188 protein-coding genes, 6 tRNA genes, 3 rRNA genes, 2 pseudogenes and 1 riboswitch (2 of these 200 only partly in view) are annotated in these 230686 nt (G+C 40.8%); of the genes and pseudogenes, 44 read left to right on the top strand and 155 right to left on the bottom strand.

Going from position 1 to position 230686, the window contains the following annotated elements; genetic code table 11:
- The 10 genes from dnaB to I7804_RS04690 all read right to left on the bottom strand — a co-directional run.
- Positions 1 to 491 carry the start of a replicative DNA helicase gene (dnaB, locus tag I7804_RS04735; RefSeq protein ID WP_022754811.1) on the bottom strand. The gene continues 853 nt to the left of window position 1, outside the view, so the window shows 491 of its 1344 coding nt (coding positions 1-491); the start codon lies at positions 489 to 491; its stop codon lies off the left edge, out of view.
- Positions 492 to 529: 38 nt separating this feature from the next.
- A complete protein-coding gene (gene rplI, locus I7804_RS04730; RefSeq protein WP_022754810.1) occupies positions 530 to 976 on the bottom strand; it encodes a 50S ribosomal protein L9 in 447 nt (148 codons plus the stop codon).
- A complete protein-coding gene (locus tag I7804_RS04725; RefSeq protein WP_027216123.1) occupies positions 973 to 3030 on the bottom strand; it encodes a DHH family phosphoesterase in 2058 nt (685 codons plus the stop codon). Before I7804_RS04725 ends, rplI begins: the two co-directional genes overlap by 4 nt.
- 225 nt (positions 3031 to 3255) lie before the next feature.
- Positions 3256 to 3513 (bottom strand): 30S ribosomal protein S18, encoded by a 258-nt coding sequence (gene rpsR, locus I7804_RS04720; RefSeq protein WP_022754808.1) that lies wholly within the window; start codon positions 3511 to 3513, stop codon positions 3256 to 3258.
- Between the two features lie 46 nt (positions 3514 to 3559).
- A complete protein-coding gene (locus I7804_RS04715; protein WP_248405199.1) occupies positions 3560 to 4009 on the bottom strand; it encodes a single-stranded DNA-binding protein in 450 nt (149 codons plus the stop codon).
- A gap of 17 nt (positions 4010 to 4026) precedes the next feature.
- A complete protein-coding gene (rpsF, locus tag I7804_RS04710; protein ID WP_027203281.1) occupies positions 4027 to 4317 on the bottom strand; it encodes a 30S ribosomal protein S6 in 291 nt (96 codons plus the stop codon).
- A gap of 349 nt (positions 4318 to 4666) precedes the next feature.
- The gene (locus I7804_RS04705; protein ID WP_022754805.1) at positions 4667 to 4849 is read right to left on the bottom strand and encodes a DUF951 domain-containing protein; all 183 of its coding nucleotides are present in this window, start codon (positions 4847 to 4849) and stop codon (positions 4667 to 4669) included.
- A 125-nt stretch (positions 4850 to 4974) separates the two neighbouring features.
- A complete protein-coding gene (locus I7804_RS04700) occupies positions 4975 to 5697 on the bottom strand; it encodes an NAD-dependent protein deacylase (protein WP_248405937.1) in 723 nt (240 codons plus the stop codon).
- 82 nt (positions 5698 to 5779) lie between these two features.
- Positions 5780 to 6730 (bottom strand): S1 RNA-binding domain-containing protein, encoded by a 951-nt coding sequence (locus I7804_RS04695; protein ID WP_248405198.1) that lies wholly within the window; start codon positions 6728 to 6730, stop codon positions 5780 to 5782.
- A gap of 18 nt (positions 6731 to 6748) precedes the next feature.
- Positions 6749 to 7429: a hypothetical protein gene (locus I7804_RS04690; protein WP_248405197.1), complete on the bottom strand. Its 681-nt coding sequence runs from the start codon at positions 7427 to 7429 to the stop codon at positions 6749 to 6751.
- Positions 7430 to 7628: 199 nt separating this feature from the next.
- Between I7804_RS04690 and I7804_RS04685 the strand changes: the two genes are divergently transcribed.
- On the top strand, positions 7629 to 9020 hold the full coding sequence (locus I7804_RS04685; RefSeq protein ID WP_248405195.1) for an MATE family efflux transporter: 1392 nt from the start codon (positions 7629 to 7631) through the stop codon (positions 9018 to 9020).
- 146 nt (positions 9021 to 9166) lie between these two features.
- Here I7804_RS04685 and I7804_RS04680 read toward each other — a convergent pair.
- From I7804_RS04680 to I7804_RS04630, 11 genes are all read right to left on the bottom strand, one after another.
- Positions 9167 to 9237: transfer RNA gene (locus tag I7804_RS04680), tRNA-Cys, on the bottom strand.
- Between the two features lie 12 nt (positions 9238 to 9249).
- Positions 9250 to 9321 (bottom strand) — tRNA-Glu (locus tag I7804_RS04675).
- A gap of 41 nt (positions 9322 to 9362) precedes the next feature.
- Positions 9363 to 9435: transfer RNA gene (locus tag I7804_RS04670), tRNA-Asn, on the bottom strand.
- A 58-nt stretch (positions 9436 to 9493) separates the two neighbouring features.
- Positions 9494 to 12408, bottom strand: a 23S ribosomal RNA gene (locus I7804_RS04665).
- Between the two features lie 244 nt (positions 12409 to 12652).
- Positions 12653 to 12725: transfer RNA gene (locus tag I7804_RS04660), tRNA-Ala, on the bottom strand.
- A gap of 18 nt (positions 12726 to 12743) precedes the next feature.
- Positions 12744 to 12817, bottom strand: a tRNA-Ile gene (locus I7804_RS04655).
- A gap of 4 nt (positions 12818 to 12821) precedes the next feature.
- A 5S ribosomal RNA gene (rrf, locus tag I7804_RS04650) occupies positions 12822 to 12939 on the bottom strand.
- Positions 12940 to 13020: 81 nt separating this feature from the next.
- Positions 13021 to 14565, bottom strand: a 16S ribosomal RNA gene (locus tag I7804_RS04645).
- The 16S, 23S and 5S rRNA genes sit together here with 5 tRNA genes alongside, the layout of an rRNA operon.
- A gap of 505 nt (positions 14566 to 15070) precedes the next feature.
- Positions 15071 to 15904 carry an undecaprenyl-diphosphate phosphatase gene (locus I7804_RS04640; RefSeq protein ID WP_022754771.1) on the bottom strand — a complete coding sequence of 278 codons (834 nt, stop codon included), beginning with the start codon at positions 15902 to 15904 and terminating at the stop codon, positions 15071 to 15073.
- A 78-nt stretch (positions 15905 to 15982) separates the two neighbouring features.
- Positions 15983 to 17176, bottom strand: a complete 1194-nt coding sequence (locus I7804_RS04635) for a pyridoxal phosphate-dependent aminotransferase (protein WP_027207313.1) — start codon at positions 17174 to 17176, stop codon at positions 15983 to 15985.
- Positions 17177 to 17412: 236 nt separating this feature from the next.
- The gene (locus I7804_RS04630) at positions 17413 to 18888 is read right to left on the bottom strand and encodes a DUF6583 family protein (RefSeq protein WP_248405193.1); all 1476 of its coding nucleotides are present in this window, start codon (positions 18886 to 18888) and stop codon (positions 17413 to 17415) included.
- A gap of 334 nt (positions 18889 to 19222) precedes the next feature.
- Between I7804_RS04630 and I7804_RS04625 the strand changes: the two genes are divergently transcribed.
- Positions 19223 to 20206: a biotin--[acetyl-CoA-carboxylase] ligase gene (locus I7804_RS04625; protein WP_248405192.1), complete on the top strand. Its 984-nt coding sequence runs from the start codon at positions 19223 to 19225 to the stop codon at positions 20204 to 20206.
- Between the two features lie 39 nt (positions 20207 to 20245).
- Here I7804_RS04625 and I7804_RS04620 read toward each other — a convergent pair whose 3' ends face one another.
- From I7804_RS04620 to deoD, 4 genes are all read right to left on the bottom strand, one after another.
- Complete coding sequence (locus I7804_RS04620) at positions 20246 to 21346, bottom strand: hypothetical protein (RefSeq protein ID WP_248405190.1); 1101 nt, start codon at positions 21344 to 21346, stop codon at positions 20246 to 20248.
- A complete protein-coding gene (locus I7804_RS04615; protein ID WP_248405188.1) occupies positions 21319 to 22500 on the bottom strand; it encodes an ABC transporter permease in 1182 nt (393 codons plus the stop codon). Before I7804_RS04615 ends, I7804_RS04620 begins: the two co-directional genes overlap by 28 nt.
- 62 nt (positions 22501 to 22562) lie before the next feature.
- Entirely contained in the window at positions 22563 to 23180 is a 618-nt protein-coding gene (locus tag I7804_RS04610; protein ID WP_248405185.1) for an ABC transporter ATP-binding protein, read from the bottom strand.
- Positions 23181 to 23265: 85 nt separating this feature from the next.
- Positions 23266 to 23988, bottom strand: coding sequence for a purine-nucleoside phosphorylase (gene deoD / locus I7804_RS04605; RefSeq protein ID WP_022759054.1), 723 nt, complete (start codon positions 23986 to 23988; stop codon positions 23266 to 23268).
- 433 nt (positions 23989 to 24421) lie between these two features.
- Between deoD and I7804_RS04600 the strand changes: the two genes are divergently transcribed.
- From I7804_RS04600 to I7804_RS04590, 3 genes are all read left to right on the top strand, one after another.
- On the top strand, positions 24422 to 25903 hold the full coding sequence (locus I7804_RS04600) for a UxaA family hydrolase (protein ID WP_248405183.1): 1482 nt from the start codon (positions 24422 to 24424) through the stop codon (positions 25901 to 25903).
- Between the two features lie 153 nt (positions 25904 to 26056).
- Positions 26057 to 27586 carry a tagaturonate reductase gene (locus I7804_RS04595; protein ID WP_248405181.1) on the top strand — a complete coding sequence of 510 codons (1530 nt, stop codon included), beginning with the start codon at positions 26057 to 26059 and terminating at the stop codon, positions 27584 to 27586.
- Between the two features lie 80 nt (positions 27587 to 27666).
- Positions 27667 to 28752 carry a sugar kinase gene (locus I7804_RS04590; protein ID WP_027216002.1) on the top strand — a complete coding sequence of 362 codons (1086 nt, stop codon included), beginning with the start codon at positions 27667 to 27669 and terminating at the stop codon, positions 28750 to 28752.
- A 312-nt stretch (positions 28753 to 29064) separates the two neighbouring features.
- On the opposite strand, the gene I7804_RS04585 is transcribed toward I7804_RS04590, so the two are convergent.
- The 14 genes from I7804_RS04585 to I7804_RS04520 form a co-directional block, all read right to left on the bottom strand.
- The gene (locus I7804_RS04585; protein ID WP_074757870.1) at positions 29065 to 29496 is read right to left on the bottom strand and encodes an HIT family protein; all 432 of its coding nucleotides are present in this window, start codon (positions 29494 to 29496) and stop codon (positions 29065 to 29067) included.
- 170 nt (positions 29497 to 29666) lie between these two features.
- Positions 29667 to 31190 carry a GDSL-type esterase/lipase family protein gene (locus tag I7804_RS04580; protein ID WP_248405179.1) on the bottom strand — a complete coding sequence of 508 codons (1524 nt, stop codon included), beginning with the start codon at positions 31188 to 31190 and terminating at the stop codon, positions 29667 to 29669.
- A 118-nt stretch (positions 31191 to 31308) separates the two neighbouring features.
- On the bottom strand, positions 31309 to 31950 hold the full coding sequence (locus I7804_RS04575; RefSeq protein WP_022754758.1) for an RpiB/LacA/LacB family sugar-phosphate isomerase: 642 nt from the start codon (positions 31948 to 31950) through the stop codon (positions 31309 to 31311).
- A 145-nt stretch (positions 31951 to 32095) separates the two neighbouring features.
- Positions 32096 to 32965 (bottom strand): gluconate 5-dehydrogenase, encoded by an 870-nt coding sequence (locus I7804_RS04570; protein ID WP_022754757.1) that lies wholly within the window; start codon positions 32963 to 32965, stop codon positions 32096 to 32098.
- Between the two features lie 157 nt (positions 32966 to 33122).
- Positions 33123 to 33989: a 5-dehydro-4-deoxy-D-glucuronate isomerase gene (kduI, locus tag I7804_RS04565; RefSeq protein ID WP_248405177.1), complete on the bottom strand. Its 867-nt coding sequence runs from the start codon at positions 33987 to 33989 to the stop codon at positions 33123 to 33125.
- Positions 33990 to 34158: 169 nt separating this feature from the next.
- Positions 34159 to 35007 (bottom strand): sugar phosphate isomerase/epimerase family protein, encoded by an 849-nt coding sequence (locus I7804_RS04560; protein ID WP_022754755.1) that lies wholly within the window; start codon positions 35005 to 35007, stop codon positions 34159 to 34161.
- 207 nt (positions 35008 to 35214) lie between these two features.
- The gene (locus I7804_RS04555; protein WP_248405175.1) at positions 35215 to 36795 is read right to left on the bottom strand and encodes a glycoside hydrolase family 28 protein; all 1581 of its coding nucleotides are present in this window, start codon (positions 36793 to 36795) and stop codon (positions 35215 to 35217) included.
- Between the two features lie 127 nt (positions 36796 to 36922).
- Positions 36923 to 37843: a hypothetical protein gene (locus tag I7804_RS04550; RefSeq protein WP_248405172.1), complete on the bottom strand. Its 921-nt coding sequence runs from the start codon at positions 37841 to 37843 to the stop codon at positions 36923 to 36925.
- A gap of 324 nt (positions 37844 to 38167) precedes the next feature.
- On the bottom strand, positions 38168 to 39025 hold the full coding sequence (locus tag I7804_RS04545) for a carbohydrate ABC transporter permease (RefSeq protein ID WP_022754752.1): 858 nt from the start codon (positions 39023 to 39025) through the stop codon (positions 38168 to 38170).
- Between the two features lie 15 nt (positions 39026 to 39040).
- Positions 39041 to 39997, bottom strand: coding sequence for an ABC transporter permease (locus tag I7804_RS04540; protein ID WP_022754751.1), 957 nt, complete (start codon positions 39995 to 39997; stop codon positions 39041 to 39043).
- Between the two features lie 139 nt (positions 39998 to 40136).
- A complete protein-coding gene (locus tag I7804_RS04535; RefSeq protein WP_248405170.1) occupies positions 40137 to 41786 on the bottom strand; it encodes a hypothetical protein in 1650 nt (549 codons plus the stop codon).
- A gap of 474 nt (positions 41787 to 42260) precedes the next feature.
- Positions 42261 to 43916 carry a family 43 glycosylhydrolase gene (locus I7804_RS04530; RefSeq protein WP_248405167.1) on the bottom strand — a complete coding sequence of 552 codons (1656 nt, stop codon included), beginning with the start codon at positions 43914 to 43916 and terminating at the stop codon, positions 42261 to 42263.
- Positions 43913 to 44368: an ankyrin repeat domain-containing protein gene (locus tag I7804_RS04525; RefSeq protein ID WP_248405164.1), complete on the bottom strand. Its 456-nt coding sequence runs from the start codon at positions 44366 to 44368 to the stop codon at positions 43913 to 43915. Before I7804_RS04525 ends, I7804_RS04530 begins: the two co-directional genes overlap by 4 nt.
- Positions 44369 to 44436: 68 nt before the next feature.
- Entirely contained in the window at positions 44437 to 45960 is a 1524-nt protein-coding gene (locus tag I7804_RS04520) for a glycoside hydrolase 43 family protein (protein ID WP_248405162.1), read from the bottom strand.
- Positions 45961 to 46967: 1007 nt separating this feature from the next.
- Here I7804_RS04520 and I7804_RS04515 point away from each other — a divergent pair.
- The 3 genes from I7804_RS04515 (at position 46968) to I7804_RS04505 (ending at position 50776) form a co-directional block, all read left to right on the top strand.
- Positions 46968 to 48431, top strand: a complete 1464-nt coding sequence (locus I7804_RS04515; protein ID WP_248405159.1) for an aminotransferase class I/II-fold pyridoxal phosphate-dependent enzyme — start codon at positions 46968 to 46970, stop codon at positions 48429 to 48431.
- 110 nt (positions 48432 to 48541) lie between these two features.
- A complete protein-coding gene (gene speE, locus I7804_RS04510; protein ID WP_022754745.1) occupies positions 48542 to 49408 on the top strand; it encodes a polyamine aminopropyltransferase in 867 nt (288 codons plus the stop codon).
- 108 nt (positions 49409 to 49516) lie between these two features.
- Positions 49517 to 50776, top strand: a complete 1260-nt coding sequence (locus I7804_RS04505; RefSeq protein ID WP_022759178.1) for a saccharopine dehydrogenase family protein — start codon at positions 49517 to 49519, stop codon at positions 50774 to 50776.
- 117 nt (positions 50777 to 50893) lie between these two features.
- Here I7804_RS04505 and I7804_RS04500 read toward each other — a convergent pair whose 3' ends face one another.
- Complete coding sequence (locus tag I7804_RS04500) at positions 50894 to 51643, bottom strand: N-acetyltransferase family protein (protein ID WP_331477854.1); 750 nt, start codon at positions 51641 to 51643, stop codon at positions 50894 to 50896.
- 190 nt (positions 51644 to 51833) lie between these two features.
- Between I7804_RS04500 and I7804_RS04495 the strand changes: the two genes are divergently transcribed.
- Positions 51834 to 52616 carry an alpha/beta hydrolase gene (locus I7804_RS04495; RefSeq protein WP_027204860.1) on the top strand — a complete coding sequence of 261 codons (783 nt, stop codon included), beginning with the start codon at positions 51834 to 51836 and terminating at the stop codon, positions 52614 to 52616.
- Between the two features lie 65 nt (positions 52617 to 52681).
- Positions 52682 to 54985: a ferrous iron transport protein B gene (gene feoB, locus I7804_RS04490; protein WP_248405157.1), complete on the top strand. Its 2304-nt coding sequence runs from the start codon at positions 52682 to 52684 to the stop codon at positions 54983 to 54985.
- Here the strand turns inward: feoB and I7804_RS04485 are convergent.
- The 8 genes from I7804_RS04485 to I7804_RS04450 all read right to left on the bottom strand — a co-directional run bounded on the left by I7804_RS04485 (position 54974) and on the right by I7804_RS04450 (position 63135).
- On the bottom strand, positions 54974 to 55891 hold the full coding sequence (locus I7804_RS04485) for a LysR family transcriptional regulator (RefSeq protein WP_248405155.1): 918 nt from the start codon (positions 55889 to 55891) through the stop codon (positions 54974 to 54976). The genes feoB and I7804_RS04485 overlap by 12 nt on opposite strands.
- A 135-nt stretch (positions 55892 to 56026) precedes the next feature.
- Positions 56027 to 56773, bottom strand: a complete 747-nt coding sequence (locus tag I7804_RS04480) for an ABC transporter ATP-binding protein (RefSeq protein WP_248405152.1) — start codon at positions 56771 to 56773, stop codon at positions 56027 to 56029.
- A gap of 101 nt (positions 56774 to 56874) precedes the next feature.
- Positions 56875 to 58035, bottom strand: a complete 1161-nt coding sequence (locus tag I7804_RS04475) for an ABC transporter permease (RefSeq protein WP_248405150.1) — start codon at positions 58033 to 58035, stop codon at positions 56875 to 56877.
- Positions 58036 to 58045: 10 nt separating this feature from the next.
- Positions 58046 to 58489, bottom strand: coding sequence for a DUF4418 family protein (locus I7804_RS04470; protein WP_248405148.1), 444 nt, complete (start codon positions 58487 to 58489; stop codon positions 58046 to 58048).
- Between the two features lie 37 nt (positions 58490 to 58526).
- A complete protein-coding gene (locus tag I7804_RS04465) occupies positions 58527 to 59306 on the bottom strand; it encodes an ABC transporter ATP-binding protein (protein ID WP_248405146.1) in 780 nt (259 codons plus the stop codon).
- Between the two features lie 134 nt (positions 59307 to 59440).
- On the bottom strand, positions 59441 to 60523 hold the full coding sequence (locus tag I7804_RS04460) for an ABC transporter permease (RefSeq protein WP_248405144.1): 1083 nt from the start codon (positions 60521 to 60523) through the stop codon (positions 59441 to 59443).
- Between the two features lie 104 nt (positions 60524 to 60627).
- On the bottom strand, positions 60628 to 61719 hold the full coding sequence (locus I7804_RS04455) for an ABC transporter substrate-binding protein (protein ID WP_248405142.1): 1092 nt from the start codon (positions 61717 to 61719) through the stop codon (positions 60628 to 60630).
- Between the two features lie 93 nt (positions 61720 to 61812).
- Complete coding sequence (locus I7804_RS04450) at positions 61813 to 63135, bottom strand: O-acetylhomoserine aminocarboxypropyltransferase/cysteine synthase family protein (protein ID WP_073386235.1); 1323 nt, start codon at positions 63133 to 63135, stop codon at positions 61813 to 61815.
- 373 nt (positions 63136 to 63508) lie between these two features.
- Between I7804_RS04450 and I7804_RS04445 the strand changes: the two genes are divergently transcribed.
- Entirely contained in the window at positions 63509 to 65527 is a 2019-nt protein-coding gene (locus I7804_RS04445; RefSeq protein ID WP_248405140.1) for a methyl-accepting chemotaxis protein, read from the top strand.
- Between the two features lie 67 nt (positions 65528 to 65594).
- Here I7804_RS04445 and I7804_RS04440 read toward each other — a convergent pair whose 3' ends face one another.
- From I7804_RS04440 to I7804_RS04420, 5 genes are all read right to left on the bottom strand, one after another.
- Complete coding sequence (locus tag I7804_RS04440; protein ID WP_248405139.1) at positions 65595 to 67187, bottom strand: glycoside hydrolase family 43 protein; 1593 nt, start codon at positions 67185 to 67187, stop codon at positions 65595 to 65597.
- 461 nt (positions 67188 to 67648) lie between these two features.
- Positions 67649 to 68404, bottom strand: coding sequence for a tRNA threonylcarbamoyladenosine dehydratase (locus I7804_RS04435; protein WP_248405138.1), 756 nt, complete (start codon positions 68402 to 68404; stop codon positions 67649 to 67651).
- Between the two features lie 262 nt (positions 68405 to 68666).
- Positions 68667 to 70310, bottom strand: coding sequence for a glycoside hydrolase family 9 protein (locus I7804_RS04430; protein WP_248405137.1), 1644 nt, complete (start codon positions 70308 to 70310; stop codon positions 68667 to 68669).
- 180 nt (positions 70311 to 70490) lie between these two features.
- Positions 70491 to 71114: a methylated-DNA--[protein]-cysteine S-methyltransferase gene (locus tag I7804_RS04425; protein ID WP_248405135.1), complete on the bottom strand. Its 624-nt coding sequence runs from the start codon at positions 71112 to 71114 to the stop codon at positions 70491 to 70493.
- Between the two features lie 74 nt (positions 71115 to 71188).
- The gene (locus I7804_RS04420) at positions 71189 to 72517 is read right to left on the bottom strand and encodes a hypothetical protein (protein WP_248405134.1); all 1329 of its coding nucleotides are present in this window, start codon (positions 72515 to 72517) and stop codon (positions 71189 to 71191) included.
- 202 nt (positions 72518 to 72719) lie between these two features.
- Between I7804_RS04420 and I7804_RS04415 the strand changes: the two genes are divergently transcribed.
- On the top strand, positions 72720 to 73265 hold the full coding sequence (locus tag I7804_RS04415) for a hypothetical protein (protein ID WP_027218423.1): 546 nt from the start codon (positions 72720 to 72722) through the stop codon (positions 73263 to 73265).
- A gap of 84 nt (positions 73266 to 73349) precedes the next feature.
- Here I7804_RS04415 and I7804_RS04410 read toward each other — a convergent pair.
- The 3 genes and pseudogenes from I7804_RS04410 to I7804_RS04400 all read right to left on the bottom strand — a co-directional run bounded on the left by I7804_RS04410 (position 73350) and on the right by I7804_RS04400 (position 76563).
- Positions 73350 to 75029: pseudogene (locus tag I7804_RS04410) on the bottom strand (recombinase family protein).
- A 14-nt stretch (positions 75030 to 75043) separates the two neighbouring features.
- Complete coding sequence (locus I7804_RS04405) at positions 75044 to 76057, bottom strand: ORF6N domain-containing protein (protein ID WP_027207029.1); 1014 nt, start codon at positions 76055 to 76057, stop codon at positions 75044 to 75046.
- A gap of 143 nt (positions 76058 to 76200) precedes the next feature.
- Complete coding sequence (locus I7804_RS04400; RefSeq protein ID WP_027207030.1) at positions 76201 to 76563, bottom strand: helix-turn-helix domain-containing protein; 363 nt, start codon at positions 76561 to 76563, stop codon at positions 76201 to 76203.
- Between the two features lie 80 nt (positions 76564 to 76643).
- Here I7804_RS04400 and I7804_RS19245 point away from each other — a divergent pair.
- The 4 genes and pseudogenes from I7804_RS19245 to I7804_RS04380 all read left to right on the top strand — a co-directional run.
- Positions 76644 to 76994: pseudogene (locus I7804_RS19245) on the top strand (recombinase zinc beta ribbon domain-containing protein); the annotation flags it as partial.
- A 9-nt stretch (positions 76995 to 77003) separates the two neighbouring features.
- A complete protein-coding gene (locus I7804_RS04390; RefSeq protein ID WP_331477852.1) occupies positions 77004 to 77495 on the top strand; it encodes a hypothetical protein in 492 nt (163 codons plus the stop codon).
- Positions 77496 to 77499: 4 nt separating this feature from the next.
- Entirely contained in the window at positions 77500 to 77916 is a 417-nt protein-coding gene (locus I7804_RS04385) for an integrase (RefSeq protein WP_027207031.1), read from the top strand.
- Positions 77916 to 79484 (top strand): recombinase family protein, encoded by a 1569-nt coding sequence (locus I7804_RS04380; RefSeq protein WP_248405132.1) that lies wholly within the window; start codon positions 77916 to 77918, stop codon positions 79482 to 79484. Before I7804_RS04385 ends, I7804_RS04380 begins: the two co-directional genes overlap by 1 nt.
- A gap of 52 nt (positions 79485 to 79536) precedes the next feature.
- On the opposite strand, the gene I7804_RS04375 is transcribed toward I7804_RS04380, so the two are convergent.
- From I7804_RS04375 to I7804_RS04355, 5 genes are all read right to left on the bottom strand, one after another.
- Positions 79537 to 80052, bottom strand: coding sequence for a helix-turn-helix domain-containing protein (locus I7804_RS04375; protein ID WP_027207033.1), 516 nt, complete (start codon positions 80050 to 80052; stop codon positions 79537 to 79539).
- 298 nt (positions 80053 to 80350) lie between these two features.
- Complete coding sequence (gene rlmD / locus I7804_RS04370) at positions 80351 to 81799, bottom strand: 23S rRNA (uracil(1939)-C(5))-methyltransferase RlmD (protein WP_248405130.1); 1449 nt, start codon at positions 81797 to 81799, stop codon at positions 80351 to 80353.
- Between the two features lie 138 nt (positions 81800 to 81937).
- Positions 81938 to 83365, bottom strand: coding sequence for a HAMP domain-containing sensor histidine kinase (locus I7804_RS04365; RefSeq protein WP_022755243.1), 1428 nt, complete (start codon positions 83363 to 83365; stop codon positions 81938 to 81940).
- Positions 83366 to 83546: 181 nt separating this feature from the next.
- Positions 83547 to 84245 (bottom strand): response regulator transcription factor, encoded by a 699-nt coding sequence (locus I7804_RS04360; RefSeq protein WP_022755244.1) that lies wholly within the window; start codon positions 84243 to 84245, stop codon positions 83547 to 83549.
- A gap of 30 nt (positions 84246 to 84275) precedes the next feature.
- Positions 84276 to 86687, bottom strand: coding sequence for an endonuclease MutS2 (locus tag I7804_RS04355; protein WP_248405128.1), 2412 nt, complete (start codon positions 86685 to 86687; stop codon positions 84276 to 84278).
- 153 nt (positions 86688 to 86840) lie between these two features.
- Here I7804_RS04355 and I7804_RS04350 point away from each other — a divergent pair, with 153 nt between their 5' ends.
- The gene (locus I7804_RS04350) at positions 86841 to 88274 is read left to right on the top strand and encodes a S1C family serine protease (RefSeq protein ID WP_027215976.1); all 1434 of its coding nucleotides are present in this window, start codon (positions 86841 to 86843) and stop codon (positions 88272 to 88274) included.
- A gap of 98 nt (positions 88275 to 88372) precedes the next feature.
- Positions 88373 to 89320, top strand: a complete 948-nt coding sequence (locus I7804_RS04345) for a 3'-5' exoribonuclease YhaM family protein (protein WP_248405125.1) — start codon at positions 88373 to 88375, stop codon at positions 89318 to 89320.
- Between the two features lie 86 nt (positions 89321 to 89406).
- Here I7804_RS04345 and I7804_RS04340 read toward each other — a convergent pair whose 3' ends face one another.
- The 4 genes from I7804_RS04340 to I7804_RS04325 all read right to left on the bottom strand — a co-directional run bounded on the left by I7804_RS04340 (position 89407) and on the right by I7804_RS04325 (position 94073).
- A complete protein-coding gene (locus I7804_RS04340; RefSeq protein ID WP_248405123.1) occupies positions 89407 to 90570 on the bottom strand; it encodes a pyridoxal phosphate-dependent aminotransferase in 1164 nt (387 codons plus the stop codon).
- Between the two features lie 91 nt (positions 90571 to 90661).
- Positions 90662 to 91180 carry an Lrp/AsnC family transcriptional regulator gene (locus I7804_RS04335; RefSeq protein WP_248405121.1) on the bottom strand — a complete coding sequence of 173 codons (519 nt, stop codon included), beginning with the start codon at positions 91178 to 91180 and terminating at the stop codon, positions 90662 to 90664.
- A gap of 170 nt (positions 91181 to 91350) precedes the next feature.
- Positions 91351 to 92463 carry an AIR synthase related protein gene (locus I7804_RS04330; protein WP_248405117.1) on the bottom strand — a complete coding sequence of 371 codons (1113 nt, stop codon included), beginning with the start codon at positions 92461 to 92463 and terminating at the stop codon, positions 91351 to 91353.
- Positions 92463 to 94073 carry a VanW family protein gene (locus tag I7804_RS04325; protein ID WP_248405115.1) on the bottom strand — a complete coding sequence of 537 codons (1611 nt, stop codon included), beginning with the start codon at positions 94071 to 94073 and terminating at the stop codon, positions 92463 to 92465. Before I7804_RS04325 ends, I7804_RS04330 begins: the two co-directional genes overlap by 1 nt.
- Positions 94074 to 94198: 125 nt before the next feature.
- Here I7804_RS04325 and I7804_RS04320 point away from each other — a divergent pair, with 125 nt between their 5' ends.
- The gene (locus I7804_RS04320) at positions 94199 to 94843 is read left to right on the top strand and encodes a hypothetical protein (RefSeq protein ID WP_248405113.1); all 645 of its coding nucleotides are present in this window, start codon (positions 94199 to 94201) and stop codon (positions 94841 to 94843) included.
- 33 nt (positions 94844 to 94876) lie between these two features.
- Here the strand turns inward: I7804_RS04320 and nth are convergent, their stop codons facing one another.
- The 8 genes from nth to I7804_RS04280 form a co-directional block, all read right to left on the bottom strand.
- A complete protein-coding gene (gene nth, locus I7804_RS04315) occupies positions 94877 to 95521 on the bottom strand; it encodes an endonuclease III (RefSeq protein WP_022755254.1) in 645 nt (214 codons plus the stop codon).
- Between the two features lie 38 nt (positions 95522 to 95559).
- Entirely contained in the window at positions 95560 to 97095 is a 1536-nt protein-coding gene (gene galT, locus I7804_RS04310; RefSeq protein ID WP_092044362.1) for a UDP-glucose--hexose-1-phosphate uridylyltransferase, read from the bottom strand.
- Positions 97096 to 97199: 104 nt separating this feature from the next.
- Positions 97200 to 98381 (bottom strand): galactokinase, encoded by a 1182-nt coding sequence (locus I7804_RS04305; RefSeq protein ID WP_022755256.1) that lies wholly within the window; start codon positions 98379 to 98381, stop codon positions 97200 to 97202.
- 651 nt (positions 98382 to 99032) lie between these two features.
- Positions 99033 to 99902 carry an ROK family protein gene (locus tag I7804_RS04300; RefSeq protein ID WP_022755771.1) on the bottom strand — a complete coding sequence of 290 codons (870 nt, stop codon included), beginning with the start codon at positions 99900 to 99902 and terminating at the stop codon, positions 99033 to 99035.
- A gap of 31 nt (positions 99903 to 99933) precedes the next feature.
- A complete protein-coding gene (locus tag I7804_RS04295; RefSeq protein WP_248405110.1) occupies positions 99934 to 101388 on the bottom strand; it encodes a hypothetical protein in 1455 nt (484 codons plus the stop codon).
- Positions 101389 to 101589: 201 nt separating this feature from the next.
- Positions 101590 to 102825 carry a nucleoside hydrolase gene (locus I7804_RS04290; protein WP_248405107.1) on the bottom strand — a complete coding sequence of 412 codons (1236 nt, stop codon included), beginning with the start codon at positions 102823 to 102825 and terminating at the stop codon, positions 101590 to 101592.
- Between the two features lie 179 nt (positions 102826 to 103004).
- Entirely contained in the window at positions 103005 to 104564 is a 1560-nt protein-coding gene (locus tag I7804_RS04285; RefSeq protein ID WP_248405104.1) for a serine hydrolase domain-containing protein, read from the bottom strand.
- 88 nt (positions 104565 to 104652) lie between these two features.
- The gene (locus tag I7804_RS04280; protein ID WP_022759005.1) at positions 104653 to 104850 is read right to left on the bottom strand and encodes a hypothetical protein; all 198 of its coding nucleotides are present in this window, start codon (positions 104848 to 104850) and stop codon (positions 104653 to 104655) included.
- A 206-nt stretch (positions 104851 to 105056) separates the two neighbouring features.
- On the opposite strand from I7804_RS04280, the gene I7804_RS04275 reads away from it, so the two are divergent.
- Positions 105057 to 106406 (top strand): MATE family efflux transporter, encoded by a 1350-nt coding sequence (locus I7804_RS04275; RefSeq protein WP_248405102.1) that lies wholly within the window; start codon positions 105057 to 105059, stop codon positions 106404 to 106406.
- Positions 106407 to 106610: 204 nt separating this feature from the next.
- Positions 106611 to 107102, top strand: coding sequence for a tRNA (uridine(34)/cytosine(34)/5-carboxymethylaminomethyluridine(34)-2'-O)-methyltransferase TrmL (trmL, locus tag I7804_RS04270; protein WP_248405100.1), 492 nt, complete (start codon positions 106611 to 106613; stop codon positions 107100 to 107102).
- A gap of 176 nt (positions 107103 to 107278) precedes the next feature.
- On the opposite strand, the gene I7804_RS04265 is transcribed toward trmL, so the two are convergent.
- The 6 genes from I7804_RS04265 to I7804_RS04240 all read right to left on the bottom strand — a co-directional run bounded on the left by I7804_RS04265 (position 107279) and on the right by I7804_RS04240 (position 112587).
- Positions 107279 to 108151, bottom strand: coding sequence for a PolC-type DNA polymerase III (locus I7804_RS04265; RefSeq protein ID WP_248405099.1), 873 nt, complete (start codon positions 108149 to 108151; stop codon positions 107279 to 107281).
- A gap of 171 nt (positions 108152 to 108322) precedes the next feature.
- Positions 108323 to 108994: a cell wall hydrolase gene (locus I7804_RS04260; protein WP_248405097.1), complete on the bottom strand. Its 672-nt coding sequence runs from the start codon at positions 108992 to 108994 to the stop codon at positions 108323 to 108325.
- A 396-nt stretch (positions 108995 to 109390) separates the two neighbouring features.
- Entirely contained in the window at positions 109391 to 109780 is a 390-nt protein-coding gene (gene panD / locus I7804_RS04255) for an aspartate 1-decarboxylase (RefSeq protein WP_022755780.1), read from the bottom strand.
- A 139-nt stretch (positions 109781 to 109919) separates the two neighbouring features.
- Positions 109920 to 110762 (bottom strand): pantoate--beta-alanine ligase, encoded by an 843-nt coding sequence (gene panC, locus I7804_RS04250; protein WP_027203589.1) that lies wholly within the window; start codon positions 110760 to 110762, stop codon positions 109920 to 109922.
- Between the two features lie 43 nt (positions 110763 to 110805).
- Positions 110806 to 111684, bottom strand: coding sequence for a 3-methyl-2-oxobutanoate hydroxymethyltransferase (gene panB / locus I7804_RS04245; protein ID WP_051145386.1), 879 nt, complete (start codon positions 111682 to 111684; stop codon positions 110806 to 110808).
- Between the two features lie 51 nt (positions 111685 to 111735).
- Positions 111736 to 112587 (bottom strand): Rossmann-like and DUF2520 domain-containing protein, encoded by an 852-nt coding sequence (locus tag I7804_RS04240; protein ID WP_027215962.1) that lies wholly within the window; start codon positions 112585 to 112587, stop codon positions 111736 to 111738.
- 763 nt (positions 112588 to 113350) lie between these two features.
- Between I7804_RS04240 and I7804_RS04235 the strand changes: the two genes are divergently transcribed.
- The 3 genes from I7804_RS04235 to I7804_RS04225 all read left to right on the top strand — a co-directional run bounded on the left by I7804_RS04235 (position 113351) and on the right by I7804_RS04225 (position 116123).
- Entirely contained in the window at positions 113351 to 114268 is a 918-nt protein-coding gene (locus I7804_RS04235; protein ID WP_248405096.1) for an alpha/beta hydrolase, read from the top strand.
- A 358-nt stretch (positions 114269 to 114626) separates the two neighbouring features.
- On the top strand, positions 114627 to 115265 hold the full coding sequence (locus tag I7804_RS04230) for a TetR/AcrR family transcriptional regulator (protein ID WP_248405095.1): 639 nt from the start codon (positions 114627 to 114629) through the stop codon (positions 115263 to 115265).
- Positions 115266 to 115463: 198 nt separating this feature from the next.
- On the top strand, positions 115464 to 116123 hold the full coding sequence (locus tag I7804_RS04225; RefSeq protein WP_022757781.1) for an MIP/aquaporin family protein: 660 nt from the start codon (positions 115464 to 115466) through the stop codon (positions 116121 to 116123).
- Between the two features lie 458 nt (positions 116124 to 116581).
- Here I7804_RS04225 and I7804_RS04220 read toward each other — a convergent pair whose 3' ends face one another.
- The 9 genes from I7804_RS04220 to I7804_RS04180 all read right to left on the bottom strand — a co-directional run bounded on the left by I7804_RS04220 (position 116582) and on the right by I7804_RS04180 (position 128914).
- A complete protein-coding gene (locus tag I7804_RS04220; protein ID WP_248405094.1) occupies positions 116582 to 117688 on the bottom strand; it encodes a galactose ABC transporter substrate-binding protein in 1107 nt (368 codons plus the stop codon).
- Positions 117645 to 118667, bottom strand: a complete 1023-nt coding sequence (locus I7804_RS04215) for a substrate-binding domain-containing protein (RefSeq protein ID WP_022754773.1) — start codon at positions 118665 to 118667, stop codon at positions 117645 to 117647. The genes I7804_RS04220 and I7804_RS04215 overlap by 44 nt, the downstream gene beginning before the upstream one ends.
- Positions 118642 to 120486, bottom strand: a complete 1845-nt coding sequence (locus I7804_RS04210) for a histidine kinase (protein ID WP_248405093.1) — start codon at positions 120484 to 120486, stop codon at positions 118642 to 118644. Before I7804_RS04210 ends, I7804_RS04215 begins: the two co-directional genes overlap by 26 nt.
- A gap of 117 nt (positions 120487 to 120603) precedes the next feature.
- Positions 120604 to 122199 (bottom strand): response regulator transcription factor, encoded by a 1596-nt coding sequence (locus tag I7804_RS04205; protein WP_022754775.1) that lies wholly within the window; start codon positions 122197 to 122199, stop codon positions 120604 to 120606.
- Positions 122200 to 122374: 175 nt separating this feature from the next.
- Positions 122375 to 123547 (bottom strand): ABC transporter permease subunit, encoded by a 1173-nt coding sequence (locus tag I7804_RS04200; protein WP_022754776.1) that lies wholly within the window; start codon positions 123545 to 123547, stop codon positions 122375 to 122377.
- Positions 123548 to 123563: 16 nt separating this feature from the next.
- Positions 123564 to 124739, bottom strand: coding sequence for an ABC transporter permease subunit (locus I7804_RS04195; protein ID WP_248405092.1), 1176 nt, complete (start codon positions 124737 to 124739; stop codon positions 123564 to 123566).
- Complete coding sequence (gene mmsA / locus I7804_RS04190; RefSeq protein ID WP_022754778.1) at positions 124736 to 126280, bottom strand: multiple monosaccharide ABC transporter ATP-binding protein; 1545 nt, start codon at positions 126278 to 126280, stop codon at positions 124736 to 124738. The genes I7804_RS04195 and mmsA overlap by 4 nt, the downstream gene beginning before the upstream one ends.
- A 140-nt stretch (positions 126281 to 126420) precedes the next feature.
- Entirely contained in the window at positions 126421 to 127581 is a 1161-nt protein-coding gene (locus tag I7804_RS04185) for a sugar-binding protein (RefSeq protein WP_027203600.1), read from the bottom strand.
- Positions 127582 to 128014: 433 nt separating this feature from the next.
- Entirely contained in the window at positions 128015 to 128914 is a 900-nt protein-coding gene (locus I7804_RS04180) for a hypothetical protein (protein ID WP_248405091.1), read from the bottom strand.
- A 220-nt stretch (positions 128915 to 129134) separates the two neighbouring features.
- Here I7804_RS04180 and I7804_RS04175 point away from each other — a divergent pair, with 220 nt between their 5' ends.
- Positions 129135 to 130352 carry an iron-containing alcohol dehydrogenase gene (locus I7804_RS04175; protein ID WP_022754781.1) on the top strand — a complete coding sequence of 406 codons (1218 nt, stop codon included), beginning with the start codon at positions 129135 to 129137 and terminating at the stop codon, positions 130350 to 130352.
- A 151-nt stretch (positions 130353 to 130503) separates the two neighbouring features.
- Here I7804_RS04175 and I7804_RS04170 read toward each other — a convergent pair whose 3' ends face one another.
- The 4 genes from I7804_RS04170 to I7804_RS04150 all read right to left on the bottom strand — a co-directional run bounded on the left by I7804_RS04170 (position 130504) and on the right by I7804_RS04150 (position 134325).
- On the bottom strand, positions 130504 to 131136 hold the full coding sequence (locus tag I7804_RS04170) for a zinc ribbon domain-containing protein (RefSeq protein WP_248405090.1): 633 nt from the start codon (positions 131134 to 131136) through the stop codon (positions 130504 to 130506).
- Between the two features lie 316 nt (positions 131137 to 131452).
- On the bottom strand, positions 131453 to 132481 hold the full coding sequence (locus I7804_RS04165) for an SDR family oxidoreductase (protein WP_248405089.1): 1029 nt from the start codon (positions 132479 to 132481) through the stop codon (positions 131453 to 131455).
- Positions 132482 to 132525: 44 nt separating this feature from the next.
- A complete protein-coding gene (nagA, locus tag I7804_RS04160) occupies positions 132526 to 133722 on the bottom strand; it encodes an N-acetylglucosamine-6-phosphate deacetylase (protein WP_248405088.1) in 1197 nt (398 codons plus the stop codon).
- Between the two features lie 105 nt (positions 133723 to 133827).
- A complete protein-coding gene (locus tag I7804_RS04150) occupies positions 133828 to 134325 on the bottom strand; it encodes a pyridoxamine 5'-phosphate oxidase family protein (protein ID WP_248405086.1) in 498 nt (165 codons plus the stop codon).
- A gap of 176 nt (positions 134326 to 134501) precedes the next feature.
- Here I7804_RS04150 and I7804_RS04145 point away from each other — a divergent pair, with 176 nt between their 5' ends.
- Positions 134502 to 135974, top strand: coding sequence for a transposase (locus I7804_RS04145; RefSeq protein WP_248403490.1), 1473 nt, complete (start codon positions 134502 to 134504; stop codon positions 135972 to 135974).
- A 344-nt stretch (positions 135975 to 136318) separates the two neighbouring features.
- On the opposite strand, the gene I7804_RS04140 is transcribed toward I7804_RS04145, so the two are convergent.
- The 4 genes from I7804_RS04140 to I7804_RS04125 all read right to left on the bottom strand — a co-directional run bounded on the left by I7804_RS04140 (position 136319) and on the right by I7804_RS04125 (position 142270).
- Complete coding sequence (locus tag I7804_RS04140; RefSeq protein WP_248405085.1) at positions 136319 to 138625, bottom strand: alpha-galactosidase; 2307 nt, start codon at positions 138623 to 138625, stop codon at positions 136319 to 136321.
- A 98-nt stretch (positions 138626 to 138723) separates the two neighbouring features.
- Positions 138724 to 139566, bottom strand: a complete 843-nt coding sequence (locus I7804_RS04135; protein WP_248405083.1) for a carbohydrate ABC transporter permease — start codon at positions 139564 to 139566, stop codon at positions 138724 to 138726.
- Positions 139567 to 139714: 148 nt separating this feature from the next.
- Positions 139715 to 140605 carry a carbohydrate ABC transporter permease gene (locus I7804_RS04130; protein ID WP_248405082.1) on the bottom strand — a complete coding sequence of 297 codons (891 nt, stop codon included), beginning with the start codon at positions 140603 to 140605 and terminating at the stop codon, positions 139715 to 139717.
- 315 nt (positions 140606 to 140920) lie between these two features.
- On the bottom strand, positions 140921 to 142270 hold the full coding sequence (locus I7804_RS04125; RefSeq protein ID WP_092046305.1) for an ABC transporter substrate-binding protein: 1350 nt from the start codon (positions 142268 to 142270) through the stop codon (positions 140921 to 140923).
- 128 nt (positions 142271 to 142398) lie between these two features.
- Between I7804_RS04125 and I7804_RS04120 the strand changes: the two genes are divergently transcribed.
- Positions 142399 to 143250, top strand: a complete 852-nt coding sequence (locus I7804_RS04120) for an AraC family transcriptional regulator (RefSeq protein ID WP_177174101.1) — start codon at positions 142399 to 142401, stop codon at positions 143248 to 143250.
- A gap of 588 nt (positions 143251 to 143838) precedes the next feature.
- The gene (locus I7804_RS04115) at positions 143839 to 145482 is read left to right on the top strand and encodes a hypothetical protein (protein ID WP_248405080.1); all 1644 of its coding nucleotides are present in this window, start codon (positions 143839 to 143841) and stop codon (positions 145480 to 145482) included.
- 171 nt (positions 145483 to 145653) lie between these two features.
- On the opposite strand, the gene I7804_RS04110 is transcribed toward I7804_RS04115, so the two are convergent.
- From I7804_RS04110 to I7804_RS04095, 4 genes are all read right to left on the bottom strand, one after another.
- Positions 145654 to 146754: an SGNH/GDSL hydrolase family protein gene (locus tag I7804_RS04110; protein ID WP_146204687.1), complete on the bottom strand. Its 1101-nt coding sequence runs from the start codon at positions 146752 to 146754 to the stop codon at positions 145654 to 145656.
- A gap of 236 nt (positions 146755 to 146990) precedes the next feature.
- Positions 146991 to 148736: a sugar ABC transporter substrate-binding protein gene (locus tag I7804_RS04105; protein WP_248405078.1), complete on the bottom strand. Its 1746-nt coding sequence runs from the start codon at positions 148734 to 148736 to the stop codon at positions 146991 to 146993.
- 152 nt (positions 148737 to 148888) lie between these two features.
- A complete protein-coding gene (locus tag I7804_RS04100; protein WP_027206448.1) occupies positions 148889 to 149815 on the bottom strand; it encodes a carbohydrate ABC transporter permease in 927 nt (308 codons plus the stop codon).
- 175 nt (positions 149816 to 149990) lie between these two features.
- The gene (locus I7804_RS04095) at positions 149991 to 150905 is read right to left on the bottom strand and encodes an ABC transporter permease subunit (RefSeq protein WP_248405077.1); all 915 of its coding nucleotides are present in this window, start codon (positions 150903 to 150905) and stop codon (positions 149991 to 149993) included.
- A gap of 485 nt (positions 150906 to 151390) precedes the next feature.
- Here I7804_RS04095 and I7804_RS04090 point away from each other — a divergent pair, with 485 nt between their 5' ends.
- Entirely contained in the window at positions 151391 to 152359 is a 969-nt protein-coding gene (locus I7804_RS04090) for an AraC family transcriptional regulator (RefSeq protein ID WP_022754795.1), read from the top strand.
- Between the two features lie 84 nt (positions 152360 to 152443).
- Here the strand turns inward: I7804_RS04090 and I7804_RS04085 are convergent, their stop codons facing one another.
- Entirely contained in the window at positions 152444 to 153565 is a 1122-nt protein-coding gene (locus I7804_RS04085) for a DUF4317 family protein (protein ID WP_248405075.1), read from the bottom strand.
- A gap of 365 nt (positions 153566 to 153930) precedes the next feature.
- On the bottom strand, positions 153931 to 154734 hold the full coding sequence (locus I7804_RS04080; protein ID WP_331477851.1) for a DUF7402 domain-containing protein: 804 nt from the start codon (positions 154732 to 154734) through the stop codon (positions 153931 to 153933).
- 201 nt (positions 154735 to 154935) lie between these two features.
- Between I7804_RS04080 and I7804_RS04075 the strand changes: the two genes are divergently transcribed.
- On the top strand, positions 154936 to 155718 hold the full coding sequence (locus I7804_RS04075) for an SDR family NAD(P)-dependent oxidoreductase (RefSeq protein WP_248405072.1): 783 nt from the start codon (positions 154936 to 154938) through the stop codon (positions 155716 to 155718).
- An 86-nt stretch (positions 155719 to 155804) separates the two neighbouring features.
- Here I7804_RS04075 and rpe read toward each other — a convergent pair whose 3' ends face one another.
- Complete coding sequence (gene rpe / locus I7804_RS04070) at positions 155805 to 156458, bottom strand: ribulose-phosphate 3-epimerase (protein ID WP_022754799.1); 654 nt, start codon at positions 156456 to 156458, stop codon at positions 155805 to 155807.
- 66 nt (positions 156459 to 156524) lie between these two features.
- Positions 156525 to 157211 carry a YkgJ family cysteine cluster protein gene (locus I7804_RS04065; RefSeq protein ID WP_248405071.1) on the bottom strand — a complete coding sequence of 229 codons (687 nt, stop codon included), beginning with the start codon at positions 157209 to 157211 and terminating at the stop codon, positions 156525 to 156527.
- 236 nt (positions 157212 to 157447) lie between these two features.
- Here I7804_RS04065 and I7804_RS04060 point away from each other — a divergent pair, with 236 nt between their 5' ends.
- The 4 genes from I7804_RS04060 to I7804_RS04045 all read left to right on the top strand — a co-directional run bounded on the left by I7804_RS04060 (position 157448) and on the right by I7804_RS04045 (position 162573).
- Positions 157448 to 158770: an InlB B-repeat-containing protein gene (locus I7804_RS04060; protein ID WP_110072268.1), complete on the top strand. Its 1323-nt coding sequence runs from the start codon at positions 157448 to 157450 to the stop codon at positions 158768 to 158770.
- A gap of 405 nt (positions 158771 to 159175) precedes the next feature.
- Entirely contained in the window at positions 159176 to 160336 is a 1161-nt protein-coding gene (gene aguA / locus I7804_RS04055) for an agmatine deiminase (RefSeq protein WP_248405069.1), read from the top strand.
- A 66-nt stretch (positions 160337 to 160402) separates the two neighbouring features.
- Entirely contained in the window at positions 160403 to 161266 is an 864-nt protein-coding gene (gene aguB, locus I7804_RS04050; RefSeq protein WP_110072270.1) for an N-carbamoylputrescine amidase, read from the top strand.
- A 266-nt stretch (positions 161267 to 161532) separates the two neighbouring features.
- Positions 161533 to 162573, top strand: a complete 1041-nt coding sequence (locus tag I7804_RS04045) for an ATP-binding protein (RefSeq protein WP_248405068.1) — start codon at positions 161533 to 161535, stop codon at positions 162571 to 162573.
- A 78-nt stretch (positions 162574 to 162651) separates the two neighbouring features.
- On the opposite strand, the gene I7804_RS04040 is transcribed toward I7804_RS04045, so the two are convergent.
- Both I7804_RS04040 and nspC read right to left on the bottom strand, forming a co-directional pair.
- Positions 162652 to 163512, bottom strand: a complete 861-nt coding sequence (locus I7804_RS04040) for a DNA-3-methyladenine glycosylase family protein (protein ID WP_248405066.1) — start codon at positions 163510 to 163512, stop codon at positions 162652 to 162654.
- Positions 163513 to 163615: 103 nt separating this feature from the next.
- Positions 163616 to 164839 (bottom strand): carboxynorspermidine decarboxylase, encoded by a 1224-nt coding sequence (gene nspC / locus I7804_RS04035; RefSeq protein WP_248405064.1) that lies wholly within the window; start codon positions 164837 to 164839, stop codon positions 163616 to 163618.
- Between the two features lie 276 nt (positions 164840 to 165115).
- A riboswitch (cyclic di-GMP riboswitch) is annotated at positions 165116 to 165191 on the top strand.
- Positions 165192 to 165278: 87 nt separating this feature from the next.
- Here nspC and I7804_RS04030 point away from each other — a divergent pair.
- Positions 165279 to 167003: a methyl-accepting chemotaxis protein gene (locus tag I7804_RS04030; RefSeq protein ID WP_248405063.1), complete on the top strand. Its 1725-nt coding sequence runs from the start codon at positions 165279 to 165281 to the stop codon at positions 167001 to 167003.
- A 164-nt stretch (positions 167004 to 167167) separates the two neighbouring features.
- On the opposite strand, the gene I7804_RS04025 is transcribed toward I7804_RS04030, so the two are convergent.
- The 6 genes from I7804_RS04025 to I7804_RS04000 all read right to left on the bottom strand — a co-directional run bounded on the left by I7804_RS04025 (position 167168) and on the right by I7804_RS04000 (position 171773).
- Positions 167168 to 167749 carry a DUF4179 domain-containing protein gene (locus I7804_RS04025; protein ID WP_110072274.1) on the bottom strand — a complete coding sequence of 194 codons (582 nt, stop codon included), beginning with the start codon at positions 167747 to 167749 and terminating at the stop codon, positions 167168 to 167170.
- Positions 167739 to 168221, bottom strand: a complete 483-nt coding sequence (locus tag I7804_RS04020; protein ID WP_248405061.1) for an RNA polymerase sigma factor — start codon at positions 168219 to 168221, stop codon at positions 167739 to 167741. The genes I7804_RS04025 and I7804_RS04020 overlap by 11 nt, the downstream gene beginning before the upstream one ends.
- 475 nt (positions 168222 to 168696) lie before the next feature.
- Positions 168697 to 169215, bottom strand: a complete 519-nt coding sequence (locus tag I7804_RS04015; protein ID WP_073385793.1) for a GNAT family N-acetyltransferase — start codon at positions 169213 to 169215, stop codon at positions 168697 to 168699.
- 142 nt (positions 169216 to 169357) lie between these two features.
- Entirely contained in the window at positions 169358 to 170008 is a 651-nt protein-coding gene (locus tag I7804_RS19070) for a CD3324 family protein (RefSeq protein ID WP_331477850.1), read from the bottom strand.
- Between the two features lie 21 nt (positions 170009 to 170029).
- Complete coding sequence (locus tag I7804_RS04005; protein WP_248405059.1) at positions 170030 to 170737, bottom strand: aminoglycoside phosphotransferase family protein; 708 nt, start codon at positions 170735 to 170737, stop codon at positions 170030 to 170032.
- A 214-nt stretch (positions 170738 to 170951) separates the two neighbouring features.
- Positions 170952 to 171773, bottom strand: a complete 822-nt coding sequence (locus I7804_RS04000; protein WP_248405058.1) for a PDDEXK nuclease domain-containing protein — start codon at positions 171771 to 171773, stop codon at positions 170952 to 170954.
- A 336-nt stretch (positions 171774 to 172109) separates the two neighbouring features.
- On the opposite strand from I7804_RS04000, the gene I7804_RS03995 reads away from it, so the two are divergent.
- Positions 172110 to 173234 carry a helix-turn-helix domain-containing protein gene (locus tag I7804_RS03995; protein WP_248405056.1) on the top strand — a complete coding sequence of 375 codons (1125 nt, stop codon included), beginning with the start codon at positions 172110 to 172112 and terminating at the stop codon, positions 173232 to 173234.
- A gap of 93 nt (positions 173235 to 173327) precedes the next feature.
- Here I7804_RS03995 and I7804_RS03990 read toward each other — a convergent pair whose 3' ends face one another.
- From I7804_RS03990 to I7804_RS03960, 7 genes are all read right to left on the bottom strand, one after another.
- Complete coding sequence (locus I7804_RS03990; protein ID WP_248405054.1) at positions 173328 to 173513, bottom strand: hypothetical protein; 186 nt, start codon at positions 173511 to 173513, stop codon at positions 173328 to 173330.
- A 63-nt stretch (positions 173514 to 173576) separates the two neighbouring features.
- Entirely contained in the window at positions 173577 to 174518 is a 942-nt protein-coding gene (locus I7804_RS03985; RefSeq protein ID WP_022754141.1) for a transketolase family protein, read from the bottom strand.
- A gap of 10 nt (positions 174519 to 174528) precedes the next feature.
- Positions 174529 to 175362 (bottom strand): transketolase, encoded by an 834-nt coding sequence (locus I7804_RS03980; protein WP_022754140.1) that lies wholly within the window; start codon positions 175360 to 175362, stop codon positions 174529 to 174531.
- 127 nt (positions 175363 to 175489) lie between these two features.
- A complete protein-coding gene (locus I7804_RS03975) occupies positions 175490 to 176200 on the bottom strand; it encodes an L-ribulose-5-phosphate 4-epimerase (RefSeq protein WP_248405053.1) in 711 nt (236 codons plus the stop codon).
- A 173-nt stretch (positions 176201 to 176373) separates the two neighbouring features.
- Positions 176374 to 177966, bottom strand: a complete 1593-nt coding sequence (locus tag I7804_RS03970) for a xylulokinase (RefSeq protein ID WP_248405051.1) — start codon at positions 177964 to 177966, stop codon at positions 176374 to 176376.
- Between the two features lie 150 nt (positions 177967 to 178116).
- Positions 178117 to 179619 (bottom strand): L-arabinose isomerase, encoded by a 1503-nt coding sequence (araA, locus tag I7804_RS03965; protein ID WP_022754137.1) that lies wholly within the window; start codon positions 179617 to 179619, stop codon positions 178117 to 178119.
- A gap of 79 nt (positions 179620 to 179698) precedes the next feature.
- Positions 179699 to 180766: a GntR family transcriptional regulator gene (locus tag I7804_RS03960; RefSeq protein ID WP_248405050.1), complete on the bottom strand. Its 1068-nt coding sequence runs from the start codon at positions 180764 to 180766 to the stop codon at positions 179699 to 179701.
- A 416-nt stretch (positions 180767 to 181182) separates the two neighbouring features.
- Between I7804_RS03960 and I7804_RS03955 the strand changes: the two genes are divergently transcribed.
- Entirely contained in the window at positions 181183 to 181959 is a 777-nt protein-coding gene (locus tag I7804_RS03955; RefSeq protein ID WP_248405049.1) for a flavin reductase family protein, read from the top strand.
- A gap of 178 nt (positions 181960 to 182137) precedes the next feature.
- Here I7804_RS03955 and I7804_RS03950 read toward each other — a convergent pair whose 3' ends face one another.
- A complete protein-coding gene (locus I7804_RS03950) occupies positions 182138 to 184705 on the bottom strand; it encodes a clostripain-related cysteine peptidase (protein ID WP_248405048.1) in 2568 nt (855 codons plus the stop codon).
- A gap of 227 nt (positions 184706 to 184932) precedes the next feature.
- On the opposite strand from I7804_RS03950, the gene I7804_RS03945 reads away from it, so the two are divergent.
- Positions 184933 to 186012: a hypothetical protein gene (locus I7804_RS03945; RefSeq protein ID WP_248405047.1), complete on the top strand. Its 1080-nt coding sequence runs from the start codon at positions 184933 to 184935 to the stop codon at positions 186010 to 186012.
- Between the two features lie 108 nt (positions 186013 to 186120).
- Here I7804_RS03945 and I7804_RS03940 read toward each other — a convergent pair.
- Positions 186121 to 186204 (bottom strand) — tRNA-Leu (locus tag I7804_RS03940).
- 203 nt (positions 186205 to 186407) lie between these two features.
- Here I7804_RS03940 and I7804_RS03935 point away from each other — a divergent pair.
- Positions 186408 to 188000, top strand: a complete 1593-nt coding sequence (locus I7804_RS03935; protein WP_248405045.1) for a hypothetical protein — start codon at positions 186408 to 186410, stop codon at positions 187998 to 188000.
- A 138-nt stretch (positions 188001 to 188138) separates the two neighbouring features.
- On the opposite strand, the gene I7804_RS03930 is transcribed toward I7804_RS03935, so the two are convergent.
- The 11 genes from I7804_RS03930 to clpX all read right to left on the bottom strand — a co-directional run bounded on the left by I7804_RS03930 (position 188139) and on the right by clpX (position 199976).
- Positions 188139 to 188771, bottom strand: a complete 633-nt coding sequence (locus I7804_RS03930; protein WP_248405044.1) for a YczE/YyaS/YitT family protein — start codon at positions 188769 to 188771, stop codon at positions 188139 to 188141.
- Between the two features lie 159 nt (positions 188772 to 188930).
- Positions 188931 to 190898, bottom strand: a complete 1968-nt coding sequence (locus I7804_RS03925; protein WP_248405042.1) for a glycoside hydrolase family 2 protein — start codon at positions 190896 to 190898, stop codon at positions 188931 to 188933.
- Positions 190899 to 191010: 112 nt separating this feature from the next.
- Positions 191011 to 191694 (bottom strand): DUF975 family protein, encoded by a 684-nt coding sequence (locus tag I7804_RS03920; RefSeq protein ID WP_092046406.1) that lies wholly within the window; start codon positions 191692 to 191694, stop codon positions 191011 to 191013.
- Between the two features lie 127 nt (positions 191695 to 191821).
- A complete protein-coding gene (locus I7804_RS03915) occupies positions 191822 to 192322 on the bottom strand; it encodes a hypothetical protein (protein ID WP_022754126.1) in 501 nt (166 codons plus the stop codon).
- A gap of 72 nt (positions 192323 to 192394) precedes the next feature.
- Positions 192395 to 192739, bottom strand: coding sequence for a hypothetical protein (locus I7804_RS03910; RefSeq protein ID WP_022754125.1), 345 nt, complete (start codon positions 192737 to 192739; stop codon positions 192395 to 192397).
- Positions 192740 to 193090: 351 nt separating this feature from the next.
- A complete protein-coding gene (locus I7804_RS18920; RefSeq protein WP_282570515.1) occupies positions 193091 to 193525 on the bottom strand; it encodes an ATP-binding cassette domain-containing protein in 435 nt (144 codons plus the stop codon).
- Positions 193522 to 194682, bottom strand: a complete 1161-nt coding sequence (locus I7804_RS03905) for an ABC transporter transmembrane domain-containing protein (protein WP_282570480.1) — start codon at positions 194680 to 194682, stop codon at positions 193522 to 193524. The genes I7804_RS18920 and I7804_RS03905 overlap by 4 nt, the downstream gene beginning before the upstream one ends.
- Before the next feature lie 4 nt (positions 194683 to 194686).
- Positions 194687 to 195934, bottom strand: coding sequence for a radical SAM protein (locus I7804_RS03900; RefSeq protein WP_248405041.1), 1248 nt, complete (start codon positions 195932 to 195934; stop codon positions 194687 to 194689).
- Between the two features lie 469 nt (positions 195935 to 196403).
- Positions 196404 to 197456: a helix-turn-helix domain-containing protein gene (locus I7804_RS03895; protein ID WP_248405039.1), complete on the bottom strand. Its 1053-nt coding sequence runs from the start codon at positions 197454 to 197456 to the stop codon at positions 196404 to 196406.
- Positions 197457 to 197527: 71 nt separating this feature from the next.
- On the bottom strand, positions 197528 to 198262 hold the full coding sequence (locus tag I7804_RS03890) for a helix-turn-helix domain-containing protein (protein WP_248405038.1): 735 nt from the start codon (positions 198260 to 198262) through the stop codon (positions 197528 to 197530).
- A gap of 115 nt (positions 198263 to 198377) precedes the next feature.
- Positions 198378 to 199976 (bottom strand): ATP-dependent Clp protease ATP-binding subunit ClpX, encoded by a 1599-nt coding sequence (gene clpX / locus I7804_RS03885; protein ID WP_331477849.1) that lies wholly within the window; start codon positions 199974 to 199976, stop codon positions 198378 to 198380.
- A gap of 390 nt (positions 199977 to 200366) precedes the next feature.
- Between clpX and I7804_RS03880 the strand changes: the two genes are divergently transcribed.
- Positions 200367 to 202091, top strand: coding sequence for an IS1634 family transposase (locus I7804_RS03880; RefSeq protein WP_248405037.1), 1725 nt, complete (start codon positions 200367 to 200369; stop codon positions 202089 to 202091).
- 274 nt (positions 202092 to 202365) lie between these two features.
- Here the strand turns inward: I7804_RS03880 and I7804_RS03875 are convergent, their stop codons facing one another.
- Entirely contained in the window at positions 202366 to 203307 is a 942-nt protein-coding gene (locus I7804_RS03875) for a helix-turn-helix domain-containing protein (protein ID WP_248405035.1), read from the bottom strand.
- Positions 203308 to 203609: 302 nt separating this feature from the next.
- Between I7804_RS03875 and I7804_RS03870 the strand changes: the two genes are divergently transcribed.
- Both I7804_RS03870 and I7804_RS03865 read left to right on the top strand, forming a co-directional pair.
- Entirely contained in the window at positions 203610 to 205385 is a 1776-nt protein-coding gene (locus tag I7804_RS03870) for an ABC transporter ATP-binding protein (protein WP_034489377.1), read from the top strand.
- Positions 205385 to 207202, top strand: a complete 1818-nt coding sequence (locus tag I7804_RS03865) for an ABC transporter ATP-binding protein (protein WP_027203642.1) — start codon at positions 205385 to 205387, stop codon at positions 207200 to 207202. Before I7804_RS03870 ends, I7804_RS03865 begins: the two co-directional genes overlap by 1 nt.
- A gap of 199 nt (positions 207203 to 207401) precedes the next feature.
- On the opposite strand, the gene I7804_RS03860 is transcribed toward I7804_RS03865, so the two are convergent.
- The 17 genes from I7804_RS03860 to aspS all read right to left on the bottom strand — a co-directional run bounded on the left by I7804_RS03860 (position 207402) and on the right by aspS (position 225503).
- On the bottom strand, positions 207402 to 208913 hold the full coding sequence (locus I7804_RS03860) for a S1C family serine protease (protein WP_248405034.1): 1512 nt from the start codon (positions 208911 to 208913) through the stop codon (positions 207402 to 207404).
- A gap of 12 nt (positions 208914 to 208925) precedes the next feature.
- Entirely contained in the window at positions 208926 to 209204 is a 279-nt protein-coding gene (locus I7804_RS03855) for a hypothetical protein (protein ID WP_022754119.1), read from the bottom strand.
- A 394-nt stretch (positions 209205 to 209598) separates the two neighbouring features.
- Positions 209599 to 210615, bottom strand: a complete 1017-nt coding sequence (gene galE, locus I7804_RS03850) for a UDP-glucose 4-epimerase GalE (protein WP_022754118.1) — start codon at positions 210613 to 210615, stop codon at positions 209599 to 209601.
- Positions 210616 to 210860: 245 nt separating this feature from the next.
- Entirely contained in the window at positions 210861 to 212090 is a 1230-nt protein-coding gene (locus I7804_RS03845) for a UTP--glucose-1-phosphate uridylyltransferase (RefSeq protein WP_110072307.1), read from the bottom strand.
- A 253-nt stretch (positions 212091 to 212343) separates the two neighbouring features.
- Complete coding sequence (locus I7804_RS03840; protein WP_248405032.1) at positions 212344 to 214182, bottom strand: GH25 family lysozyme; 1839 nt, start codon at positions 214180 to 214182, stop codon at positions 212344 to 212346.
- Between the two features lie 221 nt (positions 214183 to 214403).
- The gene (locus I7804_RS03835; protein WP_022754115.1) at positions 214404 to 215888 is read right to left on the bottom strand and encodes an L-fucose/L-arabinose isomerase family protein; all 1485 of its coding nucleotides are present in this window, start codon (positions 215886 to 215888) and stop codon (positions 214404 to 214406) included.
- A gap of 265 nt (positions 215889 to 216153) precedes the next feature.
- Positions 216154 to 216567: an ATP synthase F1 subunit epsilon gene (gene atpC, locus I7804_RS03830; protein WP_022754114.1), complete on the bottom strand. Its 414-nt coding sequence runs from the start codon at positions 216565 to 216567 to the stop codon at positions 216154 to 216156.
- Between the two features lie 19 nt (positions 216568 to 216586).
- Positions 216587 to 217981, bottom strand: coding sequence for a F0F1 ATP synthase subunit beta (gene atpD / locus I7804_RS03825; protein ID WP_022754113.1), 1395 nt, complete (start codon positions 217979 to 217981; stop codon positions 216587 to 216589).
- 59 nt (positions 217982 to 218040) lie between these two features.
- On the bottom strand, positions 218041 to 218880 hold the full coding sequence (atpG, locus tag I7804_RS03820; protein WP_022754112.1) for an ATP synthase F1 subunit gamma: 840 nt from the start codon (positions 218878 to 218880) through the stop codon (positions 218041 to 218043).
- 18 nt (positions 218881 to 218898) lie between these two features.
- The gene (gene atpA / locus I7804_RS03815; RefSeq protein ID WP_027203644.1) at positions 218899 to 220419 is read right to left on the bottom strand and encodes a F0F1 ATP synthase subunit alpha; all 1521 of its coding nucleotides are present in this window, start codon (positions 220417 to 220419) and stop codon (positions 218899 to 218901) included.
- Positions 220420 to 220469: 50 nt separating this feature from the next.
- On the bottom strand, positions 220470 to 221012 hold the full coding sequence (gene atpH / locus I7804_RS03810) for an ATP synthase F1 subunit delta (protein WP_022754110.1): 543 nt from the start codon (positions 221010 to 221012) through the stop codon (positions 220470 to 220472).
- Complete coding sequence (gene atpF / locus I7804_RS03805; RefSeq protein ID WP_027203646.1) at positions 221009 to 221521, bottom strand: F0F1 ATP synthase subunit B; 513 nt, start codon at positions 221519 to 221521, stop codon at positions 221009 to 221011. The genes atpH and atpF overlap by 4 nt, the downstream gene beginning before the upstream one ends.
- Before the next feature lie 45 nt (positions 221522 to 221566).
- Positions 221567 to 221842 carry an ATP synthase F0 subunit C gene (gene atpE, locus I7804_RS03800; RefSeq protein ID WP_022758206.1) on the bottom strand — a complete coding sequence of 92 codons (276 nt, stop codon included), beginning with the start codon at positions 221840 to 221842 and terminating at the stop codon, positions 221567 to 221569.
- Positions 221843 to 221900: 58 nt separating this feature from the next.
- Positions 221901 to 222653: a F0F1 ATP synthase subunit A gene (locus I7804_RS03795; protein ID WP_027203647.1), complete on the bottom strand. Its 753-nt coding sequence runs from the start codon at positions 222651 to 222653 to the stop codon at positions 221901 to 221903.
- Between the two features lie 3 nt (positions 222654 to 222656).
- Positions 222657 to 223109, bottom strand: coding sequence for an ATP synthase subunit I (locus I7804_RS03790; RefSeq protein ID WP_027203648.1), 453 nt, complete (start codon positions 223107 to 223109; stop codon positions 222657 to 222659).
- A gap of 83 nt (positions 223110 to 223192) precedes the next feature.
- The gene (locus I7804_RS03785) at positions 223193 to 223465 is read right to left on the bottom strand and encodes an AtpZ/AtpI family protein (RefSeq protein WP_022754105.1); all 273 of its coding nucleotides are present in this window, start codon (positions 223463 to 223465) and stop codon (positions 223193 to 223195) included.
- A gap of 247 nt (positions 223466 to 223712) precedes the next feature.
- Positions 223713 to 225503, bottom strand: a complete 1791-nt coding sequence (gene aspS / locus I7804_RS03780) for an aspartate--tRNA ligase (RefSeq protein ID WP_248405030.1) — start codon at positions 225501 to 225503, stop codon at positions 223713 to 223715.
- Between the two features lie 318 nt (positions 225504 to 225821).
- Between aspS and I7804_RS03775 the strand changes: the two genes are divergently transcribed.
- Together I7804_RS03775 and fliB are read left to right on the top strand one after the other, a co-directional pair.
- Positions 225822 to 226001 (top strand): hypothetical protein, encoded by a 180-nt coding sequence (locus tag I7804_RS03775; RefSeq protein WP_022755657.1) that lies wholly within the window; start codon positions 225822 to 225824, stop codon positions 225999 to 226001.
- Positions 225991 to 227052: a flagellin lysine-N-methylase gene (gene fliB / locus I7804_RS03770; protein WP_248405028.1), complete on the top strand. Its 1062-nt coding sequence runs from the start codon at positions 225991 to 225993 to the stop codon at positions 227050 to 227052. Before I7804_RS03775 ends, fliB begins: the two co-directional genes overlap by 11 nt.
- Positions 227053 to 227202: 150 nt before the next feature.
- Here the strand turns inward: fliB and I7804_RS03765 are convergent, their stop codons facing one another.
- The 5 genes from I7804_RS03765 to I7804_RS03745 form a co-directional block, all read right to left on the bottom strand.
- Positions 227203 to 228105, bottom strand: a complete 903-nt coding sequence (locus I7804_RS03765; RefSeq protein ID WP_248405026.1) for an immunoglobulin-like domain-containing protein — start codon at positions 228103 to 228105, stop codon at positions 227203 to 227205.
- Positions 228102 to 228671: an RNA polymerase sigma factor gene (locus I7804_RS03760; RefSeq protein WP_248405024.1), complete on the bottom strand. Its 570-nt coding sequence runs from the start codon at positions 228669 to 228671 to the stop codon at positions 228102 to 228104. The genes I7804_RS03765 and I7804_RS03760 overlap by 4 nt, the downstream gene beginning before the upstream one ends.
- Before the next feature lie 72 nt (positions 228672 to 228743).
- Positions 228744 to 229181 (bottom strand): hypothetical protein, encoded by a 438-nt coding sequence (locus I7804_RS03755; protein ID WP_248405023.1) that lies wholly within the window; start codon positions 229179 to 229181, stop codon positions 228744 to 228746.
- Positions 229182 to 229294: 113 nt separating this feature from the next.
- Positions 229295 to 230071 carry an HD domain-containing protein gene (locus I7804_RS03750; protein ID WP_248405021.1) on the bottom strand — a complete coding sequence of 259 codons (777 nt, stop codon included), beginning with the start codon at positions 230069 to 230071 and terminating at the stop codon, positions 229295 to 229297.
- A 161-nt stretch (positions 230072 to 230232) separates the two neighbouring features.
- Positions 230233 to 230686 carry the 3' end of a glycoside hydrolase family 3 protein gene (locus I7804_RS03745; protein ID WP_248405020.1) on the bottom strand. Its footprint extends 2051 nt past the window's final position, so 454 of the gene's 2505 nt are visible here — the last part of the coding sequence; its start codon lies beyond the right edge, outside the window — the gene reads right to left on this strand; its stop codon occupies positions 230233 to 230235.

Raw genomic sequence — 230686 nt, 5'->3', positions numbered from 1 at the left:
ATCGGAACGAACTCTCCGCTGTCCCTTCTTTGCGTTACATTAAAAACGTCTTTCTCGACATTATTCAGAATAGTTTCCAGATTATCAGTTCCTGCGTAGCAGTTACTTGATGTCTCTTCGCATACTTTGATAAGTTTTCGAAGTGTAGACTTCTCTGCAACTATCTGTGCATAATACTTGACGTTGGCCGAAGTCGGAACCGCTGCTACAAGATTGACAATATACTCAGTTGAAGCGTACTCCGGCGGAACATTCTTGTCTTTGAGCCTTTCCTGAAGTGTTACCTGGTCAACAGGTCTTCCCTCTTTATTAAGTTCTACACATGCATCAAAAAAGGTTCCAAGCTGGCGATCATAGAAATCTTCACCCGTTATGTACTCGGTTGCAACTTCTATCGCCTCCCTGTCCATAAGCATAGCGCCTACAACAGACTGCTCTGCCTCACGACTTTGCGGAGGAACCCTTTTGACCATAAACTGTTCGTCTGCCATAATTATCCTTTGATCCGAGAATTAGTTTTGTCGTAAACTTAAGCTTCTGTTACAGATACTCTGATCTTAGCTGTTACCTGTGGATGAAGCTTTACAGGGATCTCATAAGTTCCACATGCCTTGATAGGTTCTGAGAGAACAAGTTTCTTTTTGTCTATATCAAAACCAAACTGAGTTTTTGCTGCCTGAGCGATTTCCTTAGTAGAAACTGATCCGAATACTTTACCACCTTCTCCTGTTTTGATAGTAACCTTGATCAGTTCCTTCTCGATTTTTTCTCCAAATGCCTTAGCATCTTCAAGCTTCTCCTCTGCTACCTTGGCATCATGTTTCTGCTCAGCCTTAAGTCTTGCAAGATTTGCATTGGTTGCTTCTACTCCAAGCTTTTGCTTAAAGAGCATATTATTAGCATATCCGTCACTTACTTTTACAATATCTCCCTTTTTTCCAAGAGATTTAACATCTTCCAAAAGAATTACTTTCATTTAAGTTCACCTTCCTCAATCATTGTATCTATTGTTTTCTTGATAATTCCTATAGCTTCTGTAACTGTCATGCCTTCCATCTGGCATCCGGCCATAGTCATATGACCACCACCGCCAAGTCTCTCCATGACAAGCTGAACGTTGACTTCATCAATCGATCTTGCACTTACATATACCATATTCTGATATTCGGTACATACAAAGCTAGCCCTGATTCCCTTTATATTAAGAAGTTCATTGGCTGCCTGAGCTCCGATGATAGTAGGACTTACGATATCTTCACTGTTACATATGGATATTGCATAGGCTCCTTTATAGATCTCAGCCTGGCTGACTGCATCTGCTTTGGTCTTGTATTCATTGGCGTCTTCTCTAAAGAGTTTTCTGACTCTGGTAACATCAGCACCGTTACGACGAAGGAATGCTGCAGCCTCAAAGGTTCTGACACCGGTTTTTTGCATAAAGTTATTGGTATCAACCATGATACCGGAATACATGCTGTCTGCTTCTTCGGTGTTGACTTTTACATTCTCACCGATATACTGAAGTATCTCAGATACCATCTCACATGTCGATGAAGCATAAGGCTCAACATATGAAAGAGTTGCATTCTCTATAGTCTCTGTTCCCTGTCTGTGATGATCCAGCACTACTATATTCTTACAAAATCTAAGAAGCTCAGGACATTCTGTTATAGACGGCTTATTGACATCTACAACAACCAGGACTACATTGCCGCTAGCCATATCAATCGCAGTCTGAGAGCCTATGATCATATCATCTTCATATTCCGGATTGTTCTTAAAAAGATCTACCAGAGGCTGCATGGATTTGGTCACATCATTAAGAACTATATGACATTTTCTGTCAAGATACTTACTGATCCTGTTAATACCAACAGAAGCTCCAAAGCTATCTACATCGCCAAGTCTGTGACCCATGACAAGCACTGTATCATTAGCTGTGATGATCTCCTTTAGAGCATGTGCCTTAACTCTGGCTTTGACTCTTGTATTCTTCTCAATCTGCTGACTCTTACCGCCATAATAGATGGTATTATCAGGAGTTTTGACTACAGCCTGATCACCGCCTCTGCCAAGAGCCAGATCTATAGCATTACGGGCAAATTCATAGTTTTGCGAATATGATAGACCATCTATACCCATACCTATACTGAGGGTAACAGCCATCTCATTACCTATATTGACTGTCTTGACTTCTTCAAGTATGTCAAATCTGGCTTCCTGCATCACCTTGCAATACCTCTTGGGCATTACAACAAAATATTTATCCTTCTCAGTCTTCCGCACAATTCCGTTACAACTTGCAACATATTTATTGATCTTACGATCTATAAGTGCAATAAGAAGTGACCTTCGAACCTCTTCTACACTTTCAAGTGCCTCTTCATAGTTATCAAGGTAGATAAGACCTGCAGCCATAGACTGGTCATCGACTTCCTGAACAGCAAGACGAAGTGCTGTCTGATCGAAAAGGTATACTATGATAAGATATCCGTCATAGCTTCCGGCTTCAATGATATCACTGTTACTTGCCATCTCTTCAAGAGATATTTTGCGCATTCTAAGAGAATAGTAGTTATTTTCATATTCAAGATCATACTGGACTTCCTCATCATCCATAGCCGGAAACTTATCGGCTGTAACTGATGGGAAAACAGCAGTTATCTGCTTATGAAAATTCTTTTTCTCATGAACAGTCTTCTCAAATGCAATATTAGACCAAATAACTTTGCCTGTATCATCCAAAAGACAGCTTGGCAGATCCATCTCTCTAAGTAAAGTCTTCTGAATCTGTCCATACTGCGTAGCAAAGCTAATAAGCTCATTGATAACAATAGGCCGGGTCATAAAATACATAAGAAAAACAATTACGGTATATAAAATAGTGAAAATCGTAAGGATAATCCCTGCCTGAATGCCACCAAACAAAAACACAAGAAATGTGACAAGAATTAATATAATATCCAGGTAAAGAAATGTCGTTAGAAAAGTACGCAGACGTCCCTTTAATCTGATTCTATTTTTCTTCATTTGAATAACCCTCCACGGCTCCTATAAAATGGATTATAACATTTATTGTAAGAGCCTGCCACCTGACGATACAGTAATTTTAATATAGGCATAAAAAACCTTATGAATATAGCTAAGGCTAAAAGCAATTCCCTGCATTAGAAAATATAATACCAAGAAGAAAAAAGGCACTTCTTAGAATCTCTTCTAAAAAGTGCCTTGAATTATATACCTTATTGCTGACTATTAGTCTGCTACGTATGGCATAATAGCAAGATGTCTAGCACGCTTGATAGCAACAGTGATCTCTCTCTGGTGCTTTGCGCAATTTCCTGTGATTCTTCTAGGAAGAATCTTTCCGCTCTCAGAAACATACTTCTTAAGAGTTGCTGCATCTTTATAATCAATTGCATGATCCTTACCACAGAATACGCAAACTTTCTTTCTTCTGTGCATGCCACCTTTTCTACGAGGTGCTTCGGATCTTTCTTTATTGAAAGCCATTTGGTTTGCCTCCTATCAAATTCTAGTCAGCCTAAACTGCTGACCATTAGTTGAACGGCAGTTCTTCATCAATTCCATCAGGAATGTTCATGAAACCATCAGCTGCCGCTACAGGTGCTGCAGATCCAGATGCTACGGGCTGAGAGAAATCTCCGCTTCCGCTGTTCTTGCTCTCTGCGAACTCCTGATCTTCTACAACGACTTCTGTAGTGTATACTTTGACGCCATCCTTATTGGTGTATGAACCAGTTTCGATTCTGCCTGTTACGCAGATCTTGGTTCCCTTGCGGAAATACTTTTCTGCAAATTCACCGGATCTTCCAAAAGCTTTGCAGGAAATAAAATCTGCAGTCTGCTGTCCGTCACCACCATCTTTTCTAGAAAATCTGCGGTCAACAGCCAGTGTATATCTTGCAATTGCAAGTGGGTTCTCACCCTGACTATATCTTACATCCGGATCTCTTGTTAAACGTCCCATAAGTATAACTTTATTCATCTGTCTTGTCCTCTTTCTTATGCCTCGTCGTTTCTAACGCATAAGTATCTGATGACGTTGTCCACGATGCGAACACGTGACTCGAGCTCAGCTGGAACTGATGCCTCAGCGTCGAACTGGATGAAGTAGTAGAAACCTTCAGTCTGCTTCTGAATCTCATAAGCAAGCTTCTTCTTACCCCAATCGTCTACGTTCGTAACTGTGCCTCCGAAACGCTCGATCAGTGCCTTGCACTTGTCAACGGCCTTTGTTTTTGCTTCATCATCAACATTTGCGCTGACAACAACGGCTAATTCGTACTTGTTCATGCTGTTGTTACCTCCTTTTGGTCTCTGGCTTCCGCCTGCATGTGCAGCGTGTGATACGTAAAAGTGCTGCAGCAGAAGCAAGGAATTTATATCACGGAGTTTCATCATAGCATGAACAGCCTTTATTTGCAAGTTTTTTAACGTAAAATTGCTTTTTTCATTCAATAAATCGAATTGTCAGATAAATCAAAATCCTAATCTATACAGACTTTCCACTTGAACATACCGACATCCCCAAGATCTTTACATAGGCTGGTAGTGCGTCATATCAGGAAGTTTTAGTAGTTTATTCTTTATCCTTTATCTTTTATGCTTTATCCTTTATTCTTTATGCTTTATTCTTTATGCTTTATTCTTTATGCTTTATTCTTTTTATATTCTTCTCAAGTGCTGTTCTTGCTATCATTATCTGATGAGCACATCCTACACATTTGAGTCTGAAGTCAGCACCGGATCTTAATACTTCCCACTCAAAAGATCCGCATGGATGTTTCTTCTTAAGTGTGACTATGTCTCCTACTTCTATTTGCATATATAACCTCATGTTGCGAAAGAATATGTCTAAAGATCCTATTATGAATCTTAAGGCTTAGTCAGCAGCCTGATATATTGCCTCTTTGATCTTGTACTGCGAACATAACTCTGGATACTTCTATCTCATGGAAGCTGATCAAATATTTCGCCAATACTTCCCTGAACCACCAGATCTGCCTGTGAATCTCTGGGAGTTGCCGACTTATTGACTACAACAAGCTTATCACCTGTATAGTAATCGATAAGACCTGCAGCAGGATATACAGCCAGTGAAGTCCCGCCTATTATAAGAACATCAGCATTTTTAATATAAGAGACAGCAGATTCTATAACATCCATATCAAGGCCTTCTTCGTACAGGACAACATCCGGTCTTACCATTCCGCCGCATTCACAATAAGGGATCGTCTCTTTTGAGTTTATGACATAATCAATATCATATCGCTTTCCGCATTTAAGACAATAATTTCTTAATGTGCTTCCGTGAAGCTCCAGAACGTTTTTAGAACCGGCCGCCTGATGCAGTCCATCAATATTCTGGGTTATTACAGCTTTTAATTTGCCTTCCTTTTCCCACTGAGCCAGTTTAAGATGTGCCTTGTTGGGCTTAGCATCCTGATATATCATCCTGTCTTTATAGAATTCAAAAAATTCCTGAGGCTTTCTTGTAAGGAAAGTATGACTTACAATCTGCTCCGGCGGATACTTGTATTTCTGATTATAAAGTCCGTCCTGACTCCTAAAATCCGGAATACCGCTTTCTGTAGATACTCCTGCGCCGCCAAAGAATACTATGTTGTCAGTTGTTTCTATCAGCTCTTTTAATCTCTCAATAGCTTCGCTCATCATAACTCCTTTCTGCATCAGATGAATCCACTTTTATAGGATGAATACCTTTTTGTTCAGTAACTATTATTCTTGCCTTAAGTTAAAATCCTGCTTTTTTCAAAAGATCAGCAAGTGTTGTCGTAGCTTCGCCTTCACTCTTATATTCGATCTCTTCTTCTGTTATCTCTTTGGCCATGACATCATCAAGTGCCTTCATTGAAAGTGACAATTTGCCATCTTTGATAGCTATTACCTTAACTTTTACTTTCTGACCTACTTTAAGAACAGAGCTTGGATGTGCGATTCTCTGGTTAGAAATCTGAGATATATGAACAAGTCCTGAGATTCCATTTCCAAGATCTATAAATGCGCCGTAATTCTGGAGACTTTCAACTGTTCCTTCTGTTACAAGGCCAACTTCTACATTAGAGATCTTATTTTTCCTATCTTCTTCAGCTTTTTGTCTTAATATCTCCTTTGCAGACAGAACAAGCTTATCATCTTCTTCATCTGCTGTGATAACCTGTACTTCCAAAGTCTTGCCAACATAGCTTTCAAGATCAGCTTCTTCTACAAAAGAAAGTGCCATTTTAGATGCTGGAATAAATGCCCTTACTCCTTCAAGATAAGCTACAACGCCAGCTTTAACAGCTTCTGCTACCTTAACACTTACAACTTCCTTGGACTCTAGAAGTTCCTTAAGTTTGTCCCATGCAAGAACCTTGTTTGCTTCTTTCTTGGATAAGAGGATATTGCCTCTGCCATCATCCATTCTCTTGATGGTAGCTGATATTCTGTCTCCTGTATGAATATCATTTCTTATAGAAAAATGCGGATCATCAGACAGATCTTCAAGTAAGATAATACCAGGAGCATAATAGTCAAGATCAACCGTAACCTTAGTCTCTTCTACGCCTGATACTATGCCTTCTACAACATCTCCGACATTCAACTTCCTAAAAGATCTCTCCAGCACATCAGCATAGTCTTCCATGGACTCGACTTTCTCGTTTTCTGTTTCCTTTACTTCATTTAAGTTCTTCTCTTCCATAACCCTTTTACCTTCCTGTCACATTCTATTTTGTTTAATCTTGTGGATCCTATCACCAATTTCCTCATCCAAAGTCAGATCATATACCATCATATAGCAGTCAAGCGCCTGCATATAATTACCGCCCTGCTCAGCTTCTTCACCTGCTTTGATCAAAAGAGCAAGTGTCACATTAGAAGGCCCCGTAGGAATCTTATTATCTTCAAGCATTGCCTGGATCATATCCGGCTTCTGATCGCCCATAGGTCTATTCAAAGCCTTTTCAAGGTATTTGATCTCTTCTTCTGCAGCCTGACCTTCACAAAAGAAGGTGCTGTATCTGTAAAGCGCAGCCGACAGATCCGGCTTATATCTTTCAAGATAATACCATCCAAGATTGCGATAATATGTCGCAAGTTCAGCTCTTGTACAGCATATATCATACATCTGCTGCGTATACTGATATTCACCTTCAATATCGCCAAGCCTCTTACAGCAGATGATGATCCCGGAAACAGCTTCAAAGCTTACCGGATTCTCCATGTATGCCGCAAGGTATTCCTGCAGGGCGTCATTATTTTTCTGCTCTGTCAAAAGAGCTTTTGCCTTATCAAGATGAGGACGTGCAAGATCTTCATCTGAAATCTCATATTCATCGGGATTTTTATAATATTCATAAAGAAAAACTTCTGAAATATGTCTAAGACTTAAACTAAGCATACTAACAAGACTCCCACTTTCAGAAAATATACGTAAGTTTAGTATAACACATTATTTTTCTCTTACCCAGGATTTGATAGTTATACAGTTTATAAAAACAGGTATTAATCTCTTGATTAAATATGTCTTCAACTTAATAATAATGATGTAGATATCAAAATAATATTTAGAAGGAAGGCATTAAGAATAGAATAAAAAAATGAAAGACAATAGTACAAATGAATATACTTTCAGGCAGATGCTCCCTATAATCTTCGCCCTGGCGTGGCCAACTATGCTAGAACAGTTCATGCAGACTACCGTGCAATATATAGACACTGCCATGGTTGGTGTTCTAGGAACTCATGCAACAGCAGCGGTTGGAGCCACAAGTACAGTAAACTGGCTTATAGGAAGCACTATCTCAGCTCTCGGAGTTGGATTTCTTGCATATATATCCCAGTCACTTGGCGCAGGCAAGATTGAAAGAGCCAGGAAAGCAGCCGGCCAGTCTGTTCTTATCGTAATAGTAACAGGCATATTTTTCACCATAATGCTACAGCTCATAAAGGGCTTCGTTCCTGTATGGATGCAGGTAGATGCTTCTATTGAGGCTGATGCAGCAACTTATTTCGGAATACTATATGCCCCGATCCTCTTTAGAACAGCCAGTATCATATTCGGTACAGAACTTAGATCTGCAGGCGATACCAAGACTCCTATGTATGTGGGGATTCAAGTCAATCTGCTAAATGTGATACTCAACTATCTGCTGATTTATAAAACGCGAATAGTAACTCTTGGCTCTATCGCACTGACAGTACCGGGGGCAGGACTTGATATCAAAGGTGCTGCGCTTGCTAGTGCTATAGCATATACCTGGGGCGGAATAGCAATAAGCTATAGATTCTATAACCATTCGCAGATATCTCCTAAAGGTCAGAAGATATATCCTGATACCGCAATACTCAGCAGCGTATTAAAAGTTGCAATACCTAATATGATGCAGAGATTTGCAACATCACTTGGATATGTAGTATTTGCTTCGATGATCAATGCAATAGGCGAGACAGCAACCGCTGCTCATACAATCGCCAATACAGTAGAATCTGCCTTCTATATCCCCGGATGGGGTATGCAGACAGCAGCTGCTACTCTTTCAGGCAATGCATATGGTGCAAGAGATAAAAAGAAGCTGGATATACTATCCAAAACAGTACTACCTCTTGAAATCTTCTTCATGGTAATATCAGGAAGTTTATTATTTATATTTGCTCCCTCATTAGTAAGACTATTTACAGTAGATGAAAACGTAATACTGCTATCAACTACAGTTCTTAGAATGGTTGCTATATCAGAGCCTTTCTACGGTGTTCCGATCATTATAGAAGGAATGATGCAAGGTCTAGGCAAAACTGTCGCACCATTTATATATAACGTTCTCGGAATGTGGTGTATAAGAATTGCCGGAACATATATATGTACCGTTTTATTAGGACTAGGACTTATATCCGCATGGGCATGTATGATAGGACATAACATCCTGCTATTTATATTGTTCTCATATCAGTATGTATCAGGAAGATGGAAAGCAGGTAAAATGTCTGTATGACATAAGATGATACTTCGTGATAAATCACTCTATTTAATTTAAAAAGGTTACCGTACCAAATAGATCATATTTAGTGCAGTAACCTTTTTATTGCAGTAACCCAAAAATACGTAAAAAAAAAGAATCCATACTCATGGATTCTTGAGAGGTGACAGACGGATTTGAACCGACGCTCAAGGTGTTGCAGACCTATGCCTTACCACTTGGCTATGTCACCATATTATATATATGACCCCTAGCAGGTTCGAACTGCTGTTACCGCCGTGAAAGGGCGATGTCTTAACCGCTTGACCAAGGGGCCTCGCTCTTCGCCTATCGGCGAATTAACAGATTATTCTGTAGCTCCCCAAGTAGGACTCGAACCTACGACACTTCGGTTAACAGCCGAATGCTCTACCGACTGAGCTATTGAGGAATGTTTTAATTGTTCCTTCAAAACCGAACACTGAATCTCCAAACTTATCTTAACTTCTTTGGTTAAGTCCTCGACCTATTAGTACACATCAGCTGAGAATGTTACCACTCTTACACCTTGTGCCTATCAACCTCGTACTCTCCAAGGGGTCTTACCACTTGCGTGGGGATATCTCATCTTGAGGGGGCTTCACGCTTAGATGCCTTCAGCGTTTATCCCTGCCAGACTTGGCTACCCTGCCTTATGCGATTGCCTTCGCAGCAGATACACCAGCGGTCCGTCCATCCCGGTCCTCTCGTACTAAGGACAGCTCCTCTCAGATATCCTACGCCCGCGCCGGATAGGGACCGAACTGTCTCACGACGTTCTGAACCCAGCTCGCGTACCACTTTAATGGGCGAACAGCCCAACCCTTGGGACCTGCTACAGCCCCAGGATGTGATGAGCCGACATCGAGGTGCCAAACCACTCCGTCGATGTGAACTCTTGGGAGTGATAAGCCTGTTATCCCCAGGGTAGCTTTTATCCGTTGAGCGATGGCAATCCCACGTTCTGCCACCGGATCACTAAGTCCTACTTTCGTACCTGTTCCACCCGTCGGTGTCACAGTCAGGCTCCCTTATGCCTTTGCACTCTTCGGATGGTTTCCGTCCATCCTGAAGGAACCTTTGAGCGCCTCCGATACTCTTTCGGAGGCGACCGCCCCAGTCAAACTCCCCGCCAGACATTGTCCCCGGACCGGTTTCACGGTCCATGGTTAGAAATCCAGTACGGTAAGGGTGGTATCCCAACAGCGGCTCCTTTGCAGCTGACGCCACAATCTCTTAGCCTCCCACCTATCCTGTACATACAATACCGGATCCCAGTATCAAGCTGGAGTAAAGCTCCATGGGGTCTTTCCGTCCTGGCGCGGGTAGCCAGCATCTTCACTGGCACTTCAATTTCACCGGATGCATTGCCGAGACAGTACTCAAATCATTACGCCTTTCGTGCGGGTCGGAACTTACCCGACAAGGAATTTCGCTACCTTAGGACCGTTATAGTTACGGCCGCCGTTTACTGGGGCTTAAATTCAAAGCTTCGATTGCTCTAACCTCTCCTCTTAACCTTCCAGCACCGGGCAGGCGTCAGCCCATATACTTCACCTTTCGGTTTCGCATAGACCTGTGTTTTTGCTAAACAGTTGCTTGAGCCTCTTCTCTGCGGCCCTCATATACTCATACATGAGGGCTACCCTTATCCCGAAGTTACGGGTACATTTTGCCGAGTTCCTTAGCAATGCTTCTTCCGTCGGCCTTAGGATTCTCTCCTCATCCACCTGTGTCGGTTTACGGTACGGGCAGATATCACACTATAGCGGCTTTTCTCGACAGGTCCTCCGGACACTTCACTACTTTATTTCGCTCCGCATCACACAGCTCGATCCCGAAAGGGGTTTTCTCCCTTTCCTCTTGCCATGCTTGCCCCGGGCTGCTCTCCCGGGCTGTCCTTATTACCTGTGTCCCCACAGTTCTGATGATATCTGGTGCAGGAATATCAACCTGCTGTCCATCGGCTACGCCTTTCGGCCTCGTCTTAGGTCCCGACTTCCCCAGGGCAGATCAGCTTTACCCTGGAATCCTTGGATATTCGGCCTGAGGGATTCTCACCCTCATCTCGCTACTCATTCCGGCATTCTCTCTTCATAACGCTCCGCTGCTCCTTATCGGTACAGTTTCTACGCTCTTATGAATGCTCCCCTACCGATCACTTATACCCGTAGATACAAGCAATCCCTAGGCTTCGGTGTCGTGTTTTAGCCCCGGTAATTTTCGGCGCAGGACCTCTCGGCTAGTGAGCTATTACGCACTCTTTGAATGGGTGGCTGCTTCTGAGCCAACATCCTAGCTGTCTATGAAATCCCACATCCTTTTCCACTTAACACGTACTTTGGGACCTTAGCCGTAGATCTGGGCTGTTTCCCTTTTGACTGCCCAACTTATCTCGTGCAGTCTGACTCCTGTGCTTAACCTGACTGGCATTCGCAGTTTGATAATCTTTGGTAAGCGGTGAAGCCCCCGCGGATATTCAGTGCTCTACCTCCAACAGGCACGCTACAAGGCTAGCCCTAAAGCTATTTCGGGGAGAACCAGCTATCTCCGAGTTCGATTGGAATTTCTCCCCTATCCACAGCTCATCGCCACCCTTTTCAACGGATGTGCGTTCGGACCTCCACAGCCTTTTACGGCCGCTTCATCCTGTCCATGGATAGATCACCCGGTTTCGGGTCTATGTATACTGACTATTCGCACTATTCACACTTGGTTTCCCTTCGGCTTACGTGTCTTAAACACTTAACCTTGCCGGTATACATAACTCGCCGGACCGTTCTACAAAAAGTACGCGATCACTCGTATATAGAGCTTTCGCAGCTTGCAGGCACAGGGTTTCAGGTTCTCTTTCACTCCCCTCCCGGGGTCCTTTTCACCTTTCCCTCACGGTACTATGCGCTATCGGTCACTAAGTAGTATTTAGCCTTACGGGGTGGTCCCCGCTCTTTCAGACAAGGTTTCACGTGTCTCGTCCTACTCTGGATTCTGCCTCGTCTCTTCCACTTTCACATACACGGCTTTCACGTTCTCTGGCAGGTCTTTCCAGGACCTTTCTGTTAGCAGATTTGAATCGATCATGCAGTCCGAACCCCGGAAAGCAAGCTCTCCGGTTTGGGCTCTTCCGCGTTCGCTCGCCGCTACTTACGGAATCACTTTTGTTTTCTCTTCCTCCGGCTACTTAGATGTTTCAGTTCACCGGGTTCCCGGCCTTAACCTATGGATTCAGTTAAGGTCAACCAGGGTCTCCCTGGTTAGGTTGCCCCATTCAGATATCTGCGGATCTTGAAGTATTTGCCTCTCCCCGCAGCTTTTCGCAGCTTATCACGTCTTTCATCGGCTCTTAGTGCCAAGGCATCCGCCCTGCGCCCTACATAACTTAACCTGTTATGCAGGAATCAGTCCTGATCTTTCGATCATCTGGATTCTCTTCTTATCTTTCTCACAGCGATATGAGTAAGATAAGGCCCATTTCTTTCGAAATGGTCTTGATGAATTTCTTCATCTTTTTTGATGTCTTGATTTTGGTTTGGACATAGAACATATCTTTGATCTTTTGGATCTTGATATAATCTATATTTCAGTATTCGGTTTTCAAGGAACAATCTGAGATAGTGAACTATCTCGAATGGAGATGGAGAGATTCGAACTCTTGACCCCCTGCTTGCAAGGCAGGTGCTCTCCCAACTGAGCTACACCCCCATTTGGGCTTAACGCCGATGGGATTAAGTGGACTCGAACCACCGACCTCACGCTTATCAGGCGTGCGCTCTAACCAGCTGAGCTATAATCCCATAAATCTGGCAACCACCTATCCTCCCATACCGTCACCAGTATAGTACTTTCGGCCGCTTTAGTCTTAACCGTCGTGTTCGAGATGGGAACGGGTGTTTCCCCAAAGCGCATCATCACCAGAAATATTTTGTTTTAAAGGTTCATGCCTTTAACAACTAAACAGTAATGCAACTCCTTACTTCTTCCTTCTTTATTTCCTTAGAAAGGAGGTGATCCAGCCGCAGGTTCTCCTACGGCTACCTTGTTACGACTTCACCCCAGTTATCCGACCTGCCTTAGGCAGCTCCCTCCTTACGGTTAGGCCACTGACTTTGGGCATTTCCGACTCCCATGGTGTGACGGGCGGTGTGTACAAGACCCGGGAACGTATTCACCGCAGCATTCTGATCTGCGATTACTAGCGATTCCAGCTTCGTGCAGGCGGGTTGCAGCCTACAGTCCGAACTGGGTCGTTATTTTTGGGATTTGCTCACCTTCGCAGGGTTGCTTCCCTTTGTTACGACATTGTAGCACGTGTGTGGCCCAGATCATAAGGGGCATGATGATTTGACGTCATCCCCACCTTCCTCCAGGTTATCCCTGGCAGTCTCCATAGAGTGCCCATCTTACTGCTGGCTACTATGGACAAGGGTTGCGCTCGTTGCGGGACTTGACCCAACATCTCACGACACGAGCTGACGACAACCATGCACCACCTGTCTCAGATGTCCCGAAGGTCTTATGGCATTACCCATAATTCATCTGGATCTCAAGATCTGGTAAGGTTCTTCGCGTTGCTTCGAATTAAACCACATGCTCCACCGCTTGTGCGGGTCCCCGTCAATTCCTTTGAGTTTCATTCTTGCGAACGTACTCCCCAGGTGGAATACTTATTGCGTTAGCGCCGGCACTGAAAGACTATGTCTCCCAACACCTAGTATTCATCGTTTACTGCGTGGACTACCAGGGTATCTAATCCTGTTTGCTCCCCACGCCTTCGAGCCTCAACGTCAGTTGCTGTCCAGTAAGCCGCCTTCGCCACTGATGTTCTTCCTGATATCTACGCATTTCACTACTACACCAGGAATTCCGCTTACCTCTCCAGTACTCTAGTCTACCAGTTTCCAAAGCAAGCCCACGGTTGAGCCGTGGGGTTTCACTTCAGACTTGATACACCGTCTACGCTCCCTTTACACCCAGTAAATCCGGATAACGCTTGCCCCCTACGTATTACCGCGGCTGCTGGCACGTAGTTAGCCGGGGCTTCTTACTCAGGTACCGTCATCCCCTCTTACGAGGTCTTTCTTCCCTGCTGATAGAGCTTTACATACCGAAATACTTCTTCACTCACGCGGCGTCGCTGCATCAGGCTTTCGCCCATTGTGCAATATCCCCCACTGCTGCCTCCCGTAGGAGTTTGGGCCGTGTCTCAGTCCCAATGTGGCCGTCCGCCCTCTCAGGCCGGCTACTGATCGTCGCCTTGGTGGGCCGTTACCTCACCAACTAGCTAATCAGACGCGGGTCCATCTCATACCTATAAATATTTTCACACCAGATCATGCGATCCTGTGCGCTTATGCGGTGTTATCAGTCGTTTCCAACTGCTATCCCCCTGTATGAGGCAGGTTACCCACGCGTTACTCACCCGTCCGCCACTAAGTTTAACAAGAATCTGCCGAAGCTTCATCAGCGTTAAACTCCGTTCGACTTGCATGTGTTAGGCACGCCGCCAGCGTTCATCCTGAGCCAGGATCGAACTCTCACTTTAAAATAATTGTTCTTTCCGGTTCAGACTTATGCTGACTTAATCAGAATAATTCTGCTCCACTGTTATTTTCATAACAGCTTGATGGTGGCTAAACCATCAAAAATTTACTTTTGGTTTTTGTTCTTCTGAACATTCTGTCCTTCTTTAAAAAGAAGAACTGGAATTTTCAGGGTTGCATTACTGTTAAGTTGTCAAAGTGCTTTTGATCGCTTCATCATTGCTTTTGAAGCTCTCATGTCTTGGCTTGTCCGCCGCAACGTGTTATATCTTAACTCGTTGTCTTGGCTTTGTCAAGAACTTTTTTAAATTTATTTTCTCGCTTCTTGGAAGAACAAAGCTTCTCTCAAGCGGGCGTTTTTTAGTATATCATCCACCCCACATGATTGCAATAACTTTTTTGAAAAATTTTCAAATTTTTATTTTCCACCTTATGCTTGCCTTGAAATCGCCTTTACAGCGGTAGGCAACATGGTTCATTTACTTAAACTTCGCACTTTTCAAACATTTATTTTAAGAAAAAATATGCAAGTACTACTACTCCAAGTATTATCCTATACCAGCCAAACACTTTAAAGTCATGTTTCCTGATATAACTCATCAAGAACTTGATCACAATAACAGATATAACAAAAGCAACTATCATTCCTGTTGCAAGTATGGCTACTTCAGATCCACTAAATGCAAGTCCGAACTTTACCAGCTTCAAAAGGCTCGCTCCAAACATTACAGGTATAGCCAAAAGGAAAGTAAAATTGGCTGCTGCCGTTCTGGATACTCCTATCATAAGTGATCCCACTATAGTAGCTCCGCTTCTGGAAGTCCCGGGGAATATAGCTGCTATAAGCTGGAATACACCTATTATAAGCGCTGTTTTAAAGTCTATCTCTTCTATAGTCTTTATCACAGCTTCTTTTCCTTTATTCTTATTCTCTATAATTATAAAGAGGATACCGAAGATGATTAGCATTGTAGCTACTACGTATCCATTATACAGGTGCTCATCAAGCCAGTCGTCAAATAGAACGCCGACTATGGCTGCCGGTATACAGGCTACAAGTATCTTGGCCCAAAGCATCCATACGTCTTTTTTATTGACTCTTTTCTCTTGTCTTGCTTTTTTACTAAAATCCCAAGGGAATATCTGGTTCCAGTACAAGAGTACAACTGCAAGTATTGCACCAAGCTGTATTACAACTAAAAACATATTCCAGAAATCCTGGGAGACATCCATTTTGACAAACTCTTCCAATAGGATCATATGGCCTGTCGAACTAACAGGAAGCCATTCTGTGATTCCTTCTACTATGCCGTACAAAAAAGCTTTAATAATATCAAGCATCTCAAACCTCTCACTATTTAACTATCATTCAATAGCTATATTTTAATACAGATGTTATAAATCATATTCTGTATTTGATCATCCAAGACCATATACCTCTTTTGCAAACTGTCTTAGTCTTGGCATTGCGCGTTCTACCTTCTCAGTGTCAATACAGTATGCCATTCTAAAAAATCCCGGAGCTCCGAAATTATCTGCCGGCACCAGTATAAGGTCATATTCTTTAGCCTTGTTGCAGAAGGCAACTGAGTCTTCTTCAAGAGCTTTTGGAAGGATATAGAAAGTTCCTCCCGGCTTAACAACGCTAAATCCTATATCTACGAGTGTGTCATATATTATATTCATATTGGTCTCATATACAGACAGATCTGATGTAATGTCGCATACTTTACCAACTGCCTGCTGGATTATAGACGGAGGGCAGTTATGACCTGTGCCTCTTGATATCTGACCACACATAGGAACTATAAACTCAGCATCATCAGCCTTTGGATTAACAGCCACATAACCGATCCTCTCTCCCGGAAGCGACAGCGCTTTGGAAAAAGAATAGCATGAAAGAGTATTCTTATAAAAAGTAGATACATATGGAGCATCTGCATCCTTAAATACAATCTCCCTGTAAGGCTCATCGGATATCAGATAAATCGGATGTCCGAACTCTTCTGCCTTCCTTGTCATAGTATCAGCAAGATATCTGAGCGTACTTGTAGAATATGCTATACCCGAAGGATTGTTTGGAGTATTGATAAGAACTGCCATAACATCCTGCGTAAGCATTCTTTCAAATTCTTCTGTATTGATCTGGAATGTATCAGTATTGGCAGGAACAATTTTGAGTTTGCATCCTGCGCCTTCAACATAAGGCTTATATTCAGGGAAAAAAGGTGCGATTGTAAGCACTGTGTCGCCGGGTTTTGTCACTGCTCTGACAGCATGTGAGATAGCTCCCGCTGCACCGGTTGTAGGGAAAATATGTTCAGCAGTATAGTCCATGCCAAATCTTCTATTAAGAGAAGCAGCAATAGCTTCTTTGTATGAAGGATCGCCAAGTGTAGGACTATATCCATGAAGCTTCATCGGGTTCTCATCCCTAAGCATCTTGATCATCGTATCAGTAAATATTTCAGGAGCAGGAACTGATGGATTTCCAAGAGAAAAATCAAATACGTTCTCATATCCAATTTCCTTGCCTCTTGCAGTTGCATATTCCGAAAGATTTCGAATTATATTTTTGGCCCCAAGCATCGCTTTATAATCTTGATTGATCATTACAAACTCCTCCCTTACACTGTTACATAAATCTTATATGTGCTTACTTTTCATCTCTAACCCAAAGGATTGGATGAATCATTTCATCTGTATATAAAAGCCATCTGACTTTGCCCTATACACAACAGACTTATATTAACATATTTGTAAAAGAAAATCCCTCCCTGATAGATTTAGGATAAATCCGTAACCTACCAGAAAGGGATTGGTTGATTTATTTTAACATATCACGCAGATCAGAATCCGCCAAAGAGTCCAGCAAATTCTTCTGCAAGATCTTCAAGCTCATCTTCATCAGCATTACCAAGATCTACAGCGTCTTTAGTATCGATCTTCTCAACCTTAGCACCTTTAGTAGCTGTGATTGACAGATTGAAATCTTCGATTGATGCTGAATAGTATGAATCATATTCTATATCATCAAACTCAAGCTTAAATCCGCCCTTTACCTTTTCATAAGTACCCTTGAGAGTGAATTCAGATCCTGAATATTCATCAGTATATGTCATCTTGATCTCTCCGGATTCCTTATCATATTCCATCTTGCTGGTCTTAACACCATTGCTATAAACTTCCTGAGTTATAACACCGTCTTCTTCTTCACCCTTAACCTCGTAGATAGTCTCTTTGCCGGACTTAACTTTTATGTTCTGAGTAGGGTAGCTTCCACCTTCGAAGAGAACCTCAACCTTGTCTTCACCTTCGGCATCAATAATGATAGCTGCAACCTGATTCTTGTAAAGATAGAATGTGATCTCTGCCTCATCGCTTCCATCAATCTCATCGAGAAGTGAATCATACATATCTTCGAGATCCTGATCTGTAAGCTCTTCAATAAGATCAAGCAGTTCTTCGTGGTTCTCTAATGCAGCCTTATACTCATTAAGTACTCCCTCAAGAGAATCCTTATCAAGTACTGTTGTATATCCTGAACACTTTACATCTTTGCCGTTAACTTCAAACTTTTCTGCATCAGCTTTTTCAAATTCAAGAGTTGCAAGAGCCTTTGAATTTGCATTTGCAAGATCCTTTACAAGGCTGTCGGAATCAGAGATAGTCTTAAGGATTGTATCGATCTGATCAAATGTTACTTCTCCGCCAAGAAGATCTTCAAGATCTCCATCCTTCTTAGCTGTGTAATCATAGAATACAGGACTGTCAAGTCCTTTCATGTCAAAGCATACCTTTGACTGATTCATATAAAAACTAAAATTTAAAGAAACGATGCTTGCACCAGCATCACCAGTAACAGACATCTCTTTGCCCTTCCTGGCATAGCTTACATTAGCATCAACCTTCGTACCTTCAACCTTACCGCTGAGTTCCATATCTACCTGAAGGTCATCAGCAGAATCCTGAAGTACAGAAGTATCAAACATCTGAGCCTGACTAAATGTATTAACAAGCGCTTTCTCAATCTTAGTTGCCGGTGAACCGAACATTCCCGCAACCTTAACAACAAGGAAGATAAGAGCTGCAACTATAAGTACAGCTGCTCCAACTCCTAAATACAAGCCAGTTTTCTTCTTTGGCTGATCAGGAGTGCTACCAAAATTCTGTCCCTGATAAGGTGTCTGGTTAATTGGCTGACCTGTCATTGGATCAAATGCCGGTCCATTTTGCTGCTGAATCGGCTGCCCTGTAGCCGGATCAAATTTGGGCTGAGCATTTTCTTCAGGAATTGGCTGCCCTGTCATTGGATCAAATTTCATATTATCCATCCCTCCATATTCTTTGATAATTAATTCATCAAAACTTTTAATTTTTGAAGAAAAAACATTTTATTATTGTTTCTTCGTTCACACGAAACATCACATGGCTCATTCTATACTACTTTAAGAAAGTATGCAAACATTATAGACCAAACGTAATTTTGATGCGACGAACGACATGTTTTTGGAAATAAGGTAAAAATGGCTTTTTGGCTCAGTGTCTGTTATCATGACGTAAGGGCAATTATACTCATTGAACGGCGCATCAAAGGCTAACGTCACGAAAATACGCCGCAGCAATTTACAAACAAGCCAGAAAGAAGGAATACCACTAATGTCCGCCAAAGAGAAGATCCTTGATCTTTTAATCGAAAATAAAGGTTCATATATATCCGGCGAGGAACTGGCATCAACCATAGGGATATCCCGTGCCGGAATATGGAAAAACATCAAAAAACTTCAAAATGAAGGTCATCTTATAGATGCAGTAACCAATAAAGGCTACATGCTAAAGCCAAGTAGTGATGTTTTTGATGAAAAAAGCATCAGAAAGCATCTTGACATACCACAGGATATTGTCAATTTCAAGATTTTAAAAGAAACCCAGTCCACTAACTCGGTTGCTTATCAGATGGCTCTATCCGGAGAACCTGAAGGTCTTGTGGTTCTTTCTAGACAGCAGAGTCTTGGTCGCGGACACAAAGGGCATACATTCTATTCACCGGCAGGTTCGGGAATATATCTAAGTATCCTTCTAAGACCCTCCAATCTCTCAAGCTCTAAAACAGGTCTTATAACCTGCATGGGAGCATCTGCCATGTGCAGAGCCTTAAGAGATGTATCCGGCAAGGATGTAAGGATCAAATGGGTCAACGACTTATTTTTAGATGGCCGAAAAGTATGCGGCATCTTGACAGAAGGAGCTCTGGATCTTGAAAGCGGACTTCTTGGCTTTAGTATTACAGGATGCGGTGTCAATCTATATCCTCCTAAAGGCGGATTTCCTCCGGAATTATCTGATATTGCAGGATCTTTGTTCGAAGATAATGTAGATGATGGCGGAAGCAGGATAACTGCGGGATTTCTGAATTATTTCTTCGGATACTATGAAGATTTCAAAAAAGGAAACCACGAAGGCTTCCTTAATGATTACAGACAACATTCACTTATCATCGGCAAAAATGTCAAATTTGATATAGATAAAGAAGAGCACACCGGCAAGGTAATAGCAATTGATGATCTGTGCCGACTTGTAATACAAGAAAGCGGCGAAAAACCGTACTTACTAGAGCCCGGCAAAGTATCCATACATTTTTGAATCAAAGATTCAAAAATGTATACTTTAAAAATTATAAAATCAGTGAGTAAGATACTCTATGATCCTTAAGTATGCACCTGCAGGAAAAAGATATGACACCGGCTTTAAGGATGGCACATATTCCGATACATCCTGCCACACAGGGCATATGATAACCTGCGCTATAAGAAAAGTCATGATCCAGGCCATATAACTTACTGCATTGTTTAAAAGCTTACTAAGAAGAAAAGTCCATATGACTGCTGCCATCACAAAGATGATATACAAAAGGATATCTAAAAAAACATCCACAGAAGGATCAAGTATCCTTATAAGCACAAAGCCTGTGATACCGGGAACAATAATACCTGTAATATACAAAAGGATCTCAAAACGTGTCTTTTCTCCAAAAGGAAGCGCTTTAGAAACACAGCTTGCGCTTCCGTAGAACTTCTCACTTCCATTTAGCAAAAGAGCCATCGTAATAAGGATCATTACAAGTCCTCTTACAGGTTGCATCTTCTTATCGCTTTCTGATGCCTTTATTCCTTCTACAGTCTGATAATCTGCGTTAAAGACATCATCTCCTGATAAGAGTCTGTCATATTCATCTGTAAGCCAGGCAGTTATTTCAAAGTCATCTCGTCCAAATATCTCATAGCTTTCACTGTCTATGAGGATCTTACCATATATTTCAAAGAATTCTGCAAATACTGTCTCCCTGGCAACTTCTCCTTTGGTCGTATAATTGGATGAGACATATTCTATAAGATCACTTGTATCACACAAAGCTATCCTTTCATCAAAATCCTCTGATAATACAAATCCGCATTCTGCACTTCCTCTCGTAACTTCGTCTATAAGCGCGTCATAGTTTTCTATACGTTCAAATTCAAAGATCGTATCATTTTTTTGAGAGGCAGTTAAAAGATCATCTATCAGCTTTTGACTATAGCTATCTTCAAGAGCGTTCTCATCTGCACTATACAAAAGAATCCTTTTGTTATTAACATCAGGCGCTGTTACATAGAATATAGCCAATACGGATATGATCATAAAAAGAGCGATCACCCAAAGAAAAGGTCTTTTGAGCTGACGTTTTAAAAGAAGCACAAACCATCTGCTTCCTCTTCTCAGGTTTGCATTTTTCTGTTCTGACATACTACTCCTCCTGCAGCAAACAGTAATCCCGTGCCAAGAAGCGACAAGATAACTTTTATATCAGGATATGAAAAAAGGATCAAAGAAACCCCTGTTCTCCACAATCTCATGGGCATGATCCCACCGATTTTCTGAAATACATCAGGCAAAAAAGCCATTGGAAAAATGCAGCCTGACGAAAAAGCCATAAATATCGCCATTAATATCAGTATCATTGCATTCTGTGCTTCTATATCAGACAGCGAATATATAAAATGAAAGAATCCTGCAAGGGAAAAAGATAAAATTAAAAGTCCCGGAATCAGTGCTATCTCAAAATAAAAATCCGTAACCGCTCCTGTAACAGCTGAATATATCATTATCATACATATCATAATAATTGATATAAAGAGTAAAAATGTCGCCATAACAAGAATTCTTACAAATCCTGATAACACAACACCTATACCGTTGACACGGATTTTTTTTCTTACAACAAGATCATTACCTGAGTACAGATTTCCAAATAAAAGACCTGCAAAAAGAAGTATCACAGCAAAGCCTGACGCTATGTAATACTGCATTATAGTGTCTTCTCCAAAAGCTGATACGCTGGTATCTGCTATAACACTGTTTCTATCAAGAGCATTCCTTGTAAAAAGATCTGTAAGAAGATTCTCCATGTCACTTCTTGAAATAACCATAGAATACCCATGTATCCAGGCATCAGTAACTGCATAAATTCCTGATTCACCGGTTCGTATAAGAGATATTCCATCCCTTACCTCTTCATGAAAAACCTGGGTATTAAGCTTGGTATCTTCAGGAAGAAGGACGATTGCAGGGGTATTGATACCCGTCATGATATCATTTATAAATGTATCTCCAAGAATGATCGCAGCCTGCACAGAACCATCTCTTATGCCTTTACTTGCTTCATCCATAGAAAGGTAAGTAAAATCAGCTATATCGCTTACGCTCTCCTGCATCTGGATAAGTGACGAAAGAGCCTTGAGTGTGCCGGCTTCTTCGCTGCTTGGCAGTACCATGGCGACAGTTACTTTCTCATAATCAGTAATATGCGACATCACGTAGAAAGCTCCAGTCATGCCTATCCCTATTATAATAGCCATGATCATGATAGATAAAAGCATATGTGCAAAGCTTGTAAGCATTCTCTTGTATTCAATTCGTATATATTGTAAAAGGTAATTTTTTTTTCATTTATCTATTATATTTATGTATGCCTAAGCACACCATTTTCCATGCTATAAACTTTGGTGCTGTCATTCATCTCAAGTTCATCATGAGTTGCAACAATGATGATACCGTTGCCCTGTCTGAATGTTTTCATCCAGGTTCTTATCTCTTTTTTGAAATAAATATCAAGAGACGCCGTAGGCTCATCCATAATAAGCACAGGCGGATTACTAACGCAGGCGCAGGCTATTGCAACACGTCTTTTCATACCGCCAGAGAGCTGTGATACCTTCATCTTCAGAATATCATCAAGGCTAAATTCTGTTATAAGCTCCTGAGAAGGTCTCCCTCCTCTTCCGCTCCAAAGGCTTATATTGTCCTGAACGCTCAGCTCATCCAAAAGAGGGTTGTCCTGAGGAAGGTATCCTGTAAACTGTCTGAAAACAGACTTATGTTTATCAGCCCTGCTCCCCCAGAAAGAAATCGTACCGAACGCAGGCTTATCTATTCCTGCAAGTATACGAAGGAAGGTTGATTTGCCGCTTCCGTTTCTTCCTATTATCGCGATCTGATCACCGGGACGAGCGTCAAACGATATCCCTTTCAAAACCTTATTCTTGCCATATGATCTTTGAATATCTCTTACTTCAAGCATGTAATGCTCCAGCTCCTTAATGTTATTACAAAAATAGCCGCGCTGTATGATATACACAACGCGGCACTTCATGCGCTACTATTATTTATGCATCAAGCTTTGCTGCAGCTTCAAGAGCTACTTTGATCATATCGTTAAAGCTTGTCTCACGTTCCTTGGCAGTTGTCTCCTTGCTTGTTACAAGGCTGTCTGAGATAGTAAGAAGGCATGCAGCATGCTTATTAAGAACATTAGCATTATGGAAAAGAGCAAAACTCTCCATCTCTACGCATACGCAGCCCTGCTGCTCACTAAGCTCTTTGAACTTGTTGAAACCATCCTGGTAATAGAACACATCTCCTGAATGGATAGGTGCTTCAAGAACCTTGATTCCGGATTCATCAGCACAGCCTTTTATAACCTCATTGAGCTTATCATCAGGGTACATGAACTCTCCCTGACCGCCGCCTTGTACCATAGCATAGCTTGACTTACTGTAAGCCTTGCTTGCAAGTACAACATCAAGAAGATCTACATCTGCTCTGTAACTTCCTGCAGATCCAACCCTTATGATGTTCTCTACATCGTAGAATTTGTAAAGCTCATAAGAATAGATACCAATACTTGGCATACCCATACCTGATGCCATGACAGAAACAGGAACTCCCTTATATGTGCCAGTATATCCAAACATATTTCTAACATCGTTCACAAGCTTGGGATTTTCAAGGAATGTCTCTGCGATATATTTGGCTCTGAGGGGATCTCCCGGCATCAGAACTGTCTTTGCAAAATCACCTTTCTCCGCGCGATTGTGTGGTGTACTCATAATAATCCTCCTAACATGATTTGTCATAAATACTATTGCATAGTATGTGCTAATGCAATATCTCGTTTTTACAACAACAAAATAAGTTGCATGGCATTAGGACTGTTTTTAAATCTGAAAAAGGGCCAAAAGCCATACCACATATATTATACTTCAAAACTGCACAGTTTTTGAAGTCCATTTTTGTAAACTCTTACAAAAGAAGATGAAATCATCTTAAAAAGCCTTTCATTTAAAAGTTCCTTTCACTTTCTTCCACAGCAAGCAATCTGATAATCTTCTTGACATTTTAAGGCAAGGGTCTTATATTTTATGTAAGCACTTACATTTTTATAAAAAAACTATATTAATGCGACTTTTTAGTCTTTGTTTTGGATAATTTTGGAACGTAATTACATAAAATTTTTTTCAAAATATACACATAAGGAGCTTTATGAAAGAATTTATTAGAATCAATGACTCAGACAACGTTGCAGTTGCTCTGATGCCTCTTTCAAAAGATAAGACTATCGATCTTGGTGACATCAAAGTCACTTTGCTTCAGGATATACCCCAGGGACACAAGTTTGCGCTTGCCAAAATAAAATCAGGCGATGCGATAATCAAATACGGCAATCAGATCGGGATCGCCAAAGAAGACATTCCTATGGGAAGCTGGGTTCACACACACAATATAGGAACCGCTCTTGGTGAACTTCTTGAATATAACTATAATCCCGTGCATGCAAGCATCACCGGCTCAGAAGAAAGATTTTTTGACGGATTCAGAAGATCTGACGGCAAAGTCGGCGTTCGTAATGAAATATGGATCATTCCTACTGTCGGATGCATGAACTCAGTTGCCAAAGAGATAGAGCGTAGCGCTCAGCATCTTGTAGGCGGATCCCTTGAATCCATCTTTGCATTCAATCATCCTTATGGTTGCTCTCAGATGGGCGATGATCAGGAGAACACAAGAGAGATTCTTGCTGATCTTATAAGACATCCAAATGCAGGCGGCGTTTTGGTTCTTGGCCTTGGCTGCGAGAATTCCAATATCGATGTTTTAAAGCCGTACCTTGGCGACTATGATGACAAGAGGATCAAATTCCTTGTAGGTCAGAATTCTGAAGATGAAGTTGAAGATGCACTTGCCATCCTTACCGATCTTGCAGAATATGTTAAGACTTTCAAAAGAGAAAAATGCAGTGCGTCAGAACTTATAATCGGCATGAAATGCGGAGGTTCCGACGGACTTTCCGGAATCACTGCCAATCCAACTGTAGGAGGCTTTTCGGATATTCTCATAAGCAAAGGAGGTACGACAATCCTTACTGAAGTACCTGAGATGTTCGGCGCAGAGCAGCAGCTCATGAACAGATGTGAAAACGAAGAGCTCTTTGATAAGACAGTCTGCCTTATCAATGATTTTAAGAACTACTTCAAAGCTCACAACCAGACAATATATGAGAACCCATCACCGGGCAACAAAGCCGGAGGCATCTCAACTCTCGAAGATAAGTCCAACGGATGTACTCAGAAGTCAGGAAGTGCTCCTGTCAAAGGCGTACTTAAGTATGCAGAGCCTGTACATGAAAAGGGTCTTAATCTTCTCTCTGCCCCAGGCAATGATCTTGTTGCATCAACGGCGCTTGCCGCTTCCGGAGCACAGATCATCCTCTTTACAACAGGAAGAGGAACGCCTTTTGCCAGCCCTGTACCTACAGTTAAGATTTCTACCAACAATGCTCTTTATAACAAGAAAAAGAACTGGATCGACTTTAACTGCGGCACTATCGTAGAGACAGATACTGTAAGCAGTCTGTCAGAAAAACTATTCGAGTACGTTCTCGAAGTTGCTTCCGGCAAAACTGTAAAGTCTGAAGATGCAGGATATCATGACCTTGCAATATTCAAACAGGGTGTAACACTTTGATCAAGACTAATTGTTACTTCTTTTTACGCTTTAAATATTGTGTATAAACCAAGATCCAAATACTAACATTTCAATTCAACGATCTTACAAATGGATTTAATAATGTTTATTTATAGAAAATAATTCATATATTTAATAAAGAGAGGGTTAAAAATGAAAACTTTAAGTTACAAAACACTTGAGGAAAACGGATACGACGGATACCTGTTAAAGGATGCTCCCGAAAGAGTACTTCAGTTTGGTGAAGGCAATTTCCTTCGCGCATTTGTAGACTATTTCATTGATCTTATGAATGAGAAGGCTGGATTTAATTCTAAGGTTGTACTGGTACAGCCTATTGCAGCTCCAATGATCCATGACATGATCAATGATCAGGACGGACTTTATACTCTCTATCTTCGCGGACAGGAGAATGGTCAGGCAGTCAACAAGAAAAGAGTCATCTCCTGCGTATCACGCTGCATAGATCCATATGCCGAGTTCGATGCTCTTATGGCCTGCGCAGATAACCCGGATCTTAGATTCATTACATGTAATACAACAGAAGCAGGAATCGCTTATGATCCAAACTGCAAGTTTGAAGATAAGCCAGCTGCTTCATATCCAGGTAAACTCTGCCAGTTCATGTACAGACGTTTCCAGAAATTTGGCGATCAGAAGGGCAAGGGTTTCATCATCCTCTCATGTGAGCTTATCGACAACAATGGTAAGGAGCTCAAAAAATGTCTCCTTCAGTATGCTGACCTGTGGAATCTTGGAGATGACTTCAAGAAGTGGATCGATGAAGAGAACATCATCTGTTCTACACTTGTAGACCGTATCGTTCCAGGTCGTATCAGAGATGCTGAGGAAGTTAAAAAGATCGAAGAAGAAAACGGATATCATGATGATCTTGTAGATGTGGGTGAAGTATTCGGTTTCTGGGTTATAGAAGGACCTCAGTCCATAAAGAAAGAGTTCCCTTGTGAAGAGGCTGACCTTCCAATCCTCATCTGTGATGACCACAAGCCTTACAAACAGAGAAAGGTTCGTATCCTTAACGGAGCACATACTTCCTTTGTACTTGGCGCTTACCTTGCAGGTGAGAATATCGTACGTGACTGTATGCATGATGAGACTATCCACGGATTTATGGACAAGCTCCTCTATGAAGAGGTAATTCCTACACTTACACTTGATCCTGACGACTGCAAACAGTTTGCAAGCGATGTAACAGATCGTTTTGCTAACCCTTATGTAGACCACCAGCTCCTGTCCATCTCTCTTAACTCTACTTCCAAGTGGAAAGCAAGAGTTATGCCTTCCTTCAAGGGTTATGTAGAGAAATACGGAAAGCTTCCTGTATGTATCACTGCATCTTTTGCTTTCTATGAGATGTTCTATCATCAGGGCAAAGAGCTTACAGATAAGGGACTTGAAGCTGTTCGTCCTAGCGCCGCTGTTACCCCTGTAGTTTCAGGACCATCCGAATATGTAATAAGCGATGACAGGCCTATCCTTGAGTTCTACTATGCTCACAAGGATGACGACGTTTCTGCTCTTACTCATGCAGTTCTTTCAAATACAGATTTCTGGGGCGAAGACCTTACCAAGATTGAAGGATTCGAAGAAGCTGTTACAGGTTATGCTAAGATGATAGAAGAAAAAGGCGCTTATGAAGTAATGAAATCCTGCCTTAACTAAAAATAAATATAGAATCTAATAGTAAAAAGTTTGAAAATGATGAGTTTTCAAACTTTTTACTAAAAATAATGAGGCCAATCATGGAACACAGTAATCCGCTTTTAAGAAATAATAATTCTCCAAAATTCATTACAATAGGCGAAGTCATGCTTCGCCTAACCCCTCCTAATTATGACAAGATAAGGGTTGCAACAAGCTTTGATGCAAGCTATGGCGGAAGTGAAGCCAATATAGCTCTTGCTCTTGCAAACCTTGGGATAGACTCAACTTTTTTTACCGTAGTACCTGATAACAGTCTTGGTAAATCCGCTGTAAGGATGCTTCGAAGTAACGACGTACACTGCACTCCCATAATCCTGACAACACCTGATGAAACTCCTACCCACAGGCTTGGAACTTATTATCTTGAGACCGGCTACGGTATAAGACCCAGCCAGGTAATATATGATCGTAAACACTCAGCTTTTAGCGAGTATGATTTTAGTAAAGTCGATATAGATGCTCTTCTATGTGATTATGACTGGCTTCATCTGTCAGGTATCACTCCTGCTCTTTCTAAAAGCTGCGCAGACTTTATTCTAAAATGCCTTGAAGTAGCCAAAGAAAAAAATATCACCGTAAGTTTTGATGGGAACTTTAGATCTACTCTCTGGACCTGGGAAGAAGCCAGGGATTTCTGCACGTTATGCCTTCCATATGTTGATGTACTCTTCGGGATAGAACCCTATCACTTATATAAGGATGATAATGATCACGAAAAAGGAGATTTAAAAGACGGCGTCCCCTTCCAGCCATCTTTCAAACAACAGGATAAGATATTCAGACACTTCGTATCCAGATATCCTAATATCAAATGTATAGCAAGGCATGTACGCTATGCCCATTCGGGTTCTGAAAACAGCTTAAAAGCCTTCATGTGGTATCAGGGTGAAACTACAGAATCAAAGCTGTTTACTTTTAATATACTGGACAGAGTTGGCGGAGGAGATGCCTTTGCAAGCGGTCTTATCTATGCAATGATGAACGGATACGATGCAGATGAGATGATCAATTTCGCTGTAGCATCATCAGTAATCAAGCATACTATAAGAGGCGATGCCAACATAACAGACAATGCCGAAACCATCAGGAATCTGATGAATATGAACTATGATATAAAAAGATAGAGAGCTGCAATTATTCCCACTTGAACAGACCAGCATCCGCTAAGACTTTATAGGGGTGGGCTGTATATAAATCATCGCCACACTTTTTAATCGTTTTATTATATTCATGAGCATGATAGATGGAGATTTTTATTCTGCCAGGGGTCTGCATGTCTGAGCGTAGCGAGTTTCAGACCCCAGAATAAAAATCTCCAGATATCGTGCCATGAATTATAAAACGATTAACAGTGTGGCGATGATTTATATACTGCCCACCCCTATAAAGTCTTTGCGGATGCTGGTCCGTTCAAGTGGGGAATCTGCAAATATATATCACAGAGCTGCTTTGATCTTCTCGATCATCTCTTTGTACTCATCATCTGTAAGGAATTTCTTCTGAGGATTCATCTCAAAAGTTGTATTCCATTCAAATTCATCCTTGTACTTAGGAACAAGGTGCATATGAAGGTGACAGCCGGAATCAGCATATGCTCCGTAGTTGACCTTATCGGGATTAAAAGCTTTATGAATAGCTTTAGATGCTCTGTTTACATCTGCAAAGAATGCATCTCTGTCTGCATCTGATATATCAACGATCTCACTTACATGATCTTTGTAAGCAACTATGCATCTTCCAGGATGGCTCTGCTCCTTGAAAAGGATGAGTGAACTTACAGACAGATCACATATATAGATTCCGAAAGCATCAAGATGCTCATCTCTCATACAATAACCGCAATTTGCGTCTTTTTTAATTTCTGACATTTTACTACCTCTTTTACATTTTTTATCTATATGATATAAATCAAACCAGCAATAATTTGTCTTCGGAAAGATTTATAACAATCATATAAGCTACCAATCTTCTAAGAAATTCATAACGATCATATACGTTGCCTATCTTCCAATTGATTCATAGCAATCATATACGCTGCCTATCTTCCTGATGATTCATAACAATCATAACCACTGCTTATCTGCCCGTCAATCTCAAGGCTTATATTGCCTGCGCTTATAGCTACTGCTCTTGATGCAAATATACCAACGTAGACATATTCAGGATCAACTGCTGTGAGCGTATAATCATAACCTGCAGATACTGCATCGTAGCCTTCTATACTTGCTTTATATCCATCTCTTGTAGACTCTATTGTCATATGCCTTACGTCATGAAGCTTGGGTTCTGCTATGAGCTCTCCGCCTTCAAAGTCAAGTTCACCGCTCTTTCTTGCAAAGGTGTTAGTTCCCTTAGGATATGAAGGATTAAACATAACACCGGCGCAGACATAGTCTCCCAGAAGCTCACCTATAGCACTGTCAACATAGATATCATCTCTTACCATAAGTCCGTATGCTGCAAAGTCGCTGGGACCTCCGGATTCATTAAAGCTTTCAATCTTAATGTCTGCACTTAATTTAAAGTTCTTTGATACAGGTATACGGATATAATACATAGCTATGCCATCTGACTTACTTGAAATCTTGCCGTTATTGCCATGATTGCCGGCAGATATATAAAGCGATCCATCCTTTTGGTCAAAAGAAAAGTCGTCACTCTTTGGGCCATGTCCGCTTATATCGCCAAAAACTGTCGGGTACCATACATTTTTATTTTCATCAGATGCTGCATTCCAATAATCGCTTCCTTTATCGGGCCTTATATAAACAGGATCTTTGTAATCTTTATTTATCGACTTACTGACCCAGTAGCTTGCTTGTTCCAAAGGATCATCATACTCATCCTTTAGATATAAAGCCAAAGAAGGAGCTGACTTTCTTATATCCTGCGCAATAAGATAAGCATTGACTGCAGCTCCAAACATACTTGTATGAGTATCATCAACGCATATAGGCCTTGATCCTGTCCTTGCATGCATCATAAGCGTGTTATTATCAGGATCATCACCTGTGTCAACTTTAAATGCAATATCTACAGTCTGCTTCGTAAGATCGCACACAGGTATAGACAATTCTATACCCAGCTGCCTTATAGCTTCCGGATAATCTCCATCAGGCGTTATATGAACGAAGTCGTTTTTATATATAAGGTTCTTATCTCTTCTTGCTATCGGTGTTACAAGGATGCAGGAAGCTCCTTTATCATTTGCAGGTTTTATATAGTATCTGTATAGACTTTGTGCAAAAGATCCTTCGCTATCTTTATCTCCAATAGCTGATGTGAAGGTGGAATCGCCTCTTTTCTCATCATTATGTCCAAAGCCAATGATAAGGAAGTCGCCCTCAGCTATTCCTTCAAGAAAAGATCTGTAGTTATCAGTCTTTCTAAAACTCTTGGAACTTGTTCCTGAAATGGCAAGATTAATGATGCGAAGATCGTCTTTAAAAAACAGCTTCAGGCCTTCACCCCATCCTACCCTTGGCATATAATATTTGTCGTTAAAACCTGATACAGTACTATCTCCAACAACCCACAAGGTTGATCTGTAATTCTGATCCAAAATCCGCTCCTTTATTACGTCCTGTACCGATGGGAATAGAAGTACATCCATGTACTTCTGGACATTCCCCTATTACTTCCTGTAACGATGGGAAATATACATTCAAAAAATCAAATAATTATCCAATGATCTCTTTTACAGTAGCTGCGATCTTCTCATCTTTACAGTCCTTGAAGAAGTTCTCTGCAAAATGTTCACCGGCAAATGCGCCCTTTACAAGCTCCTTGTCAAGACCCTTAAGGATAACTGACATATCCTGAACGTAAGTTACCTTCTTAACTTCATCAAGGATCTTCTTATTCCTCTGCTCAGGCACAACTCTTTCCTTAGGATATCCGCCGCCAAATGGCTCGGACCAGAGCTTTTCAAAGATATATTCAAGATTAAGGTCTCCGCCCCATCCAAATCCGAGAGCAAATGGAAGTGATATAGCATTGCCATCATTGATCTGGGCAAATGTGTATGCATCAAGAGGAGTCTCTACATGTCCGCAGATAACGCCGGGGAATGAGTTAAGCGCAAGCATAGCGCCTTCACCTGTTCCGCATCCTGTTACTACAAAGTCTGCTGCGCCGCTGTTTAGAAGTGTTGCTGCAAGGATGCCGTTCTGAACATATGTAAGCTGAGCCTTATCATCAGATGAGTACATACCGTAGTTAACTACTTCAAATCCCTTGGTATCAGCAACTTTCTTAAGTGCATTATAGATAACGGCATTTTTAGCTGCCTGTGAGTTTTCATTAATGAGTGCTATCTTCATACTATTTTTGATCCGATAATAGATAACTTACCGGATACTTCCTTTCGTTATTTTGTATTTCGATATTTTTATATTTCGTTATTTTTATATTTCCTTACAACAACAGGCGAACCTTAATAGGGCTCGCCTGCAACAATATTATTTATCAGTCATTAACCTTTACATCAGGCTGCTCTTCAATTTCATCAGCGAACTTGGATTCGTCAAGATTTGCAGGATCCTGTCCGATGTATGCTGAGATACCGCCATCAATATATACAACCTGACCGTTGATAAAGTCAGAAGCTGGAGAAGCAAGGAATACTGCAAGGCCCATAAGATCTTCTGTGTGTCCCCATCTCTGTGCAGGTGTCTTACTACGGATGAAACGATCAAATGGAGCCATTGATCCATCAGGCTGCTTCTCACGAAGAGGTGCTGTCTGAGGAGTTGCGATATAGCCAGGTCCGATAGCATTGCACTGGATATTGTACTGACCATACTCAGAACAGATATTTCTGGTGAGCATCTTAAGTCCGCCCTTAGCTGCAGCATAGGCTGAAACTGTCTCACGGCCAAATTCTGACATCATGGAACAAGCATTGATGATCTTACCGGACTTCTTCTCTATCATATCCGGAAGAACAGCCTTAGAGCAGATGAAAGGACCTGTAAGGTCTACATTGATAACTGCGTTCCACTCGCCAACGCTCATCTCATGCATAGGGATTCTCTTAATGATACCTGCATTGTTAACAAGGATATCGATAGTACCAACCTTTTCTTTTACATCTGCTACGAACTTCTGAACCTGTTCCTCGTTAGTAACGTCACATACAGCGCCGTATACATCAATTCCAAGCTTCTTGTACTCTTCATATCCTCTGTCTACAAGCTCCTGCTTGATATCATTGAATACAATTTTAGCTCCGGCTTCTGCATACGCTTTAGCATAAGCAAGACCAAGACCATATGATGCGCCTGTGATCCATGCAACCTTTCCCTTAAGAGAGAACTTGTCGAGAATGTTACCCATAATTTTTTCCTCCGTTTATATGTACTATTTGTATTGTTATATTTCAATAGGTTTAATCCCTATTTATTATTTTGTTCATAAGAAGTTGAGCTTGTCAGTGCACAAAGAATTGATATGACTCTATATCTGCACTGCTTCCTCATATGATCATCAATTATTACAGAAGATCCTGCATCCTTACTTCGTCCATATCATCAAAGTCCTGATTCTCTCCGACCATACCCCAGATGAAAGTATAGTTCCTAGAGCCTGAACCTGCGTGGATAGACCAGCTTGGAGATATTACAGCCTGCTCATTTCTCATAATGATATGTCTTGTCTCCTGAGGCTCGCCCATATAATGAGTTACAAATGCATCCTCCGGCATATCGAAGTAAAGATATACTTCCATACGACGATCATGTGTATGACATGGCATTGTATTCCAAACACTTCCCGGTTCAAGATGAGTCATTCCCATCTCAAGCTGACAGGATTCTACCTGACCTGGAAGGATATATTTATTAATAGTACGGTGGTTTGCATCTTCCATAGAACCAAGCTCTTTTTTGTTCTCAGGCTTGATCTCTACGTCATATTCCTTTGTAGCCTTACTATCTTTAAGGATTCTCTTGGTTGGATATGTCATGTGAGCAGGACCTGAGCACATGTAGAACTTTGCAGGATTCTTTGGATCTTTGGATGCAAATACGATATCCTTAGTCCCTTTACCTATATACATTCCGTCACGTGCTGCAATCTCATAAACCTCTCCATCAGCTGTAACTGTTCCATCACCGCCGATATTGATGATTCCAAGCTCTCTTCTTTCAAGGAAGTACTGAGCACGAAGTTCATCTCCAGCTTCAAGCTTAAGCTCTTTATTAACAGGCATAGCGCCGCCAAATATAATACGATCGATATGGCTGTATACAAGCTTTATCTCATCTTCAAAGAAAACCTTCTCAACAAGGAATTCTTCTCTGAGTCTTTTTGTGTCATAATATTTGACATCCTTGGGAGATGCCGCTGTTCTAAGTTCCATTTACTAAACCTCCTTAAACGATGGTACTTTACTATCTATATTGTTTTAATTCAAAAACTCTATATCTTATATTGATTTAATTGCTTTTATCCTATGGAAAAAATGTTTAGTTTTTATAATCTGCTTTATAATCCTATAAAAAATGTTTAATAATCTGGATCTGTATTTATCACTTTCCCAGGATCTTGTTCTCATATCCTTCAATACATCTTCTGGATACTTCTGCACTGTTAGGCTTTGTATCCTCCAAAGTTGCATGGATGTGATCTTTTCTCTCCAGAGCAAATTTTACTATCTGTGTATAGTCCATATCTCCAAGGCCGCATCCCATGGACTTTACTTCATTGGCATCAAGTCTGCAGTCTTTAAGATGTATCATAGCAATATCCTTACCAAGGATATCTATAGTTCTTGCAATAGTCTCATCTCTCTTCTCATATTCATAAGGAGATATGAGATTAACCGGATCAAAGATAATCTGAAGATTGGGTGATTCAATCTGATCCAGAACGATCCTTGCTCTTTCGGGAGTAGATACAATGTGTCTCCACACAGGCTCTATTGCTATTATCTGTCCAACGCTTTCTGCATATCTGACTACAGGCCTTAGTCCGTCTATGAATATCTTCAATGCTTCATCAGATTTGGCTGCCTCAGGCTCATAATGATAATCTTCATTGGGCATACCTGTTTCTGTTCCAACTACACCTGCTCCAAGTATTGATGCAAAGCGAAGGTTGGCCATATATTCTTCCTGAATCTGCTTTAATTTGTCCTTGGAAGGATTGGCAAGATTCTTGTAACAGCCTATTACCGCAACATCAAGATCTGCTTTTTGAAACTCCCTTTTAAGCCACATAGCATAGCCCGGTGTAAGGGCTTCTACAGATGATGGGATATCTTTTACTTTAGAAAGTGCAATATGAACACAGGTAAAACCCTGCCCGCGAATATTTTTGAGTCGTTCTTCAAAGGGTACTTCCATAGAATCATGGAAGCGTAGTCCAAGACTGATCATAACCTTCTCCTTTCGATTTATATCCTTTACAAGATGTCAAAAAATATGTCCACTTTAAAGGATGTAAATAAACCCCCACTATCACTTTATCATATATCATGAAACTTCGTTTCGCTTTATGAAACAAATACAATGCAAAAACAACCATCATAATCCGGCATTATTCATAGTCGTGATAATAAAGCTTTATGTCATTAAATCTTATTGTTATGATATTCCTTTCCTTATCACAACTTCACCATCCTGGCCCTGTATATCAACATTACTTAAAATGAGATTTTTTACATTTTCAGCATATATACCCATCTTGCTGGTATCAGGAACTCCATTTGACATGGCAGGCTGTCCGGCCTTCGCATCATCCTTGTATCTTACTGTGACATTCTCCATAAGGATCTCTTCGATAGGAGATTCAGGAAGTCCAAGATAATATGCGGCAGCATATTCTGTATCTTGTGCACTTATATTTCTAAATACAAGACGGCCTATAGAGGGAGTTCTGTCATCTACAGGAAAGCTTTCTCTTGACTGTACATAATCCGTCTTACCGTCAGGATCACAGAAATAGAAACTGTTGACTACAAAAGGCGTAAGCACATGATCCATCTCAATATTTTCAAATATTATATTGTCAAGAACAGAATCCTTGCCTCTTCCTCGCCTTGTCTTGATCCTAAGTCCTCTGTCCGTATCATGGAACAGGCAGTCTGTAACCTTGACATTATTAACACCGCCGGCAATCTCGGACCCAACTGTAACAGCACCGTGTCCGGATTCCATGAGGCAGTGTGCCACAAGCATATCGCATGAGGGACGCTTATGTTTCCTTCCCATATATATCTTGCCGGACTTAATTGCTATACAGTCATCTCCAAGACTAAAATGAACGCCAAGAACCCTCATACCGCTACAGGACTCAGGATCGAATCCATCAGTATTTGGAGAATTCCAGGGATTTTCAATCTTCACATCTATTACATCGATATTCTTTGAAAAATATGGATGAAGTGTCCAGCAAGGTGACTGTCTTATAAGAAGACCTGCCAGCATGATATCACTACAATTATTAACAAAGAACATATTGGGCCTTGCGACAGTAAAATGCTCCTTGTCAATCTTCCACCAGTCATCAAAGCCTGCATTACCATCCAAAGTTCCATGTCCGTATATGATGCAGTCCTCTACATCAAATCCTGTGATCATAGACGCATACTGTCTTAAAGGATTGCCTTCCCAGCTTGCAAAGTTGTATTCAGAATCCTCATCATAGCTTCTGACAATCCCAGGGAGGATAGGAAGCTTTGACTTATCTTTGGTTCCTATAAGAACTGCCCCATCTTCAATCTCAATACTAATATGAGACTTAAGAAAAAGAGCTGTAACAGCATATCTTCCAGAAGGAATAAGGACTCTTCCGCTTTCAGGGCAGACATTTATAGCTGTCTGAATAGCCATAGTATCGTCATGCTCTCCATCACAGATAGCTCCAAACTCTAAAGCATTAAGAGTAACTGTTTCATGTAAAGTATGTACCGAAAGCTCAGATACGCCATCTTCATCGCCGCATGTGTTAGTGATCCTGATCTCATAATCCATATCAGGAAGAAGACCTGTTATAAGATTTATGCAACGATCTGTCATCCCACGTACAGGCTTTGGATCAGGAACGATCATACTTTCTTTTGGTATAATCTCATATTCATATTTATAGATTGTATTATATTTACCGCCATCGTTTATCTTAAGAATGATAAAACGGGCTCCTGTTTTTAGTATTTCAAATGCCATTTTTTAACCTCATGTCGCGAGTGAAACGAGTGACTAATGGTTCAAATTGGTGGAGCTTGCGACACTAATTTGGGTTTGAAAGTGGAACACTTTCAAGCTTGACCTCATGTCACGAGTGACTAATGGTTCAAATTAGTGGAGCTTGATACATCATAATATATGCATCAATCATAAGTTTTCTGACATTGGAACTACATGGTGACTCCGAAGGCTTGATACCAATAGAATCATCATTTATAAATTCTTTGATCAGAAATGATCTCATCTTCATTAAACTGATTTTTTTAAGTTTAGAATCAGAATCAATATCTTCTTTTAAATCTGCATCCGTTTCTATATTTGTTTTTAAATCTTCATCTATGTGATCCCGGAAAGTTGTATCCAAGTCTTCATCTGCATCTATGTTAAGAAGTCTTATTGCAAGACCTTCATACTTCTCAGCATCGATATGTCCTTCTTTTATTCCCATAAGAAGTACATAACAGGCACACATCTTCACATCATCTTCAAGGCCGCAGATCTTATCAATGCTCCTCAAATCAAAGAAGAGCTCTCTTATACCCTGTCTTAATATATCCTCTAAAAGCCTATAATCTTCGTATATCTGGATACTCATATAGCAAAGAGACTCTACTACTGTTTTTAGGAAAAAAATCTTATTAGTAATAATCTCGCTACAATAAGTACCATTTAAGTCATCATCTCTTATAAGCTCAAATGCCGATCTAAACCTGTCACAGATATCATTGTATCCGTTCTTCTTGTTCCATCTTGTCTCATAATCAGTATAAAAAGGCATATAAAAGCACATATCTTTAATTCCTGATAAGCTGATACTGCTTTCGTCTGTACCCAAAAATCCTATAAGCCTTTCATGCAGACTATCTGCAAGTTTTCTATAATCATAATTGCCCGTCTCATCATATAGATATATGCATGCCTGGCCTATACTATAATCAGATACAGGAATCTTAGCGCCGGATTCAAGATCTTTTTTTAGTTTTTCTGTCAAAAAAAGAAGATTTTCCACAGTTTCACCATTTTTCATTAAATAATCTCCCACTACTGAAAAATCAATAATGTAAGCTCTTACATATATAACATTATACACGTTTTTATCATGTTTGACGATACAAAAATATAAACTTATTTTTGAGCAAAATCACAAAATTTTACTATTGATATATTTTGTGAACAATAGCGCGAGCTTAACACAAATTCAAAAAGGTGAAAAAGCAAAAACTGCTCTTCCACCTTTCCGACTATGAGTAACAGTTTTAAGACTGATACTGCCTGGCTATATGATTGTACTGTTTGAAAATGCTCTGTTTGCAAACATATATGACTATTAACTTATGAGTCAGAACCTGTATCATTCTTTTACAGCACCGACATTTACGCCCTTAACAAAGTATTTCTGAAGGAATGGATATGCTGCCATGAAAGGAAGAATAGCGCATACGATAGCTGCATAGTAAAGTGTCTCCTGGGCTACATTGTACTGTGTTGTCGGTGTATCACCATCCATGATCATGACACGAAGCTGATACTGGAAGTTAACGAGTTTAGTATTAGTAATATAAATCTGAACTGTGCTGTAGTCATTCCATACAGTAACTGCAAACATAAGACCGATTGATGCCAGTGCTGCCTTGGAAAGAGGAAGTACTATCTTGAAGAAGATTCCCATAGGGCTGCAGCCGTCAATCTTGGCAGCTTCATAAAGTGATCCTGGGATTCCTTCGAAGAAGTTCTTCATAAGTACAAGGTTATATACATTCATACCATGCTTGAAAACAAGGATCCATGTGTTATCAACAAGACCAAGTTGCTTCATGACAAGGTATTCAGGGATCATACCACCGGAGAAGATCATTGTCACAAGAAGGAAATATGAGAAAAATGTTCTTCCGGGCATATCATACTGGTTAAGTACATAACCACCAAGTGTTGACATTATAAGACCTACAAGTGTTCCTACTACTGTTGTCCATACTGAGTTCCAGAATGGAAGATAAAGCTTGGATGTTTCGAATATAGTCTTATATCCAAGGATTGTAGGCTGTGTAGGCCAGAGCTTGAACTGGTAGATTCCGACAGCGTTGAAGGAATCTACTACAACCTTCCAAAGCGGAATGATAATAATAAGTGAAATGATTATAAATACAAGATAGTTGACAACATCAAATGCATGTATGCCCGACTTCTTTCGTAATTGTGCTTTTGCCATAATTCCGCGACCTCCTTAAATAATACCGCGTCCGCGGACTTTTTTACTTGCAAAGTTACTAAGCAGCATGAGAATACCACCAACAACTGATTTGAACAAACCAACAGCAGTAGTATAACCATAATCAGGAATGAACTGCAGGAATGTCTGACGATATATATAAGTGGAGATAACATCTGCTACATCGTATACTCGTGAGTTATAGAGAACGAATACAGGCTCGAAGATATTAAGAACCTTAGCTATGTTCAGGATGAGTACGATGATAATAGTATTAGCAAGTTCAGGAACTGTTACATACCAGATCTTCTGAAGTCTTGTGGCACCGTCAATATCTGCGGCTTCGTAGATCTCAGGATTGATACCTGCAAGAGTTGCAAGGAAGATAACTGTTCCCCAACCTGTTTCTTTCCACATATTGATCAAATAGAAAATAGGTCTCCACATCTTAGTTGAATGGAGGAAGTCAATGCTAGTTGAGATAACTCCCCATTCTTTTAAAGTCTCATTGATGAAACCTGTTGATGAATTGGATAAGAAAAGAGTGAAGATAGCTGCTACAACCGCATATGACATAAAGTGCGGAAGGTAAATAACTGTCTGGAATGCTTTCTTGGCAATTATATTACCCATTTCATTAAGAAAAACAGAAATGATAACAGCTGCGAATGTGTTAATAAGTAGCTTAGCTATAGAAATAATAAGTGTGTTTTTTAGTGCTGCCCAGAACTCTGCTTTTGCAAACATTATCTGGAAATTTTCAAGACCAACCCAATGGATATTCTTGAGCTTGTAGCTGTAGAAAGAATATCTTACTCCAAGCATTGGCCAGTAATACATGATGATAACGAAAATGAATACCGGAAGGAACATGAGGTAATAACCTCTTGAATTCCATATTCGCTGCCCCAGAGGCTTCTTGTTTCTAACTGCACCAAGAGCAAGATCAGCCTGCTTATACTTTTTACTCATAGTTTTGTGTTTCCTTTCATAGTACCGTAAATCCCACTGTAATATCCTCAGCAAAAATCCTGCCTCCGTTAATACGCAGAGGCAGGATCAGAAATTCTGAATCTTACAGCCTTTTTACCTCAACCCGGGTCGTATGCTATTACTGAGCGTTAAGTTCTTCAAGAATAGCTGCAGATGCATCGCCGTACTTGTCAATGTAGTTCTGTACAGCCTGCTCAGGTGTGATATCACCTACTACTGCCTGATTCATCCAAGTTGTCTTATCTGTAACCATGTCTGCTTCATAGTTTGTAAGTGTCTCACTTGAAGCTGCTGCAGGAGCATCAACACAGTTCTCTGTGAAGAACTGGTTACCTTCTACAACAAGATCTGTATTATCTGCATAGCCGTTTGTAAGAGGAGCGATTACGAGATTAGCATCAAGGAAGTTCTTCTTCCAAACTGTGTTCTCGTCGTTAGGTGACTGCTTAAGGTGGAACTGACCAGCTTCATAGCTGTATTCCTTAGCATCATCTGTTCCGGCATTTGTTGTGAATGTTTCTGCTTCTGTTGACCAGTGAACACCTTCTGCACCGTATGTCCAGAGAGTCTGTACCTTGTCACCATCAAGCATTGTGTCGAAGAGGATATCGAAGATAGCCTGCTCACGAGCGCTGTCTCCGTCACCATCATCTGTGATTGTAAGAACAGGAGCTTCTCTGTTAAGGTATCCGCCCCAGCTGTCCTTGATCTCCTTGATAGGAGCAAGCTCTACAAGTTCAGAATCAACTTCATTACCAATGAGCTTATCTGTAAGTGTCTGATACCATGTACCAGCCCAGTATGTGAATACACCTGAAGATGTTGACTGATCATTGGAGAACCACTTCTCACGAGCCTGCTTAGTACCAGCTTCCTCTGTATCAGGATCGATAACACCGTCTGTGTAACCCTTGTTAAGTCTTGCAAGAGCATCGATTGTAGCCTGCTCTGTGAAACCGTCTACCCAAACGCCTTCGCTGTTCTGATAGAATGAAGGATATGCATCCTGCCAGAACTCAGGCATGTAGTTGATGTATGGAGCTTCATCAAGCTTACCGTAGCCTGCTGCGATTACACCGTATGTTCCTGCAGATCCGTTACCATCAGGATCATCATTAGTGAAAGCCTGAAGCATGTTGTAATATGAATCGAAATCTGTAACAGAAGCTGCATCAATTCCTACAGCATCAAGCCATGCTTTCTTAACATAAGTAACACATCCGTTACCATATGTAGGAGCGAATCCGTAAAGAGCTCCTGATGAAGTCTTAAGATTCTCATTGATCTTATCAAGTGTCAGACGTGACTGGAACTCGGCATTGTCATAAGCATTGGCCATATCCCAAAGAAGACCTGTTGTCTGATACTGTCTGAGCATCGTAGCGCTCATGATAAGAGCATCAGGATATTCTCCATCGCCTGCTTCTCCTGTTGTAAGAAGACGTGAAACTGTTCCTGAATAATCAGAGTGATCAAGCTGTGTGATATTAAGATCTACATGATAGCCGAACTTCTCTTCGATTGCCTTCTCCCACTGATCTACGAACTCAGCCTGTCCTGCATCGACTGTAGCTGTAAGAGTTCCGTCGAATACCAGATTGATCTGTGTAAGCTGATAGTCGCTACCACCTTCTGTCTGTTCAGCCTGTGAGCTACCCCCATTGGCAGACTCTGTTCCTGTTCCTGTTCCTGTTTCTGTACCTGCACATCCTGCAAGCACTCCTACCATTGCTGCGGATAGGAGCAATGATATCGCTTTCTTTTTCATAAAATTACCCTCCTTAATAATGTATAAAAATGTAAGCGTTTTCAATACCTTATGTGTTTAATTTAGCATGTAGAAAATAGTATTTCAAGCTATATTTTCATAAATAATTGCCAAAAATGCAAAGTAGTTCAAAGAATCCCGTATTTTCAGCGTTTTCAGCCTAGGCCGCGTCCTAAACCACCTTTTATCACTCTCTAAAAATCGAAACAACCGCGAAAATTTTTGTGTTTTTTATCAATTATTGCGAAAAACAGCCCCTATTAATTATGCACTTTCACATATTTTATTCGTCAATTTTAACAATAAAAAATCGTAAAAAAGATGATTGTAAGCAGTTACGTTTACCCCAAAATCAGCTCGTTTTGATCAGTAATTTTTGTAATCTCTTTCACAGATTTTCAAAAAAATTTAAAAACCTGTTCATTACTGTATTTATTCCCTTAAATAGTCTCTTACAATCGCAATGCTTATTTTTTATTCTTCACTTCTTCTTATAAATATATGTGTATTATTGCCAAATACATAGGCGCCGATCATAGCAGATGTAAATCTCTTGCCCTTGGACAATCCTTCGGAGCATATGCCAGTCACATCTTTGGCGATATACAGACATCTTCCATTAAGAAAGAACGTCCTTTGGGTATAATCTGTTATAAGCGTGAACGTATTTTCTGATATATCTTCTATATTAAATATATGCTCATAAATATACCTGTCATCTCTATACTCTGTGATCACAGCTTTGGTACATCCATCTTGCTTTCTAAGTCCAAATTTGATATAGGAATTCTCATCATAATATAAAGTCATCCCGGCTTCTTCATGATCCAAAAGGCCATTTGGACTTATCATCTGTATCTCATCCCTGCAGACAAGGTCTTTTTGATTATATACAGCAAAACTCCTGCAACCAATGTCACACAGATCTCTCCCATCTCCTTTGATCATGATAGAACTGTCCTGCCTGACATCTACAAACTTTTTATCCGCAGTTCTTGCAAAGAGCCATACAAAGCCGGGAATAGAAGTACATCCATGTACTTCTGGACATTCCCTTTTACGTCCTGTAATGTCGGGAATAGAAGTACATCCGTGTACTTCTGGACATTTCCTTTTACGTCCTGTAACGGCGGGAATAGTCATATTATATTTTCCGTCATTCGGAATTTTGGAATCGTTAGCAACATAGGTAGAATCCTTGCGATCATATGGGAGCTTGGCTATATAAGAAGGACCCTTGCGCATATTTACAATAGGCCAGCCGTCCGCTGTCCATGTGATCTTATCAAGGGCAGTCTCTCTTCCAAGCATCCCCCATTTGCCATCTATCATCCTCTCACACAGATATACCATGTACCAGCTGCCATCCTGCGTCATAACAGGCTTGCCATGGCCACAGCACTGGATAGGAGCAATAGGATCTTTTTGCGTCATGATAGGATTGTAAGGACAGTTCTCATAAGGACCTTTGAGATTCCTAGATCTAAGGACAGTGATCATGTGCCCTCTGCCGGTACCACCCTCAGCAAGGAAGCAGTAATAATAACCGTCCTTTTTAATAAGATGCGGTCCCTCCGGAGCATGGCCTGACCAGCCGTAAGCTATCATTTCAGGATCAGATAGTATCCGCTTTCCATCAGATGACACTTCCACAAGACATGCCCCTCTATTAAGAAGCATATATCTTCTTCCATCATCATCTGTAAAAAGAGACGGATCTATTCCACTAATATTATGGATCACAGGAGTATCATAAGGACCTTCCGGTCTATCCGAGCTTGTGACGATCTGAGTCTGCGGATATTCCATATCATCGTTGTTACGAAGGGTTGCGCAGATATAGAATCTACCATCATGATAACTTATATCCGGCGCCCAGAATCCCCTGCCACCTTCAAGTCTGCCAAGATGCTCCGATGCCCAGTCAGGATCTGTAACTGCATATCCAATGAGCTGCCAGTTGACAAGATCTTTGGAATGAGAAATCGGTATTCCGGGAAAATAGATAAAGCTGGAGTTGACCATATAATAGTCATCTCCAACCCTTACTATGGAAGGATCTGCATGAAATGATCTCATGACCGGATTCCTGTAGGTATCACTCAGATCATAACCCAGATGTTCTTTCAAAAAGTATATATATCTTTTCTGTTATCATTATTACCATCTTCATTACTATCCGAATTACTATTTTTATTATTATCTTTTGATTTAAAATAATATTTTTGATAGATATAATCCTGTGAGGCTTTGACAGATAGTCCGCCATATACTGCTTTCCCACCGGATGGCAGCATACCTAACGCTTCAAGATACAGTTCTTCTCCTGCAAGGTCATATGGAGTTATAAGCCATTCATCTGCATAGGTAGGATCCATCTGGCAGCTAAGCACCAGATATCTTACTATTTCAAGATTGCCTCCAAGAACCGCATAGTGAAGCACGCTCCTTCCATGCTCATCAGTATCTTCAAGATTCAGACCATGACGTGTCTTTTGTTTTACAAGTTCAAGATCACCGCTAAGAGCTGCCTCAATTCCTTCTTTAAAGCCTTTTTCTGATTTCGAAGAATAAATATTCATAACCACCTCGTATCGCACCTAAAATAAATAGTAGTAGTTTGAGTTAACCACTTTAAGCTGTGATCTTATTACTCTTTCGCCGTATCATCTGTGATATATACCCAGTCATATCTACCATAGCCATTGCCACTTCCTTTATTATTCATATTGGCTGACCAAAGGCATATCTTGGCGCCTGTCCATGTTGCTCTTTCCAGCATCTGTGTTTTGCCAAGCTCTTTATAAGACACTCCGTCAAGCGAATAGTAATAGTTATAAGATTTATCTTCACGAACCACTATCTTCATAAATATATGGCCCGAATCTATTAACTGTGCATCGCATGAAGTCTCGGTAGCTTCTCCTTCGAATTCCTTGTTAGTAACATCTCCTTTGAACATAACAACGAAGTTCTTGCCCTGCATACGCTTGATCCCGGCATAGGAATACTTCTGCCCCACAATACCGCAAGCAGCTATATCCCCATCTTCTCCGGGATACAGATGGATCGATGTAGTCACAGTAAAAGCTTTACTCTGAGGTATCTGAGTCAGGACATTGCCCGCATACCACAAAAGATTCTCTCTTCCTCCAGGAGCCATACAGTAAAGAATAAGATGCCCATCATCAAGCTGATACCAGTCTTCGTTGGGATTGGCCTGCCACTGCCACTGAAGCCCAAGCTTATCAGATCTAAAGTCATCAGATGTACTTATCTTATATTCAGGAGCACCTTCAACAGGATCAGACCATTCCTTGACAGGCTCTCCTATCCCGTCACCGTCAAGATCACTTCCTATAAAGGGCCATCCGTTAATAAAACACATAGGCTGAAGATGTGTGATCCTTCCAAGTTCATGAACATCCTGAAAATGAACGAACCAGTTACGACCATCCGGTGTATCAACCCAGCCTCCCTGGTGAGGACCATTGATATCCGTACAGCCCTGATGCATTACAACCTTGTACTCATAAGGTCCGTGTATATCCCTGGATCTAAGGCATGACTGCCAACCTGTCGCAACGCCTCCGGATGGCATAAGAATATAGTAATAGTCATCCTTCTTATAAATCTTGGGGCCTTCTGTTGTAGGCGCCACTTGCTCTCCATCAAAGATAAGCATAGGCTCACCAATAAGCCTTGTACACTCAGGATCAATCTCCACTAGCATGAGCCTGTGCTTGATACCACATCTACTCCTTGCAAGTGCATATACCATATATGCTCTTCCATCATCATCCCAGATAGGGCAAGGATCTATCCAGCCTTTAGATGTACATAGCATGTTAAGCTGGAACTGGCCGTATGGATCTTTACTTCTGGCTACCATGATGCCCTCATCCGGAAGAGGGATAAACACAATAAATGTGTCATCATGATATCTAATAGACGGAGCCCAGGTTCCGGAGCCGTGAGAAGGTCTGTTGTACTTATCAAAAGGAAGTTTTGAAACGCAGTAATTGATTATCTCCCAGTGAACCAGATCTTTAGAATGAAGAAGTGGAACTCCGGGCAGATATGTAAAAGATGATGCCACCATATAAAAATCCTGGCCTACACGTATAACATCAGGATCTGAATAATCAGCATATAAAATCGGATTTTGATACATCTAGCCTCTTTTCCGGGTCAAGCCAAAACTTGCCACTTGGGTGATTGGTATACTCAAAGACTTTGCAGAGAGACGAAGATCTCAGACAGACGGAATACGGATCATTTACACGCTATAATTGTTTTATAAATTCATGGCATGATATCTGGCGCTTTTCATTCCGGGGTCCAAACTCGCTTCGCTCAGACATGTGGACCCCAGACAGAATGAAAAGCTCCATCTATCACGCTCATGAATTTTATAAAACAATTAAAAGCGTGTAAATGATTCATATTCCGTCCGCCCGAGATCTTCGTCTCTCTGCAAAGCCTTTGAGTATACCTCATTGCCTGCGCAATAAGTTTTAGTTAGAAATTACATTAGCCCTTTTTGTTTTTACTTTTTTGATTATTTTTCACAATAAGAACTTCTACATTAAGCATGTGTGTTCTTACGTTTATTGTTTGATATATTGGAATTAATAACGCTTACTCTTTTAGAATACACTATATTATTTTATTATTGTATCAAAATGCTTCACTTTTTATATCATTTTTGCTCAGATTTCCCACTTGGAAGGATCAGTATCCAGAAAGCTTTACAGGGAGTGGGCAGTATATAAACCATTGGCGCGCTTTTAATCGTTTTATAAAATTCATGAGCGTGATAGATGAAGCTTTTTATTCTGCACAGGGTCTGCATGTCTGAGCGAAGCGAGTTTCAGACCCTAGAATAAAAAGCTTCAGATATCATGCCATGAATTTATAAAACGATTAACAGCGCGACAATGGTTTATATACTGTCCGCTCCCTGTAAAGCTTTCTGGATACTGATCCTTCCAAGTGGGATACCCGCAAAATCCCTGATTATTTTAACCAAAATTTTGCCAGGTTTTTTGGCAAAGATTTTGAGGTGAAAAAGCCTGCAAACTCCGCTTGACATAGGGCTTTTGCTATGATAAGTTATCGCAAGTGACACCTTTTTTGGGGCTTCATTATTAAAATATTTTTATAGGGAGTTGCAGGGGTATGGATTTAAGCAGACAACAACGCGCACCTATCTGCGATGCGCTTGAGAAATTCCGTAAAAAAAGGGTGGTTCCTTTCGATGTTCCGGGCCACAAGAGAGGACGTGGCAATCCGGAGCTTACAAAGCTTTTAGGACAGCAGTGCGTAGGCATTGACGTCAACAGTATGAAACCACTTGATAATCTGTGCAATCCGGTTTCTGTTATTGCAGAAGCAGAGGAACTCATGGCTGATGCTTTTGGTGCAGCTTATGCTTTTCTCATGGTAGGAGGTACGACCAGTGCTGTTCAGGCAATGGTCTTATCTGTGTGTGCCAAAGGTGACAAGATCATACTCCCCCGAAATGTTCATAAAAGCGTTATCAACGCACTCATTCTGTGCGGAGCTATTCCGGTATATGTAAAACCGAAGATTCATCCTGTCATTGGAGTTGCTCTTGGTATGGAGAAGGAATCCCTTCTTGAAGCCATCAATGCAAATCCCGATGCCAAGGCTGTACTTATAAATAATCCAACTTATTATGGCATATGTTCTGATCTCGTAGGTCTTACCCAGATCGCACATGAGCATGGTCTTAAGGTTCTGTGCGATGAAGCTCACGGAACACAGCTGTACTTTGCAGACGACCTTCCTATAGCAGGAATGAAGGCCGGCGCTGATATGGCTGCAATATCCATGCACAAGTCAGGCGGATCGCTTACCCAGAGTTCTGTCCTTTTACTTGGTGAAAATATGGACAGAGCCCACGTTCGTCAGATCATAAATCTAACACAGACAACCTCAGCAAGTTACCTGCTCTTATCAAGTCTTGATATCAGTAGACGCAATCTTGCACTTAGGGGCAGAGAATCTTTTGCCAAAGTCAAAGAGATGAGTGAATATGCAAGAAATGAGATCAATGCAATAGGTGACTACTACGCCTACGGCAAAGAGCTCATCGACGGCTCCAGTGTATATGACTTCGACGTGACCAAGCTATGCGTATTCACCAAACCCATCGGTCTTACCGGCATAGAAGTATATGATCTTCTCAGAGATGAGTACGATATACAGATGGAATTCGGAGATCTGGGAACTATCATGGCATACATCTCAATAGGAGATCGTATGCAGGATATTGAGAGACTTGCAAGCGCCCTGTCTGATATAAGACGTCTTTACAAAAAAGACAAGGAAGATCTGGCATATGTTGATGCTGTAACTCCTAAGGTTGTATGTTCACCTCAGGAATCCTTCTATGCAAAGAAGGTATCTCTTCCGATACATGAAACAGCCGGGCGAGTATGCGGCGAATCAGTTATGTGCTATCCGCCGGGAATCCCGATATTATCGCCAGGCGAACTTATAACCGAAGATCTTATCGGCATGATCCTGTATGCAAGAGACAAGGGATGTTCTTTGCAAGGAATGGCTGACCCTTCCGCAGATAACCTTCAGGTACTGGAGGGGGTAAAAGGCGCATAAATGCGCCAAAAATGCCAGGGCATTTCGAGGGCGCATAAATTCGATAAAAATGCCAGGTCATTTCGAGGACGCATAAATTCGATAAAAATGCGTTTCAAAAGGAGGCTGTTATGAAAAACAATTCTGAGATCTGGTTTTCAGACCAGCAGACAGACAGTGTATCTCTTAATATAAGAGTAACCAACCAGTTATATCATGGTATCAGTGAATTTCAGGAGATAGATGTCTTCCAGTCAGAATCATTTGGTAAGTTTCTGGTTCTTGACGGCGAAGTCCTTTTTTCTGAATCTGATGAATTCATTTATAATGAAATGGTAGCTCATGTACCTATGGCAGTTCATCCACATGTCAAGAAAGTTCTTATAATAGGTGGAGGCGACGGAGGTGTTGCTACAGAGTTTACAGCTTATCCGGAGATTGAACAGATCGATGTCGTAGAACCTGACGAACAGATGGTAGAAGTCTGCAGAGAGTTTTTCCCTGAGAGTACAAGGGGATTTGATGATGAACGCGTGCAGATCTCCTATCAGGACGGGCTTCGCTTTGTAAGAGGCAGGGAGAATGAATACGATATCATCATCAATGATGCAACAGATCCATTCGGCCATTCAGAAGGCCTCTTCACCAAAGAGTTCTATGGAAGCTGTTTTAGAGCACTTAAAAGCGACGGCATAATGGTATATCAGCACGGAAGTCCATTCTTTGACGAAGAGGAATCCGTATTTCGCTCAATGCACAGGAAAGTGTTTAAGACTTTCCCCATAAGCAGGGTATATCAGGCCCACGTACCCACCTGTTCATCAGGTTACTGGACCTTTGGTTTTGCAAGTAAGAAATATCATCCCATTACAGATTTTGACGAACAAAGATGGAATGAGAGAAATATCAAAACTGAGTATTATACAACCTCTCTTCACAGAGCAGCATTCATGCTCCCACGATATGTAGTTGATATACTGCATGAAGAGGAACACTGATTTTAATATATATTTATAAGCACGAAATATTGGATCATCGATCCAATTATCCATTTATAAGTTTAGATCAAATTATATCTATGCCTTTGATGGCAGAAAGGAACTACTATGTCCAGATTACTTATAATCGGATGCGGCGGTGTCGCACAGGTAGCAATTGCAAAATGTTGTCAGAACAGTGATGTATTTACAGAGATATGCATCGCTTCAAGAACCAAGTCCAAGTGCGACGATGTTGCAGCAAAGCTCAAAGATACTACCAAAACAAAAATAACCACAGCACAGATTGACGCTGAAGACGTACCTGCTCTTACAGCTCTTATCAAGGAATATAAACCTGATGCAGTCCTTAATGTGGCTCTTCCTTATCAGGATCTTACTATCATGGATGCCTGCCTTGAAGCCGGCGTTCACTATATAGATACAGCTAACTACGAGCCTGAAGATACAGATGATCCAGCGTGGAGGAAGATCTACGAAGCAAGATGCAAGGAAGCCGGCTTCTCTGCTTATTTTGATTACAGCTGGCAGTGGGCTTATGAAGATAAGTTCAAGAACGCAGGACTTACAGCACTTCTCGGAACAGGATTCGACCCAGGTGTAACATCTGTATTTGCTGCATATGCCAAAAAACACTATTTCGATACAATTGATACAATCGATATCCTCGATTGCAACGGTGGTGATCATGGATATGCATTTGCAACTAACTTCAATCCTGAGATCAATCTTCGTGAAGTATCAGCTCCAGGATCCTACTGGGAAGATGGTCACTGGGTAGAGATCCCTGCCATGAGCATAAAGAGAGAATATAACTTCGATCAGGTTGGTATGAAGGATATGTACCTGCTCCACCACGAAGAGATCGAAGCACTTGCCAAGAATATGCCTGAAGTTAAGCGTATCCGCTTCTTTATGACATTCGGACAGAGCTACCTCGATCACATGAGATGTCTAGAAGACGTAGGAATGCTCTCAACAACTCCTATCAAGTTCCAGGGACAGGAGATCGTTCCGATCCAGTTCCTCAAAGCTCTTCTTCCTGATCCTGCTACTCTCGGACCAAGAACTAAGGGCAAGACCAATATAGGTTGTATCTTCACAGGTAAAAAAGATGGTAAAGAGAAAAAGATCTACATCTACAACGTATGTGACCATGAAGAATGCTATAAGGAAGTTGGTTCACAGGCAATCAGCTATACAACAGGTGTTCCTGCAATGATCGGTTCTATGATGGTCGTATCAGGCCTTTGGAATAAGCCGGGTGTATTCACAACTGACCAGTTCGATCCCGATCCATACATGGAAGCACTGAACAAGTGGGGCCTTCCATGGGTAGTTGAAGAAAACCCTGTACTTGTTGATTAAAAACAAACTTGTACTTAAAAAGTACGCCACCCATCACTGAAATAGGTGGCGTACTTTTTTATTAATTCACTCATACTCTACTTGGACGATGAAGTATGATCAAGGAATTCACAGGGATTAATTCAGCATTGGGTATGGGATGATGTCCTTTGCATCTGTCTGGTGCTGAGCTATTATTTTCTCCATCCAGACCATGTCATACCAGCGGGAGAATTTGTAACCGCATCTGGTAAATCGGCCTATGAGTTTGTAACCCATGTGGTCATGGAAGTTAATGCTGTTATTGGTCAGGTATTCGTCTTCTTTTTCAGGAGCTCCTATGCAGGCATATAGGTTGGTGATACCCTGCTTATAAGATATATCTTCAAGTATCTCATAGAGTCTTCTTCCAAGGCCAAGTCCTTTGCATCTATCAGAAAGATATATAGACATCTCTGCTGACCACTCGTAGGCTTTCCTTACATGGAAGGCACTTGTATATGCATAGCCTATGATACGGCCGTCCTGCTCTACAACAAGATATGGATATTTGGCACTGATATTTTTGATTCTGTCTGTAAATTCCTCTACAGAAGGGACCTCGTACTCGAATGTTATCGCCGTCTTTTCAACATAAGGTCTGTAGACTTCTACAAGTTCAGGTGCATCCATAAGGCTTACTTCTCTTATGATGATGTCTTTATCTTTATCTTTATCTTTATATATTATCTTTTTCTTATCATATAAATTTTTTTCATTATTCATATCTTTATCCATATCATTACCTATATCATTATCTATATCATTATCTATATCTTTATCCATATAATAATCTCTATTAGCTTCCCTATTATACATATTGATCTGTGCCTTATTGTCTTTGGTCATCCTGCCACCTCCAAGTAAGTGCCTTACAGCCTATATATAGCTATATATGTGCTATAATGCGACATTATAGCACATATAGCAACTGTCAATGAGCACAATTTGTGTTATACTAACAATCGGAAACTTTCTTGATTTTCAAGGGTTTCTATTCTAGTAAGAAAGCATGGTCAAAAGCCAACAAGTATAAGCTATGAAAACATCCAATAAAGTATCTAAAACAAAAATAATAAAATACATCTCACTTGCGCTATTACTGATAATAATAGGATCAGCAATAGCATTTAAGATATATTCTCTAAACTATTACAAGGCTGATACTACCACTATTTCTGAGATAGAAGCACAAGGAAAAGCCGCTGTTTTAGACTATGATGATGACACTCTTTTGTTCATCCCACAAGACAAAGACTTAGTGAAGGCCGGAATTGTTTTTTATCCTGGAGGTAAGGTTGAATATACCGCCTACTCAGGGCTTATGTACGAACTTGCAGGAAGAGGATTTGTATGCATTCTTACCAGGATGCCTGAAAATCTGGCATTTCTTGATATCGGAGCAGCCTCCGGCTATGGGGATGTGATATCAGAGGTTTCCACATGGTATATGGCAGGCCACTCTCTAGGCGGCGTTGCAGCCGGCATATATATAAGCGAGCAGGTTCAAAGTGGCAATGATATGCCCTATGATGGCATAATCCTTCTTGCTTCATATATTACCAAGGACTTATCTGAAACTGATCTAAGATTATTGTCAATCTATGGTTCCAATGACAGCGTTATTAAAATGGAAAACTATGAAAATGGTAAATCCAACTGGCCGTCAGATGCTGCTGAATATGTGATCGACGGCGGTATACATTCATATTTTGGATGCTATGGTATCCAGGCAGGGGATGGTGAACCTTCTATCACCAATATTGAGCAGATCGATCAAACAGCCGATATTATTGAAGAATGGGTCGCCATGTCAGAATAAAAAGCTCAGGGCATTAGTATTATATAATGGCATATAAAAATACAGACTTTTTATGGTAGGTTATTATGAGACTTAACGAGTTAAAGATTGGCGAGAAAGCCAGAATAGATGTAGTAGGAGGCAAGGGTGCCACAAGGCAGCATTTCCTCGATATGGGCGTAATCCCGGGTGCTAAGCTTGAAATAGTAAAATATGCACCTATGGGAGATCCTGTAGAGATCAGGATCCACGGCTATGAACTTACTCTGCGTCTTGATGATGCAAAGCAGATTGAAATAACCAAAGTTGATACTATAGAGGAAGAAGACTCTGGTCAAAAAGCAAAAGCTCCAAAGGAAGATAAAATAGTCCTTCCTAAAGACAGAGTTCTCAAATTCGCTCTTGTAGGTAATCAGAATTGTGGTAAGACTACCCTTTTTAACAGACTTACAGGATCCAATCAGCATGTAGGTAACTTCCCGGGTGTAACTGTAGACAGAAAAGACGGTTCTATCATAGGCTATCCCAACACTGTCATCACTGATCTTCCCGGAATATATTCCATGTCTCCATATTCAAGCGAAGAGCTTGTATCTAGGAATTTCGTACTTCTTGATAAGCCTGATGCGATCATCAACATAGTCGATGCTACCAATATTGAAAGGAATCTGTATCTGACAATGCAGCTTCTGGAGATGGATCGTCCTATGGTAGTAGCCCTTAATATGATGGACGAACTCACCGGCAATGGAGGTTCCATCAACATCAAGAAGATGACACAGATGCTGGGAGTCCCTGTTGTGCCTATATCTGCTGCTAAGAATTCGGGTGTTGATGAACTGATACATCAGGCTCTGACTGTTGCCAAGAACAAAACGCTTCCCGCAAAGCAGGACTTCTGCCTTGAAGATGAGAATGGAGGCGCAGTTCACAGATGCCTTCACGGCGTAGCCCACTTCATAGAAGACCATGCTACAAGCAGAGATCTTCCTGTTAGATTTGTAGCCAGCAAGATAATCGAAGGTGATAAACAGATAATACATCAGCTGGGCCTTGACCAGAACGAGCTTGAAACCCTTGAGCATATCACAATCCAGATGGAAAAAGAGCGCAACCTTGACAGGAGCGCTGCTATTGCTGATATGCGCTTTGCATACATAGGAAGAGTCAGTAAGGAATGCGTCAAGAAACCTCATGAGAGTAAAGAAAGAATCCGTAGTGAGAAAATAGACAAAATCCTGACCGGCAAATATACCGCAATCCCTGTTTTCATACTGATAATGGGCCTTGTCTTCTATCTTACCTTTAATGTTATAGGAGCAATCCTTCAGGAATGGCTTGAACTTGGCATTGATTCCTTATCACAAGTTACCGAAAAGCTCCTTATATCCCTTCATGTCAACAAGGTAATACAAAGCCTTGTTATTGATGGTATATTCGCGGGAGTAGGAAGCGTACTCAGCTTCCTTCCTATAGTCGTCGTCATGTTCTTCTTTCTATCACTACTTGAAGACAGCGGCTATATCGCGAGAGTTGCCTTTTTTATGGACAAACTCCTTAGAAAAATAGGTCTTTCAGGAAGAAGTATTGTTCCGCTCCTTATAGGTTTTGGTTGTACAGTTCCGGCTGTCATGTCCACACGTACTCTTCCAAGTGAACGAGACCGCAAAATGACTATAATCCTCACTCCTTTTATGAGCTGTACAGCTAAGCTTCCGATCTATGCCTTTTTTGTAAATGCATTCTTCCCGGGCAGAGGCGGATTTATAATGACAGGTCTGTACGTTCTTGGCATAGCAGTCGGAATCCTTATGGCTCTCATATACAGGACCTTCATCTTCAAGGGTGAAGCTGTTCCTTTTGTTATGGAGCTTCCAAATTACAGACTTCCGGGACTTCAGAGTACCTTCCAGCTTATGTGGGAGAAGGCCAAAGACTTCCTCCAGAGAGCTTTCACTGTCATCTTCTTTGCAACGATCATAGTATGGTTCCTGCAGAGTTTTAATTTCTACTTTGACCTGGTAGAAGATTCTGCCGATAGTATCATTGCCTTTATTGCAGGTATTATCGCTCCTGTACTGCGTCCCCTTGGGCTTGGCGACTGGAGGATAGTAACTGCTCTTATCAGCGGATTTATGGCCAAGGAAAGCGTAGTATCTGTTATGGAGATACTCTTTGGCTCTCAGGGCGGTGTATCAGCTGTACTTACACCTATCAGTGCAGGTGCACTCCTTATATTCAGCCTTTTGTACACACCCTGCGTGGCTGCTGTTGCTTCTATCAAAAGAGAACTGGGCGTCAAATGGGCAGGCGCCGTTATAATCTGGCAGTGCACAGTTGCATGGATAGTCGCATTTATATTTAAACTCGTTATCGGATTATTCTTCTGATGGAGCAGCTTTATAGAGCTCCTCAACGAATCTTTTGCCTATCTCGCTAAGGCCGTCTTTGTGGATATAGCCTATCTCCATAGAGCTGTATGGAAGGTGAGCGCTTTCTCTAAGAGGTATAACCTTATAATCGCTCCATCCTACAGCTCCTCTGACAGCGCCTGAGCAGAAAGTAAATCCATCTAGTTTGTTCATTATCTGAAGCATGGATGCCCTGTCAGAAACCTTGATAGTATACGGATAATCCTGCTCACCAAATATCTCTTCAGCCATATATAAAGGACTGTCCTTGCCCTGTTCATAGGTCAGAAGAGGATATTTGGTTATATCTTCATAGTCTATTATGTCCCTGTCTGCAAGTGGATGATTTTTGCCAAGATATACATAGAATCTGCAGCTTACGATCTTCTTATAGGTCAGGGTATTGTCTACAAAAAGCTTCTTAAGAGCTTCTTTGTTAAAATCACTAAGGAACAAAACCCCTATCTCACTTACTGATGAGCTTACATCTTCTATTATCTTGGAAGTTGTAGTTTCAAGAATTGAAAAATGATATGTGGAAGCATCATAGTTCTTGACTGTATCTGAAAATGCTTCGCATACAAATGAATAGTGCTGCGTTGAGACGCTGAATATCTTTCTGGTATTGCCTTTGCCATCATATCGCCATATGAGCTGATCATACTGATCACAGACTTTTTTGGCATAAAAAAGAAAGTCGGAGCCTTCACCTGTAAGGTTAACGCCCTTATTGGTTCTGTTAAAAATAGTGATCCCCGACTCTTCTTCAAGTCCTCTTATAGTATTGGTAAGTGTGGGCTGTGATATAAAAAGGCTCTCTGCTGCCTTGTTCATAGAGCCTGTCTGTGCCACAACCATTGCATATCGTAGCTGCTGTAGTGTCATCCAAAATCCCCTTAATAACTCAAGCTATCTATTATTTTGGATAATATGCTAACATCTATAAATAAAATTGTCTTAGTCCAAAAAGATATATCCGGTAATAGACTAGGGCTATAAGCTGTAATCCCAGCCTTACAATCAGGCAGATAGCGCCAGTGCTCCCGCATCCATCCTATATACTATATCTGCGTAATTATATGCCGTTTCTTCATGAGTTACGATCACAACTGCTGCGTCGTCTCTGGCCTTTTGTCTTAGAAGTTCAAAGACGATTTTGGTATTGTGGTCATCAAGATCTCCTGTTGGTTCATCTGCAAATATTACAGAAGGATCATTGATAAGAGCTCTTGCAATTGCACATCTTCTGATCTCTCCGCCTGATAACTGACTAGGAAGATAATCCGCGCGGTCAAGAAGACCTAAAGTACTGATAAGATCGTCTGCTCTTTTGGTACAACTTCCTGCATTATTATCATTTGATGTAGCATTCGCATTCACCGCTTTAACACCACTGGTATTTGCACTTCGCTTACTCTCTCTTGCAGGAAGCAGTATATTCTCTCTTACTGTAAGGCCGCTTATAAGGCTCTGTCCTTGGGGGATGAATCCGATATTTTGATTTCTAAATTCTGAAAAAATATCATCCTTTTGCTTATAAATATCAATATCATCGTACAAAACAGTTCCCTCTGACGGCTTCAACAGTCCTGCAAGCACGCTTAAAAGTGTAGTCTTCCCGCTTCCGGATCTACCAAAGATAACTGTTACCTTACCTGGAACTATAGTTATATCTACTGGATCTATGATGTTTATAACATTATCTTTTCTGCCTTTTTTGGCATTATGAGTATATGATACCGATATATCTTGTGCTTTTATTATCATAATAAAGATCATCCCCTTTGGTCATGAATGATATATATACTGTCCATTTCTGCAAGGCCTTTGGTGATGCTACACCGTCCAAGTGGGAAGTTTACCCCTCTTTATTCTCTTAGTATCTTTGCAGTATCTACAGATACAGCCTTGTATGCTGATATAAGCCCTGATACTGCTCCTATAAAGACAACGCCGGCAAAGGTTACTAAGATATAGTATGCTGCGGTGAAAGCGCCGGGCAACAGATACGGAAGGTCAAGTTTTGTACCTATAAGTACACTAAATGAATACATGACAGCTCCTGTCATTATAATGCCTATAAGACTTCCAACAACTCCAAGTATAAGAGCTTCTGACATAACAAGGATTCCAAGCCTTTTCCTAGATACTCCTATAACTCTAAGAGCTGCAAATTCTCTCTTCCTCTCACCTGTTATGATATAGAAAGCTGCTATAAGTATTACTGCCGCAAATACCCATATTGTTTTGATCAAAAATGAGATTGCGGCAGATATTATTCCCAGTCTGTCCGAGGTAGAAGTCATCATGGTCTTGGATCTGACCGCTTTGACTTCGTTATGGCCAAGATTAATATCAGATACTATAGAATCAATGTCATATCCGTCTTTGATATCAATATATACAGAAGATATAACATCATCCGGGCTTTGCTTTGATAATATGCTTATCCCCTTATCCTGTGCTGCACCTATCAAAGTCTTAACCGTATCACCTGTTGTATATACTGCCGTATCAAGTCCTGTTCCGGTCTTTTCAAGCTTGCCAACTACAAGAAACTCCTTGCCATATAGTTTTAGCGTATGCCCTACTCTTGTAGAAAGCATGGATCCAACTATTATCTCATTGTCTTTAAGTACTCCCTTGTAACTTTCATGAAGCCATGGCTTGATAGTAAAATCCGTCTTTTCATCAAATCCTATTATCTGAACCTTGACACTGCAGCAGTCTGCATTGGCAGAAACAAGGAAATACTGCGCTGATATCTTGTCTACTCCTTCTATATTTTCAAGTTCACTTAGTATACTCTTGTCCATATAGAAGTATCCGGGTGTCCCCTGAAGAAGGAGGTTTTTAAGGTCAACTTCAGATTCTGCATCCTTGGGAAGTACGATAATATCTGATCCCAGTCTTTCGTTAAGGCTATCAAGTCCGTTATTAAGACTCTTTATAAAAAGACTCCCTCCAAACAATGCTATTGTCAAAACCATGAGTATTATAAGAAGTCCCGCAGTTCTTTTTTTATGCATTATTATGTTTTTAAGCGGCAGTTTCCTTATGTTCACTTTGAAGTTCTCCGTTTTCTTTCTTTATAACACTAATGACAACATCTGCCACTGATACGATGAATACAAGTCCGCTAAAAACTCTTACTGCAGGCTTAAAGATACTGATACATCTCATACTGCTCATCATGCAAAGTGAAAAAACTGTTCCGGGTACGAAGAATAGAGCTATTACGAGCGGTATCTGTGAGATGGTTATACCAAGCCTTACTTTATCATTCCTTATGATAAGAGGCGCAAGGGCCTGTATACTAAGAACTGTTCCAAAAAGTGTTACGGCAAGCTGGGCATAATGGCAGGCCATCACATGCTCTTCTGACACGGGGCATGCTGCAAATGCAGTAAATGACCCGATTGCAATTACAAGAGCAAGAACAAGTTCAATTAGCTTTATATAATTCTTTTTAATATAATCCATGTTTATAATCTTCCTTTTCCATCATTTTATTTCATTCTTAAATATTGTATTCCGGCTGGGGACTTGCCTGAGCCAGTTCGAAGAATTCGAGGATCTGTCGTCTCATCTCAAGGAATGATGCGCTTCCTCTCTGCCTTGGCCTTGGCAGATCAACATCTATTATCTTACTGATCTTACCGGGTCTTGGAGTCATGATAACTATCCTGTCGCTTAGATATATAGCCTCATCAATATCATGAGTTACCAGTATCATGGTAGTCCCATCCCTCTTCCACAGCTCCAGTAGTTTGTCCTGAAGATCAGCTCTGGTAAAAGAGTCAAGAGCTCCCATAGGCTCATCCAGAAGAAGAGCTTTAGGTTCATTGATAAGCGCTCTTGCTATAGCCACTCTCTGCGCCATACCACCTGATATCTGGTGAGGATAGGACTTTTCGAAGCCCTTAAGGCCTACAAGATCTATATAGTTTGCGATAGTATCCTTTTTCTTCCTGTAGACCTTTCTGGCCCTTAATCCGTAGGCTATATTGTTCCTGACACTAAGCCATGGAAAAAGGCTCCCTTGCTGGAACACATATCCTCTTGACGGATCTGCGCCTTTGATCGGTACGCCGTCTATAAACAGCTGCCCGTTTTGAGGCTTATCGAGTCCTGCTATAAGACGAAGAAGTGTCGTCTTGCCGCATCCGGAAGGGCCTATTATAGATATAAACTCACCTGGCTTTATCTCCAGATTTACATCCTTTAGAGCTTCAACCTTGTTTCCATCAGAATCTTTGTATATTCGATTAACATTCCTTATGTTGATAGAACTTTTCATAAATCAACCTCATGTCGCGAGTGGAACGAGTGACTAATGGTTGGAAGTGGCAGAGCTCGCGATGCCACTTCTTAGAGTTTGAATTTATTCAAACTCATAACCTCATGGTTTGAAAGTGGAACACTTTCAATCTTTCACACCTTAACAACTCCCTGCTGCCATCTAAGAACTCTTTTCCTTATAAGACCTATTAAGAAATTGATAAAAGAAAAAAGAACAGCCATGATAACAATCGCAGCAAGAACCTTATAATATGCACTCCATACCTTGGACTGGTTAATATAATAGCCAAGACCGCCTGGCTGACCCAGCATCTCGCTCATTACAAGAGTTGTAAACGCCATAGCATTAGCAGAACCTATGCCGGTGAAGATATCCGGCATTGCATGAGGTATAGCAACATGAAGTATCTGATTGATCTGACCTCCGCCGAGAACTCTTGCAGCTTCATAGCTTTGCTTTGGAGTACTTTGTATACCCTGAGCTGTAAGGAATGCAATCTGAAACCACGCGCATATTACGATCAGAAATACAGCTGCGCTAAAAGAAGTAGGTAGAAGTGTAAGAGCAAAAGGCATCCAGGCAACCGCAGGTACTACTCCTGTTATCTTAAGAACAGGGAATACCCAGTAATATACCTTTGGAAACCATCCGATCAGTATACCGGTTCCGACTCCCAGAAGTACGCCGCAGCTAAAACCTGCAGCATAAAGTCTTATCGAATACAGCGTATTCTGGACTATGTAGCTTCCATCAGCGATATAGGCTTCTATGATCTGGGCCGGTCCCGGAAAAAAAGGCTGTGCAAAGATCTGTAACTTAGTCCCTCCTATATCCCATATAGCAAGAGCTATTCCCAGGAAGAACCTGAATGCGGCATTCTTGGCATATAGCTTTCTTCTATCTTTTTGAAAAAGTGATAAGATTCCAGATGTTCCATATATGAGGATAAGTGCTATAAGTACTACTATATAAGCACTGTTCATATTGAAACCAATCTTCAGATTCAAAAGATTTAGCGTATATGTCTTAAACTCTACATCAGCCTTTTGAGGGAATAGGATATTGACCAGGATAGCTGCTACAAATCCTGATATTGTAAATAAAATCTTTAGAAGCATATATTTCGTATTCTTATAATTATAAATACTGTTATCAATGTTTTTTATATCACTACGCTTTTGCCTGGCTGTTTTGATCGCAACTTCTACGTCCATATCAATCCTCTGATAAAGATTTGTTCTCACAGACAATCTTTATAATGATAGTCCGTGAGAACACAACAACTACTTCATTTGCATATTAGTATTTTTTATTTCAATCAGTTACCCACATCAACTTTCTGATATACGGTATCAGTAAACTCTTCGGGATCCGTTTTTAGATAGCCGATGTCATACAGACCACCTGCAAAATATCTCACATTATCTTCTACAGTCTCATCCCAGTTATCTGCATGCTGCGTTGCTGACGGATAGCCGTAGCTCTTTATAAGCTCTACTGCAAGTTCCTTATCTTCAATAGCAGCATAGTTCTTCTCTACGATGATATTGACTGCTTCTTCGGGATTCTCATATATCCATTCCTGAGCTTTCCTATAAGCTCGAAGGAGTGCCGCAACTTCTTCGGGATTTTCTTCAAGCACCTTGGTAGAGGCATATAGGAAGCAGCAGAATCTGTCCTTAAAATATTCATCCGTTCCAAGGTCGAAGATGATCTTCACATCTCCTGCCTTCTCATGGATTGATCCAAGTGGATCCCAAAGAGCTGCAACGTCTATCTCTCCGCTTGAAAGTGCCTCAAACTCAAGGTTGCCGTCAGAATACGGAAGGAATGTCACCTCACCATTAGCAGGATCTGCAGATATACCTGCATTTTCAAGCCATAAGCTTGCAACCTGGTGAGGTGTTCCGCCTATCTCATCCACACCAATCTTCTTGCCCTTCAAATCCTCCACGGTCTCTATATCAGAATCAGGCTTTACTGCGAACTTGATGCATCCCTCATGAAGTCCGTCTACGACCTTAACATCTATTCCGTTCTCGATAGATGGGAAGAACTGGAAATCCCCGTTTACAATCGGTATACTGCCGTTGTTAAGCCCGATCTTCCTGGTCTCAAAGTCTGCTGATATCAGTGTTACGTCGAATCCCTCTTCGGCAAAATATCCATTTTCATAGGCAATATAAATAGGTGCTCCGCAAAGGGCTCCGTCCTTGCCCGGGATATCGATCTTGCCATACTTGTAGTCTCCATCAGATACAGCATCTGCAGATCCTGCAGTATTAGAATCAGCTGTAGCTACCTTTTCATCTTCTATTACGCTTTCATTAGAAGTCACTGAGCAGGCTGTCAGAAGTGAAAGTGATAGTCCGACACATACTACCTTTTTAAACAAATTTATATTTTTCATATTCATCCTCTTTTGAAATAAGCTTGTCAGAGCGCTTCTATGTATATGTATATAAGCGCCTGACAATCCCCTTAATATAGCTCCTTTAACCCCTTATGCTGCAGAGCTGTCTGCATCCAAAAGTCCTGCTGCCTTGAAGGCCTGATCCAGATCTTTAATAAGATCGTTAACATCCTCAAGACCTACTGAGATCCTGATAAGATTTGCAGGGATATCTGCAAGTTCTTTTTCCTCATCTGTAAGTTCACTGTGAGTAGTATCCGGTGAATTTACTATAAGTGAACGCACGTCTCCAAGATTTACAAGATAATGGAAGAGCTTAAGATTATTAAGGAAAAGAGCTTCCTGTTCCTTACTTCCCTTTATCCCGAAAGAAAGAAGTCCTCCGCCGCCCCTTGTAAGATGCTTATCCGCAACTTCTTTGTACTTATAAGAGCTAAGCTTTGGATAGCGAACCCACTCAACTGCAGGTGAACTTTCAAGATACTCAGCGATCTTAAGTGCATTTGAGCTTTGCTTAGCTACTCTTTCTGAAAGGGTCTCAAGACCAAGGATTCCAAGATATGCATCATTGGGTGAAAGCGCTGCTCCAAGAAGGTTAAGGTATACAAGTATTGCACGGAATATGAAGAAGTTATCCGGGAACACATCCTTAGGACTCTTGCCCTTAAGCATTACGATAGGTTCATAGAACTGAGGATATTTATCTTCTGTATAGTAGTCGAGCTTACCATTATCAAGGATGAGACCTGCAATGATATTGCCATGTCCTGTAAGGCCCTTGGTTGCAGAATATACTACGATGTCAGCTCCGTGTTCAAGTGGTCTGTATATGTAAGGAGTTGCTACTGTATTATCAACAACAACAGGTACGCCGTACTTATGAGCTACCTTGGATATAGCATCTATATCAGGAAGATATGCATTGGGATTGGATATTGACTCAAGGTATATTCCCTTTACGTCATCACTTTCTGCAAGCTCCTTATCAAGCTCGGCAGGATCAAGTACGCTTCTTGTAAGCTTTATCTTCACTCCAACTTCAGGGAACAGTCTGTCGAAACTGTCTATAGTACCTCCGTAGAGATAAGGTGAAGCAAGGATTGTTCCGCCCTTAGCTGCAAGATTTAGAAGTGTGAATGTGATAGCAGCCATTCCTGATCCAACAGCTACAGCGTTCTTAGCTCCTTCAAGTGCCTTAACTCTTTCAGAAAAATAAGTTACAGTAGGATTTCCAACTCTTGTATAAAGATATCCTGCTTCTTTATAAGTAAAAAGATTCTCCGCATGCTCTGTGTCTCTAAAGTCAAATGCTGCTGTGTGATAGATCGGAGGTGAAACTGAATACTTGTTATCTGCTGAATCATAACCTGCCAAAATCTTCAAAGTATCAAAACCGTATTCTCTGTCTGCCATAATCATTACTTCCTTTCTAACTCTTGTGTGCTCGTTACTACTAATACATCTGCAAGCTAAACTTTAATGTCTTGCCGCATTTGTATGTAATTAGTTGCCTGGGTGGTTCGTTAGTTGTTTGGGCTAGTTGTTAATTGTTAGAACTTATATTGCCATTGTAATGAATATGCGTCCATAACCGATTGCTGATAGTTGCTATAAATATATTTAAGTGGTATAGACAAGACTTTGAACGGTTATAACTTTCGCCACGGCTCCAGGTTATTATTCTATATGCCAAAAAACATCCCTGATACCATTCATCTTTTGAACAAATAAGCCGATATATCAATGTGTATATATTGTTTTTAATATACGGATATGGAGGCTGATCATGGCGAAAAATAAGAATGCAAAAAACAATAACAGCATTAATTTTAAGGACAGCATAAAGACCAAGCTCATAACCATCATGATATTAGTTGCAGCCATTCCTTTGGCTGTAGCTGTAATACTTAGTTATAGCACTTCTACTGCCAAAGCACTTGAAGATGTAGCTGACAGTGCCGAATGGGAAGTCTGGTATTTTCAGGGAAGATTTGAGACCATCTATACCAGCAATGTAAATATGATCGAAAGTATTGCCGGTAACCCGATAGTAGTTGAATATCTGATGGGTGGAACTGACGTGACTTATGAGGAAGTACAGGACATCATCAGAGAATGCGACGAGGTACTGGACGATGGAGATCAGACATCAATCGCAGGGCCCACAGGTATGCAGGTAGTCAGAACATCCGGCGACTTCATTGATGTCTCAGAAAGAGAATACTTTCAGGAAGCAATGAAAGGACACAGTTTTGTATCCAACATGACTGTCAGTAAGACCAATGGAAAGAGGATGATCTCCTTCTCAGCACCTGTCTTCGATCCCGACAATAATGTAATAGCTGTAGTACACAGAAACTATAATCTCAACAATTTTCATGAACTTTTGGCTGAGGAAACAGACGCAACCTTTATGGTAGACAGAAACGGTGCTCTGTGTGCTCATGCTGCCTATGAAATAGGCGAGGGTGCTCATGAAGAAGTGGATATGTCAAATTTTTATTTCTTCACAGCAACAGATAGTGAAGGCTTCTATTTTGAAAAAGACTATGACAATCGCTATATAGCCTATGCCAAGGATCCTATTACAGGCTTTACTGTTTGCACTTCCAAAACCCAAGAACAGGTTCTGGGGCCTGCAAGAAGGTCTGCTCTTATTGTAGTAGCAGTGGGACTTGGCCTTTTAGTTGTTGCTATAATCATCTCTCTATATATGGCCAAAAGCTTTACAGATCCTATTAATGCGGTGGCAGGATCTCTGGATGCTCTCTCTGACGGAAACTTTAAAAAGGTTGAGAAATACAGTTCAAGAAAAGATGAGTTCGGCCTTATATCCAGAGCTACAAATACTCTTATAGAAAAGCTTGATGACATCGTAACTAATATCAAGAACTCTGCAGGCCTTGTAGGATCATCTTCTGATGAACTTTCAGACATGGCTGACCAGATCTCCAAAACAGCAGAAGATGTATCTCATGCTGTCATGGAAATAGCTTCGGGTGCCAGCCAGCAGGCCGATGAGATTCAATCAGCATCAGATAATGTAGGCAGGATCGGAGATGCTGTAGGAAGCGTTCAATCATCTTCCAATGACCTTACTACTCTTGCAGGCAAGATGAAAGAAGCTTCAGAAATATCCAGCACATCTCTTGGATCACTTCAGGATTCGTCAGCTCAGATGACAGCCAAGATAGATGATATATCAAGTACTATTCAGGCTACTAAAGATGCCGTTAATAACATCAGTGAGAAAGTTGAAGGAATCACCTCCATAGCAACCCAGACCAACCTTTTGTCATTAAATGCTTCTATAGAAGCTGCTAGAGCCGGTGAAGCAGGTAAAGGATTTGCAGTTGTAGCTGAAGAGATAGGTAAGCTGGCAGAAGACTCCAAGCAGATGGCAGATGATATCAGAAAAGAGATGGAGATCCTCCTTAAACAAAGTGAAGCAGCTGTTGATGCTGCAGCAGATGTCAAAAATGGCAATACTGATCAGCAGATAGCTCTTGGAGAGACCTTAGATGCAGTAAACGGTATGCTTGAAGATATCCGCAGTACTGTTGGAGGTGTACAGCTCATCTCTGAAGGAGCTGACACCTGTGAATCTTCTAAGAATGCTGTAGTAGATACCATGAGTGCTCTATCTGCAATATCCGAAGAAAACGCAGCTTCTTCTCAGGAGACAGGAGCATCCATGCAGGAACTCTCAGCAACAGTAACTACACTTGCAGGATCTGCCAATGATCTAAAAGAAATTGCCAATAAGCTTAATGAAGAAATGAAATTCTTCAAATCCGCAAATTAATTCAAAACGCCGGCACTTATGAAGCAGTGCCGGCGTTTTTTAACTATTTATTTAATATACATACCTATTATTCACATACCCATGAATCCAGGCTCACATCTCCTGCAGCTGTAAAGAAAAGATCCTCTACGCCTTCAAGGCCTTCTACCTGTGCTGATACTTCCTGAAGATCACTTGAAGCCGGAATATATACATATCCTGCAAGTTCTCCATCAGCACTTCCTGTTGTTACGCGTATCCATGTATCTTCAGGAGCCTTAACTGTGAGCTTTATATTAGCAGCTCCGGATCCAAAGTCTACACCTGATACTCCTGCCCAGTCGCCTTTTGATAACTTAAGAAGAGTATCACCGCTTCCTTCAAATGAAGCTCCGCCCTGCCATGCTAACGCGCTTGCACGACTTATGCTATAGGCATCTACGCTGCAAAGCTGCTCAACACCTTCAAGTGTACCCTTGGCATCACCAAAGAGGCCATCTTCCATAGGGAGCTTGTCTACATGTGTGGTTCTGTAACCCAGCATCTCGCCGTACATCTTCTTGTTAAGATATTCTGCGTGATAGAAGATATACTGCTGATCGTTGAAAGTAATGATAGTATGGTGGTTATTGCCTGTTGTTCCGAAGAAATCTCCGGGATTATTAAAACATGTTCCCTGATAGGTGAATGGTCCAAGAGGCGATTTAGAAGTCATATATCCTATCCTTGCATTACCATAAGGGCCGCCTGACCAGTTAGTACAATATGAATAGTAATATGTATCACCTATTTTATTGATGCCTGAATCTTCAAATCCCCACGGAACATCGATTTTAACAACCTCTCCGTCTAGGTGGATCATGTCATCTGCAAGTTTTACTGCTCTAAAGCTCTCAGGAGCTTCTGCCTTGCCTTCAGGAACTCCTCCTCCAAAGTAAAGATAGCCTGTTCCATCATCATCTACAAGTACAGCAGGGTCGAAGAGCCATATAACTCCTTCAATACCAGGAGTATCGCGTGGTACAAGAGCCTGTCCTAGCGGATCTTCCCAAGGACCTGTTGGTGAATCTGCTGTAAGAACACCTATTCCATTACCACTATTAGCAAAATAAAGGAAGAACTTCTCCTTGCCATCGATCACTTTATGACAAGCACAAGGTGCCCATGAGTTCCCCGCCCATGATGCTACGCCACTGCCGCCTGCGACCATGATAGCACCATGATCTTCCCAGTTTACAAGGTCTTTTGATAACATCATATTAATGGTTCTGATATTGCCATATTCATTCTTGGAAGGCTTATTATCCATAGCCATACCATCATTGGTAGCATATACATAGACTCTGTCATTGTATACCATAACTCCAGGATCTGCACTAAAGCGCTGAGTCATACAAGGATTGTGATCTGTTATATCCTTGTATCCTTTTGTGAGTTCAAGGTTTTCAAATAATTCTTCTGCTTTTGATACATCTGTTACAGTCATATTGTTTTCATCCTCTTTATTTGTATTTGCAAGGCTTTCGGCTTTGGTATCTCCTTCTGCAGTATCTATGTTAGAAGATACTATGCTGCTATTATCACCTGCAGCCTTATCTATATCAGCTCCGGCTCTATCTGATGCACATGCACACAATATGCATGATAGAAATAGCGCTGACATCTTATATAATTTATGCATTCCCCTATAAGCTCCCCTCATTTAGATATCTAATCTTATGTTATATAATTATTGCCTATATTGTGATCACCTAAGGACATCATCATAGTAAAAGGCTTTAGAAGATCTTTTTACTACTAATTCATGATAAAAAAAAGCAAGGAATGAATCTTCTCATTCCTTGCCGTTTTAATGTCATAAAAGGCACTGTTTTACATTTTTACAAAAATACCTGTAGCATCCTTAGCTTAAATTTAATAAAGTAGTTGGCAAAAGTTCCTTTTGACTCTTACATCGTATAATAAGTAGCTATACAAATAAAAGGTGATAGAACGCAATATATTTACACTACCTGCTTATAATATTATCGGGATTTTAATTAATATTATTAACTATTTACTATCTTTTTACCCAAAAGCACTTATAGTATTTTCAAACATCCAGCTTACAGAACATGCGGGATATTCACTAATCAGATACAATCAGCAAGCTGTAAGATCATTAATGATCTCGCCTGCTATGATAAGCCCTACAACTGATGGTACAAAAGCTGTTGATCCTGGGATATCACGCCTTTGGGTACATTTTCTTACAGTTCCCGGAGGGCAGATGCAGTGCTGTCTGCAGCTTATTGACATGTCTTCAAGAGGCCTCACCGGCTTTTCTTTGGAATATACTACTTTAAGAGAATCAATTCCTCTTTTCCTGCACTCTCTTCTCATGACCTTGGCAAGAGGACAGATGGAGGTATCATAGATATCTGCAACTTCAAAACCTGACGGATTAACTTTATTGCCTGCTCCCATTGATGATATCACCGGCACTTTCAGCTTCTTGGCATTTTCGATTATCGTAAGCTTACCGGTTACTGTATCTATTGCATCTACTACATAGTCATACTCGGTGAAGTCAAACTGATCAGCAGTCTCCGGTAGATAGAAAGTCTTAAAAGTTCTGACTTGGCAGTTTGGAGATATCTCTTCTATTCTATCCCTGGCAACGTCTACTTTGTACTTGCCTACTGTCTTCCTTGTAGCAAGTATCTGTCTGTTGATATTAGTAAGGCATACCTTGTCATCATCTATAAGATCAAGTGCACCTATTCCGGATCTTGCAAGGGCTTCGACTGTGTATCCGCCTACTCCGCCTATCCCAAAAACTGCAACTTTGCACCTTGATAACTTGTCCATGGCATCCTTGCCGTATAATAACTGAGTTCTTGAAAATTCGTTTAACATTATATAACCTTTCCATTCCCATAAATACAGGATATATGGTGGGAATGTCCAGAAGTGCATGGATGCACTTTCATTCCCTACCACATTGCTAGGAATTATACTAAAATAAGTCGCATATAATGTCAACATCATGTAGCTTTTTCTATTAGCTACAGTTTGTTTATAGCCAACGTGCTCATCGTTATCGCCATCATAAAAGATGATAATAGGACATCTCACTAGCAAGATGCCCTATTATCATCTAATTATTTTTACAATACTCTTAGGCAAGGATTCCGGCCATTACAAATACCAGAGGTGAATTCCAATAAATAGTGATCTCATTAAGTGAGTAGCAGTCGATGTGGTCAAGGTAACACTTCATGGGTGCTGATCCTGCCGGAACTTCCTTTGCTCTTTCATCCTGAAGGCCGACATTTGGACCGCCTGATACAAGACCCGGCCATGGTTCTTCTATATCATCTACTGCTGTAGGACGAAGGTGCGGATTCTTGAATGCCTTTTCGCCGTTACCTGTTACGTAGCTTACATCCATGCTGTTGCAACCAAGAAGGTAATCAAGTCCTGATGTGATCGCATCTTTATATTCAGGCTTTCCTTCTATCTTCTTATCTGTAACAGTAAGGATCATAAGGTATTTCAAAAGCTCCATGTTACTGCCCCAGATGAAGTCTTTGGCTTCCATGCAAAGACCAAATCCGTTTTTCTTTGCATTTGAAGAAAGCCTGTCTGCTTCACCTGTGAAAGCCTTCTTTATCTCTTTATTAAGGTCATCGCCGTCATTCTTAAGAAGGATCGACATTGATCCAAGTCCTGCTACTTCTGCCCATCCAAGGCATGTAAGTACATTGCCCTGATAGCCTTTTTTAGTAGCATTCTTATCAAAAGATAATAATCTATCTTTTTGATATTTTATATCTTCATAGTATTCTTTATCACCTGTAACTTCATAGAGAGAAGCTGCTGCCCAGAATCTATTTGAGATATCTTCAGCTTCATCATACTGACCTGTGTTTGATCCTTCTGCATTAAAGAACAGGAGCTCGTCAGGATTTTCCTTAAGCCACTTGTATGCTTTCTTTGAAACTTCTAAGAGACTGTCAGCATAGGCCTTGTCATAATCCTTATAGATGCTGTATGCAAGAGCAAATACAGCTGCTATGTCTGCTGTAGCAAGTGATGATACAGGGAAAAGGAAGAGCTCTTCCTTGTCTTCTTCTGGCATAACGAAAGGCGCATGACAAAATGTAGTTACTTTATGCCATACAGAGCCGTTTTCTCTTTGCATTTTCTTAAGAAAATCAAGCTCTACTTTAACTTCTGCAAGGATATCCGGAAGATTACCTTTATCGCATTTTACTTTTGGAATGTTAAATTCTACTTTTAATATATCTTCAAAAAATCTTACACCATACAGAATATGTGCGACTGCTACAGCGCCGGCTGTAGAATACCTGCCATAGTCACCTGCATCATGCCAGCCACCAGTCACATCCACAGGTTCTGTGTCTTCTCCGTAGACTGTTGCCTTACTCATATGGCAAGGCTCGTGGTAATACTGCCCTGCATACTCCTTAGAAAGAGCATCTCCGCATCTAAGGAAGTAGAAACACTTACAGATATCCTTCATAAGACCATCATACACATCTTCTCCTATTTCAAAAGATGTAGAGCGGACATCACCGGATGTGACATAGTATTTTCCTTTTTCCTTAAAATCACTAAAATCTGCTATGCTTACATCTTCTCCGGAGATCTCATCTGTTCCGAAATGACTCACCTTGCCTTCGTAGACGGTCTTATCATTTAAGTCTTTGATATTGAATTCAGATCCCCCAAAGTCAAGTACCGCCTTCTTACTGCTATCAGGTGTAAAGCCCACCTGATTCATAAAAATACGTCCCATAATAATTCCCCTCTCTTTTTTATTACTAATACAATTATATAAATAATATTAGTATTTGGAAGATTAAGCTATAGTAAACAGCTTTAAAAATGCCTTATGTCTGTTATATAATGCTTGCATATCAGGAATTTATCAACTGGTAAAGTGCATTTTCTTAAGTTGTTTACTATATACTATTTATCACAAAGATATACCATAGACAGATAAGTCTACTCTGCCATCCTTAACTTCGATTCCGTCCTCTCTAAGGAGTCTTTCCTGAACACCTTCTCCAAACGCGAAATTGCCGGATAGACACCCTTTAGAATTTACGACGCGAAAACATGGAATATTGTCAGGATCAGGATTGTGGTGAAGAGCATTACCTACCGCTCTGGACATCCTCTTATTGCCAGCCATCTGAGCCACCTGTCCATATGTAGCTACATGCCCTTTGGGAATCTTTTTTACAGCTTCATAGATTCTCTTTGTAGGCGAGTCTGTTACAAGGTCATAGCTAAGCGCTATCATCTTTTTAATCTCCTCATCTGGAACCGAGCCATCTAAGATTATCGTGTTCCAGTGCTCTTTGTTCTGATGATATGCAGGTATAACACAGGCGTATGCCTTCCTCCAAAGCTCCCTGTATTCAGGATCCACCTTCACATTTAGATTAATAAACCCATTCTTCTCATATGTCCATAAGAAGGCCTTCTTAGAACCCTTTACTCTTACAAGCTGCCAGTTCTGTTCTTTAAACGGAGCTTCCTTGTATGTATTTGGAAATGATAAACCATAATCTAAAGCTTCTTGTCTTGTCTTCATAAGCTTCTTCCTTTTAAATTCGCAGAAAGCTTTCATTCTGGATTTCTGTGCATCCAAAGAATATTTTATAACTATTATAATTCGTTATATTCATCCTGATGATTCAGAATATATTCGATAACATTGTCTGCTGTAAGTTTTTTGACATTATCACTTAGCCAGATTGTTACCGCGCTGCTTCCCTGAGAATATTCTACATATCCCTCGTAGTATTCATGTGCATCACATACTACAGCAACTGTATCATCTCCATCTGATAAGATAAGTACCATGTCTGTAAGGTCATCATCATTTACATCGCAGAATGCAATTTCTTTAACATCATTAAAGTCTGACAGATCTATATCGCTAAGCCTTGGATATATAATATCTTCAACTGCATTATCTTCTATTATGGCAATATCAGGACCATATGCAGTACCTGAAATAGCGCAGGTAATTGTTTCATCTGTTCCGTAAACACTTGCTTCAATAACAGAATCTGCATAGTCTTCCCATAGTTCCCTGTTTGAATAGAACATATATGGATTATCGGAATCGCCGGTTTCTATTAATGAAATACGTCTGTAAGCGCCTAGCTCGCCAACCTTTTGCATTTCACCATATACAAGAACCTGTATCAGGTCATCTCTTCTAATACCTTCTTCGCATACAATATTCACATGATTAGTATCACTGACCTGATCAAACAAAATGTCGTATTCTTCTATATAAGTGAAGCCGTCTAATAACGAAATATCAAAATCAGTTATGCCTGTTTTGCTCTCTACATATGATCTGACATCATCTCCTGAAAGAGCTATCAAGTCATACTCAACAAAATCTTCGCCTATGGCATCAAGATATGCATCTAGCGCTTCGTCAGGATAATCACAGTTTTCAATACCAGCTCCGCCATAGAATACCTCGTTCCAGTTCGCCTTGTCCGGAGTCCTGTATGATGTAGCTACAAATCCGTTATTCTCATGTTGATTCAGAAAATCCTGAATATCTGAAAGTTCATCTTCTGTAAGCTCTTCTCCGTCCAGCATTACAGTAGAGTCGTAGTCAGTGATATCTTCAAATTCACTTTCATCGGTTTTCTTTTTAGAATCGTTATCGTTGTCTTTCTTTGCTGAATCGCTTTCTTCATCTGCATCAGAAGCGGCATCAGATGCATCAGCAGATGAATCGGCATCGGATTCTTTAGCTTCCGTTTCTTCATCTTCAGTTTCTTTAGTTGAAGTTTCTTCACTCTCATTAGTAGATTCCTCATCGCTTTCATTTTCGGAATCATTTTCACCAGAATCTTCTACTGCTTCTTCATCTTCTGAATCAATTTTAAGCTGTGGGCTATTACAACCTGATAAAATAATGGCTGCAGCCATAGCCCCTGATATGGTTTTAATTATCTTCTTTTTCATTGTATCTCTCCCTGTGCTTTATTTATTAACAGTTTGACCTTCGCAAACCATATCAGTATAGCATCTTTTAATTTGGATTTTTCTTTATCTGATACAATGTCAATTGTAAGCGATAAAGCGCACAAACAAAAAATATTTCTACCCTCAGACTACACCAATAAAATTCTTCCATCCAACAATTCATTGTGCTATACTTCCTCCTATGAAGAAATTATTTAAAAACACACTATTTATCGGAATAATATTATTTGTATTGTTTTTTGTGGCCAGATTCATCTTAGGACAGTTCGGATTAATGTTCAGGGCCTGGATCAATTTCATTTGGCTTGCAAGTAGTTTTATATTATTTATATGGGGATTCATAAAGTTTTATAATAGCGTACAAAATAAAATTGCTAAGCGAGTGCTCTCAATTATAACTGCTGTAGTTATCATTTTTGCAGTCTTTCCATTACCATTCCCTATTGGTTTAACGTTGGCAATTGATTGGGCAGGGGAGATTGGAGCATTTCCAAATAGAGAAGATGTTATAGAATATGATGGATATAAAATCGTCGGATATCATCGTTTCGCATTTTGGGATTCAAGAGTAGATTTCTATGAATACAAAAACCCTTTTGTTGTCGGAAGCCACTGCCTATTGGATTGTTATCACTATGGTTTTGATATCAATGATGGTCATTTCTATGCTTATGATGAGAATAATTCCTTTACTATCGAAGATATCGTAGAAAATATAAAAAACTGAGTGTGATAAGCACTCAGTTTTTTATTGGGTATCTTTTTTAATATCATCTGTATCTTCTTGCAATATACAGACATTATCAAATCTTCACATTTTTTTACTCAAGAGACATACCGTCTCGATTTGCGAGCCATTGTCCAAACTAATCTTCATATCTTTTGATATGATAGGAAGCTTGAATTCAATGGCCTTAAGCCATTGGCCGTTCTCTTGTTCTTCTTCGTAAATCTCAACCTTTTCTATGAATTGTGTCAGGAACTCTCTGCGTTCCGCTTCATTCATCGGCTCATACATTTTGTCAAAAAAGATTAGCGCTTTGTAGATATTATCTCCACAAACCTTTTCAGCAAGTATCGACCTCTTCTTAGCTTTAGCTTCTACTAAAGCGTTTTCTGTCTCTTCGATTTTATCATAAGTCTTACTAAGGCGGTCCTCTAAATCTGCTTTCCTTCTCTTGTAATGCTTATCTTCATAATCCAAGTTGTCCAAATCTGAAAGTATGGCATCTTTATTCAAGTAACTCTGGCGTAGCGTCTTTTCCTGAGCAGATATTTCCTGATCAAGTGCTATGGTATCAACTTCCATATTGATTTTCTCACGCATCATCCCAGCAAATTTCTTATTGCTCACTAGCTTTCGCAGGACTTCAACTACAGCTCCATCGAGCTTTATTTCAGATACCTGTTTTCTATAATCACATTTATGCCCTCTTGTCATATTGCGATGCTTACAGCCATAGTAAAAATAATCACTGTACTTTGTGCCATCTTTTCTATGCTTAATACTTTTATTCCCATACATGCCTGCACCACAAACAGGGCACCTTAATACACCTGATAAAAGATGTATTTTCTCACCTTTAGGAGAATTGACTTTTTCATATTTTTTAGCCTGAGCTGCTACTTTTATCTGTGCCTGCTCCCATACTTCTTCTGATACTAAAGCCTCATGAAGCCCATCTACAAGCAGGTAATCATCCTTATAAACCTGACGATAATCATTTCTTGTTCCATGAACCTTTTCTGTTCTTCTCCTGCCATAAGCAATTTCACCGCAGTATACCGGATTCTGAATTATTCTTCGTATTAAGGATGCATCAAACAAAGGATTCTTACCATTCTGCCTTGCAATCTTATGAATCCCATGATTTTCTAAATATTTTGCGATTCCGTTTGACCCCATATCTGTATTTACGTACTGGTCAAAGATGGTTCTGATAGCTACAGCTTCCTCTTCATCTATTTCAAGCTTTCCATCAACCAAGGCATATCCATAAGGAGCAAATCCGCCATTCCACTTACCTTCTCTAGCCTTTTGCATACGGCCTTCCATAGTCTGTACACGTATGTTTTCACGCTAAATCTCGGCAACTGCTGACAGTACAGAAATCATAAGCCTTCCTGCTTCTTTTGATGAATCAATTCCATCCTCTACACAGATCAGATTCACTCCAAAGTCTTGCATAATCTGAAGTGAATTGAGAACATCAGCCGCATTTCTGCCAAATCTGGAAAGCTTAAATACAAGAACAAAAGAGACATCATCTTTTCCTGATTTAATATCTTCCATCATGTTGTTGAAGGCAACACGCCCTTCAATAGATTTGCCGGACTTGCCTGCATCTTCATATTCACCGACTATCTCATATTAATTAAACTCACAGAATGCTTTCATCCTTGACTTCTGTGCATCCAAGGAATATCCATCTATCTGCATTGATGTGGAAACACGGGTATATAGATATACTTTTGCTTTTTCTTTCCCCAATAATATCATCTCCTTTAGATACTTTTATCCGGAAGTTTTAACAAAGCATCAACAACCGGACGAATCATTTGTACCGATTCCACCTTGTTAATAGCACAGAGTTTTCGTCCTGCATCCTTACTGGATGCTCCACAATGGTATGCTTGCTCTGTTGATAATCCATAATCGAGTACAATAAGCCTATCATGACAATCAGGATTAGGCTTAATTCGAAGCGGTGGATATTGGTTTAGAAAATCATTAACCACTGATGTTGTAAGAAAGCCTCGCTTACCGTGTCCATTTTCTGTAAAAAGAATAACCTCAACCCCTGGATTTTTCTGCGATAATAACTGTAAAGACTTCGTATTCATATAATCGTCAACAACATAAATTGATTTTGCTGCCTGCTGATAGATATCTATGTAAGCCGCATCAGCTTCAAACTTCTGACCTTTATAGATTATAAAATTCTTAAAATCCTTATCCGAAACAAAATTTTCATTCAGGGTATCAATACTCTTCTGAATATCTTCAATTGCCTTATCCGTTTTCTTCTGATGATCAATTGCTCCTGCCATTTGCACAGATAATTCTGAAACCTTAGCTGTAACCATGCTCATTTCGGACTGAGTTACAAACTGCTGATTCTGACGGATATAGTGACGCATTTCCTTAAAAGCTCGCATTATAAAAATACTCTGCTGCTCAGCCAATTCTCCTCTAAGAACTGTCGCTAACATATAGATTCCTTGCTCTGTAAAAGCATAAGGCATTTTTCTTCTACCACCATCCTGCCCTTCAAAAAATGAATCATTCCGTGAAGTCGCATTTTGCGACTTCACCAAATCAACTTCCTCTCTTGTCAATTGAAACATAAAATCTTCCGGAAATCTGTTTATATTTCGTTTAACCTGCTCATTTAATCTTTTGACTTCATATCCATAAATATCAGCTAAATCACTGTCGAGCATCACCTGTTGCCCGCGTATCGTATATACACAGTTTCTAATAGACTCAACTGTGAGTAAGTCTGTTGTATTTTTCATAAACGCTATATTCCTTTGCATTTTCTTTTTTTGAAGTCACAAATTGTGACTTCATGTATTCTATATTCAAACAAAGATGTTTTTTGTGGTCGAAAAAATCGACCGCAAACCACTGGTCCAAATTTTTAATCGAATAATTTTAACTACATATCCTCAAGGCTCTCTATCTTCTTCAGTGCTTCCATATAAGCCATAAGCCTCTTCTGCTGTTCTTCCTTAAGATTATGATAATCTTCAATCATCTGAACATCGCCTGGAGTGAATTTACTTTCTGGACTTGCTGCAGCAATTTCCTCTTCATCCTCAATTCCTTTACCGGTAAGAAGTTGCTCCGGAGTAATTTGCAAAACATTACAGATGTCCATTATCTTTTCTACAGTAGGATTGGTCTTTCTCTTTTTCCATTCGCTTATGGTACTGGTCGAAATACCTACCTGCTTTGCAAACTCCGCCTGAGTCATATTGCGTTCTTTCAAAACCTTTATAATTCTTTCACTGATAATCATGAGTGATACCTCGCTTGTCATTCACTTATATAACATTCATATTAGTGAATTTATTTTATCACACCTCATGCTATCCTACAATGTTCTACTCCGTTGAGAAATACGTCGGCGACTGCCTTTTCCAAAAAACCTATTCTGATTCACAATTTGTCCGACACAACAACCACGGTGAGCAGACGCAATACATGGTCACGGATCATCACGAACCGATCATCAGTCGTGAGGATTTTGAAGCTGCAAGGATTTTTATAAGTCAGCGGGCTTCCGAAAAAGGCGTGACAAAAGGCGCCGATAAATACCAAAACCGATATGCTTTCTCCGGCAAGATCATCTGCGGTGAGTGCGGCGACACCTTCAAGCGCCGGATTCATAGCTGCACCGATCACAAATACATCGCGTGGTGCTGCAACACCCATATCAAAGACAAGGATAGGTGCCACATGCTTTTTGTAAGAGACGATGCGCTGAAGCAGTCATTCACCACGATGCTGAACAAGCTGATTTTTTCGCACCGTCAAATCCTGAAGCCTTACTTAGAATCATTGAAAACATCATCGTCAGATGATTCTCTTCATCGTATTCAGCAGATTCAAACCCTTCTGGCGCAAAATACCGAAAAGCGCGAGACTCTTACAATGCTCATGACGCAGGGCATCATTGATCCGGTGCTCTACAGTCAGGAAACAAACGAACTGCTTTCTCAGGCGGACAGCTTCCGGGATGAGATTGAAGCCCTGAAGAATGAAGTCTCCGGAGATGTAAACAAAATCACCGAAACCACAGCACTGATTCATTTCGCAGAAAAGAGCGCCATGCTTCAGGAGTTCGACAAAGACTTATTTGACAGATATGTAAAACGCATCATCGTTCATTCCAGAAACGATATCCGGTTTGAACTGAAGTGCGGTCTAACGCTCAGGGAAAGGAAGTGAGGGCATGGGACATACACCATACGGATACAGAATTGAAAACGGCTGCGCTGTGATTAACGAAGATGAAGCCGCCAAAATCAGGAACCTATACGAGAATTACCTCGCCGGAATGGCACTGTCAAAAGCTGCCATCGAGGCAGGTATCGAGGCCTACCACAGCTCAGCAAAGCGTCTGATGCAAAACAGGCACTACCTCGGCGATGACTTCTACCCGGCAATCATCGATCAGGAGACCTTCGACAAGGCAGAAGCGATTCGTCTGGAACGTGCCGGTAAGCTCGGAAGGCTGAACCTTCTGAAAAGCTCAAAGCCTATAAAGGTTCCGACACACTTCTGGTTTGCAGAAGCGGAGAAAGAATACGAAGATCCGAGGCTACAGGCAGAGTATCTGTACAGCCTCATTGAAAGCGAGGCGATCTAATGGGAAATGTTATGGTCATCCCGGCCAAAAGGCAGGTCGGGAACACGGTAAAACAATCCGAGCAGAAAAAGCTCCGCGTCGCAGCCTATTGCCGCGTCAGCACGGATTCCGACGAACAGGAAACCAGCTATGAGGCGCAGGTCACGCATTACACGGAGTACATCCAGAAGAATCCCGACTGGGAACTGGCAGGCATATTTGCGGACGATGGCATATCCGGTACCAACACCAAAAAGCGTGACGAGTTCAACCGCATGATTGACGAGTGCATGTCCGGAAACATTGACATGATCATCACCAAGTCCATCAGCCGATTTGCCCGAAACACTCTCGACTGCCTCCAATACATCCGGCAGCTCAAGGACAAGAACATTCCGGTCTATTTCGAGAAGGAATCCATAAACACGCTGGATGCCAAAGGCGAGGTGCTCCTTACGATCATGGCGAGCCTTGCTCAGCAAGAAAGCCAATCAATGAGCGAGAACATAAAGCTCGGCCTTCAATACCGCTATCAGCAGGGCAAGGTTCAGGTTAACCACAACCGCTTCCTCGGCTATACCAAGGATGAGAACGGCAACCTTGTCATTGATCCGGAACAGGCCGAGATCGTAAAACGCATCTACCGGGAATACCTCGAAGGCTCCAGCATGGACAAGATTGCTTCCGGTCTTATGGCTGACGGCATTTTAACCGGCGCAGGAAAAGAAAAATGGCACACAAGCACCATCAACAAGATTCTCCGAAACGAGAAGTATATGGGTGACGCGCTGCTTCAAAAGACCTACACCACAGACTTCCTGACGAAGAAGCGCATCAAGAACAACGGCACCGTACCTCAATACTACGTTGAAGGCGACCACGAAGCGATCATTCCAAAAGACCTCTTCATGCAGGTGCAGGCGGAGCTTGTCCGTCGCCGGGTAGTCCATGTCAGCCCGACAGGCAAGAAACGCAGCTTCTCCTGCAATCACTGCTTTGCACAGATGGTTTTCTGCGGAGACTGCGGCGAGCTTTACCGGCGCGTTCACTGGAATAACCACGGCTGCAAGTCCATCGTCTGGCGCTGCATCAGCCGATTGGAGCCGGGCTCCGCAGACACAAACTGCACCAACCGGACGGTTAACGAGCTCCTGCTGCAGGAAGTCACGGTCACAGCCATCAATCAGATTCTTACAGAGCGCGGCACCTTCCTAAAACAGTTGCAGGCCAATATCGCCAAGGCCGTAGTCAGCGCCGATACCCTATCGCCGGATGGCATTCAAGCTCGGCTGGAAGAACTGCAAAAAGAGCTCATCAAGAAGGCAAACAACAAACAGGATTACGATGCCATCGCTGACGAAATCCTCAGACTCAGGGAACAGAAGGAACAGTCCGAGGTCGACAGCCACCACCGGGAAGAAGCCATGAACCGGATCAAGGAACTGCAGGACTTTATCTCCAAGCAGAAAACAGACATCACAGAGTTCGACGAAGCTCTGGTAAAAAAGCTCATCGAGAAGATCACCGTCTTTGCCGACCACTTCACAGTGGAATTTAAGTCTGGACTCACAATCGATATCGAAGCATAAAAGGCTCCTCGCCGCCGACACATTTGTCTGTAGTGAGGAGCCTTGGTCTGTCTTACTTCCTTTGTCTTGTTAACACTATCCCAACAATAGTTCCGATTAAAGCAACAGGTGCTAATCTGAAAAAGAACCACTCAAACGCATGAAAGAATGTTCCTACTACTGCAGTTTCCGGATCATTGAAATCCCAGCTCAAATAGGGACTGTTTTGTGAAATCAGAACTGCGGCGATTATCACAATTAGTGCACACAATGTTATAAACAACCAGTGCAAAACTTTTCGTTTAGCAGCTTTGCTTCGTGCCAGCTGCAGATTGATGACCTCTAGTTTTTCAGAAATTACTTTCAAATCATCAACGGGTACCCCTATCTCTGTATTCGGTTCACCGAGCAAAACGCTAACCGGTGTTTCGAGAATCTCTGAAATATTGATCAGCATTTCGGAATCCGGAACCGATAACCCACGCTCCCATTTGGACACGGTCTGTCTCACTACATTCAGCTTAATTGCAAGCTCCTCTTGTGACAGTCCTTTCGACTTTCTTATGGACTGAATGTTCTCATTAAGCATCGAAGATAACCTCCTTTCTTCAGTTGTTGTCCTCATTGTAGGAGCAGCAGACCGTTGCCACAAGCAACGCGGATTAACATTAGCCATTCAAATGTAAATGACACGCGAAATTAACATTTTTTATTTCCTGACATCTATCTCACAGCCACAACTCCCCGACATCTATCTCGGCAACTCAACTCTCACACTTTTTGAACCTTTTTGCTTTTGGATAAGTTACCGAGAAGCGTTTGTCCTGCACGATGCCATATTTGCCCGATTGCCCGAAAGCCGCAGTATTATTGGGCTTTTGCGGCTATTACCCTTTAACCTTTGACATCAATACTACCGTCTCCACATGAACACTCATCGGGAACATATCGCAAGGGCGTACATGCTCAAGCTTATAGCCTCCGTCGCAAAGTATTCTTAAGTCTCTAGCCAGTGTTGCACTATCACAGCTGACGTAGACGATCCTATTTGGAGCCATCTTGAGCATGGTATCAAGGCACATCTGATCGCATCCTTTTCTTGGAGGATCAACAACGATAACATCGGGATGAAGTGCGTTTGAAGAGCTATCTTTCTCAGATTCCTTTTCATAAAAATCAGGGAGTACTTCCTCAGCTTTTCCTACATAAAACTTCGCATTAGAAATATTATTTCTTACTGCATTGTCATTAGCATCATCGATTGCCTGAGGGATTATCTCTACGCCATATACCTGTTTAGCCTTTTTGGACATGGACAGAGTGATGGTTCCTATTCCGCAGTAAAGATCCCACACTGTTTCGTTACCTGTAAGGCCAGCGTATTCAATTGCCTGGCCGTAGAGTTTTTCTGTCTGCACGGGATTAACCTGATAGAAAGACAGGGGTGATATATTAAACTCAAGACCGCATAAGGTATCTTTGATGGTATCCTGTCCCCAGATAGTGTGAATCTCAGTTCCCATTATTACATTGGTCTTTTCTGTATTGATGCTTACGGATATACTGGTCATTCCATCAATAGATGAAAGCTTTGATATAAGCTCATCCTGATTTTTGATGTATATACTCTCAGTATTATTTTTATTCTTATAGTTAATAACGAGGCATACCATGATCTGGCCGCTTACAAAGCCTTTTCTTATAAGGATATGTCTTACAAGGCCCTTACCTGTTACTTCATCATATGGCTCTATATGGTTCTTTTCCATATGAGCTATTATGATCTCGAGGACTTCCTTATTATCAGGTACGCCAATGATGCAATCCGTATTAGGGATTATGTTATGAGAATGTCCGGCATAAAAGCCTGTTACTATCTTGCCATTTTTATCCTTGCCAACGGGGAACTGGGCTTTGTTTCTGTATTTAAAAGGATCATCCATTCCTATGATAGGCTCCATGATAGAGTCTATTTCCTTCTCATCAAAACCGCCAAGTCTTACTATATTATTTCTGACTTTGCTTTGTTTGAATTTCAACTGGCTTTCATAAGACATGTTCTGGATCTGGCATCCGCCGCATTGCCTTGCGATGGGGCATCTTGGTTTTACCCTGTCTTTGGAAGGCGTTATGACTTCTTCAAGATGTGCATAGGCATAATTTTTCTTAGCCTTCATGATCTTGGCTTTTACTTTGTCGCCAATTACCGCATCTTTAATAAAGAGAGTATAGCCATCAATCTTGCCTATACCCTCTCCGTCATTTCCTATATCTGTAATTTCAACTGTAAGCAGATCGTCCTTCTTGTACAATCTGGCTTTTTCGTTTTTGTTCATAAAAATCCTTTCACTAATCACGCCTATACCACCAATGTTATTGGTGCTCAAGGAATATAATAATCCTTCCGCGCAATTCAGGCGAAGTGATAGGTAGCAAAAAGATTATCATATTCCTCGGCTACCAATCGCACTGCCTCACACAATATCTTCATCCATGACCTTGGCCTTGGGCAGGGAAAAAACAAATTCGGTTCCGACACCAACTGTACTGATCACATTGATATTCTCACCGTGTGCCTTGATGATCTCTTTTACAATAGACAGGCCAAGTCCTGTGCCTTTTTTGTCCTTGCCTCTTGAAAGGTCGGATTTATAGAATCTCTCGAAGACCATCTTCTGATCCTCTTTGGGAATTCCTATTCCTGAGTCCTTGACTGATACGAAGATCTTGTTCTTCTTCTCAGTGGTTTCTATCTTGATAACAGAATCGTTATGGCTGAACTTGATGGCATTGTCCATAAGATTATAGAGAACCTGCTGGATCTTGCCCATGTCTGCAAGTACTATCATCTGCTCATCTGTAAGGACAAGTTCTATAGCTATCATCTTGGATCTGCAGGTTCCTTCAAAAGTAGCTGCAGTATCTCTTATGACTTTATTAATATCAAACTCCGCCTTCTCAAGCATCATACCGCTTCCGATATTGTTAAGGGTCAGAAGTCCGTTGGTAAGCTTGGTAAGTCTGTCTGTCTCATTAAGTACAACCTGAAGATAGTGTTCATGCATCTCAGGTGGTATGGTTCCGTCTATCATAGCCTGAAGGTATCCTCTTATAGATGTAAGTGGAGACCTGAAGTCATGGGATACGTTGGCGATGAATTTGCGCTGATCCTCTTCTGATCTTGCGATCTCTCCTGCCATGTAGGATACGGCAGCGCCCAGATATCCTATCTCATCATCAGATTCCAGGGTGAACTTATAATCCATATTGCCGGCAGCATACTGCTCCGTAGCTGTCGTAACCTTCCTAAGAGGTATATATACCAATTCTGTAAAAAATATAAGAATAATAGCAGACAGAAGGAACAGGATTATAAGTAGAAGATATGAGATATTCAAAAGCTCATTGGCTTCTGTCTTAATAGCACTCATAGGAGTATGTATGACAACATATGCTCTTACCTTATAATTGGCAGTAATAGGTGCAAATACAGACAGTTCCTCTTCCGGAAAAGTTCCAAAGAAGTCTCCGACTGTATAGTATGTCCCACCAGTAACTGTCGGATCAAAACCATCTACAACAACTTCAGTATTCTCATCAAGAACCCTGCTGGAGTCTATGACAAGCCGTCCTGAAGGATTGATGATCCAGATCGTTGCCTGCATATATCTTGACAGATCTATAAGCTGAGTCTGAACTCTGGAGATGGTAGTGTCACTGTTATAAAGGTCAGTAGCATAGGTATTGGCAATCTGAGTAGCTTCTGAATAAAGACTCTCAGCCCTTGCCCTCCTGCAGTGCTCCATGGTCATGTTGGATATAACAGTACCCACAGCTATGAACCCAAATACAGCAAACAACACATATGCAATTAAGAATTTAAGATATATTGTACGCTTCATCTATATCCAATCACACACTTTCAAACTTGTACTAATGCCGCACCTGAAGGGGCGGCTCATGTACCACATCCTTGGATGTGGGTTCGAGAGTGTTTTTAAACACTCTCGAACTTGTACTAATGCCTCACCCGCAGGGTGTGGCTCATGTACCACATCCTTGGATGTGGGTTTGAAAGTGTGTTTACACACTTTCAAACTTGTAGCCAATGCCCCAGATTGTAGCTATCTTCCACTTTTCATGATCCTTGATCTTCTCACGAAGTCTCTTTATATGTACGTCTACAGTACGAGTATCACCTATATATTCATATCCCCAGATCTGGTCCAGAAGCTGTTCTCGTGTGAATACATGATTAGGTGATGCTGCAAGGAAGTACAGAAGCTCCAGTTCCTTGGGCGGCATCTCAACTCTCTGTCCTTTATAAGTAACGGAATAGTTGGTCATATTGATCTCAAGGTCAGGATAGCTTACAACCTTATCATCAGTTTCTTCCTTCTGGGCAGGAGCCATTCTGGTCCTTCTAAGGACAGCCTTGACTCTTGCTACAAGTTCCTTTGAATCAAAGGGCTTCTCCATATAATCGTCTGCGCCCATTTCAAGGCCCAGTACCTTATCGAAGACCTCTCCCTTTGCTGACAGCATTATGATAGGAACCTGAGACTTTGCTCTTATCTCTCTGCATACTGCATATCCGTCTATGCCGGGAAGCATCAGATCAAGGAGTATCAGATCCGGCTGAAAACTTTTGAACATTTCAAGAGCGCTCTCTCCATCACCGGCTATCTGAGTGTCATAACACTCTTTTACCAGATAAAGAGAGATGAGCTCAGCGATATTGCTGTCATCATCTACGATCAATATTTTCTGCTTATTAACCATTTCATTCTCCCTTTTTAGTCTGTCTGTAATTTACTTAAAAGTCACTATAGTAACACCGGAATCGCCTTCGCCGTATTCGCCGAGTTTAAAGCTCTTAACATACGGAATCGAACGGAGCCTTTGCTGAACAGCCTGTCTTAATATTCCGGATCCCTTACCATGCACTACTCGTACACTTGGAAGGTGTGACATATATGCCTGATCCAGATACTGCTCCATCTCATGTATCGCATCGTCAGAATTCATTCCGATAAGGTTGACTTCATGATGTATGTCACGTCCCTTGGACAGATCAAGTTTTCTGCCCTTTGATCTGTTATTTTCAAAAGTGGACGCATCCATCTTGAACTTCTTGGTAATCTTCTTTTCTTCTTCGTCAGCTACAAGAACTATATCTTTGATATTGGTTCTGGTGCGTATGATACCGCACTGGACGAACATATTGCCGGACTTATCAGGCATTGTAGATACAGTTCCCTTAAGGCCCATGGATACGATCTTGACGCTGTCTCCAAGCCTTATCTGGCTCTCCTTAAGGATCTTGTGCCCTTTATCCTTATCACTTGCAGCTACAGAGAGCTTCTGATTCTTATCAGAGATATGCTTGTTGAGCTTGGATCTTTCTCTGTCGAGTTCCTGAATTCCTGCATCTTTACCTGCTTTACGGAAGCTCTTTATAGTATCATCCGCAACTTTCTTGGCATCAGCAAGGATATCCCTTGCTTCTTCGTTAGCTCGCCTCAAGATCTCTTCGCGTGTAGTATCGAGCTTGTCAGCTTTTTCCTCATAAGATTTCTTAAGCTCTGAAAGCTCAAGTCTGTATCTTTCTGCAAGAGTACGCTCTTTTTCTGCAAGTACACGGTTCTTCTCAAGATCTGCAAGAAGATCTTCAAATCTCTTATCATCGCTTCCGATCTGCTCTTTGGCAGCTTCTATGATCCTGTCCGGAAGACCAAGTTTAGAAGATATTGCAAAAGCATTGGACTTACCCGGAACACCTATAAGGAGCTTGTAAGTAGGTCTGAGCGTTGAAACATCGAATTCGCAGCTTGCATTCTTAACTCCCTCTGTAGACAGGGCATATACCTTGAGCTCAGCATAGTGAGTTGTAGCCATGGTAGTGATGCCGCGCTTATGAAGGTCATTAAGGATAGATATAGCTAGAGCTGCGCCCTCAGTAGGATCTGTTCCTGCACCAAGCTCATCGAACAGACACAGTGAATTTTCATTGGCTTCATTTAGTATCTTAACTTCATTGGTCATGTGTGATGAGAATGTAGATAGGGACTGCTCTATAGACTGCTCATCACCTATATCCGCATACACTTCATCAAATACTGAAAGCTCTGATCTGTCACCTGCAGGTATAGCAAGTCCCGACTGTCCCATAAGTGTCAGAAGACCTACTGTCTTTAAAGTTACAGTCTTACCACCTGTGTTGGGGCCTGTTATTATCAGCATATTAAAATCACCGCCGCAGTACACATCGATAGGAACTACCTTGTTCTTATCAATGAGCGGATGACGACCTTTTCTTATATTGAAGCTGTGATCTTTCTTCATGACAGGAGTTGTAGCATTCATGGAAAGGGCAAGAGATGCCTTTGCAAAAATAAAATCAAGCTCTGTCATAAGCTTTGCATTGTCTATAAGTGCCTGTACATAATCACCTGTCTGAGCAGAGAGCTCTGCAAGGATCTTCTCGATCTCCTTATGCTCTTCGAGCATGAACTCACGAAGCTTGTTGTTGAGCTCTACTATTGCCTGAGGCTCTATAAAAAGAGTTGATCCTGATGATGACTGATCATGTACTATACCTGATACCTGAGACTTGAACTCAGCACGAACCGGCAGACAGTATCTGTCATCGCGCATGGTTATGACATTGTCCTGTAGATAGCTGTGCATGGATCCGTTGACCATGGAATTAAGCTTATCATGGATCCTGTCACCTGTAAGAGCAATACTACGCCTTATATGAGCAAGCGCAGGACTTGCATCAGAAGCAATCTCATCTTCTGATATGATGCACCTTCTGATCTCCCTTGATATAGGTGTAAGAGGTTCAAGACCTTCGAACATATCTGTGAGTGAATCAGAAGGAGTCTCCTCCTTATCACGTCTTCCGTAGCTTTTGATCCTTGCAACATTTTCAAGCATAGAAGCAATCTTTAGAAGAGCCGCAGCATCAAGTGATGCGCCTATCTTAAGAGCTCTGACATATCCTGATACATCAGTATTGGAGCCAAAAGAAGTCGAGCCCTTCTGAAATATCCTGGCAATTGCATCAGCTGTATTGATCTGTGCCTTACCTATCTCATCTATATCCGTCATAGGAAGAAGCTCTCTGCATAACTTCCTTCCCGGATCAGAACCTGCCTGCGATACAAGCATTTCAATTATTTTGTCGTATTCAAGTACTTTTAAAACTTTCTCATTCATTACATAAACCGCCTATAAATGCACAATTCCCCAATTATCTAACATATTCTATAATAGCCTAACACAGTTCTATCGGCAAGTTTTTAACCTTAATAATCAACACCTTCCAAATGTGATAAAATGTTTCTATATTACTGCTTAGGAGGCCGCATTATGCCAAATAAAGATTCCAAAAAAACGGATACTAAAAGCCAGGATTTAGAGGATTTAGATAATATCGAAGCAACTGACGATGAAGGTCAGCCACTTGCTAATACCGATTTTATGAGGGAGAAGATCAAATCCCGTCCTATTAATTCCAAGAAGCTTTTAAGACGTACTATTACAACCATAGTAATGGCTATCATATTCGGAATTGTTGCCTGCTGCACTTTCCTTTTGTTACAGCCACTACTTAGCAATCAGATAGGATCATCCAACAAGTCACAAACTGAAGTTTCTTTTCCCAAAGAAACTGTAAGTGATGAGATACAGCGCGAAGATCTTATCGCAAGTGAAGAAGAGAAGGCTGCTGCCGATGCCGCAAGTGCTCAGGCTTCCGTCAATGAAAGTGTTACAGAAGCTGCAGAAAAAGAAGTTGCTGCTGCTCTTAGTTCCCTTAGCCTGTCATCTTCTGACTATGCATCAATCTATAATTCATTAAAAGAAGTCGCTACATCCGCAGAGATTTCTATCGTAACTGTAACTGCCGCAACTTCCGATACTGATTTTATCAATGATTCTTTTGTCAGAGAGGCCTCAACCTCAGGACTTATAGTCGCTATAACAGATTCTGAGACTCTAATACTTGCAGACAGCAGTAATCTAAGCGGCGCTGAGACCATCATGGTATCATTCTATGATGACAATGCAGTAAGTGCGGTTATCAAATCAACCGATCATATTACAGGTCTATGTATCATAAGTGTATCCAATACCGATATTCCTGAAGATACCAAGGACAATATCGCTGCTGCTACTCTTGGTACGTCTCTTACAGCCGGACTTCAGGGCACACCTGTTATCGCTATAGGATCACCTACCGGAACTCCGCAGTCTTTTTGCTATGGCATGATCACTTCTACCGGAAGAGTTCTGGATCTTACTGACAGCAGGTACACACTTATGACTACAGATATATATGCCAGTCCTCTTGCCAGCGGATTCATAATAAATCTTGAAGGAAGCGTCATTGGAGTCATAGATATGTCCTATAACGACACAGGGCTTGAAAATCTTATATCCGCTATCGGTATATCTGATGTCAAAAACCTGATCCAGAACCTGTCTAACGGAATAGTTCCTCCATATCTTGGAATACACGCAGGCGATATTCCGTCTTATCTTACAGAAGACGGAACTCTTCCAAGCGGCGTATATGTCAGCAAGATAGAAACCGGGTCTCCTGCAATGGACTGCGGTCTTCAAAGCGGAGACATCATCACCAAGATTGACGGCGAAAAAGTTACATCTTACAGCCAGTTTCTCGGCCTTCTATATGCAAGGTCGTCAGGAGATAGTGTATCAATAACCGTAATGAGGCAAACACCTGATGATTATACAGAGCTTACCTTGTCAGCTACTCTCGAGGATGCTCCTACCAAATAAAGAGAATCGGCATTTCTTACAATTGACTTGCTATTATCGGAATATTATTATTACTTAGGGCTTTGGCATAGTCCGGCCTTTGGAAAGGTATTACAGATATGAAATTTATAAAAGACATGAAACCAGGTGACAGAATACAGGATATCTATTTTTGTAAAAGCAAGACTCCTGCTACCACCAAAAACGGCAAACCTTATGACAATGTCATCCTCCAGGATAAAACTGGATGTGTAGACGCCAAGATCTGGGATCCTAACAGTGCAGGAATTGATGATTTTGATTCCAAAGACTTCATCGAAGTATGCGGCGAAGCAACAAGCTTCAACGGAATGCTTCAGGTTAATATCAAGAGAGCCCGCATCTGCCGTGAAGGTGAATATGATCCAGCTCTTTATATGCCTGTTTCTTCTAAAGATAATGATGAGATGTTCAAAGAACTCCTTGGACTGATCGCCAGTGTCAAGAACCAGTATCTTCACAGAATCTTAGAGATGCTCTTTGTAGAAGATAAGGAATTCATAGCAGCATTTCGTAAGTCATCTGCTGCCAAGTCCGTACACCACGGATTCATCGGCGGACTTTTAGAGCATACTCTTAGCGTTGCAAAGCTGTGTGATTATTACTGCACATCATATGCATCACTTAACAGGGACCTTCTCATAACAGCTGCTATCTGCCACGATATAGGCAAGACCAAGGAGCTGTCTGCATTCCCTGAAAATGACTATACAGACTGCGGTAACTTCATGGGCCATATAGTAATGGGTGCTCAGATGATACATGATCTTGTAAGACAGATCGATGGTTTCCCAACTCTTCTGGATCAGGAGCTTGAGCACTGCATCCTCGCTCACCATGGTCAGCTTGAATACGGATCACCCAAGAAGCCTGTCCTTATGGAAGCTGTAGCTCTTAACATGGCAGATGATACAGATGCCAAGATGGAAACCTTTAAAGAGATACGAGAGAATGCAACCGAACCCGGATGGCTTGGTTTCAACAGACTGTTCGAGTCCAATCTCTTTGATACAAGAGTTGAATACTAAAATTTATAAAAAAAGCGGCGCCTTATTGTTTTAATAAGGTGACGCTTTTTTATTGCTGATAACAATGGATGATAAGAATTCCTATATTATCTTTCAAGTCCGTCGATAAAGTGCTTAAGCCTCTCAAGAGCTTTCTTAAGATCTTCAAGTGAGTACGCATAAGATATTCTTATAAATCCCTCACCGCAGTCGCCAAAAGCCGTTCCAGGAACTACCGCAAGTCTTTCTTTTTCCAAAAGCTGCATTGCAAAATCATCCGAAGACAGACCGAACTTCTTTATGTTAGGAAATACATAGAATGCTCCGTATGGTTCAAAGCAGTCTATACCTATTTTATCAAATTCATGAAGAAGATATTTACGCCTCCTATCGTACTCTTTTCTCATAACAGCTATATCTTCGTCGCCGTTTCTAAGAGCCTCTACACCTGCATACTGGCTGGTAGTAGGTGCACACATTATTGCAAACTGGTGGATCTTGATCATCTGTCTTATGATATTAGCAGGTCCGCAGGCATATCCAAGTCTCCATCCTGTCATTGCATAGGCTTTGGAGAAACCATTGATATAGATGGTCCTCTCTGCCATGCCAGGAAGGGAGATGATAGATACGTGCTTCTCTTTATAGGTAAGTTCAGAATAGATCTCATCTGATATCACGTACAGGTCATGCTCTAATATAACCTTGGCTATAGCTTCAAGGTCGCTTTTCTCCATGATAGCTCCTGTAGGATTGTTAGGAAAAGGAAGTACCAGGATCTTGGTCTTGTCTGTGATACTATCCTCAAGTTCCTTTGCTGTGAGTCTGAATTCATTCTCTTCTTTAAGATTGATGATAACAGGCACTGCATCTGCAAGGATAGCACAGGGCTCGTAAGATACATATGATGGCTGCGGGATCAGGACTTCATCTCCCGGATTGACCATAGCTCTCATTGCAAGGTCTATGGCTTCAGAACCTCCGACTGTTATGAATACCTGGCTTGCCTGATCATAGGTTATACCCTGAGTCCTTTTTACATAATTGCTGACTTCCTGTTTGAGATCTTTAAGGCCGGAATTAGATGTATAGAAGGTTCTACCCTTTTCAAGTGAGTATATACCCTCATCACGGATGTGCCAGGGCGTATCAAAATCTGGTTCGCCTACACCAAGTGATATTACATCGTCCATATCCTGAACTATGTCAAAAAATTTTCTGATGCCTGATGGCTTTATATCTATAACTTTATCTGATAACGGATTTCTCATTATGGTCTATATCCATCCCTTCATTGTATGTAATATGAAGCACCTTTTATGCCTGCTATAGGCATACAGATACTACATATGCGTAAATACCTCACGGAGAGACTTTCTCTCTTGTATCTTCGTACTTGGCAGTAAGTATCGTTCCATGATCCTTGTACTTCTTAAGGATGAAGTGTGTGGCTGTGCTCTGAACGGTATCAAGTACTGCAAGCTTGGTATTAACGAAGTTAGCAACTTCAAGAAGGCTCTTGCCTTCAACGATGACCATAAGGTCAAAAGATCCGCTCATAAGATACAGACTTGAAACCTGAGGGAACTTATAGATACGCTCTGATATAGAATCAAATCCCATACCTCTTGTAGGTGTAACCTTAACTTCAATAAGGGCCATGACCTTCTCTATAGAGGTTTTGGACCAGTCTATCATAGTATGATAAGCGCAGATGACTCCTTCATCTTCCATAGCTTTGACTTCATTGGCGACATCTATCTCCGCAGCGCCGATCGCGGCTGAAAGCTCGTCTATGCCGATTCGGCTGTTTTTTTCAATGACTGATAAAATCTCTTCTCTAAGGGCCATGTCTATCCTTTCTGCCGCAGCAGCGGCCATAACAAGTTTGTTATGCTTTTACTTATTATGTTTTATTCATTATTTTTTAGTATATTAACAGAAAATGTATAATTATTCCATGCTTTTGCATATGCAAAAAATGCCTATGATTACGCAGTGAAATTAATGTCAAAAAGTCTATGACTATATAGCAAAATTACTGCAGATCATTAAAATATCTTATGAATCTCATCACTTTGAGGCAGATCCAGAAACCTTGTCTCATCTTCATTTATAATGATACGATCATTGCCACTGGTGAGCTTACCTATGATAGCTGATGGTATTCCTTCTTTTTCTAAAGCATCTACCATTAGAGAACCATCTCTAGTCGCTATAAGAAGCGCCCCTGCTGATGCAAGAAGGTATGGATTAACATCAAATACATCCGTGATCTCAACGCTCTCCTGCCTTATGGGTATAGCCTTAAGATTCACTTCCATACCGCATCCTGTCATCTGTCCAAGTTCCCACAAGGCTGCGAATATTCCGCCGCTTGATACGTCGTGAATACATACAGCTTTGTTTTCCCTGGCAATACGAGCATCATCTTTAATGCTGAGATAGTCCATACTGCCAAAAGACGTTCCTGCATCTATGATAAAAGATGGATACCTTTCTATGATCTTATCTTTCCTATCTTCAGAAAGCATAGCGCATCCAGACAGGGCGATCCATTTGGTAACGACTATATCGCAGTCTGCTGCATTCTTTAACCTCATATCAGGTTTTATTATCGTATCTGCCACTTGTCCCTTGCATTCATCTGATACGGAGATTGACTTATTATCTGAAATCACATCTTTATATCCTACTGCAGTAGCAGTTACAAGAGGATGATTAACAGCTTCTGATACTTCTGTATGTCCTCCTGCGATCTCAGCTCCATTATATATAGCAGCAGCCTCGGCATCCTTCATGATCTGCCTTAGTACCTGTTCTTCGCAGTCCTTAGGAAGTGTTATGGATAATAAGACCTGCTTTGGCTGCCCACCTCCTGCAAAGATATTGTTGCAGGCGCAGGCAACAGCATATTTGCCGCAGTGCTTTACATCAGCAGTCACTGTATGAACTGATGACAATATTTCATTGCCTTTGAAGTCGTTACGATTTACAGATGGATTTTCCTTATTATTGTTTCTGCGTGCATCTGTGTCTATCTCATTAGTTCCAAAACAGGCGCAGTCGGTATATCCTGCTGCGCCATTTTTATATCTGCCATTATGGATCTGCTTCCATACAGATCTTTTTAAGACATTCTCTGTGATCTTACCAATTCTCATCAGCCTGTTGTCCCATCTGCGCTCTGCGCTTCACTTCCTGTAGTATCTGTCTGCTGGGAAGCCGCTGCATCAGGTGTTGCCACACTTGGATCTGTAGTAGCAGGAAGGCCTGTTGCAGGGTCTATCGGAAGTCCCGTAGCAGGATCTATCTGCTGACTCTGAGCTGCTATGACAGCTGCCATCGAACTACTTGTAGCTACTACCTGATCATATGAACCTGTTGCTATAGCTGCATTGATCTGTGCAAGGACATTCTCATCAGCGCCTGCTGTTCCTACTGCAACGATCCTTGGAACCATTGTATAGGTACTGGAATTGACAACTTCACGGCTTTCTTCTTTGCCATCAACTGTGACTATCTTCCAAAGCTGCGCCTTGATACCGTTATGGGCTGACTGTGTAACCTTGACATAACCTACAGGCTGAGATGAATCAAGTACAAATGTATCTGTGGTAGGAACGGTTGTTTCGAGAACTTCGCTTTCATAACTTACAACTCTTCCAGCCTGTCTTGTCTCAACGCCATATATAGTAAATGTAATAGTTTTACTAGAAGTAGTATATCCATCTATATAGATAGGATAGTCAGTATTATTTTTGAACTTGAAGTTCTTGCCGCCATTTTCTGCTATAGCAGCATCTTCAGAAGGATCAACATAATTGACTATCATGGAGTGGTTATATCTTTCGGTAACTTCAAGCTCTGCTCTAAGTACTGCATTGTACAATGTAGTAGAAACCTGACAGATTCCGCCACCAAAGCTCTCTACTACCTGTCCTTGAAGATATGATCCTGCAAGAAAATAGCCATTAGCCTCTGTAAACGGTGTGATATTCTCAAGCATAGAAAACTCATCACCGGGATATAGAGTTATGCCACTTGCAAGTTTACATCCATTTGAAATATTGCCGCTTCTGGCTGCTCCGGAAGTTTTATAGCTGGTTGAGTATGTTCCAAGAACGTCTCCAACTTTGGCAAGCTCCTCTGCGCTTCCTTTAGGCTCTGTAACATCTACAGAAAGAGCGATATCAAAGTCTGATCCGTCCCAGCCATCTGTTATATAGTTCTGAAGAAGTTCTATAGAAGCTGTCTGATTGAGCTCATATCCTGTATTACCATCTACAACGCTGAAAGTTCCATTCTCTCTTGTAAGACCGTAGTCAACTTCAGCTACGTTAAATGTATCGCACTTTCCTGCAAATACATCCATTATCATGGTGTCATCAAAAGCGTATTCAAGATCCAGTGCTACGCCGCCATTGGCAACATCTTTGAGCTGCTTGTAACGCTGAACTACGTTACCTTCTTTTCCTATATTAAGGGCACTCTCCACTACATCAGTATTGGTCCAGGTAAGGCCAAGATCTGCTGCTGTTACTGTAACTACATCTTCATCTCTTGCACCTTTTAAGGTGATATTTGCACTAGATAGTGTATCCATGTATGACGAAACTGCTGCATAGGCTTCATCATGTGTCATACCTGAAACATCTACACTTCCAATAGTAACTCCGTTCGGGATTTTAGCCTGTGTCTTAGCCTGCGCTATCATTGATGGAGCCAAGATAAGCACAGCCATAAAGGCTAAACCAATCACAATTTTCTTCATAATAGTCCTCTTTATAGGGAGTAATCTATTTGCTGTCAACTCCCTTAACCCTTGTGTTATATTATATATAGAATGTAACTTAATAATCCTCACGTCATTATACCACTTTTTGGGGGAACGGAAACTTGTTTAATAATATTGGCTTTCCAACTTTTTTATTTCTCTTCATCATCTTCTGTGCGTGGCTTAGATATGAGATGCACAAGGATTCCAAGAAAATGACCGGTCAGCAGAGTTTCCTTGCAAGAGAGAAGGAAGCGAATCTTGCGCCAGTTAAGAGTCTTAAAGACCTTGATTATATCTCCATCCCTCTGGAAACACTCCCTTTTGGCGCCCTTACAGGCCACAAAGAGATAGACCATATGGAATATACTATCAGAAACCTTGCTAAGGATACCAGAAAGATCGTGAACCTTACCGGTATAACCAATACTGACCTAAAGCTTATGTACGGCGCCGCCAATATAGTTAAGCTTATGGAATATGACGCAAGTTATATAACTTTGATCAAGACTTTGCAGGAATGGGCTGACGTTCTGTACACAGAAGGTCTGTACAGCGAAGTCGTATCACTTCTTGAATTCTCAGTATCTACCAAGTGCGACATATCAGAAACCTATCATATGTTATGTGATATCTACAAAAATCATCTGGGACTGACCAAGGCTGAAGCGATCAGCAAAATAAAAGCCCTGCAGCCTTATGCCGCAGAGCTCAAATCCATGAACAAAGATTCTATCGAAGAATATCTTGCTAAAGAGGCCGGGTGATTATTGGCAAACTTCCCATTTGGGCAGTTTTAGTTATTTATAACTAGGACATATATCTTTCAAGAAGCATTCACTGCACCTTGGCGTTGGTGCCTTACAGATAGTACGTCCCAGATAGATTATCTGTATGTTGTACCTGATCCAGTTCTGCCTTGGCAGTATCTTCATAAGGTCCTGTTCTACAACTACAGGATCATCAGAATCTGTAAACCCAAGCCTTTTGGAGATTCTCTTAACATGTGTATCTACAACGATACTGGGATCTTCAAAGATATTGCCTCTTATGACATTGGCAGTCTTACGACCAACTCCCGGAAGGGATGTAAGCTCTTCTAAAGTTCTGGGAACTTCTCCTTCAAAATCACTTTCAAGCTTCCTGGCGCAGCCTATTATATTCCTTGCCTTGGCATGATAGAAGCCTATAGAATGTATCGCTTCTTCAAGCTCCTTAACATCGGCAGTTGCAAAATCATGTACCGTAGGATATTTGGCAAAAAGAGATGGAGTTACCATATTGACCCTTTTGTCAGTGCACTGAGCTGAAAGTATAGTTGCTATCAGAAGTTCAAATGCATCCCTATGATCAAGATATGTACGCGTATCTGTGCCATACTCGTTATCAAGACGCTCACATACGACGTTAACTCTATCCATTACCGCTTTAGTTTTTCTAACCATAATCGCTCCTACAATAACCCCCGTGGCTCATTATTCTATTAATTCAATGATGTTACAAAACGGTCGAAAGCTTTCTGTCCTTCAGGTGTCCGTTTATATACTCCGGCATCTTCAAGGACATGCATAAACACTTTACCGATCTCATCCTGAATTACAGTATCGATATTGGTAGCATCAATCTTGTCGTAGTTTTTAGAAAACTCATCTACCCAGTCTGCATGCTTTTCAAGGACTTCATCGCTTCTAAGATCACGCCCATTAAGTATAGCATCCTTAAGGCTCTTCATCTCATCCTTAAGACGTGCAGGAAGAACCGCAAGTCCCATAACTTCTATAAGTCCGATGTTCTCCTTCTTGATATGATGAAGCTGTGCATGCGGATGGAATACCCCAAGAGGATGCTCATCTGTTGTTATATTATTACGAAGGACAAGATCAAGTTCATATCTGCCATTACGCATTCTGGCTATCGGTGTGATGGTATTATGAGGTGTACCATCAGTTTCTGCGAAGATGAATGCCTCCTCATCACTATATCCGCGCCATGCTTCAAGGATCTTGTCAGCAAGAGCGATGATCCTGTCTGTATCATCTCCTGACAGACGTATTACAGACATCGGCCACTTAACTATTCCGCTGTCTACGTCTTCAAATCCCTTAACCGTAAATGTCCTCTCCACAGGTGCCTTGGCCATTGCAAAGTCATAATGTCCGCCCTGGAAGTGATCATGTGAAAGGATAGATCCTCCTACTATAGGAAGATCAGCATTGGAGCCAACAAAATAATGAGGGAACTGCTTAACAAAATCAAATAGCTTACAGAATGTTGCATGCTCTATCTTCATAGGTACATGCTGTGAGTTAAAAACTATGCAGTGCTCATTGTAATATACATAAGGTGAATACTGGAAGAACCAGTTACTGTTATTGATAGTGACCGGTATGATCCTGTGGTTTTCTCTTGCCGGGTGGTCAAGTCTTCCTGAATATCCTTCATTTTCTCTGCAAAGCTGGCACTTGGGATATCCTGACTGCTTAGCATTTCTTGCAGCTGCGATAGCCTTGGGATCTTTCTCAGGCTTTGATAGATTGATAGTGATATCAAGGTTGCCATAATCTGTAGGTGTTACCCATTTCACATCTTTAGCGATTCTATATTTTCTTATATAATCAGTATTTCTGGAAAAAGAATAGTACCAGTCTGTAGCCTTAATAGGATCCTCTTTATAAAGATCCTTGAACTTGCCTATAACATCGCTTGGTCTTGGTGTAAGTATACCCATGAGCTTTGTATCGAAAAGGTCTGTATAGGCAGGTGTTGTTCCTTCTATGATCTTATTATCTGCTGCATATTGACACAGAACTTTCATTGTATCTTCAAGATATGTTCCGTCATCAATCTTCTTTTGATCAATGCTTTCTGCTTCTTTAATAACATCATCTTCTGTTCCCTCAAGTTCTGTAAGAGAAAACTGCATAAGTATTGTATTGAGAGAGTAAACTATATCTTCTTTTTCTATAAGGCCTGTGCGATATGCATAAGCAACCAGGTCTATAATATTTTTATCTATCATTTTATTTGTCACCTCATGATAAAACTGTAAGAATTTTTTGAAAATAAAACATCCTTGAAATGATCTTCAAGAATGTTTTATTTTGTAGCTAAGTCTGATGAATATTATTCAATAACTCTCGGTCCGTCACCGATTGATACGATATAGAAAGTGCAGTCATAGCCGATCTTATCCTTATAAGCCTTGCCAACCTGCTCTTTGAAACTTTCTATTGCATCATCCTTGACGATAGAAACAGTGCAGCCGCCAAATCCGCCGCCTGTCATACGTGAACCGATAACGCCGTCTACCTTCCAAGCTGTTTCTGCAAGAGTATCAAGCTCTATACCGGTTACATCATAATCATCGCGAAGGGATACGTGAGAAGCGTTCATAAGCTTACCAAACTTCTCAAGGTCACCTGCCTTAAGAGCTGCTACAGCATCAAGTGTGCGCTGATTCTCATATACTGCATGCCTTGCCTTTACTCTTTCATCATCATCTGTGATAACATCCTTGTGAGCTTCGAACTCTTCAATAGACAGATCTCCAAGTCCCTTGATATCACAAACTGTCTGCATCTGAGACAGGGCGTGTTCACATGCACTTCTTCTTGCATTGTACTGAGAATCTGTGAGTTTATGCTTTTTGTTAGTATTAGTTACTACGATCTTCATTCCATCAAGATGGATCGGAGCATATTCAAATGAAAGGTCTGCCGTATCAAGGAAAATAGCATTATCTTTTTTGCCCATAGCAGATGCAAACTGATCCATGATTCCGCAGTTGCAACCATTGAAATTGTTCTCTGCATCCTGACCGATAAGAGCAAGTTCCTGATTAGGAACATCAAATCCGTACATATCACGAAGAGCAAATCCTGTCAGGACTTCAAGTGAAGCCGATGAAGAAAGGCCTGATCCGTTAGGAATGTTACCGATGATAACCATATCAAAGCCTGTTTCAAGCTTCATTCCTCTTTTTTCAAAAGCCCATACAACACCCTTGGGATAATTGGTCCAGCCAGCCTTGGGATCGTTTGGAACAAGGTCATCAAGGGATGTCTCGCGTCTTGAACCGTCAAAGTTAAGAGATACAAAGCGCATTACGCGGTCATCTCTCTTTCTGGCAGCGGCGTATGTTCCGATTGTGAGTGCACATGGGAATACGTGACCGCCGTTATAATCTGTGTGCTCTCCTATAAGGTTTACACGGCCCGGTGCAAAGTAGCACTTAACGCCTTCGTTATCGCCAAATTCTTTTGCAAAGCCGTCAAGAACGGCCTGTTTCATTTCCTGATCGATCATAAAAATACCTCGTCTTTTTGCTTAAATATTGTTGTTAACAGGATGGCTGCGCATGGCTTTACGGTAAGTAGGGGCTTTGCCTTCAGGACTATAACAAATAAAATCAGCTTTTGATTTCATTTGTTATAGTCCCAAATTCCAAGTTACCGATTCCAAGGAACGATTCTATGCGCTGCTTCCCTTTTATTTTCTATGATTATATTATAATATAATCTTCGCTTGTGTTAGCATCTATTGTTTTTGAAAACTGTCAAAATGTTAAAAAGCTTATATCCATCTTATTAAGCATTATTATCATGCCGAATCTGATAGATATAAGCTTTTTTAATTTTAATCGATTAATTTTCTCAAACTTCGCACTTGCCAAACATACGCCACCCTTTGAGGCAGCACCGATGCGGATAGTTTATAATGCATTTTCATATCTTTTGAAGATGTTATAAAATTCAGGAGCATGAGAGATGGATTTTTATATTCTTCTTAGGGTCTGCATGTCTGAGCGAAGCGAGTTTCAGACCCTAGAATATAAAAATCCAGATATCATGCCCTGAATTATAACACCTTCAAGATATGAAAATGCATTATAAACTATCCGCATCGGCGCTGCCTCAAAGGGTGGCGTATGTTTGGCAAGTGCGAAGTTTCAATAAATTAGATATCTGCGTCCATTGCAAGCTTTATGGATCCCATTATTCCCTGGTCATCGTTTAGGCTGGCAGGAACTATATAGTTATCTATGTCTTTAAGTTCTTTGGTTACAATATATCCGTTTAGCTGCTCCAGGACTTTTTTCCTTATAAGTGGAAAGAGCTGCTCCTGATGCATTACTCCTCCGCCAAGGATGATGATCTGAGGGCTAAGTGTCAGGATATATGTGCACAGAGCCTGAGCTATATATGTACTTTCAAGGTCCCAGACTTTATCGTCATCTGCAAGTTCTACAGCTTTTTTGCCCCATCTGTCTTCAATAGCAGGACCTGCTGCCATTCCTTCAAAACAGGTTCCGTGGTATGGGCACTTGCCTTTATATGTATCTCCATCTGCTACTGCCATTTTGATATGTCCAAGTTCAGGATGGAGCATGCCGTGCAGGAGCTTGCCACCTGCCATAACTCCGCCGCCGACACCTGTTCCTATAGTGAGATACAGAGCATCCGTAAGGCCTTTGGCACATCCCCAGGTTATCTCTCCAAGGAGTGATCCGTTAACATCTGTATCAAAACCTATCGGTACACCCAGCTCTTTTTTGAAAGCACCGACTATGTCATAGTTCTTCCAGGCAAGCTTGGGCGTAGATGTTATATAACCATAGGTCTTAGAATCCCTGTTAAGATCAATAGGCCCAAAGCATGCTATTCCGAGAGCTTTGATATCCTTGCCTTTAAAATAATCGATCATTATAGGCATAGTCTCTTCGGGAGTCTTGGTAGGAATCTGCATCCTGTCAAGTATCCTGCCGTTCTCATCGCCTATAACGCATATCATCTTAGTTCCGCCCGCTTCAATACCACCATAAATCATACTTCTCTTCTCCTCTTATAATTTTTTATTGTCATTGGTCATCCTTGGTAACATCAAGTCCGAAATATCCGCATATCCTGGCAAGCCTTGTTCCTGACGTACTGGACACCATGATTATATTACCACCTGTATCATATGCTATCACTATAAATCTTGAATTCATCTTGAATACACATGGGTTAGGGCCTTGTATCCCATAAGCTTTGAGCATCTCTTCAAATGTCGCCTGAACATATCTGGAATCCACATACGCATGGCTCATAGTCGTCCCGTCCATGAAATCTCCGCCCACAATATTACCATCATCAAGAGTTTCGGAGATATCATCGATTATTCCAAAATATGATGCTACTGCCCTGTATTTTTCAAGGGACAGATCTACAACGCCTTCTGCAGGGACTGCCGGTTCTTCTCCATAGGTTATCTCATCATAGGCATCAGAATCTGCCTGATATACAAGTCCAAACCTTGCACAAATCCTGCTGCACTCATCTGCATCATCTGTATATATTATAAGTATTGCGTCATCATCATGCATTGCTGCATAGTACCTTGCATATCCTTCATCATTCGGAACGCGCATTACTACCGGATTGTGAACCTTGTCATATCCTGTTGATGAAAGCTCATCCCTGTAGCGATCATCTGTTTGCGAAAGATCATACATGATCGTAAGACTTATCTGAGTTGCACTTCCTGCCTTGGTATATAGGATTGTCTTATAATCATCAGTCTCTTCTTTAGATGTACTAGTATATCCAAACTCTTCCAGCACACTTGTAACGCCGTCCAATGTCAAGAGACTTTCATCTATGTTGGCATTATCTAAAGGGGATGTTCCAATGCCGGATGCATCTGTTAATCCCCCATCACCACTTGCAGCAGAGCTTCCATCATAAGCCTTCTGACCTTCTTCAATATTGGCTTTGGTTCCTGCATAGTTCTGCATATAATTGGCAAGTTCATTGATTCTCTTGGAGTGGTCAAAAGGCGCTGAGATCTCCTTGACCACAATGCTTATCTGGTCAAGTTCTGTCATGTCTACTGTTGACGCAGCATCTAATATGGCATAGATGTCTGTACCTGCCAGGTATCTAACCTGCCTATAGTATGAAGTCGTACCATCAAACCCGCTATAATCAAGCTTTCCATTTCCTGATGCATCAAATAAAAAAGAAGCTCCGGTCACATAACCCTTTCTGGTCCAGGTCATCATATCAGCTTCAAGAGCGCTAAAATCTGCATCTGTATAGAAAGATAACAATATATTTTTTCCATCTTCTTTATGCTTTATAGTATATATGCCATTATCATCCGGTTCACTTTTTATAGTATAGTTGTCACCGCAGTCTATTTGAATAATATTGTCAGCAAATATAACCTCTATAGATGAGTTTCTAAATGCTTTGCAAGACATTAGCCCCAAAACCATAGAGGCTACCAGGACTGCCACTATAAAGTTATACTTAGAATGAAAGTTGTTCATATTATTCCTTCATGACGAGTACTTGTGAGAGTCTGGCAATATGAATATCAGATTTGGATTTGCCATAATGGCTATTTGGGCTCGTATCAAATAGCCGTGTGAAAAATTGTTATATCGATACAATTTTTCACACTAAACCTCATACTACGAATGCCAAACGTATTTCAAGTACAGTGATGTACTTGAAACGTTCGCAACGTTTTATTGATGCCTTCTAAGATAATCCGCTTCAATAAATGAATCAAAAAGATTAGTATAAGTCGCTGATCCGTACAGTACATATTTATCTTTTGTATAGGTAGCTTCCAGCATATATACTCCGGTAACTGTATCACTCCTGGTCTGAGTGATGACACCTCCGTTACTTAGATTGATCTTAAAATCGCAAGGGATAGCTTCGAAGTATCCTCCATAACCTGTATCCTGAGTCACCGCACAGTATACCGCTGTTCCATCGCAGTTGCCGTAGTTCTGGCCATCTTCAAGACCGAACTGTGCATATGCCTTGGACAAGATATCACTGTTAGCTGTATCCATCTTAGTAAGATGACCTCCGCATCTTATAGCACCAAGGACATCCATTGTGAAATACAATGGTACAGGGCTATTCTTAACAACATAATCAGTGGCTCCAACCCTGGTCTCATCATAGGAGAGGTTATAACAGAGTCCCTGATACTCTCCTCCTGTTATATAGATAGCATCAACCTTGTCTTTGACAAGTTCATAGCCTTGGGGATCTTTGAGAAGCTCACGTATATTAGTTAGAAATCCGGTAGTCACTATCCTTATCTTACCGTCATGGGCGGATAGGACTTCTTTGTACATAGTTACGGCATTGTCGTATACGGGATGACTTGTAGTCTTGTACTGCCACAAAACTCCCCAGTAATCTCCGTTTCCACCGTATTCATAGCTTACAGACGCCTTGGCTATAGGTACGTCTGTAAGTCCTGCATAGTCAAAAAGGCCTTCTGCTGCCTTGATATTATTGCCTGAAGGATTCCTGGAGCAGTATGCAAAGCCCAGGATATCGCACAGTCCCTGATACTCAAGTTCCTGCGCTATGCGAACTGCTGTGACATCATCTACGTCTGTGGACATATCAGCATCAATGATTATACCTACAGGGCCGGATGCCTGCTGCTGATCCTTAAGATCATCCTGAATATTCTCTACGCTTTCTTTAGCCTCATCCCTTGCCTTGTCATCTTCCTCCTCGGCCTTCTCTATAGCTTCCTGCTTCTGTTCATCTGTCATGCCGCTGTAATCTTCTTCAGGACCAACTTCCTGTCTCGCTTCATTTAAGGCATCAATAAATATATCCCTGTAATCCGTCAAGGTATCAGAGGGCTGCCTTGCCGCAAGTACAGGAAGCGCTATAGAATTAACTATTAAGATGCATGTACACAGAACAGCAAGAGAAGACTTTTTCATGAGGCAAAACCTCTCCCATTTACTGCCTATTGATATCTATGTCCCCCGCATGATAGTAAATTTGCAAATAAAAAAGTCATAACAGATATGTGCGTTATACCGTTCATATCTATTATGACATATTTACAATAACATCGCGAGAAATAATAAATTCCAAATGTTTTAGCTATGCTAATATTCTAAATACTATCTGCCACACCTTCGATAAATCCCGTAAAGTCTTCAAACCTTGCTTCTACTATCTTCCTCATCTGAACTGTGAGATTATCAGCAGAAATATTCATGTTGATATGGATAGATCCAACATCTTCTCCTATAAGGCTCAGTTCTATATATAAAGTATCACTTGCCGTCCATCCGGATTTGGATATAAAAGGAACTTCCTTGCTGGTGGCGCTTAGAGACTGCCCTGTGGCAGGATCCACAAGAGGAAGACTTCCTTCACATTCTTTAGTCAGATCAAAAGGAATAATGTAATCTATGACGCCGCTACCCGATCTTTGCTTTATGGACAGGCAGCCACTATCACCATAACTTATATGAAAAGACTCAAACCTTGCCTTATCACCTGATTCTTTAAAACCATCAGTCAGTGGCTCATTAAGTATTCTATAAGTATAGTCAAAACATGGGCTATAATTCTTTAATAAAGTGCACTCCTCTATATCTTTTTCATACTTGGAAAAAGAAGGAGCATATTCCAAAAGGCTATCGTGAATGATATCAAGCAGAGGCTGGGTGCCGCCCTTAATATTCTGAAGATCAGCAGTTGTCACGATCACAAGATCATACTGGGGATAGAACAGGACGTACTGACCACCCATTCCGTACATACAAAAGCCGCCCCTGATCCGCCAGAACTGATATCCGTATCCCTGCCGCTCCTCAGTCACCTGGCCGGTCTGGATATTAGGAACTTTAAAGCTCACAGCTTCTTTAATATAATCTCCAAAGCTTGTTACCTCTGTGCAATGATCACCTTTACAAAATGCCAAGGCAGCGTCCTCTGACAGGCTCTCCCCGTTTTGACCATCACACAGCTTATCACCTTTCAAAAGCTCATCCATTACGAATCTTCCAACTTTAAGAAGATCCTCAGGATAGCACATAAGCCCTGCCCCGCCTATCTCGTCCCCAAAAGGGTCAGTGATAATATATGCATCTTTGGAAAAAATATATTTCGAAGGAATCTTGGTCCTAAGATAATCAAGCACTCCCATACCGGATAACTTCTTAACAAGAGCCGCAAGAGTATGTGACGATGAAGTATCATAATTAAACACCTTGCCGCTTCTATGAGAAGGCAGTGTGACAAAAAAGCTCTCGACCCAGTTAATATTTATATGGAACTTGTAGGTCGTAGACGTATGACAGGTCTCCATACGAAGCATATCCCTGATCGTCATATCAGAAAGATACGGATGGAATCCCCCTTCAGGCTTATATTCAGAGAAAAAAGTCACGATCTTATCTTCTAAAGATAACTTCCCCTCTTCTATAAGAAAGCCTATAGCAAGAGATACAAAAGACTTAGTAACAGAGAACATCCTATGCATCCTTGAAGCGCTATATGGATAAACATATTCTTCAAATATCCTGCATCCGCCCTGATCTGCCAAAAGACTGTGAATACTCCCGCTTCCGCCATTTAATAACCCTGCCTTTTGTAATCTGTCCCAGATTTTATTAATGCATTCTAAAGCGTTGAATTCATTCATAATGCCATGTTTTAACCTCATGTCGCGAGAAAAGGAAGTAACTAATGCTTCAAATTGGTGGTGCTCGCGACACCAATTTGGGTTTGAAAGTGGAACACTTTCAAACTTTTTACACTCCCAGATAATGATAGATGATATATCCAGCCAGAAGCCATGACACAAGTGCAAGAAGTGCACCGGATACTTTAATAGGCTTTGTGCTCTTAGCATTGCCCTTAGAATCTTTTGCAACGCTGTTTCTTACAAAAGCCTGCGCAAGGCCGTACATACCGATGATCAAAAGAACAATAACTTCTACGTAATACATTTCCCCATCCCCTTTTTATGCTGTTTATTTAGGATTTTTAATAACTATACCACCTCAAACACTCAATTGCACTTGCTTTTTATGCATTTTAGCAAACTTACCACTTGATCAGTGCCATGTCCGAGGAAATCTCACCAAGGTGGTAAGTTTGGCGCATTCTATATCCCACAATGTAATTGTGCTATACTTGTTTTAGGAGGATTATCATGGCTAGATCTAAAAATATCGATATGACCAAGGGACCGATCCTTAAGGAACTGGTCCTTTTTGCTTTGCCGCTACTACTTGGCAATGCTTTTCAGCAGCTTTATAACACAGTTGACAGTGTTATAGTCGGACAGTTTGTAGGTCCCGAATCACTTGCAGCAGTTACCAGTACCGCTGTTATCATCAATACACTTGTAGGACTTTTTGTAGGCTTTTCTACAGGATCTTCTGTAATAATATCCCAGTTCTTCGGAGCCCAGAAAGGTGATATGCTCAGAAAGTCAATTCATACTGCGCTATCTGCAACATTCATCATGGGTATCATCTTTATGATACTGGGCTATTTTATAACACCGCCCCTTATCGTTCTCATGAAGACCGACGTGACAGTTATAGAACCTGCCACAACCTACCTTAGGATCTACTTTTTGGGTATCCTTGGACTTATGTTCTACAACATGACTTCTGCTATACTACGTGCTATCGGAGATTCTGTAAGACCGCTCATGTTCCTGATACTTACAAGCGTCCTTAACATAATCCTGGACCTTGTATTTGTAATCAAATTTGAAATGGGAGTTGCCGGAGTTGCCTATGCCACTATCATCGCACAGTTTGTATCTGCATTCATGGGTATGTTCGTACTGATAAGGTCCAAAGAAAGCTACAGTGTATCCCTTAAAGAGATGCATATAGACACTTCTATACTTAAAAGGATATTTGCAGTAGGTCTTCCCGCAGGACTACAGATGGCTATAATCAGTTTCTCCAATATCTTCGTCCAGAGCTATATCAACAGCTTCGGAGCCGCATCAACGGCAGGCTGGGGAAGTTATGGAAGGATAGATGCTTTTGTAATGCTCCCTCTTCAGAGCATCGCCCTTGCCAATACCACATTTACCGGACAGAATGCAGGCGCCAAAAACCCTGATCGTATCAAACAAGGCATAAGAGTATCACTCCTTCTTGCAATAATCGTGACAATAATCATCTGCGCCGCAGAATACGCAGGAGCTCCGTATATCATTAGATTTTTTACCAAGGATGAAGCTGTTATGAAATACGGCATCATCTTTATAAGATGTAACTGCATGTTCGATTTCTTCTGCTGCTTCAATCAGATTCATGCAGGTGTCCTAAGAGGTATCGGAGATGCAACAGCACCCATGTTCATCATGATATTCAGCTTTGTAGTATTCAGACAGATATACCTTTTTGTGATCACAAGGCTTACACCATCCATATACCCTGTAAGCCTGTCATTCCCTGTTGGATGGATGATGTGCAGCATCCTTATGATGATATATTTCAAACTCAGTCATTGGGAAAAGAAGATTCACACCATCTGACACTATTGATGGCTAAAGCTTTTTTGTAAAAATCATCAAACTTGCAATAACCGTAATCAGTTATAATAGATAGCGAATAGTATAGTAAGCGTCTTAAGAAAAATGCACTTTGCCTGTCATCAAACGCCCTATATGCCAGCATAAGATAACTGGCATAAGGCATTTTCTAAAGTCGCTTAATATAAGAACCAAAAGGAAATTGAAATGAATATAGTATTATACGAACCGGAAATCCCCTATAACACAGGCAACATAGGAAGAACCTGCGTTGCAACCAACACAAAGCTCCATCTCATAAAGCCTCTTGGCTTCAGCCTTGACCAAAAAGAGATAAAGCGTGCTGGCCTTGACTATTGGCCAAAACTTGACTACGAAGTATATGAAAACTTCGAAGACTTTATGAAAAAAAACAATAATCCAAAAGTATGGATGGCCACAACCAAGGCTCATAAGGTCTACACTGACGTATCTTATAAAAGCGATGACTATATAATGTTCGGACCTGAAAGCAGAGGCATCCCGGAAGAAATCCTTGTCGATCATGAAAATGAATGTGTCCGTATCCCCATGTTTGAAGATACAAGATCCATCAATCTATGCAACAGTGTCGCCATCGTATTATATGAAGCATTAAGACAGAACAATTTTGAAGGACTCTCCCTTACAGGAGAACTACACAACCTTCATTGGAAGTAATTGAATTCATATTGTTAAAAAGCAGTTCTTATGATACTGAGAGTACCAAAGGAACTGCTTTTTATAATTTCTAAAATCGTTACTGTATTTAAAAGTTTTTTCACGAAACACTCAGTAAATGCGTATTTTTGATATATACATTTAAGAAATCATTCTCTGCCAATAGTTACTTCTATTCACATAAGCTTCAAAAGCTCTGCCATGATCCCGCCGCACACAAGAGCATCAGACTCAGCTCTATGAGCATCCTGCTGACTTATATTAAAATGCTGAGCCATAGTAGGCTGCTTGTGATCACAAATACCTGTTACATACTTCTTGCAAAGTGCAAGAGTATCAACAAATTTGATATTGGCATCGATCCCAAGCCTTTCAAATGTCGCAGACAAAAAACGCATATCAAAGCTTGCATTATGCGCACATATAATAGTATCGCCTGTGATAGCATCACCCAAAAACTCTACAAATTCAGGATATACCACATCTTCCTTAGGTGAACCTGCCAACATGTCATTGGTGATATTATTTACTCTCGTAGCACTAGCCGGAACCCTCTTACCAGCATTAACAAGTGACCCAAAACTCTTAACTGCCTTGCCATCTTCAAAAAGAACCGCTCCAAGCTCAATGATCCTGTCATTATATGCAGAAAAACCTGTAGTCTCAGTATCAAAAGCTATATAGCGCTTAGAAAGCTTATCCTTGATCTTCTCAACACTCTTTATCTGCATCGTACTAACACCACTTGCCATAACCGCATCTTTTCCTTTATCTGCTTTATCTTTATCTCTATCAGTCCTATTTACAGTTGTCTTCTTTACAATAGCATTTTCTCTATCTGTCTTATTAGTTGTTGTCTTTTTTATAGTTGTCTTATCTATACCAGTTTTATACGGAACTATTGCCTTTTTATCTGACCTTTTAACCAAACTGTCCGCAACATATTTTTCTCTAGCACCTTCAGTAATTTCTTCTTTATATCCTTCTTTACTTTCCGCAATCTTATCCGCAATACTTCTTTTTCCAAACATTATCTCAAGTGCATCCATATCTGCCTCTCTACTAAATTCCTAAATCTTTACTTTAATAATACCCTATCAATAATCAGTCCATCAGCTCACCAAATGATTGTACCATACTTTTTGCTCCAAGCTTAACCTCCTACCACAAGCAAAAACCCCGGCGAGTCGCTTATGATCCGCCGGGGTTGATAATCCATATTAAATTGAATAGAATGCCTGGTTATCGACTACTGTGAAGAGAGTCTTACCATAGAAAGTTTGGCTTCCATCATTCCTCTTAAAAGAAAGAACATTGGCATTGTTAAGATATGAGTACTCTCCGCTTAAAACCTTAAGACAGAGATTGATCATATCAGTACTTGTCTCCTCAGCAGTCCTACTACTTGCCCATGAATAGGTTGAGAACTGATTTTTCTGAGACAGAACGCCCTTGATAGTATTAGGATATGCAGGAGACTTAACACGGTTCATAATAACCTCTGCTACTGCTACCTGTCCGTTAAATGATCCTCTGGCCTCTCTGTATACAACATTGGCCATAAGGACTATCTCTTCCATTGTGAATTCGTAATCATATCCGATAGGGTCTCCTGCTACAAGCGCTGCCTGCGCTGCTGCAAGATCCTGCGCTGCCTGCTGTGCAGCGGCATCTTCCGGAGCCTGATCCTGAGAGGATACATCACCGGCCTGTGCTTCTGCCTGAGAATTATCACTCTCTGAAGTATTTTCTGTTACATCTGTTACGTCAGTCGTCACATCTTGTGTTTCGTTTTCCTGTGCATGAACTACAATAGGCTCAGTAAAACTAAGCACCGCTGCGGCATATGCCATAGCAGTCGCCATGAACAATACTCTTTTTAAACTCTTCATAACATCGGCTGGATCAAATAGATAAGATAATCTTCAAGAATTGAAGATCAGTATAAGTCCCAATCACGGTCTTACAATCATCAGTCCCTCCCCGGACCTGATGCTTATAAAATAAAACAGCCTAACTTCTCCTTATAAATAAAAATTATAGTTTTGTTGCGTTTATTACAACAAATGTAATAATAACAGAAAACCTATCACAAAATCAATCACATTTAGAGGATTTTATGAATTATCTATAAGGAAAAATTTTTAGGCATGTAAACTTTGGCACTTATTTTTGTAAAAATTTCTTGCAATTACATATTGTAGGCAGTTTATAAAGTATTTTAGCGATATAATTGTCAAATCTGCTATTACGAAATGTAAGAGTCAAAAAACACTTTTGACACCTTATTACATATCTTCCAGCCTGCCATGCTTTTCATATGTAGTTGTGCGAACTACCTTGTTATCTCCATCAACAAAGACTACCTGAGGATGATGCTGTTTCATCTCTTCAGGACTCATCTGAGCATATGCCATTATTATGACTTTATCACCTACGCTGACACATCTTGCTGCAGCGCCGTTAAGACATATAACGCCCGAACCTCGCTCTCCGCAGATGGCATAGGTCATAAATCTCTGACCATTATCTACATCTACGATCTGAACCTGCTCATACTCGCAGATTCCTGCCTTATCCATAAGCTCTTCATCTATGGTGATAGAACCTACATAATCAAGAGCTGCCTGAGTTACAACTGCGCGGTGGATCTTGCCTTTAAGCATTGTAAGTAACATGAAAACCTCCAAAAACTAATATCATGATAGAGAAATGAATTAACTGATCTCCTGTCTTTGTCACCATAAGTAAATGAAAAGACAGGGATCAGTTCATAACCTATAATCTATATCTGCGGATATCTAAAACTTTACATTATCAAAAAAGAAAATTATCGATAAGCCTTGTCTTGCCAATATATACAGCCATTGCAAAAAGTGTTCCTTCTTTAACTTCAGTAGCAGGCTCAAGTGTATTAAAATCTGCTGCTGATACGTAGTCGATCTTGGCAAGAGGCTCTTTTTCTATAAGAGCTCTCTGAGCATCAAGGATCTTTGCAGCATCCTTTTCGCCGTTTTCAGCCATCTCTTTACCCAACTTAACTGCTTTAGAAAGAACAAGGGCTGCCTGTCTTTCATCATCACTTAAATATGTATTACGTGATGACTTGGCAAGACCGTCATCTTCACGGATGATAGGACATCCTACGATCTCTATGCCATAAGACATATCTCTTACCATCTTTTTGATAATAGACAGCTGCTGTGCATCTTTCATTCCAAAGAAAGCCTTATCAGGAGTTGCTATATTAAATAGCTTGGATACTACTGTACATACTCCTCTAAAGTGTATAGGGCGAGTCTGGCCGCACAGGCGCTTTGGCATATCATTAAGTATCTCTACATAAGTAGCTGCATCCTCGCCATACATCTCTTCTACTGAAGGGTGAAATACAAGACTTGCACCGTGCTCTTCAAGGAGCCTGCAGTCTCTTTCAAAATCCCTTGGATATGTAGAAAGATCTTCTGTCGGGCCAAACTGTGTAGGATTGACAAAGTCAGATACGATGACTCTGTCGCACTGTGATACTGCCTTATCTACAAGGCTTGCATGTCCTTCATGAAGATATCCCATTGTAGGAACAAGTCCTATTGTGAGACCTTCTTTTCTCCAGGCTCTGACCTGGTCTCTTACTTCTTTGATTGTTTCTGCTTTGATCATATTTCCTCCAATTACCTGTATATCCTCATAGTTTACTATTAGATTATGAAATCCTCTTTATATAGCCTTCTTCACTGTACTTGGCATCAAGGCTCTGCAAGAACTCATCTGAGCAGTCACTCTTAGCATATGTCTGCTCGGGAGTAGGGAATGAGCCGTCCTGAACTGCTGCCTTGTAGTCAGCAAAGGCTTCCTTCATCTGCTGGCCGATCTCTGCAAAGTGCTTCACAAACTTAGGTGATACTCCGCTTGCCATGCCCAGCATATCCTGATATACAAGAACCTGAGCATCACAGCAGCTACTTGCGCCGATGCCGATCGTGATGATATCAAGCTTCTTGCTGATAAGTGCTGCAAGCTTAGGTGGTACACACTCAAGAGTTACTGCAAAAGCACCTGCTTCCTGAACTGCAAGAGCATCCTGAAGTACACGCTCTGCATTAACCTCGCCCTTGCCCTGAACCTTGAATCCGCCAAAAGCATTAACTGACTGAGGTGTCATTCCTATATGAGCTACAACAGGGATACCTGCATCTGTTATAGCCTTGATCTGAGGAGCCATAAGAGCGCCGCCTTCAAGCTTAACAGCACCTGCGCCCGGTGCTTCCTTCATGATCCTGCCTGCAGACTCAAGTGCCTGTGCGGGAGATATCTGATAGCTCATAAATGGCATATCTATAACTACGAATGTATTCTGACAAGCTCTGGCAACGCTTCTTCCATACACGATCATCTCATCAAGTGTTACAGGGAGAGTATCGTTATATCCCTGCATTGTCATGCCAAGGCTGTCTCCAACGAGTATCATGTCGATACCTGCTTCGTCCATAAGTCTTGCTGTCGTGTAATCGTAGCATGTAAGCTGTGCGATCTTCTTTCCTTCTTCCTTCATCTTACGAAGTGTAGCTACTGTCTGTTTCATTTCCTTTTCCCCTTTCGTCAGTCCATTGATATTACAATATGAAACCTTCTGTCATTTCATATCCTCTAACAGCTGACATATATGTGTGTATTGGTTTTCGGGATGTTTCTCTTTAGCAAGATCTGTAAGAACAAGAGATAGATTCGTGTAAACATTTCTTTCGATCTGATCTGTCAAAAGACTCAAATGCTTTTTGACAGTACTGCTGTCACCTCTCTCGACAGGACCTGAAAGTGCAGTTGCAGGGCCTTTTTGCAATATATTCTCAAGATTAGCCCTTGCAAGTGGCCCTATTGCAGCCATAGCTTCTGCATCACTAAAGCCGGCCTCGTTCAGATGTCTCTTGGACATCTCATAAAGTCCGCATACAAGATTTGAAGCGATAGAGCATGCCAGATGATAGCCAGCCTTCATGCTTTCATCCAAAAGCTTTGTCTTAAGTCCGATGTTCTCAAGAAAGTCTACCCATTCGCCTACACCTTCTCTTTTCTCAAGACAAAAAAATACACCCGTAAGTTCCTTATAAGCACTGTATTTGCTACTAAAAGGAAATAACGGATGTATTGCAAATCCTGCTGCGCCGCGGCTCTTAATCCCGGGGAACGCCTCCCCTACAGTCATGGCTCCGCTGCAATGTATTATCTGTTTACCCGATATAGAAAAAGAACTGATCTCTTCATACACAGAAGAAATCTCACCGTCCGGAACAGTTAAGAATATCGCGTCACTCTCTGCTATAAGCTCACCTTGAGTGTCGTAACATTTTGTATTTGTAAATTCTGCTGCTTCAATGGCTGATTCTTGATGCCTACTATAATAGCCGGTCACCTGAACGCCGTGCTCTGAGAAGTATTTTCCCAGATTAAAACCAACTTTACCTGCTCCTATAAATCCAATCTTCATCGCATATCTCCTTATCTAAAAACGGAGGACGCGACTTCATTCCGGACTTTCATTCTCTTGTCGGTACAGTTCCCACTAATGTGGAATACCATCCGCTGGTGCGTGTGCACCATATAGAAATGTAACACTGTAGCCTGCAAAAGTAAATAGGGATGGCGGAAGTGTGGTGGGCCGAGGGCGGGGGGCCGGGAATGCGGATGGTATTATCATAGGCCTCATGTGAAAATAACCTTCGGTTTTCTAATGTCCTGCTACGCTTCCGTGGACATGCTATACTGCAGCTTCGCACGACATAAGAAAACCGAAGAACATTTTCAAAATCGGCCTATGATAATACCATCCGCATTCCCTCATCGCTGTGCTGCCTCGCAATTTCGCTTCGCGCTTATGCTTTGCTAGTGCTCATTATATTCGCTGTTCGCAGATTCCTTATTTTGGAATACGCATAAGGATTGTTATCTGCGCATTTTTATTATTTTGATAATAATCTGATTTGTTATGTGTGATTGTCTATGAAAAAGTCTGTGCATTTTTTAGAACTATTAAAAAGCAAAAAGGACAAATAATCATAAAAACAATCATAAAATGTTGAGAAGATTAGATTTCGGAATGTTTTTTGCAAAAGAACTTCAAAATATGATTATTCGTGTGATTTGTACTTTTTGAATTCGTGATAATATTGCTTTCGTTGTAAATGAAATGAACGAATTTTAGAATACGTTTATTTTCCAAATATGATTTTAAAAAGGTAATCACACGAAAAATGGTAATAGTATTAGTAAATCTCATTGTACTTTTAACTTTATATCTTTCTCTTTGCTTTGTATTTGCAAGGTCTATGGGCATAGTAAAGTGTATTGATCCTGCTAAGGCTTATGAGAAGGAGAACCGCAGGCACTTTCTTGATGGATATAAGAGCTGGGATTGTGAAGAGTATGTTATAAGATCATTTGACGGTTATGAACTTCATTCAACATATATTCCTTCAGCTATTCCTTCCAAGAAGTTTGTGATACTGATCCATTCATCAACATATTGCAGAATAGGCGGTATCAAGTACTTCAATATCTTCAGAAAGCTTGGATATAACGGCATCCTCTTCGATCTTAGAGGTCATGGAGATAATAAGAAGTCTGCTTCTACCTGGGGAAGAAAAGAAAGTAAGGACCTTCTTAGTGTTATCGATGATACTGTAAGAAGATTTGGTGATGATATCACAATAGGTGTTCACGGAGAATGTCTTGGCGGTGTTACAGCGCTTACTGCTCTTAAGTATCATCCCAACATTTCATTTGTAATCGCTGACAGCTGCTACAACTCACTTTATTCTCTTCTATGTAAGCTTGCTCAGCAGATCGCTCACGTATCACCAAAGCTTTTCGATCCTGCTGTAGTCTTCTTCAGACTTATGTTTGGATATTCTTATAAGAAGATATTTACTAAGGACAGTCTTAAAGGCAATACAGTTCCGATCTGTTTCATTCAGGGAGACAGCGACTGTGTAGTACCTGTAGAAGATACCATGGAGCTTGAAGGTTCTACTAACGGCTATACAGAGATGCATATCTTTGAAGGAGCTGACCATACAAGAAATATACTTGCAGATTCCAGACGTTATGAAGAAATCGTGGAAGGTTTCCTATATAGGGTTAACTGCCTTGAGCTTGCAGCAACAGCTTAATAGCCTATTGCTTCCAGTATTTGCCAAGGCAGCAAAATAAGAAATCCCATTCTCGTCATAATCTGTCATTTTCTCATATTAGTAAATCTTTTACTTGCAGGACTTTTATAGTGTGTTTTTGGTGCTATAAAAGTCCTGTATTGTATTTTTTTATAGGACTTTTATGTTTTGGTAATGGAAAACTACCGCCTGGTATTTTGTGTATACAAGATATGGAACATACATTTGTGATAAAATCATTAGTAATATCAATCAAGAACATCACAAATTCAATGCTTAAATGTATTCATTTTCAAACAATGAATTGATGCTTTGAATTTCACCAATACTAAAACAATATTTAAAATATACTCAATGTATGAGGTTAACTATGAGAGACGGAAGCGCTACTGAAGAGAAGATCTTAAAACTTGCCAAGAAGATGATCATAAATGACGGCATTGCCAACCTTGATATGAAAGTCCTTGCAGAGAAAATAGGCTGCAGCAGAAGTACCCTTTACAGGCACTTCTCAAGTAAGGGCGATATCATGATAAAGCTTGTGGAAGAGTCTCTTCAGATCATAAGCAGCTCTTCACAAAACCTTCCAAAAGATATACATTTTGATAACGGATTCGAAGAGTTCTCATGGTATGTTAATGAAAGAGCCAAGGCCCTTATCAAAGAAGTCGATTCTGTAACTTTCATAAGAGATTATGACTGCCTATATACCAATGCTTATCCTCAAAGCAGTCACTTAGAAGGATTCAAGAATTTCATCAAGGGCGATTACCTATCTGATCCATGGTTTATTGCTTTTAAAAAAGGAATGGAAGATGGAAGCATCAGACATTTCGATGATCCTAAGCTTCAGGTCCTGACTATATCCAACGGCCTTTTAGGAATAGCAGAAAGAGTCGTCCCAAGAATTCCTTTCTACATACAGGAACAAGGCTACGGCGAAGAATTCATACTTAATCAAGCCAAGCTCTATCTTAATAGTATTAAGAATCGCTAATTAAACCTTAACTGAGAAAATATCCTCCAAGTTTCTGACAGGGCCTTGCACAATCAAAGCCCCAAATTTGAATTAATAATTATCCTCCTGATACAATCTAATAATTATTATCGCAATTATGTTATAATATTATCGTATCTATAGTTTTTATAGTAAAGCTAATAAAACTTCTAACTTACGTCAAGAGGAGGAGAATCCATGCTTAAAAAGTGTATCGCTGAATGTCTTGGAACCTGTGTACTTGTTGTCTTTGGATGCGGAACTGCTGCCGCCATTGGATGCGACGTATCGGGAGGGTATGTTGCAACCGCTCTTACTTTTGGTCTTGTTATTGTAGCTATGGCATATTCAATCGGTAACATATCAGGATGCCATATCAATCCCGCTGTATCTCTTGCTATGCTTATATCAGGCAAGCTTAGCGTATCAGACTTTATCTATTACATCGTATCCCAGTTTGCAGGTGGTATTATCGGTGCCCTTATCCTTAAGATATTTGCATCATCCGGTGCAATCGATGCAGGACTAGGCTCCAATGGCCTTTATAACGGCAATGTAGGACTATCCATCCTCATCGAGATCATCCTTACATTCGTATTCGTACTCGCAATCCTCGGTGTAACATCAAGAGATGCATTCTCAAACGTTGCCGGTCTTGTAATAGGACTTACACTAACCCTGGTACACCTCCTTGGCATCTACTTCACCGGCACAAGCGTTAACCCCGCAAGAAGCCTTGGACCAGCAATCTTTGCCGGCGGTGATGCCCTCTCATCCGTATGGGTATTCATAGTAGCTCCCCTCATCGGCGCCGCCCTCGCCGCCCTCTGCTACAAATTCCTAGACACCGACAAGTAATCCCCATCAAACTTTAACTATACGCACAATCAACGCGCCATCTTCCCATTACATCATTTCACAAGGACACAATATCCTATCTTTGATGAATGATCAATGGAAAGGTGGCGCTTTATAATTAATCGGCGATAGTCCCACTTGGGAGGCGAAGTATCCGCTAAAGGCTATGCGAAGGTAAGTGGCCCTCGGACGGATAGTATATAAATAATTGGCGCGCTTTTAATTGTTTTACAAAATTTATGAGCGTGATAGATGGAGATTTTTATTCTGCATGGGGTCCGCATGTCTGAGCGTCAGCGAGTTTCGGACCCCAGAATAAAAATTTCCAGATATCATGCCATGAATTGTAAAACAATTAACAGCGCGCCAATTATTTATATACTATCCGTCCGAGGGCTACGTACCTTCGCATAGCCTTTAGCGGATACTTCGCCTCCCGAGTGGGACGTTTCCTCCACTCACCTATACAGAAAATCGTTCACATTGTCCAAAGTGATCTTGGTGTGGGGGAGCCTTATGTAGTGGCCATCTTCTATGCCCAGATCATCAAGACTACTGCCAGTTGCAAGCGCCATTGCAAGATCATACATCGCATGCGCCTGCCCTTCCTTGTCATTGTAGACAGTACCATGCATATATCCAGTCTTAACAGCTTCAAGCCCGCCTATAGTACCATCTATACCATATATAGCCGGAATCTTACTCTTAGCATCCTCCCCATACATATTAAGATAGGCATCTATAGCCCCAAGCGCCATATCATCGTTATTGGCCAGGATCAGCTCTATCTCGGTATTGGACGATATTAACTGCTCTATCTTGCTCTGAGCCTGCGTCCTGTTGAAATTGGCAATAGCAAGGCCCTGCCTGTCAAGTTGCACTCCCTTATTTATAAGAGTCTCTACGCAGTATTCACTTCTTACTATTGCATCCTGATGCCCTGCTTCACCCTGCAGCATTACGTATTGTATAGTTCCATCATTATTAGTATCTATTGTAGATTCTTGTCCCAGTATCTCATCCGCTGCAAGCTCTCCCTGCATGATCCCTGATTCTACCGCATCAGATCCTACGTAGTAGAACTTAGCTGACCTTTGAAGATCCTCTTTGGTCAGTTCCCTGTTGAAGAATATAACAGGTACATCGTACTTAAGTGCCATATCTATGATATGTTCAGGTTCCGTCCTGTCTACCAGATTGATACAGATAACATCACAACCTGTATCTATCATCTCCTGCATCTGATTGTTCTGCTCTTTCGTACTCTGACCGGCATTATAAGTCACAATAGTAACATTAGTATCTGCATAGCTGTTGAACTCATCCATAAGCTGTGTTATGAACGTATCATGAATATCATAAACAGACACACCTATACGAATTGTCTTATTATCAATACTTTTGATATTGCCGCATCCTGACAATGCTGCTGCCATAAGCGCAAGTATCATATATACAGATAACAACTTTGTTCCAATTCCGTTTTTTATTCTATTTTTTATTTTGTTTCTGATTCCTATTCTAATCTCCGATTGGGAAAAGAATCTGCTGATTCCCTTCATCATACATTGTTTCCCCCGTAACATATGCATATCCTACTGTATAGTCGCTAACCCTAAGATGCTCATCTTTTAGGACATCCGAAAGGTTACTTATCACCATATATCCCATTTCATATTCATTGATGACAACCATCCCTTTTATAATTCCCTGATCAAGGTCATTTAAGTTATCGGGAGAGCACCCTACTCCGTATAATTTCAGGTTCCCCAGCTCATTGGTAGGATAGGCATTATAATTATCTACCATCTTGACATAATCAGCTGCCGTCTCTGTGACATCATTATCAAGTGCCACAAGGATATCAGCTTTGTTACTTTTTACAAGCTCTCCAATCTCTCTTTCAGATATCTGCGTTGCTTCCACGCTGAACACTATCTGTGCTCCAGCCTCATTAGCCTTTTCCTTAAAAGAGTCCACGCGTTCCTGTACAGATACAAGTTTCAGATTACCTGCAAGTATACCTATCCTGACACCTTTTAGCTCCCCGTACTCTTCTATGATCCTTGTGGCAAGTTCTGTTCCAACTTCTACACTGTCAGCTCCGGTATATCCCATCTTACTGCTTGCAATCTCATCCTTGTTTACATTGTTGTCAATCAGTTCTATGTAGACATTCTGAGGTATATCCGTAAGTATGTCTGATGCACTACTGCCCGAACACAGCTGCACTATCACTGCATCGGCTCCGTTTTCTATCTCCTGATCTATAAGATTTTTCTCTTTTACAGGGCTACCTTCAAAGTCAGTGGTAACATAGTTGAGCCTTATTCCATTTTCTCTTGCCGCCTGCCTTAGTCCTGTCTGAAAGCTGTCCCATCTTGCGCTATTACTTTCATCTACTATTACAGATATCTGATACTTCTCAGAAGGCCCGTCTACTTTAATAACATCTACAGCACAGACCACAATGCCTATGACTATGACTGTTATGATAGCAAAGAGCCATTTGCTTTCATTAAATATATTCCGCGGATTCAACATCTCTGGCGTTTTCCTCCGAATATTCTATATATGGCATATGAATAGTAACCCTGGTACCCTCATCGGCTTCTGTATTTATCATAAGTCCGAAGTCTCTGCCAAACCTTAGCTGGAGTCTTCTGTGCACATTGATAAGACCTACTCCCGAGCCTCTTGCCCTTGTTCTTCCTTCTTCTGTGAGAAGCCCCTTAGCCTGTTCAGGACTCATACCATATCCGTTGTCTTCAACTTCTATGTAGACATTGTCACCTTTCCTATATCCCCTAACCCGGATACTACCGGGATCTTCCATCCCTTTAACTCCGTAATAGATAGCATTTTCCAAAAGAGGCTGCACTACAAGCTTAACAATACAGCAGTTCATTATATCCTGATCAATTTCATATTTTACAGAAAAAGAGTCTTTGAATCTTACCTTCTGAATATTGGTATAATTCTCTGCATGCTTGATCTCTTCACTTACTCTTATGATATTCCTTCCGTTTGAGAGGCTTATTCTGAAAAGTGATGACAGCTGGGTTATCATATAAACAGCTTCCTTGTTCCTGCCATCTTCTACCATCCATACGATAGAATCCAAAGTATTATAGAGAAAGTGAGGGTTGACCTGAGACTGAAGAGCATCCAGCTCGCTTTTTCTCTTTTCCTCCTGCTCCTTGATGATGTCCGCCATAAGAAGTGATATCTGGTTAAGGAGTTTTTGAAGCGTAGTTCCAAGGTAACGGACTTCATTGGAACCGCCTATGTATACAAGAGGGACACTCCTTTCTGTAACTTCAATATTGTGGATAGATGCCGTAAGCTTCTTGATGGGACTTGAAATCCTTGCAGATATGAGCCTGTTAAGAAGTAGTACCGCCAGCATTACCAGCAGTACTATCAGCACCATAAAAGATCTGGTACTTCTAAGTCCTACCGAAAGGTTCTTAGTAGGTATGACGCTTACAAGTTTCCAGCCGGTATAGCTTATGGTATTGACTATCTCGATCCTTTTTTCACCGTTGAATTTCTCCTCATAGACGCCATCAGAGTATGTTGCCACAACCTGATTGTTTTCATCATAAAGTCCTGAAACTATCTGCATGTTCTGAGGATGATATATGATCCTTCCCTCTTTGTCGCACAGGTATATATAACCCTGTGAAAGGGAGTTGTTAAGAATATCGAACATCTGATACACAGTCGTGTAATCCATATCTACAAGGAGTACGCCCTGCTTGGGGATTCCTCCTCTTGTATACATTACAGACCTGCTAAGAGATATGACCCAGTAGTACCTTCCTGCCGAATCGCTAAAAAGGTTCTGAACATGCGGCGTCGAAAAGTGCATGTTCTCAACCTGCGTTGTGGCTTCTACGAACCACTCCTGGGTTGTGACATCAATATTATCTTTTTGAATCGCAGATGGCGCTGCACCAAGCTGTCTTCCATTGGATTCAAAAAGTGCCATTGATACTACATTATCTTTATTGGACTCATACAGAAGGTTCATCTGACTTCCGATCTTGTCTACATGGATATCAGATGTCTGAATAGATGTATAATAAAAGGCATCAGAAAGCTGCCTCATCTGCCGCAGGTAATCTTCAAGCTTCTCACCTGTCTGAGAGAGGATTGTCCTTGCATTGTCTGTTGCAACCCTTCTGGATATAGATGCAAAACTACTATATAGAACTGCCCCCAAAAGGCTCATGGACAATATTGAAACTATCGTATATGAGGTCAGAAGCGTTATCTGGATATTTCGAGATTCCAGCTTTTTTCTAAGTTCATGATGACCTTTTTGTTTACCCCCATCTTTGCGCTTGAATAATCCCATTAAAAGTCCTTACATTTTGTGACTAAAAATTAATCTCTGTATTTCCGGACATTCCTTTTTACATCCTGCATTTCTGTAAGTAAGATCATGTATATTGTCACAATACAAAATATTCTTTTAAGAAATCTCGCCTCTGGTTCTGAATTTGGATGGTGTTATCCCGTACTGGCGTTTAAATACATAGCTGAAATAATTGGGATCGGTAAAACCGACTTCCGCCGCGATGACATATGTCTTCTTGTCGGAAGTCATAAGAATCTCTTTTGCCTTGTCCATACGATAATCCGTAAGATATGTGACAAAAGTCTTACCGGTCTCTTTCTTAAAAACTGTTGAGAAATATGCAGAACTTACCCCTAAGTTCTTGCAGATCTTTTCTATAGTAATCCCCTCTTCGTTATAATGAGCAGCAACATATTCCTGTGCCTTAAGTACAAAAGACTTCTGGCCCTTGCTCCTCACATCCCCTATCATCTGCTGCATCCTTGACAGGATATCTGTCAGCATGATCTTAAATTCAAGTACATCCGGAAGCGCCTTGCCTATAGTATTGTCTGCAAATACATCTTCTATGGCAAGATGGTTCTCCTGAGCAAATCTATAGAGCCTGCTCATGGTATCTGTAATAAAAAACTCATACAGCTTCATAGTACCCAGATCCTGGCTGTAACTGTCTACAAATCTGCCCGCTTCCAAAGGTATATCAATTGTATCTTCTACCCTGATCCTTCTAAGGATCTCTGAAAGCGTCTTACCGCTTTCATCCATAATTGTCTCACTATCGTGCTCAGGCTCTATCTCCATGATATTGATAGCTTTGCCCGTTCCGTATATAGCCCTTGATGATACAGCCTGCGATGCTCCCTCAAGTGAGTGAACCGTATCCATCGCATCAGTGCATACCATTCCAAGACCTACTGTAACTACTGCTTTGCAGGCAATCTTGGCAAGCCTGCAGAAACTGTCACAATCATCTGTAAGCTCTATTACCTGCCTTGAATCATCCATCTGAGCTATCATCACGGTATCTCCCTGATAGGAGAAGAACTTACCGCGCCACTTCTCTTCAAGTCTCTCCTGAGCAAGTCTTCTTACTGATATACCCAGAAGTACCGGATTAAGGCCTTCCGGCGCCAATGTCGAAGACGTATGTATAAGGACCACCTCATATACAGGCCCCTTTAAGTCTATCTGATAATTAAGAAGATATTCCGCAAGATGCTCCTGGGGTATCCTCCCTGATACAAGTTCTGAATAGAAAGTCTCCTGAAGAAGCGGAAGGCTCTGGGCATAGTATCTTGAAAGCTTCCTGATACTCTGACGTTCTTCTGCCTCCTTATCAAGGGATTCTCTTATCCTTGTAAAAAGACTGCTAAGCTCATCAGAATTGACAGGTTTTAATATATACTCTTCTGCCTCAAGCTTGATAGCTTCCTTGGCATATTCAAATTCGTCATATCCTGAGAAAATAATGATCTTGACACCAGGGCACAGCTTTCGAAGCTGTCTTGAAAACTCAAGACCATCCATATACGGCATCTGGATATCCGTCATGACAACGTCAGGAGTATCACCCTCTGCCATCTCCAAAGCTTCAAGTCCGTTATGAGCATAGGTAGGGACCTCATACCCCAGTCCCTCCCAGTCTATTTTTCGAACGATGGCATTTATAACCTCTTCTTCATCATCAACAAGCAGACATTTGTAACCCAATATACCGCCTCCATTAGATACTCTCTATTCATTATACTACACAGATGCAGTATTCCCCTAGTGTCTCATTATCATGTTACAAGAATAAAATGACAGCACTAATATACTAAAAAAATATTTTTCCAGAAAAAAGGCGTAGCCAGATCAAAGGCCACGCCTTAAAACAGTCAGTCAATTACTTTTTCTTGGCAGCCATTCTTGCTGAGAAGATATCAAATGCAACTGCAGCAAGCAAAACGACACCCTTGATAACTTTCTGATAGTTAGGATCTATAGTCATAAGGCTCATTCCAAGGTTGATAACACCTATAAGTGTAGCACCAATAACTACTCCAAATACTGATCCCTTACCACCGTATGCAGATACACCACCTACTACGCAGGCTGAGATAGCATCCATCTCAAAGTTTGTTCCTGCTGTTGAGTTAGCAGCCTGGAATCTTGCTACTACGGTCCATGCACTGATTACAGTAAGAACTGCCATATTAAGGTATGCAAGGAAAAGTATCTTTTTGGTATCAATACCAGAAAGTCTTGTAGCCTCTCTGTTACCACCTATTGTATAGAAGTAACGTCCGATGGTAGTCTTCTCTGTAATAAAAGCATAGATAAGAACTATTGCAAGAGCCCATATAAGAGCTGTAGGTATACCACCTGCATATGCAAGCTTATATGCAAAAAGCATGATGAATGCGCCAAATACTACGATCTTAGCAATCATAGCAGTCAATGAATCATGTGCATATCCCTTAGAGATCTTAACGCTTCTGCTTCTGATCTCAAGAACAGCTATGATGATAACACTGACTATTCCAAATACCATACAAGGAATATTCATTGTCTTGGCGGTTGTTTCAAAAAGCTTACCTGAGAAAATCTTAAGGTATGCAGGCGGGATAGGAGCAATTGAACCTGTTGTGCTGTTAGCAGAAAGGATTGATGTTCCTATTCCTCTGAATGCAAGATAACCAACAAGGGTTGCGATCCACGGCGGGATATTAACATAAGCAATAAGTGCTCCAAGTATGCATCCATAGATGATACCTATCAGCAGCATTGCAACGATAGATAGTCCGACATTCCATTTCATTACTACCATCATCACACCGCCAACAGATCCAAGGAAACATATGAATGATCCGCAGGACAGATCGATGTTACCACCTGTCAGCATACACATGAGCATACCGCATCCAAGGATATATACATATGCATTCTGAACTATCAGAGCACTAAAGTTAAGTGGTGAGAAAATACCACCATTAGTAGTAATACAAAAGAAAAGATATACGGCGACAAGAATTAGAAGTCTTGTATTTGATTTTAAAATTTTCTTAACGTTTTCCATTTATTCTCGTCCCCCCTTACTGCTTCTCTCTCTTGGACATGATATCAAACATAACTGCCAGAAGGAGTACTATACCCTTTACTACTCTCTGATAGTTAGAGTCTACACCCATGATACTCATGCCCTGGTTGATTACGCCAAGAAGAGCCGCACCTATGAATACTCCGGATATCTTACCTGTTCCGCCATAAGCAGATGCGCCACCTATGAAGCAGGCAGCAATAGCATCCATCTCATATCCCTGACCATATGTAGGCTGAGCTGATGAAGCTCTTGCTACTGTAAGGATACCGGCAAGACCTGCAAGGAATCCCATGTTCGCATATGCAATAAAGTATACGAGCTTGGTATTAACACCGGAAAGTGCAGTAGCCTTCTCATTACCACCTACTGCATACAGATAACGACCTATAGCAGTGTTGTTAAGTATATAGTTGTATATAAGCATTACTGCAGCTATCCATACAAGACCTGAAGGAATACCCTTATAGCTTGCAAGTATATATGCAAATACCATAATGATAATGCAGATGACAACTGCCTTTACAAGCTTGATCGCAGGGTTCTCTGAAGCGATAGCAAGTTTCTTTTCCTTGATAACTCCGCTTATTGTTGTAGCCAGATAAATAAGTGCTACAATAGCGCCTGCTATAAGACAGGTCACATTAAGTGATACGCTCTCTACCTTGAAAAAATCAGGAACATAGCAATCAGCACCGCCGCCAAATACATTAAGGAAAACCTTATCATTGATAGCAACTGCATATCCGTTAAGTACTACATTGGAAAGACCTCTGAAAGCGTACATTCCTGCAAGTGTTGCTATAAAGGGAGGTACACTGATCCAGGCAATCCAAAATCCCTGGAAGTATCCGATAAGAAGACCTATAACAAGCATTGCAAGTACTGCGATCCATACATTAAGGCCACTCTTAAGCATTACCGCACCTACGCCGCCTGCAAAGCAGACTACAGATCCAACCGCAAGATCGATGTTACCACCTGTAAGGATACACATGAGCATACCCGTTGCAAGAACGAATACATATGCATTCTGTGATATAAGGTTATTGATATTCTGTGCATACAGGATCTTGCCGTCTGTTGTAATTGCAAAGAATATAACTACTACAATGAGCGCAAGGATCATTGTATATTTCTGGAAAAAGGAAGAAACGACACCTGTTTTCATGCTGTTGCCTCCTTCCCTGACCTAAGAATTGCAGCCATTATGTTCTCCTGTGTAGCCTCAGCTGCCGGCATCTCTCCGACAATCTTTGCTTCATTCATAATATATATTCTGTCACTCATACCCAGCACTTCAGGAAGCTCTGAAGAAATCATAATGACAGTCTTACCTTCTCTTACCATATCGTTGATGATGCAGTAGATCTCATACTTGGCACCAACGTCGATACCTCTTGTAGGCTCATCAAGGATCAGGATATCAGGATCTGCAAAAAGCCACTTTGCAAGAAGGACCTTCTGCTGGTTACCACCAGAAAGATTACCAACGTTCTGTTCTACAGAAGGACATTTGGTCTTAAGTCTTTCTTTGTAATCAACAGCTATGTTATATTCCTTATCTTTATCAATAACATATTTATTTGATATGCTATCGAGATTAGCAAGAGTTGTATTAACCTTGATAGACTGTGACAGAACAAGTCCGTTGCCCTTTCTGTCTTCTGTTACATATGCGATTTTGTGCTTGATGGCATCACTTGTACTCTTCTTCATGTGTACTTCCTTGCCATCAATCTTGAGCTGTCCTGATATATTGATACCGTAGGACTGACCGAAGATACTCATGGCAAGCTCTGTTCTTCCGGCTCCCATAAGTCCGTAGAGGCCTACAACTTCGCCTTTTCTTGCATACAGTGATACGTTATCAACAACTTTTCTTTCAGGATAAAGAGGATGATATACATTCCAGTTATCAACCTCAAGCTCTATGTCACCAACCTTAACATCGGGACGCTTAGGGAATCTGTCTGTAATCTCACGACCTACCATTCCCTTTATAATACGGTCTTCAGAGATAGGTTCCTTCCCTTGGTTACTGATTGTCTCTACTGTTCCACCATCTCTCAGGACCGTAATATTATCTGCAACATAAGATACTTCATTGAGCTTGTGGGTTATGATGATCATAGTCATACCCTGCTTCTTAAACTCAAGCATAAGATCAAGAAGTGCCTTAGAATCTGTCTCATTTAGTGAAGATGTAGGCTCATCCAGAATAAGGAGTCTTGCTTTCTTGGCAAGAGCTTTGGCAATCTCTACGAGCTGCTGCTTACCTGTTCCAAGGGCTCTTACAGGTGTTCTTGAAGACTCTGACAGTCCTACCATCTTAAGATATTTATCTGCTTCGGAATATGTCTCATTCCAGTTGATTCTTGATTTGCTACCCTTTTCATTACCAAGATACATGTTCTCACCGATAGACATCTCCGGCACAAGAGCAAGTTCCTGGTGTATTATAACTATACCTTTTCTCTCTGAATCCTTGATCTTTGCAAACTGGCAGACCTCACCATCATAAATGATATCCCCTTCATAGGAGCCATATGGATATACTCCACTTAGTACATTCATAAGTGTGGACTTGCCGGCACCATTCTCGCCTACAAGAGCATGTATCTCGCCCTCTTCGACCTTGAAATTTACATTATCAAGCGCCTTGACTCCGGGGAAGGTCTTGGTTATGTTTTTCATTTCCAATAATGTCATAGCACTTTTTACTCTCCCTTTTTACCTACTCTGAAACGTGCCCGGGGCACCAACAACATAATGAATCTGTAAAAATCCATTATTCAAAAAACGGAGTGAACGATCTCTCAGAAACCGCTCACTCCGAGATTATGACTTAATTACTTAAGCTGATCCTCTGTGTAATATCCGGAATCAATAAGAAGCTCTTTGTAGTTAGATGCATCTGCAAATACAGGCTCGCAAAGGTATGAAGGAACTGTGATCACACCATTGTTGTATGTATCTGTATCATTAACATCAACTGTCTCGCCGTTAACGATCTGAGTAACCATCTTAACAACCTGAGAAGCAAGTGTACGTGTATCCTTGAATACTGACATTGACTGCTTTGGAGGATCTGCGATCATGTTCTTAGTATTCTCAATATCGCAGTCCTGACCGGTTACGATAGGATATTCACCGTTGTAGTTAGCTGCAAGAGCGTTCTCAACACCAAGTGCTGTAGAGTCGTTAGAGCAAAGCCATACATCAACGTTGGTTCCATCTGCATAGTAGGATGAAAGAATGTTCTCTGCTCTTGACTGAGCTGTCTCTGTAGCCCAAACTGCTGTAGCTACATCTTCGAATTCCTGCTGGCCTGACTGAATTACAAGCTTGCCGGACTCAATGTAAGGTTTGAGAAGATCCATAGCACCGTTATAGAAGAACATAGCGTTGTTATCACCAGGATCACCTGCTGTAATCTCAAGGTTGAATGGTCCTTCAGCATTGTCAAGATCAAGCTCATCGATGATGTACTGACCCTGAACTGTTCCTACCATGTAGTTATCGAATGTAGCATAGTAAGAAACTGCATCTGAGTTCATAAGAAGACGGTCATAAGCGATAACAGGAATACCTGCTGTCTTAGCCATATCAAGAGCTTCACCAAGTGAAGAGCCTTCAATAGCAGCGATAACGAGAACGTCAACCTGATTGTTGATCATGTTCTCAACCTGAGAAAGCTGCTGCTGAACATCGTTTGAAGCATACTGAAGGTCTACCTTGTAGCCTGCAGCTTCAAGCTCTGCCTGCATGTTAGCGCCATCCTGATTCCATCTCTGGAGATCCTTAGTAGGCATTGATACGCCAACAGTGATATCGCCGGCATCTGCTGCACCAGTATCTGATCCGCCATCTGTCTGCTGTGTCTGATTCTCAGTACCTGTATCAGTTCCGGATCCTGTTGTATCCCCACCGGTTGATCCGCCTGAGCAACCAACAAGAAGTGCTGCAGCCATACCAAGGCTCAGTGCCTGTTTGAGTAACTGTTTCTTCATAATTTACCCTCCATTTAAAAATAAATTTCAGATGATCACCTGCCGATTGGCCGGGGTGACCCTCCCTCTTTGTGATAAATGAATTATAATAAACCGTTAATCTAAAAAAATCGAAAATTCTTCTATCTTTCTTCAAAATTCTTTTACAATTTGGATACAATTTTTAGATTAATATAGGAAAACATAGTTAAGATGCAATAAAAAAACATTCCAAAATCATTGATTCCAGAATGTTTTTAGTTATTATAGATAGGATTTTTATATAAAAATCCTTCTATGACGTCATATTGCATGTTGCAAACATAAATGAAAATGTCCGGATATCGTACCATGAACTTGATAAAACAATCAAGAATCATGGCACTGACCTATATACTGCCCGTTCCTGAAAATCCTTTGATTATACCGCACTATTCAAGTAGGACTAAACCAATCATGATGCCAGATGCCTTACGCCGTTTAAAGACCCATCCGTAGTCCATACGCACCACTCATAATTACAGAAGGGTCCGTCATCTTCGTCAAAGCCAAATCCATGGTTGCATACATTGGTATAATTGGGATCGTACATATATACATAACCACCCTGAAGATATGCCCAGTTCCTGATATCAGTCTCTATCTCTTCTACGGTTATGTAGTCCTGAAGGCCATAGGCTGTTATCTGCTCGTATATATGAGCAGCAGCATCTCCGGTATTGTCCTGCCTCACACCTTCTATAGAAGTATAGGTCAGGTCTCTGTATTCGAACTCTTCAAGTACTTCTTTGATCTGCGATTCGACCATTATACCATTTTCAAGGCCATTTGAATATGTACCTGTTGTAATATTAGTATACAATCCATATACTACTTCAGTTGCTGTTCCGGATCCGTTTGGAAGATCATCTGCAAAGGTTCCTTCGAAGGTGTAATATCCGGTAGCTTCTCCTTCATCATTCCAGAACCAGCATAATATAACTCCTTCTCCTGTCCTTAAGCCGCCAGCCATACCTCCGTAATAGAAATATATGGAGGGATTGCCATCAGGGAATGAGTCAACTCCCTGATACAGTCCGCATCCAGTTCCGTCTCCGTTATCTTTAATTACAGGAAGGCCAGATGATACTCCAAGACTGTATATACTTTTATCTTTATAAATATCATGTAGGTATTCTGCTGCCTTGCCATAATCTTTGTTCGCAGCATAAGTTGTTAGAGAGCCAAGGACATTTTCAGCAGTGCCATTAGCATAAGATGTAATATAAGACCCGCTCCACAGAGCTAACAATATGATCGCCGATGATACTAATATTACGATACTCTTTTTGATAGTTTCAGTTATTCTTATCATAGATAACCTCCTCGTGTCTGAACATGTTGCCAACTACGAAGACCGTATATTAATCATAAGGCATATTCGATATTACGTCAAAAAACAATTATCTGACAAAGTCTGCCTTTTATATATAATTTACAATAAATTAACATCATATATTATTATTTTGTGATAAAATATATGTGTTACATTGTTAATTCAATAACAAAAACTATATAAATTAGGAGGAGATTTTATGGCACGTTTTACTTTACCCAGAGACGTATATCACGGAAAAGGCGCTCTTGAAGCCCTCAAGACCTTCGAAGGCAAAAAGGCCATCGTATGCGTAGGTGGCGGATCCATGAAGAAGTTCGGTTTCCTTGATAAGGTTGTATCCTATCTCAAAGAAGCCGGCATGGAAGTAGAACTTTTTGAAGGTATCGAGCCCGATCCGTCCGTTGATACTGTTATGAAGGGTGCTGAAGCTATGCAGAAGTTCGGTCCTGACTGGATCGTTGCTATAGGCGGCGGTTCACCAATAGATGCTGCCAAAGCTATGTGGATCAAGTACGAGTATCCTGATACTACCTTCGAAGATATGTGCAAGGTATTCGGTCTTCCAAAGCTTCGTACCAAGGCTAAATTCTGTGCTATATCATCTACATCCGGTACTGCTACAGAGGTTACAGCATTCTCCATCATCACAGACTATAAGAAGGGTATCAAGTATCCTATAGCTGACTTCGAGATCACTCCTGATGTTGCTATCGTAGATCCTGAGCTTGCTCATACAATGCCTCAGAAGCTCGTAGCCCATACAGGTATGGACGCTATCACACATGCTATCGAAGCTTATGTATCTACCGCTAACTGTGACTATACAGATCCTCTTGCTCTTCATGCAATAGAGATGATCCAGGCTGATCTTGTAGGATCTTACAACGGAGATATGGACAAGCGTGATGCTATGCACAACGCTCAGTGTCTTGCAGGTATGGCATTCTCTAATGCTCTTCTTGGTATAGTTCACTCTATGGCTCACAAGACAGGTGCAGCATTTGCAGATCATGGTGCTCACATCATCCACGGCGCTGCCAATGCTATGTATCTTCCTAAGGTTATTGCATTTAACGCAAAAGACCCTGTAGCTTTAAAGAGATACGGCAAGATCGCTGATGTTATGAACCTCGGCGGATCAAGCGATGAAGAGAAAGTTAAGCTCCTTATCGCTTATCTTCGCAAGATGAATGATGATCTCAAGATCCCTCACTGCATCAAGAACTACGGCGCAGACAGCTATTATGCAGAGCAAGGCTTTGTTCCTGAAGATGTATTCCTTGACAGGCTCCATGACATAGCAGCTAATGCTATCCTTGATGCCTGCACAGGATCTAATCCTCGCCAGCCTTCTCAGGAAGAGATGGAAAAGCTCCTTAAGTGCTGCTACTACGATACAGAAGTTGATTTCTGATTTCCGATAACAATTACAGCCTCTATACGTTAGGAATTAAACGTATAGAGGCTGTTCATTTTCATTACAGATATTACTTTTTTAAAAAGATAACTAATGTAAATTGCCTATTGATCAAAAGTCATTTTGCTTCGAGATAGCTATAAATCGCTCATGCAAACTGCCTTGTATTGGTTACGAAGCTGTCGCAATAAGGGCACTTTACTGTCTGTCCTCTTGCGATCATAAGATTAGCGCCGCAGTGAGGACAGTAATAACTCTCCGGACGGATCTGATCAACAGATACTGCTCCGCCGTTATATGACATCATAAGGTTCTCTTCACCTTGAATTTTCATATTGACTGCTTTCTTGCTCTTAAGAATTGTTTCTCCCTCGTATTCGACAATCTCAACTGTTCCTCCAAGAGGGAATCCACCTTTTATACTTCCGTTAGGGCTTACAGTAGCATTATTCATTCTACCGCTTTTGTCATAATATCTCACCACAATATTAGTAAGTGGACGTCCATTTACCAATATCCTGCTATCTTCTTCATATGCAACGATTTTAGCATAATATGCTGTTCCATTTTTTAGGATCTTATTTCTTTTAAACAGTTGCTTCAGTCCAATTCCAAAAAAGACTCCTCCTATAGTAAAAAACAGGAGCATAAAAAGCGCTATAAATAACATTGAATCAGGATCAGATCCACCTAAGGTTATTGCTAAAGGAACTAATACTGCCACAGAAATTAGCAACCAAAAGCCGCCAAATAATAAGCAAAACTTTCCAAAATAATCCATCACTTTTACCTCTTAAACAAATTTATTTTTTGATCATAAGTTTGAAAGTGTTCCACTTTCAAACCCAAATTGGTCACAAAAAGTTCTTTTGACACTTGCATTACTAAATAGTAATACATTTTAACCTAAATGCAATACCCATCTGACAGATTGTTTTAAATATGCGACAGAATGCATTCTTATAATTGCACAACTATAAGAATCTCACTAAATCTTTACACTAAAAAAGGTGCAACATCCATTTCGGCAGAGCCTTTAAGGATATTGCACCTATCAAGTTTCGAAGTTTGAACATTATTTTCCGGTGATGAACAATTCACCCGATGCTTTGCTTTGCTTTTTCAAGTGCAGCTATAACATTATCACACCATGCATCGAATTCAGGATCATCTCTTTGACACTCTTCAGGATGAGATTGTATATAATCAAGAGCTATCCTGACTCCTTCATGGAAAGGAATCGTCGTAGTCATAGTAGGCGCAAGCCTTTTCAGCTTAGTGTTATCAAAGACTACAGATACAGCCTTGTCTCCGATAAGGCCGCCTTCAAAGTCGTATCCTTTCTTAGCGCCAGCTTGTGCCAGGAAATAAGATGATACGTGATAAGCATTTAGCTTAACTCCAAGAGCATCTGCTATTGTCTGGTATATCTGATTCCATGTAAGAATCTCATCTCCTGTTATCTGGAAAGCTTCTCCGATTGCATGTCTGTTGCCCATAAGTGCTGTATACCCGGTCGCAAAGTCCTTGTTGAAAGTTAGAGCCCAAAGAGATGTACCGTCGCCATGTATGATAACAGGCTTACCTTCCATCATACGCTTAATAACCTGCCAAGACCCCTTACTTCCGTGAACACCAACAGGGATATTTCTTTCGTCATAAGTATGACTCGGACGCACTATTGTAACAGGGAATCCCTCATTTCTGTACTTGTCCATAAGAAACTCTTCGCAGGCAATCTTATTCCTCGAATACTCCCAATGAGGATTAGCCAGAGCCGTGCCTTCTGTTATCACGAAACTTGCCGCCGGCTTGTGATAAGCAGATGCTGAGCTTGTATAGATATACTGCCTTGTCTTATCTTTGAAAAGGCGGTAATCCCTTTCAACCTGATCTTTGGTAAAACCAATAAACTCGCACACACTGTCAAAATACAGATCCTTAATAGCATCAGATACAGCCTCTTCATCGTTAATATCCGCTATTATCTGATGAACTCCTTCAGGAACAACTTCACTTCTGTTACCTCGATTCAAAAGGTAAACTTCCCAATTTTTATCTTCTGCAAGTCTTTTGACTATAGCAGTACTTATAGTTCCTGTACCTCCAATAAAAAGTGCCTTCATTGTGCCTCCTTCAATATATTCTTATGAATGATTCCCTATGAGCTTTATAGTACATTTCCCCTTAATATTACTTTTTTAAGTTCAAGTGTATCCTTATCTATGATCAGGACATCTGCATATTTGCCTTTAGTGATACTTCCATACATCCTGTCCATACGAACAGATCTTGCAGCATTGATAGTCGCAGCCCTGACTGCGCTCTCTATAGGAACCTTGATATCTTTTATACAGGTTATCATGCATTCATACAGATTAGAAACGCTGGCAGCTATAGTACCGTCAGATAGTGTTGCTCTTCTGCCCTTAACATATACCTTGTGACCTCCAAACTCATACTCTCCATCCGGCATGCCGACAGCACGCATACTATCACTTATAATGACAACTCTCTCATCTCCAAGCAGTGTGAAAGTCGAGCAGTCAACTGTACTGTGATGATGGATACCATCTGTAATAAGCTCTGCATAGCACTCTTTATTATCAATTACAGCGCCCACAACTCCCGGCTCTCTGTGATGATAAGGGCTCATGGCGTTGTACAGGTGAGTTACATGAAGAGCTCCAAGTTCCATAGCTTTAACTGCTGTGTCATAGTCAGAAGCTGTATGAGCTATGGATATGACTACTTCATCTTTTAACTCTTTGATAAAATCCATAGCGCCGTCTCTTTCAGGAGCGATATCTACCATGCAGATCTTACCGCCGGACAGATCCTGCATCTTTCTTACCAGAGACACATCCGGAAGCTTTATATCAGATAGTTCCTGGGAGCCTTTTTTCTCAGGAGATATAAAAGGCCCTTCCATGTTAATACCCAGAAAAGAAGCTTCCTTCTTATGAGCTTTGATCGCATCTTCATCTTCTACTATCTTGTTAAAATAATCTCCTGTTACTCTTGCTACATTTAAAAGCTTATCCTCAGGGATCGTCATAGTAGTAGGACATATGGAGGTGACACCAACTGATGCTTCATAGCTTAAGAAGTCACTTATGGATTCATAGGTAGCATCGCAGAAATCGCTGTTGTGGCATCCATGTACATGAACATCAATAAGTCCCGGGATTACGTAGTCTGACTTGGCATCTATTATGATGTCATCATCTAAAGAATCCGTGTCCGATGTCTTGTCACCCACTTTTTGACGATCTGTTATTCCGTCAAAATATTCTCCTTTGATACAGATATCCTTTGGACTAAATCTATAATCTTCTGTATATACAGATCCATTAATAATTTTCATATGATCTCAGCCTTGTCCTTGCCGCTTGCTATAAGCAATACGATACCTGCCTGCATTATAGTCCTTATACCCATTGTTATAGCCTTTTCAGGAACATTGGTATTATCAAAGGCTTAGATGCTGCCTTGAGTCAAAACCGTTTTTCTTAAAATCCGAATTCAGAAAGTCGATCTCTTTGGGCACTACCTTGATAAGATTGATAGGCTCCTCCATCTTCTTAACAGCATCAAGTGGTATCTTCTTGTATTCAAGGAGTTTATTATATTCACTTGTAAAGTGCTCCACCACCTGGGCTACTCCGTATATCTGCATGCCATGAAGACTTCCAAAATCAGAACTTTCTTCATATATTGCAAGACATACATTCTTGTTATCCTTAAGAGCTTTGAATTTAAGTCCTCCTTCTGAGAAAAACCAGAACTTGCCACCAGTGTAGTTGTATTCTATCGGAGTGTTGCGAACAAAATCGCCGCTACCTGTAGCCAATGCGCATATCTTATGTCTTCCTACAAAGGCATCAACTGCGCCTCTAAGCTCCGATTCTTCCATTGGGAATTCTGATGTCTTTCTTTCCCAAAAAGATGCTGCCATATCATAGTCCATAGTCTGCAAATCCCCCTTTTAATAATATATTGAATAGGCGTTTGCGAAACGCCAAAAGCCGCATAAATACGGCACTTTTGCTCTATAAAAAATGAATAACCCCTCACCGGATATGGTACAATAGAATTGACGAGAAACCACTGACCAATACCAAGAAAGGAGTTATTCTGATATATATGATACCATATAAACAGCTTTCTTTGGCTGATATCTATGCAGATTGCCAAGATAAATTTGAAAATGACAAGCCTGCGTTTTTGTCTCTATTAGAAAACCATATCGACCTTGATGAAATTATTCCGCTTTCTTTTATAAAGCATTTCTATGCATCAACGGGAAGATCCCGTAAATACCCATTAAAAGCTATGCTCTGGGCTTTAATTATCCAACGCATTTTTACTATCCCCACAGATCAGCTTCTACTGGTCTTTCTTGCATACTCGAAGCCACTTCGTGAATTCTGTGGTTTTACCAAAGTTCCTGATGCTTCTAAAATAACCCGCTTTAAGCAAGATTTTCTGGATGACTTACAGCTTGTTTTTGATAAGCTCGTCGATATTACCGAGCCTATCTGTCAGGCTATTGATTCTGCAAAAGCCAACATGACCATCTTTGATTCTTCTGGGATTGAAGCCTTTGTCACTGAAAACAATCCCAAGTATGCTAACAGGATCATCAAACAGCTTAAGGCATATGCCAAAGCAATGGGTTTTTATAAATCCTATGATCCCTATAAGGCAGCTTATGGATTGATGCCTTCTCATGCTTCTGCCAATCCTGAAATCAAACAGTTATATATCAACGGCCATTTCTGCTACGTTTTCAAGTTTGGCATTGTGACAAACGGCCTGGGAATTGTCCGACATATTTCTTTTTACAACAAAGACTTTTTGGCATCTCACCCGGATATCATTGTTGAAAAGAAATCTGATTCACCTGACGAAGATAAATGTGTTCATGACGCAAAACTTCTCATTCCCACACTTCAGGACTTCTTTTCAAAACATCCGCTCATCAATCCCAAAACATTTTTGGGCGATGCTGCTTTTGATTCAACTCTTCTGTATAAACAACTGCTTACAGGTGATACTTTTGGAACAGATAAACATTTTTCAAAAGCATATATACCTTTAAACAGTAGAGCAGGAATCAAATATCCTGATTGCAAAGTAAATGCTGACGGTATACCCTGTTGTCCTAATGATGACTCACTTCCGATGAAATCCGATGGTAAATCTTCAAGTAAGAATGGTTTAGTAAGGTTCAAATTTGTCTGTCCAAAAATCAAATATGTTTACGATAAATCTACCGGCAAGCAACATCGAGAGTGCCAATGCGATAACCCTTGTACCGATTCTTCCTGCGGTCGTATGATACATATTTATCCCGAAAAGAATCTACGAGCCTATCCAGGAGTACTTCGCGGTACCGAAGAATGGAACAATACTTATAAAATCAGGACTGCTGTCGAAAGAGATATCAATCATATGAAAGACTATCTTTGTTTAGCAGGGCGTCGCACACAAAATGAAAAAACCTTGCATGCCGACCTTATCCTTGCAGGTATCACTCAGCTCATCACCGTCGTTCTCGCTGACAAAATCAAACACCATGAATATATACGTAGTGCAAAACCTCTAATCGCGTAGGACTTACCAACTTCATGAAGCCATATGCTTATTAAAGTGCGCCTAAAACTGACGGTTCACATTTTGTATCAGAGAATTCATGCTCTGCATGAATTCTTCCTTGTTTAAATTCAAGATTGCGAACGCGCACGGCGAGTTTCGCAATTACCTATAATATATTGAAGAAAAGCCACTTTCTTCTTTAAAACTATCAAAATCCTGCCACTTTTTATTATACGCTCTTTTTGGTTATCTATTATTATGAAAAAAGAATACCCGGGCTATGGGAACCACGGGTACTCTTTTACTTGTGTATAGGATTATGGGAATGAATCACAAGTTATATTAAGTTATGTATTATTGTTTCAAGCTTTAGTAAAATGCAACTGCACAGATGGATATACTCCGTACATAGGATCAAAAGCAAATCCTGCATTCATAAGTGCTGCTCCTGTAAATGTCATGTCCTCAAGTTTGGATCTCCTGATACCTACGTCTTCAGGTGTATCCTCCACTGAAGATCTGCAATAATCAACCTTGTATACGGTATCAGCATCAAGTCCTCTTAGCTTAATGTGAGGTATCACAGGATTAGCATGCACATCTTTCATCACAAGGCTTATAAGAGCTTCATCCTTACTATTAGATACAAACTCCCATGAAACAAAATACTCTTCTGTCTCATTATCTGTCAGTCTAAAGTATCTGCCTTTCTGGATCAGGAAGTAGAACCTGTTAAAATCCCTTATCTGCTGCCTTATGATATCCTTGTCTGATTCTGAGAGTTTCCTTGGATCCAGCTCATATCCAAAGGTTCCTGACATTGCGACTATACCTCTTGTAATAATAGAGGTCTGTCTTCCGTTCTGGTGATTGGGAGATGCAGATACATGTGCTCCCATAGTGCTGACAGGATATCCGTAGGATGTGCCCTTCTGGATACTAAGTCTGTCTATAGCTTCCGAGTTATCAGAGCACCATATCTGAGGCGAATAGAACATGATACCTGCATCAAATCTTCCGCCACCTCCTGAACATCCTTCTATCATGACATTGGGATAATGTGAGCGAAGTCTGTTCATAAGATCATAAGTTCCAAGCATGAATCTGTGGGAAGCTTCGCCCTGCCTGTCAGCAGGAAGTACTCTGGAATATACATTACATACAGATCTGTTGAAGTCCCACTTGATATATTCAATATTGGCACTGTCAAGGATCTTCGAAATCATATCATAGAGGTAGTCTACGACTTCTCGCCTCCCCATATCAAGGACCAGCTGATTGCGACCCATTACAGGATCTCTGCCTTCATCTGTTATAGCCCAGTCAGGATGATTTCTATAAAGATCAGAATCTTCATTGACCATCTCAGGCTCAAACCATAGGCCGAATTTCATATTAAGGCTATTGGCATGATCTGCGATAGCTTTGATAGATCCCGGGAGCTTTTTGGTATTGACATACCAGTCACCAAGTCCTGCATTATCATCATTTCTTGCACCAAACCAGCCATCGTCAAGGACGAACATCTCGCAGCCAAGATCTGCTGCAGCATCCTGGATCTCCATGATCTTCTTTTCATCAAAATCAAAATATGTACCTTCCCAGTTGTTGATAAGGACAGGTCTCTTCATATCACGAAACTCTTTGGGGCATACATTCTCTCTTATGATCTGGTGATACAAAAAGCTAAGATCATTAAGACCCTTGTCTGAATAAGCCATGATAACTTCCGGTGTCTGGAACGACTGACCACAAGATAGCTTCCATCTAAAATAATCTGATCCGATTCCTGCAGTAAGTCTTACAGTTCCTGCCTGATCAACCTCTATCTCTTCAAGATGGTTACCGGAATACATAAGCATGAAGCCGTAGCATTCGCCGTAGTCTTCTGTTGCATTCTTGTCACATAGTATCACGAAAGGATTGTTATGATGACTGCTGGCACCGCGCTTTGATCTTATCGATTGGATATCGTGAGTAAGCCTCTTTCTTTCAGGCTGTCTCTCCATGGCATGACGTCCATGGAAGTGGATATAGTCCATATTTTTGTGAAGAAGGTCTATGGACATGGACTGAGCCTTGGTAAGAGTTACTTCATCAGATGAAATATTGGTAATACGTGTGCTTCTGACTATAATATCTTTGTCTTCAAAGACTTTGTAAACAAGAGATACTTCAATACCTAAAATCTTATCTTCAAGGACTATTACAAGTGTAGATTCGGCCTCTTTACAGCTATCATCCTGCGAAGCCTCCTTCATGGTCTTATATTCTGAAGTTCCTTCATATGAGGATCTGACATAAGGCATATTATCAATTGTATATATTCCATCATATATAGTATGTGATTTATACCTTAGATCACTTGTCCTTGCGCCCTTAGGATCTTCTATTCCAAGTGCATTTATCCTATAGTCTCCTGCACCTTCTGTAGAATATTCAAAAGGAAGCGTATCAGGCGATAAGCCCCTTCTGTCTCTGCATTCATAGCTATTGCCGGAGAATCCTCTGTCTATCTCTTTGATAAGATAAGACATATCAGCATCTCCCAAAGGCGCCCCGTAATAGGTATGAAGTACCATGCCATACTCGTTTATCTTGATCTGATACTCTGTATTTTTAGTTTTTAAATGGAATACTTTACTACTCCTGTCTAATATAATGCTCATGCCATCCCTCACGTAAAAACAATATTACTTCTATTAAAAATTAGTGATCAGTTCTCGAAGATAAGTGATATCTTTTTATATTTATCATTTCTCAATGATCACAGCTTACCGCCTGATGTTGCGATTCCTTCTACAAACTGCTTCTGGAAGATGATGTAGATCACTATCATAGGTACGATAGCAAGAACTGCTGATGCCATCATGGTAGGATAATCATTGCCATACTGCCCCTGCATCTTGGCAAGTCCTGCGCTAAGTGTTGTAGTCTCAGCACTAGGACATACGATCATAGGCCACATAAGATCCTTGAAAGCAAAAAGTGCTGTGAAGATACCAAGAGATATCATTGCTGACCTTGTAAGTGGCAGCATTATAAAAAGGAATGTCTGTCCTATATTGCATCCATCTATCTGCGCTGCCTCTTCAAGATCTCTTGGAAGACCCTGATAGCTTGTCTTAAGAAGGTATGTACCAAAAGCTGTTACAAGTCCGGGGAATACAAGTCCTGCAGTTGTGTTCATCCAATGGAGCTTTGAAACCATAAGATACTGAGGGATGATGAATATCTGAGATGGGATCATCATCTGGATCAGTACCAGCGAGAACATAAGCTTCTTGCCCGGGAACTCAAGTCTTCCGAATGCATATCCTGCCATTGTTGCAGTAAGACATGCACACACAACTCTGAAAAATATGAAAAGTATAGTATTTTTATAAAGAGTAATGAAGTTATAACTCTTCCATACTTTTCCAAAATTCTCCCAATGCCAGTCAACCTGTGGGAATATATAGAAAGGATCGACCGAAATGGCTTCCTGATTGGTCTTAACCGCCGTAAGGATCATCCATGCAAAGGGAACCAGCATTACAATTGCCATTATTGTCAGAACTAAATATGTAAAGAATCTGTTTATTCTGTAATTTCTACTTAAACTATCCATATTCAACCTCATGTTGCGAGTGAAACAAGTGGCTAAAAGTCTTGTATTGGCGTAGCTCGCAGCACCAATTAAACTAGTTATTTGGAATTAGCCACTTTGAAAATGTCATCATTTTCAAACTAATGCTTCAAAACCGAAGCTATTATTCTTAGTTATAGAAGACCATCTTCTTCTCAAGTTTCTGAAGGAAGAAAGTTACTATCATGATGAAGACCACAAGTACTACTACAAGTGTTGCGCCATAGCCTCTGTTAGAGTTTGTAAAAGCATATGTATAGAAAAGATATACTATGGACTGTGTCTTATTAAGAGCCTGATTGGTCTTGTCCATAACCATGAACATAAGATCGAATACTGTAAGTGCTCCGATAATCCTGGTCTGTACGATAAAAAATGTCGTAGGACTAAGGAGCGGTACTGTGATACTGAAGAACTGTCTAAGTCCCGAAGCGCCGTCAATCTCTGCTGCTTCATAATAGTCTTTGGGAATCTCCTGAAGACCTGCTATAAATAAAACCATGTTGTAGCCTATGATGGACCATACACCGATGATACCTACACTGATCCATGCTATCGCAGGATTGGATATCCATGCTACATTGGTATGAAATACATTGTTAAGAAGGCCGAACTGCTGATTGTAAAGCCACTTCCAAACCATGGCAACTGCAGCAGGTGCACACACCATAGGAAGGAAATATAAAGTTCTAAACAGGGTCTTGCCTGCCAATTTCTTCTGAAGAAGAACTGCAAGAATAAGTGCGATCACGATTCCAAGCGGAACCTCTACTATCATGTACTTGACAGTGTTCCATAATGACTGCCATGTCTCTGTATTTGCAATTACTTTCTTATAGTTCTCTATGCCGACAAATATGTTGCCTCTTCCAAAATCTCCTGTTTTACAAAAAGACTGATATACTGTATTGATCGCCGGATAAAAGTTAAGAATTATAAGTCCCAGCATTGTAGGCGTGATAAAGGCCCATCCCCATATTGCCTGTCGTTTCTGCGAGGGAGTCATTTTATTTTTTCCCATATAACCCTCCTATACACAATTCATATACACATGAATCACTGGTTGATTCGTAATCAAAATTCATTCCCATTTTTGATAATGATCAAAAAATAAATATAAAAACAAAGATAATAATTAAAGATGTCATTAAAGAAAACGTAAAACCCAAATACTAATAATATTCTTTTTTCTGTGGATTTTTTTAGAAATGGTCTGCACAAAAAGCACCCGGCCTATGTGCAGACCATTTGATCAAAATTAGATAAGAAAGGATTTCTTATAGCTATGCAGCATCCGAGTAAGTACCCTTCGCCAAAGTACATAGCTTATAATTCATTATTCTGCTGCGATAGCATCTTCGATTATCTTCTGTGCGTTATCACAAGCTGTAGACATAAGAGCCGGATCTTCAGGATTCTGCCATGCATCAAGGAATCCGCCAGCCTGCTGAAGTGCATCTTCCCATACAGGAGTCTTTCTTGTGTAAGGACGGAAGTAAAGGTCTCCCTCTTCCTCTGCTCTTGTGAATGCAGATACGTCCATTCCTTCGAAAGCGTTAGCAAAATCTTCTGATACGCCCTTCATACCGCCCATTGTTACGCCAAGCTTAGCCTGCTTGATCTGGCCTTCTTCTGAGCAGAAATAAGAGATAAGATCGTAGCAAGCCTGAGGATCTGACACACCAGCATTAGCAGCCCATCCAAGTCCATTGTAGCAGGAATATCTCTCACCTGAATCGCAGGATCCGTTGCCGTTAGTATCAGCATATGGAAGCATAGCCCATGCATAATCTGCGTGATTCTCAGCTGTGTAGAAAGAGTTGATCATCCATGAACCCTGAGTGATCATACCAACCTTACCTGACTGGAAGAGTGAATCTGTACCTGTCTCAGCAACTACTGACTGAGGAGCGCCAACTGTAAGGAGCTTTCTGACCATCTCCATAGCCTCTTTGCCCTGATCAGATCCGATTGTTGTGCCTTTGTGATCTTCTGTGATAACCTGTGCGCCGTAATCATATACAAGATTGTACCAGCCGTCCTGGTTGTTGGATGTGTTAAGAGCAAGACCATAGATGTCACCATTGGACTTCTCTGTGATAGTCTTAGCTGCTTCATACATATCTTCCCATGTCCAGTCATCTGTAGGAACATCTACGCCATACTCTTCAAAGATTGCCTTGTTGTACAAAAGAGCTATAGTATCATGATCCTTAGGAAGCGCATACTGCTTGCCATCGCTATTATAAAGATCCCATACACCTTCATAATAATTGTCTTTAACTATAGCGCTGTCTGCTGCTATATAGTCTGTAAGATCAAGAAGGATTCCATTCTCCATATACATCTGTGCTGTATTGGAGTGCATCCAGAATACATCCGGCATATCTCCGCCTGAAGCACCTGCTTCAAGAAGTGTCCAGTAGTTATCCCAGTCGATAACTTCTATAGATACTGCAACTCCGGACTTAGCTGTCCAGTCATCAGCGATCTCCTGGAGTCCCGGTTGCTGATTGCTATCCCATATGTTTATTGTGATTTTGTCAGTTGAATATGTCTTAGAGCCGTCATTAGAAGTCTGCGTAGCATTACCGCCATCTGTTGTACCTGAACCGCCTGAACTGCAGCCTACAACACCAGCTGCCAATACAGTGCACATAAGTAGTGACAATACTTTCTTTTTCATTTTCTTCCCTCCGTTTTTTGAACCCTTTACTTTAGTATCTTGTGCCTTTGATATTTTAAGTTTAGACTTATATCAAAATAACAAAAATGTTATTTTGTTATTTAAGTTTGTCATTTTGTGAGGTGGACATGATAAGAAATAAGTCAGAAGGTGTCGGTTTTGATTTCTGTGCATTCGTTGATTTTGATTCAAGTTCGGACGTACGTCTATACGAAATCGGTGACTATGTATGTGAACCGGAATACTCTTACGGACCTATTATAAGGCCGCGTGGAATCATCCATCTGGTTACTTCCGGTAGAGGAAAACTTACAATTGATAATACTACCTACAATGTTCACAAGGACCAGATATTCTTCATTCCTGCCGGTGTCAGCGCCTATTATATAGCTGACAAGGAAGATCCATGGACTTACAAATGGCTGCATATCGGGGGATCGAGGGTTATAGAAGTATTAAAAGATGCGGGTATCGACGAAAATAACCCTGTATTTACTCTCTGCGATCGTGGAAATAGTACAAAAGAGAACTTCTATAATATATTTAATAACATTTTTGCAAACTTTACAAGGGAATTTATATGTATATCAAAACTATACGAATTATTGGATTACTTTAGTGAATTTTCTTTAAAAGATGATGAGAGTTCTGAGAGTCTGCAGCTTCAATATGTGCATACAGTTATCAAATATATACATCTAAAATACTCTGAACAGCTTCGGGTTGAGGATATATCAAGGGCATGCGGTCTTAACAGGAGCTATCTGTCAAGGCTGTTCCATGATGCTACGGGGTCGACGATCCAGGACTTCCTTATGACTTATCGCATCAAGGAGGCTGCAAATATGCTAAGAAACTCGGATAATACGGTGTCCTATATCGCATTCGCTGTCGGATACTCTGACATCTACACTTTCTCCAAGGCCTTCAAGAAAAAGATGGGTCTTACGCCTACGGCATATCGTGAGAATGCGGGGTAAAAAAATGTAGGCTTTGCCTTCGGGGCTTTGACAAATATGCGTCGCCCAGTGCGAGGGCCCAGTCAGAGATGGTTTATAAAGTATTTTCTCGTTATTGAAGGAGTTATAATTCAGGGCATGATATCTGTAACTTTATATTCCAGGGGCCGAAACTCGCTTCGCTCAGACATGCGGCCCCTATGCGGAATATAAAGTTACATCTATCACGCTCCTGAATTTTATAACTCCTTCAAAAAACGCGAAAATATTTTATAAACCATCTCCGACTGGGCTCTCGCACTGGGCTATGCATATTTGTCAAAGCCCCGAATTGTAAGTTCTCGTATATGTGCTCTAGCGAGCACATCGTATTTAATTTCGCTATAGGATTGTGAATGATTAAAATCTTAGATTAGCAATATTAAGTCAAATAGGTGGAATGGTCTTTTTACTATAAGCATCTACATTATCTCGGATTTCATTAAAATAGTTGTTATGCATATTGGTTTATTAACAATATTCCGTTAATTATTTGTAGCTTTTAGACAATTTTTGTGGTATTATTTTGTGTATATTTATAGAATAAATAATATTTAATTAGGAGGAAAAATGAAATCTAATGTCATATCTTTCTTCTTGGCTACAGTTATAACTACAGGCGTTCTTGCTGGCTGTAGCAACAATTCCGCAAATGAGTCCACAACAGATCAAAGCAGTGCTATCTCAGAATCAAGCGAAGGAACTGATAGCAGCACTAATAACACCAATTCCGCAGATAACTCTGCAAGTGGTAATACGGGCACAGATGCCGATGCATCAGCTAATGACGCATCTCTTCCGGCATCTTTCGATGAGTTTATAGCTTCGCTTCATGCAGGGCAGTCATATGCTTATGCTCCTATATGTGATGGAGAGGAAGCTCTTCTTGTCACGAGTTATACATTCGATGATCTTAATGGTCATATAGCTACTTATGATGCTTCTATATATATAGAAGAAGGTGGCTCTGTCAAGAAGGTTACTACTGTTCAGAGCGGTGGCACTGCTTATCCTATTGCTGTAACTGCAGATAATGAGCTTATTGTAGGTAACAGGAATTCTGTTCAGGTCGCACATATTGACAAAGCTTCAGGTAAGTATGTGATAACCAGGGAATCAGATGTAGAATTTACAACTGATGAAGAGGGCGCTTATCATGACTATATAGAGGGGGAAGATGTCTCTATCGGAACAGATTCTACTCTTTATGATGAACTAGACAGTTTGTACTGGGATTCGGAAGTTATTAGTTTTGAAAGTGCCGGTATAGCTTCAGATAACACTCCAAATCTTGAGGGAGCTGTGTACGCTGCTTATGAAGGTGATGACTTATATAACATCTCCTGTTATATAGGCTTTGAATCTGACACTACAGGTTTCATGCAGACTCCGGATGGATTATCAGGAGCACCTTTTGATTATGAGCTTAAAGGCTCTGATATTGTATTCCATATAGCTTCCGCTGATGATAATACTGCTGCATCCTTTAGTTTTGATAATGCTTCATTCCCGGTTCTTACTTTTTCAGGAGAGAGTCCTTTTGAAAATCCTGAGGTTACACTTACATTCCTTGACAATGCTGATCCTGAAACTTTTGAGGCTTCAACCTACTACGAAAGAGACAACACTCTTTTAATGCAGGTTTCAAGCTATGACAAGACTTCTCTAACTGGTGATCTGTACCGCGAAGAGAAGATCAAAGAGGAGTTTGTAGACGGCGCGGTAGAAGGCGATATCCTTTCTTCTGTCAATGGTACAGCATTTACCGTAGTATCTTTTGAAGATGTTAACAAAGAGCTGGAATACGGAACAGATGATGAGTTCAAAAAAGACGTTGTTGGCACAACACGTTTTGACAAATTCCTGGTACGATCAAGCGATGATGACTTCTATTATGCTCTGCAAAAAGAAGACTATGAGACCTCCTACAAAGTTGTATCTCTTATGACAGAAGGCACTGTCAAAAAGCTGATCGCAAAGGGTGTAACTTTCAATATCAAAGAAGACTGCGTTATAGTCCTTCTTAAATTCGTATTAAACGATGAGTCAGGCGAGCTCAAAGAAGACTATATTATAGGCAGAGAGTTTGATCCCGAAAGCTATCCCGGCTGGTCTGAAGATGCTACAGAGTATTATCTCTCATCAGATATGCTTGTATCTATCAGTGTTGTAGATAATGAGCTGTCCTGCATCGTGCAGCAATATGTAGAATAACAATCATAAAGGAAACAACTCAAACTACCACTTGTATGGTACATGATCACCAAGAAAGTTTGAAATACTAAAGTAAAAGCCGCAAAAGACCGGGGCGAAAAGCTCCGGTCTTTACACGTGTTAGAGAGGATTTAGTGCTTACTCATTAATTTGGAGGGTGTGAAGTTAAGCCTAATTAAACCTTAGCGTCTCATACAGAACCTGTGCATATATTGCAGATATGAAGTCATTGGGGTGATTGAGCATATTACCAGTAACATCCATGTAACGCTTATGCCTTAGTATCTCCTTGTGTATGCTCTGCACGTCAGCAAGTACTATACCTCTTGATGTGATACTCCTAAGCGCATCTGCATACCTATCATGATAGCAGTCAAAATAATAAGGCGCAGTATGTACGTTAGGATTGGGAAGAGATGTTGATATCAGGACAAATTCGCACTTCGGGAATCTGTCTCTTATTTTGTCTATGATCTTAAGGGTCTTGGATGCATATTCAGGTCCGTCTACTCTGTCATTCATGCCAAATCCCAGGATCACAAGATCAGGTTTGCGATCTAGTACTCTTTCTTTTACATTGTCATATGCCCAGTCAGAATCCATGCCGCTTTCTGATACATTGATAAGGCTTACGTCCTTGTCATTGTCATAGTCATAGCTGTCACGAAGCCCGTCTATAAGGACTTTGGGCCATATGGGCTGATTGGGATTTTCACCATACATAGAGCTTGCATCAAATCCGCAGCAGATGCTGTCTCCATACAATACTATGTTTATCTTTTCTTTATTTTCGATCTTCTTTTTCAGATATGGAAGGTCATCTATCTGGTTGGTTGGAACATATCCTTCCCAAAGAGCTGTTGTTCTGTAGGTTATAGCTATCTGATGATCTGTCACATATGATGGTCTTCCTATAGCTCCAAGGTTTAGGTACCTTCCATCATTGGTCATGACAGGGCTGCACTCGAATTTGTTGTCCTGAGCTTCCATGGCTTCGTCCGCTTCCTGCCTTGTCTTAAATATGGCAAAAGAGCTATCGATGGCATTAATACTTGAGCCTGGTGTAATATGAATTTCACCCGCGTCAAGGTAACAGTCTCTGCCAAGTTCGTACACATTCTGACCATCATAACTTTCTATCTTTAAGATCCTGTCAGGCTTATATAGAAATGGAGCTTTGCAGACATCTCCGTCACCCAGCATTGCAAAGGTCTCTCTGTATACAATACTGGTATCCCATATTGGTGTTAGAAGAGTTCCGATATTATACATGTCATAACCTCGTTTACTGATTACTTAAGATAGATACTGATAGTGTTATTATGGGCAAAGCCTTGATCACTTCATTGTGATCTATATACATTTCAGCATCTATCTTAAATAGTCATTTTTAAATAAGCGGATACCAATTTCTTGGTACCCGCTTTTATTATGATCACAAGATTATAAAGTTATAGTCCTTACGATCATACTATTGGTATACTAATACTCCCCAAAGTTCTTTTTGATTATTTCATAGCTGCAATACGAGCATCTACAACTGCCTGATATTTCTCTGTATCAAATGCAACTACTGACTCCCATCCAAGACCATTAAGTGTTGTAACCATCTCATCCCACATCTGGTCGAACTCTTCTTCGCTTGTAGCCCATACCATTCTCCAGGATGCATCACAGATCTCTTTACCACACTGGCTTCTTGCAAGTGCAACATCTGTATCATCAGAAGGAAGTGACATGTTGATCCATGGAACGAAATCTGCCTTATCATTAGTCTTTAAGTAGTCAACTTCGTCTTTAGCTCCAAATCTTTCTTCCCATTCCTTAGTTGTAGCTGTTGTATTAAGCTCAACATAGCTTGCCCAGTAATCAGATGAGTATGTCTCGCCTGTTTCAGGGTTGGTCTCGATACCTGCAACGATCCACTGGTTGATGTTGTTGTTACCATCTGTGAATGTTCCGCCGCCGTACTCTTCAGGAATCTGAACATCAGCTGTGAATCTGTTAAGACCATCTTCTGTAAGCTCATACTTGCCATCAGCATTAACTGTGTACATAACGTCCTTGATACCAACGTGCTGTGTCTGAAGTCCATCAGGTGAGCAGTACCAGTCAAGGAACTCAAGAATTCTTGTCTTCTCTTCAGGTGTTACGCCTGATCCGATACCGATTACACGACCATCACCATAATAAGAATCTGATGTCTGGAATACGTTCATATCTTCGATAGGAAGCGGAACATAGTTCTTTCTTGCTTCGCCGTTAGCAGGTGTGTTAGTGAATCCACCCATCCAGTTGTTCCAGATAAGGTATACTCTTGTAGCACGCATCTTGTCACATGCTGAGTTCCAGTCCTGTGTAGCAGAGTCAGGATCTACGATACCTGCTGCCTGAGCCTTATAGAAGAACTTGAGCATCTTATAATAAGCGCCTTCCTTATCTGTAAGAGGTCTTATTGTATTATCTCCGGAGATAAGAACTGATCCGTTAACTTCTTCGCCATACCACTTTGTGAGCTGGTTAACGTTTTCAATACTAGTTCCGTCCCAATCAGGCCACATTGTGATAGCGTATGCCTTATCACCGTCATCATTAGTAGGGTGGTTCTCCTGGATAGTCTTAAGAAGGTCGATAAGATCATCTGTTGTCTTAAGATCAGGTGAGCCTGCTTCTACATAGTAGTCCCATCTTACACGAGGCATAGAGCTTACTGTATTCTCTACATAATCTGTAGGTCCATTGGAGTTCATCTCAAGCGGAATTGCGAATACGCTTCCATCACTTGCGCCTTCAAGATTAGCATTGAATGCCTCAATCTGCTCTTTGTACTTGGAAAGGTTTGGATAGTTCCAGATCTCATCACCTATATCCATTACAAGACCTGAGTTGATACAATCCTGCATGTCGGCATTGTCCAAAAGGACGATATCACCAAGGTTACCTGATGCTGCTCTTGTCTGATAGAGCTGAGAAGCATCACCTGATACCTGAGGAGCGATGATGTTGAGTTTGATGTTAAGACGGTCTTTTAATACCCATCCAAACCATCCTGTCTGCTCGCCCTGGTAGTTAGCTGCAACATCGTAGACTTCAAATGTCATCTCTTCAGAGTGATCTCCGGCGCCGGCACCTGCTCCCTGCTGCTGGCTGCCTGCCCCGCCTTCTGCTCCCTTACTACATCCGGTAATAGCAGCAACTGTCATTGCGGCTGTCAGACCTGTAGCAAGTACTTTTTTCTTAAAGCTGTTTTTCATATAACCCTCCTTTATAAATTCTGCGCAAGTTTCGCACAGTTATTAACTAAGTTACATTTAATCATCGTTACCTATAGTCTTTAAAAACTGTTCTTATAAAACTCATTGATTGCCGTTTTTATAAAATCACTTTCTTATCAAATCCAGTGATATCAGCCCTTAACAGCACCAATCATGATACCCTTTACAAAATATCTCTGGAATATCGGGTATACCAACATGATAGGAATTACTACAATAACTGTAATTGTCATACGGATGCTGGTTGCTGTCTGCATAGTAGCTGCAGCTGCAGCAAGTGAACTTGAGCTTGAGTTGTTGGCAAGTGATGACAGTGAACTTGCCTGATTCAGGTACTGATACAGAAGGAACTGTAAGCTGTAAAGTCTTGTCTCAGTGACAAGAAGGAGTGTATCCTGGAATGCATTCCACTGGTTAACTGCCGCGAATATGGCGATAGTAGCCATGATAGGTTTCATAACAGGAAGCATTACATGGAAGAAGGTCTTAAGTACGCCTGCTCCGTCAAGCTCTGCCGCTTCTGAAAGCTCTCCCGGAATTCCTTCTACGAAGGTCTTGGTAAGAATGATGAAGAAGGGAGATACAATAACAGGAAGTATGTATCCCAGGAAGTTATTGGTAAGGTGAAGGTTCTTCATTGTAAGAAACCATGGGATGATACCTGCATTGAAATACATGGTTGCTACAACAAGTCTGTACCAGAACTTCTTGGCCCACATGTATCTCTGAGCGAACATATAACCAAGATATGATGAAGCAGATACTGTGAGAAGCGCTCCTATGGCTGTTCTTAAAACTGATATCTTAGTTGCCTGGAAGAGGCCGTCAACCCTAAGTACACTTGCATAGTTGTGAAGGTGTATCTGCTGTGGCCAAAAGAGGATCACACCCCTTTGGCTTAAGTCATTGGCGCTTATAGTATTTATAATGATGTAATAAAAAGGGTATATACACACAATAACTGCGAATATGAAGAATATGTAGCAGCACACTTCAAGAACTATATCGCCTGTTGTTCTGTGCATTTTGTTTTTGGTGCTCTTACCGGTTTTTTCCATTTTCTTTACTCCGGACTTTTTTATTGTCATGTTTGATGGCTTATCACCATTTTCCTGAATTATACTTTCCATTACTCTGCCTCTCCTTTTAAAAAGCTACTGTTACTGCTCTTGTACGAGCTCTTGTATAAGCTCATGCATCACATTTGCAAAAACGCTGTCTAAAAGTTATGTATTACAGTATGCTTTCGCCTCTGACCATCTTGGATACACCATTAGCAAAGAACAAAAGTGCAAGGCTTATGATACTCTTGAGCATACTGATGGCAACTGAGATAGAGTAACTTCCGCTTCCCATCGCAAGGTTGAATACATAAAGGTCAAGCACCTGGATATATTCTTTGTTGAAAGCGTTCTGGAATACGTAGAACTGCTCCATACCGTTTGAAAGGAAATTACCGATATTGATCATAAGTAGTACGAAGAATGTTGGAAGCAGGTTCGGGATAGTTATAGTCCAGATGATCTTCCATCTGTTGGCTCCGTCAACTCTCGCAGCTTCATACATCTCTTCATCTATGCTTGAGATTGCAGATATATACATGATGGCTGCCCATCCAAGATTCTTCCAGGTAAGCCATAACCACTGAGTTAACCATACATGGTTGGATGACTGGAGGAAGAGGATCGGCTCCTTGATGATCCCAAGTCCCTGGAGGAATGAGTTCATCATACCTGTGCTGTTAAAAAGTGAAAAAGCTATTGAATATACAAGAACCCAGCTTATGAAGTTAGGAAGAGTCGTTGCTGTCTGAACGAACTTTCTGAATCTTGTATTTCTGATCTCATTGAGAAATACTGCAAAGAGCATAGGGATCCATGATGTAGAAAGAGTGATTCCACTCATTACGAAGGTATTTCTAAGTACTCCCAGGATCTGCTGAACCTTGACCGGAGACTCTACCATGGATTTGAACCACTTAAGTCCGACAAAGCTCTCGATTGTCATAGGCCTTGGCGGTCTGTAATCAAAGAATGCATATACCCATCCATATAGCGGGTAATAGCAAAAGATCAAAGTTAGAACTATAAAAGGTGCTATAAGTAAAAAATTTACAAAAGCCCTTTTCTCACGTTTGTTTTTGAACATTTTTTGACCTCCCCATATCTGCTGTTTTCATAGGATCGCATAAGCTTAATCGCTTTATGCCTTACCAAATCTAACAGCTATTCCTCTTATGCCAAAAATATATCATCCGGTATTCGTCAGATTTTCTCATTTTTTGTCTTAAATCGCTCAGTTTTTGTCATATCATTATCAATTCTTGCGCACAATTTACTAATTTGTGGTTAAGTTTCCGAATGATACGTGCTTTTTTGCTGATTTTTTGTGTAATAAATGCAAAACAGGATTGATATTCGAAGGCTTTTATATTATTATTTGTGCAAACTGTTCCTTACATTACAGGATGTAATAAAGGAATGTCCAGAAATACAGGGATGTATTTCTATTCCCTTTGCATGAAGTAATGTTGGAATGTTTTTTATCTGACATTCATGTCAAGGAATAGTCATCTTTTTATATATTAAATATGCTTTCAATATAGTTTAATATTCAGGGGAGGGCTATATTAGATGTCTAATAGAACTTTTTCCGGCGCAAATGCCATAACTGAAGAAGAAAGATATATGAATCCCATCCGTCCGCAGCCGTATATAGGCGGAACAGGGACAAGTTATGATGGAACATATGAATATGTAGACTATCTTCCGGGGACCATGGTTCGCATATGGTACACCTCCAAGCAGGAATGCTTCGGACTGCACTATCATCAGCCCCTTGAGATCGTCCAGTGCGAAAGGGGATATTATATCAGCACTATACAGGGTGTTGAATACAAGATATGTCCGGGGGATATCCTGATAATCCCCAGCAAGATGATCCATACTCTCTTTCCTATGAATGATTGCAGAGGTTATGTGCATCTTCTGGATCCGTCGATCATCAATGATATCAGAAGTACTGCCCTTATCAAGGACATCCTGGACAAGCCTATACATATAAAGTCAGAGACTGATCCTGTTCTTGCAGAGAATATAGGATCCATATTGTATATGATGCATGATGCATACTTTGGATCCAATTCACTTAGAGAGCTTATTGTGTACTCATATCTTCTGCAGATACTTGAGAAAGTAGGCAACAGCCTCTTGGCAGGAGCTCTGCCTGATCAGAAAGATTATCAAAACAGCGCCAAAGAACTTGTAAAATACAACAAGGCGCTAAACGAAGTATGTGAGTACCTGTCATCGCATTACAGTGAGCATCTAAGTCTTGAGGAAGTGTCCGAGAAGTTCGGATTCTCGACATGTTATTTTTCAAGAATATTCAAAGAGTATACCAATACCGGTTTTAAAGAATATGTACATACTTGTCGGATCAAACATTCAAAAGAGCTTCTAACCAAAACCGATCTTAGTATAAATGAAATTTCTGCAAAGGTAGGATTTGAAACAGCCCAGTCTTTTAACAGAGTGTTCCTTAAAAAGACAGGCAACACACCATCAGGATATCGCAAACTATACAAAATGAAGACAGTCTAAGTGGCTGTCTTCATTTTCAGTTGCAGTCTTCATTCCCGGCGGTATAGGCTGTGTTATTTAAAGTTATTTCGATTTATTATGTGTTTACGCTTCGTTCATAAGAGAATCAAGAAGCGCTTTAAGCTTGTCATATGGAATAAGTGATTCCGGCACAAGGAAGAACTTGCGTCCATTAACATCACGCTCTATGATCTTATCTTCAGGAAGGACTACCTGATCTTTGTGGAAGTTATTCAGGCCTTCAAATACCTGTTCACTTTCTTCTTCCATCATTGCTTCTTCGCGAAGCTTTTCCTGCATAGCCTTCTCTGTGAGAGTTTCGATATTCTCTCCAAAGTTTTCAGGTCTTGTTTGAATCTCTACATCACTATTCTGACGAATTGATGTATCAACGCCTTCAGACTGGCTTATACCCTGCTCCTGATATAGTCCGTATCCATCTGCTGTAGCAAAGGCATCTTCTGACTGCTCTCCTGCCAGAGTTGTAAGGCCGTCATCTTCAGTGTTTCCTTTATCTTTTTTCTTAGGCTGCGGTTTGACATAATCAGGGACATCTGCTGCGTATATACCGCGTATCATATTTCGCTCAGGGTCATTCTTGACTACGCAGAGCATATTGTCGTAGTCAGATGATCTGTCATTAAATGAAGGATACATAAATCCTGCAACAGGATTACCAAGAACCTTGATAACATCGGATGCATGGAGCTTATTGTCAGCTGTTTTCATGATGCCTCCCTTGGCAGGCTTAAAGGGACATATGCAAGCAGCTATATAGTTATAGACTTCTTCAGATTCTCCGGTCTTGTTCTTGCCTGTATCCTTAGCGGGTACGTCATAGGCATCTGAGAATACCAAAAGGGCGAATTCGCCGTCTGCGTCATAGTTGTCTATGATCTGCTGTGCCCAGGCTCTAACAAGTCCTGCATCAGGGATATCAGACTGAGCCAGTGCTGTAAGGAGTCTTGCATCATCGCCTATTACTGTTACATCCTCTGCAAAGGCTCCGCCTGCTGATGAATAGGCTTTGCTTATAAGAGATATATACTTCTTCTGTTCATCGTCATCAAGTGTTAGAAAGCGGGTAGAGTCAGCGCCTTCTATCTCCTTGCCCTCATTATCAAAAACAGCATATGCCATGCCACTAAATGAGCAATCCTTAAATTTAAATCTCTTCTTAATCTCTAAAAGTTCTGATCTGTTCACGTAAAAAATCATCCTCCTTGAATTGTTATGTACCGCGTGAAGCCCCACTTAGGCATAGCCGTGTCCTTGAAGGATTTGCAGGAACACCTACACCCGAGCAGAGTATAAATCATTGTCATGCTTTTAATTGTTTTATAAATTCATGGCATGATATCTGGTGCTTTTTATTCTGGGGGCCAAACTCGCTTCGCTCACACATGTGGACCCCAAGAAGAATAAAAATCCCCATCTATCATACTCATGAATTTTTATAAAACACTTAAAAAGTATGTCAATGATTTATACTCTGCTCGGGTGCAGGTGTTCCCGCAAACCCTTCAAGGACACTGCTACGCCTAAGTGGGAAGTTTTGTGAATAATTAAACTTAGTTACCACAGCCTACTGCTGGGGTACCGTACACCTCGATCTGTGTAAGAGCAGGGAATGGGCTTGGATCGTCTGCTTTAATAAGATCCCCAAGTGTTAGCCACTCCACTGATTTCTTTTTAATTGAAAAGATATGTGGTTTTTGAACCTTCTTGTCCATATCTACAGTTTCTGTGCTTCCATCAGAAAATTTAATTGTTCCTCTGATCCACCAGTTATCGTGAGGAAAATCTGCTCTTGTATATAAGCGGATCTCTTCAATATCAACGGGATAACCAAACTCAATCTTGATAGTTGCATCGTCCTGTCTGTTGATGCCCCATGATTCATAGGGCCACTCGCCGTGTGACCTTGTCTCTATGACGCCGTCTATTGCGTTTCTTGCGGCAAATACTGCTTCGCCTCTTGTCTCAACATTGGCTGATGCATGAGGGTATACGCCTGTAACTTCATGCTGATCGCAGGGATTAAGGCATAGATTCCTGTAAGCTCTGATCTCATGATCATAAGCCTTTCTGATACTGACAAGATGCCTGTTACCTACAAAAGACATTGGGTTATAGCTTGTCTTCTTTTCATAGAAAGGGATTGTGTATCTGAAGGAATCTGTAGTTACAAATATAAGGGATTCCTCAATTGTAGGATCTACCTTGACTTTATAAAAAGTCCCGGGTACAAGGTCCTTGAAATCTATGTAGTCATCCTTCCTGTACTCGCCTTCCCATGCAAGTACCACGCTGTCATCACCTTCATCCTGCGCCTTTATAACATCGCCCCATGCGCCGTGTACTTCAATTTTCAAATGTCTATCCTCCCCACAAGAATTAGTCTTTTCTAACTGCAACTTAACAACTTTGTTATTATAACATTTATTTACACAATGTTCTCACCCATAGATATTTGAGTATTAGTAACATTTTTATTCATGACTTTTATAAATCGAGTAAGACCATGACACTGATATATATTATAATTATAAAAACAGATAAAAAATGAGGTTGATATGAGAAATATAGCAGTTGTAACAGGGGCAAGCTCAGGCCTTGGCGAGGAGTTTTCAAGACAGCTTTCTAAAGAAGGCTACCACGTAATCATGGTCGCAAGAAGGAAGGACAGACTCCTAGCCATTCAAAGCGAACTTGCAGGTACAAGCAGTATCTATACCGCAGACCTTTCCAAGAAAAAAGAGATAAATAAGCTATGCGAATCTATCGAAGATGAACTTGGCAAAAATCCAGAGAATAAGCTATCTGTATTTATCAATAATGCAGGCTTTGGCCTGTCCGGAAGATTTGAAGACTGCGATGAAAAGCGCGAAATAGAAATGGTGGACGTCAATATCAAAGCCCTTCACCGCCTTACTAAGAGAATGCTCCCGCTTATGGATAAGGAAGATGGCGGATATATCCTTAACATAGGCTCATCAGCTGGCCTCTTCCCTGCAGGTCCATACATGGCGACTTATTATGCAACCAAAGCCTACGTTGTAAGCCTTACAAGAGCCATAGCTTATGAACTAAAAAAAAGCGCCTCCAAGACCTATATAGGAGTACTATGCCCCGGCCCTGTAGACACACAGTTCAATGCTGTTGCGAATGTAGTCTTCGCCCTTAAAGGCATGTCTGCATCATCCTGCGTATCATACGCACTTAAAATGATGAAAAAAAGAAAGGTAGTAATAGTCCCTACCCTTCGCATGAAACTTGCATGTTCATTATCAAGACTCCTCCCAGGAAGCCTTGTAATCCCCATGGTTGCCCACCAGCAGCACAAAAAAATGGGGTAATTTACATATCTATCAATACATCAAACTTCCCACACCCTCGAAGAGCATTTGGGTCGCCTCTTCGCCTAGGTGGGAAGTTTTCTATATCACCCGATCTTAGTCAGAAATTCTTTGACATTGGCCTGAACGTTGCCATTGAAGATGGCTGAGCCTGCTACTATTACGTTGGCGCCGGCATTTACAACCATCTCAACATTGTCTGTCTTGATGCCGCCATCAACTTCTATATCAAGATCTTTAAGGCCAAGAGTATTGAGGTGATTTCTAAGATCACGAATCTTGTCTGTAGATGAAGGAATATATTTCTGACCGCCAAATCCCGGTTCTACGCTCATGATAAGAACCATGTCCACATTCTTAAGATAAGGTTCAAGAACATCTATAGGAGTTCCGGGCTTTATGGATATGCCTGCCTTCTTGCCATAAGAATGAATCAGCTCTATAACAGCCCATGGATCAGGCGCTGCTTCCTGATGGAAAGTAATGATGTCTGCGCCAACTGCTGCAAACTCTTTGATATATCTTATGGGATTGGTGATCATGAGATGAACATCAAATACTGCGTCTGACGCATCTCTGATGCTCTTAATAACTGGAAGTCCAAAAGAAATAGAAGGGACGAACACTCCGTCCATAATGTCAATGTGAATATACTGCGCTCCGGCGCTCTGGCAGTCGATAAGCTGCCTCCCCAGATTTTTGAAATCTGCTGATAAAATAGATGGTGCAAGAATGTTCATATATAATCCTTTCTTTTGCCATATACCATACGTCTCATTATACAATCTTGAATATAAAATTCAAGATTACCTTATGCCAAGGCGTGCAGACACTTCCGCCAGCCTCCTATCAAACTGATCCCAGAAGGACATCCCCACTTTGTAAGGCTCTACATAGAATACCTGCAATATATATCTGGCAGTATTAGTCCTCTTTGGCTCAGGCACTTTAGTAAGTGCTTCTCCCATCTTCTTACAAAAGTCATGCCAGCTTACTACGAACTCCTCGTACTGGGCAAGGTTTTCAATCCCTATCCAGTCTCTAAGTTTTACCGGATATCTTTGAGACCCGGGCCTTGTGCATTCATTAACCTGCAAGAAGTAGTGCATGCCATTCTCATCATACAATCTTCCCATTGGGAAAAGGCGACAAAAGCCCGGTCTGAATGCATGCACCGTGCAGCGGTTTTCATCATTTAAAAAGGCACATTTTTCTTCTTTGTCAGGATGATCTTCATCATAGGTTATAAGATTGGGTAGGATTAAGTTATCAACAAGTCTTATCTCTATCTCCTTCTCCATCATATCTGCAAAGCTTCGGCCAAGACCCTTGCACAGGTTATAGATGTCATATGGATCAAGGATTATGGAGTCTCCTGTTATCCTGCAGCAGTCGCTACAGCCCATGCACTCGTTACAACCTACATTTACAAGATCATCAGGCTTATATACAAATCCATCAGATATATCTTCAAAATTCACATCTCTTAACATCACTAAGAACCTCTTATACAAATCAATAATGTTCATTCTAAGGGGCAAATTTCTACTATATGCACAAAAGAATGACTATCCCTTATATGATATAATATAACTACGTTTCGTCCATATTACTAGAATTTCTTGTTTTTTGTTTGAATTTGGTGTTAGAGACATGGCTTACTGATTTTTCGCCTGTCTCGTCTCATATCGATTCATCCAATTAGCAACATGACTTACGAGGTGAAAATATGAGAAGATTCTTTGCATTCTTATCAGTAATAATCGTTATTGTTTTTTTCTCAGGTAACAGTACAAACGTCTATGCAGCCGGCAGTTACAAGGTAACATTTAATGCTAACGGTGGAACAGGCGAGATGGGCGCTGCTGCCTTTAGTACCACATCAGTTTCTACTCTTCCTGCCAACAAATATACAAGAACCGGCTACCGCTTCCGCGGATGGAATACAAGTAGTGACGGCACCGGGGTAGGATATGCGGATCAGGGCTCTGTTATGTACACAGGCGTTGATAATTTAAAGTTATATGCATCCTGGGAACCGCAGGTATTCAAGATCTCTTTTGACGGCAATGGTGCTACATCCGGCAGTATGAATGATCAGCTTATAAGCTATGATCAGACTACATCGCTTCGGGCTAATGCATATACCAAAGATGGCTATACTTTTGCAGGATGGGTTGATAACAGCGGCAACGTATATGCCAACGGCCAGGCAGTTTCCAACCTTCGCAAATGCAATATGCGCTCTACCAAGCTTAAGACTATAAGCGCCGGTAAGCCCAGTGTATATACAAACTATTCATTTAAGAGTGTTCAGGGATCAACTGTTTTCACACAGAACTCCCATAGATACGTAGTATTTGCAGCATCTATCAATGATGCAAGCTACTATGCCGGCGACCTGTCCCACTACGAGACCAATCTCGTCAAGTACGACCTCACAGCAGGCAAGACTGTCGCTCAGGTTCATAACCTATGGTTCGATCATGGCAATGCTTTATGCTATAACACAGATAACGGACATATCTATATCGCAGAAGGTGGCACACGCCCCGGATATGCATCCGATATCATGGAGGTTGATTCGAACCTCAATTATGTCACAACCCACCATATAGAAGGTGTCAAAAATGTATATGCTATTGCCTATTATAATGGTGCCTATTATGTAATGGGCAAAAATGATAACGGCAAAGCATGCTTCTTCCTTGTAAATTACAATTTTGAGATAGCAGGCTGGAAAGATGTAAGTGCCAACTACCAGCAAGGTTACTGCATACAGGGCATGACTGTAGACGGCAACTTCATATATGCACTTACCGCATGTTTTGATGCCTATAACTGGAAGGGCAACCAGAAGGTCAACGTATTCACAATGTCTGGTGATTATGCAGGAACCTGGTCTATTGACATCTCCAAAGAGGTAGAAGACATCAGTATAGACCCGTCCACCGGAAAGATCTACGTATCTACCAACGAAGGAAGTAAGACAACTGTTTATGAGACGGTATTCCCTAATGTAACACTGCATGCATCATGGGTTAAGAATTGATTGATAAAATAATATTACCGGGACTTCGCACTTGCCAAACATATGCCACCCTCTGAGGCAGAGCCGATGCGGACCGTTTATAATACATTTTCGTATCTTGAAGGTGTTATAATTCAGGGCATGATATCTGGATCTTTATATTCTAGGGTCCAAACTCGCTTCGCTCAGACATGTGGACCCTAAGAAGAATATAAAGATTCAGATATAATGCTCCTGAATTTTATAACACCTTCAAAAGATACGAAAATATATTATAAACGGTCCGTATCGGCTCTGCCTCAAAGGGTGGCGTATGTTTGGCAAGTGCAAAGTCCCAATAATATTAAATATCACTAATAGGAAATCTGCATATATAGATTTCCTGTTTGACTGTTTATGGCAAAATATATAGATTCCGGAGAATATATGAAAAAACTAATTACATCGCCCAAGGCTGACGGTTTCCATATGCCTGGCGAATTCGAAAAGCATATTGGAACAATAATGATCTGGCCTGTAAGGCCCGGTTCCTGGCCCTATGGAGGAATAGAAGCTCAGAAAGTCTTCGCTCAGATTGCAAAAGAGATTGCCAAGCATGAAGTAATGTATATGCTGGCAGATAAGGAGCATGCCAAGGATGCTGCCAAATCTCTTGATGCAGATATCATCGATGTACAAAATGGAGAGGCAGTACCTGATACATTTTTCAAAGAAGGCTCCTCTAACATACATGTCCTTGTGATCCCTACTGATGACAGCTGGGCAAGAGACGTGGGACCTACTTTTGTTACTAACAAAAGAGGCAGTATAAGAGGTATCGACTGGAAGTTCAATGCCTGGGGCGGAGACATAGACGGTCTGTATCCGGATTATGAGAATGATAACGCGGCAGCATCTAAGATATGTAAGGCTCTTGATACAGATGTATATGATGCTCAGGATTTCGTCCTTGAAGGAGGCGCTATCCATTCTGACGGCGAAGGAACAGTTATAGTTACGGAGAGCTGTCTTCTTAGCAAAGGCCGTAACCCCAAGATGTCAAAAGCCAAGATCACAGACAAGCTCTGCAACATGCTGGGAGCAAAGAAAGTCATCTGGATCCCTTATGGCATATATAATGATGAAACCAACGAACATGTTGACAACGTCTGCGCCTTCACAAAGCCCGGCGAAATAGTCCTAGCATGGACAGATGATACAGATGATCCACAGTACAAGATGAGCGCAGCTGACCTACAGGTACTTATAAGTACCAAGGACGCCAAGGGCCGTAAGCTCAAAGTACACAAGCTGCTAATTCCTAAAAAGCCTGTATGTATCAAGGAAGAAGAGCTTGAGGGTTACGAGTTTGCAGAAGGCGAAGATACAAGGCAGGTAGGCGAAAGGCTTGCAGCAAGCTATGTAAATTTCTATATCTGTAACGAAGCAGTCCTTGTTCCCCAGTTTGGAGATGTTAATGACAAGGCTGCAATCAAAAAACTTAAAGCCCTGTTCCCTGACAGAGAAGTTATAGGGATACCTGCAAGACAGATCATCGTAGGTGGCGGCAATATCCACTGTATAACGCAGCAGATACCTGCAAATTAACGATAGCCCCACTTATTAAAAATAGAAGTGACGATCAAGGATAATTAAAAGGATAATAATACGATAATGAGAAAAGTTACTATCGCAACATGCCAGATGCAGATGACATCTAACGTTAATGAGAATATTGCAAAAGCAGATAAGCTTGTTCGTGAAGCAGCCCAAAAGGGTGCGAACGTAGTCCTTCTTCCTGAGCTTTTCGAGCGCCCGTATTTCTGTCAGGAGAGAAGATACGATTACTATGAGTATGCAACTCCTCTTTCAGACAATCCTGCCGTTAACCATTTTAAAAAGGTTGCGGCTGAGCTTGGAATAGTCATGCCAATAAGCTTTTATGAAAAGGATGAAACTGTCCTGTATAACACTATCGCTATGATAGATGCTGATGGCAGTATACTTGGAGTATACAGGAAAACCCATATCCCGGATGATCATTTCTATCAGGAGAAGTTCTATTTCACACCGGGTAATACCGGCTTCAAAGTCTGGGATACCAGATTTGGCAAGGTCGGTGTTGGAATCTGCTGGGATCAGTGGTTCCCGGAGACAGCCAGATATATGGCTCTTATGGGTGCTGAGATCCTTTTATATCCAACAGCTATAGGATCAGAGCCGGTTCTTGATACAGATTCCATGCCTCACTGGCGCCGCTGTATGCAGGGGCATTCAGGTTGCAATCTTATGCCTGTTGCAGCTGCTAATAGAATCGGAACAGAGTCCGTAATACCATGTATGGAGAACAATAATCAGTCATCGTCCCTTAAGTTCTATGGTTCATCCTTTATCACAGACGGAACAGGTGCCATAGTAGCAGACGGATCAAGAGACAAGGAAGAAGTTCTTACAGCGACTTTTGATCTCGATGAACTTAGAGATATGCGTATGAGCTGGGGAGTATTCAGGGATAGACGACCTGAATGCTACAAATAGAAACTACAATTCTATGATCAAAATCATACTTTTATAATAAACATGCGCCGCAAGAGGCACACAATTGGCGATTTATAGTGTCATACGCACTTATAAATCGCCATTCTTTATATTAATGTGCTATTCACAGCACTTTATGATGGCCAAAAGAATTATGAAGAATTATGAAAATATATTGAATTATGAAGAATTATGAAAGTATAATAAATTATGAAGAATTATGAAAGCAAATTAAACTATGAAGGATTATGAAAGGATATAAATATATGAAGAAGAATAATCCATTCACCCTTACCTTTGGAAAACAACCAAATGAATATATAAACAGATATGAAAATACAGACATGATCTTAAGTACATTTGAGGCCGAAAATCCAATCAGCCAAGCGTATCTCATAGAAGGAATAAGGGGCAGTGGTAAAACAGTCCTTATGACTTCCATAACAAATGAACTTAGAAAAAACAAAGACTGGATAGTAATAGATCTTAACTCCACACAGAATCTGATCAACGACTGCGCCATGCGGTTAATCGACTCTTGCAAAAAAATTCCTGATTTCCTCAATCAAGGATTTAATATATCAATTGCAGGTTTTGGTATTGGTGTTAATGGAAATGATACTCCACAAGACAGCGTTAGTATCATAGATAATATACTGTCTTCATTAAAAAAGCATAATAAGAAAGTGGTCATTACTATTGACGAAGTAATGCATGATGAAAATATGCGTCACTTTGCCAGCCAGTTCCAAATATTTGTAAGGAAAGATTATCCTGTTTTCTTATTAATGACAGGTTTATATGAAAATATTTATGCAATTCAGAACGATCCGGCTCTAACATTTCTTCTAAGAACTCCCAAAATATCTCTAGAGCCTCTTAGCCTACATCAGATAACAAAACAATATTCTGATATTTTTCAAATTGATGTTGATAGTGCAAAGAACCTCGCAAGGATAACCAAGGGATATGCCTTCGCTTTTCAAGCGCTTGGTCTTCTCTACTATGAACATAGAGATGAAATGGAGCTAAGCGATATTCTTTTAAAACTTGATGATATGCTGGATGATTTTGTATACAAAAAAATATGGTCATCTCTATCAAAGCAGGATAAAGATGTTGTTCTTGCAATAAAAAAAGATGAAACAAAAGTTAGTGAAATATGCAAAAAAACCGGTATGACATCCTCTATTTTCTCAAGATATCGCGACAGACTTATAAAAAGAGGAATAATCATGTCCTCAGGACACGGTTATGTCTCCTTACTGCTTCCACGATTTGAAGTTGTCGCAAGTACATATGAATAAAACGTATAATGATCACTCGTAATATTTATAACGAGTGATCATTATTATTCTCCATAAATCCTGCAATTACATTTTGATTCAGAAATCAATGCTTCTTTCGTATGCAAACATATACTGCTGCATGACTCCTCCGTAAGGGCGGTATGCTTCTATAGGAAAGCCTTCCGGATAATATTTATCCTGTATCTTGTTCATCCATACATCGATCGGGAATGAGTCAAGTCTGTAGAAACCAAAGAGCATAGTGCAGTTTGCAACCTTCTTGCCAACTCCGTACAATGAGCACAGTTTGTCAAAAAGCTCTTCATCACCAAGGCTCTTCCACTTATCAAGATCAACTACTCCATCAACAGCAGCGCGGGCTGCTTTATATATGTACTGGGCGCGGTAGCCAAGGCTGCAGGCATTTAAGTCATCCATAGATAAAGATGAAAGCTGCTTCGGTGTAGGGAAAGCGTATAGCTTCTCTCCATCGGCTTCTCCTATTACACTTCCTGCTGCCTTACAGATTTTCTCAACAGATGCTTTTATGGCAGGTATATTTTTCCTCTGAGATATGATGAAAGTAATAAGGGTCTCCCAAGGATCCTGTCTTATAATACGGATTCCATCGCAGGCACTAGCAGCACGTTTTAAATAACTGTCATCCTCCGGAATACGATCTATTATCTTGCCGTAATCTGTATCAAGGTCAAAATAATCTTTCCAGATATTATCAAAGTCTGCATCACTGCAATCCATGGTGACAATGCCAGATGTCATATCCTGCTCTATGTTAAGGATCTTGCCAAATGCTATTATCCTGTATTTAATCTTTCCGGATTCTATATCAGATGTGGCACCACCTGTCTCATCTTCCATAATTCTGGTCCACCTAAAGCACTGACCGCTGTCTGCAATCTGCGCAAGATCAAACTGTTTAAGCTCTAATTTCTTCATGACAAACTCCAAGTATTATAAGTTTTAAAAATATGTGTTTGAAGATTGATACATTTATACAAAACTCCAACAATCCTCAAACATATGGTTAGTTATTATGTTATCAAGACAATCTCATCTTAAAGTCTTCATAGCCGAACTTCTTAATAAGTCTTACGTCACCTGTTTCATCCATGGCATATATTGATGGAAGGCACATTCCATTGAAGGTGTTATTCTTGACCATGGAGTATATAGCCATATCTTCAAATACCAGCCTGTCTCCTATCTGTATCTCCTGGTCAAAAGAATAATCGCCTATAATATCCCCTGCAAGGCAGGTGCAGGAAGAGAGCCTGTAGGTGTACTTCTTTTCAGAAGCCTCACCTGAATCTCTAAGCGGAGGACGATATGGCATCTCCAGAACATCAGGCATATGACATGCTGCTGATGCATCTAGTACCAGTATCTTAAGATCGTTGTCTACAATATCAAGAACCTGAGTTACAAGATATCCGGCATTCAGGGCGATGGCTTCGCCAGGTTCGAGATATACTTCTACATTGTATTTTTCTTTTATATTTTTTATACAACTGATAAGCTTTTCTCTATCATAGTCTGCACGAGTGATATGGTGACCACCGCCCATGTTGAGCCATTTGATCTGGGGGAGTGATAGATACTTACCAAACTTTTCTTCTACTGCTTTCAGAGTTGTTTCAAGATCATCACTATTTTGTTCGCAAAGAGTATGGAAGTGGAGGCCGTCAACATAGTTAAATACATCACTATAGTCTGATAAGCCTTTTTCAAATGAAGATAAGGTTATCCCCAGTCTTGATCCGGGTGCGCAGGGATCGTAGATAGCATCTTCCTGCGTGGAACACTCCGGATTTATGCGAAGGCCGATTCCTAGATTCGAAGTCTCATTAGTGCTTTCTTTACTATCAGTTGCTCCTTCGATTCTTCCAGATTTATCATTCTGATCTTGATGAATATCAGCTACGATCTTTCCATATTTACTTAGCTGGGCAAAAGAGTTGAAAATCACGTGATCGCATATTCTTGCAATCTCTTCTATCTCGTCTTCCTTATATGCCGGAGAGAAGACATGATTTTCAAGTCCCATTTCTTCTTGACCAAGTTTTGCCTCAAAAAGGCCACTTGCAGTTGCTCCTGCAAGATACTTCCCAATAAGGGGATATTCGCAGAATGCAGAGAATGCTTTCTGGGCAAGAAGTATCTTACAACCTGCTCTTTTACTTACATCTTTTAATATCTCAAGGTTTTCTTTCAACTTCTTCTCATCAATTATATAAGATGGTGTTGGTACATTATTAAATTCCATGGCTAACCTCGTTTTCTTTCTAATGTCTTCATATATCTACAAAATTTATATAAGGATTCTAGGCACAAAAACACTTCAATGCCTACGATTTATAATACATCATGTCGGCATGTGGGTAAAATCGTTGATAGGGCTGATCTACAACAAAAAAGATTTCTATGCGATTATATATTTTTCCCAAACGTTTTATCAAATACTATTACTTATTTTGTCGATTATTTATATTGTCAATGAAATAGCAACTATGTATAATTTCGTTTTGTGTGTTAACGAAAACAAAAACAAAGGCAAAGCAGACGAAAGTCTGTGACGCAAAACTACAGGGACTTTGAAATGTCAGCCAGTTGCATTTATATGAATCTGAAATCGTGATCACTTTCAGACATTTAAGCACGTAGACATTGGTCCTTCGTGCTTATTTTTATGAATGAGGTTACAAATGAAGAAATCTAAATTCTCTTTTATTGGAAAATTGTGCGGTACTGCTCTTCTTATGCTTATAGCTATGTCTATTATTGTAACGGCTGTAGGCGTGTCTATGGTCAAAAAAGCCTACTACGACTCTTTTGCCGAAGAACTTCATATATCTGCACTACAAGTATCCGAGATGGCAAGTCAATGGTCAGGCGACTGGTCACTTAACAGTGATAATGAACTTATGAAGGGTGACGTAGCTATTCATGACATATTTCAGAGTCAGCTAGATTCACTTAGTGAAAAAACCGGAATATCTTATACAGTATTCTTCCAAAATGTTAGAAAGATAACAACTCTGACTGACGCAGATACCGGCCTTCGTATGGAAGGAACAACCGCCTCCGAAGCAGTTACCAGTACCGTTATCAGCGGTGGCAGTGAATACCTTTCTACAGATCTTGAGATTGGTGGCAACAGCTGGTATGCATATTATCTCCCTATCAGAAACTCTGACGGATCAGTAGTTGGAATGATTTTTGCAGGAAGATCTACAGAAGATGTGGAATCCAGTCTTTCTTCTGCTGCAATGAAAATGAATGCTGTGAGCGCAGTTGTACTATTAATAAGCTTCATCATCGGTTTAACAATGCTTCTTGTATCAAAGAAAATTGTAAAAGACGTTGTAAGTGGTCTTGAAAAGCTTGGCAATGGAGACCTTTCTGCATCATTTGATAGTAAGAATATTAGTCGTAAAGATGAGTTTGGTGACATTGTAAGAAGTGCTGACGGTCTTAAGAACAAGCTAAACGAAGTTATCTCTGCAACACTTGCACTTTCGGGTGAAGTTACAAAGTCAGGTGATAGCCTCTCTACATCAGCTCAAACAGCTTCACATGTATCAACTCAGGTTGCAGAAGCTGTAGGTGATATCAGTAAAGGTGCTGTATCTCAGGCTGAAAGCGTAGAGACATCTGCTTCTAATACTAACGAAATGGGTGATAGCATTGATGAGATCGGAGTAAGCGTAGAAGACCTTTCAAGTGCTACAACCCAGATGCTCACTGCTGCCAAGAGAACTGTCGAAGCTCTCGACGGCCTTATGGAACAGAACAAGACTGTTATGGCTTCAATGCTTGATATCGATGCTCAGATCAAAGCTACCAACAACGCTGTTAAGAAGATTGCTGATGCATCTCACTCTATCACTGAGATATCAAGCCAGACCAACCTTCTGTCACTTAACGCTTCTATCGAAGCTGCAAGAGCCGGTGACTATGGTAAGGGATTCGGCGTAGTTGCTAATGAGATAGGTCTTCTTGCACAGCAGTCAAGTACAGCTGCTACAACTATCAATGAGATAGTAGAAGATCTCGTAACAGACTCTACTAAGAGTATGGAAATAATAGAAGAACTAAATGCAGCCTTCAATGAGCAAAGCTCCCAGCTTACAAGCACAAAGTCTGATATGGACGGCGTTGTAACAGGAGTAAACAGCGTAGAGCAGAACACCCAGACAATATCTGATAAGGTTAATATGCTCAACTCTTCCAAGGCTCAGCTCATCGACCTTATTGCAGAGCTTTCTGCTATATCTCAGCAGAACGCAGCCTCTACAGAAGAGACCAATGCTTCTATGGAAGAACTCAATGCTACATTTGCACTTATCAGTAACTCAGCATCAGATCTTAAGGATCTTGCAGATTCGCTTAACCAGAAGATGAATTTCTTCCAGCTTGCGACTGAATAATTCTATTGTTTGCTGAAGTCTTATCATATATAAATAAACGCGCGATTATATGGCGCATATAAAATGTCAAAAGGCGGAATGAGTTTAATGTTCTCATTTCGCCTTTTGTTGTGCAGCTTCTAACGCTTGCACTGATAGTCACAATTGTTTTGGGCTGTGCATGATCAGTATTCCGGATACTTATCAGGGCTTATGGCCCAGCCGTTCTGATACCTGACTGTTACGTACAGATCTTCATCCTCTCCATCAAGAAAAACATAACAGCGACCATCTTCAAATTTGTCAGTGATATCCACTACCTGATCCATGAAATACAGGATAACTCTACCGTCATCATAGTATTCCACGTCAACATCATTAACAAGGTCTGCCAGTAACTCTTCCTCTGTAAGAGGTCTTTCTGTTCCATCAGGCTCTATCGCTATTCCTCCGCCTCCGGATTCTCTTATATTACCATCTTCATCTGTATATTCCATTGTGTAATTACCAGCACCGTCAAATTCTATGGTAGCTGTTGTCTGATCACCATGGATCCAAAGCTGGATGATTCTCTGGATACCTCCAACATTAGCTGCATATGCTGTTCCTGATAATGCAATAACTGCAAGACATATTGCAGCTGCTGCCACTACGTTCTTTATTACTGCTTTCCTCTTTAATATAGCCATTTTTTCATCCTCCAATGAAAAGTCGCAGGAGGTCTGTAATGCAGAGAAAGCTTTTTTATAATTATCTCTATTGCTCATCTTCCCATCCCTCCTTAAGTGCGTTTTTAAGCATTGCACGACCGCGCGATAATCTTACCTTTATATTGCTTTCTGAAATCTTTAAGATATTGGCTATCTCTTTGACGCTGTAGTCTTCGTAGTAAAAAAGGTGAACTACAACGCGATATTTTTCGTGCAACTTCATAACTTCTTCGAATAGGTCTCTACTTTCCGGCGTTTCAAAAGATAGAGTTTCTATATAATCTTCTAACGGTACTCCATTCCTGTGCCAGAAAGATGCCTGAATATTTTTGGCTTTATTGATTGCCACTCTGAGTAGCCATGCGCGAATATGCTGCTCGTCATCAAAATTTTTGTGTGTCATGTAGTACTTTAGAAATGTCTCCTGAACAACGTCTTCTGCATCACTGGCATTCTTGCATATACTAAATGCCGCGGCATAGACATTATTCTTGTACATATTCATTAGTTCCTGTACAGGTAATCTCATGTTGTCCCTCATTTCTGAGTATTTTTAGGTTTTAAGTACTTCAAATAAGGCCTTATATTATTATTACAGTTGTGGAGTCCAAAAGGTTACAAGTTTGAACGATTAATTTTGCATACTACTTGATGATAATGCATCCTCCCCATCTTTTAATCCCAGTATCTCTACTACTGCTTCACTGATTTTTTCCTTCATGCCCTAATTCCTTTCCTATGGTTTTTTGATAAAAAAAGAACCGCAATAGATTTAAAGCAATCTGCTAAATCAATTACGGTTCTGCTCATATTACTTATTAACAGCACCGCACGGCAACAAGACATACGTTCCTGTAACCATGCGGATAAATGCGATAGTTACAAGAACTTATGTCTCCTTGCTCTGCGTCTTAAGCTGTTTGTCAGTAATAATAAATTCATACGTATATTTCCTTAATTTTTGTAATGAAAACAATATACATTACATACTAAAAAGTGTCAATTCACTTTTTCCAAACACTCTTACTTATTTCAAATACGCCATCGTGATATGGACCTTCTCCTGTGAAAAAGGTTTCAAATCCGCACTTTTCCAATACGCGGCCTGATGCTTTATTTTCAAGAAGGCGGATTCCATAAACTTCTGAAACGCCGACTTTATCTGCCATAACAGGCAGGAATGCACTTACTGCCTCTGTAGCATAGCCTTTTTTAGTATACTGCTTTGCTACATGGTAACCGATCTCCCACTTTCCATCACCAATCGGAACAAGCTGAACATAACCTATGTTCTTGTCATCTTCTTTGGTGATGAGCGCGTAGATAAGTGGTCCTTCAGTAGAGCCATACTGAGACATTATAAACTCTATGGTTTCCTGCGCATCTTCCAGTGTTTCAAAAACTTCATCCGGAACGAATCTTCTGATATCCTCATCCAGGGAGTTCTTGTGGACATCCAGCGCCATGTCCATTGTCATTTCTGTTATTTTTAATCTGTCTGTTTCTAATAAAATATTACTCATAAATCCTCCAATTTATTCAAATTATTTTTATTCAAATCAATTTTAATAAAATCATTTTGAATAAAACTCTCCTGAATAAAACATAGCATTTTTAGATTTTTTCAACTTATGTGTAACTTCTTATCTTTTGAGTTAAACAGTTCTATCTCTGGAAGTTTTTCCCAAAATTATTCCAGAAGAACCTGTACTCTTCATTTCTTGCAAAAACAAAGGCGTAATGGGAGTTTCTTTTTTCTTGCTTTAGATATTTCAGATATTCCTGCTGATAAGGTACAGAAAATGTATGATTCTTATAAATGGCTATCAGTGGGAGATCCGAAAAATCCTCAGCGCCGGAATCCACCGGCTCATCAGTGTCTATGCTAATGAGCCGCAGTGGAATCCTGACAAGTTCTGACATAAAGTATTCTGAATAGTCAGGAACATCTTCATCCATCGAGCTCAGATAAGTCCGTACCCATTCTTCTCCAAGGCCCTGTGATGCATAATTCTCTGCTGAAGTGATAGTTGGTGAAAACATGGGTAGATTCACCTTTTTACCATAAACAAGTTTCTTAATGGTCTCCGGTGAAAGGTAGAACTCTTCCGCTATTTCCATGATAGAGTGACCGGCAGAATAACGATTGCATATCATGGCGTTACGCTTATCCAGCCTGTCACGATAGCCGGATGCTTCCCCCCAACCCTTGGCAGATTCCTGCTTAGGGATATATATCACTTTTCCTTCTGCATACTTCTGAACTTCTTTTAATAGTTTTTCAGGAAGTATATTCTTGGCGTTTTCATATTTCATTGGGTATCTTCCACGCTTTTCTTATAGTTTTGCCATGCGTCCTTCTAAGGCATTAAGGGATTTAACGATAGACTCGCATGATTCAAGGTCATCAATTGATGCGTGCCATCTAAGTGTAACGATTCCCTTGTAATATGCCATGCATAAGAAACGCTCTTTGAAATTATCAATCTTTATATTCTTTTTCTTAGCATACTCATAGAGCTTTTCCGGTACCAGGAGATATGGCTTGTTAAGATCAAGGATTGCAAAATCCATCATGAAATCCATGATTCCGGCTCTTCCCCAGTCAGCACAGTAAGTTTTTCCATCATCATCTACGATCATATTGCAAAAGAAGGTGTTGTTGTTTGCAAGGTATCTCTGGCCTTCACAGAATGGTACATACTTAAGAGCTTTATTTGCGATCTCGTTGTAGTAGTCTTCTTCAAGAAATGTTGTTCCGAACATTTCCTTCCAGTTCTTCCAATAACCATCTTCAGGTTCTTCTACCATGTCTGCACGGATAAACTCTTCCAGTGTTTTGTATGGAGCCTTGTTATTCTCATCAAATTCTCCGTAACCTTCCACTGCAGATACATCAGTAGCAGCGATCTCGAAGATCATGTCAAAAAAGTTCTCATAGCACTTCTCAAATTCTTCAGGTGAAAGCTCACCAGCTTTTCTGCCCTTGGGGCTCATCTCTATTTTTTCTTTAGTAAGGTTTCTTATAAAAATGTCTCTATTCATGTTATTGTCCTCATCTATTTGCTTTGCGTAATGTTGTAATCCCTTTTGTATCAGCGCTTTTACAATTATGATAATAACAGCAGTAGCGCTTTATTCAAATAGAGAGAATCGTTATAACTGAATTATACCTATTTAGTGTCACTCATTTATTGTAACAAAAAGGAGCCTGAAATCCAGACTCCATGCGTGTTCGACCGTCATATAAAACAGTTTGCTATTCTTCTGTATCAAGCAGCCTCTTTAGTTCTTCTATATCCGGCAGCGCCTTCCTTAGCTCTTCTGACATATCCCTTGATGTTTTATATGTTGCTACTCCTATAGGCTTTGAATAATCTTGGATAACATAATCCACAAATGATTTATTCATATCTTTACACAGGATAAGACCAATGGCAGGATTCTCATGAGGTTTCTTTTCAAAGCCATCAAGCACACTCAAATATCCCTGAAGCTGTCCTAAATACGAGGTTTTAAACTTTCCTCTCTTGAGTTCTACAGCAACCAAACAGTTCAGTTCTCTATTGAAGAAAAGCAAATCGATATACTGATCTTCTCCGAATGCATCCAAGTGATACTGATTGCTAATGAATGCAAAGTCCTTTCCAAAAGTAAGAATGAAGTTCTTTACATTGTTAACAATAGAGTTTTCAACAACCTTCTCATCTATATCTGCAGTATCACGAACATCTATTTCTTCTACATTGATGAAATCCAGAAGGTATTCGTCCTTAAAAGTACTAACTGCCTTTAGGGCCTGCATGCCAGGTGTCATTGTCTGAGCAAAGTTGTTAGGAAGAGTACCTTGATGATGATATAAATCTTCATCAATCATTTTCTCTAATTCACGGGTTCCCCACTTACTATGTGCACATTCAGAAATATAAAATATTCGTTCCTCATAGTTTTTGACTTTACTCAGTATTACCCTATGATGAGTGAACCCAATACTCAAATAGTCATCAAAGGGGAACACTTCCAAATTTGGCACTTGTGAGTGCCAAATTTCCGAATCAGAATCTCTATATTTCTGATCCATAACCCACTTCTCTCATACCCATGAAATCACAATTTGTGATTTCACAGCTACTTCCTCCATATAAATAATAAGACTCTGCTCCGTTGCCTCAATACACAAATTATACCGTTTGGATATGCATTTGTCATTGAATTCATAGTTTAAAACCTGCTCTCTGTACGATTAGAACGCACTAAGTTTCTTCTATTCACTTATTCTATGATTTCTCGAAACAGCTTATATCATATAATGAGAATACACTTTCACGTATGCTGATATGTAATCCATGCTTTTTCTTTGCTACACTTTACTTACAGCTGAATACAATATTATTGCAATAATAGAAAAGAGAAGATCATGAATAATTTGGGGACAAAAATAAAAGAACTAAGGATTGCAGAAAATCTGACGCAGGAAAAACTTGCAGAGGAACTCAATGTTTCATTTCAAAGTATCAGCAGATGGGAAAATGGGATATCCACACCTGATATAAGCCTTATTCCTGTTATAGCCAGATTCTTTGGGGTATCGACTGATCACTTATTCGGTCTTGAAGATGAAGAATCTGAAATTACAAAGTCAGAGCTTGAACAAAAATATCTGAATTTTAGAAAAGAAGGAGACCTTGATGGTGCATATGAAGTGATGCTTGAAGCAAGAAAGATGTTTCCTCGCGACCTGCATTTTTGCACTAATCTTGCAAAGGTCATGGATCTCTTTGAAGGTGGAAACAGTAAGCAGATATCTCTTTACCGCGATAAAAACTTCTCTGAGCAGATACGTATGCTGTGTCAGAAAGTTGTTGACGAGAGCAAAGATGAGACAGACCGTTCCAAAGCACTTGCTCTGTTATCTACCTATTACATGAAATCTGGTAATACAAATGAAGCTATTAAAATTGCCAACAGCATGACAGATATCATGCATTCAAAAGAGATTCTGCTTGGCGAAATACAGTCTGGAGATGATAAGAAGAAACAGCTTCAGGATAATATCTTAAATATGGCAAATTATATTTCTGATATACTTGTGAAAATCGCTTTTCAAAAAGAATATGGATTCACTACTTCCATGTCACCTGAAGAGAAGCTCGAATATATCGAAGCTGCAAACACTATTCTCATGACTATCATTCCAGATGGCAACTACTTTGAATACTCACGAAAGCTCGGTTGGAACTATAGGCGAATAGCTGAACTTTACACCATGATGGATCAGAAAGATAAAGCTATAGAGTATCTCCTTAAAGCAGAAAAGATGGCAACTTACTATGATTCACTTGATAAGGAGAAAGTGTACAAGTTCACATCACCATTCTGTGACCTCGCTACAAGTGACATGATAAGAAACGGAAAATACTTCTCTGGCACAGAAACAGAAATGCTTTCATATCGCCTCGATGAGCTATCAAACTATTTTGGAGACGATGAACAGTTCAATACTCTTCGAAACCGCTTAGGCGAACATCGCATTGATATATGATCAAAAAACAGTTATTGCTAATAATGAGGTGCGTACCTACCCCAAAAGCAATAACTGTTTTTTCTTTTAGCATACACAGCGAAAAGATGTGTTTTAATTTGCTATTAAACCAAACTGACCTGCCAGGTACAAGAATCCGGAATAGCCATTATCATCTACAAGGCCCATAGTATCTGTTCCGGCAGGGATTGTAAATGATACTCTGTTCCCTTTGTATTCTCCATCAAGGAAGCTAACCTCCAAGGTTACATCCGGTCTCTTTTTAAAAGGAAAAGCCAAAAAAGTCAGATCATCTCCGGCTTTTTTGGCTTTAATTAAAACTTATACCTCTGGCGAACCAAATTATTTAAGGAACTCTTTTACAGAGTTGTATACGCCTTCTCCGTCAAGACCATACTTCTTAACAAGAGCTGCTGCAGATCCTGATTCACCGAATCTGTCTTGCATACCGATCTTCTTAACAACTGTAGGACACTCTTCTGAGAGAACGTCACATACAGCGCTTCCAAGACCGCCTATTACTGAGTGCTCTTCTACTGTTACAACCTTGCCTGTCTTCTTGGCTGTTGCAACTACAAGCTCTCTATCGATAGGCTTGATAGTGCAGATGTTAACAACTTCTGCTTCGATACCTTCAGCAGACAGCTTTTCCGCTGCTTCAAGAGCTGCGCCTACTCCGATACCTGTAGCGATGATACTTACATCTTTACCTTCACGAAGGAGTGTTCCCTTACCAAGCTCGAACTTGTAATCAGGTCTGTCATTAACAACAGGGCAAGCTGCACGGCCGAATCTGATATATACAGGGCCTACATGCTCAGCTGCTGCCCTTACGCAGGCTCTTGCCTCGATATCATCAGCAGGGCACATAACAACCATACCAGGGATTGTACGCATAAGTGCAAGGTCTTCGTTACACTGATGGCTGGCGCCGTCTTCACCTACTGTGATACCGGCATGTGTTCCACCGATCTTAACATTGAGGTGTGGGTAACCGATTGAGTTACGAACCTGCTCGAAAGCACGTCCTGTAGCGAACATAGCAAATGTACTTACGAATGGGATCATGCCTGTTGTTGCAAGTCCTGCTGCAACGCCCATCATGTTGCTCTCTGCGATACCGCAGTCGATGTGACGATCAGGGAATTCCTTCTTGAACCAGCCGGTTCTTGTTGCTGCTGCAAGGTCAGCATCAAGGACAACTACCTTGTCATTAACCTTAGCAAGCTCTATAAGTTCCTTACCATAACTATCTCTAGTCGCAATCTTCTTTACTTCGCTCATCTTAACCTCCTCAAGCCTCAAGTGCTTCGCCGATCTTGTTAAGATCGTCCATAGCCTTTGCATACTCTTCATCATTAGGTGCTACGCCGTGCCATGAAACCTGGCCTTCCATGAAGGAAACGCCCTTACCTTTAAGGCTGTGAGCTATGATTGCTGTAGGCTTACCCTTAGTTTCTCTAGCTTCTTTGAATGCTGCACGAAGCGCATCAAAGTCATGAGCATCAACATTGATCACATGGAAGTTAAATGCTTCGAATTTCTTATCGATAGGATAAGGTGAGCAAACCTCATCTATAGGTCCGTCAATCTGAAGACCATTGTTATCTACGATGACAACAAGGTTATCAAGTTTACGGAATCCAGCGAACATAGCTGCTTCCCAAACCTGTCCCTCTTCGATCTCACCATCACCAAGCAGTGTGTAAGTTCTGTAGTCCTTATTGTTAAGCTTAGCAGAAAGTGCCATTCCACAAGCAACAGAGATACCCTGTCCAAGAGATCCTGAACTCATATCAAGACCCGGAAGATACTGCATACTTGGATGTCCCTGAAGTCTTGATCCAAGCTTACGCAGTGTTGTAAGCTCTTCTACCGGGAAGTATCCACGCTGAGCCATTGCAGAGTAAAGTCCCGGTGCTGTGTGTCCCTTTGAAAGAACGAAACGGTCACGATCAGGATCTGCGGGCTTCTCCGGATTGATGTTCATCTCCTCAAAATACAGATATGTAAAAATATCTGCTGCAGACAGTGATCCACCCGGATGTCCTGCGCCTGCTGCATGAACCGCTGTAACAATACCCTTACGGACTTCGTTAGCTGTTTTCTGAAGTTCCTTGTTTGTCATAGTTATTCTCCTTTAATTCACTTGTAAAGTACTATCTATAACCGTTACAACTTTAACATATGTATACAGATACGTCCATGTATTTCTTGCCAATTATTTACGAGTTTTTGTCAAATTGACAAAGACGTTACGATTTTTTGGACTGGCCATAGTATGCATTGGCACCATGCTTGCGATAATAGTGCTTGTCCTGAAGCTCCTGAGGTGCAGGCTGTACACGAGGATTAATTGTCTCACATCTGTAAGCCATCTTGGCAACTTCTTCTGTTACAACTGAGTTGTGTACAGCTTCATTGCCATCTTTGCCCCATGAGAATACGCCGTGGTTCTTGCACAGTACTGCAGGAACAGCGATAGGATCTTTGCCCATACGCTCGAATTCACCAACAATAAGATGTCCTGTGTTCTCTTCATATGCATCTTCTATCTCTTCTTTGGTAAGGCATCTGACGCAAGGGATCTCGCCATAGAAGTAATCAGCGTGAGTTGTACCATAGCAAGGAATGCCGCGGCCAGCCTGAGCCCAGCTTGTTGCATAGGATGAGTGAGTATGTACGATGCCTTTTATACCCTTATCTGCCCAAGCCTTGTAGATCTCAACATGTGTAGGTGTATCAGATGAAGGATTAAGATCACCTTCAACCTTGTTGCCATCAAGATCCATAACAACCATATCTTCAGGCTTCATGATATCATAATCAACGCCGCTTGGCTTTATTACAAAGAGCCTTGTCTCAGGATCGAACTCAGATACGTTGCCCCAAGTGAATGTAACAAGACCATACTTTGGCAAAAGAATATTCGCCTCATAAACTTTCTTTTTTAACTCTTCTAACATTTGAAAAATCTCCTATATACCTATTGTATAGATAATTTTTTACTATTCATATAAGTGTATCGTTACCTGATACACTTATATGATGTATTTACTATTTATTTAAGTGTCCGTCACAGGACGTGACTACACTTAAATGGTGATTGTATTGGCTTGCATGGATGCAAGCCTAATCATTATTTAAGTGTCTCGACCGCTGCGCGCTCTGCAGGAAGTACTGCAAGGTAGTCTTCCATGAACTTATCAAAGCCCTTTACATCTTCTGCATTAGGCATGCAGGATTCAACCTTGCCTTCCTTGAATACCTTATTTGCAAGGTAAGCTTCAAGGCTTTCTCCATCCTCTTTTTCCAGCATGAAGGATGCAAGTATAGCCTGGCCCCATGGTCCGCCTTCACCAGCTGTCTCCATCATACGGATCTCTGTGTTAAGAGCTGCTGCCATAACTCTGTCACCAGCGCCTCTAACCTTGAAGAATCCGCCCTGACCATAGAAGTAGTCAGCCTGAACGCCTTCTTCTTTCATGAGGATATCATTGCCTGCTTTAAGAGCACCAAGTGCTGTATAAAGGTGTGTACGCATGAAGTTGGCAAGGTTCATCTTGGCATCAGGACGACGTACAAAGAGTGGTCTTCCTTCATTGAAACCTGTGATGTTCTCACCTGATACATAGTTGTATGCCATAAGGCCGCCGCAATCTGCATCTCCGTTTTCAAGAGCGTTGAGATAGAGCTTGCCATAAAGGTCGTTGTCACTGATATCGTTACCTGTAAGGTGAGCGAACTCTCTAAAGAGGCCTACGTATGCATTAAGATCTGATGTGCAGTTGTTGCAGTGTACCATTGCGACCTGCTCTCCATCAGGAGTTGTTACAAGATCAAGTTCTTCATGAGCTTTCTTTAGATCTTTTTCCAAAACCACCATTGAGAAAACTGATGTACCTGCGGAGATGTTACCTGTACGCTTAGCAACTGAGTTGGTTGCTACCATGCCTGTACCTGCGTCTCCTTCAGGAGGACATACAGGGCAGCCGGCCTGAAGTGTACCTGTTACATCAAGCTTCTTAGCACCATCTTCTGAGAGAACTCCTGCCTTTTCTCCTGCTACAAGGTTCTTTGGAAGGATGTCTCTTATTTTCCAAGGGAGGTTCTTGTCAGCTATAAGCTCATCGAACTGATCCAGCATCTTCTGGTTGTAGTCCTTGATGGAAGAGTCGATAGGGAACATACCTGAACCATCGCCAATACCGATAACCTTCTCACCAGTCATCTGCCAGTGGATATATCCTGCAAGAGTTGTAACAAAGGCAATATCCTTGACATGCTCTTCGCCGTTAAGAATCGCCTGATACAGGTGTGCGATAGACCATCTCTGAGGGATGTGATATCCAAAGAGGTCTGTAAGCTTCTCGGAAGCTTCCTGTGTTATAGAATTTCTCCATGTACGGAATGGTACAAGGAGGTTGCCATCTTTATCGAATGCCATATAGCCGTGCATCATGGCAGAAAATCCAAGTGCACCTATATTTGTAAGGTCTTCGCCATATTTTTCTTTGACATCTTTAGCCAGATTCTTGTAACAGTCCTGAAGTCCTGACCATATATCATCAAGTGAATAGGTCCAGATTCCGTTCTCAAGTCTGTTCTCCCAGGTGTGTCCTCCCTGTGCGATCACGTTGTGATCCATATCTGTCAGAACAGCTTTGATTCTGGTAGAACCAAACTCTATTCCAACTACTGTCTTACCACTTTTAATGATTTCGCTACTCATAGTCTCTCCTTATATCTTCTTTCAATACCATTTATATGCTCAAGCTTTCATCTGTTTAGAGAAATTTGAGATATATATTTGGGGAAAAGCAATTAATTTTCCCCAAATATATTTATTGCTTATATTCTATTTAAATACTATCAAGATCATTTAGCGTCTTGAAAAGAACATCTCATTCCATCTAAGTTCGTTCTTAAGGCTCTTTAGATTAGTGTCTTTGTCAATTACAACGCTCTCTATACCAAATGTATCAGCAAGATCTACCATCTGCTGCACTGTAAGGTCATATGAGAATGATGTATGATGAGCTCCGCCTGCAAGGATCCATGCAGCTGCGCCTGTCTTAAGGTCAGGTTCAGGTGTCCAGAAAGCTGTTGCTACTGGAAGCTTTGGCATAGGCTTTTCAGTCTTTTTAACATCAACAGCATTGATGATAAGACGGAATCTGTGACCGAGGTCTATAAGTGAGCAAGCAACGCCTTTTCCTTCCTTAGCTGTAAATACAAGACGTGCAGGATCTTCCCTGTTACCCATAGAAAGAGGGCAAGCCTTGATAGAAATCTCTCCGTCAGCTATAGATGGACATACTTCAAGCATGTGGGCCTGGAGTATACCTTCTTTGCCCTTAACGAAGTTGTATGTATAGTCTTCCATGAATGATGTGCCCTTGGCATCTTTCTTGCCTGCTGTCATGAGCTTCATGAGACGTACAAGTGCTGCTGTCTTCCAGTCGCCTTCTGCGCCAAAGCCGTATCCATCTTCCATAAGTCTCTGGATAGCAAGTCCCGGGAGCTGCTTAAGACCGCCAAGCATTCCAAAGTGTGTTACTACTGCATGATAATCATTGTCCTCAAGGAATTTTCTAAGTCCTATCTCCTGACGAGCCTGAACTGCTACATGTCTTCTGAACTCATCAGCATCTCTACCTTCAAGAAGGATTTTATACTTGGAGTAATACTCATCTGTAAGAGCATTAACATCTGATTCTGATACAGCATCTACGATCTCTACAAGGTCGTTAACGTTGTAGTGGTCGATCTCCCAGCCGAATTTGATCTGAGCTTCAACCTTGTCACCTTCTGTGACAGCTACGTTGTTCATGTTGTCACCAAAGCGGCATACACGGATATGTGATGACTCGATGGCGCCAACTGCTGTGTACATCCAGCCGGAGAGCTCTTCTACAACTTCAGGATCCTGCCAGTGTCCTACTATGATCTTGCGCTCGATACCCATGCGGGATACGATGTGACCATACTCTCTGTCACCATGAGCTGACTGGTTCTCATTCATGAAGTCCATGTCAATTGTGTCATAAGGGATCTCTTCATTGAACTGAGTGTGGAGATGGCACAGGGGCTTACGATACTCCTGAAGGCCCAGTATCCACATCTTGGCAGGTGAGAAAGTGTGCATCCATGTGATAACGCCTGCGCACTCGGGATCGTTGTTGGCATCATTGAAGGTCTGTCTTATTGATGCCTGACTTATAAGTGTAGGCTTAAGGACAACTTCAAAGGGAAGCTTGCCGCTTGCATTGAGGCCTGCAACTATTTCTTTAGAATGAGCTGCTACCTTGTTAAGGCACTCATCTCCGTACAGATCCTGTGAACCGGTTGCAAACCAGAACTTGTAATTTTTGTTAAGCTTCATTTCTTTTCCTCCTATAAAATACCTAAAAGCGGTTTATTGAACGATAAAAAATGTATGTGAAGTCTTTATGGATTCCTGCTTACTTCTTTATACTCCTGACAGAGCCTCTCTGGATCACATCCTCTACAAATTCAAATGTTCCTTCGAAATCCTTGTTATGTATAAGATGTATGATATTCTCTGCTGCCTTGGCTCCAAGTCTCTCCTTGGGATGCGGGACAGAATCAAGGGCAAGGCCGTTCATCATGGCCATGTCAGAATCATCCATACTCACAACAGACATACGACCAGGAACCTTGATCCCTGCTGCCTGTAGGATGCCTATTGCATCCACTGCAACCTGATCATTGTAGGCAAAAAGCGCTGTGCAGCCTTCAAATCTCCTGCGGATCCTTTCATAATTGTCTTTCATATGTGAGATATCATCTGTATCAAGCCATACAACCCATTCATCCCTGACAGGGAGACCTGCTTCCATCATGGCTTTGAGATATCCGCTGTAACGCTCATGTCCCTGCCTGTCATCAAGCTTAAGGATACATGCGACACTGCGGTGCCCGGCTTGTATAAGCTCTCTTACTGCATGATATGCGCATTCCTTATCCGCAAGGGATACGTGAGGAAAAGGAAGCTGTGTATAGTTGCTGTTAAGGAACAGGATCCTGGTCCCCCTTCTTTCAAGCTCTGTAAGAAGATCTATGTTTGGATTGGGAAGAGCGCTTCTGGAAGGCTCTATGATAAGACCTGCCACATCCCCGTTATCAAGAATGTCCTGAAGGATAGCTCTCTCCTTGGTGAAAGTATTGCCTGTAAAGGACAGCTGCATGGTGTAGCCATACTCTGTGAGCTTGTTCTCAATTCCCTGAATCGTCTTAGGGAATATGTAACTGTCAACGTATGTGGTAACTACTGCGATCCTTTTGGAAGAGTTCTCAACGAAGTCTCCCTTAACATAGGTTCCGCTTCCCCTTTCAGCTGTGAGCTTGCCATCTTCTATAAGATAGGCAATGGCATGACGCACAGTCTGTCTGCTGATACCAAACTTCCTGCATAGTTCGTTTTCAGAAGGGATCTTACTCCCCGGAGGATAATCCCCCTTATCAATCTGCTCGGATATCCATCCGACAATCTCCTGGTATTTGGCCATAATCATCCTTATTGTGTTGTATTTTTTTGAAGTTGTATTCTTTTCAGCATATACGTGTACAACTTTTACTGATTGGTATAACTTTGAGTTAAATTAATATAGAAATCTGCAAGTCCGCTGTCATGTGGTGCAAACTTGTATCTTTATAATAGATATCAGTGGCGTAGCTGTCAACAATACATGTGCAAAAATCATGTACAATTTTCGCAAGATGTATATGTACAACTTTGCCTGTCACATGCCCCTAAGCAGCGCAGTCGAAAGGTCATCTATCTTGATCCCAAATAAGAAAATATTCCCTTGTATCCGTCACTTGTGGTCATTTCTGAGGCTCTTCCGGGGCATCCCTTGACTTATGGTCTCAGGGTTCGTTATGCTTAATCCATAGAACATTTTCCTCAGAAAGGAATATCGTTATGAGCAAAATACAATTTCCAAAACCCGGTAATTTTATATATCCTGTTCCTGCCGTGATGGTCAGCTGTCAGGGCACTGATGGTAAACCCAATATAATAACCATAGCCTGGACCGGCACCATCTGTTCTGATCCGCCTATGGCATATATCTCTGTAAGAAAAGAAAGACACTCCTATGAGATGATCAAAGAAAGCGGATGCTTTGTTATAAATCTTCCGGACAAGGCTCTGGCTCATGCCTGCGACTACTGCGGCTGCACATCAGGGCGTAAAGTTGATAAATTCAAAGAGTGTCACTTAACACCAGCCAAGAGTTCTGTAATATCAGCTCCTATGATCGAGGAAGCCCCTGTGTCTATCGAATGCAAAGTCACTCAGATATTGCCACTTGGCACTCATGACATGTTCCTTGCAGAGGTTGTAGCTGTACATGTTGATGACAGATATATGGATGGCAAGAACGCATTCCATATGGACGACATAGGTATGATCGCTTATGAGCATGGCACTTACAGAGAACTTGGTGACAAGCTCGGAACCTTCGGCTTCGCTGTCAGGAAGAAGACTGCCAAAGACAAGACCCCTTCTTCTAAAGATAAGAAAAGTAAACCTTTGCAGACAGCCAAAAATGCAAAGCAAAAGAAAGATCCTTCCTTTGCAAAAGCAAATAGTGAAAAAAGCAAAAAAGATAAAGCTTCAAAGAAAGCACTATCTGGGAAAAACGCAAGTAAGGAAAAGCCAAAAAAAGGAAATAGAACCTCTAATAATAAGCACTAAAATAATCAAAATACTGCAATTAGTATATATAATGTCAATAATTAAGCCTCCAAAAGTCAGGTTTATTCTAACTTTTGGAGGCTTTGTAATATTCATGATATCAAACTACTTCCCACTTGGACAGACCAGCGTTCACAAAGTCTTTGTAGGGGGACAGGCAGAATAAAATCTCCCGCTATCATCCCTCCAGCTTCTTAACTGGTGTCCAGTAATTGGCATTGTAATAATCTGTCAGTCTATAGCTATAATATATACCTTCATTGTCCAATGTAAGTGTCTGTATATAAAGGCCATCAGATCCCACTACAAGAGACGTATCATTTAGATAATAGCTATCCTGGAACGTTCCGTCATATGAGTAGTAGTCACATAAGAAGTCTATCTCATCTCCTTCTGTGATCTCGATCATCCCTTTACCTTCTGTAGAGAACGTCTTCTCGCCATCCGTTCCTTCATATACTTCGCTGGCTCCAAGTACAACTCCCTCTTCATTATCAGAGCTAAACTCTACCAGGATGTTGACATATACTCCGTTAAGCTCAGCAGGTATATATCCCATGGTGTAGTAATATCCTGTCTCTTCATCATAGTCATCCTGACATATATAGAAGGCGACAACCTGACCGTTTATAGCCATCCAGGTTCCGTCATAAGATACTATAAGATCTCCGTCATCGTTGTAAGATGCCACATTGTCAATTCCAAGATCTATATATCCGGCGCCATCATCTACAAATACGTTCAGACCTACTGACTTCATCTGGGCCCACTGCTCATCTGAAAGTGTTACTACGTCCTGACCGCCCTTACTTGTAAGAGCAAGATCATCTGAAGTGATCACAGCTCTATTACCAAGAAGTGATGCTATATCTGATATCGAATCACTACTTACGATTCCGCTTCCGCCAAGAAGTGATGCATAGTCAAGCAGTGATCCGTATCCAGATCCCGAACCGGAATATGAACTATTAGTGCTAGTCATTGATCCTGACAGAGCCTGCATCAGTATAGAGGTAAGATCTACCGATGAAGATGAAGACGACGATGATCCGGTTCCTCCCAGCAATACATCAAACAGTCCCGTACCCTGCGGAGCCTGAGATGTAACTATCTGTCCTGATGATTCCAATGTGGCAAAAGACTTGATAGAATCCGAATATGATCCGTCCATATCAAGGTTTTCATAGATCTTGACCATAGAATTCACTGACTTTAGTGAACTATACGGAAAGTATACACTCATTCCATAGGCATTGGTCACATTGTAGGTCTTATTGTACTTAACACATCCCTTGACAGCATCAGCGAGTTTCATTGCTTCATCTGTTCCAAGATTATTACAGAAATTCACAAGATCAACCTGATCTATATGAGATGAACTTGCAAACTCTCTTGTATCGCTCCTTGCCTTGGCTACTTGCTGGTAATCTTCACTCTTTAGCTGAGCATTAAGGCTTGTACCAAAACCTGCAAGAACATCAGGGATCACTCCCTTGAACTCTGCAAGATCTATTATAGAAAGAGTTGTCTTGGATCTGGATGATGCTGATGCACTTGCTGATGTGAAGTCATCTATGATCCTCTTGGCAAGATCTACTGTAGCAATAGATGTATTATTAGAAAGATCTGTAAGCCAATTAGTATAGTACCAGCCTGTACCTGGTTCTGTCTCTTCCGATGCGATCAGATAATCAGCGCAAGGCTCTACAGCCATAGCTGTCTCCATTCCGGCCATAAGACATGCATCAAATCCTACAAAGTCATAGGTTATGCCTGTCTTTTTAAGAGCTGCCTGTATCTCATCTATTGTCATGGTCCTGTTAGGATACAGTTCGTCATAGCCATATCCTGATACAGATCCTCCGCCGTGATCCCAGAATATGAGCATATATCTGTCTGCCGGATAGTTCTCTTTGGCATAATTTACAAAGTCTACGAGAGTATCTGGATCAGTCATCTGCTTCTTGCCAACATTCTTATCAAGGGCTTTAAGACCGCCCTTTTCAACCTTCCAGCGCTGGTTGGTAGATGCGCTCACTACAGAATTCTGCCACTTTTTGGCACCGCCTGTTTCTACGATGACATTGACCTTGTCAGAGATATCGGCATAAACCATCTCGTTAAGGTCTCTGGTTGCCATACCGCTCCTTGACTCAAGGTCAGCTCCGCACATGTATACCATTACTGTTACAGTGTCTTCTCCGCCGCCTTTGATCTTAGTGAACTTATCTCTTGCTGATGCATCAACGGATGTATCAACTGCTGACATAGATGTATCCTGATAAGCTGATGACTGCGTTGTCATCCAACCTGACCCCGTTGTAGAAAAAGATGTCCCCTGATATGAACTTCCACCTATTCCGGTACCCTGGGTAGATGTGGTAGTACCTGTATCCTGACCATAATAATCAGAAGATATGAAATCCGATCCACATCCTCTCATTACAAAAAAGAATACAACCGCGATGATTACAAGTAGCGGAAGAATCTTCATGCCGCCATATGAAGGGCCGCCTGAACCTGAGCCATAATAGCCGCCTCCCATTCCGGAGCCGTAGCTGCTACCTTTTTTGTGAGATGATCCAAAAGATGCTCCCGGACGAGAAGATGAGCCTGAGCCTTGCTGCCCGTGAAGGCCTCCTATGTTGCCGACCTGACCGTGACCTGTGCCACTGCCCCTTTTACTGACATGACCTGTTCCCGAAGATGGTGTTTTGGTTCTTGAATGTGGACGTTTATCTGCCATAATTAACCTCACGCTATTACTATAAATAGATCATTTGTTATTTGTATACCATTACAATAATATCACAAAATCCGATATATTTACCTATTCTTGATAGCATCACCTGCAGAATCCTATGTTATAATGTTGGAAGCCGCGCAAAAATCATCTTATATTACTTGCAGCGTCTTTTCCATGTACGGCGTTATATCTAGAACTGTTAATAACAGGGGATTTAGGGGGAGCTCATGGATCTTAATACTCAGACTTTGGAAATTCTAAAACTTATATCTGATACTTCTGAATGTTTATGTCACAGCAAAGTTCTTTTCCCATACAATAATGGTGATAAAGATGTCGCAGACCGCATACTTACCGGACTTATGACATGTCTTGTGGCTGCTATGGGTGATAATACCAAGCTTGCGTACAACATCCTGCCGATATATCTGGATAGCAATAAGGATAAGCTTGCAGGTGCAGACTACAAGAAATGTTCCAGGGAGTCTATGGCCTATTATGAAAAGTTCAGGGATATAGGTGCCAGAGTTCAGTTTTCATCTGCAGATTGGGAAGATATAATGAATGAGGAGTTTGCTGATTATATCATTGCATCTATGAAGGCAGAAGCTTCTAATGAGGGGCATAAGGCTGTGCTTGATATTGTCAGGAATCTTGTAGATATATCAAAATCATACACCATGTCAGAAGTAACTATCATAAAAAGAGTCACTCACAAAAAGACTATCATCGCGCTTGTAGCTGCTGTCACCTTATTATTTGCAGCACTTGGATCAGGAGCAGTATACACATATAATCTCAAAAAAAGAACCGATGAACTCTCTACATCTATTAGCGAACTTCAGAATATGAACAGTGAACTCATCTCTACAGTTTCTTCTCAGGAAGAGGTCATAGCTTCACTTAACGGGCAGATTGATGATCTTAATGACAAGAACCTTGCACTTGACGACGAGATCACCGAGTTCTCTTCTTATATAGAAGAGCACGAAGCTGATATTCAGGTAGCCGAGCATATCGAAACATATGATACAGCCGGTGAAGAAGGCTCAGGGCGCTTCTACGCTGATAACTATGTGGTCACTACAAGCGGCGATGATGTGACGATCAAGGTCACTATGGATTTCTACGGAACCTGCAACCTCCAGGGCGACAACAAGCGAATCTCTGCTGCCTGGGACGATCACTTCACAGACAACGGAACCATAGTCGTAACCTTCACTCCTGTCAAAAAAGGCGCAACTACTTTTCACTTCTTCAATGACCAAAACAGTGACACGTTCGATGTACTGGTGATATACATGTGATGTTCCGGTAGCCAGCATCTTTCAAAGTTCAGGTTCCTTTACTGGATTTCCACAAAAAGAAAGCCCAGAAATGTTGATTTCTCAACATTTCTGGGCTTTCTAAACTCGTGCGGAAGAAGGGACTTGAACCCTCACGATGTAACCATCACAAGATCCTTAGTCTTGCTCGTCTGCCAATTCCGACACTTCCGCAAGCAAATGCTATTTTATAATCTTTTATTCCTCATGTCAACACCCAAAATGCATTTTTATAAGTTAATTTGCAATATAGTTCTGTTCAATCACCAGGAATGCATTTATGATAGTGGTAGGTATGCATTCCCATTATACATCCTATAATATCGGGACTATTTATTATCGCAGTTATTGTCAGCCATTATTGAAAGGTTTTTTATATGAACAAAAAAAGAACGAATCTTCTAGTTGGATTTATAAGCGCAATTGTCTTTATTATAGGCGCATTGTCAGTCTTTTCTTTAGGGAAACTTATCAAAAATGGATCGCCATCATTATCAGATAGCAGTAGCGTCGATACCGCTAATCTTGAAATCAAATCTGGTAACACTGATATTGAAGTCAAGTCTGGTAGCAATGATGATGAATCAAAAATTCACACAAATAATGAAGATAGTCGCCGAACAGCAAACTATTCCGGTCCTACAATCTCTCAGGTTGATCAGTACATCTATAACTCCGATGGCAAAATTCTAAAAGATTTCCATGATGGCGAGAGATACTATCTTGATATGACCGTTAATGCTGATGCTTCTGAGGCCGTTCTTGTATATGACAATGTATGTTATTACATTGACGCAGAGCTTAATGTAACAGAGATTGCATCTGATGTTTCTGAGGCAGGGATATGCTTTGATGGCGGATACTGTTACTGTATTAAAGGAGAAGTTGGAACTCCCAATCAGGAATTATTCATTTATGATATATGGAATCAGACTACAGAACCTCTAGCTAAAGGGAATATCATAGGAGCCTGTATTTCTCCAAATGGACGTGTAGTTGCATTTTATGATCATACAGGTACTGACAGAATATGCACTGCCGGAATAGATATTGAAAAAAAGACATACATAACCGAAAATTCTCCAAGTGTCGTAGCAGTTTCAAATGATGCGACCATGATATATTTCAACGAATACAGCAGCTCTAAAGACTGCTTTAAATGTATTGATCACGAACAGGAGATAAAACTTAGCGAGAAATTTTTGCTTGAGTCATATTTTACCAAATCCTGCGATCAGATAATGTACATGGATAATGATGGAGTGAAATATTATAAAGCCGGAGATAGCGAGCCTACAATATTGACCGAAGATACTGAAGATCTCAAGTTCGATATAGCAGGTGGCAAAAAAATGCCCATATCGTTTTTTTCAGATCATTATATACTTGATACAGACTTCTTTTCTGATGCTATGATGATGCATTCATTCGATGATTGCTATGCTTTTTCAGGTAATACCCCCAAGATCATCTGCCTTACCAAGGATGATGAAAAGGCCAAATATTTTCAAATGGCAATTACTGCTGAAGGACCTGTCTGCATTGGATCATCAGATGGTGATCTGGTAAAGTTCACCTATGATGGAAAAGAAGTTACTCGCAGCGTACTATACCACACCGACGAAATATCAATTGACTTTGCCACAAACAAGACGCTGGATAAGATATGGTTCATTTTGGATAATGATGTTTACTATCTGGAAAAGGACAAAGATGCTATTATGGTGGCTGATCAGGGCTCAAAAATCAACCTTGATCTAATGTATGATTCATTATCAGATAGATGCTTCTATGTCAAAGAAGATAAGTACTTATGCAGCGTTGGAACTAATTCTTATGATAATGAAACTGTCTGCGATTACTGTCATATGTTAACATACGTAACCGGAGAAGATCATCTGGTAGGATTTTACGATCATGATAGTCATAGATATATCGTGATCGGAGATGAGATTTTGGAAGAAGAGTAAGTTTGGAAGTGTTCCACTTTCAAAACCAAATTGGTGCCTTTAGCTCCACCAATTTGAACCATTAGCCACTTGCTTTGCTCGTGGCAAGAGATTAAAAATAAACCACCTGGGACGCTCTGGTACGCCTCAGGTGGTTTATTATTTTAATATAGGCCTTGCTACATGTTCATTAAAAAATTCAATTAAAGGTCCCATGAAAAATGCTGTTATTATAGTTCCTATTCCCGCAAATGTCGGTATATCCTTAGCCATGCCGCCGCTCATGATAAAGAGCACTACTCCAAGAACCACACATACAACATCTGTTATGATCCTAAGGTACTTGAACTTGCCCATGTGCCATGTATCTGCCATGATAATAGCAACAGCGTCGTAAGTAGATACGCCCAGATCCGCTGTCATATAAAAAGCTGAGCCAAAGCATATTACTACTATGCCGATAATAAGAGCTGCTGCCCTTACCGGTATAGACGGATCAGGGAAAATATTCTGAAGCGTTTCATAACTAAACTGCGTAACATATCCCAAAAGAAACAGATTGATAAAGGTCGCAATACCTATCTTCTTTCTGTTGAACACCAGACTAAACGTAAGCAGTATAGCGTTGACGATCACATATAACGTACCAAAATCAATCGGGATCATGTGATCTATGCCGCTCATAAAGGCCTGAAATGGGTCTACTCCAAATGCCGCAAGCTTGAATATACCTACAGAAAACCCGCATATCAGTACGCCAAGTACTGACATTACTATTCTCTTTTTTAACATGTGATCATCCTCCACCAATTAAGCTCTGATCAGTATTCTATATATTAATACATAAACAAGTAATCTGCCCCCAAATGAGCCAGGAACCTGCTCCAAATATTATTATTAACAGTAATATCACCTAAACGCAAATGAAAGTTCTATCTACAGGTCATCACATTACCATATCTTCGTCCTGATCTTCACTACTTTTCTATCATAAGTCAGGATACCGTTGACTTCATCCTCTACATCACTTACCTGCGTATAGATGAATCCGCACAGTCCTTTTGTTTCAAGAGGCAGTATCTCGTAATGGATGAACTGCCCATAGTCTTCATTCATCTTCTTCCTGCTCTTATAGGTCGCATAGCCGTAGGTTTTCCTGCTGGCGCAGTGTCCCTCCATATAGTAGGTAAGGCCGCCGCACTCTGAAAGAAAACATGCTCTTTTATGCTTATCAACCGGAACAGAAGGCTTCCTGAAATAGTTATGTATGCTGTTGAAATCTCCTGACCCTTGATCGAACCAGCCACTGGCCGCATCTATAGGCCTTGTATTATCAATGAACTTAAGGATACCCGGAAGCGTCGCAGCATCAAACTGCCCCCAGCCTTCATTGAAGATAGTCCATATAGCTATAGATGTGCAGTTCTTAAGATAGGAAGCCGTGCTGCGCATCTCTGCCACAAAGGCCTGTCTTCCTGCCGCATCCGATCTTGCAAGGAACTTGTAACTCTTGGCCGAGTCATCCAGTGTCTGCATTATATTTGGAAAAAGATTGGGCAGATACGTTACAAGTGGCTTGTCATAAGTTGATCCGCCGCTGACCATATCCTGAACTACCAGCATGCCAAGTCTGTCGCAATGATAATAATATCTTGATTCCTCTATCTTGATATGCTTACGAAGCGTGTTGAATCCAAGTTTCTTCATAGTCTTGATATCATAGATAAGTGCAGCGTCGCAAGGCGCAGTCATAAGACCATCAGGCCAGTAGCCCTGATCCAGGACTCCTTTTATAAAATAAGGCTTATGATTCAGGCAGAATCTCATATGCCTCTTGGCATCCTGCTCCATGGTATAGGTCCTCATACCAAAATAGGACTTAACCTTGTCTGTACTGCCTTCTTCGTCTCTTGCAATTATCTCTATATGATATAGATATGGATTCTCCGGTGTCCAGAGTTTTGCATCCTCTATCAGTATTCCGACCTTAGTTGTATACGCATACAAGGTATCCATTGGGATAGTATCTGATGACGGTATAGGATGATCGGTCTGCGCTTCAAGAGGATCACAGGGGTGGAATTTATCTGCTGTTATCATCTTTTCAAATAACTCCGATTCTTCACCCCCTATATCATCCTTTTGTCCTATCCTACTATCCGGAATCTGCCTTATGATCACATCACATGGCTTTGTCACCGTCAGCCTTATTTTCACAAAAGAAAGATCCTTGGAAGGCTCTGCAACCACCTTGAGGATAGCCGTATCAGGCACCCACTCCATCCACACGCTCTGCCATATCCCGCTCTGGGCAGAGTAGAACATACCGCCTCTATTTAGCGTCTGTTTGCCTCTTGAAAGCCAGGACGTGTCAGTTACATCTGTAACGCATACTTTAAGATCAAAGTAGTCTTTTTGGGAATATCTTGTTACATCAATAGTAAAGGGAAGATACCCTCCCTCATGATGTGCCACGCTGTGTCCGTTTATATAGACATCACACACCTGATCCACTGCTCCAAAGTGAAGGAGAAGACGGGACGAAGCATCAGGCCTTCCCACAACGTCAACCTTCCTGTAATACCAGAGATACTCGCCCGGCTTTAGGACATGCGGAAGGAGAGTCTTCCTGCTGCCAGCCGTAATATCAACTTTCGAAAGCATACTCTCCGGAGAAAAAGGCACTCTTATACTCCCGCATATATCCTTCTTCCGTGGAATCGAAGGCGAATCAGTAACACAAAAACCCCAGATTCCGTTAAGAGATATATAACTATCCCTCACGAACTGGGGTCTTGGATATTCTGATTTAGGGCACTTACTTGTAAGCGCCTTGTCTGTCCATGGAGTATCAAGCTGCTTTAAAGCTACAGGTTCCTTGCTTCGCACCATACTGCGAGTGATATCTGTAAGATCCATTGAAAGGTTCCTCCAAGGAAGTAGAAGGGGATTGCCCTTAGACTTATCCCCTTATTATAGTTTTAGTATGTTCCTGTCCTTTTTATAGGGAGCAAAAAGATAATAACGCCCTCTATCTCTGCGATATTATTTCTTTATAAAACATCGCCCTGCTGGCATTAAAATAAGCTTCTACCCACAATAGCGGTATAAAAAATGTAATGACGCCTATAAACATCATCGGCACAAAGCTTAGTACAAAACCTATATATTTAATATAGTTATGGCGCATCACAGATATACTCTTTCTGACAAGCTGCCTTACCGAATTGTCCGGGAAATCCTGCAACAGGAAAAAAGTCTGTGACATAGCAACAGCAAAGATGATATATGGAATCAGCAGTACCAGAGTTCCTATAGCCATCCATGTAATCGGTATAAGTCCTGCTACATGCAGAAACTGTGGTATCTGAAGAATAAGAGATGCTATAGTATAGATCAGCTGTATAAGGATTGCCTTGTCAGGATTTTGTTTAAATCCAAAGAAGAGATCTCCAAAAGTTACAGGCTGGCCATATGCAAGATTCATAAGCATATAGCACCGACCTGATATGAAGACGCCAAAAAGCAGATCAACAATGATCTGCGTTGTAAGCGATATAAATATATTTGTTATCTGCAGTATGGTCAGCATACTAACAAAATAGATGATGTTGACCACAATGCTTGCGGCAATTATAGTGCCATAGTTACCAAGGAGCCTCTCTCTGGCAGTCGCCTTGATCATAGAAGTAGAAACACCTGATGTTTTAGCCATTTTATATAGTTATCCTTGTTTTATGATAATTATTAGCTCAAAAATATTAAACGCTTTCCAATATTCATAGAACTTATTCATTGAACTAAAAGTTATGACTATCAGATTTTATATTCAGGAACATATGCTATACAGAATAATCCGCATTCATTCCGGCAAGCAATCCTGCATCCAAAGCCTTACGCTGTTTCTGATAAGGATTATCTTCGCCGCCATATTTGATCTGAGAAGTAGTAGTACCGCCGGATACATATGTCCTTCCACATTCCGGACATATAGCTGTATGGATACTCACTGATGCCTGAAGTACCTTGCCGCCTTTCTGGGCTGCCTTGGCATAAGCATTAGATACATGTTCCTGTTCATGCGCCCGTACTCTGGAACCTGCTTCTGCAGGGCTCATGTGCTGAGCTGTCTTGAACGAAACCATCTCATCAGATCCGTCCTGATATTTGCGGTTCTGACAAGTCTCACACTCTGCAGGAGAAGACTTCCTTCCGGCCGACTTAACATCAGACTCTCCGGGATTAACTACAGCTTTGGATTCACCGGCCCCTGCTGCAGCGCCTACGCTATATCCACCATATCCATATACGCTTCCATATCCTATAGCGCCAATTCTCATCATAACTAAATCCTTACTTACTGAATTACCAGAAGGTCACTTTGTGAACCCGATAATCGTAACCAGTAACAACAACTATCTTACGATACTGTATATCGCATTCTCCATATTGTTGTAAGCATCTATCGAACCGGTCTGTGCATATTCTCTTATCGCAGATACGACACTTGGATCTGAAAGGATCTTATAAAAAATAAGTCCTATTGTTACGTAAGTAACTGTTACTCCGATCGTACCTATTATCAATCCGATAATGGCCTGCCGGGAAAGCTTTTTAGTATTCCCTCTTGAAAGAAATGCAAGTATTATTGCTATGCCTCCAAGTATGATCGCTATAACTCCTGTGCTATAAAACAGTATAGATGTGATTCCGAGCCATACTGACATACTCGCCATTCTTCTGCGCGGGCTACCTTCCATCGTCATGCCTTCCTTTTTAATCTATTTAGTCAAAATAATACTATCATAAAAGCAGAATATTTTCAATAAAGCCTACAAATTTTCTGATAATTTTTCCGAATAGCTGGTTAACTTTAAGCCTCCACTCTTCCAAACTTTGCAATTATCTGCATTTCTTCATTTTAACCTCATGTCGCGAGCAAAGCGAGCTGCTAATGGTTCAAATCGGTGGCGCTCGCGACACCAATTTGGATTTGAAAGTGGAACACTTTCAAACTTGTAACTCAAATTCCCCCTTGGGAGATGCCGTGTCTGCTAAGGCCACATCAATGCATTTCCCAAGGGGGAACTTTGAATTTGTTATAGTTACGCTTATATCTCATATACTAAGTCAAACTGTTTTTTTCTTTCATCAGATAGATGGTGGCTCACTATAATCAGTGTCAGTTCTTTCTCTGCCAAAAGATTCTTCTCGATAATATCTGCATTTTCCTTATCTAGCGCACTTGTTCCTTCGTCTACCAGCAAAACATTTCGCTTATGAAGTAATGCCCTTGCAATTGCAACTCTTTGACGCTGGCCTCCCGACAGATTACAGCCTGCCTCTCCCACTTCTGTATCCAATCCATTCTCAAAAGAACTAATATCTTTAGTCAAGGCACTTATTCTTATAGCTTCATCTATTTCCTCTTCCGGGAACTCTTCAAATAGAGTTATATTATTTCGAATGGTAGTATTAAAGAGATATACATTCTGTTCTATGTAACTTAAATGTTTCTGAATTTCTTCAGAATTACATTTTCCTATATCTTTTGATCAAAAAATATCTTTCCATCATAATCTCTCAAGAATCCTAAGATTAGTTTTAATAAAGTAGTCTTTCCTCTTCCGGATTTGCCGATAAGAGCATACTTTTTGCCTATCTCAAAATTGATATTCATATCATCTAGGACTAACGGTCCATCACCATATTTAAATGAGACATTCTCTAGAGATATGCTTTTCTTCAATTCAGCAATTTTCTCTTCTTTCCCTTTTTCATCATCATCTTCTTGTAAAGCTTTTTCAAATATGGCGGAAGCAGATGCAAAACTCAATTTATATTTACCAAGATTCCCCAGATTGTTATATATTGCTCCGCAAATATTACCTCCTCCCATGATTGCTGATTGTATAATTATACCTTTTATAGAAAGATAACCTATATAAAAATTTACTAACATCTGGCATATAATACTTACTAAAGCAATCCCGTTTCCGCTCAGTTCATTTTTGTAATTCAAATTAAAGTTTGATTTTTCTATTTTTTTGCTTATTTTTTGAAAAGCATTCTTAAAAAGCTCTATTCTATCAAAAAATCTAAGTACATCGAATCCAAGTAAATTATCCTTTATATAATCAGTGCTTTGTTCTAAGACAATTGTATTATCCTTACCATACTTCTCCATATTTTTAGTAAACAATTTTGGTGCAGTCATTATTATTATAGCTGCAGCCAGTGATATTATCAGTAATGACCAATGAAATGTAAAAAGAGCAATGATACTAAACACAATACTGGCTACAGAGCTTATGGAACTAAAAAATGGTTCCCATGCCAGTCTTTGTATTTGAGATACATCGTTAGTAAACCAGGAAATATACTCTCCACTATCTTTTTCATGATAGAGCTGATAACTCTTTCTACTTAATTTCTCAACAAGATCCATCCTATAATCATTATTCATAGCACAGATGGACTTGTTTTGAAAAAATGCTCTAATACAATCCGCAAAAACATATAGTCCCCACCCTATCAAATCAATTGTCATCCATTTGGCAAATCCCGTCAGGTCAAACTCTATTATTTGATATATCGCTTCAACCATAATAAGATTTATTCCTACACTAAAGCCCGCACATATAATAACTAAAAATGCTGATAAAAGATTTATCTTCCAATGCCGTATTAAATATTTTCTCATAATGTCACACTAAACTCCTATAATTATAATCAGAACAAGTTTGTCTTTCTATTCCTTCTAATACGTTTTGTTTTCTACAACGAAGATTAAGACACGAAGCAACATTTTTACACCTCAAGCATTCATCAAGCAAAGGAGCTTGTGTCCACTTCTGATTATTATTATATTCATCTATTACTACTTCGTTTCCCTCAACTACTCCTATATAATTTTGTTTTGCCCCAAGGCATACTGTACATTTTTCTATTCTGCCATCCATTCTAAATACCATGCTGTTAGAATAGCTTGCATAACATATATTAGAAAAACACTCCTTAGTCAAATTAGCACATTTAAGACCTATTTTATTAGCATATTCAACATGCCTGTTAATAGTGTCAGTTCTCTCTTTATAAGTATGGAGATTCATTTTCTTAATTCTGTTTCCACCATAGTCGGATATAGCTTTAATCAAAACTGTAAAACGATTATCTTCCTGTATCAATTCTTTTAAATGATCATACCACCCGTAGTCTATATCATCAGCCATTATATTGTGCCTAATCATAATGCGATATCTGAATCGATCATTAGGAAGACTCTTAATTCCCGTTATGTTCTTTTCAATAGTTTCAAGTGTTCCCTTTCCGTTTTTTAAGATTCTAAATTGGTCGTGCATTTTACCATCAATAGTGATTTGAAAGTTTGTAATACCAACATTATAATAATCAACAAATGTCTTTGGAGTAAGTAAAAAACCATTAGTAGTCATTGCTGACGAGTAATTCTTAATATTTGTCTTAAGCTTCATAGATGAACGAACTACCATATCTTTACAAAGAGTCGGTTCTCCGCCAAACCAATTCACATGAACCTTATGATACTTATATGACTCTTCTATCAGATATTCTAGTATATTATCTAATGTACCTTGTTGCATCTTGCCTTTTTTATGATTCTCATAACAATATTTACAATTAAAATTACAAGCTTCAGTAGGACAAATTGTTACAATACACACCTTATCTAATAAAGATTTTAATCTATCAAGCTTATTACGAGCATATTGCTCTGTAACCAGCATATTTTGAGCATTTAAGAATTTTCTCAGCCTAGTATCAATATCATTACATCCATTTTCTATAACTTCATTAAGTTCTTTTTTATATATCTCGTCTTCAATTATCACTTTATTCTTGTTAATTTTGGACTCTAGAATAGTATTATTTTTTTCATCCCATATATCTATATATCCAGGTATAAAATACCGCATTATTTCCTCCCATTATAAAGCAATAAGACAGGGCAATACCTTGCCCTGTCACTTTCTTATCCGCAAATTCCATTATTGCCACAAGTACCATTATTATCTGCAATTGCACCAACTTGAGATAATATCTCTTCGTCTGTAAAACCCATTTCTAATATTTGCATAGCATCCTCCTATTCTTTATTTTCATCTAGCATGTGCACCTGCTAAACAAGTAACTACTTACATTAACCCATACTAATATATATAAAACAATAGACAGAACTGGCAACAAAAGTTGCCAGTTCTGTCTATTGTGAATAACCATTACTATCATTACAATATATATCAAAATACAGAGGAGTAAATATCAAATGTTCAAAAAAACACTTCTTATTCTTGTAACGGTCATTATTTTTTTAATTGGATCAAAACTTATATCTATTCACTTACCATCACAAATAGACAATGATTATTTTGAACTTTCCTGCGATTATTCTGATGATTCTGACGATTCAGGTTCAACTATCACTTCTTTCAACCTTTGATTAAAGAATTTCATATCTCTTTCGGCTTTATAAAATTCACTTACATTAAGAAGTACAGAAAGGATATTCTCTGCTTCTGTACTACCCGCAAAATTGCCATCATATTTATTCCACAAAATATTATAAATATTTTTAATAACCTCTTCTCTATTCATCTTTAAGAAGGTGTTTTTTAACAATATTTTGCTAATCTCAGTTGACTTTTGTTTGTCATCATGATCACCTAAATAGCTTGCAAAATACCATACAATATAATCTAAATGCCTATCTCTATGTCTCTTTTCAAGATAGCTAACATCAGTAAAATATGTAAGAATACCATCAAATATCTTCTTCTGCAATTCACCATACCGCACCAAATTATATATAAGATTATATTCTACTGATGTAAAATACATTTTTGATATACATAAGTCACCAATACTTTTATCTATAGTAAGATGCAGATATTTTCTTGCCAGATTTCCATAACAATTCTTATCAATTTCTTTTAGTCCAATACTCGCCAATGCTATCTTATTGCCGATAAATTGACTATTTATTGGAATGCTCATATCTATTTTGTTCTCCAACAATAACAGCATATTATTAGCTTCATTATATTTTGATTCATTTATTAGTTTATTTATTAGTAGAGAATCCTTTATTAGAGAATAATCGTCTGATACTATCTGTGCATAAAAATATTGCTCTGGCAATCTAGCCTTTTTTAGCAGCATTATAGTTTCACGATCATGTGTTTTTGCCTTGCCAGTCTCAAGTCTTGAATATGTCCTTATATCACAAATCCCTTCACAAAACTCTTTTTGAGTCATCCCAAACAGGATCCTCCGTCTTTTTAAAACATCTCCAAGCAAATATATGCTTCCACCATAAAACACAGACCATGGATTTTTTTTATTATAGTCATTTCCGCTTAATTCAAACACTTTTCTAAATACATTATCATATTTCTCATATTCACTTTGTTTTATTCCCCGCGATAGAGTCTTCCCCATCGTAAGAAGCGAAGGCAAATAAAATAATAGATCACTTTCCTTTAATGTATATAATGCATAGTTCAGATATTTTAAAAAGTTTGATTCGCGTTTCCATTTTTTATTAAAAAATCATTTCTACAATTCACCAAGTAGTTCCAATAATCTACCAGTACGGCAGGAAACACTTGCATCTGTGGTACAGTATCCCACTTCTGTTCTATTATGTAGTCAAGCAGTTTTTCAAAGCATCCATTAATAGTAAGATTTCCGCATATATCATCGTCTATAGTATCTTTTTCGATAGTAGATTTTATTTTCAAATAATATGACAGATATTTTACCTCTTCGCCGGATAGTACATACTCAGATAATTCACTATATTTAATATTCGGCATTGTTATTTTTATGCACTTACTAATATACTCATAAGACATTTCGAGATCAGAAGATGATTCCAAAACTGCTCTTATAAATAGTGCAAATTGCAAACCAACTTTATCTTTCTTGGCTGTTTTTTCGTATTCAGCCAGAACAGACTCTATATTTTGTGTATCTTCATTCTCAAAAGCATATATTATTTCTCTTTGCTTAGAATATGCTTCATATTCATCATACTGAAGATACTCGGTAAATAATGACAAAGAAATTCCAAGTCTGCTCATTAAACGTCTTCTTGAAAAGAAGCCTATTCGCCTTTGACCAGACTCAATTCTGTATATCATACTCTTGTCAAACATACCATGCGCAAGTAGCTCTTCTGATATACCTTTGTATTTCCTTATAGATTTTAAAAGATTGCCATAAGCTTTTTTATTTTTGTCCATAATAATTCCCATTGGTGCCAAAGCAATATAAAAGAGACAGTTCCAATGCTATTATAAAGCCTTTGGCTATTTGAACAACACTAGAACTGCCCCTTTGAATCCACTTGTTAACTTACTATTCTTTTTTATCTTCTATAGCAGCTTCCACCGCAGCATTAATCTTGGGCTTTTCGCTTCTGATCTCGATCTGAGGTCCGCCTGTGCCTTCAATATACTCTCTTGTAAGAGTAACTCTGCCTATATTGTCATCCTTTGGTATCTCGTACATGATATCAAGCATAAACTCTTCTATGATAGATCTAAGGGCACGGGCTCCTGTATCCTTTTCAAGAGCCTTCTCTGCAATAGCTTCAAGCGCTCCGTCGTCAAATCTAAGATCTACTTCATCAAGCTCAAGGAGCTTCTGATACTGCTTGAGGATAGCATTCTTGGGCTCTTTGAGGATTTTGATAAGTGCTTCCTTGGTAAGACCTGAAAGTGTGCATACTATAGGAAGTCGTCCAAGGAACTCAGGGATCATTCCGAACTTCTTTAAATCTTCTGTAGTTACGTATGAAAGGATGTTCTCATCGTCATCATACTTATCCTTAAGTTCAGAGTTAAAACCTATTGATGAAGATTTATTGAGCCTGTTCTTGATTATATCTGTAAGATCCGGGAAGGCACCACCACAGATAAAGAGGATATTCTTGGTATTAACTGTAGTAAGAGGTACCATAGCATTCTTGGAATTAGCACCTACAGGAACTTCAACTTCAGATCCTTCAAGGAGCTTGAGCATTCCCTGCTGTACGGATTCGCCGCTTACATCTCTTGCTGTTGTGGACTTCTTCTTGGCGATCTTATCTATCTCATCGATGAAGACGATACCGCGCTCAGCTTTCTTGACATCATTGCCTGCTGCCGCAAGGAGCTTGGATATTACACTTTCGATATCATCACCGATATAACCTGCTTCTGTAAGTGATGTAGCATCTGCTATAGCAAGCGGTACATCAAGAAGACGGGCAAGCGTCTTAACAAGATATGTCTTACCACTTCCTGTAGGTCCTATCATAAGGATATTGGACTTATCAATCTCAATATCGTCCATAGTGCCTGTAGCAACTCTCTTATAGTGGTTATAAACCGCAACAGAGATAACCTTCTTGGCCTGATCCTGACCTATTACATATTCATCGAGCTGTGCCTTGATCTTGTGAGGAGCAGGGATCTTCTTGATATCAATAGTCTCCTCTTCCTCTTTTTTCTTGGATTTCTTGATCTTCTGTGAATTAGGTATTCCGCCCTGAAGGTTAGAGCCAAAGTCTCCAAGATTCATGAATGTAATACCGCTGTTCTTGTTAAGCTGATTCATGAGTTCAGGGTTATTGAGAAGATTGTTGTAATCATACTGACTTACAGTATCCATGGTACGATGCATACAGTCTTCACACACACATATATGGTTTGGAAGCTTGTACATACGACCGGCCTTGGACTCAGGACGTCTGCATATGAAGCAGATATCCTCATAATCACTATCCTTCTTATCAGAACCAGATAGATCCTTATCATCTACAGTAGATTTACCATTCTCATCTATCTCACGAAAATCCATAGCGCTCTTGTTATCATTATTGTCGCTACTATTTGTATTTGCGGTTGTTTCTGTATTAGTAGTTTCATTAGTAGCATTATCTTTGTTGTCGTCGTTGTTAAAAAAATCGCTCATAAAAAACCTTTCTTTTTTGAATCTTCCAAGTTCCTGATCCGCCGATCCGATTTATCGTCTCTTTGTATTATCTGTCTCTATCAATTATTGCCTATTTTTTAATTCACTAATATATGTAAAATCGATTTCAGCATTCTAAGTATATGCTTAGGACACTATATTGGCAAGTAAAGTTTATATAAAAATCTCCAGATATCATGCCATGAATTTATAAAATGGTTAATACATGGCAATGATTTATATTCTGTATGCCCGGTAGTTTGACAGTTCAATAAAATAATAATACCTTACAGACCGCTTAAGGTCTGTATTTTTTATGTCAATTTTATGGTGTTATACTATCGCAATGTATCGCAATGTGTGTTATAATAAGGTGTGGAGGTTTTGCATATGAGAGTGATAACATCTAAATCCAAAAACGCCGAATCATTCTACATTTCTAAAGGGTATATCAATGATAAAGGTATCAACACTTCTACGATTATCAGAAAACTTGGAACCTTACAGGAACTAATAAAAGAACACGGGCCAACAAGAGATGATGTTATGGCATGGGCTAAAGAGGAAGCAAGACTCGAAACACTGAAATATAAAGAAGACCAGCAATCGAAGTCTGTCCAGATAACATTCCATGCCAACAGACAGCTCGATTATAATCAGCAAGTACTTCACCGCGGAGGATACCTATTCCTTCAATACATTTACTATTCCCTGGCATTAGATAAAACCTGCAGAAAACTTAGAGATAAATATAAGTTCAAGTACGATATCAATGCTATTCTTTCGGACATGATTTTCGCAAGAATTCTTGAACCATCAAGTAAAAGATCTTCATTTAAAGTAGCTTCTGAATTCTTAGAAAAGCCAACATATAAACTTCATGATATATACCGCGCATTGGATGTTCTTGGAAATGAATGTGAATTCATTCAATCCGAGGTTTATAAAAACAGCCATCTTATTGGCAAAAGAAATGACAAAATCCTCTTCTACGATTGCACTAATTACTACTTTGAGATTGAGCAGGAAGACGGCGATAAGAAATATGGCAAGAGTAAAGAACACCGCCCAAATCCAATCATACAAATGGGTATGTTTATGGACGGTGACGGTATTCCTTTAGCTTTTTCGTTGTTTCCAGGCAATGCCAATGAGCAGACTTCGCTTAAGCCTCTTGAAGAAAAAGTACTGTCTGAATTCGGATGCCAAAAATTCATATATTGTAGTGATGCAGGGCTTGGTTCAGAGAAGATAAGGAACTACAACCACATGGGTGAACGGGCATTTATCGTGACTCAGTCCATCAAGAAGCTTAACGCTGAAGATAAAAAATGGGCATTAGATGGCGAAGGCTTCAAAAGATTATCAGACGATACTCTTGTAGATATATCAAAACTATCTGATGATGATACTGATTTATACTACAAAGAAGAACCCTACACTCCCAAGAAACTCCATCAACGTCTTATAGTCACCTATTCTCCAAAGTTTGCCAAGTATCAGAAAGCAATCCGTGAGTCACAGGTGGAACGTGCGCAGAAACTTATCGATTCTGGTTCAACAAAACGGAACAGGAAAAATCCCAACGATCCGGCACGTTTTATCGGCAAGATTGCTGTAACCGATAGCGGAGAAGCTGCAAACATACATAATTACCTTGATACAGACAAGATTGAACAGGAATCTCTTTACGATGGCATGTATGCTGTTTCAACAGATCTTCTAGATGATCCTGTAAGCGATATATTGAAAGTCAGTGAAGGTCGCTGGGAGATAGAGGAATGTTTCAGGATTATGAAAACAGATTTTGAAGCAAGACCTGTATTTCTTCAGAATGATGTTAGGATTAAAGCACACTTTCTTACTTGTTTTCTTGCTCTAATCATCTATAGATATTTAGAAAAACGCATTGATAGCAGATACACTTGTAATGATATACTCAGCACACTAAAAGAAATGAACTTTGCAGGAATCAAAGAACAAGGCTATATACCAACATATCAGAGAACAAAACTAACCGATAATCTCCATGAAGCCTGCGGTTTCAGAACAGACTTTGAGTTCATCACCAAAAGTCAAATGAAAACAATTCAAAAAAACAGTAAAGGAAGATAGAAATTACTATACTTTAAAACGAAGAAAAAAGTCTCGCTATGCCTCTATATATGAGGGTTACGAGACTTTTTGTTATTCCAAACTGTCAAAGATGGGAGTATATGCTTAGGACACTATATTGGCAAGTAAAGTTTATATAAAAATCTCCAGATATCATGCCATGAATTTATAAAATGGTTAATACATGGCAATGATTTATATTCTGTATGCCCAAGGATCGAGTACCCTCGCAAGTCTTTGGTAGATGCCACGCCACCAGAACGCGAAGTATACTCTATCTGTTTCTGAACTGGGTGGGGGTACAGCCCACGGTTGCCTTGAACTGCCTGTTGAAGTGTTCTATGTTCTCATAGCCGCAGTAACTTGCTATATCCTGAACAGAGTTCCCACTTGATCTTAGAAGATACCTTGCATAGCCAATCCTCGCCTTAATGATATCCTTGGTCACAGGTACATGGAACAGCTCCTTATATACATGCTCAAAATATGAAAGACTCATATTCTGGCCCTTGGCAAGCTTCTCAACATCAGTTATGGTAGCAGCATTGTTGCCGCTAAAGATACTGTTTCTAAGCTCTCCGAAAGCCTTCCTGTAATGATTGTATTTACTTGGAGTTCCACTTTCAGAATGCATTATATCTGCAAACTTATAGATAAGCGCCTTCATCTTCATATCAAGAAGCTCTTTTTTGTGACTCCCTGCCTGATGAAACTCTGCATCTGCAAGATGCCACAGATCGCTAAGTTCTATTGTATTGTAGATGATAACAGGCTTACCGCAGGGGATATCAAGACTCTCTATAAGTGTCTCTATCTCATCTTTTTCATCACTGTCATCTTTGGCATTCCAGTCTCTTATAGTTCGGGCAGCGGAGTTATTACTACTATTATGGGATCCGGAGTTTATATCATCTGTTCTACCGGCATTATTATGCCCATCTTTACGAATGATATCACTGCCTGATTCACAGGCGCTCCTAAAATGTACCCAGCTGTCTATATAGGTCATATCTTCATGATTATGAAAGAGCTGCCTCTGCCACTTTTTGAACAAGATAAAGCAGGGTTCAGGATAATAGACCATCTTACCATCAACCATAATATCCGAAGGTGTCTGTATATGGAGGAAGAGATAATTGTTTAGCCCTTCCGGCCTGTTGATCTCCCAGCCCTTAGTATGAACATAATTACAACCAATCGCATCTACCGATATCATAAGCTCTTCCTTTCATCATAGTATGTCGTCTTTACAGGGATGTACTTATATGTCGCCTTTACAGGATGTAAATCTGACATTTTCAGAAGTACAGGGATGTACTTCTATGTCACCCTCATCAAATTTACGAATCCATCCGCCGATAATCCACTTATACATCCCATCACAACAATAATACAATTTTAAAGCAGAAAAAATCAATCTTAAACAACATATATCATTGTAAAAATCCAGCAACAGACTAATATAAATTGTACGGAGTATTAGTTTTAGAGCAGTTTCAGACTGCCAGAGGGGACATTATGAAAATCAAAAAACATCAATCGGCAATGAGGTGGTTCTATTCCTACCTCAAAAAGTACACCTGGAAAGTCGCGCTTGGACTTATCCTGGTTACAGCAACATCTGTTCTTGCAATCATCAATCCTAGAATCACTGGCTTCATCGTTGATGACATCATAGGTGATGGCAGGAATATCAGAACAGACCTTCTTCCAAAGTTTCTGCTTCTTATGATCGGTATCACTGTTGTAAGAGCTGTCTTTAGACTTATCTTTTTGTATCTGTTCGAGACAGCTTCTCAGGATATGCTCTATGACATGCGAGACGGCGTATACCGCAATCTCCTTGAGAAGGACTTCGCCTTCTATAACAGGAGCAGAACCGGTGACCTCATGAGCAGACAGACAGGTGACATGATGGCAATCCGCCATTTTGTTGCATTTGTAATCTACAGCATATATGAGAATGTCCTTTTGTTCGTAATAGCTTTGTTTATGATATTCTCTGTAGATTTCAGGATAGGTCTTGCAATGATACTGGTTCTTCCTATCACTGCTTTCATGACCTACTCTCAGAGTAAAACTATAAAGCCCAAGTTCATGAACATCAGAGACAAGTTCTCATCTCTTAACGCATTCGTTCAGGAGAACATAAGTGGTAACCGCGTTGTCAGAGCTTTTGCCAAGGAAGACTACGAGATTGAGAAGTTCGACAAAGAAAACGCCCAGTACAGAGACGCAGAGCTTGATGCAGCCAGAGTCTGGACCAAGTATGTACCTATATTCATGTTCCTGTCACATATGCTTACCTTCCTGCTTATGGTAGCAGGCGGCATCATGTGTATCTACGGCTACATGTCTCTTGGTAACCTTGTTATGATCAACAGTTATCTGTGGATGCTCAATAACCCGCTTCAGTTCATGGGCTGGCTTATCAATGATTACCACAGGTTCACAACTTCTGTAGAGAAGATATATCAGACTATCACCCAGAAGCCTGATATCCAGACCCCAAGATATCCCAAGGAAGTTGATAAGATAAAAGGCGATGTAGAATTCAGAAACGTATCTTACACAGTAGACGGAGAGCCTGTCCTTCACAATGTCAGCTTCCATATAAAGCCGGGCCAGACAGTTGGTATCATCGGTGCTACAGGTTCAGGTAAATCTACCATCATGAATCTTATGTGCAGATTCTTCGATACTACGGAAGGTGAAGTTCTTATGGACGGCATCAATGTTAAGGATCTGGATCTTCATAGACTTAGGGATGGTATCGGTATTGCCATGCAGGATATATTCCTCTTCTCAGATACCATTGAAGGCAATATAGCTTATGCTGATCCTAACTGTCCTTTCGAGAAGGTTAAGTGGGCTGCCAAGATGGCTGATGCGGATGATTTCATTCAGAAGATGGACGACGGCTATGACACTGTTGTAGGAGAAAGGGGTGTCGGCCTCTCCGGTGGTCAGCGCCAGCGTATATCTCTTGCAAGAGCCCTTCTTAAAGAGCCTTCCATCCTGATACTTGATGATACTACGTCAGCTGTTGATATGGAGACAGAGGCTGAGATCCAGCGCGACCTCAAGAAGCTTGACGGTCATACAGTTTTTATCATCGCTCACCGTATATCCTCTATCAAGGATGCTGATGTCATACTGGTTGTAGAGGACGGACGTATTGCAGAGTCCGGAACTCACGACGAGCTTATAGAAAAAGACGGATACTACAAGAAAGTATTCGAGCATCAGTACGGTGAATTCGACAAGATCATGAAGAGAAAGGAGACCGCATAATGGCTAGAAATAAGATAGAACAAGACGAAGAGCTTGACAGCGGTTTTGACATAAATCAGCTAAAAAGACTTGCAGGCTATGTCGGCACTTACAAAAAAGACCTGACTATAGCCGTGATCATAATGGTAATATCAAGCGCCATATCCATGCTCATTCCTCTTTTTATGAAAAATGTCATGGATGTTATATCTGCGACAGTGTATGACAAGGTATATACTCCTGATAAGGCTGTGCAGCTTATCATCATCAATGCTCTGGCAGCACTTCTTGTAGGTATAACCTGTGCAGTCATCATGAAATACAAGATAATACTTACATCCCGAGTAGGTCAGGGAGTTATATATAACCTTAGAAGAGAGCTGTTCGTACATCTTCAGAAGCTCCCCTTCTCCTACTACGATGACAAGCCCCATGGCAAGATTCAGGTTAGAGTTGTTAACTATGTCAACAATTTAAGTGACCTTCTGTCCAATGGTATCGTTAATACCATCACAGATATGTTCTCACTGGTATTCATACTCATATTCATGCTCTATCTGAATGTAAGATTCACACTTGTATGTCTGTGCGGTCTTCCTGTACTCACTGTTATCATCCTTTTTGTCAAAAACAGACAAAGAAGGGCCTGGCAGATACAGAGCAACAAGCAGTCCAATCTTAACGCTTACATAGCTGAAAGTATCAACGGTATAAGGGTCACTCAGTCTTTTGTCAGAGAGGACACCAATACAGTCCTTTTCAACAGACTTAATAAGGATGCAAGAAGTGCATGGATGAATGCCGTCAAGTACAACTTCATCCTAAGCCCTGTAATTGAGAATATCACTGTTATCACAACTTCTGTAATATATGTACTGGGTATAGGTTGGCTTACTCACGGCGAGACCGCGATCACAGTAGGTCTTCTGACTGCCTTCGTAGGCTATGTATCAAGATTCTGGCAGCCTATTATGACACTTGCTAACTTCTACAACTCGCTTCTGACTGCTATATCATACCTTGAGCGTATCTTCGAGACTATTGATTCTCCTATTACGGTCAAGGACAAAGAAGGTGCAACCACAATGCCTGAGATAAAGGGCGATGTAGAGTTCAAGAATGTATGCTTTGCCTACGACGACGGAGTTGAAATCCTGCACGACGTAAGCTTTAAAGTAGGTGCAGGCGAGTCCTATGCCATAGTCGGTCCTACAGGCGCCGGTAAGTCTACTATCGTAAATCTTATCAGCAGATTCTATAACGTAGGAAGTGGCAAGATACTTGTAGATGGTATAGATATAAATGATGTCACTATAAAGTCCTTAAGACAGCAGATGGGCGTTATGATGCAGGACAGCTTCATATTCTCCGGAACTATTATGGACAATATCCGCTATGGCAATATGGAAGCTACTGATGAAGAAGTTATAGCTGCAGCCAAGACTGTATGTGCTCATGATTTTATCATAAATCTTGAAAACGGCTATTATACGCAGGTCAACGAAAGAGGAAGCCGCTTATCAGCAGGTCAGCGACAGCTAATCTCCTTTGCAAGAGCAGTTCTTGCTGATCCTAAGATCCTGATACTTGATGAAGCTACGTCAAGTATCGATACAGAGACAGAGATACTTCTTCAAAAGGGTCTGCAGCAGATGCTTAAGGGCAGAACCTCCTTCATCATCGCTCACAGACTCAGTACTATCAAAAATGCTACCTGCATCATGTATGTAGACGATGGAAAGATTCAGGAGAAAGGTTCTCATGATGAGCTTCTAAAGATTCCAAACGGCTACTATCACAACCTGTATGACAGCCAGTACGCTTTCCTTCAGGCATAAAACTTAAATATGCACTTGTGAAGCATGGCCTTTTGCTTCACAAAACCTAAAACGAAAGCCTGTTTTATTTATAATAAAAAGCCATTTTAAGGATTATAGTTTCCTTAAAATGGCTTTCTTTATTGTTCTTCTTCCATATCTCTTTATTCTTTTTAAACTTTATATACTGATAAGCTTATCTATATAATCTGTATATGTTTTAGAATCCGAAGTCGTCTCCGTCATCTCCGCCGTCTTCATCTCCGCTTCCCTCAGAATCAGATCCGCCTTCCTGGCCTCCGTCTTCGTAGTCGCCGCCATCTTCATAGTCGTCTGAACCTTTATCATCACTAGATTCTTTCTTAGAAGATGAATCCTTATCACTTGAGCTTCCTGACTTAGAGGCCTTCTGCTCCTTGAGTGTTACCTGTACTTCAACTTCAGTATATCCGTTATCACCTTTTCTAAGAACTGTGATAGTAATAGTCTGACCTGCTTCATAATAAGCAAGGTTTGCATCAAGATCTCCTCTTGAAGCTATCTTAGCATCTTCTACCTTAATGATAACATCTCCGACTTCAAGGCCTGCAGCTTCGGCAGCGCTACCACTTTCTATAGATGATATATAAGCTCCTTCTACTCCTGTAGGTGTATAAGCTGTAACTCCAAGATATCCTCTGTTCTCCTTAGATGCCTTATACTTTGTAGAAGAATCCATAAGATCTTCAATTATAGGTTTTGCAACAGATATCGGAATAGCATATCCCATACCTTCTGCTTCATCTGCTACCACTTTTCTTGAATTGATTCCTATAAGTTCACCTTTGACATTAAGAAGTGCTCCACCGGAGTTACCATGGTTGATGGACGCATCTGTCTGAATGAACAATCCCTCTGATCCGTCTTCATTGGGAAGTCGTCTGTTCAAAGCACTGATAACACCAACTGTCACTGACTGACCCATACCAAGAGCATTACCGATAGCTATGGCAGGCTCTCCAAGTTTAAGATCGTCTGAATCGCCCATTGTAGCAAAACTTATAGCATTCATAGTAGCATCATCTACTTCTGTAAGAGGTACTGCTATAACTGCAAGGTCCATTCCTGAATTAGTTCCCTTGATAAAAGCTGATTTGTTGGTACCATTAACAAACTGTACAGTAAGATCGTCAGCACCTTCTACAACGTGATAATTAGTAACGATAAGAAGCTCTTCGTCATTCTGTCCGATTATAACACCGGAACCTGATCCTCCGTTAAGAGCTTCTCCCTCTTCATAGCCATAGTCTTCCAGGTTGACAGTATATCTATTCTCGATAACTACTATAGAAGGCATTACCTTCTCAACAAGACTTGATACATCAGTTGCTACTACAAGCTGCTCTTCCTGCTGATCCTTGGTATCTTCTGTTGTCTGAGTTGTAGCTGTATCTTCTTTGTCCTTGGATTTAAGAAGATCACTAATTGAGATATCCTTCTTCTTGGCTACATATACACCGCCGCATCCAAGTCCTGCTATCATGGCAATTACAAGAAACGCAGCAAGGATCTTCTTTCCTTTTTTCTTTTTCTTCTTAGGAGGAGTGCCTCCCTGATTATTAGCACCTGCAGGATTGTAATTATTGTATCCTGCATTACCTGTATACTGGTATGTGCCCTGCAAAGGAGCGCCAGGCGTACCGGTGCCGGCTGCATTCAATCCGTTATTATTAGGATTTTGTGTGTTATTCATTTTCTTCCCCTTTCAAAACCATGTATTATCTTCTTCGATTACATTAATCTCCATGTAGTCAAATGGAACTTCCTCAATGAAGCTGTCCTGCGTGAACCTGCATTTACTGGTCTTCTTGAAGTCATTAACATTGACCGAAAGCCATATAGGCTTTGGAAGATCAAGCTCATAGCATGCCTTCTCCAGACTTCCCATAACCTTATGAGTTCTGGTATCTTCTTCGTCATTGCAGATCACTGTATCTTGTAACATATGATTGTCTTTGAATAGTCTCACCCATAATCTGAACATTTTGTAATCTCTGCTCCTTCCATGCTTCTATTACTTTGCACTAAAATGAGCAAAATTGCAAATGGGGAATAGAAGTACATCCATGTACTTCTGGACATTCCCCTATTACGTCCTGTAAAGACGGGAATAGAAGTACATTCCTTTTAATGTCGAGACTGAGTATATATTATCATCTTTTTTAAAGAAGTGTTCCCTAATGCGACGAAATGCATATTTTAGATGACAGATTGCATATTGCCAACAAATATAGCCTCATGTCATAGGCAAAGACAGCTTTTAATGATTTTAATTGCTGCGTATGTTTGATAAGTTCGAAGTTACAGTTACCAAAAAATCAGGGCTCTGCCTTAATACAAGGCGAGCCCTTTATACCGATCTTTATATCAGTCTTTTTTTAGTCTTCGTATCCGTTAGGATTATTCTTCTGCCATCTCCAGGAATCTTCGCACATCTCGCGGATACCATTCTCAGCCTTCCAGCCAAGTTCCTTCTCAGCCTTGCTTGCATCTGAATAGCAGGTTGCGATATCTCCGGCTCTTCTGGGAGCGATCACGTATGGGATCTTGACGCCGTTAGCTTCTTCGAAGTTCTTGACGATATCAAGAACGCTGTAACCTACGCCTGTTCCAAGGTTGTAAAGTGAAAGTCCTGTGCCGGGTTCAAGCTTCTTAAGAGCCTTAACATGTCCCTTAGCAAGATCTACTACATGGATATAGTCACGAACACCTGTTCCGTCCGGTGTATCATAATCATCACCAAATACATTAAGGTGATCAAGCTTACCAACTGCAACCTGTGTGATATAAGGCATAAGGTTATTAGGAATACCGTTAGGGTTCTCTCCCATAGTTCCTGACTTGTGAGCTCCGATAGGATTGAAGTATCTAAGAAGTACTACATTCCACTCATTATCTGCCTTCTGGATATCTGTAAGGATCTGCTCAAGCATATGCTTGGTCCAGCCGTAAGGATTGGTGCATACTCCCTTAGGGCACTCTTCTGTGATCGGGATGATGGCAGGATTGCCATAAACTGTTGCAGATGAAGAGAAGATGATGTTCTTTACATTATGCTTCCTCATCTCATCAAGAAGAGTCAATGTTCCTGAGATGTTGTTTTCATAATATTCCCAAGGCTTCTGAACAGACTCGCCAACTGCCTTAAGTCCTGCGAAATGGATAACTGCATCGATCTTCTCATTTGAAAAGATCTTCTCAAGATCCTCACGGTTTCTGATATCTGCTTCATAGAAAGGAACTTTCTTGCCTGTGATAGCTTCAATTCTGTCAAGAACCTTCATTGATGAGTTACAGAGGTTGTCCATAACTACTACATCATATCCGGCGTTCTGCAGTTCAACTACTGTATGGCTTCCGATATAACCTGTTCCACCTGTTACTAAAATTGTCATAATGTTTACCTCCTGGGATACACAAAAAACATATGTATGCTCACTATTACCAAACTCGCTCTTACTATCCGTAATTATAAATAACACGAGTTGGCCGTTCAATAACAACATGTTATGCAAAGCTGTCAAAATGTTAACAACCACACAAACGATAATAGCCATAATATAATCGTCTGAGGCATCATCGCCTTGAAAATCATATTATGGCTACCTTAACTTAGGCTTTAAATAGGCCTAAAGTATTATCAAAGCTCGATTCCATTGAGCTTGCAAAGCTCTCTTGCTGACTCTACAGAATCAACACCTGTAGCGTTCTTGATAGGTGCGAACTCTTTCTCTCTTACTACTTCGTAAGGAAGACATGAATCCAGCATATGGATCATATCAAGAACAAGCTGCTCGAACTTGCATCCGTTTGGCTTTTCCGGCTTAACAAGCTGCGCATTTTCATCTATATGAGGGATCTTCTTCTCAACTACGTGAAGAGGAAGTTCCTTAGAAGCTATCTCCTCAAGAGCCTTTTCATTGAAAAGATAATTAAGGATTACTCCAAAGTTATAAGCAGGATCGCCGTTCTCATCCTTGGCATCCATCATCTCCTGTGAAAGCTCGTAATACTCTACGATTGAAGGCTTACCATCTTCAAGGCACATAACACCAACCTTCTCATCAGGAGCATTCTTCTTAACAACCTTGGCACCAACGCTTACTCCGCGCTTAACTGTAGCACCTACGAAGCAAGGATCACAGATTCTCTGAAGTACATTGTCTACAGCAAATACATCGATCCACTCGATTCCTTCTGCATGGATCACATCAAGAAGGCCTGCTCTGATCATAGATGAGAACCATCCTGCATTACCGTTAGGTGATGTAGAGATGCGGTCCTTGCCTTCCATGTATACCTTACCTTCATAGTCAGAAGCAGGTGCCATATCCTGTTTGAAGAATGTAACCTTATCTTCAGGATATCCAAAGAACTTCTTCTCTGTCAGGAACTTAACTGTAGCTTCATGGTTCTTCTCACTTGTCATTATGAAAAGATGTATATAAGCTCCACCTGCAGCATTAACGCTGTCCATAAGGTTCTCAAAAAGTCTCTGGAAGATATATACGTTCTTGGTAAGACCAATATCATACATTCCCTTTGGATTGTCTGATCCAAGACGTGTTCCCATTCCGCCTGCAAGAAGTACTGCTGCTGTCTTGCCGGCTTTGATAGTCTCAATACCGATTCTCTCAAACTCTTCTCTGCCTGCTTCTATCTCAGGAAGCTGCATAGCTGCAAGCGGGCTGAACTTGCCGCGGTCGCCGCCCTTTCCAAGCTCTGAGCACTTAGAAAGTACAGCAAAATCTGTTTCATCTATCTGCTGCAGAAGTGCCTTTTTGCTTTCTTCTGAAAGCTCATCATAGTATTTAAGGACATGCTCCTGTCCGTATTTTGCCAGTTTCTCTTTAGCCTGTTCTAAATTCATTTTTTCACTCACCTCCAAATTGGTTGCTGTCCACCATATTTTATATAGTGCAGCACCACTTACTCCCTTTTTCAAAATTGCCTATTTACTTTATCACATTTTTCGTAAAGTTTCCACTTAAGAGTTGCGCATGTTTTTTGCATTTCATATAAAAAAGCGATTGATGTGAAACTTTTACCAAAACACAACAACCGCTCTTTTATAATAATAATTTAATTAAAACTAATCGAAAATCCCATATGCTAATGAAATTTTAATATACAGCAACTACAGGAGGTACGAGTCCTTCAGGTGCTATAAGTTTACCGTTCTTGTCAAATGTGCAGTCAAGGCCTGCTATGTTGATAGTTGCCCCTGCAACCATCTTGCCATCTTCTGCGAAGTAGAAGAATCCGTCGCCTATCTGTACGAATCCGATGACCATATGTCCATCTACAGGATCCAGCATGTATGTGCCATCCTTGGTCTTGTTAAGACCTTTAAGGATCAGACCGTCTTTGCCTGCGATATAGAAATTAACACCATCGCTAAACATCTGCCCTGCTACCATCTTGCCGTCTGCGCCGAAGAAGTAGTCGCCTACAAATCCTGTCTGCATCAGTCCTTCTGCGTTGAAGAAGTAGCTTGCCTTATCAATTGTTACATTACCAACTGCTGCTGCATGTGTCTTAGGATCGAAATAGTATACTCCGCCTGTTGCAGGATCTGTATAGAATCCGCTGACTGCTGCGCCGTCTGCGCCGAACATATATTTTGCTCCGCCAACTCCAAGCATGCCAGTCTGCATTACAGCATTCTCGTTGAAATAGTACAGATTATTATTTATAGTCTGAAGTCCTACTACTGCAGTACGTGTTTGAGGCTCGAAGTAATAGGTCTTACCTGAAGCAGCATCTGTATAGAATCCTGTGTATGCCTTACCTTCTGCATCGAAATAGTAGATACCTGTATCAAGTCCTAAAAGACCTGTTCTCATGATACCGTCTGCGCCGAGATAGTAGAGATTATCTCCTATGCTCTGAAGGCCTGTAAGCATTACATAATCGTCGTTAAAATATCTTGTGCCATCAGGAAGTGGTACAAATCCCTTTACAGCCTTACCATCAGCACCAAAATATGTCTGGATGCCTTCTCCTACTGTAAGAAGACCTGTCTGCATGATTCCTTCTGCATCAAAGTAGTATCTTGAATTCTCTATATCAGCAAGTCCTACTTTAGCATTACCGCCATTGGCAGGATCAAGATAGTACTGATTGACGCCATCGTTCATCCAGCCCTTCCATACAAGGCCGTTAGAAGCATCACAGAAATACTTGCCGCCTGCTGCCGGTCTGACCCATCCCTTCTGCCAGCGATAATTGTTGTAATAATATGTACCCTTGGCTGTTGTAAGGAATCCTTCAGGGATGATCACTGATGAATAATCTGTGAAGAGATAATCCATATCAACTCTGCCGTTTATACCCGGAACGGAACCACTGCTTGTATACTGCCATACGCCATAGCTGTAAGGCATTGTATTGGTATCAGAGTACTGAGCTACCCATTTCTGCCATGATACATCGCCAAGACGCTGTACGTACCAGTTTCTGCTTGCATATACCATTGGCATATATCCTGCATCAGATACTATAGTACAGAATGTATTGACGATCGCCTGCTGCTGAGCCATATTAAGAGCCTTCTGGCACTGAGCTTCGATATCAATTACTACAGGAAAAGATACCTGATAAGGTGCTATAAGCTGTAGTAACAGACTAGCTTCGCTAGCTGCCTGCTCCGGGCTCATAGCATATGTATACCAGTAAACACCTACTCTAAGACCTGCTGCTGCAGCGCCTTGAAGGTTATTGATATACTGTGTGTCGATAGTTTTGGAAGTTCCTACGCGAACAAATGCAAATGTGATACCACTATTTGCAACTGCTGTCCAGTTAATAGCACCCTGATAGTGAGATACGTCTATTCCTCTTGCTATTACAGGCGCTGCCTGTACATCAACAACTGCCTGAGGCGCCGCAAGTGCTGATGCAAGAGAAATGACAATAGCTGACAGCATAGCTGTTAGCCGTCTGATGACTTTTTTTGACATTGTCCTCCTCCTTTAATAAAGCTTTTTCCCTAACTGACATATATTTTAATTATACCGATAAAAGGCTTTCCTGTGAAGACTAAGGGGCAAAGTCATGGAGGGCTACTGTCAAACTTTTACAAAAAAGAGTCTGTGCACCTTGTCATGCACAGACCCTTGAAAAATCTAAACTATACCTTTTCTATAACCTTATTTTTGTATAAATTTTATACTATCTAAGATTATGCCCAAGGATTCTCTGTAGGATACTTAACTTCTGCAGGCTGGTTGTAACCGATCTCTTCTACAGGTACACCGATGTACTTGAATACCTCGAAGAGCTGCTTGCCCCAGTTACCGAATGCAACAGCACCGTGGTGAGGGAAGTTCTTCTCGATAAGTACGTGTCTGTAGAATCTGCCCATCTCCTTAATAGCGAATACACCGATTGAACCAAATGACTTAGTTGCAACAGGAAGTACTTCACCCTCAGCAATGTAAGCGCGAAGCTTAGCATCAGCTGTGCTCTGGAGACGATAGAATGTGATCTTGCCAGGGATGATATCTCCTTCAAGTGTTCCGTTTGTAACCTCGATAGGAAGATTACGAGCCATGATCTTCTGGTATCTCATCTCATGGAATGAAAGCTTGCTTGTGCATGTATTGCCGCAGTGGAAGCCCATGAATGTATCTGTGTGCTTGTAAGGGAACTTGCCCTCGATTGACTCTTTGTACATATCCTTAGGTACAGAGTTGTTGATATCAAGAAGAGTTACAGCATCGTTACTGATAACTGTTCCGATGAACTCTGAAAGTGTTCCATAGATATCAACCTCACATGATACAGGGATTCCTCTTCCTGTAAGACGGCTGTTTACATAGCAGGGAACGAATCCGAACTGTGTCTGGAATGCAGGCCAGCACTTTGTTGTAAGTGTTACGAACTTTCTGTAGCCCTTGTGAGCTTCGATCCAGTCAAGAAGTGTAATCTCATACTGAGCAAGCTTCTCAAGAACTTCAGGCTTCTTGTTGCCTGATCCAAGATCCTTCTTCATATCTTCTACTACTTCAGGGATACGAGCATCGCCAGCGTGGTTCTTGAAGCTCTCGAAGAGGTCAAGCTCTGAGTTCTCTTCGATCTCTACACCAAGGTTGTAAAGCTGCTTGATAGGAGCATTACAAGCAAGGAAGTTCATAGGACGAGGTCCGAAGCTGATGATCTTAAGGTTCTGAAGTGCATATACAGCCTTAGCGATCGGAAGGAACTCGTGGATCATATCAGCACAATCCTCAGCATCGCCTACAGGATACTCAGGGATATATGCCTTTGTATTTCTAAGTGCAAGGTTGTAGCTTGCATTGAGCATACCACAGTATGCATCGCCTCTTCCGTCCATAAGGTCGTTCTGGCTCTCTTCTGCAGCTGCGCAGAACATCTTAGGTCCGTCGAAGTGCTTAGCAAGAAGTGTCTCTGAAATTTCAGGACCGAAGTTTCCAAGGAATACGCAGAGAGCTTCGCATCCGTTCTTCTTAACATCTTCAAGAGCGTTAACCATATCGATCTCGCTCTCAATGATTGTAATAGGGCATTCATAGATGTCCTTAGCATCATACTTGTCTGCATAAGCCTTAACAAGTGCTTTTCTTCTGTTTTCTGCAAGGCTAGCCGGGAAACAGTCACGGCTAACTGCTACGATTCCGATTTTGATTTCTGGAATGTTGTTCATTTTTTTGCCTCCTACCTCTTATAACATTAACTTTTTCTTCTCAAGCCAATTACCAGTTGTACGGTATTACATGTATTTATTATTAATACAACTGATATACTATTTGTCTTTAATACAAAATTATTTTACAACACATTTTGAATTTTTAATGTTTAATTATTGCTATTTAGTCCTCAATTTTAATTTTCTATCTATTCAACAAAAAAAGAGCCCGGAAACTGTATAAAATAACATGTCTCCAAGCTCTTTTTATGTGTACAACTTATTATTTTTTGTTCGCTACATCGGATCTTATAAGGGCTCTCTTGAGCTTAGCTTCTGCAAGCATGACATCCTTGTCTCCAAGTTTGTCTTTGGTTGCAAGTCGCTCCTGAGCACGCTTTTTGGCATCCATAGCTCTCTCAAGATCGATATCCTCTTTCCATTCCCATGTTGTAGCAACAACACGGCACTCGCCGTCCATGACATTTATCATTCCGCCCATGCAGGCAGCTGTTTTTACTGTTCCGTCCTCGAATTCAACCTTAGCAGGTCCCATACCAAGTGCAGAGCAATAATTAGTATGCTTTGCCATAACACAGACATCACCGTCTATGGTGCGAAGGATAATCCTTGTAGCCTGTCCGTCCAGCTTACTCCCGTCAGGAGTAGCTATCTGAAGATGAAACGGAGTTGCCATAGCTCATCCCTCCTTCATCTTATGATTTCTTTGCTTTTTCGAAGGCTTCATCGATAGTTCCGCAGAAGAGGAATGCTGATTCAGGAAGCTCGTCACACTCACCGTTAAGGATCATGTTGAAGCCTCTGATAGTCTCTTTAAGTGGTACATACTTGCCGGGGATACCTGTGAACTGCTCAGCAACGCTGAATGACTGGGACAGGAATCTCTGAACCTTACGAGCACGGCTAACTGTAAGCTTATCCTCGTCAGAAAGTTCATCCATACCCATGATAGCGATGATATCCTGCAGCTCTCTGTATCTCTGAAGAACCTGCTGTACGCCTCTGGCTGCTTCATAGTGATCCTTACCAACTATCTCAGGTGTAAGGATACGGCTTGTTGAATCCAGCGGATCAACTGCAGGGTAGATACCCTGAGAAGCAATCTCACGGGACAGAACCGTAGTAGCATCCAGATGTGTGAATGTTGTTGCAGGAGCAGGGTCTGTAAGGTCATCCGCAGGTACGTATACAGCCTGAACAGATGTAATAGATCCGTCCTTGGTTGATGTGATACGTTCCTGAAGTTCACCCATTTCGGTAGCAAGTGTAGGCTGATAACCTACGGCTGAAGGCATACGGCCAAGGAGCGCCGAAACCTCAGAACCTGCCTGAGTGAAACGGAAGATATTATCGATGAACAGAAGCACGTCCTGCTTCTTAACATCACGGAAGTACTCAGCAACAGTAAGTCCTGAAAGACCTACTCTCATACGAGCTCCCGGAGGCTGGTCCATCTGACCGAATATAAGAGCTGTCTTATTGATAACTCCTGATTCGCTCATCTCACCATAAAGGTCATTACCTTCACGGGTACGCTCACCAACACCTGTGAATACTGAATATCCACCGTGCTCTGTTGCTACGTTGTGGATCAGTTCCTGAATAAGAACTGTCTTACCAACGCCGGCACCGCCGAACAGACCTATCTTACCACCCTTAAGATAAGGGCAGATAAGGTCAACGACCTTGATACCTGTCTCCAGGATCTCACTTGCCGTCTGCTGATCTTCATAAGCAGGAGCCTCTCTGTGGATAGGCCAGTAGTCTGAAGCCTGAATCGGCTCCTTGTTATCTACAGGCTCACCAAGGAGGTTCAATACCCTACCAAGGCACTCTTCGCCAACGGGCATCTTAATAGGTGCTCCGGTATCTTTGGCAGGAGTTCCTCTCATAAGGCCGTCGGTACTGCTCATGGCGATACAGCGGACTTTGTCGTCGCCTATATGCTGGGCAACTTCTACTACCAGACGTGTGCCATTATTATCAATCTCAATGGCATTCATCAGATCCGGCAGCTGTCCATCTTCAAATTTGATGTCCAGTACAGGTCCCATTACCTGGGTTACTGTACCTATATTTTCTGTAGCCAATGATTATCTCCTTTATATTTAGACAAAAGATGTTTACAGTTACACGCTTCATTCCAGCGTTATGAACCGGATCCCGATACGATCTCCGTGATCTCCTGCGTGATAGCAGCCTGTCTTGCACGGTTGTAGTACAAGCTGAGATTGTCGATCATGTCGGAAGCGTTGTTGGTAGCATTCTCCATAGCCATACGACGAGCACCCTGTTCGGATGCAGCACTTTCGCACATTACGCTGAAGATGATACCTGCTATATATTCCGGTATTATCGCATTGAATGTCTCTTCAGAACTCGGTTCATACATGATAACCTCACGACCGTTTTCTGACGGCGGATCCGGTGTAAACGGAAGCAGCTGCCAGGTCGTAGGTACCTGTGACAGAACCGATTTGAAGACAGTTCCGGCCACATGGATCTCGTCGTAGTCGCCATTTTTATAGCCCTGACATACGAGTCTTGACATTTCGAAGCAGTCACTGACAGATACTTCACCTACCAGCGGGAAAGCATCGGATATGATCTCCCTGTTTCTCTTACGGAAGTATTCCAGTGCTTTCTTACCTACAGGAAGGAATGCACATTCCTTACCTTTGGTTTCCTGTTCGATCATCCTGAACATGTTGGCATTGTAGCCGCCTGCAAGTCCTCTGTCTCCGCCAAATACGATATATAACCTCTTCTTGATCTCTCTTTTCTTAAGATATACAGAATCAAAATCAGAGTTTGAATTAGCTATATCGTTGAGCGTCTTAGAAAGGACTTCGTAATAAGGACGGCTGTTCTCTACACGTTCCTGGGCCTTGCGGAGTCTGGAAGAAGCTACCAGCTTCATAGCTCTGGTAATCTGCATGGTGCTCTGCACTGATTTTATGCGGAGCTTGATGCTTTTCATCGAAGCCATGTCAGTTCTCCTTTCCGCTTATGCATTCTTTGTAAACCGTTTTGTATACTCAGAAAGTGAATCCTTAAGAGCACCTTCGATCTCATCATCCCATGCGCCTGTAGCGGCAATCTTGTCCATTACGGCCTTGCCTTTTTCATTAGCATCAAGGAAATCATAAAGACCTGACTCATATTCTGCTACCTGAGCTGTGTCAACTTCCTTAAGGTAGTCATTGTTAACGGCATAAAGAATTGCTACCTGCTTCTCAACAGGAACAGGAGTTCCTCTGTTCTGCTTGAGAACTTCCACAATTCTGGCACCCTTATCAAGACGAGCCTTGGTATCTTCATCAAGGTCAGATCCAAACTGTGCGAAAGACTGAAGCTCTCTGTACTGTGAGTACAAAAGCTTAAGTGTTCCGGCAACCTTCTTCATGGCCTTGACCTGAGCATTACCACCTACACGGGATACGGAGATACCGGGGTTAACGGCAGGTCGTACACCTTCGTGGAACAGCTCTGTCTCAAGGAATATCTGTCCGTCTGTAATAGAGATAACGTTGGTAGGAATGTATGCCGATACATCGCCTGCCTGTGTCTCGATGATAGGAAGAGCTGTAAGTGATCCGCCGCCTTTAGCTTCAGAAAGCTTAGCAGCTCTTTCAAGAAGACGTGAGTGCAGATAGAATACATCTCCGGGATAAGCTTCACGTCCCGGTGGACGTCTGATAAGGAGTGAAAGCTCACGATAAGCAACCGCATGCTTGGAAAGATCATCATAGATGATAAGTGCATGCTTGCCCTGATTCATGAAATATTCACCAATAGTAGCTCCTGCATAAGGTGCAATGTACTGAAGAGGAGCACCTTCTGATGCAGTAGCTGCAACAACTACTGTATATTCCATAGCGCCTGCTGCTTCAAGATTTGCAACAAGGTTGGCAACTGTGGAATTTTTCTGACCTATAGCTACATAGATACAGATAACATCTTTGCCCTTCTGGTTGATGATAGTATCTGTAGCAATAACTGTCTTACCTGTCTGACGGTCACCAATGATAAGCTCACGCTGACCACGACCTATCGGGATCATTGAATCGATAGCTTTGATACCTGTCTGGAGAGGCTCCTTAACAGGCTGACGTTCGATGATTCCGGGGGCTGTATGTTCGATAGGATCGAAACGTACAGGCGTAATATCACCCTTGCCATCTATTGGCTGGCCAAGGGCATTGACTACTCTTCCGAGTACATCATCGCCTACAGGAACAGATACAACTTTTCCTGTACGCTTTACAATATCGCCTTCTTTGATTCCTACATCGGAACCAAGAAGGACTATTGAAATGCTGTTTTCTTCCAGATTCTGTGCCATGCCGTAAGTACCGTTAGAGAATTCTACAAGTTCTCCGGCCATACATTTTTCCATTCCGCTGGCACGTGCGATACCGTCACCGACCAGGATAACAGTTCCTGTCTCTGCCTGTTCGATAGCGGCGGAATAATGCTTGATCTGGCTTTTTATTATCTGACTAATTTCTTCAGGTTTCAGCGCCATTTCTCATCCTCTTATTCCTGCGCTTACTGCGCATACTTACCCTTTCAGGGTTATACAACTGTATCTTTGATGATGGAATTAAGAGCATCAATACGCTCTTTTGCTGTGCCATCATATCGCTTGCCATCCATGTCGAGACGGATACCGCCGATAAGCGCGGGATTGACATAGCAGGTCATATCGACCCTCTTGCCTTTCATCTTCTCAAGCTTATCGTGAAGGGCAGTTTTCTGAGCATCTGTTAGTGCTACAGCACTTGTAACGGTTGCTTCCACAATGCCATGGGCTTCATTGTAAAGTCTGCGATACTCTTTGGCGCAGCCCTTAACTTCGCCCATATATCCCTTCTCACACATGAGTTTTAGGAAATTCAGAAGGTAAGGCCACATGTCAGCTCCGAATGCTTCATCAAGGAGTCTGACCCTGTCATCCTTACTGATACTGGGTTCTGAAAGAAGCTTTTCGTAAAGGGGATTTTCTTTCATGAGAGAAAGAACTGTCCCAAGCTGTTCCAAAACCAGATCCGTCTGATTTTCTTCCGAAGCAAGCTCATATAAGCTTCCACCATATTTCTTGGCTGTTTCGGTCATCATATAGACGTATCTCCAACATTCTGAATGAATTCGTCAACTAGGTTCTCATGATCCTTTTCGTTGATTTCGCGGCCGATAACCTTAGACGCGATGCTCATTGCCATAGAACCGATCTCGTCTTTGGCATCATTGATCGCGCGCTTTTTCTGCTGCTCAATATCCTTCTCTGCCTGTCTCTTAATTGAGGCAGCCTCTGACTGGGCATCTGCAACGATCTTCTCGCTTCTCTTAGTCGCAGTACTTGTTGCTTCCTTGACTATACGATCAGCTTCGTCGTTAGCTCTGGAAAGACTTGTCTCGTACTGAGCTTTGAGATCAAGCGCTTTGGCCTTGGCTTCTTCAGCCTCTTTTAAAGGCTGGTCTACAAGTCCCTGGCGCTTGGCCAAGATGTCCATTACAGGTTTGTACAGGAACTTTTTGAACAAAAGAATCTGAATACCCAGGTTGATCAGCTGAACAACAATTGTCTGCCAGTCCAGCGAAACCAATAAATTGTATGTTGCTTCCATGGTATTCTCCTTTTCTTGGTTTAAGTGTCCTTGTTCCTGACCTTATTAAAGCTGTCCAAGGAAAAGACCAGGTGCAACGAAGATCAGAAGAAGACCTGTAACGAAACCGTAAATACCTGTTGTCTCTGAAAGAGCGACACCAAGGATAAGTGTTGATCTGATCTCGCCTGATGCTTCCGGCTGACGTGCGATTGATGAAACTGCTGCTGCTGCCGCATTACCTTCACCAATACCAGGACCTATACCTGCTATAAGAGCAAGTCCGGCGCCAATACCACATCCTGCAAGTGCAATACCTTTAGCTAATACTGTTAAATCCATATTTAATTCCTCCTAAGAATTATTCGTTACTGTAATAGGTTTATTGCCTGTAAGTAACTTATTCTGATGCCTGTTTAATGAATATACACGTAAGTGTACAGAAGATAAACGGCTGGATCAGTCCGCTGAACCAGTCAAAGTAAAGTGATGTCACAGCCGGTAAACCAATCTCAAGGATCGGAATATTAGCTGCAAGCCATCCTCCAACTACAGGGATAAGTCCCAGCAGCGCAGCACTGGCAAGCCCCAGTGAAGAATAGATCAGGGTTCCGATAACCATACCCGAAAGTATGTTGCCGAAGTGACGGCAAGCCATAGATATAGGCGTGGAGAATTCACTGATGATATTCATAGGTAGCATTACCGGCATAGGATCAAGATATCCTTTGAGATATCCGCCGAATCCATTAGCCTTGATTTTGTGCTTGGTTATGAGTATCAATACAATGATCGCCCATCCGGCCTCTGTTGCCAGGTCAGCAGTCGGACTCCAACATCCTCCTACAAGACTTATCATGTTGCTGAAAATAGCAGTCCCGAACAAAGCGCCAATGAATGGAATATAGTAGTCGAACTTATCGCCCATATTGCCTCTTACAAAGTTATTAAGAAGCTCTACTATCCACTCTGCAATGGCCTGCCTCTTACTGATGCCGGTTACCTTAAGATTTCTTCCAAGGATCCAGCAGATAAAAGACAATACGATCAGAACTATCCAGCCCATGATCATGGTCTGAGTGATGTGGATCTCCCCAATCGGCGAGTTTTCTACTATCGTATAGATCCTCGCGCCATGAAGATCAATGTCCATAAATCAGGATTCACCTCCTTTTACTCCGGGCTCTGAACCAACCTTGCCGGTCAGGTTCAGTTTGCCGGTTATTTGTAGTATATAAATAGCTAGTTTCGGGAAGAGAAGCGGTATCAGAGCGCTTATAACATTGATAAAGGGTACAAAAACAGAAGCTACAATCCATAAGCCCTGAAGCCCCATTCTCTGAGTGTAGCCTTTCTGAACGCCTCTTCTTACTTCTGCACCTCCATTCTGTGCCGCGTTGAGCGATCTCTGGAGAGAAACTGCCATCCAGATAAAGCAGATCATTCCAATAAGAGTACCGCCAACTGCACCGATAACAATAGTCACATCAAACGCGTATAAGCCGGTAAATGAAATCAAAAAACCGACCACGATCTCAATGACACACAAAATCCCGCAACAGGCAAAAACTCCTTTAACGAGTCCTTTGATATCATCATCTAAATGCATGAAACTTCCCTCCCCTTAAAATGTCCTCTTGAATCTGTCATAAGTAAGTGTCCACATTATTATATTTCGGCTAAAAAGCCTTTTTAGTAATGTTTGGAAAAAGAATGACTTTTTGGTTTGTTCTTGTCAGGGCGTTTCTGACCTTTCATGACTATCTTGGTGTAAAACTTCCAGAAAGTCATAAAACCTGCGCCAAGACCGAAAAAAAGCCCAACAAAATAAATCCACATTCCAAATCCGAAATGTGTATCAAGGTACCAGCATCCTGCAAGACAAAGCAGCACAGGCATGATCAGATCAAGCCCCAGCTGGCCAACATATACAAGATATTTAAATGCATTAGACCAATCTCGCATATATACCTTTCATAATAAAAATATAAAAACACGCATGTTCACCAATATTTTAACATAGTGGTTAATTTATGTGCAAGGCTGTCACAAAAACGACAGTCTGTGTTCAAGCAGTCGCACTTCCCACTTGGACGGGCCGGCATCCCCGAAGTCTTTACAGGGGCAGGCCCGTCCAAGTGGGAAGTTTTTATTTTAAATAAAAAAGCCATCCCAACTTACCTAGGATGGCTTTTCGTTATTTATACATGATTTACTCTTCTTCTGTAGCTGTAGTCTTGATGTGAAGCTCTTCAAGCTGCTTGTCTGTTACAAAGCTCGGAGCTCCCATCATTACGTCCTGAGCATTCTTGTTCATAGGGAACGGAATGATCTCACGGATTGAATCTTCTGCTGCAAGGAGCATTACCATACGGTCTACTCCGGGAGCGATACCAGCATGTGGCGGTGCACCATAGCAGAATGCGTTGTACATAGCAGGGAACTTCTTCTTAACGTCCTCTTCACCAAGCTTTACAAGTTCGAATGCCTTGATCATGATCTCAGGATCGTGGTTACGAACAGCACCTGATGAAAGCTCTACGCCGTTAACAACAAGGTCGTACTGATCTGCCATGATAGTAAGAGGATCAACCTCACCTTTTTCTGCCTTAAGAAGGATATCAAGACCACCTGAAGGCATTGAGAAAGGATTGTGGCAGAACTCAAGCTCTCCTGACTCCTCGCCTATCTCATACATAGGGAAGTCTACTATCCAGCAGAATGCATACTGCTCTTTGTCCATGTGTCCGGGAACAGCTGCACCAAATGTCTTAACAAGTACACCTGCTGTCTTAACTGCAGCACCCTTTTCACCAGCAGAAAGAACTACAAGTGTGTTAGGCTCAAGTGAAAGTGCCTTAACAACTTCATCTTTCTTAGGTGCTACAAACTTGGAGATACCACCTACAAGTTCGCCATTTTCATCTACTCTGAACCAGTAGCCCTTATTACCTGACTGAACTTCTACAGCTTCCATTGTCTTGTCGATGAACTTACGGCTCTCATGGAAGTTAGAAACTACAACTGCCTTGATAACACCGTCAGCAAATGGAGCAAAGTCAGGTGTACGAAGAAGCTCTGTAACATCTGTAACTGTAAGGTCAATACGAAGGTCAGGCTTATCTGTTCCATATTTCTCCAAAGCTTCAAGATAAGGAATTCTTACAAAAGGAGCACTTGATGCTCTGTCATATGTTCCATACTTGGCAAAGATTGGAGGAAGTACATCTTCGATTATTGCAAATACATCTTCCTGAGAAGCAAATGCCATCTCCATATCAAGCTGGTAGAATTCTCCCGGTGATCTGTCACCTCTTGCATCCTCATCGCGGAAGCAAGGTGCTATCTGGAAGTAACGGTCAATACCTGAAACCATAAGGAGCTGCTTGAACTGCTGAGGTGCCTGAGGAAGTGCATAGAACTTACCAGGGTGCTTACGAGCAGGAACAAGATAGTCTCTGGCTCCTTCAGGTGATGATGCTGTAAGTATAGGAGTTGTGATCTCCATAAAACCGTGATCTATCATAGAGCTTCTAAGAGCTGCAATGATCTGTGATCTTAAGATGATATTCTTCTTAACTTCAGGATTTCTAAGATCAAGATATCTATATTTAAGTCTTGCTGTCTCATCTGCTTCACGGCTGTGATTGATCTCAAAAGGAAGCTCATTGTAGCGGCAACGTCCAAGAACTTCTACCTTCTCAGGGACAACTTCAATCTCACCTGTCTCCTGCTTAGGGTTCTTGGAGCTTCTCTCTCTTACAACACCTTCAACTGATATTGTTGATTCCTTGGTTATAGCCTTGAACTGCTTCATCATATCAGCATTTTCTGCTACAACCTGTGTTGTACCATAGAAGTCACGGATTACTACGAATCCAAGTTCTGCTCCGACTTCTCTGAAATTCTCAAGCCATCCGCACAGCTTAACTTTCTTGCCTGCGTCTGACAGCCTTAATTCTCCGCATGTATGTGTACGGGACTGCATCTTTATTACCTCCATCTACCTTAGGTGTTTTATGTCATACTGCAACTGTTATCTATTACCACCTTATGTTACAGCCAAAACAATTATCGATTAATCGTTTTTAGCTTTTTTATGTTCTTATTAAATGCCAATCTATAATATCAGAAAAAATAATCATTTCAACGCCTCAGTATATTAGCGAAATATGCGTTAAAAAGGGTGGGTTAAAGGCTTAAAATTTGTACAAATTTTCTTTTATTTTTTTGTTGCAAATTATGGATAGAGGATTATAATAGAATCACCTGTAAACAATTTTGTAATATTTTGTAATAGTTCTTTGAGGTCCCGGTTTTTATGTCAAGCTTTAAATTTGTAAGTATAATAGCCACAGTTGTACTAACAGCAGCGCTTTCACTGCTTGCGACAGGTTGCAGTAATGGTATGTCAACCACCAAGGCTGCACAGAGTGACAGTGCGACTTTTGTAATATCTGAATCCGTTGCCTCAGAATCCGGTTCATATTATGACAATTAAAGACACATTTCTAAGTCCGGATTACTATCCCAGTTTCTCATGTAAAGGCCCGGAGTGCCGTCATACTTGTTGTAATGGTCTTACCATCAACATGTCCCAGCAGGAATATTTCAAGCTGGTTGGTTTGTCATGCTCTGATGAGCTAAGACAGGGACTGGATCTTGCGATTAAACCTCTTTCAAATCCTGATCCATACAAATATGCCGAGCTGTGCCATGACTTTTTTGGTAACTGCCGTATGCTTATGGACAATGGATGGTGCCGCCTCCAGTATGAATGCGGCGAAGATGTTATGACCTATGCCTGCAGATATTTTCCAAGAAGCCCTCGTCTTAACATTGCGCCAAGAGTGTCCTGCTCCTGCGGATGCGAGAAGACCATCGAGATGCTGATGGAATCTGAAGATAGAATCAAGACTACATCAGGCTTATATTCTTTTGACCTCGCTGGTGAGGAGAAGACGTCGGAAGCCTATACCAAAGATGAACTTGAAAAAATACAGAACTGCCTCTTTGACATTCTACAAAATAAAGAGCTATCTTTAGATACCAAGATTACGGATATTAAAGACTTTCTTGAAAGTAATAAGTCAAAAGAAATATCCGGCTTAAGAAGTCAAGAAAACGATCATGCGAAATCCATTGATATTATAAAACTAAAAAAGATCGCAGAATTCGTCAAAGATCAGTACTACACAATGTCAGATTACTGCGATGCATTCCTTAAGGCTGCACAAAGTGATGATCCATCAGCTGCATTAGGGGCAGGCTGCGACAAGCTTCATTCCCTGTTCCCTGATCTTGACATGTGGATCTGTAAGATGTTTGTAAATGATATCTTCTATACGCAGTTCCCTTATATCGGTGAGGAGATGTCTATGACACAGGCAGGTACTTTATTTGAATGCGAGGTACGTTTTTTACAGATGTTACTGTATTCAAATGCAGAGCATATTTCAAGTAAAGATGATCTTGTGGATCTGTGCATGTACTTCTTCAGAATGGCAGACTTTACGCCTTTCTCTCATAATGCACTGGTACTTATGAAGTAACCGACACATTTTTTGTAAGCGCGAAGACTGAATTACATTTCTATCAAAAACATATAACATTAAAGGACTTCTATGATACACATTGGCATCATAGAAGTCCTTTAATGTTATATGTTTGGCAAGTACGAAGTTTCACTAAGATTCTCTCATTTAGTCTATCTCGAAGCTTGCTGCTACTGTATATGTATCGTAGTCTCCGGCGCCTCTGTAATCTGTAACTGTAAGTACTACTCTGTATGTTCCGGAAGGTAACTTGCCATATACATTCGCCCAGTTGATCTTGTACTCAGTAGTATCATCTGATGCTATGGTCATAGCGATGTCTTCAAATATGACATTATCCATCATATTAGCTTCAACCCATCCGGAGTCTTCAAGCTTTTCAATCTTATAAGACTTGGAATATTCAAGGCTTCCTGTAGCACTGCCGCCACTCTGGGTAAATACTACAGTTGCTCCTTTGGAAGATACATCTTGTACTTCAAGAGTAAGACCCAGATCATCTATATTACCTTCAAATAATACAGCTGCTTCTTCATTCATTACATCTGCCTGACCGGATTCTTTCGAAGAATCAAAATCCATGCCACCAGCTTGTTCATCATCCAAAGAGTTCTCCGAACCTTCCATGGTCTTTGGTTCCAGTGCTATAGTATCAGATCCATCACTGTCTTCCTCGTCATAGCTACTTGCTGCTCCTTCCATAGCTCCTTCACCCTCGTCAGAATCTTCTGACTCATACTCCTCTGCATCGCTATATACATCTTCACTCTCTTGTGCTTCCTCGTAAGATGAACTTGCAACATCTTCGTAGCTACCGTCAGCTGATTGATAGGACGGCTTAACACTGATCCAGACCACATTAATAACTGCAAAACCAAGGCACACCGCCGCTGCAACAGCCACATAGCTTATTATCTTCTTGCTATAGCTTCGCCTTTTTGATGATCTTATATCTGTAACCTTTGATTCATCTTCATCAAGGATTTCCTGTATATACTTATCATCTATGTCACTCATGGCCCTTAAAAGGTCTTCTTTGGATTTTTTCATATCGTGACACCTTCTTTCTCAAGATAATCCTTTAATTTATTACGGGTTCTTAATAGCGTCATCTTGACTTTGCTTTCTGAAAGGCTGTACTTATCTGCAATCTCGGTGATGTTATACCCAAAATAATACCTTCTTACGAAGATCTTGCGCGTAAGCTCTTTTTGTTCATACAAGAATTTATTCAAAATCTCGCTAAGTTCTCTGGCTTCCTGGCTACTACCTACTTTGTCATCAGCTATCACTTCCGCAAGCTCATCAAGTAATACTCCCACCTGCGCATTACCTCTCTTATCTGCGTGCATCATATCGTACCTGTCAAGGGACAAGTTCCTTACGATTTTGGACAAAAAGGCAGAGAATACATCAGGCTTTTGAGGAGGTATTGCATTCCAAGTCTTAAGATAGGTATCATTCTCACACTCATCCGCATCCTCAATACTATGAAGGATGCGCATGGATATACTCTTTAAGAGCCTTCCGTATTTATTTTTGGTCTGCACCAAGGCATCCTCGTTCCTTGCAAAGTACAGTTCGATGATCGCACTGTCTTCCATAAGATTTCCCATAAAAATTTGTCCCCTCTTACTATAATGACGGATAATAAACGAATCAGGTCACACTACAATAATATACTAGGCTCAATCTACTTTTGGTATAGACTCTTCTTTCTCCACCACTGACCATGTTGTATTCGGCAGATATGTAATTCTCACCGAATCGCCTTTTTTAATATTATCATCATTATATAAAACTCTATATACATATTCCTGTCCGTCTACGGTAACTATTATTGATTTAAATAATCCCAACGAACCTTTTCGCATCGCTTCTCTATATACTATCCCATGATCAACCTTGTATTCTTTGTTATATATATACTTTGAATCTTTAGCTATAGGTAACATCATGCCCACAAACACAATAACAACGCATACGATTAAAAACACTTTGTATATTGTTCTTGTTTCATTGTCAATCTCAGCTTCTTTTCTTCCAGTTTTAATTTTAATCGAGAAAACGTTGAGACATACCAAAACTGTACATATAGTAACAAATAAAAAAGCAACTAAATGCAAAATGAAATATTCATTAAATAATTTATAGTAATCTATTATGATAGCCCCTTTCGATAATATCTATATATCATATAAACATCTAAAAATACATGATTATATGCCCTGCCAAATACTCATTCACTAATTCTTTCATCCATATACTTATGAACGCAGTCTCTGATCTTCTGCATAGCTTCCCGAGTTTTCTCATTATGACTTTCAAAAGAAAGCATCTGCTCGATGTATCCCTGCCTCATTGCTTCTGCTACGCTGGCAGGATATACAAGTCCATATACAAGTGATATATGTCCTACGAGATGATCAATAGATGTTACAGTATGGCATCTGTTGACATTAAGGTGAGCAAGAGAATCTTCTAGAACCTTAGGGCTTATATCATCTGTATAAAAAGCTTCCATCGTGGTATTGTAGATCTCATCCATAGGGAAGTCGCAATTGACTTTTAGGATATCAATCTTGTCCGCATCCCTTAATATCTGTGAATACATAAGCTCTCTGTCTGTAAGTGCCTTGGGAAGTTCGTACACATTGTGGAGCCTTATAGCTTTCTCCATAAGCTTATCTTCGCTCGCATCATCTATATAATCACGGACGTGACCATCTATAAAAAGAATATCTGCGCTTAAAGCTGCGTGATTGACGGAGATAGAATCTTCGAAAGTATTAAAGCGCCTTAACTGTTCGAATCTTCCAACATCATGGAACATACCAAGAAGCCATGCAAGATCAACATCTTCCCGGCTTAACTTAAGACTTTTTGCGATCATATCGCAAAGGTCCGCTACCCTGTATGTGTGCTCAACCTTGAGCCTTACCTTAGTATCTGTAATATCATAATCTGCCACATAATCTGCAAATACATTTTTAACTTTCTCTCTGTCTATTATCATTTTTGAATCTCTTTTTCCTTCAGAATCCCAACTTCATTTATGTTTCTTTTATTTAGCCATATATTTGATGCCTTATCACTTAAAAACAAAAGCACCGGAAGTTTCCAACCGGTGCTCCATAAACTTCATTATTTGATTTTAATGCATTTTGGTCTGAATAATCAATCGAGTTTTAAGATAAGCTCAAGGATACGCTTGCCACAGATTTCCATCTCTTCTCTTGTCAGGAGCTTTTTCTTCTTGGCTTCAAGTAGGCGTTTAGGGAATCCGTTGGCCATCTTGACATCATTGCCTGCTGCTACTTCCTTGTAGTGCTCGCCGTGTCCCCACCAGTCTGTTGTAACCATACCTTTGAAGCCCCACTCATCACGAAGGATGTCTGTAAGAAGCTCGTGGCTTTCTGATGCACGCACGCCATTGATCGCATTGTAGGAAGACATTACAGTCCATGGATCAGACTCTTTTACCACGATCTCAAAAGGCTTTAAGTAGATTTCGCGGATAGCTCTTTCGGATGCACGTGAGTCGCTCTCGTTTCTATTGGTCTCCTTGTTATTAAGTGCAAAATGCTTGACAGATACAGCTATGCGGTTGGACTGCACGCCTCTTACCATT

This window comes from Butyrivibrio fibrisolvens, assembly GCF_023206215.1.
GTDB classification, from domain to species: Bacteria; Bacillota; Clostridia; order Lachnospirales; family Lachnospiraceae; genus Butyrivibrio; species Butyrivibrio fibrisolvens_C.
This window is presented reverse-complemented; position numbering and strand designations above follow the sequence as displayed.

Excerpts from the sequence above, each read along its gene's own strand:
- I7804_RS04590 (WP_027216002.1), top strand. The coding sequence starts at position 27,667 with ATGGAACACAGTAATCCGCTTTTAAGAAATAATAATTCTCCAAAATTC.
- panB (WP_051145386.1), bottom strand. The coding sequence starts at position 111,684 with ATGAAACAGACAGTAGCTACACTTCGTAAGATGAAGGAAGAAGGAAAG.
- I7804_RS04365 (WP_022755243.1), bottom strand. The coding sequence starts at position 83,365 with ATGAAGCGTACAATATATCTTAAATTCTTAATTGCATATGTGTTGTTT.
- I7804_RS04690 (WP_248405197.1), bottom strand. The coding sequence starts at position 7,429 with ATGCTTAGTTTAAGTCTTAGACATATTTCAGAAGTTTTTCTTTATGAA.
- speE (WP_022754745.1), top strand. The coding sequence starts at position 48,542 with ATGAAAAACAATTCTGAGATCTGGTTTTCAGACCAGCAGACAGACAGT.
- I7804_RS04170 (WP_248405090.1), bottom strand. The coding sequence starts at position 131,136 with ATGGATTATTTTGGAAAGTTTTGCTTATTATTTGGCGGCTTTTGGTTG.
- I7804_RS04025 (WP_110072274.1), bottom strand. The coding sequence starts at position 167,749 with ATGAGCAATAGAGATAATTATAAAAAAGCTTTCTCTGCATTACAGACC.
- I7804_RS04325 (WP_248405115.1), bottom strand. The coding sequence starts at position 94,073 with ATGAAGAAAATTGTGATTGGTTTAGCCTTTATGGCTGTGCTTATCTTG.
- I7804_RS04225 (WP_022757781.1), top strand. The coding sequence starts at position 115,464 with ATGCTTAAAAAGTGTATCGCTGAATGTCTTGGAACCTGTGTACTTGTT.
- I7804_RS04465 (WP_248405146.1), bottom strand. The coding sequence starts at position 59,306 with ATGAAAAGTTCTATCAACATAAGGAATGTTAATCGAATATACAAAGAT.
- I7804_RS19070 (WP_331477850.1), bottom strand. The coding sequence starts at position 170,008 with ATGAAATATGAAAACGCCAAGAATATACTTCCTGAAAAACTATTAAAA.
- I7804_RS04015 (WP_073385793.1), bottom strand. The coding sequence starts at position 169,215 with ATGAGTAATATTTTATTAGAAACAGACAGATTAAAAATAACAGAAATG.
- I7804_RS04210 (WP_248405093.1), bottom strand. The coding sequence starts at position 120,486 with ATGGGATTATTCAAGCGCAAAGATGGGGGTAAACAAAAAGGTCATCAT.
- I7804_RS04375 (WP_027207033.1), bottom strand. The coding sequence starts at position 80,052 with ATGCTTAATGAGAACATTCAGTCCATAAGAAAGTCGAAAGGACTGTCA.
- I7804_RS04300 (WP_022755771.1), bottom strand. The coding sequence starts at position 99,902 with ATGATTTATGGTGGTATTGAAGCGGGCGGAACTAAGATGATATGCGTT.
- I7804_RS03790 (WP_027203648.1), bottom strand. The coding sequence starts at position 223,109 with ATGCATTTAGATGATGATATCAAAGGACTCGTTAAAGGAGTTTTTGCC.
- deoD (WP_022759054.1), bottom strand. The coding sequence starts at position 23,988 with ATGAGTACACCACACAATCGCGCGGAGAAAGGTGATTTTGCAAAGACA.
- I7804_RS04110 (WP_146204687.1), bottom strand. The coding sequence starts at position 146,754 with ATGTATAATATCGGAACTCTTCTAACACCAATATGGGATACCAGTATT.
- I7804_RS04095 (WP_248405077.1), bottom strand. The coding sequence starts at position 150,905 with ATGTTCAAAAACAAACGTGAGAAAAGGGCTTTTGTAAATTTTTTACTT.
- I7804_RS04130 (WP_248405082.1), bottom strand. The coding sequence starts at position 140,605 with ATGGGAAAAAATAAAATGACTCCCTCGCAGAAACGACAGGCAATATGG.
- I7804_RS04185 (WP_027203600.1), bottom strand. The coding sequence starts at position 127,581 with ATGAAGAAACAGTTACTCAAACAGGCACTGAGCCTTGGTATGGCTGCA.
- I7804_RS03860 (WP_248405034.1), bottom strand. The coding sequence starts at position 208,913 with ATGAATAACACACAAAATCCTAATAATAACGGATTGAATGCAGCCGGC.
- I7804_RS04600 (WP_248405183.1), top strand. The coding sequence starts at position 24,422 with ATGAAAGAATTTATTAGAATCAATGACTCAGACAACGTTGCAGTTGCT.
- I7804_RS03945 (WP_248405047.1), top strand. The coding sequence starts at position 184,933 with ATGGATCTTAATACTCAGACTTTGGAAATTCTAAAACTTATATCTGAT.
- I7804_RS03950 (WP_248405048.1), bottom strand. The coding sequence starts at position 184,705 with ATGGCAGATAAACGTCCACATTCAAGAACCAAAACACCATCTTCGGGA.
- I7804_RS04265 (WP_248405099.1), bottom strand. The coding sequence starts at position 108,151 with ATGGATGCACTTGAGATAATGTTTGGAAAAAGAAGTATTGCGGATAAG.
- I7804_RS04040 (WP_248405066.1), bottom strand. The coding sequence starts at position 163,512 with ATGAAGAAATTAGAGCTTAAACAGTTTGATCTTGCGCAGATTGCAGAC.
- I7804_RS04090 (WP_022754795.1), top strand. The coding sequence starts at position 151,391 with ATGTCTAATAGAACTTTTTCCGGCGCAAATGCCATAACTGAAGAAGAA.
- I7804_RS04400 (WP_027207030.1), bottom strand. The coding sequence starts at position 76,563 with ATGATTATCAGTGAAAGAATTATAAAGGTTTTGAAAGAACGCAATATG.
- araA (WP_022754137.1), bottom strand. The coding sequence starts at position 179,619 with ATGAAGCTTAACAAAAATTACAAGTTCTGGTTTGCAACCGGTTCACAG.
- I7804_RS03910 (WP_022754125.1), bottom strand. The coding sequence starts at position 192,739 with ATGGAAGGTAGCCCGCGCAGAAGAATGGCGAGTATGTCAGTATGGCTC.
- I7804_RS03865 (WP_027203642.1), top strand. The coding sequence starts at position 205,385 with ATGGCTAGAAATAAGATAGAACAAGACGAAGAGCTTGACAGCGGTTTT.
- I7804_RS04195 (WP_248405092.1), bottom strand. The coding sequence starts at position 124,739 with ATGAAAACAGGTGTCGTTTCTTCCTTTTTCCAGAAATATACAATGATC.
- rplI (WP_022754810.1), bottom strand. The coding sequence starts at position 976 with ATGAAAGTAATTCTTTTGGAAGATGTTAAATCTCTTGGAAAAAAGGGA.
- panD (WP_022755780.1), bottom strand. The coding sequence starts at position 109,780 with ATGTTACTTACAATGCTTAAAGGCAAGATCCACCGCGCAGTTGTAACT.
- trmL (WP_248405100.1), top strand. The coding sequence starts at position 106,611 with ATGAATATAGTATTATACGAACCGGAAATCCCCTATAACACAGGCAAC.
- I7804_RS04360 (WP_022755244.1), bottom strand. The coding sequence starts at position 84,245 with ATGGTTAATAAGCAGAAAATATTGATCGTAGATGATGACAGCAATATC.
- I7804_RS04290 (WP_248405107.1), bottom strand. The coding sequence starts at position 102,825 with ATGAAAAAGTCTTCTCTTGCTGTTCTGTGTACATGCATCTTAATAGTT.
- I7804_RS04505 (WP_022759178.1), top strand. The coding sequence starts at position 49,517 with ATGTCCAGATTACTTATAATCGGATGCGGCGGTGTCGCACAGGTAGCA.
- I7804_RS04535 (WP_248405170.1), bottom strand. The coding sequence starts at position 41,786 with ATGAAAAAGAAAGCGATATCATTGCTCCTATCCGCAGCAATGGTAGGA.
- I7804_RS04525 (WP_248405164.1), bottom strand. The coding sequence starts at position 44,368 with ATGAATATTTATTCTTCGAAATCAGAAAAAGGCTTTAAAGAAGGAATT.
- I7804_RS04550 (WP_248405172.1), bottom strand. The coding sequence starts at position 37,843 with ATGAAAAATGGTGAAACTGTGGAAAATCTTCTTTTTTTGACAGAAAAA.
- I7804_RS04060 (WP_110072268.1), top strand. The coding sequence starts at position 157,448 with ATGAGAAGATTCTTTGCATTCTTATCAGTAATAATCGTTATTGTTTTT.
- I7804_RS04405 (WP_027207029.1), bottom strand. The coding sequence starts at position 76,057 with ATGAAAAATACAACAGACTTACTCACAGTTGAGTCTATTAGAAACTGT.
- I7804_RS04005 (WP_248405059.1), bottom strand. The coding sequence starts at position 170,737 with ATGAATAGAGACATTTTTATAAGAAACCTTACTAAAGAAAAAATAGAG.
- I7804_RS04385 (WP_027207031.1), top strand. The coding sequence starts at position 77,500 with ATGGGACATACACCATACGGATACAGAATTGAAAACGGCTGCGCTGTG.
- I7804_RS04595 (WP_248405181.1), top strand. The coding sequence starts at position 26,057 with ATGAAAACTTTAAGTTACAAAACACTTGAGGAAAACGGATACGACGGA.
- aspS (WP_248405030.1), bottom strand. The coding sequence starts at position 225,503 with ATGGAGGTAATAAAGATGCAGTCCCGTACACATACATGCGGAGAATTA.
- I7804_RS04150 (WP_248405086.1), bottom strand. The coding sequence starts at position 134,325 with ATGGACTATGATATGGCAGCATCTTTTTGGGAAAGAAAGACATCAGAA.
- I7804_RS03985 (WP_022754141.1), bottom strand. The coding sequence starts at position 174,518 with ATGAGCGAAGTAAAGAAGATTGCGACTAGAGATAGTTATGGTAAGGAA.
- aguA (WP_248405069.1), top strand. The coding sequence starts at position 159,176 with ATGAAAAAACTAATTACATCGCCCAAGGCTGACGGTTTCCATATGCCT.
- I7804_RS04065 (WP_248405071.1), bottom strand. The coding sequence starts at position 157,211 with ATGTTAAGAGATGTGAATTTTGAAGATATATCTGATGGATTTGTATAT.
- I7804_RS04555 (WP_248405175.1), bottom strand. The coding sequence starts at position 36,795 with ATGGCATTTGAAATACTAAAAACAGGAGCCCGTTTTATCATTCTTAAG.
- I7804_RS04620 (WP_248405190.1), bottom strand. The coding sequence starts at position 21,346 with ATGTCAGAACAGAAAAATGCAAACCTGAGAAGAGGAAGCAGATGGTTT.
- I7804_RS04120 (WP_177174101.1), top strand. The coding sequence starts at position 142,399 with ATGATAAGAAATAAGTCAGAAGGTGTCGGTTTTGATTTCTGTGCATTC.
- I7804_RS04135 (WP_248405083.1), bottom strand. The coding sequence starts at position 139,566 with ATGGATAGTTTAAGTAGAAATTACAGAATAAACAGATTCTTTACATAT.
- I7804_RS03960 (WP_248405050.1), bottom strand. The coding sequence starts at position 180,766 with ATGGCCAAATACCAGGAGATTGTCGGATGGATATCCGAGCAGATTGAT.
- panC (WP_027203589.1), bottom strand. The coding sequence starts at position 110,762 with ATGATCAAAGCAGAAACAATCAAAGAAGTAAGAGACCAGGTCAGAGCC.
- I7804_RS04415 (WP_027218423.1), top strand. The coding sequence starts at position 72,720 with ATGAAGAAATTATTTAAAAACACACTATTTATCGGAATAATATTATTT.
- I7804_RS04425 (WP_248405135.1), bottom strand. The coding sequence starts at position 71,114 with ATGAAGACAAGACAAGAAGCTTTAGATTATGGTTTATCATTTCCAAAT.
- I7804_RS04495 (WP_027204860.1), top strand. The coding sequence starts at position 51,834 with ATGAAAACATCCAATAAAGTATCTAAAACAAAAATAATAAAATACATC.
- I7804_RS03795 (WP_027203647.1), bottom strand. The coding sequence starts at position 222,653 with ATGGACATTGATCTTCATGGCGCGAGGATCTATACGATAGTAGAAAAC.
- mmsA (WP_022754778.1), bottom strand. The coding sequence starts at position 126,280 with ATGACATTATTGGAAATGAAAAACATAACCAAGACCTTCCCCGGAGTC.
- I7804_RS04610 (WP_248405185.1), bottom strand. The coding sequence starts at position 23,180 with ATGCTTGAAGTAAGAGATATTCAAAGATCATATGGCAAGAATAAGGTT.
- I7804_RS04335 (WP_248405121.1), bottom strand. The coding sequence starts at position 91,180 with ATGGCCGCTGCTGCGGCAGAAAGGATAGACATGGCCCTTAGAGAAGAG.
- I7804_RS03900 (WP_248405041.1), bottom strand. The coding sequence starts at position 195,934 with ATGCGGTATTTTATACCTGGATATATAGATATATGGGATGAAAAAAAT.
- I7804_RS03880 (WP_248405037.1), top strand. The coding sequence starts at position 200,367 with ATGAGAGTGATAACATCTAAATCCAAAAACGCCGAATCATTCTACATT.
- I7804_RS03875 (WP_248405035.1), bottom strand. The coding sequence starts at position 203,307 with ATGATATCGGTAGATGCGATTGGTTGTAATTATGTTCATACTAAGGGC.
- I7804_RS04075 (WP_248405072.1), top strand. The coding sequence starts at position 154,936 with ATGAGAAATATAGCAGTTGTAACAGGGGCAAGCTCAGGCCTTGGCGAG.
- I7804_RS03995 (WP_248405056.1), top strand. The coding sequence starts at position 172,110 with ATGAATAATTTGGGGACAAAAATAAAAGAACTAAGGATTGCAGAAAAT.
- rpe (WP_022754799.1), bottom strand. The coding sequence starts at position 156,458 with ATGAACATTCTTGCACCATCTATTTTATCAGCAGATTTCAAAAATCTG.
- nspC (WP_248405064.1), bottom strand. The coding sequence starts at position 164,839 with ATGGAATTTAATAATGTACCAACACCATCTTATATAATTGATGAGAAG.
- I7804_RS04165 (WP_248405089.1), bottom strand. The coding sequence starts at position 132,481 with ATGAAGGCACTTTTTATTGGAGGTACAGGAACTATAAGTACTGCTATA.
- rpsF (WP_027203281.1), bottom strand. The coding sequence starts at position 4,317 with ATGAACAAGTACGAATTAGCCGTTGTTGTCAGCGCAAATGTTGATGAT.
- I7804_RS04695 (WP_248405198.1), bottom strand. The coding sequence starts at position 6,730 with ATGGAAGAGAAGAACTTAAATGAAGTAAAGGAAACAGAAAACGAGAAA.
- feoB (WP_248405157.1), top strand. The coding sequence starts at position 52,682 with ATGAGACTTAACGAGTTAAAGATTGGCGAGAAAGCCAGAATAGATGTA.
- I7804_RS04390 (WP_331477852.1), top strand. The coding sequence starts at position 77,004 with ATGCTTTTTGTAAGAGACGATGCGCTGAAGCAGTCATTCACCACGATG.
- I7804_RS03840 (WP_248405032.1), bottom strand. The coding sequence starts at position 214,182 with ATGTCAAAAAAAGTCATCAGACGGCTAACAGCTATGCTGTCAGCTATT.
- aguB (WP_110072270.1), top strand. The coding sequence starts at position 160,403 with ATGAGAAAAGTTACTATCGCAACATGCCAGATGCAGATGACATCTAAC.
- I7804_RS04295 (WP_248405110.1), bottom strand. The coding sequence starts at position 101,388 with ATGAACAACTTTCATTCTAAGTATAACTTTATAGTGGCAGTCCTGGTA.
- I7804_RS04450 (WP_073386235.1), bottom strand. The coding sequence starts at position 63,135 with ATGGCAGACAGAGAATACGGTTTTGATACTTTGAAGATTTTGGCAGGT.
- rlmD (WP_248405130.1), bottom strand. The coding sequence starts at position 81,799 with ATGAACAAAAACGAAAAAGCCAGATTGTACAAGAAGGACGATCTGCTT.
- I7804_RS04330 (WP_248405117.1), bottom strand. The coding sequence starts at position 92,463 with ATGAGAATTGGTAAGATCACAGAGAATGTCTTAAAAAGATCTGTATGG.
- I7804_RS03935 (WP_248405045.1), top strand. The coding sequence starts at position 186,408 with ATGAACAAAAAAAGAACGAATCTTCTAGTTGGATTTATAAGCGCAATT.
- galE (WP_022754118.1), bottom strand. The coding sequence starts at position 210,615 with ATGACAATTTTAGTAACAGGTGGAACAGGTTATATCGGAAGCCATACA.
- I7804_RS04125 (WP_092046305.1), bottom strand. The coding sequence starts at position 142,270 with ATGAAAAAGAAAGTATTGTCACTACTTATGTGCACTGTATTGGCAGCT.
- I7804_RS04475 (WP_248405150.1), bottom strand. The coding sequence starts at position 58,035 with ATGCATAAAAAAAGAACTGCGGGACTTCTTATAATACTCATGGTTTTG.
- I7804_RS03870 (WP_034489377.1), top strand. The coding sequence starts at position 203,610 with ATGAAAATCAAAAAACATCAATCGGCAATGAGGTGGTTCTATTCCTAC.
- I7804_RS04585 (WP_074757870.1), bottom strand. The coding sequence starts at position 29,496 with ATGTCAGAAATTAAAAAAGACGCAAATTGCGGTTATTGTATGAGAGAT.
- I7804_RS04515 (WP_248405159.1), top strand. The coding sequence starts at position 46,968 with ATGGATTTAAGCAGACAACAACGCGCACCTATCTGCGATGCGCTTGAG.
- I7804_RS04440 (WP_248405139.1), bottom strand. The coding sequence starts at position 67,187 with ATGCATAAATTATATAAGATGTCAGCGCTATTTCTATCATGCATATTG.
- I7804_RS04215 (WP_022754773.1), bottom strand. The coding sequence starts at position 118,667 with ATGTTGAATCCGCGGAATATATTTAATGAAAGCAAATGGCTCTTTGCT.
- I7804_RS04000 (WP_248405058.1), bottom strand. The coding sequence starts at position 171,773 with ATGGATCAGAAATATAGAGATTCTGATTCGGAAATTTGGCACTCACAA.
- rpsR (WP_022754808.1), bottom strand. The coding sequence starts at position 3,513 with ATGGCTTTCAATAAAGAAAGATCCGAAGCACCTCGTAGAAAAGGTGGC.
- I7804_RS04700 (WP_248405937.1), bottom strand. The coding sequence starts at position 5,697 with ATGAGCGAAGCTATTGAGAGATTAAAAGAGCTGATAGAAACAACTGAC.
- I7804_RS03955 (WP_248405049.1), top strand. The coding sequence starts at position 181,183 with ATGAGCAAAATACAATTTCCAAAACCCGGTAATTTTATATATCCTGTT.
- I7804_RS04430 (WP_248405137.1), bottom strand. The coding sequence starts at position 70,310 with ATGGGACGTATTTTTATGAATCAGGTGGGCTTTACACCTGATAGCAGT.
- I7804_RS03845 (WP_110072307.1), bottom strand. The coding sequence starts at position 212,090 with ATGAATTTAGAACAGGCTAAAGAGAAACTGGCAAAATACGGACAGGAG.
- I7804_RS04460 (WP_248405144.1), bottom strand. The coding sequence starts at position 60,523 with ATGGACGTAGAAGTTGCGATCAAAACAGCCAGGCAAAAGCGTAGTGAT.
- atpC (WP_022754114.1), bottom strand. The coding sequence starts at position 216,567 with ATGGCAACTCCGTTTCATCTTCAGATAGCTACTCCTGACGGGAGTAAG.
- I7804_RS04285 (WP_248405104.1), bottom strand. The coding sequence starts at position 104,564 with ATGAGGTTAAAACATGGCATTATGAATGAATTCAACGCTTTAGAATGC.
- fliB (WP_248405028.1), top strand. The coding sequence starts at position 225,991 with ATGACAATTAAAGACACATTTCTAAGTCCGGATTACTATCCCAGTTTC.
- clpX (WP_331477849.1), bottom strand. The coding sequence starts at position 199,976 with ATGAGCGATTTTTTTAACAACGACGACAACAAAGATAATGCTACTAAT.
- I7804_RS04455 (WP_248405142.1), bottom strand. The coding sequence starts at position 61,719 with ATGAAAAATATAAATTTGTTTAAAAAGGTAGTATGTGTCGGACTATCA.
- I7804_RS04175 (WP_022754781.1), top strand. The coding sequence starts at position 129,135 with ATGGCACGTTTTACTTTACCCAGAGACGTATATCACGGAAAAGGCGCT.
- I7804_RS04140 (WP_248405085.1), bottom strand. The coding sequence starts at position 138,625 with ATGAGCATTATATTAGACAGGAGTAGTAAAGTATTCCATTTAAAAACT.
- I7804_RS03895 (WP_248405039.1), bottom strand. The coding sequence starts at position 197,456 with ATGGGGAAGACTCTATCGCGGGGAATAAAACAAAGTGAATATGAGAAA.
- I7804_RS04540 (WP_022754751.1), bottom strand. The coding sequence starts at position 39,997 with ATGAGTAAAAAGTATAAGCAGGCTGATCTTGCTCTTGGTGCAGTTAGA.
- galT (WP_092044362.1), bottom strand. The coding sequence starts at position 97,095 with ATGATAGATAAAAATATTATAGACCTGGTTGCTTATGCATATCGCACA.
- kduI (WP_248405177.1), bottom strand. The coding sequence starts at position 33,989 with ATGGAACTTAGAACAGCGGCATCTCCCAAGGATGTCAAATATTATGAC.
- I7804_RS04570 (WP_022754757.1), bottom strand. The coding sequence starts at position 32,965 with ATGGGTAACATTCTCGACAAGTTCTCTCTTAAGGGAAAGGTTGCATGG.
- I7804_RS03775 (WP_022755657.1), top strand. The coding sequence starts at position 225,822 with ATGTCAAGCTTTAAATTTGTAAGTATAATAGCCACAGTTGTACTAACA.
- I7804_RS04485 (WP_248405155.1), bottom strand. The coding sequence starts at position 55,891 with ATGACACTACAGCAGCTACGATATGCAATGGTTGTGGCACAGACAGGC.
- I7804_RS04100 (WP_027206448.1), bottom strand. The coding sequence starts at position 149,815 with ATGGAAAAAACCGGTAAGAGCACCAAAAACAAAATGCACAGAACAACA.
- I7804_RS04200 (WP_022754776.1), bottom strand. The coding sequence starts at position 123,547 with ATGGAAAACGTTAAGAAAATTTTAAAATCAAATACAAGACTTCTAATT.
- atpE (WP_022758206.1), bottom strand. The coding sequence starts at position 221,842 with ATGGATTTAACAGTATTAGCTAAAGGTATTGCACTTGCAGGATGTGGT.
- I7804_RS04145 (WP_248403490.1), top strand. The coding sequence starts at position 134,502 with ATGATACCATATAAACAGCTTTCTTTGGCTGATATCTATGCAGATTGC.
- I7804_RS04640 (WP_022754771.1), bottom strand. The coding sequence starts at position 15,904 with ATGCTTGATATTATTAAAGCTTTTTTGTACGGCATAGTAGAAGGAATC.
- I7804_RS03750 (WP_248405021.1), bottom strand. The coding sequence starts at position 230,071 with ATGATAATAGACAGAGAGAAAGTTAAAAATGTATTTGCAGATTATGTG.
- nagA (WP_248405088.1), bottom strand. The coding sequence starts at position 133,722 with ATGAAAATTATTAATGGATCTGTATATACAGAAGATTATAGATTTAGT.
- I7804_RS03760 (WP_248405024.1), bottom strand. The coding sequence starts at position 228,671 with ATGGGAAATCTTATGGAAGACAGTGCGATCATCGAACTGTACTTTGCA.
- I7804_RS04180 (WP_248405091.1), bottom strand. The coding sequence starts at position 128,914 with ATGATAAGAATAACTGAAACTATCAAAAAGAGTATCGTAATATTAGTA.
- I7804_RS04260 (WP_248405097.1), bottom strand. The coding sequence starts at position 108,994 with ATGAAGAGTTTAAAAAGAGTATTGTTCATGGCGACTGCTATGGCATAT.
- I7804_RS04020 (WP_248405061.1), bottom strand. The coding sequence starts at position 168,221 with ATGAGATTACCTGTACAGGAACTAATGAATATGTACAAGAATAATGTC.
- I7804_RS04615 (WP_248405188.1), bottom strand. The coding sequence starts at position 22,500 with ATGCTTACAAGCTTTGCACATATGCTTTTATCTATCATGATCATGGCT.
- I7804_RS04380 (WP_248405132.1), top strand. The coding sequence starts at position 77,916 with ATGGGAAATGTTATGGTCATCCCGGCCAAAAGGCAGGTCGGGAACACG.
- I7804_RS04470 (WP_248405148.1), bottom strand. The coding sequence starts at position 58,489 with ATGGATTATATTAAAAAGAATTATATAAAGCTAATTGAACTTGTTCTT.
- I7804_RS04725 (WP_027216123.1), bottom strand. The coding sequence starts at position 3,030 with ATGAAGAAAAATAGAATCAGATTAAAGGGACGTCTGCGTACTTTTCTA.
- I7804_RS03855 (WP_022754119.1), bottom strand. The coding sequence starts at position 209,204 with ATGTTCAGATTATGGGTGAGACTATTCAAAGACAATCATATGTTACAA.
- I7804_RS04445 (WP_248405140.1), top strand. The coding sequence starts at position 63,509 with ATGGCGAAAAATAAGAATGCAAAAAACAATAACAGCATTAATTTTAAG.
- I7804_RS04030 (WP_248405063.1), top strand. The coding sequence starts at position 165,279 with ATGAAGAAATCTAAATTCTCTTTTATTGGAAAATTGTGCGGTACTGCT.
- I7804_RS03915 (WP_022754126.1), bottom strand. The coding sequence starts at position 192,322 with ATGATGAGAATTGGCGCTATAGGATATGGAAGCGTATATGGATATGGT.
- I7804_RS03970 (WP_248405051.1), bottom strand. The coding sequence starts at position 177,966 with ATGAGTAGCGAAATCATTAAAAGTGGTAAGACAGTAGTTGGAATAGAG.
- I7804_RS04340 (WP_248405123.1), bottom strand. The coding sequence starts at position 90,570 with ATGAGAAATCCGTTATCAGATAAAGTTATAGATATAAAGCCATCAGGC.
- I7804_RS04435 (WP_248405138.1), bottom strand. The coding sequence starts at position 68,404 with ATGTTAAACGAATTTTCAAGAACTCAGTTATTATACGGCAAGGATGCC.
- I7804_RS04240 (WP_027215962.1), bottom strand. The coding sequence starts at position 112,587 with ATGAAGATTGGATTTATAGGAGCAGGTAAAGTTGGTTTTAATCTGGGA.
- I7804_RS03975 (WP_248405053.1), bottom strand. The coding sequence starts at position 176,200 with ATGTTAGAAGAGTTAAAAAAGAAAGTTTATGAGGCGAATATTCTTTTG.
- I7804_RS04575 (WP_022754758.1), bottom strand. The coding sequence starts at position 31,950 with ATGAAGATAGCACTCATTAATGAAAACTCACAGGCAGCTAAAAATGCC.
- I7804_RS03980 (WP_022754140.1), bottom strand. The coding sequence starts at position 175,362 with ATGACAAACAAGGAACTTCAGAAAACAGCTAACGAAGTCCGTAAGGGT.
- I7804_RS04560 (WP_022754755.1), bottom strand. The coding sequence starts at position 35,007 with ATGATCAGTCTTGGACTACGCTTCCATGATTCTATGGAAGTACCCTTT.
- I7804_RS04220 (WP_248405094.1), bottom strand. The coding sequence starts at position 117,688 with ATGATGAAGGGAATCAGCAGATTCTTTTCCCAATCGGAGATTAGAATA.
- atpF (WP_027203646.1), bottom strand. The coding sequence starts at position 221,521 with ATGGAAGCAACATACAATTTATTGGTTTCGCTGGACTGGCAGACAATT.
- I7804_RS03835 (WP_022754115.1), bottom strand. The coding sequence starts at position 215,888 with ATGAACAACATTCCAGAAATCAAAATCGGAATCGTAGCAGTTAGCCGT.
- I7804_RS03765 (WP_248405026.1), bottom strand. The coding sequence starts at position 228,105 with ATGAAAAAATCCAAAGAAGACCTTTTAAGGGCCATGAGTGACATAGAT.
- I7804_RS04350 (WP_027215976.1), top strand. The coding sequence starts at position 86,841 with ATGCCAAATAAAGATTCCAAAAAAACGGATACTAAAAGCCAGGATTTA.
- I7804_RS04280 (WP_022759005.1), bottom strand. The coding sequence starts at position 104,850 with ATGTATTACGTAGAAGTTATTGTTCTTTTGATCATCGGTATGTACGGC.
- atpA (WP_027203644.1), bottom strand. The coding sequence starts at position 220,419 with ATGGCGCTGAAACCTGAAGAAATTAGTCAGATAATAAAAAGCCAGATC.
- I7804_RS04115 (WP_248405080.1), top strand. The coding sequence starts at position 143,839 with ATGAAATCTAATGTCATATCTTTCTTCTTGGCTACAGTTATAACTACA.
- I7804_RS04275 (WP_248405102.1), top strand. The coding sequence starts at position 105,057 with ATGGCTAGATCTAAAAATATCGATATGACCAAGGGACCGATCCTTAAG.
- I7804_RS04500 (WP_331477854.1), bottom strand. The coding sequence starts at position 51,643 with ATGACCAAAGACAATAAGGCACAGATCAATATGTATAATAGGGAAGCT.
- I7804_RS04545 (WP_022754752.1), bottom strand. The coding sequence starts at position 39,025 with ATGGCAAAAGCACAATTACGAAAGAAGTCGGGCATACATGCATTTGAT.
- I7804_RS03890 (WP_248405038.1), bottom strand. The coding sequence starts at position 198,262 with ATGGACAAAAATAAAAAAGCTTATGGCAATCTTTTAAAATCTATAAGG.
- I7804_RS03785 (WP_022754105.1), bottom strand. The coding sequence starts at position 223,465 with ATGCGAGATTGGTCTAATGCATTTAAATATCTTGTATATGTTGGCCAG.
- I7804_RS04230 (WP_248405095.1), top strand. The coding sequence starts at position 114,627 with ATGAGGTTAACTATGAGAGACGGAAGCGCTACTGAAGAGAAGATCTTA.
- I7804_RS04345 (WP_248405125.1), top strand. The coding sequence starts at position 88,373 with ATGAAATTTATAAAAGACATGAAACCAGGTGACAGAATACAGGATATC.
- nth (WP_022755254.1), bottom strand. The coding sequence starts at position 95,521 with ATGGTTAGAAAAACTAAAGCGGTAATGGATAGAGTTAACGTCGTATGT.
- I7804_RS03905 (WP_282570480.1), bottom strand. The coding sequence starts at position 194,682 with ATGAGAAAATATTTAATACGGCATTGGAAGATAAATCTTTTATCAGCA.
- I7804_RS04715 (WP_248405199.1), bottom strand. The coding sequence starts at position 4,009 with ATGAATAAAGTTATACTTATGGGACGTTTAACAAGAGATCCGGATGTA.
- I7804_RS04235 (WP_248405096.1), top strand. The coding sequence starts at position 113,351 with ATGGTAATAGTATTAGTAAATCTCATTGTACTTTTAACTTTATATCTT.
- I7804_RS03925 (WP_248405042.1), bottom strand. The coding sequence starts at position 190,898 with ATGGATCTTACAGATATCACTCGCAGTATGGTGCGAAGCAAGGAACCT.
- I7804_RS03920 (WP_092046406.1), bottom strand. The coding sequence starts at position 191,694 with ATGGCTAAAACATCAGGTGTTTCTACTTCTATGATCAAGGCGACTGCC.
- I7804_RS04305 (WP_022755256.1), bottom strand. The coding sequence starts at position 98,381 with ATGATCGATCAGGAAATGAAACAGGCCGTTCTTGACGGCTTTGCAAAA.
- I7804_RS04045 (WP_248405068.1), top strand. The coding sequence starts at position 161,533 with ATGAAGAAGAATAATCCATTCACCCTTACCTTTGGAAAACAACCAAAT.
- I7804_RS04705 (WP_022754805.1), bottom strand. The coding sequence starts at position 4,849 with ATGCAAATAGAAGTAGGAGACATAGTCACACTTAAGAAGAAACATCCA.
- atpG (WP_022754112.1), bottom strand. The coding sequence starts at position 218,880 with ATGGCTTCGATGAAAAGCATCAAGCTCCGCATAAAATCAGTGCAGAGC.
- I7804_RS04685 (WP_248405195.1), top strand. The coding sequence starts at position 7,629 with ATGAAAGACAATAGTACAAATGAATATACTTTCAGGCAGATGCTCCCT.
- I7804_RS04635 (WP_027207313.1), bottom strand. The coding sequence starts at position 17,176 with ATGATCAATCAAGATTATAAAGCGATGCTTGGGGCCAAAAATATAATT.
- I7804_RS04105 (WP_248405078.1), bottom strand. The coding sequence starts at position 148,736 with ATGAAAAACAGCTTTAAGAAAAAAGTACTTGCTACAGGTCTGACAGCC.
- I7804_RS03930 (WP_248405044.1), bottom strand. The coding sequence starts at position 188,771 with ATGTTAAAAAAGAGAATAGTAATGTCAGTACTTGGCGTACTGATATGC.
- I7804_RS04480 (WP_248405152.1), bottom strand. The coding sequence starts at position 56,773 with ATGATAATAAAAGCACAAGATATATCGGTATCATATACTCATAATGCC.
- I7804_RS04630 (WP_248405193.1), bottom strand. The coding sequence starts at position 18,888 with ATGAAATTTGATCCAATGACAGGGCAGCCAATTCCTGAAGAAAATGCT.
- I7804_RS04520 (WP_248405162.1), bottom strand. The coding sequence starts at position 45,960 with ATGTATCAAAATCCGATTTTATATGCTGATTATTCAGATCCTGATGTT.
- I7804_RS04355 (WP_248405128.1), bottom strand. The coding sequence starts at position 86,687 with ATGAATGAGAAAGTTTTAAAAGTACTTGAATACGACAAAATAATTGAA.
- I7804_RS04625 (WP_248405192.1), top strand. The coding sequence starts at position 19,223 with ATGTCCGCCAAAGAGAAGATCCTTGATCTTTTAATCGAAAATAAAGGT.
- I7804_RS04420 (WP_248405134.1), bottom strand. The coding sequence starts at position 72,517 with ATGAAAAAGAAGATAATTAAAACCATATCAGGGGCTATGGCTGCAGCC.
- atpH (WP_022754110.1), bottom strand. The coding sequence starts at position 221,012 with ATGATGACCGAAACAGCCAAGAAATATGGTGGAAGCTTATATGAGCTT.